The 182,078-nt window shown below is 70.4% G+C and carries 155 protein-coding genes and 11 pseudogenes; 77 read left to right on the top strand and 89 right to left on the bottom strand.

The features are described 5' to 3' along the window. Together AC27LF_RS24420 and AC27LF_RS24415 are read right to left on the bottom strand one after the other, a co-directional pair. A partial coding sequence (locus AC27LF_RS24420; protein WP_479658510.1) for a hypothetical protein occupies positions 1 to 83 on the bottom strand: 83 nt, incomplete at its 3' end. A 28-nt stretch (positions 84 to 111) separates the two neighbouring features. Beyond that, positions 112 to 353 (bottom strand): annotated as a pseudogene (locus AC27LF_RS24415) (transposase); the annotation flags it as partial. A gap of 315 nt (positions 354 to 668) precedes the next feature. Between AC27LF_RS24415 and AC27LF_RS24410 the strand changes: the two are divergent. From AC27LF_RS24410 to AC27LF_RS24375, 8 genes are all read left to right on the top strand, one after another. Then, entirely contained in the window at positions 669 to 1,916 is a 1,248-nt protein-coding gene (locus AC27LF_RS24410) for a sugar ABC transporter substrate-binding protein (RefSeq protein WP_479658503.1), read from the top strand. Between the two features lie 36 nt (positions 1,917 to 1,952). Then, positions 1,953 to 2,930 (top strand): carbohydrate ABC transporter permease, encoded by a 978-nt coding sequence (locus AC27LF_RS24405; RefSeq protein WP_479658502.1) that lies wholly within the window; start codon positions 1,953 to 1,955, stop codon positions 2,928 to 2,930. Then, positions 2,927 to 3,784, top strand: coding sequence for a carbohydrate ABC transporter permease (locus tag AC27LF_RS24400; RefSeq protein WP_479658501.1), 858 nt, complete (start codon positions 2,927 to 2,929; stop codon positions 3,782 to 3,784). The genes AC27LF_RS24405 and AC27LF_RS24400 overlap by 4 nt, the downstream gene beginning before the upstream one ends. Before the next feature lie 47 nt (positions 3,785 to 3,831). Next, positions 3,832 to 5,034, top strand: a complete 1,203-nt coding sequence (locus tag AC27LF_RS24395) for a glycoside hydrolase family 1 protein (RefSeq protein WP_479658500.1) — start codon at positions 3,832 to 3,834, stop codon at positions 5,032 to 5,034. Between the two features lie 239 nt (positions 5,035 to 5,273). Next, positions 5,274 to 6,683, top strand: a complete 1,410-nt coding sequence (locus tag AC27LF_RS24390; protein ID WP_479658499.1) for a glucoamylase family protein — start codon at positions 5,274 to 5,276, stop codon at positions 6,681 to 6,683. Positions 6,684 to 7,035: 352 nt separating this feature from the next. Next, positions 7,036 to 7,392 (top strand): hypothetical protein, encoded by a 357-nt coding sequence (locus AC27LF_RS24385; protein WP_479658498.1) that lies wholly within the window; start codon positions 7,036 to 7,038, stop codon positions 7,390 to 7,392. Positions 7,393 to 7,421: 29 nt separating this feature from the next. Continuing rightward, positions 7,422 to 7,766, top strand: a complete 345-nt coding sequence (locus AC27LF_RS24380) for a DUF6247 family protein (RefSeq protein ID WP_479658497.1) — start codon at positions 7,422 to 7,424, stop codon at positions 7,764 to 7,766. Continuing rightward, positions 7,763 to 8,086 carry a hypothetical protein gene (locus tag AC27LF_RS24375; protein ID WP_479658496.1) on the top strand — a complete coding sequence of 108 codons (324 nt, stop codon included), beginning with the start codon at positions 7,763 to 7,765 and terminating at the stop codon, positions 8,084 to 8,086. The genes AC27LF_RS24380 and AC27LF_RS24375 overlap by 4 nt, the downstream gene beginning before the upstream one ends. Positions 8,087 to 8,197: 111 nt before the next feature. On the opposite strand, the gene AC27LF_RS24370 is transcribed toward AC27LF_RS24375, so the two are convergent. Continuing rightward, positions 8,198 to 8,944 carry an SDR family NAD(P)-dependent oxidoreductase gene (locus AC27LF_RS24370; protein ID WP_479658495.1) on the bottom strand — a complete coding sequence of 249 codons (747 nt, stop codon included), beginning with the start codon at positions 8,942 to 8,944 and terminating at the stop codon, positions 8,198 to 8,200. A 132-nt stretch (positions 8,945 to 9,076) separates the two neighbouring features. Here AC27LF_RS24370 and AC27LF_RS24365 point away from each other — a divergent pair. Both AC27LF_RS24365 and AC27LF_RS24360 read left to right on the top strand, forming a co-directional pair. Continuing rightward, positions 9,077 to 9,229, top strand: a pseudogene (locus AC27LF_RS24365) (TetR/AcrR family transcriptional regulator); the annotation flags it as partial. Positions 9,230 to 9,378: 149 nt separating this feature from the next. Further along, positions 9,379 to 9,741 carry a WHG domain-containing protein gene (locus AC27LF_RS24360; RefSeq protein ID WP_479658494.1) on the top strand — a complete coding sequence of 121 codons (363 nt, stop codon included), beginning with the start codon at positions 9,379 to 9,381 and terminating at the stop codon, positions 9,739 to 9,741. A 135-nt stretch (positions 9,742 to 9,876) separates the two neighbouring features. Here the strand turns inward: AC27LF_RS24360 and AC27LF_RS24355 are convergent, their stop codons facing one another. From AC27LF_RS24355 to AC27LF_RS24340, 4 genes and pseudogenes are all read right to left on the bottom strand, one after another. Next, positions 9,877 to 10,959 (bottom strand): amidohydrolase family protein, encoded by a 1,083-nt coding sequence (locus AC27LF_RS24355; RefSeq protein ID WP_479658493.1) that lies wholly within the window; start codon positions 10,957 to 10,959, stop codon positions 9,877 to 9,879. 14 nt (positions 10,960 to 10,973) lie between these two features. Then, the gene (locus tag AC27LF_RS24350) at positions 10,974 to 11,618 is read right to left on the bottom strand and encodes an SMP-30/gluconolactonase/LRE family protein (RefSeq protein WP_479658509.1); all 645 of its coding nucleotides are present in this window, start codon (positions 11,616 to 11,618) and stop codon (positions 10,974 to 10,976) included. A 123-nt stretch (positions 11,619 to 11,741) separates the two neighbouring features. Further along, a complete protein-coding gene (locus AC27LF_RS24345) occupies positions 11,742 to 11,972 on the bottom strand; it encodes a hypothetical protein (protein ID WP_479658511.1) in 231 nt (76 codons plus the stop codon). A 229-nt stretch (positions 11,973 to 12,201) separates the two neighbouring features. Further along, positions 12,202 to 12,273, bottom strand: a pseudogene (locus AC27LF_RS24340) (hypothetical protein); the annotation flags it as partial. A gap of 85 nt (positions 12,274 to 12,358) precedes the next feature. Here AC27LF_RS24340 and AC27LF_RS24335 point away from each other — a divergent pair. Further along, positions 12,359 to 12,637: pseudogene (locus AC27LF_RS24335) on the top strand (transposase); the annotation flags it as partial. A gap of 70 nt (positions 12,638 to 12,707) precedes the next feature. Here AC27LF_RS24335 and AC27LF_RS24330 read toward each other — a convergent pair. Continuing rightward, the gene (locus AC27LF_RS24330; RefSeq protein ID WP_479658492.1) at positions 12,708 to 13,922 is read right to left on the bottom strand and encodes an amidohydrolase family protein; all 1,215 of its coding nucleotides are present in this window, start codon (positions 13,920 to 13,922) and stop codon (positions 12,708 to 12,710) included. Positions 13,923 to 14,025: 103 nt separating this feature from the next. On the opposite strand from AC27LF_RS24330, the gene AC27LF_RS24325 reads away from it, so the two are divergent. Both AC27LF_RS24325 and AC27LF_RS24320 read left to right on the top strand, forming a co-directional pair. Further along, positions 14,026 to 14,493: a MarR family winged helix-turn-helix transcriptional regulator gene (locus tag AC27LF_RS24325; protein ID WP_479658491.1), complete on the top strand. Its 468-nt coding sequence runs from the start codon at positions 14,026 to 14,028 to the stop codon at positions 14,491 to 14,493. Further along, positions 14,460 to 14,960: an IS3 family transposase gene (locus AC27LF_RS24320; RefSeq protein WP_479658490.1), complete on the top strand. Its 501-nt coding sequence runs from the start codon at positions 14,460 to 14,462 to the stop codon at positions 14,958 to 14,960. The genes AC27LF_RS24325 and AC27LF_RS24320 overlap by 34 nt, the downstream gene beginning before the upstream one ends. Here AC27LF_RS24320 and AC27LF_RS24315 read toward each other — a convergent pair. Next, complete coding sequence (locus tag AC27LF_RS24315) at positions 14,931 to 15,869, bottom strand: cyclase family protein (protein ID WP_479663245.1); 939 nt, start codon at positions 15,867 to 15,869, stop codon at positions 14,931 to 14,933. The genes AC27LF_RS24320 and AC27LF_RS24315 overlap by 30 nt on opposite strands. Positions 15,870 to 15,938: 69 nt before the next feature. Beyond that, entirely contained in the window at positions 15,939 to 16,871 is a 933-nt protein-coding gene (locus AC27LF_RS24310; RefSeq protein ID WP_479658488.1) for an alpha/beta hydrolase family protein, read from the bottom strand. Between the two features lie 469 nt (positions 16,872 to 17,340). On the opposite strand from AC27LF_RS24310, the gene AC27LF_RS24305 reads away from it, so the two are divergent. Continuing rightward, a complete protein-coding gene (locus tag AC27LF_RS24305; RefSeq protein WP_479658486.1) occupies positions 17,341 to 17,961 on the top strand; it encodes a TetR/AcrR family transcriptional regulator in 621 nt (206 codons plus the stop codon). Between the two features lie 100 nt (positions 17,962 to 18,061). On the opposite strand, the gene AC27LF_RS24300 is transcribed toward AC27LF_RS24305, so the two are convergent. Together AC27LF_RS24300 and AC27LF_RS24295 are read right to left on the bottom strand one after the other, a co-directional pair. After that, complete coding sequence (locus AC27LF_RS24300) at positions 18,062 to 18,499, bottom strand: cupin domain-containing protein (protein ID WP_479658485.1); 438 nt, start codon at positions 18,497 to 18,499, stop codon at positions 18,062 to 18,064. 298 nt (positions 18,500 to 18,797) lie between these two features. Then, positions 18,798 to 19,589: a GntR family transcriptional regulator gene (locus tag AC27LF_RS24295; RefSeq protein WP_479658484.1), complete on the bottom strand. Its 792-nt coding sequence runs from the start codon at positions 19,587 to 19,589 to the stop codon at positions 18,798 to 18,800. Between the two features lie 150 nt (positions 19,590 to 19,739). On the opposite strand from AC27LF_RS24295, the gene AC27LF_RS24290 reads away from it, so the two are divergent. The 6 genes from AC27LF_RS24290 to AC27LF_RS24265 all read left to right on the top strand — a co-directional run bounded on the left by AC27LF_RS24290 (position 19,740) and on the right by AC27LF_RS24265 (position 26,597). Then, positions 19,740 to 21,032, top strand: coding sequence for a D-tagatose-bisphosphate aldolase, class II, non-catalytic subunit (locus tag AC27LF_RS24290; protein WP_479658483.1), 1,293 nt, complete (start codon positions 19,740 to 19,742; stop codon positions 21,030 to 21,032). Beyond that, complete coding sequence (locus AC27LF_RS24285; RefSeq protein ID WP_479658482.1) at positions 21,029 to 22,201, top strand: SIS domain-containing protein; 1,173 nt, start codon at positions 21,029 to 21,031, stop codon at positions 22,199 to 22,201. Before AC27LF_RS24290 ends, AC27LF_RS24285 begins: the two co-directional genes overlap by 4 nt. 40 nt (positions 22,202 to 22,241) lie before the next feature. After that, positions 22,242 to 23,252, top strand: a complete 1,011-nt coding sequence (locus AC27LF_RS24280) for an N-acetylglucosamine kinase (protein ID WP_479658481.1) — start codon at positions 22,242 to 22,244, stop codon at positions 23,250 to 23,252. Continuing rightward, positions 23,239 to 24,168 carry a DMT family transporter gene (locus AC27LF_RS24275; protein WP_479658480.1) on the top strand — a complete coding sequence of 310 codons (930 nt, stop codon included), beginning with the start codon at positions 23,239 to 23,241 and terminating at the stop codon, positions 24,166 to 24,168. The genes AC27LF_RS24280 and AC27LF_RS24275 overlap by 14 nt, the downstream gene beginning before the upstream one ends. Positions 24,169 to 24,385: 217 nt before the next feature. Next, positions 24,386 to 25,063 carry a CBS domain-containing protein gene (locus AC27LF_RS24270; RefSeq protein WP_479658479.1) on the top strand — a complete coding sequence of 226 codons (678 nt, stop codon included), beginning with the start codon at positions 24,386 to 24,388 and terminating at the stop codon, positions 25,061 to 25,063. Between the two features lie 145 nt (positions 25,064 to 25,208). Beyond that, positions 25,209 to 26,597 carry a nicotinate phosphoribosyltransferase gene (locus tag AC27LF_RS24265; protein WP_479658478.1) on the top strand — a complete coding sequence of 463 codons (1,389 nt, stop codon included), beginning with the start codon at positions 25,209 to 25,211 and terminating at the stop codon, positions 26,595 to 26,597. Positions 26,598 to 26,707: 110 nt separating this feature from the next. Here AC27LF_RS24265 and AC27LF_RS24260 read toward each other — a convergent pair. The 4 genes and pseudogenes from AC27LF_RS24260 to AC27LF_RS24245 all read right to left on the bottom strand — a co-directional run. Beyond that, positions 26,708 to 26,857 (bottom strand): annotated as a pseudogene (locus tag AC27LF_RS24260) (molybdopterin dinucleotide binding domain-containing protein); the annotation flags it as partial. A 257-nt stretch (positions 26,858 to 27,114) separates the two neighbouring features. Further along, positions 27,115 to 28,830, bottom strand: a complete 1,716-nt coding sequence (locus AC27LF_RS24255) for a glycoside hydrolase family 71/99 protein (protein ID WP_479658476.1) — start codon at positions 28,828 to 28,830, stop codon at positions 27,115 to 27,117. A 342-nt stretch (positions 28,831 to 29,172) separates the two neighbouring features. Then, positions 29,173 to 29,680 (bottom strand): annotated as a pseudogene (locus tag AC27LF_RS24250) (phosphotransferase); the annotation flags it as partial. A 454-nt stretch (positions 29,681 to 30,134) separates the two neighbouring features. Then, positions 30,135 to 30,413, bottom strand: coding sequence for a glycoside hydrolase family 78 protein (locus AC27LF_RS24245; RefSeq protein WP_479658475.1), 279 nt, complete (start codon positions 30,411 to 30,413; stop codon positions 30,135 to 30,137). Between the two features lie 341 nt (positions 30,414 to 30,754). Here AC27LF_RS24245 and AC27LF_RS24240 point away from each other — a divergent pair, with 341 nt between their 5' ends. Then, positions 30,755 to 31,591: an SGNH/GDSL hydrolase family protein gene (locus tag AC27LF_RS24240; protein WP_479658474.1), complete on the top strand. Its 837-nt coding sequence runs from the start codon at positions 30,755 to 30,757 to the stop codon at positions 31,589 to 31,591. A 416-nt stretch (positions 31,592 to 32,007) separates the two neighbouring features. Beyond that, positions 32,008 to 33,174, top strand: coding sequence for an SGNH/GDSL hydrolase family protein (locus AC27LF_RS24235; protein WP_479658473.1), 1,167 nt, complete (start codon positions 32,008 to 32,010; stop codon positions 33,172 to 33,174). Between the two features lie 212 nt (positions 33,175 to 33,386). On the opposite strand, the gene AC27LF_RS24230 is transcribed toward AC27LF_RS24235, so the two are convergent. Further along, on the bottom strand, positions 33,387 to 33,950 hold the full coding sequence (locus AC27LF_RS24230) for a dihydrofolate reductase family protein (RefSeq protein ID WP_479658472.1): 564 nt from the start codon (positions 33,948 to 33,950) through the stop codon (positions 33,387 to 33,389). 57 nt (positions 33,951 to 34,007) lie between these two features. After that, positions 34,008 to 34,418, bottom strand: a complete 411-nt coding sequence (locus AC27LF_RS24225; RefSeq protein WP_479658471.1) for a transposase — start codon at positions 34,416 to 34,418, stop codon at positions 34,008 to 34,010. 389 nt (positions 34,419 to 34,807) lie between these two features. Here AC27LF_RS24225 and AC27LF_RS24220 point away from each other — a divergent pair, with 389 nt between their 5' ends. After that, a complete protein-coding gene (locus tag AC27LF_RS24220) occupies positions 34,808 to 35,809 on the top strand; it encodes a LacI family DNA-binding transcriptional regulator (protein WP_479658470.1) in 1,002 nt (333 codons plus the stop codon). Positions 35,810 to 35,851: 42 nt separating this feature from the next. Here the strand turns inward: AC27LF_RS24220 and AC27LF_RS24215 are convergent, their stop codons facing one another. Beyond that, positions 35,852 to 39,886, bottom strand: a complete 4,035-nt coding sequence (locus AC27LF_RS24215) for a glycosyl hydrolase (RefSeq protein ID WP_479658469.1) — start codon at positions 39,884 to 39,886, stop codon at positions 35,852 to 35,854. A gap of 554 nt (positions 39,887 to 40,440) precedes the next feature. On the opposite strand from AC27LF_RS24215, the gene AC27LF_RS24210 reads away from it, so the two are divergent. Next, positions 40,441 to 41,760 (top strand): MFS transporter, encoded by a 1,320-nt coding sequence (locus tag AC27LF_RS24210; protein ID WP_479658468.1) that lies wholly within the window; start codon positions 40,441 to 40,443, stop codon positions 41,758 to 41,760. Positions 41,761 to 41,832: 72 nt separating this feature from the next. After that, a complete protein-coding gene (locus tag AC27LF_RS24205; RefSeq protein ID WP_479658467.1) occupies positions 41,833 to 43,284 on the top strand; it encodes an arabinose isomerase in 1,452 nt (483 codons plus the stop codon). 201 nt (positions 43,285 to 43,485) lie between these two features. On the opposite strand, the gene AC27LF_RS24200 is transcribed toward AC27LF_RS24205, so the two are convergent. Beyond that, the gene (locus tag AC27LF_RS24200) at positions 43,486 to 43,803 is read right to left on the bottom strand and encodes a hypothetical protein (protein WP_479658466.1); all 318 of its coding nucleotides are present in this window, start codon (positions 43,801 to 43,803) and stop codon (positions 43,486 to 43,488) included. 208 nt (positions 43,804 to 44,011) lie between these two features. Here AC27LF_RS24200 and AC27LF_RS24195 point away from each other — a divergent pair, with 208 nt between their 5' ends. From AC27LF_RS24195 to AC27LF_RS24155, 9 genes are all read left to right on the top strand, one after another. Next, on the top strand, positions 44,012 to 44,881 hold the full coding sequence (locus AC27LF_RS24195) for a MurR/RpiR family transcriptional regulator (protein ID WP_479663246.1): 870 nt from the start codon (positions 44,012 to 44,014) through the stop codon (positions 44,879 to 44,881). Between the two features lie 46 nt (positions 44,882 to 44,927). Then, on the top strand, positions 44,928 to 46,232 hold the full coding sequence (locus AC27LF_RS24190; RefSeq protein WP_479658464.1) for an ABC transporter substrate-binding protein: 1,305 nt from the start codon (positions 44,928 to 44,930) through the stop codon (positions 46,230 to 46,232). Further along, positions 46,225 to 47,133 (top strand): carbohydrate ABC transporter permease, encoded by a 909-nt coding sequence (locus AC27LF_RS24185; RefSeq protein WP_479658463.1) that lies wholly within the window; start codon positions 46,225 to 46,227, stop codon positions 47,131 to 47,133. Before AC27LF_RS24190 ends, AC27LF_RS24185 begins: the two co-directional genes overlap by 8 nt. Next, positions 47,120 to 47,956, top strand: coding sequence for a carbohydrate ABC transporter permease (locus AC27LF_RS24180; protein ID WP_479658462.1), 837 nt, complete (start codon positions 47,120 to 47,122; stop codon positions 47,954 to 47,956). Before AC27LF_RS24185 ends, AC27LF_RS24180 begins: the two co-directional genes overlap by 14 nt. Beyond that, complete coding sequence (locus tag AC27LF_RS24175) at positions 47,953 to 48,837, top strand: CehA/McbA family metallohydrolase domain-containing protein (protein ID WP_479658461.1); 885 nt, start codon at positions 47,953 to 47,955, stop codon at positions 48,835 to 48,837. The genes AC27LF_RS24180 and AC27LF_RS24175 overlap by 4 nt, the downstream gene beginning before the upstream one ends. A 153-nt stretch (positions 48,838 to 48,990) precedes the next feature. Beyond that, positions 48,991 to 49,728 (top strand): dipeptidase PepE, encoded by a 738-nt coding sequence (gene pepE, locus AC27LF_RS24170; protein WP_479658460.1) that lies wholly within the window; start codon positions 48,991 to 48,993, stop codon positions 49,726 to 49,728. Continuing rightward, positions 49,722 to 50,690 carry a DUF1177 family protein gene (locus AC27LF_RS24165; RefSeq protein ID WP_479658458.1) on the top strand — a complete coding sequence of 323 codons (969 nt, stop codon included), beginning with the start codon at positions 49,722 to 49,724 and terminating at the stop codon, positions 50,688 to 50,690. The genes pepE and AC27LF_RS24165 overlap by 7 nt, the downstream gene beginning before the upstream one ends. 625 nt (positions 50,691 to 51,315) lie before the next feature. Next, entirely contained in the window at positions 51,316 to 52,320 is a 1,005-nt protein-coding gene (locus tag AC27LF_RS24160; protein WP_479658457.1) for an L-tyrosine/L-tryptophan isonitrile synthase family protein, read from the top strand. Next, positions 52,317 to 53,108 (top strand): TauD/TfdA dioxygenase family protein, encoded by a 792-nt coding sequence (locus AC27LF_RS24155; RefSeq protein ID WP_479658456.1) that lies wholly within the window; start codon positions 52,317 to 52,319, stop codon positions 53,106 to 53,108. Before AC27LF_RS24160 ends, AC27LF_RS24155 begins: the two co-directional genes overlap by 4 nt. 128 nt (positions 53,109 to 53,236) lie before the next feature. Here the strand turns inward: AC27LF_RS24155 and AC27LF_RS24150 are convergent, their stop codons facing one another. From AC27LF_RS24150 to AC27LF_RS24115, 8 genes are all read right to left on the bottom strand, one after another. Then, positions 53,237 to 56,023: a family 78 glycoside hydrolase catalytic domain gene (locus tag AC27LF_RS24150; RefSeq protein WP_479658455.1), complete on the bottom strand. Its 2,787-nt coding sequence runs from the start codon at positions 56,021 to 56,023 to the stop codon at positions 53,237 to 53,239. Between the two features lie 119 nt (positions 56,024 to 56,142). Then, positions 56,143 to 57,918, bottom strand: coding sequence for a hypothetical protein (locus AC27LF_RS24145; RefSeq protein ID WP_479658454.1), 1,776 nt, complete (start codon positions 57,916 to 57,918; stop codon positions 56,143 to 56,145). Positions 57,919 to 58,023: 105 nt separating this feature from the next. Then, positions 58,024 to 59,040 (bottom strand): LacI family DNA-binding transcriptional regulator, encoded by a 1,017-nt coding sequence (locus AC27LF_RS24140; RefSeq protein WP_487227806.1) that lies wholly within the window; start codon positions 59,038 to 59,040, stop codon positions 58,024 to 58,026. Positions 59,041 to 59,059: 19 nt separating this feature from the next. Then, positions 59,060 to 60,043, bottom strand: a complete 984-nt coding sequence (locus tag AC27LF_RS24135; protein ID WP_479658452.1) for a hydroxyacid dehydrogenase — start codon at positions 60,041 to 60,043, stop codon at positions 59,060 to 59,062. A 291-nt stretch (positions 60,044 to 60,334) separates the two neighbouring features. Continuing rightward, entirely contained in the window at positions 60,335 to 61,519 is a 1,185-nt protein-coding gene (locus AC27LF_RS24130) for a glycosyltransferase WbsX family protein (RefSeq protein ID WP_479658451.1), read from the bottom strand. 168 nt (positions 61,520 to 61,687) lie between these two features. Continuing rightward, complete coding sequence (locus tag AC27LF_RS24125; RefSeq protein ID WP_479658450.1) at positions 61,688 to 63,337, bottom strand: extracellular solute-binding protein; 1,650 nt, start codon at positions 63,335 to 63,337, stop codon at positions 61,688 to 61,690. 150 nt (positions 63,338 to 63,487) lie between these two features. Continuing rightward, a complete protein-coding gene (locus AC27LF_RS24120; protein WP_479658449.1) occupies positions 63,488 to 64,414 on the bottom strand; it encodes a carbohydrate ABC transporter permease in 927 nt (308 codons plus the stop codon). After that, positions 64,411 to 65,265 (bottom strand): ABC transporter permease, encoded by an 855-nt coding sequence (locus AC27LF_RS24115; protein ID WP_479658508.1) that lies wholly within the window; start codon positions 65,263 to 65,265, stop codon positions 64,411 to 64,413. Before AC27LF_RS24115 ends, AC27LF_RS24120 begins: the two co-directional genes overlap by 4 nt. 871 nt (positions 65,266 to 66,136) lie before the next feature. On the opposite strand from AC27LF_RS24115, the gene AC27LF_RS24110 reads away from it, so the two are divergent. Beyond that, a complete protein-coding gene (locus AC27LF_RS24110; RefSeq protein WP_479658448.1) occupies positions 66,137 to 67,090 on the top strand; it encodes a helix-turn-helix transcriptional regulator in 954 nt (317 codons plus the stop codon). A gap of 121 nt (positions 67,091 to 67,211) precedes the next feature. After that, the gene (locus AC27LF_RS24105) at positions 67,212 to 68,009 is read left to right on the top strand and encodes a class I SAM-dependent methyltransferase (RefSeq protein ID WP_479658447.1); all 798 of its coding nucleotides are present in this window, start codon (positions 67,212 to 67,214) and stop codon (positions 68,007 to 68,009) included. Positions 68,010 to 68,204: 195 nt separating this feature from the next. On the opposite strand, the gene AC27LF_RS24100 is transcribed toward AC27LF_RS24105, so the two are convergent. Together AC27LF_RS24100 and AC27LF_RS24095 are read right to left on the bottom strand one after the other, a co-directional pair. Further along, positions 68,205 to 69,011 carry an SDR family oxidoreductase gene (locus AC27LF_RS24100; RefSeq protein WP_479658446.1) on the bottom strand — a complete coding sequence of 269 codons (807 nt, stop codon included), beginning with the start codon at positions 69,009 to 69,011 and terminating at the stop codon, positions 68,205 to 68,207. 352 nt (positions 69,012 to 69,363) lie between these two features. After that, positions 69,364 to 69,804 (bottom strand): MarR family winged helix-turn-helix transcriptional regulator, encoded by a 441-nt coding sequence (locus AC27LF_RS24095; RefSeq protein WP_479658445.1) that lies wholly within the window; start codon positions 69,802 to 69,804, stop codon positions 69,364 to 69,366. 361 nt (positions 69,805 to 70,165) lie between these two features. Here AC27LF_RS24095 and AC27LF_RS24090 point away from each other — a divergent pair, with 361 nt between their 5' ends. Continuing rightward, complete coding sequence (locus AC27LF_RS24090; protein ID WP_479658444.1) at positions 70,166 to 70,438, top strand: Rossmann-fold NAD(P)-binding domain-containing protein; 273 nt, start codon at positions 70,166 to 70,168, stop codon at positions 70,436 to 70,438. A 344-nt stretch (positions 70,439 to 70,782) separates the two neighbouring features. Here AC27LF_RS24090 and AC27LF_RS24085 read toward each other — a convergent pair whose 3' ends face one another. Both AC27LF_RS24085 and AC27LF_RS24080 read right to left on the bottom strand, forming a co-directional pair. Then, on the bottom strand, positions 70,783 to 71,115 hold the full coding sequence (locus AC27LF_RS24085) for a rhodanese-like domain-containing protein (protein WP_479658443.1): 333 nt from the start codon (positions 71,113 to 71,115) through the stop codon (positions 70,783 to 70,785). A gap of 100 nt (positions 71,116 to 71,215) precedes the next feature. Continuing rightward, positions 71,216 to 71,770: an MSMEG_1061 family FMN-dependent PPOX-type flavoprotein gene (locus tag AC27LF_RS24080; protein ID WP_479658507.1), complete on the bottom strand. Its 555-nt coding sequence runs from the start codon at positions 71,768 to 71,770 to the stop codon at positions 71,216 to 71,218. Positions 71,771 to 72,083: 313 nt separating this feature from the next. Between AC27LF_RS24080 and AC27LF_RS24075 the strand changes: the two genes are divergently transcribed. The 4 genes from AC27LF_RS24075 to AC27LF_RS24060 all read left to right on the top strand — a co-directional run bounded on the left by AC27LF_RS24075 (position 72,084) and on the right by AC27LF_RS24060 (position 76,066). Next, entirely contained in the window at positions 72,084 to 73,064 is a 981-nt protein-coding gene (locus AC27LF_RS24075) for a FecCD family ABC transporter permease (RefSeq protein ID WP_479658442.1), read from the top strand. A 56-nt stretch (positions 73,065 to 73,120) separates the two neighbouring features. Then, positions 73,121 to 74,107 (top strand): FecCD family ABC transporter permease, encoded by a 987-nt coding sequence (locus tag AC27LF_RS24070; protein WP_479658506.1) that lies wholly within the window; start codon positions 73,121 to 73,123, stop codon positions 74,105 to 74,107. A 74-nt stretch (positions 74,108 to 74,181) separates the two neighbouring features. Next, positions 74,182 to 75,000, top strand: coding sequence for an ABC transporter ATP-binding protein (locus AC27LF_RS24065; protein WP_479658505.1), 819 nt, complete (start codon positions 74,182 to 74,184; stop codon positions 74,998 to 75,000). 22 nt (positions 75,001 to 75,022) lie between these two features. Then, a complete protein-coding gene (locus AC27LF_RS24060; RefSeq protein WP_479658441.1) occupies positions 75,023 to 76,066 on the top strand; it encodes an iron-siderophore ABC transporter substrate-binding protein in 1,044 nt (347 codons plus the stop codon). A gap of 629 nt (positions 76,067 to 76,695) precedes the next feature. Here AC27LF_RS24060 and AC27LF_RS24055 read toward each other — a convergent pair. The 3 genes from AC27LF_RS24055 to AC27LF_RS24045 all read right to left on the bottom strand — a co-directional run bounded on the left by AC27LF_RS24055 (position 76,696) and on the right by AC27LF_RS24045 (position 78,887). Further along, positions 76,696 to 77,517 carry a helix-turn-helix domain-containing protein gene (locus AC27LF_RS24055; protein ID WP_479658440.1) on the bottom strand — a complete coding sequence of 274 codons (822 nt, stop codon included), beginning with the start codon at positions 77,515 to 77,517 and terminating at the stop codon, positions 76,696 to 76,698. Between the two features lie 34 nt (positions 77,518 to 77,551). Next, a complete protein-coding gene (locus AC27LF_RS24050) occupies positions 77,552 to 77,926 on the bottom strand; it encodes a nuclear transport factor 2 family protein (protein WP_479658439.1) in 375 nt (124 codons plus the stop codon). Between the two features lie 184 nt (positions 77,927 to 78,110). Then, complete coding sequence (locus AC27LF_RS24045; RefSeq protein WP_479658438.1) at positions 78,111 to 78,887, bottom strand: IclR family transcriptional regulator; 777 nt, start codon at positions 78,885 to 78,887, stop codon at positions 78,111 to 78,113. Positions 78,888 to 79,091: 204 nt separating this feature from the next. On the opposite strand from AC27LF_RS24045, the gene AC27LF_RS24040 reads away from it, so the two are divergent. From AC27LF_RS24040 to AC27LF_RS24010, 7 genes and pseudogenes are all read left to right on the top strand, one after another. After that, a complete protein-coding gene (locus tag AC27LF_RS24040) occupies positions 79,092 to 79,235 on the top strand; it encodes a putative leader peptide (protein WP_479658437.1) in 144 nt (47 codons plus the stop codon). A 321-nt stretch (positions 79,236 to 79,556) separates the two neighbouring features. Beyond that, a complete protein-coding gene (locus AC27LF_RS24035; protein ID WP_479658436.1) occupies positions 79,557 to 80,579 on the top strand; it encodes an ABC transporter substrate-binding protein in 1,023 nt (340 codons plus the stop codon). Between the two features lie 15 nt (positions 80,580 to 80,594). Then, positions 80,595 to 81,595: pseudogene (locus AC27LF_RS24030) on the top strand (NrtA/SsuA/CpmA family ABC transporter substrate-binding protein). Further along, on the top strand, positions 81,592 to 82,434 hold the full coding sequence (locus tag AC27LF_RS24025) for an ABC transporter permease (protein WP_479658435.1): 843 nt from the start codon (positions 81,592 to 81,594) through the stop codon (positions 82,432 to 82,434). The pseudogene AC27LF_RS24030 and the gene AC27LF_RS24025 overlap by 4 nt, the downstream one beginning before the upstream one ends. After that, a complete protein-coding gene (locus AC27LF_RS24020) occupies positions 82,431 to 83,174 on the top strand; it encodes an ABC transporter ATP-binding protein (protein WP_479658434.1) in 744 nt (247 codons plus the stop codon). The genes AC27LF_RS24025 and AC27LF_RS24020 overlap by 4 nt, the downstream gene beginning before the upstream one ends. Further along, a complete protein-coding gene (locus AC27LF_RS24015) occupies positions 83,171 to 84,034 on the top strand; it encodes an ABC transporter substrate-binding protein (RefSeq protein WP_479658433.1) in 864 nt (287 codons plus the stop codon). The genes AC27LF_RS24020 and AC27LF_RS24015 overlap by 4 nt, the downstream gene beginning before the upstream one ends. Before the next feature lie 13 nt (positions 84,035 to 84,047). Further along, positions 84,048 to 85,121 (top strand): LLM class flavin-dependent oxidoreductase, encoded by a 1,074-nt coding sequence (locus AC27LF_RS24010; RefSeq protein ID WP_479658432.1) that lies wholly within the window; start codon positions 84,048 to 84,050, stop codon positions 85,119 to 85,121. Positions 85,122 to 85,548: 427 nt separating this feature from the next. On the opposite strand, the gene AC27LF_RS24005 is transcribed toward AC27LF_RS24010, so the two are convergent. Together AC27LF_RS24005 and AC27LF_RS24000 are read right to left on the bottom strand one after the other, a co-directional pair. Continuing rightward, positions 85,549 to 86,070: an SRPBCC family protein gene (locus tag AC27LF_RS24005; protein WP_479658431.1), complete on the bottom strand. Its 522-nt coding sequence runs from the start codon at positions 86,068 to 86,070 to the stop codon at positions 85,549 to 85,551. Further along, positions 86,054 to 86,416 (bottom strand): ArsR/SmtB family transcription factor, encoded by a 363-nt coding sequence (locus tag AC27LF_RS24000; RefSeq protein WP_479658430.1) that lies wholly within the window; start codon positions 86,414 to 86,416, stop codon positions 86,054 to 86,056. The genes AC27LF_RS24005 and AC27LF_RS24000 overlap by 17 nt, the downstream gene beginning before the upstream one ends. Positions 86,417 to 86,823: 407 nt before the next feature. Here AC27LF_RS24000 and AC27LF_RS23995 point away from each other — a divergent pair, with 407 nt between their 5' ends. After that, positions 86,824 to 87,243 carry a peptidoglycan-binding domain-containing protein gene (locus AC27LF_RS23995; protein ID WP_479658429.1) on the top strand — a complete coding sequence of 140 codons (420 nt, stop codon included), beginning with the start codon at positions 86,824 to 86,826 and terminating at the stop codon, positions 87,241 to 87,243. Positions 87,244 to 87,389: 146 nt separating this feature from the next. Here AC27LF_RS23995 and AC27LF_RS23990 read toward each other — a convergent pair whose 3' ends face one another. The 4 genes from AC27LF_RS23990 to AC27LF_RS23975 all read right to left on the bottom strand — a co-directional run bounded on the left by AC27LF_RS23990 (position 87,390) and on the right by AC27LF_RS23975 (position 90,946). Then, a complete protein-coding gene (locus AC27LF_RS23990) occupies positions 87,390 to 87,815 on the bottom strand; it encodes a hypothetical protein (protein WP_479663249.1) in 426 nt (141 codons plus the stop codon). A 130-nt stretch (positions 87,816 to 87,945) separates the two neighbouring features. Then, on the bottom strand, positions 87,946 to 88,974 hold the full coding sequence (locus tag AC27LF_RS23985; RefSeq protein ID WP_479658427.1) for a hypothetical protein: 1,029 nt from the start codon (positions 88,972 to 88,974) through the stop codon (positions 87,946 to 87,948). Positions 88,975 to 89,090: 116 nt separating this feature from the next. Further along, the gene (locus AC27LF_RS23980) at positions 89,091 to 89,762 is read right to left on the bottom strand and encodes a response regulator (protein ID WP_479658426.1); all 672 of its coding nucleotides are present in this window, start codon (positions 89,760 to 89,762) and stop codon (positions 89,091 to 89,093) included. After that, a complete protein-coding gene (locus AC27LF_RS23975) occupies positions 89,759 to 90,946 on the bottom strand; it encodes a sensor histidine kinase (protein WP_479658425.1) in 1,188 nt (395 codons plus the stop codon). Before AC27LF_RS23975 ends, AC27LF_RS23980 begins: the two co-directional genes overlap by 4 nt. A 133-nt stretch (positions 90,947 to 91,079) precedes the next feature. On the opposite strand from AC27LF_RS23975, the gene AC27LF_RS23970 reads away from it, so the two are divergent. Beyond that, entirely contained in the window at positions 91,080 to 92,345 is a 1,266-nt protein-coding gene (locus tag AC27LF_RS23970; protein ID WP_479658424.1) for an alpha/beta fold hydrolase, read from the top strand. 193 nt (positions 92,346 to 92,538) lie between these two features. Here AC27LF_RS23970 and AC27LF_RS23965 read toward each other — a convergent pair whose 3' ends face one another. The 3 genes from AC27LF_RS23965 to AC27LF_RS23955 all read right to left on the bottom strand — a co-directional run bounded on the left by AC27LF_RS23965 (position 92,539) and on the right by AC27LF_RS23955 (position 93,975). Further along, positions 92,539 to 92,943 carry a cupin domain-containing protein gene (locus tag AC27LF_RS23965; protein WP_479658423.1) on the bottom strand — a complete coding sequence of 135 codons (405 nt, stop codon included), beginning with the start codon at positions 92,941 to 92,943 and terminating at the stop codon, positions 92,539 to 92,541. Between the two features lie 57 nt (positions 92,944 to 93,000). Beyond that, positions 93,001 to 93,276 carry a hypothetical protein gene (locus AC27LF_RS23960; protein WP_479658422.1) on the bottom strand — a complete coding sequence of 92 codons (276 nt, stop codon included), beginning with the start codon at positions 93,274 to 93,276 and terminating at the stop codon, positions 93,001 to 93,003. Between the two features lie 138 nt (positions 93,277 to 93,414). Then, complete coding sequence (locus tag AC27LF_RS23955) at positions 93,415 to 93,975, bottom strand: hypothetical protein (RefSeq protein ID WP_479658421.1); 561 nt, start codon at positions 93,973 to 93,975, stop codon at positions 93,415 to 93,417. 293 nt (positions 93,976 to 94,268) lie between these two features. Here AC27LF_RS23955 and AC27LF_RS23950 point away from each other — a divergent pair, with 293 nt between their 5' ends. Further along, on the top strand, positions 94,269 to 95,258 hold the full coding sequence (locus tag AC27LF_RS23950; RefSeq protein ID WP_479658420.1) for a helix-turn-helix transcriptional regulator: 990 nt from the start codon (positions 94,269 to 94,271) through the stop codon (positions 95,256 to 95,258). A 34-nt stretch (positions 95,259 to 95,292) separates the two neighbouring features. On the opposite strand, the gene AC27LF_RS23945 is transcribed toward AC27LF_RS23950, so the two are convergent. From AC27LF_RS23945 to AC27LF_RS23935, 3 genes and pseudogenes are all read right to left on the bottom strand, one after another. Further along, on the bottom strand, positions 95,293 to 96,123 hold the full coding sequence (locus AC27LF_RS23945; RefSeq protein ID WP_479658419.1) for a VOC family protein: 831 nt from the start codon (positions 96,121 to 96,123) through the stop codon (positions 95,293 to 95,295). A gap of 13 nt (positions 96,124 to 96,136) precedes the next feature. Next, positions 96,137 to 96,865, bottom strand: a pseudogene (locus tag AC27LF_RS23940) (alpha/beta fold hydrolase); the annotation flags it as partial. Beyond that, the gene (locus AC27LF_RS23935; protein ID WP_479658418.1) at positions 96,865 to 98,190 is read right to left on the bottom strand and encodes a hydantoinase/oxoprolinase family protein; all 1,326 of its coding nucleotides are present in this window, start codon (positions 98,188 to 98,190) and stop codon (positions 96,865 to 96,867) included. The gene AC27LF_RS23935 and the pseudogene AC27LF_RS23940, both read right to left, overlap by 1 nt. A gap of 198 nt (positions 98,191 to 98,388) precedes the next feature. On the opposite strand from AC27LF_RS23935, the gene AC27LF_RS23930 reads away from it, so the two are divergent. Then, a complete protein-coding gene (locus AC27LF_RS23930; protein WP_479658417.1) occupies positions 98,389 to 99,024 on the top strand; it encodes a TetR/AcrR family transcriptional regulator in 636 nt (211 codons plus the stop codon). A gap of 423 nt (positions 99,025 to 99,447) precedes the next feature. Here AC27LF_RS23930 and AC27LF_RS23925 read toward each other — a convergent pair whose 3' ends face one another. Beyond that, positions 99,448 to 100,107, bottom strand: coding sequence for a TetR/AcrR family transcriptional regulator (locus AC27LF_RS23925; protein WP_479658416.1), 660 nt, complete (start codon positions 100,105 to 100,107; stop codon positions 99,448 to 99,450). A 289-nt stretch (positions 100,108 to 100,396) separates the two neighbouring features. Here AC27LF_RS23925 and AC27LF_RS23920 point away from each other — a divergent pair, with 289 nt between their 5' ends. Together AC27LF_RS23920 and AC27LF_RS23915 are read left to right on the top strand one after the other, a co-directional pair. After that, positions 100,397 to 101,245, top strand: coding sequence for an oxidoreductase (locus AC27LF_RS23920; protein WP_479658415.1), 849 nt, complete (start codon positions 100,397 to 100,399; stop codon positions 101,243 to 101,245). Beyond that, positions 101,245 to 101,889, top strand: coding sequence for a TetR/AcrR family transcriptional regulator (locus AC27LF_RS23915; RefSeq protein ID WP_479658414.1), 645 nt, complete (start codon positions 101,245 to 101,247; stop codon positions 101,887 to 101,889). Before AC27LF_RS23920 ends, AC27LF_RS23915 begins: the two co-directional genes overlap by 1 nt. On the opposite strand, the pseudogene AC27LF_RS23910 reads toward AC27LF_RS23915, so the two are convergent. From AC27LF_RS23910 to AC27LF_RS23880, 7 genes and pseudogenes are all read right to left on the bottom strand, one after another. Continuing rightward, positions 101,852 to 102,010 (bottom strand): annotated as a pseudogene (locus AC27LF_RS23910) (glucosamine-6-phosphate deaminase); the annotation flags it as partial. The gene AC27LF_RS23915 and the pseudogene AC27LF_RS23910 overlap by 38 nt on opposite strands. Before the next feature lie 135 nt (positions 102,011 to 102,145). Beyond that, entirely contained in the window at positions 102,146 to 103,483 is a 1,338-nt protein-coding gene (locus AC27LF_RS23905; protein ID WP_479658413.1) for an alpha-L-fucosidase, read from the bottom strand. Positions 103,484 to 103,524: 41 nt separating this feature from the next. Further along, the gene (locus tag AC27LF_RS23900) at positions 103,525 to 104,379 is read right to left on the bottom strand and encodes a carbohydrate ABC transporter permease (protein WP_479658412.1); all 855 of its coding nucleotides are present in this window, start codon (positions 104,377 to 104,379) and stop codon (positions 103,525 to 103,527) included. Continuing rightward, positions 104,372 to 105,310 carry a carbohydrate ABC transporter permease gene (locus AC27LF_RS23895; RefSeq protein WP_479658411.1) on the bottom strand — a complete coding sequence of 313 codons (939 nt, stop codon included), beginning with the start codon at positions 105,308 to 105,310 and terminating at the stop codon, positions 104,372 to 104,374. Before AC27LF_RS23895 ends, AC27LF_RS23900 begins: the two co-directional genes overlap by 8 nt. A gap of 12 nt (positions 105,311 to 105,322) precedes the next feature. Further along, positions 105,323 to 106,546, bottom strand: coding sequence for an ABC transporter substrate-binding protein (locus AC27LF_RS23890; protein ID WP_479658410.1), 1,224 nt, complete (start codon positions 106,544 to 106,546; stop codon positions 105,323 to 105,325). A gap of 152 nt (positions 106,547 to 106,698) precedes the next feature. Beyond that, positions 106,699 to 107,439 carry an SDR family NAD(P)-dependent oxidoreductase gene (locus tag AC27LF_RS23885; protein WP_479658409.1) on the bottom strand — a complete coding sequence of 247 codons (741 nt, stop codon included), beginning with the start codon at positions 107,437 to 107,439 and terminating at the stop codon, positions 106,699 to 106,701. Further along, positions 107,436 to 108,272 (bottom strand): fumarylacetoacetate hydrolase family protein, encoded by an 837-nt coding sequence (locus AC27LF_RS23880; RefSeq protein ID WP_479658408.1) that lies wholly within the window; start codon positions 108,270 to 108,272, stop codon positions 107,436 to 107,438. The genes AC27LF_RS23885 and AC27LF_RS23880 overlap by 4 nt, the downstream gene beginning before the upstream one ends. A 112-nt stretch (positions 108,273 to 108,384) precedes the next feature. Between AC27LF_RS23880 and AC27LF_RS23875 the strand changes: the two genes are divergently transcribed. Both AC27LF_RS23875 and AC27LF_RS23870 read left to right on the top strand, forming a co-directional pair. Beyond that, the gene (locus tag AC27LF_RS23875) at positions 108,385 to 109,683 is read left to right on the top strand and encodes an enolase C-terminal domain-like protein (protein WP_479658407.1); all 1,299 of its coding nucleotides are present in this window, start codon (positions 108,385 to 108,387) and stop codon (positions 109,681 to 109,683) included. Then, entirely contained in the window at positions 109,680 to 110,618 is a 939-nt protein-coding gene (locus AC27LF_RS23870) for an aldo/keto reductase (RefSeq protein WP_479658406.1), read from the top strand. Before AC27LF_RS23875 ends, AC27LF_RS23870 begins: the two co-directional genes overlap by 4 nt. A gap of 114 nt (positions 110,619 to 110,732) precedes the next feature. On the opposite strand, the gene AC27LF_RS23865 is transcribed toward AC27LF_RS23870, so the two are convergent. Genes AC27LF_RS23865 through AC27LF_RS23855 form a run of 3 tightly spaced genes read right to left on the bottom strand, consistent with a single transcriptional unit; the run spans position 110,733 to position 112,665 of the window. Further along, entirely contained in the window at positions 110,733 to 111,662 is a 930-nt protein-coding gene (locus tag AC27LF_RS23865; RefSeq protein WP_479658405.1) for an amidohydrolase family protein, read from the bottom strand. Next, positions 111,659 to 111,994 carry an L-rhamnose mutarotase gene (locus AC27LF_RS23860; RefSeq protein WP_479658404.1) on the bottom strand — a complete coding sequence of 112 codons (336 nt, stop codon included), beginning with the start codon at positions 111,992 to 111,994 and terminating at the stop codon, positions 111,659 to 111,661. Before AC27LF_RS23860 ends, AC27LF_RS23865 begins: the two co-directional genes overlap by 4 nt. Continuing rightward, the gene (locus AC27LF_RS23855) at positions 111,994 to 112,665 is read right to left on the bottom strand and encodes a FadR/GntR family transcriptional regulator (RefSeq protein ID WP_479658403.1); all 672 of its coding nucleotides are present in this window, start codon (positions 112,663 to 112,665) and stop codon (positions 111,994 to 111,996) included. The genes AC27LF_RS23860 and AC27LF_RS23855 overlap by 1 nt, the downstream gene beginning before the upstream one ends. Before the next feature lie 337 nt (positions 112,666 to 113,002). Between AC27LF_RS23855 and AC27LF_RS23850 the strand changes: the two genes are divergently transcribed. The 4 genes from AC27LF_RS23850 to AC27LF_RS23835 all read left to right on the top strand — a co-directional run bounded on the left by AC27LF_RS23850 (position 113,003) and on the right by AC27LF_RS23835 (position 118,183). Continuing rightward, positions 113,003 to 115,048, top strand: a complete 2,046-nt coding sequence (locus AC27LF_RS23850; RefSeq protein ID WP_479658402.1) for an ATP-binding protein — start codon at positions 113,003 to 113,005, stop codon at positions 115,046 to 115,048. Continuing rightward, a complete protein-coding gene (locus AC27LF_RS23845) occupies positions 115,045 to 115,689 on the top strand; it encodes a response regulator (protein ID WP_479658401.1) in 645 nt (214 codons plus the stop codon). The genes AC27LF_RS23850 and AC27LF_RS23845 overlap by 4 nt, the downstream gene beginning before the upstream one ends. 240 nt (positions 115,690 to 115,929) lie before the next feature. After that, positions 115,930 to 117,213 (top strand): alpha/beta fold hydrolase, encoded by a 1,284-nt coding sequence (locus AC27LF_RS23840; protein WP_479658400.1) that lies wholly within the window; start codon positions 115,930 to 115,932, stop codon positions 117,211 to 117,213. 91 nt (positions 117,214 to 117,304) lie between these two features. Further along, complete coding sequence (locus tag AC27LF_RS23835; protein WP_479658399.1) at positions 117,305 to 118,183, top strand: universal stress protein; 879 nt, start codon at positions 117,305 to 117,307, stop codon at positions 118,181 to 118,183. A gap of 42 nt (positions 118,184 to 118,225) precedes the next feature. On the opposite strand, the gene AC27LF_RS23830 is transcribed toward AC27LF_RS23835, so the two are convergent. Next, positions 118,226 to 118,825 carry a hypothetical protein gene (locus AC27LF_RS23830; protein ID WP_479658398.1) on the bottom strand — a complete coding sequence of 200 codons (600 nt, stop codon included), beginning with the start codon at positions 118,823 to 118,825 and terminating at the stop codon, positions 118,226 to 118,228. A gap of 259 nt (positions 118,826 to 119,084) precedes the next feature. On the opposite strand from AC27LF_RS23830, the gene AC27LF_RS23825 reads away from it, so the two are divergent. Together AC27LF_RS23825 and AC27LF_RS23820 are read left to right on the top strand one after the other, a co-directional pair. Next, on the top strand, positions 119,085 to 122,522 hold the full coding sequence (locus AC27LF_RS23825; protein ID WP_479658397.1) for a phosphocholine-specific phospholipase C: 3,438 nt from the start codon (positions 119,085 to 119,087) through the stop codon (positions 122,520 to 122,522). A gap of 157 nt (positions 122,523 to 122,679) precedes the next feature. Continuing rightward, positions 122,680 to 123,228: a putative immunity protein gene (locus tag AC27LF_RS23820; protein WP_479658396.1), complete on the top strand. Its 549-nt coding sequence runs from the start codon at positions 122,680 to 122,682 to the stop codon at positions 123,226 to 123,228. Between the two features lie 64 nt (positions 123,229 to 123,292). Here AC27LF_RS23820 and AC27LF_RS23815 read toward each other — a convergent pair whose 3' ends face one another. Further along, positions 123,293 to 123,559: a DUF5707 domain-containing protein gene (locus AC27LF_RS23815; RefSeq protein WP_479658395.1), complete on the bottom strand. Its 267-nt coding sequence runs from the start codon at positions 123,557 to 123,559 to the stop codon at positions 123,293 to 123,295. A 137-nt stretch (positions 123,560 to 123,696) separates the two neighbouring features. Between AC27LF_RS23815 and AC27LF_RS23810 the strand changes: the two are divergent. Continuing rightward, positions 123,697 to 123,828 (top strand): annotated as a pseudogene (locus tag AC27LF_RS23810) (RidA family protein); the annotation flags it as partial. 144 nt (positions 123,829 to 123,972) lie between these two features. On the opposite strand, the gene AC27LF_RS23805 reads toward AC27LF_RS23810, so the two are convergent. The 5 genes from AC27LF_RS23805 to AC27LF_RS23785 form a co-directional block, all read right to left on the bottom strand. Beyond that, the gene (locus AC27LF_RS23805) at positions 123,973 to 124,479 is read right to left on the bottom strand and encodes a GNAT family N-acetyltransferase (RefSeq protein ID WP_479658394.1); all 507 of its coding nucleotides are present in this window, start codon (positions 124,477 to 124,479) and stop codon (positions 123,973 to 123,975) included. A 239-nt stretch (positions 124,480 to 124,718) separates the two neighbouring features. Then, positions 124,719 to 126,107 (bottom strand): PTS ascorbate transporter subunit IIC, encoded by a 1,389-nt coding sequence (ulaA, locus tag AC27LF_RS23800; RefSeq protein ID WP_479658393.1) that lies wholly within the window; start codon positions 126,105 to 126,107, stop codon positions 124,719 to 124,721. Between the two features lie 260 nt (positions 126,108 to 126,367). Beyond that, the gene (locus AC27LF_RS23795) at positions 126,368 to 126,649 is read right to left on the bottom strand and encodes a PTS sugar transporter subunit IIB (protein ID WP_479658392.1); all 282 of its coding nucleotides are present in this window, start codon (positions 126,647 to 126,649) and stop codon (positions 126,368 to 126,370) included. Further along, positions 126,646 to 127,101, bottom strand: a complete 456-nt coding sequence (locus AC27LF_RS23790; protein ID WP_479658391.1) for a PTS sugar transporter subunit IIA — start codon at positions 127,099 to 127,101, stop codon at positions 126,646 to 126,648. The genes AC27LF_RS23795 and AC27LF_RS23790 overlap by 4 nt, the downstream gene beginning before the upstream one ends. 43 nt (positions 127,102 to 127,144) lie before the next feature. Continuing rightward, the gene (locus AC27LF_RS23785) at positions 127,145 to 127,873 is read right to left on the bottom strand and encodes a GntR family transcriptional regulator (RefSeq protein ID WP_479658390.1); all 729 of its coding nucleotides are present in this window, start codon (positions 127,871 to 127,873) and stop codon (positions 127,145 to 127,147) included. A 249-nt stretch (positions 127,874 to 128,122) separates the two neighbouring features. Here AC27LF_RS23785 and AC27LF_RS23780 point away from each other — a divergent pair, with 249 nt between their 5' ends. From AC27LF_RS23780 to AC27LF_RS23770, 3 genes are all read left to right on the top strand, one after another. Continuing rightward, positions 128,123 to 130,222, top strand: a complete 2,100-nt coding sequence (locus AC27LF_RS23780) for a transketolase family protein (protein ID WP_479658389.1) — start codon at positions 128,123 to 128,125, stop codon at positions 130,220 to 130,222. A 70-nt stretch (positions 130,223 to 130,292) separates the two neighbouring features. Further along, positions 130,293 to 130,568: an HPr family phosphocarrier protein gene (locus tag AC27LF_RS23775; RefSeq protein WP_479658388.1), complete on the top strand. Its 276-nt coding sequence runs from the start codon at positions 130,293 to 130,295 to the stop codon at positions 130,566 to 130,568. 121 nt (positions 130,569 to 130,689) lie between these two features. After that, entirely contained in the window at positions 130,690 to 131,355 is a 666-nt protein-coding gene (locus AC27LF_RS23770; protein ID WP_479658387.1) for an HAD family hydrolase, read from the top strand. 177 nt (positions 131,356 to 131,532) lie between these two features. Here AC27LF_RS23770 and aztD read toward each other — a convergent pair whose 3' ends face one another. The 4 genes from aztD to aztB form a co-directional block, all read right to left on the bottom strand. Continuing rightward, positions 131,533 to 132,732 carry a zinc metallochaperone AztD gene (aztD, locus tag AC27LF_RS23765; protein ID WP_479658386.1) on the bottom strand — a complete coding sequence of 400 codons (1,200 nt, stop codon included), beginning with the start codon at positions 132,730 to 132,732 and terminating at the stop codon, positions 131,533 to 131,535. Between the two features lie 119 nt (positions 132,733 to 132,851). Then, positions 132,852 to 133,841: a zinc ABC transporter substrate-binding protein AztC gene (aztC, locus tag AC27LF_RS23760; RefSeq protein ID WP_479658385.1), complete on the bottom strand. Its 990-nt coding sequence runs from the start codon at positions 133,839 to 133,841 to the stop codon at positions 132,852 to 132,854. Next, positions 133,838 to 135,073 carry a hypothetical protein gene (locus tag AC27LF_RS23755; protein ID WP_479658384.1) on the bottom strand — a complete coding sequence of 412 codons (1,236 nt, stop codon included), beginning with the start codon at positions 135,071 to 135,073 and terminating at the stop codon, positions 133,838 to 133,840. The genes aztC and AC27LF_RS23755 overlap by 4 nt, the downstream gene beginning before the upstream one ends. 21 nt (positions 135,074 to 135,094) lie before the next feature. Next, a complete protein-coding gene (gene aztB / locus AC27LF_RS23750; protein WP_479658383.1) occupies positions 135,095 to 135,949 on the bottom strand; it encodes a zinc ABC transporter permease AztB in 855 nt (284 codons plus the stop codon). A 15-nt stretch (positions 135,950 to 135,964) separates the two neighbouring features. On the opposite strand from aztB, the gene aztA reads away from it, so the two are divergent. Continuing rightward, entirely contained in the window at positions 135,965 to 136,708 is a 744-nt protein-coding gene (aztA, locus tag AC27LF_RS23745) for a zinc ABC transporter ATP-binding protein AztA (protein WP_479658382.1), read from the top strand. 152 nt (positions 136,709 to 136,860) lie between these two features. On the opposite strand, the gene AC27LF_RS23740 is transcribed toward aztA, so the two are convergent. From AC27LF_RS23740 to AC27LF_RS23695, 10 genes are all read right to left on the bottom strand, one after another. Beyond that, a complete protein-coding gene (locus AC27LF_RS23740; protein ID WP_479658381.1) occupies positions 136,861 to 138,249 on the bottom strand; it encodes a salicylate synthase in 1,389 nt (462 codons plus the stop codon). Positions 138,250 to 138,307: 58 nt separating this feature from the next. Next, positions 138,308 to 140,065: an ABC transporter ATP-binding protein gene (locus AC27LF_RS23735; RefSeq protein ID WP_479658380.1), complete on the bottom strand. Its 1,758-nt coding sequence runs from the start codon at positions 140,063 to 140,065 to the stop codon at positions 138,308 to 138,310. After that, entirely contained in the window at positions 140,062 to 141,933 is a 1,872-nt protein-coding gene (locus AC27LF_RS23730; RefSeq protein ID WP_479658379.1) for an ABC transporter ATP-binding protein, read from the bottom strand. Before AC27LF_RS23730 ends, AC27LF_RS23735 begins: the two co-directional genes overlap by 4 nt. Continuing rightward, positions 141,930 to 142,658 (bottom strand): class I SAM-dependent methyltransferase, encoded by a 729-nt coding sequence (locus AC27LF_RS23725; RefSeq protein ID WP_479658378.1) that lies wholly within the window; start codon positions 142,656 to 142,658, stop codon positions 141,930 to 141,932. The genes AC27LF_RS23730 and AC27LF_RS23725 overlap by 4 nt, the downstream gene beginning before the upstream one ends. 37 nt (positions 142,659 to 142,695) lie before the next feature. Continuing rightward, positions 142,696 to 143,466, bottom strand: coding sequence for a thioesterase II family protein (locus tag AC27LF_RS23720; RefSeq protein ID WP_479658504.1), 771 nt, complete (start codon positions 143,464 to 143,466; stop codon positions 142,696 to 142,698). Positions 143,467 to 143,567: 101 nt separating this feature from the next. Then, the gene (locus AC27LF_RS23715; protein WP_479658377.1) at positions 143,568 to 144,833 is read right to left on the bottom strand and encodes a cytochrome P450; all 1,266 of its coding nucleotides are present in this window, start codon (positions 144,831 to 144,833) and stop codon (positions 143,568 to 143,570) included. Further along, positions 144,830 to 146,911, bottom strand: coding sequence for a Gfo/Idh/MocA family oxidoreductase (locus tag AC27LF_RS23710; protein ID WP_479658376.1), 2,082 nt, complete (start codon positions 146,909 to 146,911; stop codon positions 144,830 to 144,832). Before AC27LF_RS23710 ends, AC27LF_RS23715 begins: the two co-directional genes overlap by 4 nt. Further along, a complete protein-coding gene (locus AC27LF_RS23705) occupies positions 146,908 to 148,080 on the bottom strand; it encodes a saccharopine dehydrogenase NADP-binding domain-containing protein (RefSeq protein ID WP_479658375.1) in 1,173 nt (390 codons plus the stop codon). Before AC27LF_RS23705 ends, AC27LF_RS23710 begins: the two co-directional genes overlap by 4 nt. After that, positions 148,077 to 153,605: a non-ribosomal peptide synthetase gene (locus AC27LF_RS23700; protein WP_479658374.1), complete on the bottom strand. Its 5,529-nt coding sequence runs from the start codon at positions 153,603 to 153,605 to the stop codon at positions 148,077 to 148,079. Before AC27LF_RS23700 ends, AC27LF_RS23705 begins: the two co-directional genes overlap by 4 nt. Further along, positions 153,602 to 160,360: an amino acid adenylation domain-containing protein gene (locus AC27LF_RS23695; protein WP_479658373.1), complete on the bottom strand. Its 6,759-nt coding sequence runs from the start codon at positions 160,358 to 160,360 to the stop codon at positions 153,602 to 153,604. The genes AC27LF_RS23700 and AC27LF_RS23695 overlap by 4 nt, the downstream gene beginning before the upstream one ends. Positions 160,361 to 160,540: 180 nt before the next feature. Here AC27LF_RS23695 and AC27LF_RS23690 point away from each other — a divergent pair, with 180 nt between their 5' ends. Next, positions 160,541 to 162,175, top strand: a complete 1,635-nt coding sequence (locus tag AC27LF_RS23690) for a (2,3-dihydroxybenzoyl)adenylate synthase (protein WP_479658372.1) — start codon at positions 160,541 to 160,543, stop codon at positions 162,173 to 162,175. 77 nt (positions 162,176 to 162,252) lie between these two features. On the opposite strand, the gene AC27LF_RS23685 is transcribed toward AC27LF_RS23690, so the two are convergent. The 5 genes from AC27LF_RS23685 to AC27LF_RS23665 all read right to left on the bottom strand — a co-directional run bounded on the left by AC27LF_RS23685 (position 162,253) and on the right by AC27LF_RS23665 (position 167,736). Further along, positions 162,253 to 163,833 carry an ABC transporter ATP-binding protein gene (locus tag AC27LF_RS23685; RefSeq protein ID WP_479658371.1) on the bottom strand — a complete coding sequence of 527 codons (1,581 nt, stop codon included), beginning with the start codon at positions 163,831 to 163,833 and terminating at the stop codon, positions 162,253 to 162,255. Between the two features lie 14 nt (positions 163,834 to 163,847). Beyond that, complete coding sequence (locus AC27LF_RS23680) at positions 163,848 to 164,702, bottom strand: ABC transporter permease (RefSeq protein WP_479658370.1); 855 nt, start codon at positions 164,700 to 164,702, stop codon at positions 163,848 to 163,850. Then, positions 164,699 to 165,649, bottom strand: a complete 951-nt coding sequence (locus AC27LF_RS23675; RefSeq protein WP_479658369.1) for an ABC transporter permease — start codon at positions 165,647 to 165,649, stop codon at positions 164,699 to 164,701. The genes AC27LF_RS23680 and AC27LF_RS23675 overlap by 4 nt, the downstream gene beginning before the upstream one ends. Further along, a complete protein-coding gene (locus AC27LF_RS23670; protein WP_479658368.1) occupies positions 165,646 to 167,232 on the bottom strand; it encodes an ABC transporter substrate-binding protein in 1,587 nt (528 codons plus the stop codon). Before AC27LF_RS23670 ends, AC27LF_RS23675 begins: the two co-directional genes overlap by 4 nt. A 282-nt stretch (positions 167,233 to 167,514) precedes the next feature. Further along, complete coding sequence (locus tag AC27LF_RS23665; protein ID WP_479658367.1) at positions 167,515 to 167,736, bottom strand: ferredoxin; 222 nt, start codon at positions 167,734 to 167,736, stop codon at positions 167,515 to 167,517. Between the two features lie 240 nt (positions 167,737 to 167,976). On the opposite strand from AC27LF_RS23665, the gene AC27LF_RS23660 reads away from it, so the two are divergent. The 4 genes from AC27LF_RS23660 to AC27LF_RS23645 all read left to right on the top strand — a co-directional run bounded on the left by AC27LF_RS23660 (position 167,977) and on the right by AC27LF_RS23645 (position 171,427). After that, a complete protein-coding gene (locus AC27LF_RS23660; RefSeq protein ID WP_479658366.1) occupies positions 167,977 to 168,399 on the top strand; it encodes a VOC family protein in 423 nt (140 codons plus the stop codon). 106 nt (positions 168,400 to 168,505) lie between these two features. Next, positions 168,506 to 169,537, top strand: coding sequence for an aldo/keto reductase (locus AC27LF_RS23655; protein WP_479658365.1), 1,032 nt, complete (start codon positions 168,506 to 168,508; stop codon positions 169,535 to 169,537). 4 nt (positions 169,538 to 169,541) lie between these two features. Further along, on the top strand, positions 169,542 to 170,636 hold the full coding sequence (locus AC27LF_RS23650) for a winged helix DNA-binding domain-containing protein (protein WP_479658364.1): 1,095 nt from the start codon (positions 169,542 to 169,544) through the stop codon (positions 170,634 to 170,636). Positions 170,637 to 171,001: 365 nt separating this feature from the next. Beyond that, complete coding sequence (locus AC27LF_RS23645) at positions 171,002 to 171,427, top strand: DUF7144 family membrane protein (RefSeq protein WP_479658363.1); 426 nt, start codon at positions 171,002 to 171,004, stop codon at positions 171,425 to 171,427. 79 nt (positions 171,428 to 171,506) lie between these two features. Here AC27LF_RS23645 and AC27LF_RS23640 read toward each other — a convergent pair whose 3' ends face one another. The 3 genes and pseudogenes from AC27LF_RS23640 to AC27LF_RS23630 form a co-directional block, all read right to left on the bottom strand. After that, positions 171,507 to 172,982, bottom strand: a complete 1,476-nt coding sequence (locus AC27LF_RS23640) for a multicopper oxidase family protein (protein WP_479658362.1) — start codon at positions 172,980 to 172,982, stop codon at positions 171,507 to 171,509. Between the two features lie 493 nt (positions 172,983 to 173,475). Further along, positions 173,476 to 175,071, bottom strand: coding sequence for an MFS transporter (locus AC27LF_RS23635; protein WP_479658361.1), 1,596 nt, complete (start codon positions 175,069 to 175,071; stop codon positions 173,476 to 173,478). 120 nt (positions 175,072 to 175,191) lie between these two features. Next, a pseudogene (locus AC27LF_RS23630) lies at positions 175,192 to 175,961 on the bottom strand (FAD-binding protein). Positions 175,962 to 176,057: 96 nt separating this feature from the next. Between AC27LF_RS23630 and AC27LF_RS23625 the strand changes: the two are divergent. Together AC27LF_RS23625 and AC27LF_RS23620 are read left to right on the top strand one after the other, a co-directional pair. Continuing rightward, positions 176,058 to 176,651, top strand: coding sequence for a helix-turn-helix domain-containing protein (locus tag AC27LF_RS23625; protein WP_479658360.1), 594 nt, complete (start codon positions 176,058 to 176,060; stop codon positions 176,649 to 176,651). A 130-nt stretch (positions 176,652 to 176,781) separates the two neighbouring features. Then, entirely contained in the window at positions 176,782 to 177,654 is an 873-nt protein-coding gene (locus tag AC27LF_RS23620) for a class I SAM-dependent methyltransferase (RefSeq protein ID WP_479658359.1), read from the top strand. Between the two features lie 110 nt (positions 177,655 to 177,764). On the opposite strand, the gene AC27LF_RS23615 is transcribed toward AC27LF_RS23620, so the two are convergent. Next, positions 177,765 to 178,580: a siderophore-interacting protein gene (locus AC27LF_RS23615; protein ID WP_479658358.1), complete on the bottom strand. Its 816-nt coding sequence runs from the start codon at positions 178,578 to 178,580 to the stop codon at positions 177,765 to 177,767. A gap of 147 nt (positions 178,581 to 178,727) precedes the next feature. On the opposite strand from AC27LF_RS23615, the gene AC27LF_RS23610 reads away from it, so the two are divergent. Next, positions 178,728 to 179,471 (top strand): AraC family transcriptional regulator, encoded by a 744-nt coding sequence (locus AC27LF_RS23610; protein ID WP_479658357.1) that lies wholly within the window; start codon positions 178,728 to 178,730, stop codon positions 179,469 to 179,471. 181 nt (positions 179,472 to 179,652) lie between these two features. Beyond that, on the top strand, positions 179,653 to 180,018 hold the full coding sequence (locus tag AC27LF_RS23605; protein WP_479658356.1) for an FAD-dependent monooxygenase: 366 nt from the start codon (positions 179,653 to 179,655) through the stop codon (positions 180,016 to 180,018). A gap of 60 nt (positions 180,019 to 180,078) precedes the next feature. Here AC27LF_RS23605 and AC27LF_RS23600 read toward each other — a convergent pair whose 3' ends face one another. Next, the gene (locus AC27LF_RS23600) at positions 180,079 to 180,960 is read right to left on the bottom strand and encodes a DUF1963 domain-containing protein (protein WP_479658355.1); all 882 of its coding nucleotides are present in this window, start codon (positions 180,958 to 180,960) and stop codon (positions 180,079 to 180,081) included. 160 nt (positions 180,961 to 181,120) lie between these two features. Here AC27LF_RS23600 and AC27LF_RS23595 point away from each other — a divergent pair. After that, the coding region (locus AC27LF_RS23595) for a PP2C family protein-serine/threonine phosphatase (protein WP_479658354.1) at positions 181,121 to 182,078 on the top strand (958 nt) is incomplete at its 3' end.

Genomic DNA, 182,078 nt, shown 5'->3' with positions numbered 1-182,078 from the left:
GACGTCTCCACCCGTCCGGCGGCGACGACACGGCGTCCTTCGAAGAGGACGTTGCGGGCTGCGTTGTGGTCGCGGTCGAGCACGGAGTGGCACTCGCCGCACGTCCACTGCCAGGCGTGGCCAGACGCCGGCCTCGGTCCAGTCCCGCAACCGGCGCCGGGCCATCACCCCGAAGCAGCCCACCGCCTCCGCGGGGATGTCACGCCACGCGACACGTACATGACGCCGGCGAGTGCCGCTCGGTCGGGAACACGACGCCGCCCAGAGCAGCGACGGCGCCGCTCTGGAACAGGTGGCGGCAGCGGGGCCACCCGCCGCTGCCGCAGGTCGTCAGCAACAAGATCAGCACGCACCCCGGACACCCTGCCGACCAAGACCGTCCAGCCCAAGACCCCCAGCTCAGCTCATTCTGAAACGATCAGTTGGGCCAGGAGGACGGCCGCCGTAGAGCGATTCGCCCAGGCACACGCACGCCTGGCGGAGTGTTTCGTCCAGGGTCGACCCGCACCCGTGCGCACACGCGACACATGCACAACCCCTTGATGTCACCCCTGTTACGAGAGTGTGACCAAGCCCCCTCTTGCTACATCAGTCGGGTTCCCACAGAGTGATGTATGCGCTTACAGACAACGCATACATCACATGTTCCGCTCAAGGAGGAGCCGTCCATGAACCGCCGAGCCACCACCACCGCGATCGCGGTCGCCCTGGCGTCCTCACTGGCCCTGACCGCCTGCGGCGGCTCCGGCGGCGAACAGGTCAAGGCCGACGCCAAGCAGACGCTGACCGTGTGGGCCATGGGCACCGAGGGCGAGAAGCTCGGTGACGTCGCGAAGGTGTACGAGAAGGCCCACCCGAACATCACGCTCAAGGTGACCCCGATCGGCTGGGACGTCGCCCACCAGAAGCTGGTCGCCGCCGCCGCCGCGAACAAGCTGCCCGACGTGATGCAGATGGGCAGCAGCTATGTGACCGAGTTCGCGGACATGGGCGCCCTGGAGCCGGTCGACACCGAGAGCTTCCAGGAGAAGGACTACTTCCCTGCGGGCTGGAGGCAGGGCCAGTACGACGGCAAGACGTACGGCGTGCCCTGGTACGTAGACACCCGCGTGCTCTTCTACCGCACCGACCTCGCCGAGAAGGCCGGTATCGACAAGCCCCCGGCCACCATGGCCGAGCTGCAGACGGCAGCGGAGAAGTACCAGAAGAAGGCCGGAACGAAGTACGGCCTCTCGATCCAGCCCGGCGGCCTCGACACGGTCCAGAGCTTCTACCAGTTCCTCTACTCTGCGGGCGGCGAGATCGTCACCCAGGACGGCAAGGCCGTCGCCAACAGCCCGAAGGCCGTCAAGGCCCTGGAGAACTACGGCACTTACTTCAACAAGGGCCTCGCCGAGAAGTCGGTCCGCCCCGGCTACGACGTGACGAAGGACTTCAACAACGGCTCCGTGCCGATGTTCTTCGGCGGTCCCTGGGTCATGGGCCTGATCGACGAGAACTACCCGGACCTGAAGGGCAAGTGGGCGGTCGCCAACGTACCCGCCGACGAGACCTCCGCCTCCATGGCGGGAGGCTCCGCCCTGACGATCTCCGCGGACAGCGAACACAAGGCCGCCGCCGAGGAGTTCATCAAGTACCTGACCGACGCCAAGGGCCAGGCCGACTGGTACCAGCGCACCAAGGACCTCCCGGCCAACGTGAACGCCTGGAAGTCGGGCGAGCTCGCCACCGACCCGAACATGAGGGTCTGGAAGACCCAGATGGAGTCGGCGAAGGTCTCCCCGGCCCAGCCGAAGTGGACCGAGATCACCTCGAAGATCGACTCCGCGATCGAGAAGGTCGTCCAGGGGAAGGCATCCGCGAAATCTGCGCTCGACGCCGCCAACAGGGAAATCGAAGGACTCGTCCAGAAGTAACCCCTTCTCCCACGCCAGAAGTCCGAAGGGCGCACCATGTCCATCACGACACCCACCCCCGCGCGGTCCGGAGCCGCGAAGGTCCCAGGCAGTGAGCCGGAAAGCGGCGGCAAGAGGCGGCGCGGAAGACGCCCGACGGGGAAGCAGAACCTGGCCGGCTGGCTGTTCTCCACCCCGTTCCTGGCGCTGTTCGCGGTCTTCATGCTCTTCCCGATCATCGCGACGCTCCTGATGAGCTTCACCGACTTCGGGCAGCGCAACGTCAGACGGCCGATGGAGGCGGAGTTCGTCGGCTTCGACAACTACGTCAAGCTGTTCGGCGACGACCAGTTCCTCAGAGCGCTGTTCAACACCGCGTACTTCGTCGTCGTCGGGGTGCCGCTGACCATCGGGCTCGGGCTGTTCGTCGCGATCCTGCTCAACAACGGCATCGACCGCGCCCGCACCTTCTTCCGCGTCGGCTTCTACGCACCGGTGGTCACCACGATCGTCGCGGTGGCCATCGTATGGCGGTTCGTACTCGACCCCTCGGACGGTCTGATCGCCGGACTGGGTGACGAACTCGGCTTCACAGCACCGGACTTCCTCGGCTCGGAGACATGGGCCATGCCGTCCCTGATCGCGATGGCGGTGTGGCGCAACCTCGGCACGGTGATGGTTCTGATGATCGCCGGTCTGCAGGCCATCCCCACCGAGGTCCGCGAGGCCGCCCGCCTCGACGGGGCGAGCGCCTGGCAGGAACTGCGCCGCATCACGGTGCCGCTGCTGCGTCCGACGCTGCTGTACGCCACCGTCATCACCACGATCGGCTACCTCAACGTCTTCGAAGAGCCGTTCGTGATGACCCAGGGCGGCCCGTCCGACGCCACGCTGACCGTGTCGCTGGACATGTACAAGCAGGGCTTCAGCTTCTTCAACATGGGCTACGCGAGCGCCATGGCATACGTCCTCTTCGTGGTGATCATGGGCATCACGGTGCTGCAGCTGCGACTGATGAAGGACAACACGAAATGAGCGCCGTCACCCCCACCCGCCGGCCTCACGGCCGGGCTCGCAAGCCCCTGCTCTACGTGGTCGCCTCGCTGGGCCTGCTGGTCACGGCCGCGCCCTTCCTGTGGATGGCGCTGAGCGCCTTCAAGACGAAGAAGGACCTCACTGCCAGTCCGCCGGTCTGGATTCCGTCCGAGTGGACGCTGCAGAATGTCCGGGATCTGCTCGACCAGCTGGACATGCCGCGCTACTTCATGAATTCGGTGATCGTCGCCGTGCTCGTGACCGTGTGCAACCTGCTGTTCTGCTCGATGCTCGGCTATGCCCTGGCCAAGCTGAACTTCACCGGCCGCTCGAAGGTCTTCGGAATCGTGCTCGCCGCTCTGATGGTGCCCGCGAACCTGATGGTCCTGCCGCTGTTCGTGCTCATCAACCAGCTGAATCTGCTGGACACTTACGCCGGTCTGGTACTGCCCTTCGCGGCGGGCGCCTTCGGTGTCTTCCTGATGCGGCAGTTCATGCAGACCATCCCGGACGAACTGCTCGAAGCGGCCCGGATGGACGGCGCCGGCGAGTGGTACATCTTCTGGCGGATCGTGCTTCCGCTGGTCAAACCGGCCCTCGCGACGCTGACGATCTTCACGTTCCTCGGGTCGTGGAACAACTTCATCTGGCCGCTCATCGCGACCAACGACCCGGACAAGTACACCCTCCCGGTGGCCCTCGCGACCTTCGCGAACGACCCCAACCGCACGGTCGGCGGCGGCAACGGAATGCTGATGGCGGGCTCGCTCCTCGTCGTCCTGCCCGTGCTCATCGTCTTCGCCGTTCTGCAGCGGCACTTCACCCAGGGCATCGCCACCGCAGGCATGAAGTGACCCGCCGAGGTCGCCCTCCCCACGTCCGTAGAAAGACAGGCAACACCATGACGCTCGCCCCTGCCCGCACGCCCTTCCCCGACGGCTTTCTGTGGGGCGCCTCCACCGCCGCCCACCAGATCGAGGGCAACAACGTCAACAGCGACTGGTGGCGCAAGGAGCACGACCCGGCAGCCGGCATCCAGGAGCCGAGCCTGGACGCCTGCGACAGCTACCACCGCTGGGCGGAGGACATGGAGCTGCTCGCCGAACTCGGCTTCTCCGACTACCGGTTCAGCATCGAGTGGGCGCGGATCGAGCCCGCCCGCGGCTACTTCTCGCGCGCCGAGATCGCCCACTACCGACGCATGGTCGAGGGAGCGCTCGCCCGCGGCCTGCGCCCGATGATCACGCTGCACCACTTCACGGTCCCGCAGTGGTTCGAGGACCTGGGCGGCTTCACCGCCGAGGGCGCCGTCGAGCTCTTCGCGCGGTACGTCGAGGAGTGCGCGCCGATCATCGCCGACGGCGTCAGCCACGTGTGCACCATCAACGAGCCGAACATGATCGCCGTGATGGCCGGTCTCGCCAAGCGCGGTGAGCAGGGCTTCCCACCCGCCGGACTGCCTTACCCCGACGAGGAGACGACGCACGCGGTCATCGCCGCGCACCACGCCGCGGTGAAGGTCGTGCGCTCCATCAACCCCGGGATTCAGGTGGGCTGGACGATCGCCAACCAGGTCTACCAGGCCGAGACCGGCGCCGAGGACGTCACGGCTGCCTACCGCCGCCCCCGCGAGGACACCTTCATCGAGGCGGCCCGCGGCGACGACTGGATCGGCGTGCAGTCCTACACCCGGACCAAGATCGGTGCGGACGGCCCGGTCCCGGCCCCGGCCGACGCCGAACGCACCCTGACGTCGTGGGAGTACTACCCCGAGGCCGTCGGCCACGCGATCCGGCACACCGCCGAACTCATCGGCCCCGGCACGCCGTTGATCGTCACCGAGAACGGCATCGCCACCGACGACGAGCAGCGTCGCATCGACTACTACGCGGGAGCACTCGACGCCGTCGCCGCCTGCATCGAGGACGGCATCGACGTCCGCGGCTACCTCGCCTGGAGCGCGCTCGACAACTACGAGTGGGGCACCTACAAGGCGACATTCGGGCTCATCGGCTGGGATCGCGAGACCTTCGCGCGCACGCCCAAGCCTGCCGCCCACTGGCTCGGCCGCCTTGGCCGGGAGAAGGCACTGCCGCGCCTCTGAGCCCTCGGCAGAAGACCCGTCACGGGGCCGGCTCCCTACCCGGTGGGCCGATCCGTGACGTACGGGACCGGGACTCCCGCCCCGCCGTCCCGGTCCCCCGGGCCTGCGAGACCTGACCCCGCAGGCCCGCGCCCGGGCGGGGCCGACACTCCTCTGCAAGGCGCCGGCCCCGCCCTGCCCACCCTCACGAGCACCACGAACTTCCCTTCCATACCTGCCCTTTCGGAAGAAGGACCTTCATGGACCGCCGTACGTTCCTCACCGCCGCCGGCGCCGGCGGCGCCGCCCTCGTACTCGGCTCGGCTCCGGCCGCGAACGCGGCTCCGACCGTCTCGGAAGCGTCGCTGCTGCGCACCTGGTTCCGCTCGACGTACCGCTCGATCGAGGCGATGACCACCGACCTCGGCCTCGTCACCGACAAGGTCGACGTCAGCGGCTCCGGCGCCCCGGTGCCGTCCGTGCAGACCTCGCCGACCAACATCGGCTGCGGGCTCTGGTCGACGGCCGCCGCCGGCGGGCTCGGGGTGATCGCCCGGGAGACGATGGAACACCGGCTCGCCAAGACCGTGGCCGCGGTGGAACAGCTGGAGCGGGCACATGGATTCTGGTTCAACTGGTACGACGCACATACCGGTTCGGTCCTGACGGCCTGGCCCGAGAACGGCAACCCCGTCCGCCCGTTCCTCTCCTCCGTCGACAACGCCTGGCTCGTCACCGGCCTGCGCATCGCCGCCGACGTCTCCCCCGCCCTGCGCCCGCGCGTCGCGAAGCTGCTCGCCGACGCCGACTGGTCGTACTACTACACGCCCTACGACCCGGCCGACCCGGTCGCCGGCCCCGGCCAGCTCCGCGGCGGCTTCTGGCCGGACAAGCCAGGCAAGGGCGAGCCGACCGGACACCACTACGGCGCCCTCAACACCGAACCACGGATGGCCAGTTACCTCGGCATCGCCGACGGCAGCCTGCCCACCGAGCACTACTGGCACATGTTCCGCACGCTGCTGCCCGGCATGGGCCAGGAGCAGGAACCCGAGGGTTCGTACGCCACCATCGACGGTGTCCGTGTCTGGCAGGGGCACTACACCTACCGCGGCCGCAAGCTGGTGCCCACCTGGGGCGGGTCGATGTTCGAGGCTCTGATGGTGCCGCTGTTCGTGCCGGAGCCCGAATGGTCGTCGCGCTCGTGGGGCCTCACGCACACCCGCTACGTCCGCAGCCAGATCGAGCACGGCATGCAGGAGGCGAACTACGGATACTGGGGCTTCTCCCCCGCCAACATCCCCGAGGGCGGCTACCGCGAATACGGCGTCGACGCCATCGGCATGCAGGAGGACGGCTACAACTCCCTCGGTGTCGTCACCCCGCACGCCTCCTTCCTCGCACTGCCGTACGCCCGCACGGAGGCTTTCGCGAACCTCAAGGCGCTCGACGCGGACTTCGGCGCGTACGACGACAGGTACGGCTTCCGGGACTCCGTGAACGTGACGACCGGACGGGTCAGCGACTTCGTGCTGGCCCTCGACCAGGGGATGATCGCGGCCGCCCTCGCCCAGCAACTGCGCCCCGGACTGCTGCAACACCCCTTCCGTACCGGCGGCTTCGCGTCACGGGTGCGCCCCCTCCTGACGAAGGAGCGCTTCTCCATCTGAGCGACTGCTCGGGCGCCACGGACGGGCGCCGCGACCGGCGTGCCGTGGGCGCCCCGGTCGCGGCACCTGGCTTCGTTCTGTACGACATCACCCGGCCGCCTCGTACAGCGTCACTCCGCCCAGCACCGACTGCGTCATCGCGGTGACACGCAGCGCATGCCGGCCCGACGAACTGTGCCTGCCCGCCACGCGAGAAGCCGACCTCCTTCGGTCTTCCGTCGCGACGCCGGACGGGTGCCCTGGTCACCGGAGCGGAAGAACCAAGGCCGTGAAAAATACTGTGGACTGTGAGACCACAGTATTGGAATCTACAGTGTTGCAAACCGTGGTCTGTGGTGCCATGCTGGGAGGCATGTCGGCGAAGCAGCACGAGGACAACCAGGACCCCGACGTGCAGAGGGTCCGCAATACCCGCGCCGAGATCACCCGCGTGGAAAAGCAGCTCGCCCAGCTCCGCGAACAACTGGAAGACGACGTTCGTGCCGCCGTCACCGCACCCGTCGGCGAAAAGCTCCCGTACGGACGGGTTGCCAGGCTTGCCCGCATGCTGGGCTACAAGGACTCCAGCATGATCTACACGCTGCGTGACAACAGCCTCGCCCGTGCCGGACAGCGGTTCACACAAAGCGCCGCCAAGGACAACAAGAGACCATCCGCGGAAAAGCCTGACGGCACTGCCCCGGGCCGAACGAGGCGAACCGCCGCCTGACCGACCGCCACGTAGGGGAACTGCCGTTCATGACTACCGCCACCCTCGGCTCCGGGGCCGTACCCCCCATGCCCGACAGGACACCAAAAGCGCTCCGCGCCGCCATCGCCCAACATGCGCCGCAACTTCTCGTCGACTTCGATCGACACTGGCGCCGTGACATCGCCGACGCTTACGATCTCGCGCCGGTCCCCGCGTTCATGGCCCGCTGGTGGGGCGAGTTCGCCCTCGCCCGCGACCCCCGACTGGAAGCGAAGGTGCACGGCCTGGAGGACGCGGCCGGCCGGGAACCTGACTACGCCCGCGCCAAGTCACTCATTGAAGAAGCCGGACGCATTCGACGCACGGCAGCGAAGGCAGAGCCCGGCCAGTGAGCGACGGTTTCATGGGGCCGCCCTGGCAAGCCGACTGGACCAAGAACGCCGAGGACAACAGAAACACGCTCCCCGAAGAGGCCCGGGTCTTGGTCGACGAAGCCCGCGCAGAACTCGTGACCGCCGCCGACCCGTACTTCCGTGGCATCGACAGCGACCGCGGCCTCCCAGGCGGAATGAGTGTCGAACCCGTGCAGTCCACCCGCCCCGGTGGCGAGCACATCATCTACTTCGATCACGGCCGGGGGTGGCTCCGGTACCACTTCACCCGCAGGCACACCGATCCTCAGATCGTGATCGATGAGTGTTTCTGGCAGTGAGCCAGCCACTCTGACCCTGGACCCATCCCCTGGTCCAAGCTCGGCTTGCCCTCGGTTTCAGCTCCGCTTACCGGGTCCGAAAGAGCGCGTCGTCCACGACCGCGATCGCTCTCATGCCCGTCGTCCGCCGTCGACCGACAGCGCGATCCCGGTGACGTAGGACGCCGCGTCCGAGCAGAGCCACACCGCCGCCGCCGCGGCCTCCTGCGGTGTGGCCATCCGGCCGAGCGGGGTGATGGCCTCCTGCATCGCGATCATGTCGGTGCCTGCCGCCACCCTCTCGAACCCAGGTGTGCGGGTCGGGCCGGGGCAGACGGCGTTGACGCGGATACCGTCCGGCGCGCAGTCGACGGCAGCGACCTTGGTGAGCCCGACGACGCCGTGCTTGGCGGCCACGTAGGCGGGGGCGTGCGGGATCGCGTACAGGCCGCCGTTGGAGGCGATGTCGACGATCGCGCCGCCACTCCGCAGAGCGGGCAGCTCGTACTTCATGCACAGGAAGGTTCCGGCCAGGTTGACGTGGACGACGCGCTCGCACTCGGCCAGGGTCGTCCGGTCGAGCTGCCGGTGGTGTGAGTCCAGGCCGGCGTTGTTCACCGCGAAGACGAGTCCGCCATAGGCAGGGACTGTGCGCTCGACGGCCGTCCGCACGGAGCTTTCGTCGCCGATGTCGACGGCGACGGCCAGTGCTTCCCCGCCGCCCTCCTTGATCATCCCGGTGATCTCGATCGCTGTCGTCTCGTCGATATCGGTGACGATGACGGTGGCGCCTTGCCGGGCCAGCTCGACCCCCGTCGCACGGCCGATTCCGCTGCCGGCACCCGTCACAAGTCCGATCTTGCCAGTGAAGTTACTCATGTTGACCTTTCGGAGAAGCCACTCATGCGGTGAGGTCACGCCGGTGCCCCGGCGGCACGGGGCCGTCGCACCAGCCTGCCGTCAGCTGACACCCGTTGCCGAACCGTTCACATAGGTCCGAAGGGGGCTACGGTGCCGTCTCAGGAGCCGCGCGCTCCCCGCCGCCGCAATCCGCGCGGGCAGGGGCAAGTACTCAAGACCCAGCTCGTCGACGCCGCAGCGCGACTGCTGGCCACCCTCGACCAGCCGGAGACACTGACACTGCGGCAGGTCGCACGTGAGGTCGGTGTGGCACCGGCCAGCATCTACGGCCACTTTCCGAACCTGAGCGCGCTCGTCCAGCACGTCCTGCGGCTCCGCTACCAGGAACTGGCCCGGCTGATGGACGAGGCCGCACGATCCGCCCCCGACCCGCTGACCGACCTCGTCGCCCGATGCGCGGCCTATGTGCACTGGGGAGCCGACCAATCCGGTCACTACCGCACCCTCTTCGGCGGACGCAGCCGGCTGACCTCGTCCCCGGCGCCGCCCACGGCGCCGGCGCGGAACTGCTCGACGCCGTCGTCACCTCCCTGGCGGCCGCCACCGACCCGACCCGGACGCGGACCACACCCGAACAGCAGTGGAAAGCCGGACTCCTGCTCTGGACCGCGCTGCACGGCCTGGTCAGCCTCCACAACGACCACGGGGCCATCCCCTGGCCTCCCCTGAACATCCTGCTCGCCGACCTGATCAGCCTGCACACCGGCCGACAGGCGGCCGAGATCGCCGCACTCCTGCCACAGGACGCGACCTAACCCAGGCGGCCCGCCACACGCCCGGTCGAGTCCGAGCCGCGTCCGTCACCGGGCGCCCGCCCTGACATCGGGAGGGGTCTCGTGCACGGCACGCCACAAGGGCGATGACGTGCGTGCTTCGCCACATCACGGTGGTCAGATGCCGAGCACGCGCCTGGCATTGAGGTGGGCGATCTTCTCCCTCACCTGGGGCGGGAGGCCGGACTTCTCGATGGAGGCGACCGCGTCGGCGGTGACCTCGTACGGGTAGTCGATCGCGAACATCACGGCGTCGGCCCCGACGGTCAATACGGCGGCCCGCACGGCCTCCGGAGCCAGTACCCCACTCGTGGTGATCAGGATGTTGCTCCCGAAGTACTGCGACGGCATCCGCTCCAGCGGTACGTCGACGTGGAGCGAGCGATAGCGCGAGTCGAAGAGGGAGCGCTGGAACGGCAGAAACTCGCCGAGGTGCCCGAGAATCAGGGGTGCGGCAGGGTGCCGGTCGAAGACCCCGGCATAGATCAGCCGCATGGCGTGGCCGCCGGTTTCGGCCTGCCAGCTCCAGCCGGCCCCGTACATCTCGGGCCGTCCACGCATCACGTGCCAGTCGTCGAGGGGCAGTGAGCCGGGGTGGAGGTACAACGGCACATGCAGCTCTTCCAGCGCGCTCCACAGCTCCTCGTACACGGGATCGTCCAGGTAACGGCCCTGCGTGTGGTCATTGACCAACGCTCCTTTGAACCCGAGTGGCGTGACGCAGCGTTCGAGTTCGGTCACGGCGGCGGGGTCCTGCAAGGGAAGGGCGGCGAACCCTTGAAGACGTGTGATGTCTCCCACGACGACGGTCGCCACCAGGGTCGGCAACGCGCCGCGCAGGGCTTGTACGTCGGCGCGGCGGTCGACGCGCTTTCCGCCGTGGAGGCAGCCGGTCACGGTGATCAGAACGGTCGGCTGAAGTTGCGCGAATCGCGCTTCGGCCGCAGCGGCGGTGTGGTCCTGGCCGCAGACCGCCCAGGTCGCGCCGAGGGCGGCGGTGGCGAGGAAGGCCACGACGGCCTCCACGCCGTTGGGAAGGTATCCGACCACCCGGTCACCGCAACGCACGCCGAGTTCGGTGAGCGCCTGCGCGAGTGAGGCGACCTGGCGGCGCAGTTCGTGCCAGGTGACGGCGACCGGGCCGGTGTCCTCGGTCACCGTGATGACGGCGGTGTCGGTACCGGTCCGGTCACGGAACACTTCTGCGGAGTAGTTCAGCGTCCCAGCGGAAGTCCTTGGGTGTCGGCGAGGGTGACGAAGAGCCGGTTCCCGCCGTCGCCGCAGCACGTGATCGGCAGCCGCGTCCCGGTGTCGACCGAGGCGACCAACTCGTTCTCCCGAACCAGGGCGACGGCGTGCCCGATCGGGGTCGCCGCCCAGACACTGTTGCGTGCCGGCCAGATCCCGTCCGGCCGGGCGTCGCCACCGGCCAGGCTGGCGAGGTCGGCGTAGACGCGCCGGTCCCTGAGCGACCCGTCGGTCTCGACGGTGAAGGCGGTCAGCCGTTGCCGGGTGGTCTCGGCGACGACCAGGGTGCGGCCGTCGCCGACGAAGGCCAGTCCGTTGGGGAACTCGATATCCTCGGCTGCCACTTGTACCGATCCGCCCGCGGCGACGCGAAGCAGCCGGCCTGGTCGCGGCGGCTCACCGGCGTGTGCGGCGAAGGCGACGTCGTCCACGTAGAGGTTGCCGTGCGGGTCGCCGACCATGTCGCCGGGCGGGCCGGTGGCCACCGTGCTCAGGTCCGCGTAGGTGGCGAACCGCTCACCGGTCCACACTCCGATTCGCTGCTCATGCATCATGGCCCCGATCAGCCGGCCGTCCGGCAGGAACCACAGTCCGTTGCAGATCGCGTCCAGGGGGATGCCCCGCCAGGGACCGTCGTGATCGGTCCATAGTTTCCCCCTGTGTGTCGGACAGCCACAGTGCGCCGTCCTGCCAGCGAGGGCCCTCCCCCCATCTCATCCCGGCTGCGTATTCCTTCACGCGGTTGCCTCCCGTACGGATGTCGCCCTCACCAGTTCTGTCGTGGCCCGCTCCAGTTCCGCCGTGTCGGCGGCGAGGGCGAACGCGTAGCGGTCCGGACGGATGATCGCCGCGGCCGCCGTGTGCTCGGCCAGCCAGCGGTCGACAGCCGGTCCGGTTTCCAGGACGACCACGACGTTGAGCCGACGCCACATCTGCCGCACGTCCGCAGACGCGGCGGAGATCACTTTTCGCGCCGCGCGGCTGCGGGCTGAGCTGCCCGATGGCGCCGGCGGGCTCGGCAGCCGCACCTGGTCCCAGCAGCGGCCGGAACCTCTCGATCGTCTGTGTTCCGTTCAGCTCCGGGAACGCGCCCATTCCAAGTGCTTCCATCAGGTTGGACTGGCGGGCGGATTCCTCGATGTAAGGGCGCACGTGTGGAGCGCGCTCACTTTCGTAGGTGTCGAGCAGGGCTGACGGGCTCTCACCCTTCACGACGGCGGCGAGCTTCCACGCCAGGTTCGCGGCGTCGCGCAGCCCGGAACACATGCCCTGGCCGAGCATGGGGGGGCATCTGGTGCACGGCGTCGCCGGCGAGCAGCGGGCGGTGGGAGCGCCAGCCTCGCGCGAGCCACGCCGACCGGATCATCCGGGCCGCAGGCGTCTGGATGACCGGAAGGTCCTGTCGGGCATCCTGTTCGTGTTGTACACGGGCATTCCGTGGGAGTTCCTGCCGCAGGACTTGGGCTTCGGCTCGGGCATGACGTGCCGGCGTCGCCTGCGTGACGGGAACGATGCGGGTGTCCGGCAGCGTCTGCACGAGTCGTTGCCGGCCGAACTGAAGGCCGCCGGTGCGCTGGACTGGTCGAGGGCGGTGATCGACGGCTCGCATGTCCGGGCTGTGAAAGGCGGCCCAGAACAGGACCGTACGGCGCGAGCAAGAACCGGACGGTTGAGTCCTTCCCTCGGCGGACGGACCGCGGTCATGCCGCCAGACGGGTGCCGCGGCGCCAGATCGCACGGGTGTTGAGGGTGTCGCTGATGTCGCTGGTCGGGTCGCCGTCGACCAGCAGCAGGTCGGCGCGAAGACCCTCGGCGATACGGCCCCGGTCGCTGAGGCGGAAGCGGCGGGCTGTTGTCGCTGTGGCGGCACGCAGGGCCCGTTCGGGTGTGAGGCCGGCCGCCACCAGGTGCTGCAGTTCGTGGTGCAGGCTCGCGCCGTGCGCAAGGCCCCCGAAGAACGTCTCGGGCATGGAGACGTCCGTGCCGGCCAGCACGTCGATGCCGGCGGCGTCCAGAGCGCGCACGGTGTCGTACACGTCGTGGAGTCTGCCCTGTGGGTAGCGGTTGTAGCTGGAGCGCAGGGTCTGGTCCCACTTGCTTTCGAGGCGTGCGGAGACCCGGGGGTCGTCGGCGAGTGCGCTGCCGGTGTTCCCCATCATCGAGGCATTGAGAGTGATGCAGGGAATGACGAACATGCCCGCGTCCTTGATGAGGCCGATGATCTCGGCGGTGTGCGGCTGGTCCATGAACACGTGGGTGACGCCGTCGACGCCGGCTTCGGCCGCCATCCTGGTGGCCTCCATGGTCAGCGCATGGGCCACGGTGAGGGCGCCGTACTTCTTGGCTTCGGCGACGCCGGCGTTCACGGTGGCCTGGTCGAGTGAGGGCAGCCCGGGGTGTCCCTCCACGCTGCCGTCGTCGATCATGAATTTGATGAAGTCGGACCCCCGGGCGAGGAGTTGGGGCACGAAGGCGGCCGCTTCCTCGGGAGTGGTGGAGAACGGCATCAGGGGCATCACCGGGGGCAGATCCCACTTCGGCCGGAAGCCTTCGGGCATCAGTTCGCTCGGGTGACCACCGGGCGGTGTGATGGCGAAGCCGGAAGAGCGCACGTCGGCCACGGTGTCGTCGTCGGTGATGAGCCCCCGGTTCTCCCGTGTGTTCATCCCCTGCATCTCCAGTTCGGTCGTCACGCCGAACCGCAGGGCGAGCGCCAGGGAACCCGGGGCGGAGTGCACATGGGCGTCGATGAGTCCCGGCAGCAGTGTGGCGCCGCTGCCGTCGACGATCTCGCTGTCTTTGGGCGCGTCGCCACCGACACGAGCGATCCTCCCGCCGTCGATGACCACGGTCCGCACGCCTACCGTCTTCTCTCCGTCGAAGATCTGCGCGTTGGTGATCGCGGTGAGCGCCATAGCGGTCCGCCTCGTTTCCTCACTCGTTCAAGATTTACATACCCGATGCTATGTACTTGTGCGGTGATATGCAAATGGGCGGGCCTGGCCTAGACTCGGTCACATGAGCAGCGCGTCCTTCTCTGAGCAGCCCTCCGACGACCTGGTGTTGGACCAGATCGGCCCGGCGCTGTCACGTCTGCGACGACGCGCACCGGCGTCGAGCAAGGACCTCTCCCGAAACCTTGTACTGAATGTGATCGCCGATGCGCCGGGCGAGACCACCGTCGGTGGCCTCGCTGCCGAGATGGGCGTCGCCCAGCCGGTGGCCAGCCGGACCGTCGCCGCCTGCATAGAGGACGGGCTGCTGCGCCGGACGGCGTCCCAGTCCGACGGACGCCGCACCGTACTCGAACTCACTGAGCACGGCGAGGCCGAACGCAACCGCTTCGCCGCCGAACAGCGAAAAGCGTTCGAGGAGATCACCGCCGCCTGGTCGCCGGAGGAGCGAATCCAGTTCGCACGTCTCTTGGCTCGGTACGGAGCCGACGCCACCGCATGGTCCAGGAAACAGGCCGCGAACCGCGACTGAACGAGCAGCGCAGGGCCCGGCGGGCGGCGGTGACGCGGTCGGGCGCGTGCTGCATGGTGCCCAACGACGCAGCCCGGTCCACGCCTTGGTCGGCCAGCAGGAGGCCGGCGAGGGCGGCCCCGGGGAGGGCGCCCACGGCGAAGGCCGCGTCGATGGGGAGGGGAACTCCAGTTCCTCCTCCTGACGTCGGACGGCCGCGGCCCGTGTCCGCCCGGCGGGCGGCCGACGCCCGCCTCGCCGCCCGGACACGGGCCGTGCACCGTGAGCCCGACAGCACCTACGGCGTCCCCAGGATCACCGCCGAACTCCGCGACGACACCGGGCGAATCAGCCACAAGCGGACCGCGCGGGTGATACGCAGCATCGATCTGGCAGGCGTGCCACTGCCTCGCAGGCACCGCACCACTGGCGCACACTTCAGCGTTTCGCGACCGACCCTAGAAGACCGCGAGTGGATTGACGGGTAGTCCGGTGGCGCCGCGTACGGGAATCGTGCCGAGCGCGAACAGGAAGCTGTATCGCTCCATTTCGGCACACACTCGCGCCAGCTCTGCCACGCTCACGCAGTCGATCAGCGGCATCCCGAGCTGAGCGAGGGCGACACTGTGCAGCACGGGCGACCCGGCCGACGGTCCAGGGAGCTTGTCGCCGATGTCACCGGCGTACAGGCACACTTCACGCTCCGCCATCCACTCGACGGCGCTCAGCGAGGTGGTCGGCAGGGGACCGAAAGGATCGTCGGCGGCGACCCATCCCCCGCGCACGACCAGCGCATCACCGGACTCGACTCGCACTCCCTGTCGTTCCTCGGCCGCCGTCAGGTCGTCCGCGGTCACGACATGGTTCTCGGCAAGCCGTTCCCCCGGCGCCAGGTCGAGGAATACCCCCCGCGTCACGATCCCGTCGACGAACGCTGACGATGAACTCCGGCTGACCGTCGCCCCCGCGGTTGCTTCGGCGAGTGAAACACCGGGGTAGACCGTGTCGTCGACCGGTATGTGCGCCAGGGCGTCGATGTGTGTCGAACGCGCATGGTGGACGTTGATCAGCAGCACATCGGTCAACGCCGGGCTGGGCGAACCGGTGAACGTCATCGTTTGCAGTACCGCGGACGGCATGCTGTGCTCGGCGAAAGCGACCGGCGCTGCCATGGGTACCGGTGTGATCGGGTGCGCCAAGGAGACAACACGGCCCGTGCTTGCTTCGGCCACGCCGCGGGCGCGCGCTGCGGCCGTGATGAAGTTCAGGGTGCCCCGGTCGTCGTCGGCGCCCCAGCGGCCCCGATTGGTCAGCGGCCCTTCTCCTCGCGGCCAGGAAACTTCGTTCGTGTCCATCTTTCCTCGCAGGTTCTGGTTGACTTCATGAAGCTGCCGCATGAGTGCGGCTCGGCCGGCGTCGCGAACGTCAAGCGAAACCGGGCGTGCCGGCCGGTGCGAGGGGGTTGGTCACTTCGAGTCGATGCTTCCCAGCGGGTCGGCGGCCGCGGCCAGAGACCGCCGGGCGGTGGGCCACGCGTCGTTGTCGAGGCCCAGCGCGGTCCGCAGGTATGCCAGCGTGGCGTTCTGGACGAGCGCGACACGCTGGGGGCTTTCGTCGGTGGTGCGCGTGTCGTTGGCTCCTTGGATACCGCCGAGTCCGTGTTCCGCGCCGAACAGGGTCAGCAGATCGGTGACGCCCGGGCCGAGGCGGTAGCCGTCGGTGAACCAGTCCGGACCGCGCACCGTCAGCGGTGACTGGTCATGGTCACCGGCGACCATGAGGCTGGGCGTCTTCAACTCGGCGAAATCAGGGCTCATGAACGGGAAGTACTGGGCCGCGAGCGGGCTCAGGTCGGCGCCTCCGGTACCGGGCAGGCACAGCAGTACCGCCGCCTTCACACGCGAGTCGCTCATGCTCTCACCGGGAGTCCCGTCGGCGTCGACGACCCGTGCGCCCACGAGGGTGCTGGCGGTCTGTGCGCCCCAGGAATGTCCGGCGACCGCAATACGGTCACGGTCCATGCGCCCGGCCAGCCCTGGTACGCCGGCTTCGACGGTGTCGAGCTGATCCAGGATCCCGGTCAGATCGTCGGTGCGGATACGCCAGATGAGCGGGGTGCGCGGGTCGTCGGGGAGCAGTCCCAGCGAGTCGAGATGGGTGGGCTGGATGACGACAAACCCGCGGGCGGCCCAGAAGCCGGCCAGCGGTGCGTAATCGTCCATGGTCAAGGTCATGCCGTGCGAGAAGACGACGACGGGCAGGTTGTGGCCGGTCGCCGGCGCTGTGACGCGTACCCGCAGGTCCTGGCCGCGGTCCGGGGCGGCCAGTGCGATCGGGCTGACGGAGATGACCGTGGCGGTGAAGTCGTTGCCGCCGTCGGCGGACGTGGTGTCGCTCATGAGGTGAATGCCTTTCTCAAATGGCCCAGTGAGCCCATGCTGTGCGGCGTCTGGCACCACCGGTTATGTGGAGCGCCGCTCCGGTACACCATATGGAGCGTTGCTCCGCTTTGCAAGCGGGGTGCTCACGATGCCTCCCGGCCCACACACAGCCCGCACCAGCGGGTCGCAGTGCGGGAGTCGCCGCCGCATCGGGCCTCGACACGGGCCCCGTCTGCCGCCACCTCCCCACCGGGCGGACCTGGTGGTCGCGGTCTTCCTGCACCGTGTAGACGCGCTCGCCGCCGGCGCTCCAGCACGAGGTCCTGCTGCCACGGGTTCACCGATTCGCCGACTTCCTGGTCACCGAGCACGGAACTCGCGGGTGACGGCCGGGGGCGCGCCACGGTCTGGCATGATGCAATCGGAGCAACACTCCACATCAATCCACAGAGCATCGCTCCGCTTGGCGAGGCTGGAGGTTCCCGCAGTGTCATCGGCTGACTCGCCGCAGGCCGTGGTCGGCCGGCGCAAGCGCTCGGACGCGCGCCGCAACGCGCAGACCCTTCTCGACGCCGCCGCGACCGTCTTCGTGCGCGCCGGGATCGATGCGCCGGTGCGGGACATCGCCGCTGAGGCGGGCGTCGGCATGGGGACCCTCTATCGCCACTTCCCCACCCGGTCCGACCTGGTCGTCGCGGTCTTCCGCCACCAGCTCGACGCGCTCGCCGCGCCACAGCCCACCGCTTCCGGCCGGACTCCCGAAACCCCCTACGAAGCCCTTCGGTCATGGGTGGCCCGGTTCACCGACTTCCTGGTCACCAAGCACGGCCTGGCCGAGGCCCTGCAATCCGACCAGGCAGGCTACGAGAGCCTGCACGCCGAGTTCGTCGACCGCTTGGTCCCGGTGCTCGATCAGTTGCTGCGGGCGTCCGCGGACGCCGGCCAGACGCGTGCGGACGTACGCCCCCTGGACCTGATGATCGCCGTCGGCAACCTGTGCATCGGAGCGGGGACGTTCCCCGACTACCGCGCCCGCCACATGGTCGACGTCCTCCTCGCGGGCCTCGCACGACCCGCCCCGGCTCGGACGGGCAGCGAGCCCGCGTAGCCCCGCCGCCCGGCCCGCGCGGCCTCTCCGACGCCCGCCCGGCCCCCTTCCCCTTCCCCGGGCGCACCCGGCTACAGGCATTGATGCCGGCCGAGATCAATCAAGGCATCTCGAAGTCAAGGGGGTCGAATCCGGGGGCCACCACACAGGTGACCAGTACGGGAAGGTCACCGGCGGGTTCGGCGGTCTGCCAGACGTTGGCCGGCACGCGGAGTTGGGGCAGCTCGCCGTGCTCAATATCGCCGCCCAGCGTGACAGTGACGGCGCCCGTCTTGTCGGGGACGGGACCCGTGCCGCCCAGTCGCATGGTCAGTGGTCCCTCGCGGTGCCAGAGCCATATCTCGTCGGAGCGGACCCGGTGCCACTGGGACACCTCTCCGGGGTGCAGGAGGAAGTAGATGCCGGTCGCCATGGAGCGCTTGCCCTCGTATCCGGGCAGTTCGGCCTCGGCGGCTGTTCGCCAGGTCTCCCTGAACCAACCACCTTCCACATGGGGTTGGAGACCCAGCTGGGACACGAGTGCGGAAGGCTTACTCATGCGGACATGCTCTCACGGGGGTGGGCGCCCCACGCCGTGCATGCTGGAACAAGACCTACGGTCAACGCCCACAGACGGCGTTCGTCGGCCACGGCCCGGGCGGAACGGGGGAACCGCCCGCCGTGTTCCCCGGACAAGGGAACACGGACTCAGAGCCGGGCGTGCCCGCACCCCCGCGCCTCACCGCCGACACACCCAACCGGCCTGGCCTGTACAGCTCTTTGCGATCGGTTCGAGGCGTCGTGGCTGACGAACGATCCTGGCCCCGGAGCGTGACGGGCCTCGCGGCGCGGCGAGTTCACCCGGTGATCGAGGCCCGGAAGTGGTAGCGGTCACCGCGGTAGACCGCCGCGGTCAGCTCCAGGGGCTGGGCGCTCTGGTTGAAGGCGAGCTGGGTGGCGACCAGCACGGGGGTCGTATCGGTGATCTCCAGCAGCTTTCGTTCCTCCTCGGTCGGATGCCGGGCCTCGACGGAGTAGTCGGCGACCTTGGGCAGTTGGGGCGGGTCGGCTCGGCGGAGCGTGGCGAAGAGCGTGTCCTTGGTGAAGTCGGTTTCCGCCAGTTGCGGACACAGCCCGAGGGGCAGCCGGTTGTGCTCCAGGACGACGACGATGTCGTCCAGGAAACGCAGTCGGCGCATCTCGAAGAGTGCGGCCCCCGGGCCGATACGCAGCCGTTCGGACTCCTGGACCGTGGCCGCCCGGACCTTGGACTCCAGGACTGTGTCCCGTAGCCGGAAACCGTGCTGCTCGGCGTAGTCGGCGAAGCCCTGCACCGACTGGCCGCCCCCCGGAGCGGGCGACGGCCGGGAGCCCGGGACCGCGCGCTCGTAGCCCCGGGCGAGGAACCATCCGCGGGCCGGCGAGGACTCGATGACGTCACGCTCCGCCAGTTCGTTCAGCGCGCTGCGCAGCGTGACGCGTGAGACGCCGTACCGGTCCGCGAGCGACCGCTCGGACGGCAGGCGGTCCCCGGGCCGGGCGCCGTTCGCGGCGATGTCGTCCAGAAGACGTCCGGCGATCCGGGAGTACAGAGGCAGGGACTCAGCGCCCAGCAAGCCCTGCGGGAGAGCGTGATCCGAAGAAGCCATACCAGAGGTATACCAGTTGGTAGCAGACCAATGCAATACCAGATTGGGACCATTGACGACCAATCCGCATACCACTAGCATTCCACTGACGTTTCCGGAGGCATGTGTACCGTTTTGGGCCGCGCCCTTCGGCGAACCTTGGAGTGGATCATGTGGAACCCCTTGGACGAAGTGGTACGACGCCAGAAGGCGGGTGAGCCGTACGGCATCACCTCGGTGTGCTCGGCCCACCCGCTGGTCATCGAGGCGGCCGTACGCCAAGCCCTCGCGTCGGGAGGCGTGCTCCTGGTGGAGGCGACCTCCAACCAGGTCGACCAGTACGGCGGTTACACCGGCATGCGGCCGGAGGACTTCCGCGAACTGGTGCAGGCCGTGGCCACCGAGCACGGGCTGCCGCTGGACCGGGTCGTCCTCGGCGGAGACCACCTGGGACCCAACCGGTGGCGCTCGCTGCCGTCGCGGGAGGCCATGGCCGAGGCGGATGCCGTCGTCGCGGCGTATGTCCGGGCGGGCTTCACGAAGATCCACCTCGACTGCAGCTTCTCCTGCGCCGACGACCCCGCACCGCTGACCGACGACGTGGTCGCCGAGCGCACCGCCCGCCTGGTGCGGGTGGCCGAGGAGAGTGCGGGCGACCGTGCCGCCGCCCTGCGCTACGTCATCGGCACCGAGGTGCCGGTGCCCGGAGGGGCGCACGAGACGTTGGAGGGTATGACGGCCACCAGCCCCCAGGCCGCACACCTGACCCTGCGGCGCAACCGGGAGGCCTTCGCCGCCCACGACGTCGCCGACGCCTGGCCCCGCGTGATGGCCCTGGTCGTGCAGCCGGGTGTGGAATTCGACCACCTTCAGGTGTTCGACTACCGGCGTGAGCGGACGACCGACCTGCGTGAGGTCCTGGCCGACGAGCCGAACATGGTCTTCGAGGCCCACTCGACGGACTACCAGACCGTCGACGGACTGTCCGCCCTGGTGGAGGACCACTGGGCCGTGCTCAAGGTGGGCCCCGGGCTGACGTTCGCGCTGCGCGAGGCCCTGTTCGCGCTGGCTGCCATCGAGGACGAACTCGTCGTCCCCGAGGCCCGCTCCGGGATCATCGAGGTGGTCGACCGCCGGATGCTTGACGAGCCTTCTTGGTGGTCGGGGTACTACGAGGGGGACGCCGCCGAGCAGCGGCTGGCCAGGCGCTACAGCTACAGCGACCGCATGCGCTACTACTGGCCCGACCCCGAGATCGCCGCCGCGCAGGACCGCTTGTTCGCCAACATCTCGGCCCTCGACGTCCCGCTTCCCCTTGTGAGCGCCCACCTGCCCGACCAGTACCGGCGGGTCCGGACCGGCGCCCTCTCCGCGACACCCCGGGACCTGGTCGTCGACCGGATCCGAGACGTCCTGCGCGACTACGAACGCGCCTGCCGTGTGCAAGACAAGGAGTACGTGTGAACACCCGCACCCGGAACGCGACACCCCAGGGTGGCGGGGCCGACCACACAATCGCGGAGATCACCCAGCAGCCCGCGGTGTGGCGTGAGGTCGGCGCGATCGTCGCCGCAGGACGGGACCGCCTGGACACGTTCCTCGAACCGCTGCTCGCCCAGCAGGAACTGCGGATCGTCCTGACCGGAGCCGGTACCTCGGCCTTCGCCGGGGAGATCGTCCGGGCGGCGACGGCGCAGGCCACCGGCCGCCGTGTGGACGCGGTGTCCACCACCGACATCGTCGCGGACCCCTACGCGTCCTTCCCGGACGACGTCCCCACGCTCCTCGTGTCCTTCGCACGTTCCGGGGACAGCCCGGAGAGCGTCGCGGCGACCCGCCTCGCCGAGCAGGTCCTGACCCGCGTGAACCACCTCGTCATCACCTGCAACGCCGCCGGACGCCTGGCCCGGGCGCACGGCGAGAGTGCCGCGTCCCACGTCCTGCTCATGCCGGCCGCGGCCAACGACCAGGGCTTCGCCATGACGTCGAGTTTCACCAGCATGCTGCTCGCGGCCCTGCTCGCCTTCGGCGCGCTCGACACCGATGACATCGAGGCACCGGCCATCGCGGCCGAGCACATCACGGCAGGGGGCCTGGACCAGGCCATCGACACCCTGCTTGCCCGCCGGCCCGAACGGCTTGTCTACCTCGGCGGCAGCAGCGCCCTGAAAGGGCTCGCCCAGGAGTCAGCGCTGAAGCTGCTTGAGCTGACCGGAGGCGCACTCGTCGCGTCCTCGGAGTCCTCACTCGGCTTCCGCCACGGCCCCAAGTCGCTCCTGAACAACCGCACGGCCGTCATCGTGTACGTCTCCAACGACCCCTACACGCGCCGCTACGACCTCGACATCATCACCGAGCTGCGCGCCGGCCTCCCGCCCGGCAGTGTCGTGGCCGTCACCGCCTCCCCCGAGGGCGTCCCCGGGGACGACACCTGGCTGCTGCCCGAACTCACCGGCGCCGCCGACGCCGCCCTCGCCCTGCCCGCCGTGCTCGTCGCGCAGCTCATCGCGCTGCGTTCCTCCATGGCCCGCGGCATCCGCCCCGACAACCCGTTCCCCTCGGGAGAGGTGAACCGTGTGGTGCAGGGCGTGACCGTGCACCCGCTCCCCGAGCGACGTGGCCACGTCGCGTGAACAAGCAGCGTCCCCAAGAGAGCCGAGCGGAGGAACAACGATGTTTCTGGGTGTGGACGGCGGAGGCACGAAGACAGCCTTCTGTCTGATCGACGGCGCGGGCACCATCCGGGCCCGGGCCCTCGGAGAGAGCGCCTACTACTTCGCGGACAACGCCACCGGTGGCGTCGACCACGTCGTACGGGTCCTCGAACAAGGGATCGGGGCGGTGACCGAGGCCGCGGGCATCACACCCGCGGACATCGACCACGCGTTCCTGGGCCTGCCCGGGTACGGAGAGGTCCCCAGCGACATCGCCGCGCTGGACGCCGCCCCCGGCCGGGTGCTGGGACATCAGCGCTACGCGAGCGACAACGACATGATCTGCGGCTGGGCCGGTTCGCTCGGTGCGGTGGACGGCGTCAACGTCATCAGCGGCACCGGCTCGATGACGTACGGCGAGCGGCGGGGCCGCGGCGTTCGCACCGGGGGCTGGAGCGAACTGTTCAGCGACGAGGGCTCGGCGTACTGGATCGCCACCCGGGCACTGAACGTGTTCTCCCGGATGAGCGACGGCCGGATGCCCGAGGGCCCTCTCGCGGACCTACTGCGCCGGCACCTCGGGCTGACCTCGGATCTCGAAGTGATCGACGTCGTACTCAACCGCTGGCAGGGACACCGCAGCGAGATCGCCTCGCTGACCCCTCTGGTGGTCGAGGCGGCCGGCTCGGGCGACACGGAGGCCGCCGCCATCCTCACCGAAGCCGGCCGGGAACTGGCCCTGCTGGTGGACGTGGCCCGACGCCGCCTGGGTTTCTCCCCCGACGAGACCGTCCTCGTCTCCTACTCGGGCGGCGTCTTCCGCTCGGCCGGCGTGCTCGACGCGTTCACCGCGGCCCTGCGGAGCAGCGCTGCCGGGTACGAACTGCGGCGGCCCCTCTTCGAACCGGTGGTGGGTGCCGCGCTCTACGCGGCCAAGCTCGCCGGCACCCCGCTCAGCGCCGGGGCACTGGCCGCCCTGCGCGCCAGCACACACATCACCGCCACGGAGAACAGCCATGACATCGCATGACAGACGAACCTGGATCCTCTACGCGGGCCTGTTGGTGCTGTTCTGGGGTGTCTGGGGGGCGTTCTCCAGCCAGCCGACCGAGCGGTACGGCTATCCGGACGAGATGATCTACGTCATCTGGGCCTTCACCATGCTCGTCCCGGCCGCGGTCGCGCTGCGCCGGGAGAGGTTCGACCGCCGCCCGATCGCCGCGGTGTACGGGCTCGCGGCCGGACTCACCGGAGCAGGCGGCCAACTCCTGTTGTTCCAGGCGCTGTCCGACGGTCCCGCGTATCTGATCTTCCCCGTGGTCTCCCTCTCCCCCGTGATCACCGTCCTGATGGCCGTGGCTCTGCTCCGGGAACGGATCGGAAAGCTCGCGGTCAGCGGGGTGATCGCGGCACTGATCGCCATCGTGCTGATCAGCATTCCCGCGGGCGCCGGCGGCTCGGTCAGCACCGGGTCCTGGCTGCTGCTGGCCGTACTCATCTGCGTGGCCTGGGGAGCGCAGGCGTTCTTCATGCGCAAGGCCGCCCTCGCCGGCGTCAACGACGCGACGACGTTCGGCTGGATGACCATCAGCGGGCTGGTTCTCGTCCCCGTCGCCGTCCTCATGATGGGCGGGCTGCCCGACGCTCCCTGGCAGGCCCCGGCGCTCACCGCCGGCACCCAGATTCTCAACGCCGTGGGCGCGCTGTTCCTCGTCATGGCGCTCAGCCGTGGCAAGGCCAGTGTCGTCGCCCCGATCACCAACGCCCTGGCGCCCGTCCTCACGATCGTGCTGTCCCTGGTGGTCTATCAGACACTGCCGACGATATGGGCGACGATCGGCATCGTGCTCGCCCTCGGCGGGTCGACGCTGATGGTCTACGCCGACGAGAAGCGCGAGGAGATTCCCGAGGCCCTGGAGCCGTCGACACCGGCCGCCGGTTCGTGAGCCGTCGCACTCCGCCGCCTCGCACCCGCCCCGCGGGCCGGGCCCCCGGCCCTGTGGCCGCGCGCCGGCCGAGGCCGGCGAGGACCGTCGAGCCGCCGCCCCGGCAGCGATCCTGACGCCTGGGATCTCCACCCGGCACTCTCCTTGGAGCACAGTGGAGACATGGGGGGTGAGCCGGCGTCCACCGCGCGACGCGCAGGCAGGAAGGAGGTGCGAGATGACCGCCCAGCACAGCACCGTCAGCGAGGTGATGACACGGGATGTCGTCACCGTTCGACCGGACACCCTGTTCAAGGAGATCACGTCCGTCCTGTCCCGTCACGGCATCAGCGCCGTGCCCGTGGCCGACGAGAACGGTGCTCCGATGGGGCTGGTGTCCGAAGCCGATCTGCTGCGCAAACAGGCCGAACAGCCCGATGAGTACGGTGGCCGCGCGGCATCGCCCGGGTGGCCGCGTGAGAGGGCCAAGGCACGCGCGGAGAACGCCGCCGGGCTGATGACCACCCCCGTGGCCACCGCGCACGCCGACTGGCCGGTGGCCCAGGCGGCCCGCGAGATGGACCGCCGCCACGTCAAACGGCTGGTGGTCGTGGACGAGACGGAGCACATCATCGGCATCGTCAGCCGACCCGACCTGCTGCGCGTCTTCCTGCGTCCTGACGAGGAGATACGTCAGGAGATACGCGATGAAGTACTGACGGCGATACTGCGGCTGAGCGGACAGGAGGTGCAGGTCCAGGTTCACGACGGCGTCGTCACCCTGCGCGGTCGGGTCGACAGGCACAGCACCGCCCGGATCGCCGAACAGCTCGCCAAAGGCGTGGACGGTGTGGTCACGGTCCGGCCCATGATCGACTACGCCGTCGACGACAGGGCCGCCGAGGGCCCACCGTAGTGGGGTGTCGAGCCGCGGAGGTGCCGCACGTTCGTGCGGGCGGTGCGGAAGTCGGCGCGGCCGGACGGCGTGAATCGGCATGCCGGTCCGCGTGATGGGCCGGTGACGTGCGGACGGCCGCGGCGGAGTGCGGGAGGTGGCTCCGATGTCCGATGCGACGACGACCGATCTGTACGAAGTGACCATGGCCATGTCCTATCTGCGGGAAGGGATGACCGGCCCGGCGACCTTCAGCCTCTTCGTCCGTACGATGCCCCCGGATCGCGGCTTCCTGGTCGCCGCGGGGTTGGAGTCGGCGCTTGACTACCTGTCCGGCCTGTGTGTCGGCCCCGAGGACGTCGAAGCCTTCGCTTCGGCGCTGCACCGGGCGCCGCGGGACCTGGAGGCGCTGCGCGGCCTGGAGTTCGACGGCCAGGTGCGGGCGGTACCGGAGGGACGGATCGTGCTCGCGGGAGAGCCCCTCCTGGAGGTCACCGCGCCTCTTCCGCAGGCGCAGCTGGTCGAGACGTGTGTACTCAATCAGCTCAGCCATCAGACGGCGGTCGCCTCCAAGGCAGCCCGTTGCGTGCTCGCGGCGGCCGGGCATCCGGTGGTGGACTTCGCCCTGCGGCGGACCCATGGTTTGCAGGCGGGGTTCCAGGCCGCCCGGCTCGGCGCTCTGACCGGTTTCGCCGGTACCAGCAACGTGGCCGCCGCCACGGCCGAGGGCATACCGGCCGTCGGCACGATGGCTCACTCCTTCGTGGAGGCGTTCCCGGCGGAGGACGAGGCGTTCCGGGCCTTCGCACGGTGTCATCCCGGTCCGGTGACGTTCCTGGTGGACACCTACGACACCGAGGCGGGCGTCCGCACTGCGGCACGCGTGCTGCGCGACCTGGACCGCGGGCCCGGTTCGGCGATCCGGCTGGACAGCGGCGACCTCGCAGACCTGGCGGTACGGGCGCGTGCCGTCCTCGACGACGCCGGCCTGCCGGATGTGCGGATCGTCGCCAGCGGCGGCCTCGACGAGTACGCGGTGGACGAACTGGTCCGCTCCGGGGCACCGATCGACATCTACGCGGTCGGCACCCGTGTCGGGGTGTCGGCCGACGCACCGTATGTGGACTCCGCGTACAAGCTGGTGGAGTTCGACGGCAGACCGGTGATGAAGCTGTCCTCGGCGAAGGTGACGGCACCCGGGCAGAAGCAGGTGTTCCGCCGCCCCCGCTACGCCGATGTGATGGCGCTGGCCGACGAGCGGTCGCCCGAGGACGGCAGGCCGTTGCTGGAGACGGTGATGCGGCACGGGCAGCGCATCGGCAAGAGGCCCACACTCGACGAGTGCCGGGAGCGGTTCGACGCCGATCTGGCCGAGCTGCCACCAGCGGCGCGGCGGATCCGGGCTCCTGTGGCACCTCGCGCGACGGCCTCCCGGCGGCTGACCGCACTCACCGACCGTGTCCGGCGCCGCATCGGGCAGGAGACGGCCCTCAGCGCCCCGTCCCGGGCCCCGGAGCGAACCGCGTCCGGATCGCGGCCACGCCTACGGCCGTGACCTTGTACTCGGGGCAGGACGTGAGGGTGTCCGCGTGGTCGGAGGTGAGGGTTCACTCCGCTCGCGGGGACGTGGAAGGAACAGAAGACCTGGCCGGGCGCGGTCTGTTCGCCGAGCCGCGCGACGAGCCGGGACCGGCCGTGCCGGCTCTCCACGCTGACCCGCGCGCCGTCCCGTACGTCGTACCGGAGGGCGTCATCCGGGTGGATGTCCAGGAAGTCGACCGGGTCGAGAGCGAGGTTGCCGCCGCGTCGGGTCATGCTGCCCGGGTTGCAGTGGGCCCACCGCCGCCCGGTGACCAGCAGCAGGGCACGGCGCCCTCCCGGTCCAGCCGGTCGTGGGAGAGACCGGCGAAGACGGGGGCGATGCGTCCGCACTCGGCGAGGGCGGCGGCGGGTTCGCACGTTCACGACACGGCAGAGAGCCCGCTTCTGTGGCTGGAACGCATGCGGTGCCGGCCCCGCCTCATCAAGGGTCTCATCGCCACGTCCGGACTCGACCTCCAACCGGCTTGACCTCAGCCGATTCTGGTTCGAGGTACCTTTGCGATGGCGTCGAGGCGTAGTGGCCTGCCCGCGCCCTTGATTTCGAACAGCGTCGGGCATATCCATCCGCCTTCGTCGAATTCGTTCCAAGCGTAGATGAGGACCGCGTTGGCCGACGCACTGTCTGGATGAGTATGGCTCCAGCTTACGGCCCGTCGTAGGTGTGCTGCGATTTCCTCAGGTGTCGCCTGCTGCGTCCACTCGTCCTTGAACCCCGTGTAATTGGGCTCCCAGGAAAGCGGGTAGTCATACCGTGGACGCTTGTCCCAACCTGTCGAAACGGTCGGGATGACGGCTCCTGCCGCCGCGGCGTACTGATCCCACAGGTTGCTTTCCGTGTCGGCGAGTTCAGAATACGGGTGGCCGTTTTGCTCTCCAGTCGCATAGCGGCTCACCGCATCGGCGCCCGAGGCAGTCTTGACATTGGCTGCGCTCTGCGCGGTCCACGCCATGGCCACGATGTACGGATCAGGCAGCCCGGCCTGCGAACAAGCCGTCCTCATCTTTGCGACCCAGTCCGCCGTGACAGTGGAGAAGAAGTACACGAGTGGCCGTCCGCCGAGCACTCGCTGGTAGTTCGGCTCACTGAACCGCGCCACGAGGTGCGGCAGGTTCGTGACATAACTTCCGGTGAAGTTGCCATCCAATATGGCGCACCAGCTGACGTCATTCCTGTGTTCACTGGAAAGGTACAACTCTCGGGCTCGCGCCAGCGGTTGCTGCGGATAATAAAGGAAAGCCCAGTAGTCGATTCCGGCCTTCTTGGCGTATCGGATCTCCCGGTCCATGACGCTCTGGAGGGACGCATCGCTGTTGACCGACTCGGTCACCCGTACACTGACGTCGTCGATGTAGAGGTCGCAAGGTGAGCCCTCACCGGCGCCGAAGACGAGGGTGTCGAGCACTGTCGTGGAGCTGCGGAACGCCGCATTGCGCACCTTCCGTATGCCGTCCACGAAGATGTCGACAAATGGCGCGGCGCCCTCGGGGGGCGCGGGATCGATGACGATCTTGATCGAATACCACGTATCGTCCTCGATGACTTGGACAACGTGCCAAGTGCCGTCGGATGCGCGATAGACAAGTTCCTTGGTGCCGGCGTCGCCGCGGGTGGCCAGGTCGAGGGCGGCAGATGAGCCGCCGCTCACGCTTGCGAGGGCCCCCTTGCCGGCATGTGTCTCCTTCCACTGCCACTGCACGGTGACGGCACGTTCCTGCGCGGAGAACGTGTGGGCCATCGTCACGGTTGACTCTGTGGAGCTCCGCAGATGCGCGGACTTGCCCGCTCTGCCGGACACCTCAACGACCGCCGCAGCACCACCCAGAGGGGCCGATACCTTCCAACCGGCAGGAGCGGCACCGGTCGTCTCCGTGTCAAAGCTCCGGTCGATCAACACCGGCCGCGGAACCGTGATGTCGGCATAGAACGGCAGCCGGAAGTGGTACTTGTCCGGTGACAGTGTGCGGTTCACGCCGCTCCCGTAGTGGGAATCACCGCCCACCCAGGCGTCCCATCGAATCGCCCCGACCAGGGTCCTGGTGCCCTGCGGCCCTCTCCCGGCAGCCACGGCTTCCATCGGCACGGAGAGGCCGAGGGCGGCTGTACCCGACACCGCGGTCGCCGCCCGGAGGATGTCCCGGCGACTCGGCTTACCGGCAGGAATGGAATTCGAAACATCTTCTGTCATCGTGAATCCTCCTCGGATCTGAGATGTGCCCTGCGCTCTCTACCGCCGAGCCTGGAAGTCGGCACATTCATGTCGGTGCCCACTCCCGGCGACCTGTTCGCACACCCGCGGCAGGACGATATCCCTCGCTGGAAAGATTGCTGCCGGCATCATGTTGGGCAGTTGTTGGACAATCTTGCCGACCGTTGATCACGGCGGTGGCTCAGCGGGCGTCGACACTGGGCGTCGGCGGGGAGCGGCGGACATGGCGATCAGTACACCGATGGCGGAGCGGACGGACAGGGTGATCCGCGGCCGCCTGGGAGCCCGCAGCCCGGATCGCGCGTGCCTCGCGGGCACAAATGCGTACTCGGGGCCGCACCAGGGATCCTCTGATCTCCAGCTCGCGGGCGGCGAGGGCCAGGTCCGCGTGGCGATCGGCGCGACCCCGGCGGCACACGTTCGATCACTCCGGTGCCCCGGCAACTCCCGGGGCCGAGCGGCACGTTGTTGGGGCACAGGCCCCGTGGCAGACGACCAGTTCCTCGTTCTCGGGCCGAGTTCGGTCGAGTTCGACGAGGAGTTGGTCACCGGACCGGTCTGCGTGCTCCTCCTGGATGCCGTCGAGATTCACGAAGCCCTCGCGGTCGCGGGTGTCGGGCTTCGGCGACCGTCACGGCCAGGCTGCGGTCGAAGGGGCAGTCGCCGAGAGGCAGTTCGTGCAGGGGGCGCGGGCGAGGCCGCAAGCCGGCCGGCCTCGCCGACCAGGTAAGGGGGAATTCCCCGGTTGGCGCGGAGCGATTTTCACATAGAGCCCGGGCTGCTGTCCGGCGAGGCGGTACACGGAGGCGCCTGAATCTCCTTCGTTCACGGCGGTCCATTCGGAGGCCGCACGACGTTTCCCGGCGTTGTGATGCCGCCGAACAGTTTCGGACGCGGGCGGTCCGGGGTCAGCGGGGTGCGCCCGCGAGGATGGGCGCGGCGTCGACCGACGAGCCGAACTCCCTTACCCATTGGGCTAGATAACCGCCCGTGAGCTGCGGCAGAAAGGCAATCTGCGCCGCCAGGTCGCCGGTGTCAGGGTTGGTGGTGGGCCCGCGGTGGCGGGGTGTCTGCCAGCAAGCCTGTCGAAGTCGACGCGGGGCATGTTGACGCGTACACGCCACACGGGGTACGGTCCAGCCGAATTGGCGCACCCCCCATGCACACGGCTTCCGCTTCAGCGGTTGAGGCGGGAGCAAGAAGGGCGCATTCCCATGTTGATCCTGTTCAAAAAGATACGATTACGGTTCCCCAGGAAATTCGCGCGTGCGGCGATCGGCCTGTCAGCGGGAGTTCCGCTCGCGGGGTACGTGACCGCAGGGACCGCTGTCTCCGGCACCGGCTCCCAGGGTGGCAGGGCGAGCCGACCAGTCCCTCTGATCCAGCAGCGCTGCCTCGACACGAGCGCGGCTGCTCCATGGCGTCCATTCGCGCTCGGTTCGGACACGCACTCGCCACCAGCGCACCTCCCTGCTGCGTAGCACAGGTCCCGGCATCTCGATGTCGTGGCTCCGCTCGCCCGGCACCATGCCACTGCTATACGCCCGCACCGAAGCCGTCATCGGCGGCCCACTCGACGTGCGGGCGGTCTGCACGGCGGGCGAACTGGCGCACAGTGCGCGCCTATCGGCGTTCCCGGACCGGTGCGACGAGGGCGAGGCCGATGCCCTCGCCCTGATCGCGGGCGTTCAGGTCCGACGCTCCTCGACCACTCCGACCGATCGGAGTCCTGCGCCGACGAAGCGCCGAGCCGCATGGACGGCTCACCACCCCAGGACCGCCGCCCTGGCGAACACCCCCGTTGCGCACACCGCCGAATCCGACTCCCGGTCGCGCAGCACCACCAGTTCTCCGCCTGCTCCAACAGGTCTTCCAACACCCTCACACACTCCAGGAGTGAAGCATGCGCTCGTCAAGAGCCCGCAGACGCCTCGCGGCGCTTTCCCTCGCGGTGGCCGCCCTCTGCCTTGCGGTCCCGGCCGCCCCGAGTGCGTACGCCGCGGACGTCGATCCGGCGGCCGCCGGCAAGTATGTGGCACTCGGCGACTCATACGCCGTGGCGCCCGGCACACGCGAATACGACAACCCTGACGACCCGTGCCGTCGTGGCCCGTCGACGTACTCCCGGTTATGGGCCCAGCAGCACCCCTCGTACTCTTTCGTGGAGGCGTCGTGCTCCGGGGCGACCACCGCGGACCTGACGAACCAACAGGTGCCGCAGCTCACCGCGGACACCACACTGGTGACGGTGCAGGTGGGCGGTAACGACGTCGGTTTCGTCGACGTGCTGACGCACTGCATTCTCACCATCGACGACAAGGACTGCGTCGCCGGGGTGGAGGCCGCGAAGGCCGTCGCCACCAGCAGTCTGCCGGGCGCGCTGGCGAACACCTACGCGGCGATCCGGGCGAAGGCACCGAACGCCGTGGTCGTGGTCGTGGGCTACCCGCGGCTGTACACGATCGGCGGCAATTGCGGCATCTTCGGGCTGAGCGACCGCGAGCGGACGGCGCTCAACTCGGCCGCCGACACCCTGGCCTCGGTCACAGCGGCGGAGGCAGCGAAGGCCGGTTTCGTCTTCCTCGACCCGCGTGCCGCGTTCGACCCGCACACGATCTGCTCCAACGGCCCGGTCTGGGTGACGAGCCTGGAGTGGGACAAGATCAACGAGTCCTACCACCCCAACAAGGCCGGGCACCGCGACGGATACCTGCAGTTGCTCAACACGTTCACGGGCTGATCACGGCAGGTTCTTCGGCCGTTCCGGACACGCCACCGCATGCGTGAGTCCGGTGGCACGACAGCCGTCGTCGGATCACCCGCTGCTGTCGTGCCGCCGGCGTCCTCCGGGACGTCTTGCGTCGTGCTGAGCTTGTTGGCGTGACGTCGTGGCTGGCAAGCGGTGATTGACGCGGTAGGCCGGCTGGTCTATGAGGTATCCGCAAGGGCAGCGGAGCTTCCGCCCGGACGGATCCATGAGGACCTGTTGTCCAGCTGTGAGCGGATTGAAGCCGGGAAATATTGTCCAATGATTGGGCAACGTACTCCAAGGACTACCGGGATACCAGTCGCTACCTTTCCCTCAGATCGAACCCGTCGAAAAAGGCGCGTTCGTGGACACTCACCGGCACAGGACGCGTCAAAGGAGACGACGGTATGCCTGCACGGAATTCCGATCCTGAGGGGAGAGGCGCCCGTGGAATCGACAGGAGAGCGCTCCTCAAAGCAACACCGATCGCAGCGGGCGGGATTGTCCTGGGTGCGTCCAACCTTGCAGCCGCAGCGGGGCGCCCTATGGGCGCAATTCAACCAGCAGCAATGCCAGAAACAATGCCAACTCATCATGCAGATGGCTCCGTTTCGTACGCCAATGGTTTCATTCCCGCGAATGACAAAAATATCCGGTACCGAGGCCGCTGGCAGGAGCAAGCGAACGGATACATGCATGGGTACTACGAAAGCGGCCTTGAATTCAATTTCACTGGAACATCCCTTTCCGTGGCGCTTGAAGACACTTGCAGGCTTCTCTATGGAGTAGATGGAGGCACATTCCAGAGAAACATCAACGCAAGAGATACGCTGTCGATTGCATCCGGCCTTGAAAGGGGGGTGCACTCACTGAAACTCTATTCAGAGTATCAGCAATCCTTCCCGAAACTGAAGTACTTCCAAATTGACCATGGCGCGCGCGTAATACCTTGCACCGAAAAGCCAACCATGGAGTTTATAGGAGATTCCATCTCAGTGGGGTACGTCGGGCCAGGCTTGATCAATTCACTGGGAAGTTCATTCAGCTTCAAAACACCTGAACTGCTGGGATTTTCCCACAATACCGTCGCGTTCGGCGGGATAGCAGTGGCAGCGGGGTCTGGCGGGCCGGACGCGACAGGAATGGTGAGCCGTTACTTTAAGTTGTCGGAATATGTACCGGGTGAATCAGATGTGCCGGCATGGGATACCTCAAAATACATTCCCGACCATCTCGTCATAAATCTTGGCACGAATGACCCTTCGACCGGGGCAAACGCGCCGAATTTCAAGCCGGCATATGTGGCGTTCCTTGAAAGCATGAGAACGTGCTATCCCGAAGCAGTGATCTTCGCGATGTCACCATTTAATGGTGCCCATAAAACCGAGATATCTGAAACGGTAGGCGCGAGAAATGCTGCTGGAGACGCGAAGGTCGTACACATCGACACATCCGGCTGGATTGACACAGCCACAGAGACAACTGACGGTACGCATCCGACTGTCGCCGCCCATGACAGGATTTCCATTAAGCTAGCGACATCAATCCAGAATTACCTGACCACACGGCACTGAGCGAGGTTTTGGCCCAGCTTCTCAGCTCTTCCGGGCTCGGCTGGCGCAGGACCACGGTCAAAGACCGGGTCCGCAAGCACATCCCGGACTACTTACTGCTCACCGAGAACGGCGGTGGTGGTGTATGTCAAGCCGCATCGACGGCTGCCCGGCCCGGTGGTGTCCTTCATGTTCGCGTGGACCCGGCAGGCGTCGAGTCGCGTGACGGGCGCTCAGCGCCTCGTCTCGTACCTGGTCAGGATCACACCGCCGGGAAGCGTCCGCGTCTCCACCAGGTTCAGGTTCACCCAGCTGTCCAGCGCGGTGAAGAACGGCGTGCCGCCGCCCACCAGGACCGGCGCGGTGGCCAGCACGTACTCGTCGATCAGCCCGGCCCGCATGGCCGCCCCGGCGAGCGTCGCGCCGCCGATGGCCATCGGGCCGCCTTCCTCGGCCTTGAGCCGGGTGATCTCGGCGACCGCGTCACCGGTGACCAGGCGGGTGTTCCAGTCGACCTTGTCGATCGTCGAGGAGAACACCACCTTCGACATGTCCCGCCAGCGGCGCGCGAACTCGATCTCCGGCGGGGTGGCGTCGGGCTGCTGGTCGGCGGTCGGCCAGTAGGAGCTCATCGTCTGCCACAGCTTGCACCCGTACAGCGACAGGTCGGTCGCCGGCAACTGGTCGGACCAAAACTGGAACAGCTCGTCGCTCGGCACACTCCAGCCGATGTCGTCGCCGGGCGCGGCAATGTAGCCGTCCAGGGTCAGGTTCATGCTGTAGATCAGTTTCCGCATGGCGCCAGCCTTTCGTGAGTCGGTCTCACGCGTACAGACCTGCGCGGCGCGGGAAACTCATCGGTGCGCGATCTGAGCCGGCATGTAGTCCGCGTCGACCATCGCCGAGGTCCGGTGCACCTCGCGCCGGGCCCCGAGTTCGTGCGGCACCGCCCGGTGCTGCCGACGCCACAGGCCGGCCTCGGACCGTACCGTGGAGCGGCGATGCGCGGTGGCGGGCGACGTGCCGAACGTCGGCGGCAGATGCCGCCAGGCACAGCCGCTGGTCAGCGCGTACACCACTGCCGTGAACACGGCCCGCTCGTCACACGGAGCGGTCCCACCGCCTTGCGGACGAGCAGCGAACGACGGCAGCAACAGGGCGGGGCCGCCTATGGGCTGAGCCCACGCCCCGGATGCGGCCCTGCCGGCCGGGCCAGGCGGGCGGTGTGTTTCGCCAGGTGGGTGTCGGTGAGGGCGACGGGCCACGTCGTCGGGGCGAGGCGTTCCCGGCTGCGATCCGGCCCGCGATGATCGCGTGAGGCGATGCGTACGGAACCGTCCCAGCCCTTCACGTTCACGACCATCTCCAGGCGCGGGTCAGCGGAGTGCACCCCGTTGACCCGCGGCTGCCCCGGCGCCCCTCACAGACCCGGTCTTTGCCGCCTTGTTGGCCGGACCGCACTCCCTTCGTTCACTGGCTCCGAGCTGAATCCGGGCGGTCGCAGGGACCCCGTGCAACCCGTGTAAAACGTTTTGAGCGAGATCACGGTAGACTGCTCGCCCATCCACAGTGCCGCAGTCGTGCCCGTCGGCGCGATCGCCGCTTACAGAGGAGGTCGAGCGCCATCGCTTCCCGGCCCGCACGTATCCAGGACGTGGCCGCCGCCGCGGGCGTATCGGTGGCGACGGTCTCGAATGCGCTGAACCGGCCTGGCAGAGTGAGCGCCCGTACCGCGGAGCGGGTGCGGCTCGCCGTCGCGGAACTCGACTACGTCCCGCACCCAGGCGCGTCCGGACTGCGCAGTGGCCGCAGCTCGGCGATCGGGCTCGTGCTGCCCGACGTCGCGAACTCCTTCTACTCGCGGATCGCGAAGGGCGCTGCCGAGTCCGCCTACCGGCATGGCTACTCGCTGGTCCTGTGCCACAGCGGTGACGACGCCGACCGGGAGCAGGGCTATCTGTCCATGCTGGTGGAACAGCGTGCGGTGGGCGTGGTGGTGGTGCCGCTGGGGGCCGAGCCGCAGCGGTTGTCCCGGCTGTCGGAGCGCGGCATCCCGCTGGTTCTGGCGGACCGGACAGCGACCATGCCGGACGGCTGCTCGGTCTCGGTGGACGATGTCGCCGGCGGCCGTCTGGCGGTGACGTGTCTGGTCGGTCGTGGAGCCCGCGACGTGCTGGTGATCAACGGTGCTTCCGGCATTCGCCAGTGCGCCGACCGCTATCAGGGGGCCCGCCAGGCGGTGCGTGGGCGCGGCGGTGTCCGCTTGGCGCACATCGCCGCCCAGGAGATGACGGTGGAAGCCGGCCGGGAGATCGCCGGCGGCCTGGCGGAGTTGCCTGACGGTGTGTTCTGCACCAATGACTTCCTCGCCGCCGGGGTGTGTCGCGGCCTCGCGGAGCGGGGGGTGCGGGTGCCCGAGGATGTGCAACTGGTGGGCTACGGGGATCTGGAGGTGGCTGCCGTCTCCGCACCGCCGCTGACCACGGTCCGCCAGCCGGTCGAAGACCTCGGCGCGGCGGCGGTCGAGTTGCTGATCGACGAGATCGAGGCGGCCGACGAACATGTCCACGAGACACGGGTGTTCGCACCTCAGCTGGTTACTCGCGCCTCCTGTCCGGACCATGACCGGGCATGCTCGGCCGCCGGGGCCCCGTAAGGCGCTCTGCGGTCGGCGGCGAGGACTGCGACCGGGCTCCGGTCAGTCGGCCGAGTGACCCGGGACGCGCAGCGTGACCGGACCCATCAGCCCGGAAGAGAGCTGAGAGGGGAACGTCCAGGCGGTCGGAGTGGCTTCGCGCAGGTACGGGGCCAGGGTGTTGTGCACGGTGACATCCACCCGCACCGTTCGCCCTGCGGCGCCGCGGAGCGGGAATCGGTACGGCGCGCAGAACGCCTGCCCGATCGGCTCGCCGTCGACCGAAACCTCAACGCTCCCACGGACCCGGCCCAGATCGAGCACCGGGTCAGGACCCGGCGGCACATGCACCGTGCGGGAGTACTCCACCGCCCCGCTCCAGCCGGCCAGGCCCAGTTCCCGCCAATCGCCCAGTGCCAGAGCCGCCGCCTCGGTGCGTACACGCACAGGACCCGACCAGGCGGAACCGCCGCGCAGCACCGAGGTGGATGCGGTGACGACCTCGACCTCCCCCGGCTGTGACAGCGGTCGCGCCAGTTCGATGACGCGGCCGGTGAGCGGGTACGCCTCACCGGCCACCCGCACGTCCGCCGGTAGGTCGATGGGCAGTTCCAGGGACACCGTGCCGGCGGGCACCGGGAACCGGAAGTGCTGCCGGGCGGGAACGGAGTCGTCGGTGGTACGCATCGGCAGGGCGGGCGCGCCGACCGACGGGTCGCCGTTCAGCCACGCGGAGCCGGGCAGCGGATGCGGTCGCACAGCGGCGCGGCAGTGCAGCGTCTCCCCCCAGCTGATGTCGTGCGCGATGGTACGGCCCTGCCAGCCACCAGTCTCGACCTCCCAACCGGCGCCGCTGACCAGCGTCTTGGGGCCTTGCGGCGTCGGGGCGACCATGTCGACGTACACGGCGTCGCGCGGGTCGTCGGAGTCGGCGGCTACTTCCAGGACATGCTCCCCGGCGCCGAGAGTGAGCTCGTGCCGGAAGTACATGGGGATGGAGCCCCGGTCGGACTCGTAGTACTGGGCCTTCTCCTGGCGGGCCGTCGCCTTGCCGTTCAGTGACACGGTTGCGCCGGTGGCGGCGCCCACCACCAGGACCGCCTGCGCCTCGCCGGGCAGAGAGATCAGACCGCGGTACACGGTGCGGCCGGCGGGGGCTGGAACGCCTGGGCCGGCGGGCAGCCGCATGAACTCGGGACGTGGGGCGAACCCGCGGTCCGGGCGGGTCAGGCAGAAGTAGCTGCCGAGCAGGGTGGCTTCCGCCTCGGCGGCGACTCCCGGGTGAAAGCGGGAGGCCGTGAGCTCGTATTCGAGGACGTTCAGGGCCTGTTCGACCACGACCCGGGCGCGGGCGAGATGGCCGGCGTCGTCATCGACGTCCGGCGAGGTGCCGTTCCAGCGGATCCGCTTGCCCGCATCGGCGCCGACGAACAGGTCGGCGGGGCCGCGGTGTTCGGTCTCGACGATGGCCCGTATCCGGGCGACAGCACCGTCCCGGGGCGCGGGCACCCGCACGAACTCCTCCGCGACAAGGCCCTTGTTGCCCAGGGCGCCGGGCCCGGGGTCGAGGGCGCCGCGGCTCGCCGAGTGCAGGTTGACACCCCAGCGGCCGTCGTCGGGGACGAGGGGCCGCTCGCCGTCGAGGACCTGTTCCGCAGCGGCCGGGTCGAGGAAGGCGGGGGCGCCGTCGGCCGGGACCGGGGGCAGGAAGCGGACGCGGTTGCCATAGGTCGCACGGATCGGCTGGAAGGCGGCGGCTTCGGGGCGGTGGTCGGCCGGGGACTCGGTCCAGCCCATCGTCCAGATCTGCAGCTCGTCCACACTGGCCCCGGCGGGCAGGGCGAGATCGCCCCAGGTGTTGTCCATTGTTGCCAGGAGTCGTCCTCGCCAGCCGTCGGAGAGGTCGACGGTGCTTCCCACGCCCCAGGTCGACGCGGGCACGTCGGGTGCGGCGCCGCCGTCGGGCACACCCTCCCGCCAGACCAGGAGCACGGCCGGGGCACCCCCGAGCACGACGTCGACGCGGGTCGCCCCGCCGTCCGTCGGCACGCTGCGGGCCGGCCGACGCTCGCCGGTGGCCGGGTTCCAGACCTCCGCCTCGGCGATCTGCGCGTGCACGGTGACGGTGGTGGTGTGCGCGTACCGGGCCGGGTCGAAATCGTAGTCCTCCCACAGCCCGGTGTCGTTCTTACGCAGTGGATGCGCACTGGCATTCGGGAAGGCGCCGGTCACCAGGGCTGCCCCGTGAGCGCCTTTGCGGCGCACCAGCAGCGGGACCTCGCCGACGGCGTGCCCGGCGGCCGGGACGGCGGCAGCGGCAGCGGTCTCGGGGCCATCGGCGCGTTCCAGGCGGGGGTGCGCCAAAAGCCGCGTCACGGCGGTGTCGTCGCCGCCGAGCCCGGCAGCCGTGGCAGGCTCCGCGCCGACGGCGATCACCCGGCCGCCGGCGTCGAGGAGTTCGGTCAGGCTCAGGGCGGTATCCGCCTCCAGAACGGTGGCGGACGGCAGCAGCACCGTGGTGTAGGCGAGGTTTTCGATGCGCAGAGCCCCGTCTGCGGGACGGGCCCGCTGGAGTGAGTGGTCGTCGATGATGTCGAAGGAGACGCGGTGCCGGTCGAGGGCGCCGATCCGGGTGTGGAACCAGTTGTTGGTGCCGACGAGGTCCAGGTAGTCCTGCTGGGTCCGATCGGCGGCGGCGTACGGATCACCGAGTCGTCCGTTGCCGAAATGCCGGATGGGCAGGTCGACGGGGAGCAGCGCCTGCATGGTGGCAGTGGGGTGCAGGACGGCCACCTCGGCGCTGTAGCCGCCCCAGGACATGATCGAGCCGATCCGGGCGATGGCCTTGGCGAACGCCGGGTATTGGCGCCAGTAGGGCTGGCGCCAGTCGGTGGACGGCGGCGCCCACTCGAACCAGCCGCCGGCGGTGCCGAAGTAGCTGGCGTGCGGGTTGTACAGATTGGCGCCGCTGCGGAGGAACGGCAGCAGCCAGTCGTAGGTGTCCTCCAGGGTGCCGCCCCAGCCGGAAGAGTGGAACGCCTCGATCCACACCCGCTCGTGGCCGTAGAGGTGGGCCATGGACGAGTGGATCTTGGAGTCACCCTCGTGGTCGCTGCCGACCGCGTTGTACCAGCGGTGGGTGCGGAAGTAGTCGGTGTAGATCTGGGTGCTCTGGGCGGGATGCCCGGCCCTGGCGGGGTTGGACTGGTCGGCGCCGAGCAGCATGCCGTGCCGGTTGTGCCACTCGGCCAGAGGCTTGAACAGCGCCTGCTCGGTGAGTTCGGCGCGCACGGCGTAGTAATCACCGCGAACCTTGGCGGCGTGCGGAGTGTCGCTGCCGGGGGCGTCGGCGAACAGCGCGGGCAGGTGGTCGAGCAGGTCGTATCCGCAGCGTGCCCGGAACTCGGCCGGGAAGGCGGTGCTCCAGGAGTTGGTGCCGGGCAACTCGTCCTGGAAGCTGCCGGCGATGACGCCCCCGAGGTGCTGGGGAACCCGCCGCTCGAATTCACGGTGGACGGCGTCCAGCAGCAGGTGGCCGGCCTTCGGGGCCAGGTAGTCGAAGGCGGTCGGGACGGTCGTGACCAGCAGCAGCTCAGTGCCGTCGGGGACGGCGACCGCGGTGGTGCCGGGTTCGGTCAGGCGCTGCCCGTCGGGGGCGAAGGCGGCGATCGGGGACTCTGCGCCGCGCAGCCGCAGATGCCCGCCGCGGACGACGGCGCGCCGCGCGCGCACGGACTGCCCGGCGGTGTCGGGGTGGCGGTGCGTGATCGTGCCCTGGAGGTTGGCGCCGGAGAAGCCGATCTGGTCGTAGAACCACAGGCGCATCCCAAGGTCCTGAGCGATGTCGCAGGCATCGGCAAAACGGGCCCACCAGCCCTCGCTGAACCAGGCGGGTTCGTCGGCCGGAGCGCCGAAACTCGGGCCGGCCGGGGCGAGGTTGATGACGACGAGACTGTGGACGCCGCCCTCCTGGAAGCGGCGCATCTGCCAGGCCAGACGGTCCCGGGTGACTTCGGCACCGGACCACCACCACAGCGGGGTCGGGCCGAACTCACGGGGCGGTTCGTCGAACAGCCGCTGCAGCTCCTGGGAGATCACGGGCGGTTCCTCCTCAGCGGGCGTTCCCGATGGCGCGCGGGAAGCGTCCGGCGCGTGAAAAACGATTTACAAGAGCCTCACCGTATGCCATCGTCGACCACGGTTCCACACCCCCGCGCGGCTCATCTGCCGCCTCAGAGGTCAATGGCGTCGGACGTGTCTGGGGGTGATGAGGCAGGTAGCGAGCCCCGAGGAGGGCTTCATGGATGTCGTCCCGCCGCTGCCGCCGGATGCGCAGGCGACGCAGGCCGTACGGCCAGGCGCTCGTCCGCTCGACGACATACCGGAAGACGCCCTGGCCGGAGCCGTGTCGCTCGCCTCACTTCGCGACCACGGGACGGATGCCCAACTGCCCCACGCGCCCACCGGTTCGGCACCCTCGCCCCTCGCCCGACCAGCTTTCGCCCCGGCTCGCGTGGCAACAGCTCGACCAGAACCCACGGTCAGGAGCATGTTGAAACGTTTTCCAGCCCGGGATTCGCCAACGCCGTGCCAGATGCCGGATCGCCATACCGCCCCTCGCCCACCATCCGCCTACGCCGATGGAGCCACACATGGCTGTGCCCGCCAACGCACCGTCTGCTGACAAGCGCCCCATCCCCCGTCATCTCTGGAAGGCCGCGGCCCTGTCGGGCATGGCTTCCTATCTCGATGCCGGCCTGATCGTCGGGATCTCCGTCAACCTGGTCCTGTGGCGGGACAGCTACGACATGGGCGTCTGGATGGCGGGGGCGATCAGCGCGATCGTCACGATCTGCATCGCCATCGGGTCACTTGTGGGCGGGCGCCTGGCTGACAGGTTCGGACGGCGCCGCATCTACAACCTCGACATCCTCTGCTATGCCGTGGGCGCCCTCGTCATCACCCTCGCCCCCAACGACATCCTGCTGTTGTCCGGCGTCACCGTAGCGGGCCTCGCGGCCGGCGCCGATCTGCCGACCTCGCTGGCAGTGGTGTCCGACGCCGCACCCGACTGGGCACGAGGCCGACTCGTCGCCTTCACCCAGGTGATGTGGTCGGTCGGCATTGCCGTCGTCGTCGCACTCGGCTTCGCGCTGTCCACCACCGGGATGCTCGGTGCCCGCCTGATCATGGGGCAGTTGGCGCTTGCGGCCTTCGTCACTTGGGCGCTGCGCTCCCGGCTCAGGTCCTCCGGGGGCCTTGACGCGACGGAAGAACGGACCGATGCGGCCTCCGCGTCCGTGAAGGTGCCACTGCGTCTGGCGCTGCGTGCCCTGGGAGATCGCGCGGTCCTGATCCCGATGGCCGCCACCTTCGTCTTCTACGTCACCTGGGGACTGGGCGCCAACACCTTCGGGCAATTCAGCACGTACCTGCTCGTCACCGTCAGCGGCGCCTCGCAGAGCCTGGCCACCGGCCTCGGGTTGGCCGCCCTGCCGATCGGGCTGCTGCTCGCCCTTGCTTACGTGAGGGTCGCCGACGGGCCGTGGCGCGACCGGCTGTTCTCCATTGCCGCGGTGGTGCAGGTCGCCGCCTTCGCCGTGGGCAGTGCTGTCGGCGGTTCGGCTTTCGCCGGGGTGCTGCTCTTCTTCCTTCTCTACCAAGTGTCCAACCCCTTCGCAGGCGAGGCCAGTTACAAGGTGTGGTCGCAGCTGACGCTGCCCGCCGGGACCCGGGCCACCAGCCAGGGCCTCACCTATGCGGTAGCCCGCGGTGTGTTCGCCGCGGTGGCATTTGTCACGCCGGCGCTGCTGAACTACAGCGCCTCGCTGCTGTTGTGGATCCTCACCGCCTGCATGGCGGTCTCGTCGCTGGCCGGCGTCTATATCATCCGGCGTCTGGTGCCGAACGCCGTGGCCGATCCGGCGATCGATCCCGCCTCTGTACCGGCACCGGGCCCGGGTCGGGCCTGAGGGATCCCATCCGTTCGGCCAACCACGGACGCCGCGCAGCACCCTTCGCCCAACTCCGTAAGGGAATACGACGTGAGCATCAACCACGCGGACCATCCCGCACTGCACGAACTGTTGCCCCCCGTCACCCGACGCCGCCCCCGCATCGGCCTGGTCTCCGGTGGCCTGGGCACCTACTGGCCCCAATTCCCGGATCTGCTGCCGCAGTTGCAGGAGTCCGCCCGCTACGTGGCGGAGCGGTTCGGGCAGCTGGACGCCGAGGTGATCGACGCCGGGTTCATCTCCGACGCCCAGGACGGCGCCGCAGCCGCAGAGAAGCTGCGGCGTGCCGACTGCGACCTCATCGTTCTCTTCCTCACCACCTACCTCACTTCGTCCATGGTGCTGCCGATCGCCCAGCGCGCCCAGACCCCGGTCCTGGTGATCGACCTGCAGCCCGGCGAGAAGATGGACCACGCGTCCTTCGACACCGGCGCCTGGCTCGCCTACTGCGGACAGTGCCCCGTCCCCGAGGTCGGCAATGTATTTCGCCGTGCCGGAATCCCCTTCCGCTCCGTGTCCGGCTGGCTGCGACAGGAGTCGGCCTGGCAGCGCATCGGCCAGTGGGTGAACGCCGCCCACATCCGTGCCGCGCTGCGGCACGCCCGGCACGGGCTGATGGGCCATCTCTACCCCGGCATGCTGGACGTCTCCACCGACCTGACCCTGCTGCCCGCCACCTTCGGTTCCCACGTGGAGGTCTTGGAGTTCGACGACCTGCGGCAGCGCGTCGAGCGGGTCACCGAGGCCGAGACCCGATCCCGCATGGACCTCGCCCAACAGCTGTTCACCCTCGATGACTCCGTCGACGAGGCGGACTTCGCATGGGGTGCCACCGTCTCCGTCGCCCTGGACCGGCTCGCCGCCGACTTCGAGCTCGACACTCTCGCCTACTACCACCGCGGCCTGGACGGCGAGCAACACGAGCGGCTGGGCGCCGGCATGATACTCGGAGCCTCGCTTCTCACCGCCCGCGGCATCCCCGCCACCGGCGAGTACGAACTGCGCACCACCGTGGCCCAACTGGCCGCCCAGGCCATCGGTGCCGGCGGCTCGTTCACGGAGATCCAGGCCCTCGACTTCGAGGACAACGTGGTGGAGATGGGACACGACGGGCCTGCGCACCTCGCCGTCAGCTCCCGTGACCCGCTGCTGCGTGGCCTAGGGGTCTTCCACGGCAAGCGCGGCTGGGGTGTCAGCGTCGAGTTCGATGTCCAGCACGGCCCGGTCACGCTGCTCGGGCTCGGCCAGGATGCCGACGGTGGCCTCGGGTTCATCGCCTCCGAGGGCACAGTCGTCGACGGCCCGCTTCTGGAGATCGGTAACACCAGCAGCCGCGTCGACTTCGCCCGCGACCCGGGAGAGTGGGTCGACGAGTGGAGCGCCACCGGAGTCGGCCATCACTGGGCGTTGGCCGTCGGTCACCACGCACGCGACTTCCGGGCCGCGGCCGGCCTGCTCGGCATCGAATACCGCCAGGTCTGAATCGTGGTCCGCTCGATGGATACCACGCGGTGCCCGCTCTTCCGGTGTCGGCCTGCCCGCGTATGTGTTCACCGATTCGCGCGCCTCGACCAGTCCGGCTCACCGCGAGCGCCGAGCTGGTCGAGGAGCGGAAGTGGCGGCTGTCGCACACGTCCGGGCCGCCCCGCTCGGGAGCCGGCTCAAGCTGTCCGGGCGAGTGCGTCACCGGCTGACGTGAGTTCTTCGGCGGGTCGGCCGAATCCGAGGTGGGGCGCCGGCACGAGCACGTCGCAGCCGGGGGTCGCCGAGGACGCTGAGGGCGAGGAGGACGGCCTGTTCGGCGCCGCTGGTGATGCGGATGTCGTCGGCGGACAGCCCCTGCGGGAAGGCGCTGCCGCGCTGTGCGGCGATGCGGGAGCCCAGTCCGGCCGGCCCGAGCGGAGGGCCGTAGGGGCCCGGTGTTCGAGGATCACGCCGCACGAGGACTTCATCGATGTTCGGCGGCGGGAAGGCCACTTCGCCGGCGTCCAGCCGGTGCATGGTCCGGCCCCGCTGGACGAAGTGTTTGATCTGGTCGCGGATGCTGCCGGTCGTGGACGGCGGGACTCGGGGAGGGGAACGGTAGGCGCACAGCCGTCATAGCGGCGCCGGAAAAGATTTCCAACCGAGTGATGCGTTCATGAAATTGTTTACCAATGGTTCATGGAGGCGTCACTCGCACCGGCCCCGCCCGACCTAGCCTGACGCCGTGGACGAGATCAGAAACGACTCCGAAGTGGCGGCACGCGTCCATGTGGCGCTGCCCTCACTCAGCCCGAGCGACCGACGCGTCGCGAACACCATCCTCGAAGCCGGCGCGATCCTCGCCACGTGGTCGATCTCCGACCTCGCGCGCGAGTCCGGCACCAGCCCCTCGACGGTCTCGCGCGCGTGCCGGAACCTGGGTTTCAGCAACTACCAGGAGCTGAAGGTCGCCGCCGCGAAGGACGCCGCTCTCGGCGCACAACTGCGCTCCGGAGACGAAGCGTTGTCGGCTCCGGTCACGGAACCCGGCGAGGTGTTGCGGCGCATCAGCGAGCTTCACATCCGGTCGATCCGCGGTGTGCTCACCACCATCGACTCCGAGCAGTTCCGGGCAGCCGTCGACCTCGTCCATGGTGCTCGCCGGATCGTGGTCCTGGGCACCGGGACCTCGGCGGCGCCCGCGCAAGATGCCGCACACCGCTTTCTGACGATCGGCCTGGACGCGGCCGCTCCCGTCGAACAGACGGCCCGGCGGCTCGCCGTCACACGCCTCGGGCCCGCCGATGTGGCGATCGCGCTGAGTTACAGCGGCAGTTCCACCGAGACCATCGCCCTCGCCCGCCAGGCCAACAGCCGCGGCATCCCGGTCATCGCCGTCACATGCTTCGCGAAGTCGCCACTGACCGAATGCGCCACGGTCGAACTGGTCGCTGGAGGGCCGGAGTTGAGCTTTCGCCTAGAAGCGCTCTCGTCCCGCGTCGCGCATCTCACCGTGCTCGACGCCATCTACGTCGCCGTCGCGCTGCGAGATCGCGACCGCGCCGACGCCGCCCTGGACGCCACGAGCGCGGCGACCTCGGACCTCTTTCTGTAGCCCCGCCCCTCCTCGTCACCCACCTGTTGCCCCTGAAGGAGCCCTCGTGAAGCACATCCGTGCTCGCGGTACCGTCGCCGCCGCGCTCGCGCTGACCATCGCCCTCGGCGCCGGCGCCTGCGCGACCTCGTCATCCAGCCACTCCAGCACCCCGTCCGCGACCTCCCCCTCGAAGCCGACCACGATCCAGTACTGGCACATCAACACCAAGGCATTCGGCGCGGACGCGGTCAACAAGCTGATCTCCGACTTCAACAAGACCCACAAGAACATCACCGTCGAAGGCAGGTTCTACGACGGCTACTCGAACCTGCTCACCGCGCTGCAGACATCCGTCGCGGCGGGAGACGCGCCGGCCGTGGCGCAGATCGGTTACTCACGTATGAAGTACGTGGCATCCACGTTCCCCTATGTGTCGATGACCGATCTCGGCGTCGACACCTCCGGCTACGGCGAGCCGACCCTCGCGCTCGGCCAGGTCGACGGGAAGCAGGCCGGCCTGCCCTACGGATTGTCCGCCCTTGAGGTCTACTACAACGCGGACCTCCTCAAGAAGGCGGGCCTCGGCCCTGCTGCACTCCCCACGACCTGGGACGGCTGGCAGGCGGCGGCCCGGCAGATGAAGTCCAAGCTGAACCTGCCGCTGGTCAACTTCCAGCAGTTCACAGGCGACAACTACATCCCGCTCGCGATGGTCGCAGGCAATGGCGGAACCGTGCTGAGCTGCGTCAACGGGTCACCGAAGGCCACGTTCAACAGCAAGGAGGGCGTGCAGGCGATCGGTCTCATGGGGGAGCTGGCGAAGAGCGGTCTCGCCACCAACCTCAGCTCCGACCAGGCGCTCCAGGCGTTCCTCGGCGGAAAGACCGCAACGCTCATCACGGCGAGTTCCTCGCGGGCCAACCTGGAGGCACAGGCGAAGTTCGCTCTCGGCGCCACTCAGTTCCCCACGTTCGGCAGCCGGTCCCGGAAGATCCCGGCGGGCGGCAACGCGCTGTTCTCCTTCGCCCAGAGCGACGACCAGAAGATCGCCGCGCGGGAGTTCATCGACTACATCGCGACGAAGGATTCCAGCGTCACCACCTATGTCAAGGGCACCGGATACCTCCCTGCTCTGAAGGGTGCCGCTGAACCGTACACTAAGTCGAACGTGCTTCAGCGGGAAGCCTCCAAGACCCTTCCCGCCATTGTTCCTTGGGTGTCCTTCCCGGGTCCGAAGGGCCTCCAGGCGTCGCAGGTGATGTATGACGCGACCCAGGCGATCACGGGTGGCACGCAGCCGACGCAGAAGGCCCTCGATGACGCCGCCGGCCGGATCAACGCCGACCTCGCCGGGAGCACATGTGGCTGAGCCCAACCCCGGACCGCGGCACACCCGGGGCGGGCGGCGGGCACTGCCCTACATGATCCCCGCTTCGGCCGTCTTCGGGGTGTTCCTGTTCTTCCCGCTCCTGGCCGTGACGGCACTGAGCTTCACCGACTGGAACCTCATCAGTCCGCTGCCGCGCTTCACCGGCCTGAACAACTACACGGAGCTGCTGACGTCCGCGGACTTCGGACAAACGCTCCTGCAGACAGCCTATTACCTGGCACTGGCGTTCATCGGCAACTTCCTGGTGCCGGTCATCCTCGCTGTGCTCACCCTCGGCGTCGGCCCGAAGCTCCTCGCGTTCTACCGAACCGTGCTGTTCCTTCCCGCTGTCGTCTCGTCAGCCGTGGGCGCCATAGTCTGGCAGTACCTCTACCTTCCCGCCGGCGGACCGATCAATGCCGCGCTCGACGTACTCGGCTGGCACGGCGCGAACTGGCTCAACGATCCCGCTACGGTCATTCCCGCGGTCGCCGCCGCTGCCAGCTGGAACAGCTTCGGCTTCAACTACATCGTCGCCCTCGGCGGGCTCAGCGCAGTCCCGGCCGGTGTCCGGGAGGCCGCGCGCCTCGACGGCGCCGGGGGCTTTGTGATGCTCACCCGTATCACCCTCCCCATGGCTCGTCCGACGCTGATCTTCATCGCGACCGCCGCCCTCCTGCAGGCGCTCCCGCACGCCTTTGTCCCGCTCCAGATCATGACCGGCGGCGGTCCGGACAACGCCAGCAACAATCTCTTCTTCGACGTGTACCGGACGGCATTCCAGTTCTTCCAGATCGGACAGAGCGCCGCCGGCTCCGTCGTGCTCATCGCACTGCTCTCAGCAGCGGCCATCCTCCAGTACCGCCTCATGGACCGCCGGACCACCTATGACCTCCTCTGAAAGCCTTCTGCGGCTCCGCGCGCTCCCCGCGCACCTCGCGCTCGCGCTCGCCGGTGCGCTCACGCTCGCCCCCTTGGTGTGGATGCTCGGCATCAGTCTCACGGCGCCGCGTGACATCGGCGGCGCCGCGCTGCGCCCCGTCCCGGCCGATCCCACGCTTGAGAACTACCGGACCGCTCTCGCGGACAGCGACATCCCGCTCCAGTTGGGCAACAGCGTCATCTTCGCCGGGGGTGTCACGCTCGGACTGCTCTGTGTGTCGATCCCCGCGGCCTACGCACTGTCCCGATGGCAGTTCCGCGGACAGGGCGCCTTCGTCGCCGCGATGCTCGTCGGAATGTCCGTGCCCTTCGTGGTCACCTACGTTCCGAACTTCCTGCTCCTCTCCCGCCTCCACCTCCTCAACACCTACCCCGGGCTCATCGTCCCCCACATCGCCAACGCGTTCGGGGTTCTTCTGCTCATGCAGCACTTCCGCGCGTTTCCCACCTCGGTCATCGAAGCGGCCCAGCTCGACGGCGCCGGCTCATGGACGACCCTGACCAAGATCGTTCTGCCCGCCGTGAAGGCGCCGGTCCTCGCGATATCGCTGTCCGTCTTCATCTCGACCTGGAACGAACTCGTCTGGCCCCAGCTGGTGGCAGACAAACCCGGATCGCAGGTTCTCGCCGCGGGTCTCGCGCAGTTCGCATCCCTCGAAGGCGGAGTGAGCTACGGCCCTTTGATGGCATCGGCGACGATGACCGCCCTCCCCACGATCCTCCTGTTCCTGATCTTCCGGCGCCGACTCCTGGCCGTCACCCTCGAAGGAGCCATACGATGACCCGCCATCTGCTCGGTGTGCACCCGCCGCTCCGCGGCAACCTGCACACGCACTCCACCCGTTCCGACGGCCACCTCTGCCCGGACGATGTCCTCACCTGGTACCGCGACGCGGGGTATGACTTCCTCGCGATCACCGACCACCAGGTGGAGCCGCGGCCGACCATCACCACCAGCAGCCCGGTGGAAGGCATCCTGCTCATACCGGGCGGCGAATTCCATCCGCGGTCCACCCGCCACGGCGACCGGTGGCACATCATCGCGGCGGGTGTCCCGGCGGACTTCGACGCCACCGCGTACGACGACGATCCGGCCGGCCTCGTCCATCACCTGCACGCCGCCGAGGCGTGGGTGTCCATCGCTCACCCCAGCGGGCAGGGCATCGATGCCGCCGATGTCGAACAGCTCGGACCCGTGCACGCCGTCGAGATCTACAACGAGCGAAGCCGCTGGTGGGACGAACGCGTCGACGGCTGGTACCTCGCCGACGCCCTCGCCGGCCTCGGCCGGCCCATCGGCGGTGTCGCAGTCGATGACGCACACTTCGACGGCCGGCCCGACCACGGACACGGCTGGGTCATGGTCGAAGCCACGGACCGCAGTGTCGACGCCGTCATCGGCGCGCTGAAGGACCGTCGATACTACGCGAGCCAGGGACCGCGCATCGACGCGCTCTCCGTCACCGCGGACACGCTTCGGCTGCGATGCACGCCCGTCGAGGCCATCTTCGCGGCCGGCCGGGGTCAGACCGTCAAGAGCGTCATCGGCGACAACCTCGTCGAGGCCGAGATCCCCCTCGCCCCCTTCCGGGGCGGCTATGTCCGCATCACCGTCCGGAACAGCTCCGGACAACGGGCATGGAGCAACCCGATTCATGTCTGACAGCCCTGTCGAAACCGCGGTCTTCGACCTCGCCGTCACCACAGGGGCGCACGATGCTGCCCTTCTCGTTGCAGCGCACCTCACGCACCTGGTCGCCGACGCCCTGGAATGCACACGCCTGCTCACCACGATCCCCCATCAGCGAGGTTTCCCATGCCCGGCTCCGTCTTCGGCCTGTCGAACGCCGCGCTGGTCGGAGAATCCCCTTTGGCCTACGCCCTGGACGCGCTGGAACCGTTCGTGGGCGGTAGCCACATCGCGCATCTGCCCTACGCGCAAGTACGCAGGGACCACGACCATCGCGCCCTGCGCGCTGCACTCCGCACGATCGGCGCCACACCACACACGGTCACGGATCCCGGGCAGGCGGCCCCGGTGATCAGGCAGGCCGATGTCGTTCTCGTCTCGGGCGGGAACACCTTCCTGCTCCTGCGGACCTTGCAGTCCCACGGTCTGACCGGACTGATCCGCAGCCGCGTCGCGGAAGGGGCGACCTATATCGGCATCAGCGCCGGCACCAATGTGCTCAGCCCCACGATCGCAACGACCAACTCGATGCCCATCGTGCATGTCGCCTCACCTCACGCCCTCGGCCTCCTGCCGTTCCAGCTGAATGTGCATTTGCCCACCCGGGCTCCGGATCCGACACACGCGGGCGAGAGCCGCCACGAACGCCTACGCGAATACGTCGATCTGCACCACCGCCCCGTCCTCGCGCTGCACGAGGGTTCCTGGGTTCGGCGCACAGCCGACCGGCTCACCGTCCACGGACGCGGCGGCGCCCTCTTCCACAGGTCAGGAACGCGGGAACTCACGGACGGTACCGACCTCTCCGCACTGCTTCACACATCAACTCCACCCACGATCACACAGAAGGACCACACGTGCTGACACGCGAGATCCTCGACGCCTGGGACCTCATCGACCTCCCGAACTCCAGCGGGGCGAACATCCGGAACCACTTCGCCACCGAGTTCGCCGAGGAATCCCTTTGGCCGACGGTCACCCGGATCGACGGCGAACACGCGGGCACGGACGTCCTGCGCTGGACCATCCCCGGCACGGAGGGCAAGACCGCTCCGACCCTCGCCGTCATCGGACGTCTCGGCGGCATCGGAGTGCGCCCGGCCAAGGAAGGGACGGTGTCCGACGCCGACGGGGCGATCGTCGCCACCGCCGTCGCGCTGAAACTCGCGCGAGCCCGTCAGCGCGGAGAGCCGACAAAGGGCGACGTCGTCGTCGTGACCCATATATGTCCCGCAGCACCCACGCGGGACCATCCCGTCCCGGGACAGATGGACAGCCCCGTCCCGATCGACAAGCTGCTGCGGCTTCACGAAAGCCCTGCCGACGCCGATGCGCTGATCTCCATCGACACAACTCGGAGCCACTACCTCATCAACCACACCGGAATCGCGGCGACCCCGACACTCAAGAACGGTGTGATCCTCCGCATCAGTCCCGACGTCATGAAGCTGCTCGGCGAGGTGACGAGCGAGCCACCCGTCGCGCTACCGATCACCATGCAGGACATCACACCCCTGTCCTCCGGTCTGTTCAGGATCAACAGCATCATGCAGCCCGGCAACTACTTCGACGGCCCCCTCATCGGTCTCGCATCAGTCTCCCGGAACCCGATCCACGGCTCCACCACGGGCGCGAACCGACCCGAAAACCTTGAGCACGCAGCCCGGTTCGCGGTCGAAGCGGCCCGCCGGTTCGGCCGGGGCGACCTCACGTTCCACGACGAGACCGAATACGCCCGGTTCGTCGATACGTACGGGTCCATGGCCCACCTGGTAGGGCGTACGTCCGAAACAGCGGACACACAGGAACAGCAGCGCCCCTGCTGAGGTCCCTCCCCACTTGATCAGTTGAGCACCCGGACTGGCCGAAGGCTCCGAGTTCGCGGGGGATTTGGGCACGGCCGGGGACTTTCCATGAGGGGCGGTGCCTGCGCTCCGGCGGCGCCCTTTGGGTCCCGGTCACCGAGGGGTGCGGCGCTCATCTGGGAGCAACGCTCCGGCTGGTCGACACCTGGGGGCCGGAGCGCGGTCGCGGAGTTGCGGAAGCGGCCGAAGCGGCTTTCCACGGTCGGCTCCCCAGCGCGCCCGGGGTGCCTGGGCACCGCTCCACAGCGCGGTTGAGTAAAGAATTCGCCATGAAATCGATTACTGACGGCATCGTTCGTACCAGAGCCCTGCGCTCCGTCCGGCAGTTATGTGTGTAGTTGGCACCATCTGCCGCCGCCGTGCCCAAATGGAGAGGCGCCTACTGCTCGAATCGAACAAGTTGCCCTCGCTGGTTTGGCTCACCGGGACGAGGTGTGATCACCTCCCTGCCGGATACTGTTGCGGCTGTCGGGATCGAATTGAGCAATCAACTTCTCCGCTCCGACGCGCGATTGAAGTCCATCCGACCCCGCGGTTTTCCGGTCACCGCCGTTGACCTCCTGCCCGAGCTGAGCCATGCCCTCCGATGAACTGCCGTATTCCGTCAAGGATGACGATGTCCGAATCATTAGCAGATCAGATACTCCAACTGCTCTTCTCGTTCCGGCGGATCGCCGGCGGCGCGGCGGATCCTTGCGCGCGGCAGCCGTGTGACGAGTGCTTCGCAATGCACCGTCCGAAGGTCGAACGATTCATGAAGGAAGGCGTGCCCATTCACTTCGTGATGCCCGCCTTCCCCGCCAAGTCCTCCAACCCTCAGAAGGTTCTCGGCAAACTCCCCGATCTTGCGGAACGTCTCTCCCTGGAATTTCTGCAGTCCTTTTGCGACTACGTACGCCACCACTACGCGCACGGGGCACAGATCACCATATGCTCCGACGGCCACGTCTTCAGCGACTTGGTCGGAGTCGATGACCAGGACGTGACGGACTACCGCACCGAACTGGACCTGCTGCTCGGCGCGACCGGCTCCGACGCGATCAACACGTACGGACTCGGCGACGCCTTCAAGAGCACCGACCATGCCGAGCAGCGCGAGCAGTTGATCCGCCGCTACGCCTTGTCCCTCGAACAGATCCGGGACCGGGCGCGACTGGATCCCGCGGCGCGGTCCATCTTCGGCGGTATCCACCGGTTCCTCTTCGAGGACCTGCTCGCCCAGAGCGAGGGCCGCAGCCGCAACAAGGTCCGCGAGGAGTGCAAGCCCCTCGCCTACCAGGTGATCCAGCGCAGCGACGCGTGGAGCGGCCTCGTCGCGGACTCCTTCCCAAACGCACTGCGGCTTTCCATCCACCCGCAGGCCGCCCACTCCCACAAGATCGGCGTCCACATGATCCGCACGCGCGACAACTGGCTCACGCCGTGGCACGGCGTGGCCCTCGACGAAGGCGACGGTGTGCGGCTTGTCAAACGCGAGGAGGCCGAGTGCCGTGGCGCGACCGTGGTCATGCGCGGCGGCCGGCCCAGCCACTTCATCGCTCCGCAAGCCGTCCACACGTCCCGACTGCTGCTTCAGGAGGCAGCCCGATGAACCACCCCTCCGTCATACCCGGCAAGCCCTTCGGCGCACTGATCGAATCGGCCGGCACCGAGCGCGAACTCGGCCTCATGGAGCCCCAGATGCTTCAGGAACTGGTGCGGAGGCACCGGGTCGTGGTGCTGCGCGGCTTCAGCCCCTTCGAGAAGAAGGAGGAACTTGTCGCCTACGCACGGCGCTGGGGACCGCTGTTGTCCTGGAACTTCGGAGACGTACTCGACCTGGAGGTGCACGGCAGCCCCAAGGACTACGTCTTCACCCCGGGACCCGTGCCCTACCACTGGGACGGCGCCTTCGCGGAGCACGTCCCCGCCCACCAGTTCTTCCAGTGCGTCAAGGCCCCCGTCGCGGGCGGCCGGACCATCTTCTGCGACACCGGCCTGGTCCTCGACGCACTGCCGGAGCCCGTCCGGCGGATCTGGCAGGGCATAAGGATCACCTACCGCAAGGACAAGACCGCGCACTACGGCGGTCACATCACCGCGGACCTGATCCAGTCGCACCCGCGCACCGGAGAGCTGATCCTGCGCTACGCCGAACCCCTCGACCCTGCCGCGTTCCTCAGCCCGCTGTTCCTGGAGGTCGAGGGGCTGCCCGACGACCTGACCCCGGAGGCGTTCTTCGCCGACATCGAAAAACGCCTGTACGACCCCGAGGTCACCTACCACCACACCTGGCAGGACGGCGACTACGTCATCACCGACAACCACGCCCTGCTGCACGGGCGTACCGCTTTCGACGCAGGCTCGGCACGCCATCTGCGCCGGGTGCATGTGCTGTGACCGCTCCGAAACCCGGAACGCGAACGGCCCTTGGGTGCAAGGCTGGTGCGTGGCCGGGCAGGGGCGCCGTCGATGACGGCGTACTGACGGCGCGGGCACACGGTCATGCTCCGCCGGGCACCCGTAACTCACTCGCACCAAGCGTCGAGTACCAACCGGTGACGCCCCGGTCGTAGTGTCATCGCTCTTCGGCCGTGGGCACCGTATGCGCGGGAAGAGGGCTCAGCGCTGCCGCTGGGGGTCTCTCGGGTGCCGGGCGGCAGGACGAACACGCCCGAGGCGCCGCTCGGAATCTCGATGTCCGCAATGAACAACCCACTGTCTGCGACGAGTTCCCAGCGGATCGCGGCCGTTCCGTAGCGGGTCTTCATCTCCGCCCAGGCCCAGGTCAATCCCCCGCCCGGGACAGGAGCGAACACGATCCTGCGGTAGCCCGGAGCCTCGGCGTCGGGTGCGAGCCCCGCGACCACGCGAAAGAGCCATGCGGCGACGGCTCCATAGGCATAGTGGTTGAAGGACATCATGGACGCGCCGTTGCCCAAGTCACCGGCGTGGATGGTGCCCGACTCGTCGATGGCGTCCCATCGCTCCCATATGGTCGTCGCTCCATGGCGGACCTGGTGCAGCCATCCCGGACATCGATCGTTCAACAGCACCTGGTACGCCCGCTCATGCTGCCCCGCAGCTGTCAGCGCCGGCAGGACGAGGGGGGTGCCCAGGAAGCCGGTGGAAACACGGCCCTCGGCGGTCCTCACCAGGTCCGCCAGTCGTTGCCCGATCTTCGTGCGCTCTTTCGCCGGCGCGATACCGAACTCCAAGGCGATGGCACAACCCGTCTGTGTGCCAAGGGCCTCGTCGGCGTATCGTGCCCATGCCGCCCTGGCCGCGGCGTCGCCCATGGCCGAGTAGTGCTCGGCATCCTGATCGCGGCCACGGATCCGTGCCATCCGGGCGAGAAGGCGAGCGCCGTGAGCGAAGTACGAAGTCGCCACGAAAGCGGTCGGTGTGGTTGCCTCGTGGGGGCTCTCCGGCGGAGCGCCGGGATCGAGCCAGTCACCGAAGTGAAACCCGCTCGACCAGATGCCGTCGCTGTCCAACTGCCGTCGGCTCCAGTCCACCCACCTCCGCATGGAGTCGTAGTGCCGCGCCAGCACATCCAGGTCACCGTACGCCTCGTACAGCGCCCAGGGCACGATCACGGCGGCGTCCGCCCACCCGGTGCTGCCGTACTCCAAGTCGCTGTCGCCCGTCAAGTGCAGCACGTCGGGCACGACGTTGGGGACGCAACCGTCGTCCCGCTGCTCGGCCGCCAGGTCCCGCAGCCAGTTGCGCAGGAACGACCGGCTGTCGAAAATGTGGCAAGCCGTCGCGGCGAAGACCTGTATGTCCCCGGTCCAGCCCAGACGCTCGTCGCGTTGCGGACAGTCGGTGGGCAGGGACAGGAAGTTGCCCCGCTGGGACCACAGGACATTGTCGAAGAGTCTGTTGATGGACTCCTCGGAGCAGCTGAAGGCGCCCGTGGAGGTGAGGTCGGAGGCTACGACGACAACCTCCACTTCGTGGATCGTCACGCCGGGATCGAAGGTGATGTCTGCGTAGCGGAAGCCGTGGAAGGTGAATGCGGGGCTGAGGACGGTGGCGCGCCCATCGGCCAGGACGTACGTGTCCGTGGAAGTGGCCCCCCTCAGGGCGGCGGTGTGGAGTTCGTCGTTCGCGTCCACCACTTCGGCGTGCCGTACCACCACCGTGGCGCCGCGACCGCCCGCCGCGGTGATGCGCAGGTATCCCGTGAGGTTCTGGCCCGCGTCGACCCGTATCCGATGCCGACGAGGCGAGAGGACAGCCGATCGGGTCTCGATCACCCGGATGGCGGGCATGGCCCGCTGCTCAAGCCCTGCCGGGAGGTCCAAGGTGACCGCCGTGTCCCACGTGCCGTCGTCGAAGCCGGGCAACTGCCAACCGTCCTGGCGTCGCCGCAGATCGATGACGCTTCCTTCGTAGAGGCCCGCCGCGGTGATCTCGCCCGTGGAGGCCCGCCAGGCGTTGTCCGTCGACACGACAAGCCGTTCCCCGTTGTCCAGAACGACTTCCAGTTGGGCGATCAGCGCGGAGGCGTCTCCGTAGACGTTGCGATGCGGCTGCCACGTGAGTGTGCCCCGGTACCAACCGTCCCCCACCGTTGCGCTGATCACGTTGGCTCCGGGTCTGAGCAGCGACGTGACGTCATAGGTGGAGTAGAGCAACCGGTGTCGATAGCTGGTCCAGCCCGGCTCCAGCAGGTCGTCGCCCACGGCCGCCCCGTTGAGCCGTGTGTCATGCACTCCGAGTGCGGTCACATACAGGCGAGCGGTTCGCCAGTTCGTGGGAATCCTGAACTCACGGCGGAACAGCTGAGCCGGCCCTGCCGTGCCGCGGCCGATGTCGGCGCCCAGTGCGACAGGGCGAGCCGACCAGTCCCGCTGATCCAGCAGCGCTGCCTCGACACGAGCGGGGCTGCTCCATGGTGTCCATCCGCGATCGGTTCGGACACGCACTCGCCACCAGCGCACCTCCCTGCTGCGTAGTGGGGGTCCCGGCATCTCGATGTCGTGGCTGCGTTCGCTCGGCACCTGGCCACTGCTGAAGACGCCCGAACGGAAGCTGTCATCGGCGGCACACTCGACTTCGTAGCATCGCTGCGCTGACAACGGATCTTCCGCGCACAGCCGCCAGGCGAGCAAGGGTGTGCTGACTCCCGTTGCGATCAGCCCGGAATCGTCAGCGGTGCGCAGTTCGACAACCCGCACGGTCGTATCCTCGCCTTCATCTTTATGTTCAGCTGGGCCGGTCGTATCCGATGCCAGTGCCGACCGGGTCTCCAGGGTGAGGGCCAAGGCGGCCGGAGTGGGGGTGCCGGATCCGCATATCGTGGTCATGGCGTGGACTGCGCAGAGCGCGGCGGACCACTCCCCCGCTCCCACCCGGGAGACGGCCGGCGTCGAGGCACGGCATCCGGACTCCGCGATGCCTGTCGAGAGGACACGCGTCACCATGATCAGGAGGTCGCGGTGATCCGGTATCGGATCGTGTCCGCCGGGCCGGGCAGGTCGAGCCGTGCGAGACCGTACAGGCCGCGGCGGCCTTCCCAGCCGGCCGGGACCACGGCGAGGCCGGCGAGGCCGCCGTCCACCCGGATCTCCACGGTCTCGTGGGCCAGGCGCAGGCGTACACCGTCGGGCAGGCGCTCGACGGCGGTGCGGGGTGCTGCGCCCGTGTCGGCCGGGTACGGGATCAACAGGGTCGGGTACGCGTCCGCACCGGGTGCCGACTCCTCGACCTCGATGCCGTTGTGGCCGTCCGTCAGCAGGCGGACGGCGATGCGGTGTCGGCGGGCGGGCAGGGTGTCGGTGGCGGGGATCGTGGTGTCCAGGACGAGCGCCCCGTGCGGCTCGGCGACCGCCGGGGCACACGGGGTGTGTCGGCGCGCGGAGAGCACCTCCAGGGGCTGTCGGCCCGGGCCTTTGCGCAGCGCCAGGCCGATGGCCGCCCTGCCGTCGCCGACGGTGGCCTGGGCCACGCCGAAGCCGAGGCTGCGGCCGGGGCCGAAGACGAGGTCGGCGATGCCGAAGGCGTCGTACGACTCGGACGGGTCGCCGTCCAGGTGGACGCTGACCGAGCCGTGGTGGGCGACCGCCCGGAAGATCGGCGCCCCTTCGATGCGTACCGCGTCGCGGGCGTCGAACGCCGGGGCCGGATCCTCAGGCCACTCGGGACCGCCGTAGCCGTCCATCAGGGCGTCGGCGAGAAAGGCGAGGGCGAGTGACGAGTAGTGGGCGTCGGCGGTGTAGGGCTCGTAGCCGACGCGCAGTGCGGGCGGCAGCAGGTTGTCGACCGGGCTGAACGGGCCGTCGGGGCGCTGGCGTCCGCCCAGGAACCGAACGGCCCGGGCGGCGGCGGTGCGGGCGGCCCGTGCCAGGTCCGGATTGCCGCCGTCGCCTGAGAACCAGCCGGCGGCCAGGGTGAAGAAGGCCGCTTGCTGGCCGACGGTCCAGCTCTGTCCGGTGCTGCGGTGCGCGGAGGCCATCGAGCCGTCGGAGAGTTGCATGTCGAGCGAGCGGAGCAGTCCGGTCTCCAGCAGCCGGACAAGGGCGGGTCGCTGCGCGCCGTCGTAGCCGTCGGTGAGGATTCCGGCGAGGTGGAGGCGGGTGAACAGGTCGTAGGAGTTGGGGAGTCCGGGTTCGGCGTAGAAGCCGAGTTCGAGGTCGATGAGTTCCTCGAAGAACACCGCGATCAGCCGGTCGATGTCCTCGCGGGTGTACCCGGACAGGCGCTCGCGGTAGCGGATCCATTCGCCGCGCAGCCACACCGCGGCCCAGTTGAACGGCGGGCGGAACTTGAACGACTTCTCCGGGTCCACGGCTGAGACCTGGTCCCGAAGCGCGCGGACAGTCTCGGCGTCCGCGCCGATGCGAGGCAGTATGCGGAGGGTCTTCAGGATCGGCGGCCAGGTGAAGTCACGGTGGTTGACGCGGTCGGTGACACTGCCGGTGGTGCGGTCGAAGCCGGATGCGAAGGCGGGGAGTTCAGGGTTGCCGGTGTGGGTGAGCGCGGCGGTGATGCCGCGGACAGCTCGGTCGAGACGGTGCGGCCGCTCTTCCGTCGGGCCGAGCAGGGCGAGGACGGCGTTGCCGTACGCGTGATAGGCGGTGCCGTACTGGGTGGGTTCGCCGAAGCAGGGGTCGTGGAGCTCGCCGGACTCCTGGAGGTGGTCACGGAAGCTGTCCACGCCGGTGGTGAGGATGTCCAGGGCGGTGTCGCGTCGGGTTGCCACGTGTGTCAGTGCTCCAATCAGGGCTGTGTCAGACATCCCGTGGTGGGATCAAATGGTGGCGCCGGTGCCCAGCGAGCCCGGCGGTGATCTGTGGCCTCGAAAGGGTCACCTGCCGACCGCCGTGCTCGCACGCTGCGACGACCCCCGGACCACCAGTTCCGGCCGCATGACCAGGTGCTCGTGTTCATGTGTCAGGGACACAGCGGTTTCGCGTAGCAGCATACGGACGGCCTGTCGGCCCATCTCCGCCACCGGCCGCCGCACCGTCGTCAGCGGAACGACGGCTGACGCTCCGTGCGCCCCGTCATCGAATCCGATCACGGCCACGTCATCGGGCACCCTGAGGCCGGCATGGTACAGAGCCTGCAACACACCCGACGCGAGGGCAACATCGGCACAGACGACGGCGGTCGGGCGACGGGGGCCGGCCAGCATTCCGTCCGCCGCCTGCCTGCCGGCCTCACAGGTAAGGGCCTCGGCCCGCACCGTCAGCGAGCCCGCTCCTGTGGCTCCGGTCGCGCGATACGCCTGGGTCATGGCCTGTAGGCGGTGCTCGGAACGGCGCGACGCGGGGCCGTCGACATACGCGATGGTCCGGTGCCCTCGTTCGAGGAGATGCCGAACCGCGTCGGACGCTCCGGCGGCGTCGTCGATCCGCAGGGAACACGCGCCGTCCCGCGGATCGTGGTCGTCGACGATCACCGAGGGAAGGCCGCGTTCGTGCAGGGTCTTCACCGCGTGATCGGTTCGATCGCCCGCCACCAGCACGACGCCGTGGACTCGCTGAGCCGCCAGGAAGTTCACGTAGCGTGTTGGTTCCGCGTGCTCCTGACGACCCGAGTGAATCAGCACGCCGAGGCCCAGGCCGGTTGCTTCCTGTTCGGCTCCGCGGATCAGTTCGACGCCCGACGGGGCGGCCGTCTCCGGCAGCATGACGGCGATGACAGGGGCGGACAGCCCGCGCAACTGTCGCGCTCCTTCCGTGCGTACGAATTCCAGCGTGTCGATCGCGTCCTGTACGCGCGTCCGGGTGGCGGCGGCCACGATGCCCGGGCGGTTCAGGACATTGGAAACGGTGGCGATGGACACACCGGCTTCCCGTGCGACGTCCCGGATGGTCACCCTGCGCTGCATGGCGTTCTCATGCCTGAATGGTGAGGCCCTGCGGGGTGATCGGGCTGATCGGCGGCAGGCCGGAGCAGTAGCGCTCAAGTTCGGTCAGTGCCGCCTGGGCCATCTTGCGGGTCTCCGGACCCTGGGAGCCTGCGATGTGCGGAGTGATGAGTACATTGGGAAGGTCGTAGAGCGGTGAGTGCGCAGGCAGCGGCTCGGGGTCGGTGACGTCGAGAATGGCATCCAACCGCCCGGCGACGCAGGCGCGTTCCAGTGCCGCTGTGTCGACCAGCATGCCCCGGGCGGTGTTGATCAGCGTGGCGTGGGGTGGGAGGGCGGCCAGTTCGGCTTCGCCGATCATGTGCCGGGTCTCGGGCAGCGCCGGCGCGTGCAGGGACAGTATCTCCGCTTGCGGCAACGCCTCGGCCAGTTCGGCGGGTTGAGCCCCTGCCGCGATCACCTCGGCCGGATCCGCATGGGGATCGACCACCAGGATCGGCCCGTCGTACAGCATGCGCAGCTGGGCGACCACTCCGCGTCCGATGCGAGAGAAGCCCACGATCACCACCGTGCGATCGAGCCCGCTCAGCACACCCCAGCGCTCGCGGTAAGAGTGGTCGTCACGGAACCGGCGCGCGTCCTGGGCCAGGAACGGCACCTTCTTGAATGCCCAGAGCACCGCGGCGACCGTGTAGAGCGCCACCGGCGCGGCGTTCACCCCGGCCGCATGGGTGACCAGGATCCCGCGTTCGAACACCGGCGCTCGGACGAGACCTCGCACGCTGCCCGCGGCGTGGAAGACGGCACGCAGTCGGGGCGCCGCCTGAAGCACGCCCTCGTCGAGCGGCGGGCATCCCCAGGAGGTGACCAGCACGTCCACCTCGCCGAGCCGGGCCCGGGCCTCGGGTGAACTCAGCTCGTCCACCATGATCGGTTCGTCCAGGGTGGCCAGCCCACGTAGCCGCGCCAACTCGGCCTCGCCGAACTGGGTTCGCAGGGTTTCGGGTGCCATGGCCAACAGCGCCCTCGGATGTGGAGAGGTCGAGTGGGGCACGTTGTCGTGCTGATGAGCTGGGTTCATCGCTGTCTCCGTCGAACTGGTGTGATGGCCCTGGCAGGGCGCGGGACATGGGGCCGGACCGGACCGCCTTCCTGCCCCGTCGACCTGCGCGGCCGTTGACCCGGCGAGCCCCTGCGAGCCATCACCGCGGACCGAGCCCTACATGCGGACGCGACCACCGGGCAACTGGTGGGCACGGGCTCGGCCGGCGGGGAGGAAGAGCCGGGCCGCAGGGGATGTGAGTCAGCGGCGGGCGCCGAACACCCGGCGAATCTGCTCCAGATGACCGTACCCGTGGACGGTGTCGGGCTCCAGATACGTGCCTTCGGTCCACTCGTTCCAGGCGTTGACGGTCACCAACGGAGTCCCGGTCTTCTCGACGTACGACCGCACCCTTTCAAGCGCTCGTCCGAACTGTTCCGGCGTGCAGTCCGAGATGATGTTGGTGTGAGGATAGCCGAGGGCGGGGTTGTACCGGTCTGACTGCACGGTGCGCGGTGACGGGTCCCACCCGACCGTCACGTTGGCGTAGTACGGCTGGTCGAACTTGGCCGCGAGCGCCTCCCATCCCTTCTCCGCCTGCTCCAGCACATCGGAGTACGGGGTGAGCAAGGTCGGCAGCGGATGGTGATGCACCCAGACGTACGACGTCACACTGTCGAAACCAAGACGATTCAGCAGGGCGGCTTCGTCGAGCGTCATGCCGTCCTGCGGCAGGACCGGCTGGTCGCGCGCGACGGCATTGAGGTGGATGCCACCGTGCCCGGCCCGCTCAGCGCGCGAACGCAGATCGTCCAGCGCGGCTCTCGTGGCGTCGATGCCACCGAGGCCGTCCAGGAGAGTGGGGAGGTCGTAGATGGACAAGTAGGGGCGGTCATCGATGTGCAGGTACGCCGGATGGTTGACGTACCGCTCCAGTAGGTAGTCTGTGGCGGCCTGGAACTGGGCCGCGTCGACGCTGCCCGACTCCAACTGGGTGGCGCTCGTCCCGGACTTCCACGGGTGGATGTTGGTCCAGTGATGGTTCGCCCACATGACAGCGAACTTCATGTCGCGGGTGGTCGCGGCAGGCATGAACGCCTTCTCCAGCGGGCGCTCCAGGTAGGGACGTCCGCCGTACCAGTACCAATCGAAGATGAAGGCGTCGACCCCGTGCCCGGTGGCCATCTCGATCTTGTCGGCCATGACGGCCGGATCAGCCTCGTCCTCGTAGCCGCGCAGGGGGACACGGGGCTGTACATGCCCCTCGAACCGCGGGGTGGCCTTCTTCGACACCTCCCACTCCGTCCAGCCCTCGCCGTGCCACTGCTCGTTCCTCGGGTCCACGTGGTAGTTGGGGAAGTAGTAGGCCGCGATCATCAGCTCACGCCCGCTCATGCGCAGCACCCCCACGCGTACGAGAGCGACCGGAAGCTGTTGTCTGGACACCGTTGCTCGATCATGACGGCGACTGTATTGAAGAGTCGGGCCCAAGCTGTGCGGTCGGGATTGAGGGATAGCAGGACAGAATTGACCTGCGGATGCGTGACCACCCACGCGTGCCGCGTGCGCCGGCCGACAGGACGTCGGCCGGCCCACGCGCGGTTTCATCGAGGCTCACTTCGTCGTGTTCGCCGCGTACTCCTCGGCATACTCCTGGGCGGACTTGTCGCCACCGCCGGATTTGAACTTCTTGACGGCCGAGTCCCACGCGCTGATGGGCTGCCGACCGGAGATGATTCCGGCGATGGCATCGTTGATCTCCTGACGGATTGTGGCACCGCGCGTCGTCCAGGTCGCCGAGCGCAGACCCTTCGAGGGGTCGTCGACCATCTTGGGGCAGACCTTCTGCTCCCACTCGTACAGGGACCGGACGCCGGCTTGCGCACCGGGAACGTAGAGCACCTGCGGGGCGTCGCACAGGTAGTAGAAGGGCAGGTTCGTGATGTTCTCGGTGTTGCCTAGCTCGGTCGGCGTCGGATCCCCGTCCTTGCCGAACGTGAAGTGGACGCCCTCCACGCCGTAGTGCATCAACTGGTACTCCTCCGTGCCGAACGGTGCGGCGAGGTGGTCCAGGACCCGCAGCACCGTCTTGACCTTCGACTTCGGCAGTTTCTTGTTGATGACGGTGTAGCCGGCGAGGCCGGGGCTGGACCAGGCACTCGGGGTGATTCCTTCGGGTACGTACGGGACCATGGGCACAGCCTCGAAGTCCTGCACCAGCTTGAGCGTGGTCAGGTACGCGCTGAAGCTGTCCATGTACGACTGCACCGTGCCGTTGTAGAAGCGCGTCTTGAGGTCGACCGCCGAGATCGAAGGAGAGTCCGGGAAGTACACACGTTCCTTCCACAGCGTCCTCAGGTAGGAGAGCATCTCCGTGAAGTGATCGCTCTCATAGTAGGACGTGAACTTGCCGTCCGCTGCGGACCACGTGTTGGGTATTCCGTGGGACTGCGCGTGCGCGATCCAGCCGAACGGCCACTCCTTCGACGCGCCGGTCCCGTACTTCCTTCCGCGTGTGAGCGAGGCGAGGGTGTGAGTGAAGTCGTCACGTCTGAGGCCGTCGCCCGTGTATCCCTGCTGCTTGAATTCCGTACCGTTGATCCACAACGCGGCGCTGGGCCTGGGGCGTTGGATCGGAATCCCGTAGATGCCGCCGTGGAACCGGCCCACCGCCTGCCACGAGGCTGTCGGGAGGTTGGCCAGATTCGGGTAGTCCTTGATGGCATCCCCGGACAGGAACTCCGAGAGGTTCGTCATGGTCTTGAGGACGAACTCTTCTTCGTGAGCGACGGTGTTGCTGACGATATTGAGGATGTCGGGCAGGTCGTTGCCCGCCATGACGGTGGACAGCTTGCTCTGGAAGTCCGCGGCCGGCACCGGCGTGAAGTCGATCTTCACTCCGAGTGCCTTCTCCATGGCCTGCCAGTACCGGTTCTGGCCCTCGGGTCTCGGTACGACCCCGAACGTGACCGTCATGACCTTGAGCGTGGAGCCGTCGCCCGGGACGTCGGAGGTGCCCTTGGTCAGCTTGGACGGATACGACAGATAGGCGTCCTGCACTCCCGTTTGCGGATGGCCCTTGAGCTCCGGCGTGGGCCCGGTCTTCGGGATGTAGCTCGGCCAAGGCGCGAGATCGACGCCCCGGTTGGAGATGTCGCCGGCCGAGCCGGAACCGCTGCAGGCGGTCAGCAACGAGGGGGCGGCCACCGCGGCGGAGGCTACTCCGATGGAACGCAGCAGGGAGCGGCGTGAGATGTCTGGCACGGAAGTGTTTCCTTTCGGGACGAGCATCGCGCTGCGGCATACGGGCAGCACGGCGCGCTCGCTGACGGGGATGACTACGGCGAGAGCGGAGGACGGTGCTCGCTCCGCGCGCGGGGGGATGGGGCCCGGTTGGCTCTCGCCGGCCCGGGATCAGCTCTTGATGGCGCCGGTGAGTACGCCCCTGGCGAAGTACTTCTGCAGGAACGGGTAGGCGAGGAGGATCGGGACGGTCGCCACGACCAGCACGGCCATCTGGATCGTCTGCGGGGCGGACATCGCGGAGTCGCCCGCCCCGGTCGAATCGCCCAGCTGGGCGCCGCTCAGCACATAGGTACGCAGGACCTGCTGGAGCGGCCAGTGGTCGTCGCTCAGATAGATGGATGCCTGGAACCAGGAGTTCCAGTAGGCGACCGCGTAGAAGAGGGCGACCACGGCGAGTGCCGCCTTGGACAACGGCAGCACCACGGAGAGCAGAATCCGGAAGGTGCCTGCGCCGTCGAGCCGGGCGGCTTCGTAGAGTTCCTCCGGGATGGACTGGAAGAAGCCGCGGAGAACCACCAGGTTGAAGACGCTGATGAGCATCGGCGCGATGAGCGCGAGGTAGTTGTCCAGCAGTCCCAGGCTCTTGACCATCAGATAGGTGGGGATCATTCCCGGCGGAAACAGGAAGGTGAACAGCACCAGCAGCAACACCGGCTTGCCCCCGAACACCTTCGGCCGGGCCAGGGCGTAGGCCAGCATGACGGTGCAGGCCATGCTGGCGGCCGTGCCGACGAGCGTCACACCGATGCTCACCCAGAGGGCGTGCGTCACCACGGAGCCGCTGAAGATGTCCCGGTACGCGTCCAGGGTCGGGTTCTCGGGCCACAGCACCCAGCCGCCGTTGTCGATGACCTCTTTGGGGGAGGCAAGGGAGGTCGCGATCACCACCAGGAAGGGCGTCAGTACGAGGACGGCGATCACGGCCAGAGCGATCGCCTTGGCGGCCAAGGTGATCCTGCGGGGCTTCTCCATCCACGCCGGACGGACCTGCCGGTCGGTTCCGCGTGCGGTGCGGGCCCCGAGGACGGCGCTCATTTGTACACTCCTTGCTCTCCGAGGCGGTGCGCGACCTTGTTGGCGGTGAAGACCAGGACCGCCCCCACCACTCCCTTGAAGAGCCCGGCCGCGACGCCGTAGCCGAAGTTGCCGCCGATGATGCCCTTGTAGTAGACGAAGGTGTCGATGATCTCGGCAGCATGAGGTCCCACCGCGTCACGCTGCAGCAGGATCTGCTCGAAGCCGACAGACAGGATGTCGCCGATCCGCATGACCAGCAGCAGAAGAACTATGGGGCGGATGGCCGGCAGGGTGATGTGCCAGAACCGCCGCCAAGGCCCTGCCCCGTCGATCGCAGAAGCCTCATAGAGCTGGTCGTCGACCTGGGTGAGAGCGGCCAGGAAGATGATGGTGCCCCAGCCGCAGTCCTTCCAGATCACCTCAAGGACGGTGAGCGGCTTGAAGAGATCGGGATCGCCGATGATGTCGACGGTGTGCAAACCCGCCCCGGAGAGCGCCGAGTTGAGGACACCGGTGGCGCCGAGTATCTGCTGGGCCATGGCGACCACGATCACCCAGGACATGAAATGGGGCAGGTAGACGATCGATTGGACGGCTCGTCGCAGCGTGTTCGATGTGAGACTGTGCAACAGCAGCGCCAAAGCCAGCGGTGCCGGGAAGAAGAACACCAGTTGCAGGAAGGCTATCTCCACGGTGTTGAGGGCAGCTCCCCAGAAATCGGGGTCCCCGAACAGGTCCGTGAAGTTTCTGAATCCCACCCAAGGGCTGCCCGAGAACCCGTTGAAAGGTATGTAGTCCTTGAAGGCGATGATGTTCCCAAAGAACACACCGTAGTGAAAGACCAGGAAGTACACTACTCCCGGCACCATGAGCAGCAGGAACGCGCGGTCTCGCCAGATTCGGCGCAACGCCCGCGAGGCAGGGCGTTTTCGTCGCGGCGGTGGGCTCTGGACCGTACCCGGCTCCTCAGGCACGGCGGCGACCTCGCTGATGCTCACCACGGTTCGACCTGTCTTTCTCGGGAGGGCGACCGGTGAAGACCCCCGGGATCTCCAGCCGGCCGCAATTCATGTCGGTGACACTTGGCGCGTGTGTGATTGTTCGGGGTGGGGGAACGCCGGGTCCCCGCCATTCAACCCGAACAACTCGGCCACATCACAGAGTGGAGGTTGTTCACCAGTACGTAGTGGTACAGACTCACGGCGGTGACGCTAGTCACCGACAATGCGGCCCACCATGGCGGGGATTGAGCAAAAGTAGGACGAAATTGCCCGTCCGTCAGAGTGGGGCATCATGACTCGCTCCGGTATGAATCACTCTGCGGTGGGGAGATGTTGAGGACACACCGAGCGGCATGTGCGGCAGGCGGGCGGCACTGGAACCCCCTTCCAGGAACCGGCTGACGGTGTCAGGACTCCCGGTGCCTGGTCTCACGACGGTCTGCGCGACGAGCGCGTCGAAGTCGTCGTCGAGCGGCTCGGCTTGGGCGCATGTTCCGCGGGGCGCCCGGCCACCGTCGTCTCCGCGACTTGTCGCCGACCGGCACACCGTCCGGGACGACGACATGCGGGTGGGGCCGGAGCCTGCCGCGCACGACCGTGGCACCGCTCCTGCGCGGCGCCCGCGCATGCCAAGCCGCCGGAAGTTGTCGGCCGGACACCGTTGCGCGATCCCGACGGCGACTGTATTGAAGAGTCGAGCCGAAACTGTGCGGCGTGGCCTGAGGAAAGCAGGACAGAATTGACCAGCGAACGAAGGAAGCCACGCTACGAGCGCGCCACCGTGTTCAACCCGGACGGTCTGCCGGTCTGGGCGGACCGCCACCGTCTCGATGCCGACGTGGCGGCGCACGACCATGACTTCTTCGAGATCGCGCTCGTCACCCAGGGCCACGGTGTCCATATCGCAGCCGACGGCGACCACTCCATCGGTCCAGGAAGTGTCATCGTGATGCCGCCCAACCAATGGCACGCCTACGGTGAGTGCGAAGATCTCACGGTCTTCGACAGCTTCATCACTCCTGAACTGCTCGACACCACCCTGTCCTTCCTCGATGACGAGCTGCCGCTCATGCGGGCAGTGAACTCGACGAGTCTGCCGGTGCCACAGCGTGTCCAGCTTCCGCCCCGTGACGTGAGCCTGGCGATCGGTGAGCTGCACAGCATGACCGATATGACCGCACAGCGCTCGCGTATGCAAATCGTCGGGCACCTACTGATCTACCTCGACATCCTCAACCGTGCCTGGTCCGGCGAACACGCCATGCACCGACGGACACTCGCCCCGCTCCATCCAGGTGTGTCGCGGGCCGTGGAACTGCTGGAAGCGGACCCGGGATACCCCTGGACTCTTGCCGAGCTGGCCGGGGAGGCGTCTACGGAGCGCACCTACTTGGTGCGTCTGTTCCAACGCGACCTGGGAATCCCGCCCATCGCCTACCTCAACCGGTTGCGCGAGCAGTACGCGGCCCGGCTCCTCGTGCAGACCGACCAGCCGATCGCTCAGATCGGGGCACGACTCGGTTGGGAGGACGCCGCGTACTTCGCCCGCCGGTTCAAGTCGGCCTACGGCCTCAGCCCCTCCGCGTACCGAAAACGTGCCCACACTGGTGAGACCCGCTATCACTCCACGGCGGTCCCCGAACCCCGACTGCCCGTCAGCGGTGCACGCTTCGACGTAAGGCCGGTCAGCTAGTGCTGTGACCGCATGGTCGCCTCGGGCGCCAGGATCAGCGGCGGACTTCGCCGCGCCCGATCGGCGCCGCATCCCGAAAAGCAGTGGCCGCGCGGGCTCGGGGCCACGTACGTTCGCCTCCATGGCTGACGCAGCTTTCGGGCATCCGCGCCTCGCCGCGATCTACGACCTACTCGATCCGGACCGCAGCGACCTCGGCGCGTATCTCGCGATGGCGGAGGAGTTCGGGGCGCGGTCCGTGCTGGACATCGGGTGCGGTACGGGCGTGTTCGCGTTGCTGCTCGCCGAGCGCGGGATTACGGTCACCGGGATCGATCCCGCGCGGGCGTCGGTCGATGTCGCGCGTGGCAAGCCGGGCGCGGACCGGGTGCGCTGGCTCGACGGCGACGCGGGGGACCTGCCGCCCATGCGGATCGACCTGGTGACGATGACCGGGAACGTCGCCCAGGCGATCGCCGATCCGCAGGCGTGGCGTACCACGCTGCGCGGCGCGTACGAGGCACTGCGGCCCGGCGGGCGGCTTGTCTTCGAGACGCGCGATCCGGCGCAGCGCGTGTGGGAGGAGTGGGCGGAGTGGACGCCCGAGACCACGTACCGCACGACGGACGTCCCGGGCGTCGGCCACGTCGAGACCTGGGCCGAGCTGACGGACGTGAGCCTGCCACTGGTGAGCTTCCGGGGTACACACGTGTTCGCCGCGGACGGGGACGTGCTGACCTCGGAATCGACACTCCGCTTCCGCGAACGTGCGGAGATCGAGCGGGACTTGCACGAGCACGGCTTCGTCGTCGAGGACGTACGCGACGCACCCGACCGGCCGGGCAGTGAGTTCGTGTTCGTGGCACGGCGCGGTACCGCGGGGCCCGTCCCTCCCGGCATGCGAGCCCGGGTCCGAGATACGGGGCATGCTTCGGGCTGATGCGGACGGAGATCATGGTCGGGGGGCCGAGGATGTCCTTCGCCCGGTCGAGACAGTCAGCCGTCCCCCCTCACCCGGGCCCCGTCACGCTGATGCCCCGGATCCGCACCCGCCGACCGAGCCGATGTGCCGCGCTGTCGGTCAGCCGCACACTCGCGCAGGCAGCATGAGTCATCAGATGCTGAACGGGACCATTCAGCGGAGCGTGATGATGTTGCCCGTAACGAGCGCGGCATCGTCGGAGGTGAGAAACACGATGGCCTTGGCAACGTCAGGCGGCGCCGCGATGTGGAAATGTGTGCTGCTCGATGCGACGAACTGGCGGACCTCATCCGTGACCCACCCGGTGTCGGTCACCGGCGGGTGCACGACGTTCGCGGTAATGCCGAGGCCGGCCAACTCCGCGGCGGCGGACAGAGTGTAGTTGGCCTGAGCGGCCTTCGCGGCACCGTAGGAGACCTCACCGGGGAAGCCGAGGTCTCCGCCCGAGGTCAGGCCGACGATACGCCCCCAGGTCGCCCCACGATCGCGGTGACGCCGAGCCAGCTCGCCGATCAACAGCGCCGGGGCCATCGCGTCGACGGCGAACTGCCGGGACCATGTCTCGGCGGTGACCGGGCGCAACGGCCGACCGAACCGGTCGGCCGGCCGGGGAGCGAAGGAGTCCTGGACCCAGCCGGACGCGTTGTTGATCAGGATGTCGACCGCACCCAGGCGCTGCTCAGCTGCATCGAAGACGGCCGCAGGGGCCGTCGGGTCGCTCAGATCCGCTTCGAGAGCCTCGGCTCGGCCTCCCGCCTTGCGGATCCCTTCGGCCACTTCCTCGCCGGTGGCGGACCGCGCATGCCGGTAGCCGTCCGTGGCCTCCTCGTCGGAGCCGCGCAGGTAGGTGCAGAGCACGGCCACACCGCGAGCGGCGAGAGCCGTTGCCACCGCGGCTCCGATTCCATGGTTGGCGCCGGTCACGATGGCCACGTGATTCATCTGCGATGTCTTGGGCATGGCGAAGTACTAGCAGAGCGGGAGCACATCGCGACACAGGTTATTTCTGACGTGCCGCCGGCACGGTCCCGACCGCGCTGCGGGAGCGCCGGCTGCGATGGCTTCGCGGGTAGCGGCCAGGGCACGGGCAACGTCGAGCAGCCGGTACGCCTGCGCGGGAGACGCCGAACCCCGGTCGCAGTACGGCGCCCAGGTGCTGCACCCAAGCGGGAGCCACGCCCGGGCGGCAAGCACCCGCCACGAAGCGCCGGATCCTCCCTCGTCTCCCCCCACCCGGCCGTCGTCCTCCAGCGTGCGTCAGGCTGAGCGGCGGCAACGGCGGTTCGGCGGCATCGTAGAGGTGATTGCGCGCTCAGTCCGTCCCTGAAGAGGTTCCGGACAGTGCCGACAGGAGAAGTCCGGTGAGGTCTTGTCGTCGTTGCTTGCCGAGCGTGCGTTCCAGGGCGGCGTCCACTTCGGCGTAGGCATCGCGGCCCGCTCGCAGGAGTTCCTGGCCGGTTTCTGTGACGTGGAGTTCCGCGGTGCGGCCTCGTCCGGGGTCGGTGCGGCGCTCTACGGCACCGCGCTCTTCCAGTTGCCGGACGGTGGCTTGGGCGCTCTGTGCGGTGATGCCCGCCCTGCGGCCCAGTTCGCTGTAGGACATGCCCGGTTCCCGCAACAGGTGGCCGAGGGCCGAGAGATGGCGCAGCGTGTAACCGGTCGGCTTGAGCGCCCGTTCGACGTCCTGCCGTGTTCGCCGTCCCAGGGCGGCGAGCAGGAAGGCGGTGCTGGTGGGCGGGGGCTGGGCGGTCACGACGTTTCGCTCCTCCTCGGAAAGTTTCAGTTTGACTTTAACCGGAGTCCCAGGCAGTCTCCAGTTCCAGCGGGCGCGGCGCAGGACCGGACCTGAGTTTCAGGCCAGCTGAAACATGCGTGGAGTGCGGGACTGTTCCCGAGCGACAACACCCAAGGACGATCACCACAGATGCCTGGTGATCCGGATGAAGTGAGATGACGGAGATGAGGCTTCTCGTGGCCGGCGCCAACGGCGGCCTGGGCAGGCAGGTGGTCACCCACTCGCGGGAGAGCCACGTGTCTCGGGCCACCGCACCTACGCCCGGGCCAAGCTCGCCGCCGGAGTACTGCTGCGCGAGTTCCACCGCCGCAACCCGGGCGTGGACGCCGGCGACTTCCACCCCGGCACCATGGCCACGGACTTCGGCCGGTACATGGGCCGCACCGGCAGCCTCCTGAAGACCGTCGCCCGCCCGTTCATCGGCACCCCTCGTCAAGGCGCCGAACGGCTGGCCGACCTGGCCGCCCGCCAACAGGCCCTGGTCGGCGCCTACTTCGTCCACACCCGCCGCGCCAAGGGTTCCGCCCAGCTCCACAGCCAGGAGCTCGGCACGGCCCTGTGGGATGCCGCCGACCGCGCGACCGCCGCATAGCGGCACACCGCAAGCGGCTGCCTGGCTCAATGCCAGTACCCCGGATGGCGGAGCGACCGTCCGTGACCAATTCCTCTTTCTCCCTGTCACTGTGCAAGGGCCGCGCCACAGAGCCACCGGGCCGCTCGTCGGATCGCACCCCACGCGCATGCAGCATGCGCGCCTGCCGGAGCCGGTGACCGACCTCGGTCACGCCCGCCCCAAGTACCGGCCGCCCGTCGAGGGCGGGGTCGGTCGCCGCGGCGACCGACGAGCGGGCTCCCTGCGGCGGCGTCCCGGACGTCGTGCGCTGGAAGGCCGTGTGGGTGGTGAGCCAGTGCTGCTTGCGGTGTCAGCACCCCGTGTCACGAAGTGATGAGGGGTCCGCCGGCGGTGCGCCAGTCGATGAGGCCGCGGCTCATGTTGACCGCGTCGAAGCCGTTCTCCACCAGCAGGTTCGCCGCACCGGCGGAGCGGATACCGCCGGTGCAGAAGGTGATGAGCAGGCGGTCGTCGGGCAGCTCCAGGCAGCGTTCGGGCAGCACTTCGAGCGGCATGTGCACGGCGCCGGGGATGTGCACACGGTTCCACTCGAACGCGCGGCGGACATCCACGACGAGCGCGCCGTCCGCGACGAGGCGAACCGCCTCGGCGGCGGTGACGGCCGGTGGCCGTCGGAAGTAGTGCCGGAGACTCATGCGCTCCACGCCTCCCGTCTTATGCGGTCACCGTGACCGGGCTGGGGTGGGACGGTCACGGCACCTCACCCGGTCACGAAGGTTTCAGCCTAACTGTAACTCATGCATGGGGCGCCGTGCCGGGGGCCGCAGGACGCAGAGAGTCGGGCTTGCGCGTGTTCCAGATGCCCGAGCGGCGCAGCGACTGCGGGCAGTGGCGGTAGATCTCGTCGATCTCCAGGACGAGGGCGAGCACGGGCGGGCGGTCGCTCTCGGTCATGGCGTCGAAGAACGGGGCGTCGGTGAGAATGCGGGCCCGTCCGTTGACGCGCAGTACCTCATTGCCACCGGGGATCAGATACAGCAGGCCGGCGTGCGGGTTGTCGAGGATGTTGTGGAAGCTGTCGCCGCGCCGGTTGCCCGGCCGGTCGGGCAGGGCGAGCGTGCCGGAGTCGACGACGTGTGTGAATCCCGGCGCGCCCCCACGCGGAGAGACATCGCAGTCGCCCCGGGAATCGGAGGTGGCCAGCAGGCAGAACGGCGAACGGGTCAGGACGGCCAGGTCCTTGTCGGTGAGCCGGTCGTGGACCTTCTCGATCACCGCGGGTCCGGGCTCGCCCAGCAGAGCGCGCAGTTCGGCGCGTGAGCCCAGTTCGACCCAGCCCTCCTCGGTCATGGCGTCCGGCCCGTTCCCGGAGGTGTCGATCGTCTGCGGCAAGGCCGACTCCCATGGGGTGCGTCGAGCGGGTGGGTGCACGGAGAACACTAGCTGATGTTAGGTTTGCCTTACCTTACAAACCGGAGGCGGTCGATCCGGTGAGTTCGTCTGCCGTTCTACCCGTCTTGAGGAACCCGTACATGCGCCTTCTTCCCGCCCGGCAGCGCCCGTTCCGGCGCGCGACCCGCCGGTGAACGCGCCCGCCGCCACACGGGAGGACCGGACTTCGGTCACACGTGTCGGCCCCCGGCATCGCGGGTCGGCCCTCACGATGGGCCTCTGTCTCCTGGCCGTCCTGCTCCTCGCGGCCACCGCGCTCAGCCTCGCCGTCGGGTCGGGCGACGTCTCCCCGCACGACGTCGTCCACGGCGTCCTGGACCCGGACCGCTCCGTGCGCGGCCAACTCGTCGTCCAGGAAGTCCGGATACCCCGCACCCTGGCAGGTCTGCTGGCCGGCGCCGCCCTCGGTCTCGCCGGCACCGTCATGCAGGGCGTGACCCGCAACCCGCTGGCCGATCCCGGGCTGCTCGGCATCAACGCGGGCGCGGCGGTCGCCGTGGTCTTCGCGATGAGCGTGCTGTCCCTCACCGAACCCGCCCAGTACATCTGGTTCGGCTTCCTCGGCGCCTGCCTGGCGGCCGGACTCGTCTACGGCGTCGCCGGCCTCGGACGCGAAGGGGCGACGCCGGTCAAACTCGCCCTCGCCGGCGCCGCCGCCACCGCGCTGCTCGTCTCCGCCACCGACACCATGCTGCTGTCCGACAGCCAGACCTACGACCAGTACCGCTTCTGGCAGGTCGGCGCCCTCGACGGCCGCGATCTGGACGTGCTCCTCCAGGCGGTGCCCTTCGTGGCCGTCGGCGGCGTGCTCGCCCTCGCGCTCGGGCCGCGGCTCAACAGCCTGGCGCTCGGTGACGACATCGCGCGGGCCCTGGGCCAACGGGTCGCCGTGGCACGCCTCGTCGGCGCGGCGAGCGTCGTGCTGCTGTGCGGGGCGTCGACCGCCGTCGCGGGGCCCATCGGGTTCGTCGGCCTGGCGGTCCCGCACGCCGTGCGGATGATCACCGGCCCCGACCACCGCTGGATCCTGCCCTACAGCGCGCTGCTCGCCCCCGTCCTGCTGCTGGTCGCCGACGTCGTCGGACGCGTGGTCGCCCGCCCCGGTGAGATCCAGGTGGGCGTGGTCACCGCGGCCGTGGGCTGTGTGCCCTTCATCGTCCTGGTCCGCCGACGCGGGAAGGCCGACCTGTGAACGCGTCGACGGCCGGGGCCGCCGCGCGGCTCGGTCGGCTCCGCCGCGCCGGCCGCATCCGCTTCGGTGCCGTCTGCCTCGCCCTGGCGCTCACCGCGCTGGCCGCGCTGCTGCTGTCGCTCATGGTCGGCGACATCGATGTCCCGCCGGCCGACGTACTGGCCGTCCTCACGGGCGGCGGCGACCCGGGCAGCCGGTTCGTGGTGCACGAACTCCGGCTGCCGCGCGCCCTGTTGGCCCTCGTCGTCGGCTGCTGCTTCGGCCTGTCGGGCGCCGTCTTCCAGGCGCTGCTGCGCAACCCACTGGCCAGCCCCGACGTCATCGGCGTCAGCGCAGGCGCGAGCGCCGCGGCCGTCCTGGTGTCCATGGCGTTCGGGCTCAGCGGCCTGGCCCTGTCCGGCGGGGCCCTGGCGGGCGCCCTGCTGGCCGGAACCGCGATCTACCTGCTGGCCTGGCGGCGCGGGGTCGGCGGCGGGAGGTTCGTGCTCATCGGCATCGGCGTCGGCACCGGACTGATCAGCCTGCGCTCCTATCTGATGACACGGGCGGAGGTCACCGAGGCCCAGAACGCGTTCGTGTGGCTGACCGGCAGTCTCAACGGCCGCTCGTGGCCCCACTTCTGGCCGCTGCTCGGCTGTGCCGTGCTTCTGGTCCCGCTCACCCTCGTCGCCTCCCACGGGCTGGCGGCGCTGCAACTCGGCGACGAGGCGGCCGGCGGGCTCGGTGCCCGGGTCGAACGCAGCCGCCTCGCCCTGCTGGCCAGTGCCACCGCCCTCGTGGGCGTCGCCACCGCGGCGGCGGGACCCATCGGCTTCGTCGCCTTCGTCAGTCCGCCGATCGCGCGCCGGCTGCTGCCCGGCCGGGGCGCGGCGCTGGTGCCCTCCGCGCTGACCGGTGCCGCGCTGGTGTGCACCGCCGACTTCGCCGCCCAGCATCTGCTGCCGCACACGCAGTTGCCGGTGGGCGTCGTGACAAGCGTCGTCGGCGCCCCGTACCTGCTGTGGCTGCTCGCCCGCGCCAACCGGGTTGGCCGGGGCGGCTGACCGTGTCCCGTCCGACCCGACCCCACCCCATCTGTCACAAGGAGAGCAGCACGGTGACCCGCAAGGAGAGCACGGTGGCGTCCCCGCACACCCTCGAAACCCGCGGCCTGGGCCTCGGCTACGGGGAGCGAGAGATCATCTCAGGTCTCGACGTCGCACTGCCGCCGGGACGTTTCACCGTCGTCGTCGGCCCGAACGCCTGCGGCAAGTCCACGCTGCTGCGCGCCATGGCGCGGCTGCTGACCCCGACCGCCGGAACCGTCCTCCTGGACGGCCACGACATCCACACCACGTCCACGAAACAGGTGGCCGCCTGCCTCGGCATGCTGCCGCAGAGTCCGGTGGCCCCCGATGCCATCACCGTCGCCGACCTGGTCGGCCGCGGCCGCTACCCGCACCAGGGTTGGTTCCGCCGCTGGACCAAGGCGGACGACGAGGGCGTCGCCGCGGCCATGCTCGCCACCGACGTCCTGGAACTCGCGGACCGGTCGGTGGACGAGCTCTCCGGCGGGCAGCGCCAGCGCGTCTGGATCGCCATGGCGCTCGCCCAGGAGACCGGCATCCTCCTGCTCGACGAGCCCACCACCTACCTCGACATCAGCCACCAGCTGGACGTGCTGGACCTGCTCACCGACCTCAACCGGGAGCGCGGCGTCACCCTCGCCGTCGTCCTGCACGACCTGAACCTGGCCTGTCGCTACGCCGATCACCTGATCGCCATGAAGGGCGGCCGTGTCGTCGCCGAGGGCGCGCCCTCCGCCATCGTGACCGAGTCCCTCGTACGCGAGGTGTTCGGGCTGCGTTCCACCGTGATCCCCGACCCCGGCTCCGGCACACCGATGGTCGTGCCCCTGGGCCGTCACCACATCAGCGCCGCCCCCACCGGGCAGTGAACCGCACACAGAAAGAACCCTCATGCCTCGCACGTCCACGTACCAGACCGCCCGTACCGGGCGCGGCCTGTGGCGCCTGCTCGCCGCTCTCCTGGCCGTAGCGCTGCTCGGTGCCCTCGCCGCCTGCGGCTCCTCCTCGGACGACACCGACTCCAGCTCCGACGCCTCCGACGCCTCCGGTCCGAAGACGTCCGGTGCCTTCCCCGCCGAGGTGAGCACCAAGTTCGGTACCGTCACCGTCAAGTCCCAGCCCAAGAGGGTCGTCGCGCTCGGCTGGGGTGACGCCGAGACCGCCCTCGCCCTCGGCGTGCAGCCGGTCGGCCAGAGCGACTGGCTCGCCTTCGGCGGCGACGGCGTCGGCCCGTGGGCCACGGGCCGGTACGACCGGAGCCCCGAGAAGATCGGCACACTGGAGCCGGAGTACGAGAAGATCGCCGCGCTCAAGCCGGACCTGATTCTCGACGTCAAGTCCAGTGGCGACCAGACCCGGTACGACACCCTGAGCAAGATCGCACCGACGCTCGGCGTGCCCGAGGGCGGGGACCAGTACAAGATCTCCTGGCAGCAGCAGACCACGATGATCTCGACCGCTCTCGGCCTCGCCGACCAGGGCGAAAAGCTCATCTCCGACACCCAGCGGAAGTTCACCGCCGCCGCGAAGGCGCACCCCGAGTTCAAGGGCAGGACGATCACCGTCGGTTCCCGTACCTCGGTCGGCTGGGGCGCCTATGTGAAGGGCACGGACCGGGTCAACTTCGTGCAGCAGCTGGGCTTCACCAACAACCCGAAGGTCGACGCCAAGGCCGGCTCCTCGTTCTCGGTGTCTGTGTCAAAGGAGAACCTGCAGATGCTGGACGCCGACCTCGTCGTGATGGCACCCATCGGCATCGAGGCGTCCAAGATCTCGTCGGACCCGCTCTACACGTCCCTGCCGGCGGTGGAGAAGGGCCACTCCGTCGTCTTCGACGACAAGAACATCAGCCAGGCATTCGCCACCAACTCCGTCCTCTCGGTCGGCTACGCCATCGACAAGGTGGTGCCGCTGTTCGCCGACGCGGTGAAGTGACGGCAGAACAAAGGCCGTCCGAGCCGTGAGCTGCGCCGCGCGTCGCAGGACGCGCGGCGCACCGTGCGTCAGCCGGCACGTCGAACCGCGCGTCAGAAGACTTCGGTCCCGAACACGTATCTGGCGCCCGGCCCGGGCACATGGGCGGTGACCAGCGTACGGAGCCTGTCCACCGCCCGTGCCTTCACGTCGCCCGCGCAGCGAACGTCGAGCGGGCCGTCGCCTGGCCGGGGCCGGGGCCGGGGCGCGCTGGCCGCGCCGCTGGGCGTCGACTGCGTCTCAATTGGCCAGGGGGCGAAGTCGCGCCCTGCGTGGCGGGCCTGATCCAGCAGCGCCGGGGCGACTCCCCGAGGGCCCGATGTGGGAAAAGGGGTTGGGTTCGTCTGGCGGATCGAGGTGGGGCGGGGCCGATGGCGGGGTTGGCGCGGTAGCGGTAGGTCGCGGACGGGGCGGTGGCCGGTGTCGCCGCCGCGTGTGCCGACTCCGTGAGGAAGGCGCGGGTCGGCCCCGAGCCCTGGACCAGGGTGGCCAGAGCGCCGTGCCTCGGTCCCAGCCGCAGCGTGTCCGCCAGTCGGCGGACGCCCTGCCGAGGCGGTATGTCCGAGGCCGTATGTCCGCGGCTGTTGCTTTCAACCGGCTATTGCTGCGAGGCGGTTGGCGTCCGGTGAGTTCGCGGGCACACTGAGGACGACTACGCGCAGGTCGCCTGGCTCTACTGTCAGCACGTCCTTGTCCAGCGTGAAGCGGCCGAGACGCGGGTCGTCGACCGTCAACCTGTCCGGCTGAGGCTGCGGTTGCTCTTCCGCATCCCACAGGCCGGCGAAGTCCTTGCTGATCTTCCGTAAGTCGCGGACGAGGTCGCGCAATTCCGGGTCGTTCGGGTAGCGGGTGGCTGTGGTGTGCAGACCCGCGACGATGGTGGCGCGGAATGCGGTCAGATGCCCGGGAGAGCGGAAGACCGTGGTCGGCGCTTCGGTGAATGTCCGCCAGGCCATGTTGCGATCACGGCCGTCGGCCGTTGCCGCGCCACAGTTGAAGGCCAGCCAGCGGCGGTTGCCGGTCAGCACGTTCCAGGCGGCATCGCACAGGCACGTCGGTGCCTCGGAGAGCCGGTCCAGTATCCGCCGTGCGGAAGGGGTGATCTCCCGAGGCACCCGCCCGCCGTCCGCTCCCTGCCGCCGGGCCCGGCGACCGTGCGGGGCGGCGAACCCGGCGGCGAGCCGAAGCCGCTCATGGTCGTCACGGTCCACTCGCAGTGCTCTTGCCAGGGCGTCGACCATGCTCACCGACGGCTGTCGACGGCCCTGTTCCAATCGCTTCAGGTGCTCTTCCGACACACCCGCCAGGTCGGCGAGTTCGCTCCGGCGTAATCCAGAAACACGCCGTCTGGCGGGCCCGGAAGGCAGACCGGCGACGTCCGGAGTCAGCCGTTCCCGGAAGGTGCGCAGCATCGCACCGAAGTCGCTGTCTCGATCCACGTCATCATTATGCCGACGGCGCGTCCACAGGCTCCATGTAGAAGCGTGTCCGGACGATCACGTCGCCCTCGACGACCGTGATGATCACACCTCGCTGGTGGAACCGAGCACCGTCTCGTTCGGTGCCCACGAACTCCCACTCCGCCCAGACCTCGTCGCCGGCATGCGCGTGTGCGGTCACCGAGACCTTGATGTCCGGGCGAGCCTCGAACATCATCTCCCAGGTGCGCCGCACGTTCTCCCGCCCGGTGAACGAACGGGCCGGGTGCGCGGGCCAGATGGTGTCGTAGTCGGGTGCGAAGCACTCGACCAGGGCGTCGATGTCGTGCTTGTTCATCGCGTCGACCAGGCGGTCGATCACAGGAAGAGCCGGAAGCGCCATGTGTCCTCATTGCTGATCGTTGGGTGGAGCTCGACGCTAACAGCGACAACGGTCGTCGTGCCTGGGCCAAGATGTACCCCTCAGTCGGGTCCGCAGGGTCCTCCTTCCGCAGTCGAAGAGCGGTGGCCGTGCTGCCGCGGCATTGCTCTCCGTGTCCGAGGGGGGCCGCCGCAGGTCGCGTGGGTCACGGGGTGGCGGCGGCCGTGTTGCGCTGCGACGGCGGCAGCAGCAGGACCTCCAGCGCCCTCGCGCACGTCCGCGCCTGTTCGAGGAACCACTCGACACGGTCACCGGCGATGAGATCGGGTGTGCCCCGCACGGCGAGCGCGAACCGCGCCGACCCCAGGTGGTCGAGGACGGGCACGGCGACGGTGCGGACACCCAGGGCGGACTCGCCGTCGTTGAGGGCGTACCGCTGCGCGCGCACCCGCTCCAACTCCTCGGCCAGCCGCTCCCGGTCGACGATCGTGCGGTCGGTGAACGCCCGCAACGCAGGGAGCGACTGCGTACCCGCCTCTCCCGGGCGTGGCCACGCCAGCAGGACCTTGCCCAGCGCGGTGGAGTGCAGCGGGCGGCGCAGACCCACCTTCGGGGTGACCGAGCCGCCGGCCACGATCACCGCGTGCGGGCCGCCGCGCAGCGCCAGGTCGGCGGTCGCGCCGGTGCGCCGGGCCAGGTCGGCGAGTTCGGGCGACGCCAGGTGCAGCCCGCGCTGGTGGTAGGAGAGCCGGCCGAGTTCGGTCACGGCGGGGCCGAGCCGGTAGCGGGCGGTACGCGGGTCCTGCTCCAGGAACCCGGCGCCCAGCAGGGTGCGGGCCAGCCGGTGCGCCGTGGACGTGGACAGACCGAGCCTGCGGGAGATCTCCGAGGCGCTGAGGTCGGGGGCGTTGTCGTGGAAGCAGTGCAGCACGTCGAGCGCCCGCCGCACCGCCTGGGCCCCGGCGACCCGAGTCTGCGTCACGGCTCCCTCCACCTCCCGGTCATCGGTTTCCCCTCGCCCGCCCGGGCCTCGGCGCAGGCGGTTGCGAACCCGGTTCCGGCCCCTCGGACGGCTTCGAGATTCCCATATCGCGGCAAGCCGGAATGCCCCCCGCTCTCTGCTGAAACAGTCTGTTCACGCTCGTTCCCACATCATGGGAAGCCGCTTGCCGCCCGCTCGCGACACATGTCAGGCTGCGGTCACGCCGCCGGAACGGGTCCGGCGCGGGTCAGCGGAAGGGGCGCAGCGATGCACGTCATGGCCACGCCCCCGCTGACCGTGCGCCGCCACGTCGACCTCGGCCGCGTCGCCAGCGCCGTCTGTCGCTGACCGGCAACCGCGAGGTCCCCGCGGCTCTCTGCGGTCGTCCCTCGCGGCCCCGCTGCCCCGCGCCGCCACCCCGTGACGTCGGCGCACGGCCCACCCCGCCGTGCCTGGCCCTCGTGACAGCCGCCACGCCTGACGGCGGCACACCCCGCACCGAGCCGGCCGACATCTCCGTGCCTCACCTCCTCGCCGCGCCGGCCCGTGTGCTGCCCGCCGGCCCGCCGCACCGCCCGGCAGGCGTGCCGGCGGCGGGCGAAGCGCCCCGCCCGCACCCGCCTCCCTCTCGCCGCCGCAGCGGTGAGCAGCCCTCCGGGGAAGGAACCCATGACCCACCCGCCCCTGCCCGAGACCCTGTGGTTCACCCGTTGTCCGGTGCCCACCGCGACCGGTATCGCCGCCGACCGGCGGTGGCTGGCCGAGGAGTTCATGCCGGAGGGGATCGCCGTGCGGTCCCTTCAGGACGCCGGGTCCGACGTCGGCGCGGACCTCCGTGGCACCCACTACACCCACGAACTGCCCGCGTTGTTCCGGGAGGGTGGCAACGTGCCTGCCCTGTGGGCCCGTTCACGCGGAGCCGAGACCCGGCTGATCGGCCTGACCTGGATCGAGGAGCGCCAAGTCGTCCTGGTCCGGCCCGGATCCGGGATCCGGGGTGCCGCCGCCCTGCGCGGGCTGCGGCCGGCCCTGCCGCGGCACTCCGTTCCCATCGACTTCTGGCGGGCCATGGCGCTGCGCGGCTTCGAGGGCGCGCTCGCCTCCGCCGGACTCGGTCTCGACGACACCCGGCCGGTCGACGTGCCCGCCGCCGGCCACACCGGGCAGTGGCAGGCCGAACTGGCCGCGCTGGCCCGCGGTGACGTCGACGCCGTGTACGTCAAGGGCGCCGTCGCCGTCGAGGCGGCGCGGCGGGCCGGTGCCGAGGTCGCCGTCGAACTCGACCGACTGCCCGACCGCCGCCACCGCGTGAACAACGGCACCCCGCGCCCCATCACCGTCCACCAGCGGCTGCTCGACGAACACCCCGACCTGGTCGACCGGTTCCTCGCGGTGCTGCTGCGCGCCGCGGACTGGGCGGCCGGGCAACCGGACGAGGTCGCCCGCATCCTGGGCGCCGAGACCGGCGCCGGAACCGAGGGTGTGCGCGGCGCCTACCGCCCCGGCACCCACCGCACCCTGCACCCCGACCTCTCCGTCGAACGCCTCTCCCTGCTGGCCCTCCAGGAGACGGCGCTGCGCGGGCACGGCTTCCTGGCCGGGCCCGTCGACGTCCACACCTGGGCCGATCCGGAACCCCTGCGCCGAGCCCGCCACCGGCTCGCCGAGCCCATGTCCCGCCCCGCTCTCTGAACCCGTAGGACTGCCATGCGCGCCTCCAGACTCCTTGCCGCCGCACTCGCCACCCTCACCGCGCTCGCCGCCCTGACCGCCTGCGGCACCTCGCAGGCCGACACCGGCCCGAACTCCGCCGCCACGGTCACCGTCCGCATCCCCGATCCCGGCAACTCCGGTGTGCTCGCGGTCGGCAAGAAGGACGGCTCGCTCGCCAAGGCCCTCGCCAAGGTGCACGCCAAGGTCGCCTGGACCGGCAGCGCGGGTCCCTTCGCGCCGGCCGCGCAGGCCCTCAACGCCGACCAGCTCGACATCGCCACCGGCTCCATCACCTCCGGCATCACCTCACTGGCGCAGAACCCCGGTTCAAGTTCTTCACCGCCACCGCACCCGACGGGGCCGGCGAGGGCATCCTCGTCAAGAACGGCTCCTCGATCGCGTCCGTCAAGGACCTGATCGGCAAGAAGGTCGCCGTCAACCAGGGCGGGACCGGTGAGTATCTGCTGCTGAAGGCCCTGGAGAAGGCGGGTGTCCCCGAGGACGAGGTCGAACGGGTCTATCTGCGGCCCGACCAGACGGCGGCCGTCTTCAACAGCGGCAAGGTCGACGCCTGGGCGGTGTGGGCGACGTACTCCGTGGCCGAACTCGGCACCGGCAAGGCGCACTTCCTCACCGACGGTGCGGCCATCGGCTCCGACAACTACAGCCTGAACGCCGTGCGCACCGCCTTCGCTGACAAGCACCCCGAGGTGGTCAAGGCTCTTTACACCTATCTGCACGAGGGCAGCGTCCGGCAGAAGCAGAACCCAGCTGCCTACCTGAACGTCACCACCGACGCCGGCCCCCAGGCGCTCACCGGCGAGGCGAAGCGCGTACAGACCGGGTTCACGTCGAAGGGCGGGACCGTCGAGCCGATCACCGCCGCCGACATCACACGGTTCAAGGCCGTCGCCCGTTTCTACGCCGAGCACAAGGTCACCCGCACCGAGGTCGACGTCGCCGCCCATCTCATCGACGTCACCGAGCTGTCATGACCGCCGTCCAGGACATCCCGGCCGCGCCGGCCGGCAAGCGGGACCTGGTGTCGCCCCGGCCCGTCGCCCGACGCCCACGGCCGCGCCGGTTCAGGGCGGCCGTACGCGCCCTCGGGCCGCTCGCCCTGCTCGTGCTCTGGTGGGCCGCCTCGGCGACCGGCGCCCTCACCCCGGACGTGCTCGCCTCACCCGCCGACGTGGTCCGCGCGGTCGGCGAACTGTGGGGCAACGGCCAACTGCCCGACGCGCTCGCCACCTCCCTGACCCGCTCCGGCCTCGGCCTGCTGCTCGGTCTCGCCGTCGGCCTCACGGCCGGCGTCGTCACCGGTTTCACCCGCCTCGGCGACGAACTGCTCGACTCCACCATGCAGACCCTGCGGACCATTCCGTTCCTGTCCCTGGTCCCGCTGTTCATGGTGTGGTTCGGCATCAACGAGACCGCGAAGATCCTGCTGATCGCCGTCGCCACCACCTTCCCGATGTACGTCTCCACCTCAAGCGGCGTCCGCAGCACCGACGCCCGGCTGGTGGAGGCCATGCGCAGCTTCGGCATGAGCCGGTTCGCGATCGTCCGCGAGGTCGTCCTGCCCGGAGCGCTGCCCGCGCTGCTCGCCGGGCTGCGGCTGTCGATGACGCTCAGCGTGATCGCGCTGATCGCCGCCGAGGAGATCAACGCCACCGCCGGCATCGGCTACCTGATGGCCCAGGCGCAGAGCTACGCCCGTACGGACGTCCTCGCCGTGTGCATCCTCGTCTACGGCCTGCTCGGCCTGCTCGCCGACGCGTTCGTGCGCCTGCTGGAACGGGTGCTGATGCCATGGCGGGGGGCGCAGCGATGACCACCGCGGCCGGCACGACGGCCACCACCGCCGTCCACGTCCGCTCCCTCGTCAAGGCGTTCGCCGACCGGACCGTCCTCGACGGCCTCGATCTCACCATCGGGCGCGGCGAGTTCGTCGCCCTGCTCGGCGCGAGCGGCAGCGGCAAGACCACCCTGCTGAGGATCCTCGGCGCCCTCGACGGCGCCGACGCGGGCGAGGTGCTGGTCCCCGAGACCCGCACCATCGTCTTCCAGGAACCGCGGCTGATCCCGTCCAAACGGGTGCTGGCCAACGTCGTCGTCGCCCTGCCGAGGACCGCCCCGGACCGGGGGCGCCGCGCCCTCGCCGAGGTCGGCCTTGAGAGCCACGCCCGCGCCTGGCCCGCCACCCTGTCCGGCGGCGAGGCCCAGCGCGTGGCGCTCGCCCGAGCCCTGGTCCGCGACCCCGAACTCCTCCTCCTTGACGAGCCGTTCGCCGCCCTGGACGCCCTGACCCGGCTGCGCATGCAGGATCTGGTCGGCGAGCTGTGCCGGGTCCACCGGCCCGCCGTGCTGCTCGTCACCCACGACGTGGACGAGGCCGTACGGCTCGCCGACCGCGTCTGCGTCCTGCGGGAGGGCCGGCTCGTCACGGACGAGACCGTCGACGTCCCGCGTCCGCGCGATTCCGGCGACCCGGCCTTCACCGCCCTGCGCCGCCGTCTGCTCACCGACCTGGGCATGCCGCCCACCACCACACCACCGGAGCGTTCCGCATGACCGTCACCATCGGCGTCCACAACAGCAACCCCACCCTCTACTACCTCTCCCGTCTCGACCATGCCGCCGAGGAACTCGCCACGGTGGGAGAGACCGTCGTCTTCCATCCCTACACGGACGGCGTGCGCACCGGGCGGCTGCTCTCCGAGGGCGTGATCGACTTCGGCGGCACCGGCTCCACCCCGCCCATCACCGCCCAGGCCGCCGGGCACGACATCGTCTACGCCGCCGTCTCCGCCCCGCGCCCCGACCACGGCGCCCTCCTCGTCACCGAGGACAGCCCCGCGCGGACGGTCGCCGACCTCAAGGGCGGCACCGTGCACCTGGCCATCGGCTCCTGGCAGACCCACCTCGTCGCCAAGGCCCTCGACGACGCCGGACTGTCGTACGCCGAGGACATCACCCCCGTACGCGGCGGCGAGGACAGCGAGAGGCTGCTGCGCGAGGGCGCCATCGCCGCCTGGGTCGCCCAGGGCCCGCACCTGGCGGCGGCCCTGCGCGCCGGGGGCGTGCGGAGCCTGGTCCGCACCGGCGATGTCATCACCGACCGCTCGGTGTTCTTCACCCGGCGGGACCTCGCCGAGCAGCGGCCCGAGGTGGTCGAGGCGCTGGTCCGTGCCCTCGGCCGGGCCGACGCCTGGGCGAAGGCCCATCCGCGCGAGGCCGCCGCGATCGCCGCCGACCACCAGGGCGGCACGGTCGACGACTGGGAGACCGCCCTGCGCGCCCTGCCCTGGCACATCGAGGACGTCAGCGACGCGTTCCTCGCCGAACAGCAGCAGGCCGCCGACGTCTTCGTCCGCACCGGGTTCATCGAGGGGCCGGTCACGGTCGCCGACGCCGTCGCCCGACGGGACTGAGGGGAGAACGCACATGGCGTCGGAAGTCCTCTGGTACATCATCCCGCGCGAGGGCGCCTACCCCTGGGAGCCCGAGGGGCGGCGCCCGGTCGACCTCGGCTACCTGCAACAGCTCGCCGGCACCGTGGAACGGCTCGGCTTCAGCGGGGCGCTGCTCGCGACCGACCTGTACGACGTGTGGCCGCTGGGCAGCGCACTCGCCGCCGCCACCAGCATCCGCTTCCAGCCGCTGCTCGCCGTCCACCCCGGTCTGATCGCCCCGACCCTGCTCGCCAAGATGGCGCTCACCTTCGACACCCTCTTCGGCCCCCGCCTGCGCTTCAACGTCGTCAACGGCTCGACGACGACACTGCGCGAGTACGGCCTGCATGTGGAGCACGACGCACGCTACGAACTGAGCGCCGAGTACTGGTCGATCGTCAAACGGCTCACCGCCGGTGAGGTCTTCGACCACAAGGGCCGCTTCTACGATCTGAAGAACGCGGGTGGTTCCTTCGGCGACCTCGGTCCCGTGCGGCGCCCGCACGTCCCGCTCTGGTTCGGCGGCTCCTCCGCGCCGGGCATCGAGATGGCCGCCGAGCATGTCGACGTCTATCTCACCTGGGGCGAGCCGCCGCACCTGCTGAAGGAGAAGCTGGACCGGGTGCGCGAACGCGCGGCGGCCCACGGCCGCACCCTGCGCATCGGCCTGCGCCTGCACCTGATCGTCCGCGACACCGAGGACGAGGCGTGGGCGGCGGCCGACCGGCTGCTCGACGTCACCAGCGAGGCGACGTACGCCCGGCAGCTCGGCGACCGCGCCGGGGAGGACGGCGTCGGCTGGCAGCGGCAGTTCCGCCAGCACGGCGGCCGGGTACCGGCCAGGGCCCGTGAGCTGGAGGTCCACCCGAACCTGTGGCCGGGCATGAGCCTGTTCCGGCCGGGCCCCGGCACCGCGGTGGTCGGCTCCGCCGCCCAGGTGGTGCGGCGCCTCAAGGAGTACGAGGACTTGGGCGTCGACACCTTCATCCTGTCGGCCAACCCCCTGCTGGAGGAGGCGTACCGGGTGGCGGAGACCGTCCTGCCCGCGCTGGGCGTCCGCACCTGATCCTAACCGCGGTGCGCGGCCAGGCCCCGCCCGGCCCGGGCGCCGCGGCCACGCCACGACTCCAGCAGCGCCCTCAGCCTGCGAACGCTCACGCTGGTCCGGATCGCCGTGTACGACGTGGTCGCTGCCCGCGGGGCCGCCGCGCGAGCCGCGCACGGTCGGGGCCCGTACCGCGCGTGCCGCGCCGCTGCTCGGCGCTGTGCACCTCCTTGAGGGCACCGTCCCGCGCGAGCGGATCGTGCTGGAGCACGTGGGACCGCCGTCCGTCCGCCTGGCGCAGGCGGAGTCGGGCGGCATCCGGCCGTCGTCATGATGCGTCCGTGCGGGTCTGGTCGAGGCAGAGAAGGCGTCCTCGGCTCCGGCACGGGCGCGGGTGCCATGAAACCGTCGAGCGACATCGTGACGCTGAGGAACACCTTCCCGGCCATCAGCTCTCCGCTTCCCCTGGTGCGCTCTCGTTCCGGGTGAGTTCGGCGACGTAGAGCGCCAGGTTGCGCAGGGTCTGCTCGCCGCCCTCGATCGCGTGGTACTTGTCCACCGCCTCGTCGCGGAGTTCCTTGGTGGGGAACACCGTGCGCATCACGATCCGGGTCTCGTCGCCGGCCTGCTCGAAGGTCAGGACCGACTCGAAGGCGTTGGGGTCGTCGCGGGACTCGCCGTGCACCAGCATGATCCGCTCCGGCGGGACGATCTCCTGCCAGGTGATCCACTCCTGGTAGTCGGTGCCGTCCGGCCCGTGCATCACGAAGTCCCAGGTCCCGCCGACGCGGAACTCGAAGGACCGCGTGGTGGTGGAGAAGCCCTCTGGCCCCCACCACCGCGACAGGTGCCGGACCTGCGTGAACGCCGTGAACACCAGCTCCCGTGGGGCGCCGATGGTCCGGGAGATCACGATCTCGCGGGCCGCGGTCGTGTGGTCGGGCTCGCCGCCGCTACTGGTCGTCGTCATCCGGTGGTTCCTCCTGCCTTGCCTGTTTCAGGTCTCGCACGTACTCGTCCAGCCGGTCGAAGCTCTCGCTCCAGAACCGCTCGAAACCGCCCAGCCACTCGTGGACGGGGCGCAGCCCGCGGGCGTCCAGGCCGTACAGCCGCTGCTTGCCCTCCCCACGGACCCGCACCAGCCCGACCTCCCGGAGCACCCGCAGGTGCTTGGACGCCTGCGGCTGGCTCATCCCCAGGTCCCGCGCCAGTTCGGTCACGGGCCGCTCGCCGGCCCGCAGCAGCGCCAGGATCTCCCGCCGCTGCGGCTCGGCGATCGCATTGAACGCGTCCGAGGTCGTCGCCGCTCGTGCCATGGAGCCATCATATGCCTATATCGGAATGCGTCAACGCCTGCATGACCGAGACGGCAGGTTCAGAGTGTCCCGCTCGACCGCTGCCTGGCTCCGAGCCAGCCGTACCGCTCCATGGCACGACGGGGGCCCGTCGTGCAGCCGGCTGTTCTTCCACGCCTCCCACCGTCCCCAGCCCCCTCTGTCCGGCCACCCGGGCGATGCCCCACGGTGCTTGAAGCGTCCCAGGGACGCATCACCCTCCATGACGTCCCAGCAGGTCAGAGCGCATGACGTCCCACAATGTCCCGGGAGCACCCAACTCACTGGTGCAGCCGACGTTTTGGCCAGCATCCTCGGTGGGGCAAGCCGGCGGCGCGATTCACCCCGTGCCGCCTTCACTGACCACACGGGGAAGGAACTCCCACGACATGAACGCACGCAAGCGCATGGCCGTCGCCGTCGCCACCGCTGCCCTGGGCGGTCTCGCCGTCGTCCCGACCGCCGAGGCCGCTACCACGAGCGCGAGTCACCAGCCCGCCCGCACCGCGACCGCCGCCGCGGTCCACAGCGACAGGACCGCGGGCAGTTGGACCTGCAACTACTACCACGGCAACTCGAAGGTCCTCAGGAACGGCTCGAAGGGCAAGGCCGTCAAGGAGGCGCAGTGCCTGCTGAAGCTCCACTGGAAGACACCCAAGGGCAAGCATCTGTCGATCGACGGCAAGTACGGCACGAAGACCGCGGCGGCCGTGCGTGAGTTCCAGCACCGCGTGAACAAGAACCAGCACGCGGGTATCCCGGTGGACGGCATCGTCGGCCCGAAGACCTGGAAGTGGCTGCGCTACTAGGGTGTGCGCGGGGGAATACCGCTGGCGGTGCGCCCTTCCGGGGGAGGGCGCACCGCCTGCGGTGTGCTGTCCCCGCTCCTGTCGAACCGGCGTCTGGCCGCCGTCATCGGCGTCATCAGCGAAGCCGCTCCACGTAGCCGCGCCGGTCACATGCCGGCGAGGCGCTGGACGTTGGTGATTTTGCAGGTGACGTCCGTGGTGGTCTGGGCCGTCCCGTCGGCCGTTTCCTTCGCCTGTTGGTTCGCCGCCAGGCTGTTCGCGATTGCGGCGCCCTCCGCCACCCTCGTCCCACCGCCGTCGACGAACTCAAGCCGAATGGTGTAGGTCGCCGTGTCGCTGCCGTGGTTGGTCACCGTGAGTTCGGCCTTGGGGATCTTCGTGGTGGCGTCGACCGTGCAGGAGTCGATCGCCACGTCAGCCGAGGCCGACGTGTCCTTGCCGACGCCGGCCGTCGGAGCGCCGGTGGCGGCAGTGACCGACGGGGGAATGGCGGTCGGTGTGCTGTCGTCGCCGCCGGTGACAGCGCGACCGTCGCCGGACGAACACGCGGTGACAACGGCCAGGGCGGCCACGGCGAGCAACGCCGCCGTGGACATGGTCCTTGTTCGGATGTGCAACGGACCTTCTCTTCCTCTGCAGGGGCCCGATGGCAGGGTCGGGCGGTCAGCGGCTGGCGCGTTTCCAGCGCGATTCCAGGGAGACCTATCGAACCGAGACCTCGGGGTCGGGTCTCGCGCCGGTCAGCAGCGGCCCGAGGTCCCCGCTCGCCCAGGCGTCGAACAGCACTCGCGTCGAACCGGTGGGCCGCGCGGTCAGCCGTACGACATGGGAGGGGCCGCCGATGACCTTGGCCCGCGGCTGGGTGAGGAGGTTCGACCAGGGCTCTGCGGACAGGGCGGAGGTCGTCGACTTCACCCGGCCCGGCCAGGCCGACGCGATCGCCTCTGCCGCGTCCTGGCTCCCCGTCGTCATACACACGACCTCCGTGGCATCGGTCCCGGACGACCCCGCGACGCCGACGCCCAGCGGTGTGGCCGCGATCTTCACGTCGAATCCGATCTGTGCGGCCTTGACCTGGCCGAGGCAGTCCGCGATGCCGCCGACGGCCTCGTTGTCGGCCAGCGACTTGGTGCCGGGGAGCGCCTGGTCGATGTCCGCGCTCGCTCCTCCGTAGACGATGCGTTGTGATGAGACCCGTACGACGTTCAGCGCGGTGACGATGCCCAGCTGCGCGAGCGGATCCTTCTCGTCGATCTTGTGGTGGTCGCGGATGATCCAGGTCGTCTCTCCGCCGGCGAGGTCGTGCTTCGCGTACCCGAGCTTCCGGAGCTTCGAGCCGATCGCCGTCGTATCGAAGGACCCGAACAGGAAACCCACCGGGTCGGGCGGATAGCCGACCGAGAGGGCGGTGGTCCGAGCCGCGAACGGATCGATGCCGGTCAGTTCGGGCAGCAGCGCCGCGGCATCGGCCAGTTTCGGCTCGCCGTATCCGAGCAGCGGGTCCGGCTTCGAGCCGGACCCGCCGTCGCTCCGGGAGCGGATTGCGGCGACGTCGCCGAACTCGATCCAGTCTTGCGTCAGATGGGCGTCCTGCACGCGGCTCAGCGCGGTGACCAGTGCGGTTCGCGGTCTCTTGCCGTCATCGTCGCTCTTCGCCGCGCCGCTCGTGCCGCAGCCGCTCGCGACGACGACCGACAGGACCGCGCATCCTGCGCTGACCCACCGCGCCACATGGGATCGTCCTGGCTTCAAGAATCTGCCCCCGACCTCGATGATCTGAACTCAGATTCATGAGGTTACATCATCCATTCATATGAGCTGAGCCCTGCCCGGTGGCCCAGCCGGGGTCAGCCGCCGCCAGGGCGCACCAGGCCGTGGTCGAAGGCGAAGACGACGGCGTGGACGCGGTCGCGCAGGGCGAGTTTGTCCAGGACACGTGTGACGTGTGTCTTCACGGTCGCCTCGCCGATGTGGAGGCGCGACGCGATCTCCGCGTTGGACAGGCCGCGGCCGAGCAGGAGCAGGACATCGTGTTCGCGTCCCGTGAGCCGGGACAGGCGACGGGTGATCTCCGGCTGGGGTGCGGCCGGGGTCGCGCGGGCGAACTCGGCGAGCAGGCGGCGGGTTATCGACGGGCCGAGAAGGGCCTCTCCGGCGGCGAGGGTGCGGATGCCGTCGATGAGGACTTCCGGCGGGCTGCGTTTGAGGAGGAAGCCGCTGGCGCCGGCGCGAACGGCGTCGAAGACGTACTCGTCGAGCTCGAAGGTGGTCAGGATCAGCACTCTGGGTCCGCCGTGCTCGGCGGCGCCGGTGACCTGCCCGGTCGCGGCCACTCCGTCGAGCAGCGGCATCCGTACGTCCATGAGCACCACGTCCGGTGCCGTGGCCGCGGCCAGCCGGACCGCTTCCCGGCCGTCGGCGGCCTCGCCGACCACGGTCAGGTCGGGCTGGGTCTGTAGCATCATCCGCAGGCCCGCGCGCATCAGGTCCTCGTCGTCGGCGAGAAGGACACGGATCACGAGGGCTCCTCCTTCGAGGCGAGCGGCTTGTGCGGGGTGCGCGGCTTTCGCAGCCGGGCCGGCCTCTTCGACGGCGTCGGCATGTCGAGCGGGATCACGGCGGCCACGCGCCAGCCGCCCCCGTCGCCCGGGCCCGCCTCAAGGCTGCCGCCGAGGACGCTGACGCGTTCCCGCATCGCCGTCAGCCCCCGCCCGCCGCCCGGCCGGTGCGCCGCGGCGCCGGGCCCGTCGTCCGTGACCACCACACCGACCGCACCGTCCTTCACATCGACGGTGACGACGGCCCGGGCCGGGCCCGCGTGGCGGACGATGTTGGTCAGCGCCTCCTGGGCGATGCGGCCGACCGCGTGCGCAACCGGCGGGACCAGGCGCTCCAGCAACCGCGGTTCGCACAGGCGCAGTTGAACGGTGACGTCGGCGGGCAGACGAGCCACCATCGCCCGGAGTGAGGCGTCGAGGTCGTAGCCGTCGGTGAGCAGGCCGAGGATCCGGTCGAGGTCGGTCATCGCGCTCCGCCCGACCTCCTCGATCCGCGACAACGCCTCGCGCACGGGCGGCGCCTGGCTGCCGAGGGTGAGCCGGGCGGCCCCGGCGTGGGTGACCATCACGGTCACCGCGTGGCCGACCGCGTCGTGCAACTCCCTGGCCATCCGGGCTCGTTCCGCCGAGACGGCCTGCTCGCTCTCGCGGGCCCGCAGGGTGTCGCGCGCCTCGCGACGCGCCCGTCCGGCGGAGCCGGTGATCCAGGCCACCGTGTGCACGGCGAGTGCGGGCACGAAGGCGTTCTGGTCGCCGGCGAGTGCGGCGACGGCCACGAGGGCGGGCGGCGCCGCGCACTCGACGGCTCGCCCGACCGGCCGGGTCTGCACCACAAGCGTGAGGGCGAGCGCGGTCGCCAGCGACACGTTCGTGACCTCCGCGCCCGCTGCGACCGCTGTCACGGTCGCCGCCCCGGCCGCCCACACCGCACACAGCGGCGCGAACCGTCGCCCCGCGATCGCCACGAACCACACCATCGCGCAGCCGCGTTCGGCGATCCCGCCGGACAGCACCGAGGCCGTGTGGTTGGACGGCCCGATGGCGATGACCGCCGACAGGTACGCGGTGACCATGTCGAGCAGCACCCACAACGGCCCCCGGTCCACGGCCCGGTCGGGCCGTCGTCTTCTCCACCACTCCCCCACGGCGACCAGGCTAGAGACCGCTTCGTGCCCCTCGCGTCCACCTGCGGGCGGACATCGCGTCCGCCCGCGCGGGGATGCGGACGGTCCACAACGGCGGACGGCACCGACCGTGCGTCGACCGCAGCATCGCCGTATGACGACAATTCAACTCCACTCCACCGAAGCGCAGATGGGGCGGCGCCGCCGACGTGCCCTGCGTCTCCTCGGCCGCTCCCTGCTCGTCCTGGTCGGCGTCCTGATCGCGCCCGTCGCCGCGACGGCGGCCGCATGGGCGACCGCCACGGTCACCGCGGACCTCGCGCTGCTGGCCGCGGTCGCGGTCACCGCGCTGGTCATGAGCTGCGCGCCGCTGGTGTACGCGGGTGTACGACGGCCGGCCGTCACCGCCCTGGCCACGACGGCCGTCCTCGTGGCCACCTCGACCGCCGCATACCTGACGGTGCTCCAGCCCCTCGGTGGGACTCCCCCGCAGCCCCACTCCCGGCCCACCGGCTACTGGACCCTGCCGACCGGATCACGCCTGGCCTACACCCTGCTCCGCGCCCACGGCACCCCGCGCCCGACCCCGGTGATCGTGCTGCACGGCGGCCCCGGCACCCCCGGCGACGGACCCGATCCGCTGGAGAAGCGACTCGCCGCCCGCGGTTACGACGTCTACTCCTACGACCAGTTGGGCTCAGGCCGCTCCGGCCGACTCGCCGATCCGACCGGCTACACCGTGGCCCGGCAGGTCGCCGACCTCGATGCCGTACGCACCCGCATCGGCGCCGACCGCGTGGTGCTGCTGGGCGCCTCCTGGGGCGCCACGCTGGCCACGGAATACCTCGCCGCACACCCCGCCCGGGTGGCCCGGATGGTGCTCACCTCGCCCGGGGCGCTGTGGGCTCCGGCGTGGAAGGACCGGGCCGAGGGCGACATCTGGGACCGGCTCACCACCGATCAGCAGCGCCGTCTCGACGCGCTGCAGGCCAGGCCCCGGCTGCTGGCATGGTCACTGCTGATGGAGGCCAACCCGCGCGCCGCACACGCCCTGGTCTCCGACGCCGAACTCGACGCCGTCTTCGCCCGGCTCCTTGCGATCACGGCCCCGGCGGCCACCTGCCACCCCAGTCGCCCCCTGCGCGACCTCCCGGCATCCGTACCGGGCTTCTACGCCAACCAGCTCACCACGGCCGACCAACTCACCGTGCCCGACCCGCGCCCCGCCCTGCGCCACATCCGCGTGCCGACGCTCATCCTGCGTGGCACCTGCGACTACAAGAACCCGGGCATCGCCCGCGAGTACGACGAAGTGCTCCCCGAATCCACGCTGGTGAGCGTCGACGGCGCGGGCCACCTCATCGACGCCGAACAACCGGAACGCTACCGTCAGTCCGTCATCCGTTTCCTGGAACCCTGACCCTGAGCCGCTGCCGCGGACCCGCGCTCAACCGGGCGGGCGGCGCCGTAGTGCGGGACGTCGCCCTGTGGAAGCAGGTCCCCGGCGTCTCGCGTCCGCGGCAACTGACGGTACGGCAGTCCCCGCGGCAGCGGCCCGCGGGCTGATGTGACGTCAGGATTCCTGAAACAGAGGAACGGGAGCAGTTCGAGAACTACTTGAACGCATGGCCATGGCCGGCAGTTGAATTGCCGTCATCGGGCACCCTGTAGCCGGGCACAGAGGGCCAGCGGACCGTCAGAACCACGGACTCTTCCTCCGCGAACCAGGAGTGATCGACGCCCCGGCCCCACACGACGTAGTCGCCCTGTCGGGCCAGGAGAACACTGCGCCCGGGCAGTTCCACCCGGAAGCGCCCGCTGATGAGGACCAGCAGGGCGGTGCGCTCTTCGCCGGTCACCCACTGAGCCCGCTCGTCGCCCTGTGGGTGGACGCCCCATTTGATCTCCACGGCCTCGCTGTGTCGAGGGTCGGAGGCGTCCTTGAAATGCCCCAGCAGCCATCCCCGGTCCAGTGCCGCGTCCCCGCCCGCATTGCCCACATACACGCTGTCAGTCATGGCTCCGGAAGGTAGCAGCCGACTGCATCAGCACTCGCAGAAGCAACCACTTGCCGATCACAGCAGTGCACCTGACGTGAAGTTGTAGATGAGCGGGCTCCGGACGCCTGGGGCGATGTGCTGCGTGCCGGGCACGACGATGCGCTTGTCGGCGTGAACGCGGACCACTCCGCACTCGACTGCGAAGAAGCCGCACTCCACGCCCGCAGTCAGTGCGACGGACCTCGCCTCCGGCTGAAGAGGGCACTCGGCAACCCGGGGCGGACGCACCACGTCGGAGGGCTGCTGCGTCAGCCCCGCGGCGGAGAACTTGTCGGACTCGTACCGGTACACCGCCCGCCTGCTCGCCTCAGGACCACGGGAGTTCCGAAGTAGAGGATGCTCGCTCGGATCACTCGATGTCCGTCGCCGTCTCCGACGCCACCACGCCGCCACCGATGACGGCGAGCCGACCGGGTATCGGTTCTCATGTCAGTCGCGCTTCGCGGCGCGGCCCAGGCGCAGGGCCGAGATGAGGAAGAAGACGGCGCCCGGGACGGCGTAGCCGATCGCGCCGGTGAGGGTGGGCTCGTCCGCGTCGGCCGACGCGATGAACGACGCCCCGGCCAGCACCGAGATGCCACCGCTGAGGATCATGGGCCACTGGCCGCCCATCGCGCGGCGGGGAACAGCCACGATCAGCTGGACCAGACCGGCCACGATCGCCCAGGTGCCCCACACGCGCAGCACCGCCGGGATGCCGGACGCACAGGCGACACCCACACCGATCGCCGTGACCAGGCTGACGGCGACATTCACATACAGCAGCACAGGCGATCCCGTACCGCGCGAAGCCTTGGCGTCGACAAGGGCCGCACCCACGTCGAACAGCGGATACAGCACCAGCAGCACGGCCGCGACCGGGCTGATCTCCGACGCCATCGTGAACATCACAAGGGCCCAGACGATGGCGAACGCGAACCGGACGAAATACAGCCGCCGCAGAGCAGAGGCGGTGCCGGCGATGCCGGACTGAGCAGCAAGAGTGCTCACGGTGATCCTTTCGGTGGACAGAGGTGGAGAAAGGCCGGTGTGCCGGATCGTCGGCTCACTTGTTCCGGCGAACGCGCTCTCGGCGAAAGGCCGTTGAGGGACAACCGGATTCGCGGCGGTCACCGGCTCGCTGTCGGCGACCCTTCCGCAAGAACGACCGTTCTGTCTCAGAAGCATGGCAAGGGTGCCCGCGACTGTCAAGAGAGAACGTTCTCTCTATCTCATCGCATTGCTCGGCACAGCAGGAGAAATAGGGGACATGATCCGTCCGGTATCCGCCGTAGCCTGTCGTCATGTCTCGACCCACCGGCCGTGTACTGGCCCTCCTGGAACTGCTCCAGTCGGGCGGCATCCGGACCGTGACCGAACTCGCCGACCGGCTCGGCGTCGAAGGACGAACCGTACGGCGCTATATCGACCACCTGCTCGACCTCGGCGTGCCCGTGGAGTCGGTGCGCGGCCGCTACGGCGGGTACCGCCTCACACCCGGCTACCGCCTGCCCACCCTCATGTTCAACGACGACGAAGCGCTGGCCGTGCTGCTCGGGTTGGTCACCGGCCGCCGCGAAGGACTGACACCGGCACAGCGCACCGCCTGCGAGACGGCAGCGGCCAAGATCCGGCGGGTGCTGCCCAAGGACCTCGCCGGCAGATTCGACGCACTCCTCAAATCCGTTGCCTACACGGACCGGCCCGGTGCGCTCGCCGCCCCGGACACAGCGGTGCTCCTCACCCTCGCCGACGCGGTACGCCACCGCCGTCCGGTCTCGATCCGCTATACGGACCGCGAGGGCCGACGGAGCGAACGCACCCTGCACTCGTACGGCATTGTCGCTCATGCCGGTCACTGGTATGTCACCGGGCGGGACGCCCTGATCGGTCAGGACCGCACCTTCCGTCTCGACCGCATCGCCGACGCGCGGACACTACCCGGCTCGTTCGAAGCCCCCGCCGGCCAGGACCCGGCCCAACGCGTCCTTTCGGGATTCGCCACGACCGAGTACCGGCACGAGGTGACTCTGCGGATTCACGGCACGGTGGAGCAGGTCCGCTCCCGTCTTCCCGTCGACGCCTCGATCCTGGAAGAACACGGGGCCCCGGCGGATGCCGAAGGGGCGGCCGAGCGATGGCTCCGCGTCACACTGGGGGCGAACCGGCTCGATTGGCTGCCTTCCCTCCTCGCCGCACTCGACCGGCCGTTTGTCATCGAGCGGCCCGGCGAACTGCGCGACCTCGTCATGGCGCTCGCCGACCGCCTCACCACCAGTGCCCGGCAGACCTGAGACGCGCCGGCCGAAGACCTCGTCTTCACGCGCGTCACGGCTTCGGGGAGGCGAACGGGTTCGCGCCGGTGTGATGGTGTCCCCACACGTCAGAGACACCGAAGTCGTGCGGCACCCAGTCCTCGCCGACCTCGATTCCGCCGCAGCCGATCTCCAGGTGGAACCCACTGGGATTGCGCACATAGAACGAGATCGCCTTGTCGTTCATGTGCCGGCCGAGGCTGATCGAGATCGGCGCACCGTTGGCCCGGGCCCGGTCGTACGCTCGTCCGACGTCGTCGAGCGAGCCGTACTCGAACTCCAGGTGGTGGATCGACGGCGTGTCCGCGGTCGCCAGCGCGATGCTGCGGTGGGTCGTATTGCAGCGGAAGAAGAACAGGCCGGGAGCGCGGTAGTCGGTCAGCTTAAACTCCAGTACCGACTCGTAGAGTTCGCGCAGTTCGGCGAGGTTCGGAGTGGCCAGCACGAAGTGGCCGAGGCCGGTGGCACCGGGGCTCGTCCCGTCCGGCCGCGTGACACTGGTGCGTGTCTTGGCTTCGCCGACGGCCAGCTCGACCCGGTACCCGACCGGGTCGGTGAACCAGCGCAGGCGGGTGGCTCCACGCAGCTGCGTCTCCTCGGCCGTACCGTCCTTGACGGTGAAACCCGCGTCGGTGAGCCGCTGGGTGAGCCGGTCGAGTTCGCTCGGCGTGTCGACGATCCAGCCCAGTTCTCGCGGGCTGTCCTGGGTGGCGGGGTAGAGGGCCACGCGGTACTTGAACTCGTCGAGTTCGGCCAGCGCGATGTCGTCGGTGCCGGACTTCGCCGTGGTGACACCGATTCCCAGCGTACGGCTCGCGAACGATGTGATGGAACTCAGGTGCACACTCGTACTGCACCCAGTGCCGGCAGTGCGGCAGCACGCGGAGTTCCGCATGGGGGATGCCCTCAAGGATCTTCGGTGCCCAGGCCAGCGGAACCGTCTGGTCCTCCCGCCCCCACAGGAGCAGGGTGGGAGGGGCGATCAGCGGCAGGTCGGGAGTCAGGTCGCCGAAGTTCGGGGGGATCGGCAGTTCCGGGTGAGCCCTCACACTCGACTCGTATCGCTCGTCGATGAGGGATTCGGTGGCCAGCTCCTCGTCGAACACCATCAGCCGCACGAACTCGGCCATGGCCGCACGCGAAGACTCCTTGGCCGCCATGTAGGCGAAGAGGCGGTCGAGGCCGACGGGCCACGGCGGTGCGTCCGCCGGGAGAACCCCGCCGGGAGCCATCAGAACGAGCCGGTCCACCCGATCGGGAAGACGCATCGCGATGCGCATCGCGACGGCTCCACCGTAGGAGTTGCCCACCAGGTGGGCGCGCTCGATTCCCAGCGCCGTCATCGCGCGGCAGACACGTTCCGCGGCGTGAAAGATCAAGGGCTCATCCGTCGCGGGTCGCGGGGAGCTCCCCCAGCCGGGCAGGTCCACCACGATGTTCCGGTAGTCCTCGAAGGCCGCCAGGTTGCCGCCGAAGTTGCTCATGCCCGTGGCCCCCGGCCCCGAGCCGTGCAGCCACACGACCGGGCTGCCCGAACCGACGTCGGTGCAGGACAGCAACGTGTCTCCGACGTCCAGCGTCCTCATCACTCCGATCCACCCTCTTCTCTGTGTGCAGCGCGGTAAAGCTGTTGTCGTGCATGCGCCGTTGCGACTCGCATGCCACGCTCGTGGTCGTCCGTCCACACGGTGCCGCCGAGGCCGTGTTCCTTCCGCCGGACGCGTGTGCCACCCACCGGCCCCCGATGACCAGCGCGTGATGGTGCGGGTTCGCATGGTCTCCTCCGGTTGCTCAGCTCACGCCCAGCTCCGGTGGTCGCGAGCTCGTTGAGCTGCATCGAATAGCGCAGGTCGACCTCACGTTGCATGGTCACGTCCTTGAACTTCACCTTCTGCCGGTCGAGCGCGCGTTGCAGGTCGGCTTCCAGCCGGGCGTAGTGGGACTCCAGCACCGTGTGCTCGACGGGGAAGGCGGAGGGATCGGAGAGTTCGGCGCTCAGGACGATGTCCGAGGCCGCGAGCCCGTAGGCCGAGAACGCGGAGGCGACAGGGCCGAGGGGAACAACGACCTCGCTCACCCCCAGGTCCTGGCAGTAGCCGACGCAGTGGGCGGGTCCGGCACCGCCGAAGGCGTAGACGACGAAGTCACGGGGGTCGTAGCCTGCCTGTACCACGCCCCGGCGCAGAAGGTCCCCCGCCTGCGCGTTCTGCACCTCGTGGATGGCGATGGCGGCCTCTTCGACGGTGAGGCCGAGTGGTTCGGCCACGTGCTCGCGGATCGCCTGCCGCGCCAGGTCCATACGGAGTGGCTTCCTGCCGCCGAGCAGTCCGTGCGGGCTGAGGATGCCGAGGACGAGGTTGGCGTCGGTGTTGGTGGGACGAGTGCCGCCGTTGCCGTAGCAGGCAGGACCGGGGACGGCCTCGGCGCTCTGCGGGCCCAGCCGCAGATTGCCGCCGGCGTCGACGGAGGCGAGCGCCCCGCCCCCGGAACCAATGGTGTGCACCCGGATGGTCGCCGCGTTGATCGGGAACTGGTTCACGACGGAACCCGGTGCCATCACCGGTTCCCCGTCGACGATGAGCCCCGCCAGGAAGGTCGTCCCGCCGACATCGGTGGTGATGACGTTGCGGTGGCCCAGCTGCTCGGCCATGCGCATTCCGCCGATGACGCCACCGGAAAGGACGGAACCGACCGTGGTGATGGCCTGCTCCGGTGCCCGGTCGGCCGTGATGGTCCCGCCCTCGCTCTGCATGACCAGCAGCGGGCCCTTGAGCCCGTTGTCCTCCAACTGCTTCTGCAACGGGGTCAGGTACATGCGCAGCCGCGGCCCGATCTGCGCGTTCATGATCGTCGTGGAGGTCCGCGAGAACTCGCGGATGCGCGGGCTGACGTATCTCGGGGTCTTCGACAACCGCGGCAGCCACCATGTGTATGTAACGCTCACTCTACAGCTGAGGCAATAGGCGGGACAGATCTTTGCCTGACGGTTGTCGACCGGCCGGACGACGCGGGCATGTTCTGCGCGACGTTCGGTCTCACCATGGGAGACTCCCTGGCCGCCCTCCGTCAAGACCGAACGTTCTACCTTTCGGTTGTGTACCCTGTCGGCATGAGTGCGAGTACAGCAGGCGGCAGCACCTCCGAAGCGCGGGCGCGGCTCCTCAACACGGCGACCCGGATCTTCTACGCAGAGGGGATCCACTCCGTGGGCATCGACCGGATCACCCTGGAGGCGAAGGTGACCCGGGCCACGTTGTACCGGCACTTCGCGGGCAAGGAAGACCTAGTCCTCGCGTATCTCGACCAGGCCGACAAGGGGATCCGAGGGCAGGTGGCCGCCGCTCAGGCGAGCAGTGAGTCGGCCGTCGACAAGGTCAGAGCCGTCGCCAGATCCATCGCCGACGGCATCCTGTCCCCCGGTTTCCGCGGCTGCGCCTTCCTCAACGCGGTGGCCGAGTATCCCGATGCCGGCCACCCGGTCCACCAAGCCGTCCTGGCCCACCGCGCATGGTTTCTGACCACTGTCACGGAGCTGCTGGCACACATCGGTGACGCACCCGCCGAGCCGGCTGCCCGGCACCTCGTCATGCTCAGGGACGGCGCCATGGCAGCCGGCTGCCTCTTCGACCCCGAGCTGGTCTGCGAAACCTTCCTACGAGGTGTCGAAGGACTTCTCCAGGCACGCGTCCGCTCAGCGCCCGCGCCGGACGCAGCCGACTCCAAGGCCGCGGACAAGGCCCTCTGAGAGCCCTCGCGTTCCCGTCGGCAGGCAAGTGCGGCGGCCGTCACGCGCCGCTGGTTCATGGCCGGCTCAAGAAGACGGCGCCCGGGACGGCGCAGCCGAACACGATCAGCTGGACCGGCGGTGCGGTGCCAGACGCGGGCCGCGGAGTCGCCCATGACCGTGCCGCTGTGGCCGGCAAGGACGATGCGGAGGGTGAGGGCCGGCGCCGGGACCACTCGTGCACCGGGACCAACAGGGCGCGGCGACCGACCAGTTCGGCGAGCAGCAGGAAAGGTACGGGCGCACCGGTGGCCCCGGCCTGAGGGGCTGTCAGCAGGGGCCGCAGACAGCAAAGCGGCGACCGCAGCAGTGCGGTGCGCCTTACGGCGAAGGTCAATTGCGACGCCACCACACGGAACCCACGGAGCGTGCGCTCCCGGATCGTCACGCTCCGCCGACGTCGGACGTCACTCCCACCGCACGGCCACCCTGGTCTGCGAGACCGCGCACCAGAGAGACGAACGGTGCGACCTGTGCGCTGTAGCTCATGCCGTCGAAGCTGTTGGCCACCGCGAGCCCGTCGGTCATGGCCCGCCCCAGGACGGCCAACCGCTGGACGAACGCCTCGTTCTCCTCGCCGCCGTTCGGAGCGAAGACCGGGGTCAGGGCCTCCACCCAGGAAGCATGGGCGTAGTCGCGGATACGGCGCACGGTGTTCCGCACCACCTCGGTGTCCTTGTGCGGGCCGACACTGATGGCCAGCAGGAGCCGAAGACAGTCGGGCCGCTGGTCGAGGGATGTGCACGCTGCCGTGAGCCATGCCTCGAAGCGCTCCAACGGTTCTGGACCACGGAATGAGGACGGATTCGGGAACTGAGCGTGCAGTTCCTGGAAGGTGCGCTCAAGCAGTGCCGCCAGAACACCGAGCTTGTTGCCGAAGTGGTAGTAGATGGAGCTGGCCGGAAGCCCTGATTGCGCGCACAGGTCCGAAATGGCCATGCCGTCGTAGCCCTGGCTTGTGACAAGGCTACGCGCCGCATCAAGGATGACATCGCGGCTGCCCGAGCCGGCACCGGACGACGCGGAGCCGTTTCCCTTCACCATGGGCCCATGATAGGTCCGGCATGACGGGCCGACCGACTGGCACGGAGCAACCCGGACCGCGCGACCAACGCCGGCCAGGACCCGTTCCTTCGACCCGATCCATGGCCAGGCCGCTTGATCACTTCCGTCAACCAGTGCCCGGTGGAGACAGACGCGCCACCCGACCGGCGAAACCGTCGCCGCGTGCCGCGCGACGACAAAATCGACGTAGTGACGGTAAAAATCGACACTGTGTAGACTCTTCGGTGAGGAGCGGTCCAGCTCCATGAGAGACCTTCCTGGAGGAGCAGTGCAGAAGCGGAACTGGCTCATCACCGGCGTCAGCACGGGCCTCGGACGCGCCTTCGCGCAAGCCGCCCTGACCGCCGGGCACACCGTCGTGGGCACCACCCGCTCGGAGGAGGACCTACGGGCGTTCGAAGCGCTCGAACCCGGGTACGCTCACGGCCGCATCCTGGACGTGACCGACAGCGACGCCGTCTCCAGCGTGATCGCAGAGGTGGAACGCGGCGTCGGCCCTCTGGACGTCGTCGTGGCCAACGCCGGCTACGGATTGGAGGGCACCTTCGAGGAGACCCCGCTGGCCGACGTGCGCAAGCAGTTCGAGGTGAACGTGTTCGGGGCAATGGCCACCCTGCAGGCGGCGCTGCCCCACATGCGCCGGCGCCGCCGCGGCCACCTGATGGCCGTCACCTCCATGGGCGGGCTCATGGCCGTGCCCGGCATGTCCGCCTACTGCGGCAGCAAGTTCGCCCTGGAGGGCATCCTTGAGGCCCTGGGCAAGGAGGTCGCACAGTTCGGCATCCATGTGACGGCGATCGAGCCGGGCTCGTTCCGCACCGACTGGGCCGGTCGGTCCATGACACGCGCCGCGCGGACCATCGACGACTACGACGAGTTGTTCACCCCCATCCGCGCAGCGCGGCAAAAGGCCAGCGGCCATCAGTTGGGCAATCCGGCCAAGGCAGGGGAGGCTGTCCTGCACATCACGTCGGTCGAGCAGCCGCCCGCCCACCTCGTCCTGGGCTCGGACGCGCTGCGACTGGTCACCGCCGCGCGCACGGCCGTGGACGAGGACATCCGCGCATGGCAGACGCTTTCCCGTACGACCGACTTCGCCGAGGGTGCTCAGCTCTGATGCCCGGCCGACAGCCTGCGCGGAGCCGGCGCACCACCGAACGCAAGGGCGATGTCCGGGAGCGGGCCATCCTCGACGTCTGCGAGGCTCTGCTGGCGGAGAAGGGCTACGACGCCATGACCGTCGGCGACATCGCCCAGGGCGCGGGCATCACACGCGGTGCCCTGTACTTCTACTTCGGCTCCAAGCAAGAAGTGGTCACGGCGCTCGTGGCCCGGACCGTCGAGCACCTGTGGGAGCGGTCCCGGGCCACTGCGCAGGCCGACGAGCCGCGCCAGGCCATCGCGGCGGCCATGCGGCGCACGGTCGAGCTCTGGAACGAGCACGGCCTGGTCATGCGCACGGCCATCGACCTCTCGCTGACCGTGCCGGAGATCGGCGAACTGTGGAACCACACGGCGGACCTGTTCATCACGGCCATCACCGCCGTCCTGGAAAGAGCGGGCGTTCGGCCGGGCACCGAACCAGAACAAGCCCCGGCGATGGCGCGCGCCCTGTGCTGGATGATCGAGCGGACCTTCTACCACGCTTCGCAGGAGTCCCGCGAGAAGCTGCAAGAGGCATCCATGACCTGCGAACACATCTGGCTGACCAGCGCCGGTCTGGCCCCTGCACGTCCTCGGCACGTGCGTCGGGGCCCATGAAGGACGCAGGGTCGAGGCCCGGCGGCTCCGCGATGTCGCGCCGCGCGCCGGAGCGGTAGGTTTCCGGATGGTCCTTGGGCAGCCCGACGTCTTCGTCCGGCTGCCCCCTACGCGCCGCTGACAACAACGGTCTCGCCGGGGCCCTGCCGGCCCTGTCTGCACCGCGCGCCTGCCGCTTCGAGTGCGACCCTGAACTGGCTCGCCGGCCGGATACCCGGCCACCTGAAGGGGCGCGGTCCTGCCGGGACGTCGTGGATCAGCGTAGGGGGACATCCACTCGGACGGGCCCGGCGAGGGCGCGGTCGCCGATCGTCACGACGAGCGCGCCGTCGACGGCCTCGGTGAAGGCGCCTGCGGCGGCGGACAGGTCCAGGGCGTCGCCGTTGGCGTCGAGGGTCACACGGGTGCCTGTCGGTGCGTCGACGAACGCGTGCGCGGTCCGCCCGGTGCGGGTCCAGCGGACCCAGGGCTCGTCGGAGGGCCGTGCGAGGTCCGCGCCGAGGGGACGCGAGCCGAAGACGGCCTCGGCGTTCGCGTGGTTCCAGGCGCCGAGCTGCTCAAGGGTGCGGCGCTGCAGCGGCGTGACCTCGCCGGAGGCGGTCAGGCCGATGTTCAGCAGCAGGTTGCCGCCCCGCGAGACGACGTCGAGGAAGTGGCGGACGGCGCCTTGCCCGCTCAGGGAGTTGGTCTCGTCCTCCAGCCGGTTGTGGCCGAAGGAGAAGCCGACGCCGCGGCAGTTCTCCCAGGCCGCGTCGCCCTCGCTGGCGCGGCCCTGCTCGTACTCACTGGTGCGGAAGTCCCAGTGCGTTTCGCCCCAGCGGTCGTTGGCCACGCCCTCGGGGCGGGCGGCGTAGAAGCGGCGGAAGAGTTCGACGAGGCTCTTGTCGCCCTCGGGCTTGCCGGCGTCGGGGTACTCGATGTCGCCCCACAGGACTTCCGGCCGGTACTTCTCGATGAGGTCGGCGACGTGGTCGAAGGCGTAGTCGGCGTAGGCCCTGTCCCGGGGGCGCAGGGCGTCGTCGATGTGGCGGACGATGGGCGGGGTCTGGGTGAAGTGCCAGTCGAGGCCGCCGGAGTAGTACACGCCGAAGCGGATGCCCCTGCGTTCGGCGGCGTCGCGGAACTCGCCGATCAGGTCGCGCCGGGGGCCGCGGCGGACGGTGTTGCGATCGCCGGTGCCGGGGGCGTCCCACAGGGTGACACCGTCGTGGTGCTTGGTGGTGGGGACGAAGTAGCGGGCGCCGGTGGCGGCGACGAGGTCCATGACGGAGTCGGCGTCGAATGCCTCGGCCTTCCACAGGTCGAGGAATGTGTCGTAGTCGGCGCCGCCGTAGACCTCCTGGTGGTGCCGGCGGGCGGGGCTGCCTTCGATGCGGATGGTGTTGTAGTACCACTCGGCGTACGGGTTGTGCTTGAACCATTCCTCTTCGTCGATGGTGCCCAGCGCTCCGATGGGCTCGCCCCAGGCCGGGACGGAGTAGGGGCCCCAGTGGACGAAGATGCCGAGCTTGGCGTCCCGGAACCAGGCCGGCGTCTCACGTTCGAACTGCTGGTACTGCTGCGGGCGTTCGGGGGCGTTCTTGAACATGGCCATGCGGGGGACGGTCCTTTCCGGGGTCGAACGTTGCCGTGGGTTCAGCGGCCGCCGAGACCTGAGGTGACGATGCCGCGCACGAGGTAACGCTGGAGGGCGATGAGCAGGACGGTGGACGGCAGCATGGAGATCACCGAGGCCGCCATGATGAGGTGCCACTGGGTTCCCTGCTGGCCGAAGAACTGCTGGAGGCCGAGGGGGATGGTGCCGAGCGTGGTGACGTCGTTGACGACCACCAGGGGCCACAGGAAGGAGTTCCAGTAGGTGATGAAGGTGAACACGGCGAGCACGGCGAGAGTGGGCCGCGCCAGCGGGAGCATGATGCGCAAGAAGGTGCCGAGTTGGCCCAGGCCGTCGATGCGGGAGGCGTCCTCCAGTTCCTGTGGGACGGTCATGAAGAACTGGCGCAGCAGGAACGCGCCGAGCGCGGTGAACGCCCAGGGCACGATGAGCGCCTGGTAGGTGTTGACCCAGCCCAGTTCCCGCATGAGGACGAAGGCGGGCACGATGATGACTTCCTGAGGGAGCATCATCGTGGCGAGGAAGACCATGAAGGTCGCGGTGCGGCCACGCCAGCGCAGCCGGGAGAAGGCGTATCCGGACAGTGCGGACACCGCGAGGGTGATGAGGGTGCCGCCGACCGCGACGACGACGCCGTTGACGAGGTAGCGGGCGAACGGCGCGTAGGAGAAGACTTCGGCGTAGTTGCCCCATTGCAGGGTCGAGCCGAACAGGGACGGCGGCGTCGAGAAGATCTCCGAGGGTGCCTTCAGCGAGGTGCCGACCATGAAGATCAGCGGGGACATGAAGAGCAGCGCGACGAGGATGAGCAGTGTGTAGCCGATCGCGGTGCGCAGGTTCCGGACGCCGCGTCCGCGGGAGACGACGTCACTCATAGTGCACCCACTTCTTCTGTCCGAGGAACTGCACGGCGGTGACGCCGAGGATGATGACGAACAGCACCCAGGCCGCGGCAGAGGCAAGTCCCAGCTTCTGGAAGGTGAAGCCCTGGTTGTAGATGAACTGCACGAGGGTGACCGTGGAGTCGCCGGGGCCGCCGCGCGTCATGATGTACGGCTGGATGAACACCTGGAAGGAGGTGATGAGGGTCATCGTGGTGGCGAAGAACAGCGACGGAGAGATCAGCGGGAGCTTGATCCTCCAGAACGCCGTCCAGGCGTTCGCGCCGTCCAGCGAGGCCGCTTCGAGCTGGCTCTCCGGTACGGAGTCCAGCGCGGACGAGAAGACGATCATGTTGTAGCCGAAGCCCTGCCAGACACTCATGACGACGATCGCGATCATCGCCCAGTGCGGGTCGGCGAGGAAGTCCGGCAGCTCGATGCCGAAGAAGGACTGAGCCGTCGCGTCGAAGGCGCCGCCCGGCTGGTAGAGCATGCGCCACACGACCGCGTTGGCGACGATCGGGGTGACCGTGGGCAGGAAGAAGATGACACGGAAGATCTGCCGGTGCCGGATCTTCGGGGACAGCCAGGCCGCCATGCCCAGGGACACGGCGAGGTTGAGCGGCACGTAGAGGACGACGAACACAAACGTGTTGGTCAGCGCCGTACGGAAGGTCGGATCACTGATCAGCTGCTGGTAGTTGCCGAGGCCGATCCACGACGGGCTGCCGATCATGGGCCAGTCGTGCAGGCTCATGGCCAGGGCGATGCCGATGGGGACAAGGGTGAACAGCGCGAGCCCGAGGGCGTGGGGCGCGGCGAATCCGACGCCCCACGCTCCGGACCGGCCGCGCCGGCGGCCACCTCGGTGGTGGTCCTTCGACGCCGCCGCGGCAGTCACCTCGCGTGCGGGGACATGTGCCATGCTGGGTTCCGGCTACTTTCCGATGTGGCGGGAGATCTCCGCGAGCACGTCTGCGGCCGGCTTCTCCCCGTTCACCATCTGCGGGCCGTACTGGCTGAGCATCTGGTTGAGCTTGTCGCCGTCGGCGCTCCCCGGCAGCGGGACGGCGCTCGCGAGCGCACTGTCCAGGGCTTCCTTCGCGCCGTCGATACCGGCGCTCTCGTACCAGGCCGCCTGCGCTGCCGTGCGGGCGGGGAAGGCCCGGCCGTCCTTGGCGAGTGAGGTCAGGGTCTTTTCCGACGTCATCGCCGTGATGGCCTTGAAAGCGGCCGTCGGGTCGGAGCAGGTCCTGGAGATGCCGAAACCGCTGCCCGCCGAGTAGGTCTTCTGCTCGCCTTCGGGCGACGGGATGGTCGTGACGCCCACGTCGAACTTGGCCTTCGCCTTGAAGTCGAGGGAGTTCCACGGGCCGCCGACCGTCGCGGCGGCCGTGCCGTTGATGAAGGCGTTGTCGTCGGCGCTGGCGTCGGCGCCATCGGCCTTGGTCGCGGATCCGTCCTTGACGAGGCCGGCGATCCACTCGACCGCTTGAGCGGTCTTCGGGGAGTCGAGGGAGACCGTGCCGGAGTCGTCGATCATCTTGGCGCCGCCGGTGGAAAGAATCGTTCCTTCCAGGAAGATGTCCTCGACGGTGGTCGCGAGAGCGACCTGGCCGTTCTTCTTCAGGGCGGTGGCCGCGGCCTCGAAGTCGTCGACGGTCCATCCCGGCTTCGGGGCGTCGACGCCGGCCTTGTCGAAGGCGTCCTTGTTGTAGAAGAGCAGGAGCGGGCCGGTGTCGTAGGGGATGGCGTACTGCTTGCCGTCCACGGCCAGGGCCTTCATGGCCCCTTCGTCGAACGCGTCGCTGTCGAAGCCGGTCGACTTGATGAGGTCGTCCAGCGGCAGCAGGCCCTCGGAGAACTGGTTCACGCGCAGGCTCTGCATCGTGACGATGCAGGGCGCGCCAGACGTCCCGAGCTGTGTCGAGATCTTGGTCCAGTAGTCGTTGAACGGCGAGCCCTGCAGGGACACCTTCTTGCCGGATGCCTCGGCGCCGGTTTCTCCGACACCCGCCCAGACTTTCTGATCGTCCGACGAGCCGATCCACATCGACCAGGTGAGGCTGTCACCGCTGCCCGAGCTCTGGCCGCCGGAACAGCCTGTGAGGAACAGAGCCCCCACAGCCGTGGTGGCGACAGCCGCAGTCCGTACTCTCATGTCATCACCTTTGATTTCATTCGGCCTAGTGGCTGATGTGGTACTCCGACGTCAGGCACGAGCGATCTAATCATCCGATGTTTATCGTGTCAACGGCGGTGTAATCCTGGGATATCTCCTCGTGACCTGACGCATACATCGGATATGTGCGGTCAGTTACGCAGCCTGAGGCCCGACATCCCGCCATCGACCTCGACGACCGTCCCCGTCGTCGAGCCCGCACGGGGACTGGCCAGATAGGCAACGGCATCAGCGACCTCCGCGGCCTCGACCAGACGCCCGTGCGGCTGCCGGGCATCCAGAGCCGCCCGCTCGGCCACCGGGTCCTGCGCGGAGTCCAGCAGCCGGGCCACCCAGGGGGTCGCCACGGTTCCGGGGCTGACCGCGTTCACCCTGATCCCCTCGCGCACATGATCCGCCGCCATCTGGAGCGTCAGCGAGTACAACGCCCCCTTGCTCGCCCCGTACAGGGCCCGCCGCGGGAGCCCCGCGCTCGCCGCGATGGAGCACATGTTCACGATCGCGGGGCAGGAGGACCGGCGCAGCCACGGCAACGCGGCACGGCTGACGCGCACGGCGCCGAGCACGTTGATGTCCAGGACGCGGTGCCATTCCTCGTCGGAGTTGTCGGCCACCGTGCCCTGGGCACCGATCCCCGCGTTGTTGACGACGACGTCGATCCCGCCGAACGTCTCGGCGACGTGCGCCACCGCCGTCCGCACGTCCTCGTCCCGTCCGACGTCCACCCGGTAGGCGTCCCGCTCCCCGTCAGGCGGGTTCAGATCCAGTACCGCGACCCGTGCGCCCTCCGCGCGCAGCCTGCGGACGATCGCCGCGCCGATGCCCGACGCGCCGCCGGTGACCAGGGCCCTGACGTTCTCGAAGCCGGTCATCGGATCACCTGCCGCTGCCGGCCGAGCCCGTCGATCTCGACCTCGACGACATCTCCGTGCCGCAGATAGGGGAAGCGTCCCGACAGGGCGACGCCCTCAGGCGTGCCGGTCATGATCAGATCGCCGGGTTCGAGCGCCAGGAACTGGCTGAGCCGCCAGACGATCTGGGCGACGTCGAAGATCATGTCGGAGGTGCTGGAGTCCTGGCGCGGCGCGGCGTTGACCCAGCTGCGCAGCCGCAGCGTGCGCGGATCGATCTCGTCGGCAGTGACGAGCCAGGGGCCGACGGGAGAAAACCCGGGGAACGACTTGCCCTTGCTCCACTGACCGCCGGATCGTTCGATCTGCCACTCGCGCTCGGAGAGATCGTTGACCAGTGTGTATCCGGCGACGTGCCCGATGGCGTCCTCGGGCGAGTCGAGGTAGCTCGCCCTGCGCCCGATCACCACGCCGAGCTCCACCTCCCAGTCGGTCTTCACGCTGCCCGGGGGGAGGGTGACGTCGTCGTCGGGACCGACCACGGTGTTGGGGGTCTTGAGAAACACCACCAGGTCCTCGGGGGTTTCGGCCCCGGACTCGGCGGCGTGGGCGGCGTAGTTCATCCCCACGCAGATGACCGCGGACGGCCGGGCGATCGGTGCGCCGATCCGCTGCCCTGCGCGCTCGATACGCGGAAGTTCACCTGCGCGCACCGCGGCGGCGACGCGGTCCAGGGACTGCGACAGGAAGGGCCCGTCGATGTCGTCCGTGAGAGTCGACAGGTCGAGGTAGTGGTCTTCGGCGACGACGACCGGCTTCTCCCGGCCGACCTCCCCGATCCGCGCGAGTTTCATGAGATCCCCTCCAGAACATCGGAACTCTAAGCCCACCTGTAAGGCGGAGCGACGGCACCATACCATTTGACCCTTCGATTGATCCGATGTTTAGATCCTCTCGGGAGGACCCATGACCACGATCACATCCGTTTCCACGGCGGACGTCCGCTTCCGGACCTCCGCGTCGCTGGACGGCTCGGACGCCATGAACGCGGACCCCGACTACTCGGCGGCCTATGTCGTCATCCACACCGACGCACCCGACGGCCACGAAGGGCACGCCTTCGCCTTCACCATCGGCCGCGGCAACGATGTGCAGGTGGCCGCCATTCAGATGCTGGAGGGCCATCTGCTCGGACGCGAGGTCGAACCGCTGCTCGACGACATGGGTGAGGCGTGGCGGATCCTCGCGCACGACTCCCAACTACGCTGGCTGGGCCCCGAAAAGGGCATCATGCACATGGCCGTCGGCGCGGTCGTCAACGCGCTGTGGGACCTCAAGGCCAAGCGGGCCGGCCTGCCACTGTGGCAACTGCTGGCCCGGATGTCCCCCGAGCAGCTCGCCGACCTCGTCGACTACCGCTACCTCACCGACGCCCTGACCCGCGAGGAGGCCATCGGCATCCTGCGCCGCGCCGAGCCCGGCCGGGCCGAGCGCGAGCAGATCCTGCTGGCCGACGGATACCCCGCCTACACCACAAGCCCCGGCTGGCTCGGCTACTCCGACGACAAACTCGCCCGCCTGTGCCGCGAGGCCGTCGACGCCGGATTCCCGCAGATCAAGCTCAAGGTCGGCGCCAACCTCGACGACGACATCCGACGTATGCGCATCGCACGTGAGATCTGCGGCGACGGCTTCCCCATCGCGGTCGACGCGAACCAGCGCTGGGACGTGGCCGCCGCGATCGAGTGGGTCCGCGCCCTCGCGCCCTTCGATGTGGCCTGGGTGGAGGAACCGACCAGCCCCGACGACATCCTGGGGCACGCCGCCATCGCCCGCGGGATCGCTCCCGTGCCGGTGGCCACCGGGGAACACGTGCACAACCGCATCATGGTCAAGCAGTTCCTTCAGGCCGAGGCACTTCACATCCTCCAGATCGACGCGGCCCGGGTCGGCGGAGTCAACGAGAACATCGCCCACCTGCTGCTCGCCGCGAAGTTCGACACCCCTGTCTGCCCGCACGCCGGGGGCGTGGGCCTGTGCGAGGCCGTCCAGCACCTGTCGATGTTCGACTTCATCGCCGTCTCCGGCACGACCGAGGGACGCATGATCGAATTCGTCGACCATCTGCATGAGCACTTCGTCACCCCGACGGTCGTCCGGGACGGCCGGTACCTCGCACCGACCACCCCGGGCGCCGGAACCGAGATGCACGCAGCCTCGATCACCGCACACCGCTGGACCGCAGAGACGGGAGTCGCCGCATGACCGACCGGCTGGGATTCGGAGCCGCATCCATCGGCAACCTGTACCGCGAGGTGTCCGACGAAGACGCCCGGACGGTACTGGAGGAAGCCTGGGCAGGCGGCATCCGCAGCTACGACACCGCACCCCACTACGGACTGGGCCTCAGCGAACGGCGACTCGGCACCTTCCTGCGACAGCAGGCCCGCGACACCTACCGTCTGTCGACAAAGGTCGGCCGCCTGATCGTGCCGAACACCGGCCGCCGCCACGGCACCGACGAAGCGAACGGTTTCGTCGTGCCTGACGACCACGTACGGCACTGGGATCCCAGCCCGGCCGGTGTGCGGCGAAGCCTGGACGCCTCACTGGAACGGCTCGGCATCGACCGCGTCGACACCCTGTTCCTCCACGACCCCGACGTCTACGACCTCGCCGAGGGACTGCGGCTGGGGCTGCCCGCCCTCGCACGCCTCCGGGAAGCCGGGCTGGTCGACGAGATCGGCGTCGGCGTCAACAGCGTGGAGGCAGCCGTCCGCGCGGTCCGCGAGGGCGACCTCGACGTCGTCATGATCGCCGGCCGCTACACCCTGCTCGAACAGCCCGCCGCCACGGAACTCCTCCCCCTGTGCCAGGAGCGCGGCGTACGGGTGCTCGCGGCCGCCGTGTTCAACTCGGGACTGCTCGCCTCCGACACCCCCGCCGCGGCGCACTACAACTACGGGGCCGTACCGCCCGAGTTGGTCGCACGCACCGAGCGGCTGCGAGAAGTCTGCGCCCGCTTCGGCATCCCGCTGCCCACCGCCGCCATCCAGTACCCACTGCGCCACCCGGCGGTGAACCAAGTGGTCGTCGGTACCGCACGCACCAGCTCACTGCGCGCCAATCTCCAGCACATGAAGACGGAGATCCCCGACGAGCTGTGGGAGACGCTGCGCGACGAGCAGCTGATCCCCTGACCGATTCCCACCGACCGCGTAGGGCCCGGACAGTACCGCGTGCACGGTCCGGGCCCTGTGTCTGCGGGCCGCCACGATGTCCCCGGGTTCCGGCAACCGGGGGACATCGTCGTCTCAGTCGCCGATCCCGTAGACCCTGCGGGCGGTGCCCGCGGCGACCTGCGGCCAGTCGTACGGGCCGACGACGTCGCGGACGAGGCGGAACCACGCGCCTGTCGTCGTCCTGCCGTCGATCCCGGTACTCACCGGCCAGTCACCGCCCAGCAGACAGCGCTCCGGGCCGAACAAGTCGAGGGCCGCGCGCAGCAGATCCGGACCGTGCCGGTGCAGGGTCCCCGCGTCGGAGGCTTCGGCGGGGAGTCCGGAGAGCTTCACCGTCAGCCGCTCATGACGGGCGAGGCGACGCAGCGCTGTCAGCCAGGTCTGTCCGGCTTCCGAGTGCAGTCCCTCGTCCACCGGCGGCTTGCCCAGGTGGTCGAGGACGGTGATCCCGTCGCACGAGTCGGTCAGGAGGCGGTCGAGGTCGTCGAGCTGGGTCCAGCGCACGCAGGCGTCGAAAACCAGACCGGCGCGGGCGACTTCGGCGAGTCCCTTGTGCAGTGCGGGCGCCGCGAGCCGCTCGGGAGGAAGATCCTGGAGCAGATGGCGGACCCCGCGCACCAGCGGCAGTCCGGCCACCCGGTCGATCCGTTCGCCTGCGTCGGGCGCACCCAGGTCGGCCGCGACGACCATCGCCGCCAGTCCGGGCCAGTCCAGTCCGGCAACCCAGCGGGCCTCTTCGAGGGCCGAGTCCGGGGTGACATCGGCCTCGACACACACCCATCGCGTCACCGCGCCGTCGGCGTCGTCGATGTCGCCCGGCAGCCTCGGCCGGTCCAGCGCCGTGCCCGCGAGCCAGTCGTAACGCAGCCGACGCGGGTCCCAGACGTGCACATGCGCGTCGACCAGATCCGCACCGATCCCGTCGGCGCGGCCGGTCTCGCCGGCGTCGCCCGCGATGACGGCCGGCTCTGCCCGCCCGTCCCCGGCCCGCGGCCCGGTCACCGTCCGCCGTCCCGCTGCGCCGCGAGGTCCCAGATCAGTTCGAGCGGTCCGGCACCCTGCTCGCCGTCAGCGTCACGGAACAGCTCCACGAACCGCCCGATGTCACGCTGCCACGCCTGGTCGGCGGGCTCTTGAGGCAGCGCCGCACCGACCGCGTCCCAGTCGTCGCAGTCGACCAGGTGGAACAGCCGCCGTCCCGAGCGCCAGATGGTCCAGTCATGGATGCCGAGCCGACCGAACACGGCGACCAGGTCGTCGGGGATCCGCAGGTGCCGTTCCCGGTAGAGATCGACGGCGCCCTCTCGGATCTCGGAGTGCAGCGCGACACGCATCAGCGGGCCTTTCTCAGCCAGTGCTCCACGCCGGAGACGTGGGCGATCATCAGTGCCTGGGCGAGCTCCGCGTCCCTGTGCCGTACGGCTTCCAGGATGCTGCGGTGCTCGTCGATCGTGCGGGCGACCGAGCCGCCCTCGGTGATGCCGCGCCAGACGCGGGCGCGGACGGTGTGGCTCGACAGAGAGTCGAGGAGACTCGTCAGATAGGCGTTGCCGGTCGCCTCGGCGATCGCATGATGAAACGCGATGTCATGGGCGACCAGGCTCTCGACGTCGGCGTCCTCGCCGACACCCGCGAGCCGCCTCTCGATCTCGTCCAGCTGGGCATCGGTGATCGAGCGGCACGCCAGGGCGGCCACCTGGGGCTCAAGCATCCGCCGTACCGCGAAGACCTCCAGGATCGAGTCGTCCCGGTGGAGATCGACCACGAACGACATGGCCTCCAGCAGCAGCCTCGGTTCGAGGCTGGTGACATAGGTGCCGTCGCCGCGCCGCACGTCCAGGACACGGATGACCTCCAGCGCCTTCACGGCCTCCCGCAGGGAGTTGCGCGACAGCCCGAGCGACTCGCTCAGCTCCTTCTCGGTGGGAAGCCGGGATCCGGGCGAGAGCTCGCCCGAAACGATCATTTCTTTGATCTTGAGAATCGCTGCATCGGTGACCGCCATGAGCCCCACTCTAGACGAAGTCATCGGATGTCTGGCCGACCGAGGTTGACCTGCGCCGCGGTACCGCTGACCGATCTCATGAAGAGGTGTGAACAGCTGTCTCGTCCGCCGGTGACCGGGGCAACCACCGAAGCATGCCAGACGTCCGATGTCCGGTGGGGTGTGCGCCGACTGCTGCCCGCCGGTCCGTGATGTGCGGGACCCGCTCGGTCGTACGGGAGGCCGGGGGCGGGTTGGTTATCCTGCCGGGCATGCGGTGGGGCATGCGGGATCCGGTGCCGCGGGCGGAGCCCGGACCGTTTCGGCCCGCGTGCCCGTGCACTCGCGGGGCGCGGTCGTGAGCACGCCCGTGGCCGCCGCCGTCGCCGCCGTGGTGGCGTTCGTCGTTCTGTACGCCCTCGCGCTGCGGCGTACCGCCGGGCTCGCCGTCGCGGGGTCGGCCGTCGCCGTCGCGGCGGCCACCATGACCGGCATCGCTGCCGGACTGCGTCCGTGGAACGTCGTGGGCACGGCCCTGGTCGCGGCCGGCGCCGCGGCCGTGGCCTGGGTACTGGGCAGATCGCGGCGGCGCCGCCGGGCCGAACGGTCCGCCCTGGCCGCGTACCGCGCCGGCGCGGCGGCCATGCCGCGGTACGCCGCGCTCGCCGAGCGGGACCGGCTCGCCGCCGAACTGCACGACGTGGCCGCGCACCGGCTCACCGCAATCGTCGTCTCCGCCGCGGCGGCCCGGCATCTCACCGACCCGGACCTGATCGCCGGCGCCCTGCGCCACGCGGCGGACACGGGACGCAAGGCCGTGGCAGAACTGGACCGCCTGGCGGACCGGGGCGACGCCGCGGGCAGCTCACTCCACGATGTCGCCGCCCTGGCGACCGAGTGCGGTGCCGACCTGGAGGACACCACCGGTACCGGGCCGGCCGTTCCCGCCGCGACGGGCGCGGTCGCGTACCGGGTGGTCCGTGAGGCGCTGACCAACACGGCCCGTTACGCCCGCGGCGCGACGGTACGCGTCGCCCTGGGCAGGCGTCCCGGACTCCTCACCGTCACCGTGACGGACGACGGCGGCACCGCAGCGGAACCGGACCTCGGCACCGGCCGCGGCCTGACCGGTCTGCGCGGCACGGTCGGCGCGGCGGGCGGCACGCTCTCGTACGGGCCGGCGCCCGGCGGCTGGACCGTCCACGCCGAACTCCCCCTGCCCGAAGAACCGCCCGCCGGGCCGGTTCCCGACAGGCGGTGGCTGAACCTCGCGGGGCGGTCCGGCCTCGCCTGCGGTCCGCGCCGCCGCCCGCTCTGGCGCGGCCCCACCGCCCTCGACTGGGCCCTGGTCGTGCTCGCCGTCGCGCTCTCGCTCGGCGCGGGCCTGCTCTCCGAGGACGTACCCGACTCGTTCCGCAGCGCGCTGTCCGGTCTGCCCATCGTCCTGCTGTCCGGCCTGCACGCCGTGCCGCTCGGCTGGCGTTCGCGCGCGCCCGGGGCGGGGCTGACCGCCGTGCTGTCGGCGCTGGTGCTGTGGTGGGCCTGCGACCAGGCCGGCTGGACGCGGCCGCCGGTCAGCGACATCTTCCTCGTGTACTGGTGGGTGGAGTTGACCTTCGTGTACAGCGCGGGCGCGTATCTGCCGGTACGGCGCGGTGTGCTGGCCCCCGTCGCGGTGGCAGCGACCGGCGGTCTGGCACTCGCCAGCGGCAGCGGTATCACCGGCCCCCGGGCGGCGGCCTGGGCTGCGCTGACCGCCCTGCTCGCCTTCCCCGCCTTCGCACTGTGGGGGCTTGGGGTACGCACCGCCCTGCGGCGTGAGCGGCGCAGGGCCACCGCGGCCCGCAGCCGGGAAGTGCTCGAACGGGACGCCGACGCCGCCGTACGCGACCAGCGCCGCGTGATCGCCGCGGGCCTGCTGCGCACCGCGCACCGGCACGCGTGCGATGTGGTCACCGCCGCCGACGCCGGACGGCTCGACACCGTCCTCTCCGAAGCACGAGCCGGCCTCGCCGCGCTCCGGGAACTGCTCATGGACCTGCACGGCCAGGGCGACGACGGCACGGGGCAGGGCGTCGCCGCGCCGCCGCCCACGCTCGCCGGCATCTCCGCGCTGGCCACCCGCTACGGCGCCACCGTCAGCTACCGGGGGCCGCGCGCCGCCGAGCCCGTCGTGGTGGGTGTGGCTGCGTACCGGGTCGCCGCGATGCTGCTGGCCGAGGGGGTCGGACTGACCGTGCTGCGCGGTGCCGCCGGTGTCGAGGTGTCGGGACCGCTGCCCGCCGCGCCCGGTACGCGACGGCACATACGGGCCGTGGCCGACGCCGTGGGCGGTACGCTCACCCAGACCGACAACGCGGTGCACGTGTGGCTGCCGGAGGTGTTCCCATCGCGATCAGTGTGACCGTCGCCGACGACCAGACGGTGGTACGCGCCGGAATCGCAGCGATCCTCGACGCCGAACCCGACCTGTCCGTCGTCGGACAGGCGGCCGACGGCGAGTCGGCTGTCGCGCGCGTGCTCGAACTGCGGCCGGACGTCGCCCTGATGGACATCAGGATGCCGGGCGGCGGTGGGCTGGCCGCCACCGCCCGGATCACCGCGGAGGCTCCCGGCACCCGTGTCGTCGTCCTGACCACCTTCGACCTCGACGAGTACGTGTTCGCCGCGCTGCGCGCCGGGGCGGTCGGCTTCCTGCTCAAGGACGCCGAGCCGGAGCGGGTGGTCGACGCCGTGCGGGTCGCCGCCCGCGGCGGCGCGCTGCTCGACCCCATGGTGACGCGGCGGCTGGTCGAGCGGTACGCCACCGGTGACGCCCCCGCCGACGCCGACCGGCTGCGGCGGCTCACGCCGCGCGAAACCGACGTCCTGCGGCACGTGGCCCGCGGGCTGGCCAACGCCGAGATCGCCGCCGAACTCGGCATCAGCCCGGCCACCGTCAAGGACCATGTCGCGGTGGTCCTCGCCAAACTCGGCGTCCGCAACCGCGTCCAGGCGACGATCGCCGCGTACGAGACCGGCCTCGTACGCCCCGGAGTCCGCTGAAACACCGGCCCACAAAGCGAGCGGCACACTACGGCGTGGCCGGCCAGGGCGCGCCGCACCCCACCGTGGCCGTCGCCTACCCCGGTGTCCACCGCAGCGAGTGCGGCCGGCCTTCCCAAAGGGGTGGTGACCCCCGCCGTGCGGCGGGGGTCACCACCCCCTCCACCAGCGGATTTCACCGCCGGACCGTCGTCCGGCAGCCTGACGACCAGGCCCTGCCCCCACACCTAGCCTCACGGCATGGCACTCAGAATTCCCCGGTCCGGTCCGTTTCCCCCGCTCGTCCGCCGCACATGCGGCGGCCTTCTGCTCGCCGTCACGGTGGCACTGACACCGGTCGCCGCGGCAGCCGGTTTCCTCGCGGCGGCGTTCGCGACCGCGAGCGTCTGGCTGCTCGCGGCCGCGGGTCTCGTCGTCGCCGCGGTGGTCGCCCACCTGCTCGGCGGCGCGGCCTTCCGGCTGCTCGGCAGGGGCGGCCTGCGGGCCACGGCCGCCCTCACCGCCGTGCTGCTCCTCGGCACCACGGCCCTGGCCGCCGCCACCGTCTTCCGCCCGATGCCGGCCCCGGCCGCGGGTCCCGTCCCCTCCGGCGTCCGCTTCTGGAACCTGCCGACCGGCTCCCGGATCGCCTACGTCCACACGCCCGCCGCCGGCACGCCCCGGCCCACTCCCGTCATCTTCCTGCACGGCGGCCCGGGCACCCCGGCGGAGGGCACCCCCACCGCCGGTCGGGAACTGGCCGCGGAGGGATTCGAGGTCTACTCCTACGACCAGGTCGGCGCGGGCCGTTCCACCCGGCTGTCCGACATCACCGGCTACACCGTCGCCCGCCAGGTCGCCGACCTCGACGCGATCCGCCGGCTCCTCGGCGCGGACCGCATCGTCCTCGTCGGCCAGTCATGGGGCGGCTCCCTGGCCGCCCAGTATCTGCGGGCGCACCCCACACACGTGTCCAAGGCGGTCTTCACCTCGCCGGGCGCCCTGTGGGGCCGGGAGTACCCCGGGTCCCAGGCCGGCGAGCCCTGGGACGATCTGACACCGGCCCAACGCTCCCGGCGCGACGACCTGGACAGCAGACCCCGCCTGATCGCCGCGAGCCTGCTCCTCGGCGTCAACCCGCGCGCCGCGCACGCCCTGGCCGGCGACCGCGAACTCGACCACTGGATGCACGAAGTGGCCCTTGTCGGCAAGGACACCACGTCGTGTGCGGGGACGGCACCCACCGGGGCACACAACAACCCGCAGGGTTTCTACAGCAACCAGATGACCGTCAAGGACTTCGAACAACTCCCCGACCCGCGTCCCGTCCTGCGCACGGTGCGCGTGCCGTCGCTGATCCTGCGCGGCCAGTGCGACTTCGTCAAACCCGAAGTCACCCAGGAATACCGCACGACCCTGCCCGACTCCCGGCTGGTCCACATCCAGGGCGCGGGACACTCCATCAGCCATGCGCAACCCCGCCTGTACACCGCACTCCTACGGGCCTTCCTGCTGGACAAGCCCCTCCCGGCACCGGCGTCCTGACCGCCGCTCCGCTGCGCCGCCCGGCGCGGTGGCGCAGGATGGAGGGGAACCGGGCAGGCGCCCGCGCGCCGGCCCGGCGAGGAGGCACGGCATGGGGAAACCGGTCGTAGTCGGCGTCGACGGCTCACCGTCCAGCCTGGACGCGGTGGAGACGGCGGCACACGAGGCGGCGGTGAGCGGGACCGGCCTGCGGCTGGTGCATGCCTTCGGGTGGCCGTCGATCCATCCACCGCTGGGTGGACCGCCGTGGAGTCCTGCCGTAGCGGGGGTGCGCGAGCTGGTGGACGGCACGCTGGCCGAGGCCGAGCAGCGGGCGCGCGAGGTCGCGCCGCGTGTGGACATCGCCCGGGAGGTCACCGTGGGCGAGCCGCTGATGGTGCTGGAGATCGAGTCGCGCACCGCGTCGCTCGTCGTCGTGGGAAGCCGCGGCCTTGGCTCGTTCGGCAGCCTGCTGCTCGGTTCCACCGCGGTGCATCTGGCTGCCCACGGCCGTTGCCCGGTGCTGGTGGTGAGGGGCAGACCGAACCCCACCGGTCCCGTGCTGCTGGCGGTGGACGGCTCCCCGGCGGGCGAACGCGCCGTCGAGTTCGCCTTCGCCGAAGCGTCGATGCGCGGTGCGGGCCTGCTCGCCCTCCACGTGTGGAACACGTGGAGCGAAGGAGCCTCCGCGGGACCGGCAGCTCCGGTGAACCTGGTGGTCGGCATCGAACGACTCCGCGACGAGGAGCAGCGGCTGCTGGACGAGACCCTGTCTCCGCACCTGGCGCGCTACCCCCAGATCACGGTGGAGCGGCGCCTTGTGCTCTCCCGGATCCGCCCGGCCCTGATCGAGGCGAGTCACGATGCGCAGTTGGTCGTCGCCGGAGCTCGTGGCCGGGGCGGGTTCACGGGGCTGCTGCTCGGCTCGGTCAGCCAGGCCCTGCTGCACCACGCCCACTGCCCCGTCGCGGTGATCCGCGGCACGGAGTGATCAGCGCTTCGAGGGCAGGGGCCGCTGCGGGATTCGCTTCCCTCACCCATGCGTGCGGTCGCGCAGTGTGTACCCGCCGTCGATGACCTTCGCGTCGGCCGCGGGTGCCATGCACTTCGTGAGCAGCGGCTCGTCCTTCTCGGTGGCTCCGGAGAGTCCGATACGGGCCTGGCCCTTCTCCGGGACGAAGAAGCTCACGCCCATGCGGGTGTGCGGGTCGAGCATGGTGAGCCAGGGGTGGCCGGGGCTGGTGCGGACCAGGCGGCCGGTGACGGTGGCGGTGGGACCGCCCGTGGTGAGGCAGTCGACCTGGAACTCGCCCCAGTAGAGCGTGCCGTCCTGGGCGTGCGAGATGCGGAAGGTGCCCCAGGAGCGCTGCGGGACACTCCCGACGGTGTAGGTCGCGTGGGCGTCGACGGACACCCGCACCTCCTGGTCCGCGACCGGGTAGTCCATGCGCGCGTCGCCCTTGAGCGCGGAGACGGCGGCGGTCTCCCGCGCCGGCGGCGAGGACGAGGCGGGTGCCGCGGCGGCGGCCTCAGGCGCGGCCGGCGAGATCGAGACGGGTGCCGCGGCGGCGGGCGCGGCGACGGCGACCACCACGGCGACAAGGGCGGTGGCGCGCAGGGTCCTGTTCAGCATGCGGGGCTCCGATCGGAGGGCGTTGGGATACCCACTGATCGTCGTCAATCCCCGTGCCGCCAGGCGTCGTTCGCGGGTAGGTCCCGTCCCCGTCGCACGGCGGAGACGAAGGTCCACCCGAGCGCCGACACCTCCTGTTGCGGGTCATTCCTAAGCTGTCCGTACCGGTAAGGGAACGTTCGGGGCCACTGGATGAACGGGCGACGAAGATCCGTCACGTAGGGTTACGGCCGTGAGAGGGACGACCTAACCTCCGGTCATGTCTGACATCTCCCGCCGTAAGGTTCTCGGCACCCTCGCCGGTGGAACCGCTCTCTCCTTCCTGCCTCCGTCGCTGCACCAGGCGATGGCCGCGCCCATGCCACGCGGTGGCCTGCGGGCGATCGAGCATGTGATCATCCTGATGCAGGAGAACCGTTCCTTCGACAACTATTTCGGAACCCTCAAGGGTGTGCGCGGCTTCGGCGACCGCACGCCGCTGCGGCTGCCCACCGGTGGGAGTGTCTTCGAGCAGCCGCGGGCCGGCGGTGCCGAGGTGCTGCCGTTCTCGGCCCGGCAGGCGGCTCTCGACGCGGGCCGTCCCGAGAGCGACATCCAGTACCTGGGTTCGCTCGCGCACGGATTCTCCGACGCCGTCCAGGCCCGGGCGAACGGCTGGTGGGACGACTGGATCGCCGCCAAGAGCCAGAGCACCATGGCCTTCTACGACCGGCGCGACATTCCGTTGCAGTACGAGCTGGCCGACCGCTTCACCCTCTGCGACGCGTACTTCTGCTCCGTCTACGGCTCGACCAACCCCAACCGCAACTATCTGTGGACCGGCACGACCGGTTACGAGCCGGGCGGTGTCAACCGGGCCGTCACCAACGCCGCGTACTCCTACACGCATCAGGGCTACGACTGGACGACGTACCCGGAGCGCCTGGAGGCCGCCGGCGTGTCCTGGCAGATCTATCAGGAATGGGACAACTTCACCGACAACGCGGTGGAATACTTCCGGCCCTGGAAGGAGATCGGCCGGAAGATCCTGGCCAAGGTCAGCGGCCAGTACTCCACCACCGAGCAGTTCTACGACAGCCTGTGGGGCAAGACCGCTGATCAGCGCAAGGCCGCGCTGGCCGAGTTCCAGCGGGGCGTCGACGCGCTGACCCCGGCCGAGCGTCGGCTGTTCATGCGGGGCGCCTACCGCTCCGAGCCCGACACCCTTGTCCAGCGGCTCACCGCGGACATCAAGAAGGGCACGCTGCCTCAGGTCAGTTGGATCGTCCCGACGGCGGCGCTGTCCGAACACCCGAGCAGCTCCACCCCCGTCGGCAGCGCCAACCTCGTCTACGACCTCCTCGACGCCATCGCCGGCGACCCGAAGACCTGGTCGAAGACGGCGCTGTTCATCAACTTCGACGAGAACGACGGCTACTTCGACCACGTGCCCGCCCCGGTCGCGCCGAAGCCGGACACCGGCAACTGCGACGACTGGTTCAACGGCAGCCCGGTCGGTCCCGGCCCGCGCGTGCCGATGACGATCGTGTCGCCGTGGACGGTGGGCGGTTTCGTCAGCTCGGAGGCGTTCGACCACACCTCGGTCATCCGGTTCCTGGAGAAGTGGACCGGTGTCCGCGAGCCCAACATCAGCGACTGGCGCCGTAGCGTCTTCGGCGACCTGACCTCCGCCTTCGACTTCGACAGCGCCCACCGGCAGCCCGAGGTGGAGCAGCCGGGGCAGGTGCCGGCACCCGTCGGACGGTGGACGCCCGTACCGCCCAAGGAGCAGGCGCTCCCGGAGCAGGAGTCCGGCACCCGTCGCACGCGCCGCTCCCCCTACCGGCTGTCCCTGCGCACGGATGTCACCCGCTCCGCCGTACGCCTCCGATCCGGCAACGAGGGCGGCACCGGCGCCACGTTCACCGCCTACCCCGGTGACGGCACCGCTCCGCGCGCCTGGACCGTCCCCGCCGGCAAGGGCGCCACCGAAACGGTGGAGTACGGCGCCGACGGCTACGACTTGCAAATCCACGGTCCGGGATGGTCGGTGTGGGAGCTGCGCGGAACCGGTGTGGGCGCCGAGGCACACCTCGTCGAGCACCCGGGCCCCGGCCGGGTGACCGTGGTGTGCTCCAACCCCTCCCCCAGGACCCGTACGCTGCTCGTCGGTGAGTCGGTCTACTCCCGTAAGCACGGCGACCACGTGCGGACCGTCACCCTCAAGCCCGGCCAGTCCCGCACGGTGCAGCTCCATGTGCCGGATCACGGCTGGTACGACGTGGTGGTCGTCGACCGCGACGACCCGTCCTTCCTGCGGCGCGCCACCGGTCGACTGGCCGACGGCAAGCCCGGCGTCACCGACCCGGCGACCGGCACGGCCCCGGCGCTGGCCGCGACGATCGGTCTGCCGGCGGCGCTGCCGTCCCTGGGCACGCCCTTCGCGCAGGGCAACCCCACCGATGTCGTGGTCACCGTGCGGAACCAGGGCACCCACCGGCTCGACGCTCTCTCCGTCGCGCTGCTCGCCCCGTCCGGCTGGACGGTCCAGCGGACCGGTGGGGCGCCGACCGTGCTGCGGGCCGGCGACTCGGCCGACGTACGTTTCGTCGTCACGCCCGCTCCCGACGCCACCGCCGGGCGGCTGGTCGTCGCCGCGCACGCCGACGACGACGGTCTGCTCAGGCTCGCGGACGCGCGCGTGCGGACCAAGGTCGCCCCGGCCATGAGCGTCGCACTGACCGGTCCGGCCAGCTCCCCCGGGACCGACGGCACTGTGCTCTCACCGGGCAGGCCGGTCACCGTGACGGCCACCGTCACCAACGCCGGCAGCACACCGCTCACCGGCCTGACCGCCGGGTTGTCCCTCCCGGAGGGCTGGACCGCCACCACCAAGGGCAGCGCGCCCACGTCCGTTCCGGCCCGCTCCTCCGCGTCCGTGGCCTGGGACGTCGTCGCGCCCGCCGCCGCGGCACGCGTCTTCGGCAGCCTCAAGGCGACCGTCACGGCGAAGCTGAGCGGCAGCGACGCGCAGGCGTCCGCGTCCCTGTCCGCCAAGACCGGGCCGGTCATGAGCGGCTACCTCCTCGCCGAGGACTTCGAGTCCGTCGCCCCCGTGCTCGCCGCGGCGGCCGACCTCAGCCGCCCCGGCCTGCTCGGCTGGACCCGGACCACCCCCGAGGGCTGGACGGTCACCAACGCACCGGCCATGCCGCAGGGTACGCGAGAGCTGCAGGGCTGGACCTTCCTGTCCAAGCAGTTCTGGTTCCCCGCCGGACAGGATCGCCCCGACTTCAGCCGGGCGCTCGGCGTGGTGGCCGTGGCCGACCCCGACGACTGGGACGACACCGGCAGCCCGTCAGCGCGGGGCCGGTTCGACTCGACCCTGACCACCCCGGCCGTGTCCATCCCCTCGGGCGCCTCCACCCTCCATCTGGGCTTCGACTCCCACTACCGGCAGGAGAGCCCGCAGGAGGCCGAGGTCACCGTCGTGTTCGACACCGGTGAACCGGTCCGGCTGCTCCACTACAGCAGCGCGTCGTCCGGGAACACCAACCTGGGCCAGGACCAGCAGAACCGGCTCGTCCGGCTCTCCTGCCCCGTCCCCGCCGGGGCGACATCGGCGAAGGTCAACTTCCGGATCTTCAACGCGGGCAACAACTGGTTCTGGGCGATCGACAACGTCCGTCTGGGCACCAACCCGATCGCCGACGCCTGACCGGCCGTAGCCGGACCGACTCCGGCGGGGCGGCGGCCCAGCGGCCCGCCGCCCCGCCGATCAAGTCGGCCTTTCGGCAGCCGGTTTGCGCGGTGACATCGGCGTTCGTTCTCCTCATTCCTTCATCGGGAGCCTGCGCCGGGCGGAGGATGGAACCATGACAGGGGAGACGAGTGAGGTCGTTCTGAGCACGCGGGACCTTCGTGAGGTCACCGCGTTCGCCGCGGCATGCGCGGAGGGCGTGCTGGACATATTCGAGGCCGATCAGCCGCACGACTCACGGCCCAGAGACGCTGTCGGTGCCGCATGGGAGTTCGCCCAGGGTGGTGAGCGCGGGAAGTCTCTGCGCGTCACAGCGGCGGCGGCCCTCAAGGCAGCCAAGAGCGCGGACACCGCGGCCGCACGCGAGGCGGCGTGGGCAGCGATGTCTGCGGCAGGCGCCGCCTACCTGCATCCGCTGGCCAAGGCCACTCAGGTCAAGCACATCCTCGGAGCCGGCGCTTACGCGGCCAGAGCGGCCGAACTCGTCGCCGGCGACGATCGGAGCGTCGGTGTGGAACACCTCAAGGGGACGGTGCGCCGTGCGACTCCGGTCGTCGTTGACGTACTGAAACGTTTCCCGGCGGCGCCGGTCGGCGGCGGACGCGTCGGTGAGTTGATCCGCATACTGGACGCTGAGCTCCGTTCGCTCACCCGCGCCGAGTAGCCTTCAGCGCGCCGGGATGGCGCGGCCCCGCGACGAGGGGTCCTGCCCCAGCCGGGCCTCCGGGTCACCGGACGGAGAAGTCGGCCACCTCGGTGTCCAAGGTCGTGGTGCCGTCCTGCGCGGTGGCCAGGACGGCGACGTGCCAGGCACCGCGCGGGGACGACTCGGCGTCGGCGGTGGTGACCTCGGCGGTGCAGGCGCAGCGCACGGTGTCCCGTCCGGAGGGCGTGCAGACGGCCGACTGCGCGGCGGCCATGTCCTTGGCGGTCAGACCCTCCTCGGCAAGGGACGAGTTCCGCGGCCAGGCCGGCACCTGCAACTGTCTCAGCACTGGATGAGGTCGGCGCCACTCGACCGCGCCGCCGCGCCCATACTCGCCGCGCGAGGATTCGCCAGGCATGAGCGCGCCTACTCAGCCCGACCTGAGTAAGCCGACCGGACCGGACCCTCTTTTCGCCGCACAGACGCAACCGAGTCATGGTCGAGCAGTTCCGCAAGAGGATGGGAGACCGCGCGCCGATCTGGACGGAGACCGGCGTCCCCGCGCTCGGGGCGGCGGGGATGCGCGTCGAGATCCGCGTCATCGCGATCGTCGAGTAGCCGCCGCCCGGGGGGGCCAATCCCGGGCACCGCACTCGGACTTGGCCGGCGCGTGGTGCCCGGCGTTGTTCCGCCACTCCGTGAGGGCGTCGGCGTCGCGGAAGCACCCGACGGTGATGCCCAGCCCGCGGTTCTGGCCGCCGCTCAGTACGGAGTGAGGCCGCGTCCGGCGACACGTTGCATGGAGTACAGCGTCTGCGGAGCGTCCCACTCCACGAAGGTGCTGATCAGGCGCATGCCGAGGGCTTCGAGGAGGCGACGTGAGCGCTCGTTGGCCTCCTGGGTGACAGCGATGACCGAGGGATCGTCCGAGGGGACGTGGTCGAAGGCCCAGTTGACCACAGCCGTCACGGCCTCACGGGCGTATCCCTGCCCCCAGTGCTCCGGCAGAAAGGAGTAGGACACCTCCCGTCGGCCGTCGAACCGTGACTTCGGATCGATCGACGCAGAGCCGAGCACGGTTCCTTCGTGCCGTGTGACCACGGTGAACAGATTCGCGCGGCCCACGAAGTGCTGCTGATAGGCAGCGAGTTGGTCTTCAGCGACCGGGCCGCCGAGATGACGCCGGACGTCGACGTCGGTCCACAGCCGGGTGAAGTCGGACACGTCGGCGGGTTCGGCGGGACGCAGCAGCAGCCGGGAGGTCGTCAAGACGCACGGCCAAGGTTGCGTGGCGGACAGCGAGGACACACCAGTGATCATCGCATCAGCCGAGCAGGCCGTGCCGGACTGGCGGTGTCGAAGCCGGATACCTTGCCGGGCGGCCGTCACGGGGTGAGGCGTCTTCACGGGCGTCTACCGGAAATGATCAACTGGGCCGCGCGGAGGGCTGGGTGTGCGGCGGGGAGCGTGTTGCCCGGCGAGCCGTGTGGGTCGCCGGGCGCCGGGGGTCAGTGGGTGGGCTGGGGTTCCTGGTTGGTGGTCGACTCCGTGATGGCGCGGCGTCGGGTGATGAGGGCGCTGCTGACGAACACCGCGGCCAGGGCGATGACGACGAGGCCGATGACGGCCGCGTGGCCGATCCGGACCGAGCCGCCGATCAGCAGGCCGGAGACGCCGAAGTCGGCGTCCGAGAACGTGGAGTTCTCCAGGCCGACGTCGCCGAGGAACGGCAGGACGAGCAGCGGAAGGAAGGTGATCAGCAGGCCGTTGGCCATGGCGCCGAGGATCGCGCCGCGCCGTCCGCCGGTCGCGTTGCCGATGACGCCGGACGCGGCGCCGGTCATGAAGTGGGCGACGATGCCGGGGATGATGATGGTGCCGCCCACGGCGACGAGGACGCCCATGCCGATCAGGCCGCCCACGAAGCTGGCGAGGAAGCCGATGAGGACGGCGTTCGGGGCGAAGGTGAAGACGATCGGGACGTCGAGTGCGGGACGGGCGTTGGGCACCAGCTTCTCCGAGATGCCCTTGAAGGCGGGGATGATCTCGGCGAGGACGACGCGGACACCGGCGAGGATGATGAAGACGCCCGCGGCGAACTTGCCGGCCTGCATGACGGCCCACAGCAGGTACCACTGCCCGTCGCTCAGCTCGCGCTCGACGTAGCCGGGTCCGGCGACCAGGGTGACCAGCAGATAGATGATGCCCATGGAGGTCGCGATGACGACGGTGGTGTCACGCAGGAACCCCAGCCCCTTGGGGATCTTGAGGTCTTCCGTGGACTTCGAGGAGTCGCCCACCAGCCGGCCCACGAGTCCGCTGGTGGCGATGCCGAAGTTGCCGGTGTGGCCGAGCGCGACGTTGTCGTTCTTGGTGACCTTGCGCATCCAGGGCTGGACGAGCGCGGGCGACAGCGTGGTGATGAGGCCCTGGGCGAGGGAGCCCCAGAGGACGGCCTGCCAGCTGCTGAAGCCGTTCGCGATGAGGATGACGGCGATCATGGCCGCCAGGTACAGGGCGACGTGCCCCGACATGTAGATGAACTTGAACGTGGTGAAGCGGGCGAGCAGCACGTTCACGACCATGCCGAAGAAGAAGATCAGCGCGGCCTGGGAGCCGTAGTCGGTGAGCACCTTGCCGACGATGGCCTCGTTGTTGGGCACGACACCCTGCACCCCGAAGGCATGCTGGAACATGTCGCCGAACGGGGTGAGTGCGTCGGAGACCACACCGGCGCCGGCCGCGAGGACCAGGAAGCCGACGAACGCCTTGATCGTGCCCTTGACGGTGTCGGAGGCCGACTTGCGCTGGAGGAGCAGGCCGAGCAGGGCTATCAGGCCGACGATGACGGATGGCTCACGGAAGACATCCAGAAAGTTCTGCAGAACGCTGTTCACGGACAACGCCTCTCTACGGGCACGACGGGGCCGCGTGCGGGGGTGGTGGGTGCCGGGTTCCTGGCGGTGTTGGCGCACGGGAGCATCGGCCGGCGGAGTGCAGCTCCACAGCGGGCGGGATGAGGCGTCGGGCGCTGCGGGCGGGCGGCGGCCGGGGTGGGTGTCCGCCCGGCGCCGTCGAGATGGGCGGCGCCGCGTCCACGGTCGCCGCACTCAGCAGAAGTGACGTTTCTTTGTATGCGGTGTATGCGCTCGGAGTATCAGAGCAGGCCGTGGCGTGCGGCGGCGGACTTGACCGCCTCGCGCAGCTCGTCCATGTCGATGATGCTGTTCAGCACGACCACGTCGCCCAGTCCCTGGGCGGTGTCCTCCAGATCCTTCGCGACGAAGAACACGTCCGCGCTGTCGGGGCCGGCGGAGCTGATGTCGGAGTGCTCGACCGTGACATCTGCCAGACCGAGTTCACGGACGACGGTCTCGATGTTCATGCGCACCATGAAGCTGCTGCCCAGTCCGGTGCTGCACATCGCCAGGAACTTCATTCGGATTCCTCGAATTCAGTGATCAACTTGACTACCTCGGGTGCCGAGGCCGCCTCGCGCAGGGCCTGGCGGGTCTGGGCGTCCGAGAGAATGCGCGCGAGGGAGGCCATGGCGCGCAGGTGCGCGTCGGCATCCGCCGCGGCGAAGCAGAAGTAGAGGTCGACCGCGTGCTCGGGCTCATCGAGCAGCGGGGCGGGCTCGCTCAGGCGGAGCATCGCGATGCCGGTGCGGACGACACCGTACTCGGGGCGGGCGTGCGCCAGCGCGATGCCGTGGCCGAGGTCGATGTAGGTGCCGCCGGCCGCGATCGAGTCCAGCATGGCCTGGACGTACTCGGGGGTGACGTCTCCGGCCTCCACCAGCGGACGGGCGACCCGGGTGACGGCTTCACGCCAGGTCAGTCTGTCGTCGGTGAAGTGGATGTTCCGTTCGGGCAGAAGACGACTGAGCATACGTGCTCCACGGGGGTGCGGGTAGGGGACGGGCGCGGCGCGGCTAGTCGGCGTCGGCCACGATGTCGAAGGACAGTTCCGCCGTGTCCGGCAGGAACTTCGAGGTGCCGAAGATGACGGGTTTGCGGCCCGGCTCGAAGACACGTGAGGTGGCCAGCAGCAGCGGGGTCTCCTCGGCCACGCCGAGCAGCCCGGCCTCGCGTGCGTCGCACCGGTGGAGTCCCACGACGATCTCGTTGCGCACCAGCAGCACGTCGTGACGGGCCCTCAGGTGGGCGTAGAGGGAGGTGTCGGTGAAGTCCGTCGTCAGGACGTCGGGAAACCTGGCCTCCTCGACGTAGGACTCGGCGAGGTGGTGCAGGACGCCGTTCACGCTGCGCAGCCTCTCCAGCCGTACGACCGGGGTGGCGGGGCTGACTTCGAGTGCGGCGGCGATGCGGGCGCCGGCCCGTTCGCCGCGCTGCACGGTCACCCGCGAGGTGACCGTGTGCCCCTGCCGGGTGAGCTGGGTGTGAAAGCCGGTCACCTCGTTGACGAAGCGTTCGCGGTGCTTGAGGTTGTAGCGCGGGTGGCTCACGAAGGTGCCGCGGCCGTGTTCGCGCACGAGGTAACCGTCCTGGACGAGTTCGTCGACCGCGCGGCGCAACGTGATGCGGCTCACATCGTATTCGCCGCACAGGACACCTTCGGCGGGCAGGCGCTCCCCCACGGGGAGACTCCGTACACGCTCCAGCAGATGGTCGCGCACCTGTGCGTATTTGTGCCCGGCCATCCACGACCTCCTCGTCGGGCTTACATGTCATCGAGACATCATGATGACTACGAAGGAATCGCAGCGTCAATAGTCGACGCCTAAACGAGATCTCACACCGTCGGGACGGCGGTCTATGTCTACCCCGTCACCTTCTCCCCCCTCTGGCCTGGCACATCACATCGGCGGACCCCCTCTGGTGCCGATACGGAGGCATGAGCTACGTTTCCCGAAGTCATCATGACGTCATGCTCTCTCCAAGGAGTTCCCGTGGCCTTCTCACCCACACAGACGACGCGGCCTCTCGGGGCCTCCCCCACGGCGGGGCGGGCGCTCAGCGAGGCGGACGCACGGGCCGTCGCCGTGGCGCGGGCACTGGCGGTGGACGCCGTCGAGGCCGCGGGGTCCGGACACCCGGGCACGGCACTGGCTTTGGCGCCCGTCGCACACCTGCTCTTCCAGCGGCACATCCGGCACGATCCCGCGGACCCCTCCTGGGAGGGCCGTGACCGCTTCGTGCTGTCCTGCGGGCACGCCAGCATCCTCCAGTACGTGCAACTCCATCTGACCGGCTACGGGCTGGAGTTGGACGATCTGCGCCGCTTCCGCCGGCTCGGCTCGCTGACCCCGGGCCACCCCGAGTACCGGCACACCGCCGGTGTCGAGACGACCACCGGGCCGCTCGGCCAGGGTGTCGCCACGGCCGTGGGCATGGCGATGGCGCTCAAGCGCGACGAGGAGCGGCTGGCGGGCGCGGACACCTCACCCGGCGGCCCCGCCGGTCGCACCGTCTGGGTGCTGTGCTCCGACGGCGACCTCCAGGAGGGCATCTCCTACGAGGCCGGGGCGCTGGCCGGACGGCACCGGCTGGACAACCTGGTGGTCGTCTGGGACGACAACAGCATCCAGATCGAGGGCGACACCGGCCTGACGACCCATGAGGACACGGCTGCCCGCTTCCGCGCCCAGGGCTGGTTCGTGCAGACGGTGGGGCTCGGCACCGACGGCGACGTGGACGCCAAGGCGCTTGACCGCGCGCTCGCCGCGGCCCGCGCCGAGACCGGCCGGCCGAGCTTCGTCGCCCTGACGTCGCAGATAGCCTTCCCCGCCCCGAACGCGGTCAACACGGCGGCCTCGCACGGCGCTCCGCTGGGCGCCGCCGAGGCCGCCGCCGTCAAGGAAGTCCTCGGCATCGCGGGCGAGTTCACGGTTCCGGCGGACGTGCTTGAGCACACCCGCCGGGCCCTCGCACGCGGCGCCGCACTGCACGCGGACTGGGACCGGGAGCTGGCCCGCTGGGCGGCCGAGCACCCCGAGGCCGCGGCGGCGCGCGAGCGGGCCGTCCGCCCGGCGGACCCGGACCGGGTGGCCCGGGTGCTGCCCACGTTCGAGCCCGGCGACAGCATCGCACCGCGCGACGCTTCCGGGCAGGTCATCCAGGCCCTGGCCGCCGAGCTGCCGCGGCTGTGGGGCGGCTCCGCCGACCTCGGCGACAGCAACCGTACGACCATCGCGTCCGGCGGATCGTTCCTGCCCGCCGCCGAGGACGGCGGTCGCGGCCTGCGGGGCCGCAATGTGCACTGGGGGGTGCGCGAGCACGCGATGGCCGCCGCGCTCAACGGCATCGCCCTGGTCGGGTACGACACCCCCTTCGCCGGCACCTTCCTGGTGTTCAGCGACTACCAGCGCCCCTCCCTGCGGCTGGCCGCCCTCATGCGGCTGCCGGTGATCCATGTGTGGAGCCATGACTCCGTCGCCCTCGGCGCGGACGGCCCCACCCATCAGCCGGTGGAGCACCTCGCCGCGCTGCGCGCCATGCCGGGACTGGCCGTCGTCCGGCCCGCGGACGCCACCGAGACCGCCGCCGCCTGGCTCGCCGCGCTCGGCCGGCCGGGCCCGGTCGGTCTGGCGCTCGCCCGGCAGGGCCTGCCGGTGCTGCCCACCGACGCCGGCACCGTCCGCGCGGGCGTGGTACGCGGCGCCTATGTGGTGACGGATCATCAGGAAACTGCGGACGTGGTGCTGTTGGCCAGTGGCAGCGAGGTCGCTCTGGCCATGGCGGCGCGGGATCTCCTCGCGGCGCGCGCCGTGACCGCACGGGTCGTCTCCGTTCCGTGCCTGGACTGGTTCATGGCGCAGGACAGGGAGTACCGCGACCGCGTACTCCCCCCGTCGGTGCGGGCCCGTGTCGTCGTCGAGGCCGGTACCGCCTTCGGCTGGCACGGCCTGCTCGGCGAGCACGGCCGCGCCGTGACCGTCGACGACTTCGGCACCTCCGCCCCCGCACAGGACGCCCTCAGGGCGGTCGGCCTCACCGAGGACGCGGTGGTCGAGGCGGCCCTCGCCTCCCTCGCCGCCGCTCGGTCCTGACCCCGCGCCTCCCCGCACGATTCCCCGGACCTGCTCGACACACCTTCTCGACGGACAAGGAAGCACTGCCATGCCCGAACGCACTGTCACCATCGCCTCGCGCAGCGGACTGCACGCCCGGCCCGCCACCGCGTTCGTCCGGGCGGCGGCCGAACAGGCCGTGCCCGTGACCATCACCCGCGAGGGCCGTACCGTCGACGCCCGCAGCCTGCTGTCGGTCCTGGCCCTCGGCGCCGGACACGGCGACTCGGTGACTCTCGCCGCCGAGGGCGAGGGCGCCGACGAAGCCCTCGACGCGCTGGCCGCCCTCCTCGGCCGCGACCACGACGCGGAGCCCGCCGGCTGACCCGCCCGCAGCGCCGGCGGCCGGCCGGTCACCGGCGCGGGGTCCGACCGGCCCGCCGACCGCCCATTCCCACTCCCAGCCCCGCTCCCGCTCCCGCTCCCGCTCCGAAGCGAGGTTCCCCTTGAATGCGCGTGCTCAGGCCGCCCTGCGCGGCGCCCGGCTCGTCATCTTCGACTGCGACGGCGTCCTCGTGGACACCGAGAGCATCGGCCCGCAGGTCGTCGCGGCCATGGCCACGCAGGCGGGCTGGCCCCTGACCGCCGAGGAGGTGCGCCACCGGTTCCTCGGCCGCCCCGAGTCGTACCTGTACGAGCAGATACGCGCCCACGCCACCTCCCCGACGGGCCCCGAGTGGCTGACGGAGTACCGCATGCGCGTCCGCGACGCGTTCGCCGCGCGGCCCCACACCATGCCGGGGGTGCGGGAGTTGCTGGATCACCTCGATGCCCGGGGGCTGCCCTACTGTGTCGCCTCCAGCGGCAGCCACGAGCGCATCGCGCACTCGCTGGAGGTCACGGCGCTCCAAGCCCGTTTCGCCGGGCGGGTGTTCAGCGCCGACGACGTGGCCGCCGGGAAGCCGGCGCCCGATCTGTTCCTGCACGCCGCCCGCACCCTGTCGTACGAGCCGGAGCACTGCCTGGTGATCGAGGACAGCCCCGCCGGCGTCGACGCGGCCATCGCCGCCCGCATGCGGGTCGTCGGTTACACCGGCGGCCCCACCGACGCCGCCGCCCTGGCCCACGCGGATCTGGGCGTCGTGGCGGACCTGACCCAACTCGTGACCTGACAGGGGCCGGTACGGGCGGCCGTGCGTCACCTCCACAGGAAGGCCGGCGTCCAAGACGGTTCGACGCTGACGCTCCTGGCCGCGGTCGGCCGCCGCGTCCGGTTCCGGTCACACAAGCGGTAGCGGGTGTACGCATCGCCCCCGCGGCCTGCACGGCCGCGGGGGCGGTGGACTCGGTCAGTGGCCCGCGACGACGCCCGACAGCTCGTTGGTGCTCTCCGGCAGGGTCACTGAGGTGATCTTCTTGCCGGTCGCCAAGTCGATGGCGTGCAGAGCCTTCTTGCCGGGTTCGGAGACGTAGGCGGTGTGGTCGCGGACGAACAGGGTGGGCCGGGCCTGCTGCCAGTCCAGCGGCTCCTGCCAGGGGCCCACGGCGGGGATCTTCTTCTCGGTCCTGCCGGTGTTCTGGTCGATGACGTGGATGGCGCCGTCGGTGCCGAGGACAAGGGCCTCACCCTGCGGGCCGCGGGCCAGCGAGCGGAAGGAGTAGCTGGTGCCGAGGTCGACCAGGCGCAGCTTCTTCTTCTCGGTGTCGATGAGGGAGACGCGGGTGGGGCGCTCCAACTCGGCCTCGGGGTCGGTCTTGTAGTCGCCCAGAAGGACCGGGGAGGCGTCGCTGCCGGCCTGGTTGCCGATGCGGCCGTAGTCGTCGGGGGCGTCGACCTTGGTGAACTCGCCGTCCTGGTAGATCAGTACGCCGTCCTCGCAGCCGACGGCGACGGCCTCGTTCTGGGCGGCCGCCTCGCCGTGCACGCCGGGGCAGTTCTCGTTGCGCGCGATCTCCTTGTTGTCCTTGTCCAGGACCAGCGCGCCGGTCCGCTTCTCCTCGGTGCCCAGGGTGCCGAGGAGTTCGCCGCCCGCCAGTTCGATGGCGACACCGTGGTGTGCCTCGGCTGAGGTGTAGGTGCGTCCTTGCGGTTTCCGGCCACTGCTCAGGTCGGCGGGATCGAAGACGTTGACCTCTCCGGTGCCGTCGGTGAAGAGCACGGTCTTGCCTGCGTGACGTACGACGTGGCCGGGCTTGGCGCCCTTGTACTCGATGCCGGTGAGGGCCTGGCCGGTGGCGTCCAGGACGCGGAAGCCGGTGTCGGTGGAGACGATGACGTGGTCCGCGTCACCGGCGGGGTTGACGCGGTTGAAGCCGGACAGCTCGATGGTCTTGGTCAGCTTCAGGCTCTGGCCGTCCAGGATGTACAGGCCGCCGTCGAAGGTGGCGACCAGCGGGTCCTTGACCGCGGCGGTGGGCGTGGCGCTCGCGGCGCCCTCCGCCTTGGCGTCGGAGGATGAGCCCTCCCCTCCGCAGGCGGTCAGCACGCCGGACACCGCCAGGGCGAGTGCCGTGCCCGTGAGGGCCCTGCCGCGTATCGGCTTGTTCATCGGTGTGTTCCTTTCCGCGCCGCCCGGTGGCGGCAGTGGTTCCATGACGGTTTCGGCCCGGTCGGCCGGTGTCCGTCGAAGGCTCGGGGGGTCAGTCGCGGGTCGTGCCGGTATCGGGGTCAACCGCGGGTCGTGCCGGTGCTCAGGCCGTCGGTCATGGCGGTGGTGTTGGCGCGCATCATCCGCAGGTAGGTGTCGGCGCCCTCGCCCTCGGCGGTCAGCGACTCGGAGTACAGCTCGACGACCCGGACCCGGCCGCCCAGTTCCGTGCGCAGCACCTCGGCGAGCCGGGTCGGCTGGGAGGAGTCGGCGAACACGGTGCGTACGCCGGCTTCCTCCATCGCCTCGGTCAGCGAGCTGAGGTCGGAGGAGCTGGGTGAGGCCAGGGTGGTGCCGCTCGGGATGACCGCGCCGATCACCCGGAAGCCGAAGCGGTCGGCGAGGTAGCCGAAGACGTGGTGGTTGGTCACCAGGGCGCGCCGGTCCTCGGGTATGCGGGTGAAGGACTTCTCCATCCACGCGGTGAGGTCGGTGAGTTCGTCGCCGTAGCGGTCGGCGTTGGCGCGTATCGTGCCGTCGTCCACGCCGTCGACGTGCTCGATCACCTGGTCGGCTATCAGGCCGGTGGCCTTGCGCACCCGGTCGGGATCGGTCCAGAAGTGCGGGTCGGGTTGTCCTTCGCCGTCCGTGGGGCCGCCGTCGCCGGCCGTCCGGAAGGTGAGCGGGTCGACCGCGTCGCCGACCGCGAAGGTGGCGACGCCCGCATCGCGGGCCGCGTCCACGTGCCGCAGCACGTTCTCCTCCAGCCCGAGGCCGTTGTAGACCACGAGGTCGGCGCGCTCCAGCTCGGCGGCCTGTACCGCGGACAGCCCGAAGGAGTGCGGATCGGCGTTGGGCTTCATCAGGACGGTGACGTCGGCTTCGTCACCGACGATCCGCTGGGTGATGTCGCCGAGGATGTTGGTCGTGACGACGATGCGGGGCCGGTGCTCACCGGTGGTGCAGGCGGTGGCGGTGGCGGCCGTGACGAGGGCGAGCAGGCCGACGATCAGGCTGCGCAGGCGTGCGATGCCCACCCTCGCGCGCCGTTTCGCCTCCCTCCGGCTCATCGTCCGGTCTCCACCATGAGGAGCGGCTCGATGTCCAGGTCGAAGGAGCGAGCGACGCGCAGTCTGTCGTTGTAGTCGATCTCGAACACCTGCTTGCCCTCGGGGTCGTTGACGTAGGCGCGGCTGCGGTCGACCTCGATGACGGGGGTGCCGGCGTCGGTGCCGGTCCGCTTGTCTCCGGTCAGGAGTGTCTTGGTCCGCGCGGTCTGCTTTCCGGTGGCGATGTCATAGCCGTGCAGCGAGCCGTCGGTCTCCAGGACGAGCAGCAAGGAGCCCTCTCCGGCGGTGTTGGCGGCGACGACCGGTCCGGTCTCCACCCGGGTCCAGGTCCGCTCGGTGACGTCCAGGACCCACACGGCGTCGCTTCCGGCCGGGGCGGTGAGGGTGTCGCTGCCGGGGCGGTGCCGGAAGCCGGTGGCCCGTTCCCGCGCCGGCACGTCCTCGTCGTAGGGGATCTTCTCGGCGGTGAAGGCGCCGTCCTGCGCACGGACGAGCAGGGCGCCGTCGGCGCAGCCCAGGACCAGGCCGCGCCGGGTGACGGCGTCGCCCCGCGGCTGCTCGCACCGCACGTCCGGGGAGGCGACGCGCTCGCCGTCGCGGTCGAGCACGACAAGTCGCGCGGTGCCGCCGTCGTCCACGAAGGCGAGCAGGTGCTCCTCGTACGGCACGACGGCACCGGTGTGGGTGCCCGCCAGCGTCCGGGAGGACGTGATCTCGCCCTTCTCCAGCTTGCCGCGGTCGTAGAGGACGGTCCGTCCGTCCTCGTCGGTCACCGCGGTCACGACGACGTCGCTGCGCACCTGTGCGTCGCGGCCCACGGGAAGCTCGCCCACGTCGCGTATCGCCGCGCTGTAGTAGTGGACGTGGTCGCCGTGGTCCACCATCCAGGCGCCGCTGTCGAGCACATGTGTGCCGTCGGCGGAGTGGAGGTAGCCGAACCGTCCGTCCGTGCCGAGCCGGAGAGCGCCTCGCACCTTGGCGGTCTTGTGCGCCTTGCCGGTGAGGAGGTCGAGGATGCGGGTGTCTCCGCTGCCGGGGTCGTTCAGGAGCAGACGGGACTGCTGCTCGGCGGCCTCCTGTGCGCCCTCGACGTACCCGTGCGAGGTGCCGGACGGTGAACTGGCCGCGGGCCGTGGGTCGTTGTCCGTGTCGCCCGCGCAGCCGGTGGTGAGCAGGGCGGTCAGTACCAGTGCGGCCGAAGCCCATGGAGTGACGTGTTCGGGGACGGTCATGACGATCGCCTCAGACTTCTTTCAGTTGACTTCGAGTACGGGGGCGGGGGCGTGGCGCGCACGGCGGTCCCGCAGCCCGGACAGCACGTGGGAGAGGAAGAACAGGCTCACCGCGAGGGCCGCGACGGTCGCGCCGGCGGCGGTGCTCAGGTGCCAGGACAGCAGCAGACCGCCGAATGTGGCGGTGGCGCCGAGCAGGGCGGCGAGCACCATGACCCCGCGGACACTGCGCGCCCACGGCAGGGCCGCCGCCGGCGGGGCGATGAGCAGGCCGAGGACGAGGAGCGTTCCGACGATGTGGAACGAGGCCACGATCGCCAGTCCGAGCAGGCCGAGCAGCACCGCGTGGGCGTGGCGCGGGCGCAGCCCCAGGGTGTGGGCCTTGCGCGCGTCGAACGCCAGGGCCAGGAAGGCGCGATGGCCGAGGACCGACACCGCCAGCGCCGCGCACAAGGCCGCGGCGAGCAGGAAGAGGTCCTGTTGCCGGACGGCGAGGACGTCACCGAACAGGAAGCCGGTCAGGTCCACGGCGAAGGACTGCGAGCGGGACACGATGATCACGCCGAGCGAGAGCATGCCGACGAACAGCAGCCCGATGCCGGTGTCCTGGGACAGCCTCGGCGTACGTCCGAGCACGGTGACGCCCGCCGTCATGACGGCGGCGCTGGCCACCGCCCCCACCATCAGGTTCCCGCCGAGCAGCGCGGCCAGCGCGACGCCCGGCAGCAGTCCGTGGGACATGGCGTCGCCGAGGAAGGCCATCCCCCTCAGCACCACCCAGGTGCCCGCCAGCGCGCAGATCGCGGATACGAGCATCCCGCCCCACAGGGCTCGTTGCACGAAGGTCACCTCGAACGGGGCCGTCAACCATTCCATGGCAAAGACATTACAATGAAAACCATGTTCAGCACATCAGGCCCCTCGCCCGCCGCGCACCGGGAACGCAGCCCTCACTTCCGCTTCACCGAGTTGTGCGCCGGCTACCCGGGGCGACCCGTCCTTCGGCAACTCAGCGCGGACATACCGAAGTTGGCGATGACGGCACTCGTCGGCCCGAACGGCAGCGGCAAGTCGACCCTGCTCGGCGTTCTCGCCGGTGTGATCCTTCCGACATCCGGCGAACTGCACCACGAAGGAGCACGGCCACCGGCGTTCGTACCGCAGCGCGGAGCCGTCGGCGACAGCCTGCCGCTCACCGTCCGGCAGACCGTGGAGATGGGACGCTGGGCCGAGCGCGGACCGTGGCGTCGGCTGACCCGCCGGGACCACGCCACCGTCGACGCCGCGCTCGACCGGCTCGGCATCGGCGGCCTGTCCGCACGCCAACTGGGAGAACTGTCCGGCGGACAGCGCCAACGCGCCCTCATCGCACAAGGGTTGGCGCAGGAATCGGATGTGCTGCTCCTCGACGAACCGACCACGGGTCTGGACCCGGAGGCGAGGGAACGGATCGGGGCGCTGCTGACGGCACTCGTCGCGGACGGCGTGACGGTGGTTCAGGCCACGCACGACCTGGACGTCGCACGCGCGGCGGACATGTGCCTCCTGCTCCAGGACGGACGACTCGCCGGACAAGGGCACCCCGACCGGGTTCTCACCACGTCGGCGCTGGCCCGGATCTGGCAGCCCCTTTGAACCACCGAACGGACGCATCCCTCCCTCGGCCGACGGGACATGGCGCTGCGACCGCCGGAGAGCCAGGTGTTGCCGCACCACGGTCCGGGCCGGCCCGGACCGTGGTGCGGTCCCGGCCGGCCCGGACTTCGGGGGTGTCGGAAGGTGTCGGGTCAGTCCTCGGTGTACCTGAGGTACGGAGCGACGCTGCGCAGCTTCTCGCAGGTCTCCTCGATCTCCCGTGCGGGGCTGGACTGAGCGGTGACCCCGGCGCCCGCGCGCAGCCACACCTCGTCGCCCCTGCCGATGAGGGTGCGCAGAACGAGGGCCGCGTCCAGGGCGCCGCCGGTGCTCCCCCGGAACACCGAGCCGCCGTACAGGCCCCGGGGGCCTTCCTCGTGGCGGGCCAGGGCCTCAAGTGCGGCGCGTTTGGAGACGCCGGTGGCGGTGATCGCCGGGAACAGCGAGGCGAACGCGTCCCAGGGCCCGGTTCCGGGCCGCAGCCGGCCCGTCACCCGCGAGGCGAGGTGCTGCACCGAGCCGCGCGGCCGGACCGCCATGAACTCCTCGACCGCGACGGAGCCGGGCCGGCACACGGCCTCCATCTCCTCCCAGGCCAGGCGCACGGACACCGCGTGTTCGTGTATTTCCTTGGGGTCGGTGAGCAGTTCCGCCCGCCGGCGCTCGTTCTCCGCCGGGTCGGCCACCCGTGCGCGGGTGCCCGCGAGCGGCTGGGTGCTCACGTGTCCGTCCTCGCCGGCCTCCAGGACGGTCTCGGGGCTGAACCCGGCCGCCCGGTAGCCGCCGAGGTCCATCAGATAGGAGCGGGCCGGGGTGTTGGCACGGCGGCCCGCGAGATAGGTCGCGGGGAAGTCCACGCGGGGCTCGGCGGGCAGCGGAACCTTCCGGGACACCACGGCCTTCTCCAGGATTCCCGCCCGGATGTCGGCGACCGTACGGGCCACCGCCTCGCCGTAGGCGCCGGCGCCTGCGGCGATGACGCCCTCGGCGCTCTGCGCCGCCGGTTGGCCGGGGGCGATCGGCTGTGCCGGTGGCTCCGTGAGCAGGTCGGCGACCTTGCGCGCCCATGCCTCGTCCACCGCGCGGACCAGGGTTCCCTCGCCGGTGAGGCTCACCTCGACGGACGGGATCAGCGCGTGCAGCAGGGGCTGGTCACCGGCCGCCGCGGGATCCGCATGCAGGACGTGGGAGAGTTCGAAGGCCGCCCAGCCGTAGTAGTGGCGGTCCGCGTCGCGCAGGGCGGACAGGGCGGCGGCGAACGCCGTCAGGGGTCGCCGGTCGGTGCGCGATGTCCAGGTCCGCCCGGCGGCCCGCGCGGTGATGCCGGTCGCGTTCGCGGTGACGCTCACGGTGGAGCCCGCCGCGAAGTGCCAGACGCCGCCTTCCGTCTCGTACACCATGTACTGGTCGGCGAGTCGCGCCCGTGCGAGCCGGGTGGCGGTGGCCGCGGGGTCGTGGTGGGGCCCCAGGGTGCTCGTGCGGGCGAGCGGCGGAACGGAGTCAGCCCATGCCTCCCAGGGGGACCGAGGACCGGTACTCATCGTGTGGTGCCTTCCTGCTCGCGCTGGGTTCGGTGCGGCGCCGGTGCCGGGTGACGGGTCATGACCGTGCCGCCTCCAGTCGCCAGCCCTGGGCCCGGGCCCGTCGCTCCCAGAAGGAGGCGTAGGTGCCGCCCGCCGTGACCAGGTCGTCGTGTGTGCCCCGTTCGGTGATCTCGCCGTCCTCCAGGACGAGGATCTGGTCGGCGTGCACGACGGTGCTCAGCCGGTGCGCGATGACCAGGAGGGTCTTGCGGTCGGCGAGGGTGCGTACGGCCTCGGCGAACTGGGCCTCGTTCTCCTGGTCGAGCGCCGCGGTCGCCTCGTCGAGGACGAGGATCGGGGCGTCCTTGAGCAGGGCGCGGGCGATGGACACGCGCTGGCGCTGCCCGCCGGACAGCCGCGCGCCGGCCTCCCCCACCTTCGTGGCCCACCCGTCGGGCAGTTCCTCGATCACCCGGTCGAGACCGGACAGGGCCGCGGCTTCGGCCAGTTCGCCGGGGTCGGCGTCCGGTGCGGCGATCCGGACGTTCTCCTCGATCGTGCCGTCGAAGAGGTAGACGTCCTGGAAGACGAGGGACACATGGGCGGCCAGTTCGTCGGCGGTGATCTCGCGGACGTCGACGCCGCCGATGCGGACGGTTCCCTCGGTGGTGTCCCGGAAGCGGGCGAGCAGCCCGGCGACCGTGGTCTTGCCCGCGCCGGAGGGGCCGACCAGCGCCGTCATGCTGCGCTCGGGCAGACGGAAGGTCACATCGCGCAGGACCGGGCGTCCGGCCGCCCCGCCCGCCGCGCCGCTGTCGTAACTGAAGCCCACCCCGGTGAACTCGACGCTCGCGTCCCGGGGCGTCCTGGGCTCCGCGGGCTGGGGAAACGGCGGTTCGTCGAGGACCGCGCCGAGCCGTTCCAGGGTGTTGCGGGCGATGCGCATGCCCGCGCCGGCCTCGGCGGCGGACGACACGCTGTCGATCAGCCGGACCAGCAGCACCAGGAGTGCCAGCAAGGTGGGCACGGTGAGTGACCCGTCGAGTTGCCAGGAGACTCCCAGAGCGAGCAGCAGGGCGAACACGAGCCGGGTGGCGAAGGAGAAGGAGACCAGACCGGGCAGGCCCCGTGCGATCAGCCGCCGGTCCGCGCGTGCCTCGGCCACCAGGGCGTCGTCCAGCGCCCCGTAGCCCTCCGCGGTGCGGCCGAACGCCCGCAACACGGGCTGGTTGCGCGCGTACTCCAGGACACGGTCGGCGGACTCGCCGATCGCGGCATCACGGCCGAGGTCGAGCCGGCGCATCACCGCGGTGCTCGCCAGTTGGACGGCGAACAGCACGGGGGCGCAGCACAGCAGGACCAGGGCGGTGCGGACGTCGAAGAAGAAGGTGGCGGCCACCAGCGTCGCCGGGGTCAGCAAGGAGCTGATGAACGGGCGCAGCAGGTGGGCCGGCGTGCTCATCACCTGGATGACGTTCTGTCCGGCCAGCCTGCTGAACTCGGCTGTACGGCCGGCGGTGAACCAGCCGAGGGGCAGTCGCAGGGCCTGGTCCGCCATGCGGCGGTGCAGCACCCGGGAGAGCCGGGAGCCGACCGTGAACCCGCCGCTGAGGGCGGCGCCCTGGAGCACGGCGTGAGCGATCGCGCAGACGGCGAAGGCCGTCAGCCAGGGCCACACGTGGTCGGGGTCCGGGCCGAGCAGGGCCTTCAGGACGGGCACCAGGAGGGCGAAGGCGACGCCCTGGAGGACGGCCGCCGCACTCTGGAGGACGAGCAGCCGGTTCAGCGGGCGGGAGCCCTCCGGTCCCAGGACGCGGTAGAGCTGACGGATCATCGTGCGCTTCCCTCTCGGATGTCGTCCGCCGCGCGGTCCGTGCCCGGGGAGGCGGCCGGCCGGCGGGGAACGGCGGCGGTCCGCTCCGGCTGTGCGGTCCGCTGGGCCTCCCACAGGGTGGCGTAACGGCCCCGGGCGGCCAGCAGGTCGTCGTGGCGGCCCTGTTCGGTGATGCGTCCGTCCTCCAGCACCACGATCCGGTCGGCCGAGCGGATCGTGGACAGCCGGTGGGCGATGACGAGCAGGGTGCGGCCGGCCGCGAGCGCGGACAGCGCGTCCTGGATCAGTGCCTCGGAGTGCGGGTCGGCGTACGCGGTCGCCTCGTCGAGCACGAGTACGGGGGCGTCGGCGAGCAACGCCCGTGCGATGGACAGGCGTTGCGCCTCTCCGCCGGACAGGGTGACGGCCGTGCCGAGTTCGGTCGCGTAGCCGTCGGGCAGGGCCATGACGCGGTCGTGGATGCGGGCGGCGCGGGCGCACCGCTCGACCTCCTCGTCGGTGGCGTCGGGGCGGCCCAGCCGGATGTTGTCGGCGACGCTCGCCCGCAGCAGCCGTACGTCCTGGAGGACGAAGCCGACCCGCCGGTACAGCTCTGTCGCGGGGATGTCCCGCAGGTCGGCGCCGCCGAGGGTGACCTTGCCGTCCGTGACGTCGTGGAAGCGGGGCAGCAGCGACGCCAGGGTCGACTTGCCGGAACCGGAGGGTCCGACCAGCGCGGTGACCGTGCCGGGCGCGAGGTCGAGGTCGACACCGCGCAGGACATCGGTGCGCCCGTCGTAGGAGAAGGACACCCCCCGCATGGAGATGTGGTGGCCGTCGGGCACGGCGGGGGCGGCGGGCTCGGGCAGGGCAGGGGTGCGCAGCAGCTCCGTGATGCGTACGGCGGCGGCCTGCCCGGCCCGGATCTGCTGGATGCGGGGGCCGACGACGCCCATGGGGGCGGCGACGGCGGGGCCGAGCAGCAGGAAGGGGACGAGTTCCGCGCCCGTCGTCCAGCCGTTGGTCACGAACACCGCGCCCGTCACCGTCAGGAGCAGCAGGACGACGGCCGGGGCGACCACCAGGACGGCGGCGGTGGAGTTGACCAGGGTGGCCCGGACCCAGCCGGAGAAGAAGTCGGCGAACCCCTCGGTCGCGGCGACGAAACGCTCGTGGGCCTTGCGTCCGCGCCCGAAGCTCTTGAAGACGGCGATGCCGGCCGCGAACTCCACGGCGGCGGCGGAGATCCGCGCCAGCGCGGCACCGAACTCGGCCATCTGTGCCGCCGCGCCCGACATGGCGCGGGAGAACAGGAGCACGCCGAGCAGCAGGGGGACGACGCTGAGCAGGGCCAGGCGCCAGTCGACACTGAACAGGTAGCCCAGGGCGAGCACCGGGGCGGTGAGCACGGCGACGACGTCGAGCAGTGTGTGGGCGAACAGCGTGTGCAGCGCGCTCACGTCGTCCTGCACCGCCTGTTTGATCTCGCCGGTGCCCTTGTCGGTGAGCCGGCCGAGCGGCAGCCGGCCGATGTGCCGGGCGAGCCGGCGGCGGAGGGTGAGCTGGAGGTCGTTGTCGGCGAGATGGGCGAGGGCGCCGGCCGCTGTCGCGCACACCAGGGCGAGCAGGCCGGCCGCGCAGGCCAGCGTGACCAGCGGCCACAGGGCGGAACCGTCGGCGGGGGACGCCCCGGTGAGCCGGTCGGCGAGGCGGGAGACGGCGATGAACGGGACCACTGCGGCGAGGGCCGCGACAGCCTGGAGGCCGACGGCGAGGGCCAGTCGGCCCCGGACGGGCTCGGCCAGCGCGCGCAGCGGCGGCGGGGCCGCCTCGGTGCCCGCGCCGGAGGCTGCCGGGTCCGGGCCGGGCCCGGACGGTTGTGACTTCACTTGACGAGTACTCCGATTTCGGGGATGGGCCTGCCGCCCGCCTCGGTGATGCGGCGGCTGGTCATGCCGGCCTCTCGGGCCAGTCGGGCGACGTCGAAGGTGTGCCAGTCGTAGCTGTCGGCGACCTCGCGCACGGTGCGGCCGTCGCGCAGGACCTTCCAGGTGGTGGTGAACCGCATGGCGTCGCCCTCGGTGGGTTCGCCGCCGATCCACCACTCGTACGTCTGGCGTCCGATGGTCTCCCTGAGGGACATCACCGGTGGGATGACGCGGGGTGCGGAGACACCCATCAGTTCCACGACGATGGGCGCCCCGTCCGGCAGACGGGCCGCGAGCCGCTTCCACAGCGCCACGCGTTCAGGGACGGTGAGATGGCCGGCCACGCCGAAGATGACCACGGCGGAGAGCCGTTCGGGCAGGGCGAGGTCCTGGGCGGCGCCGTCGACCACCGTCACCCGGCGCCGCAGGTCCGGGTCGCGGGCGACCCTGGAGGTCAGCATGGCGCGCATGGGGGCCGACGGTTCGGCGGCGAGGATGTCCGCCTCGGGCAGTGCCGAGGCGATGACTTCCGTCACGCGGCCGGTGCCCGCGCCGATCTCCAGGACGGGGCCGTGCGACACGTCCAGGCCCGCAAGGACGCGCATCAGCGGGGGGCCGCTGCTGGCGGTGTGCCGGGTGGCGACCAGTTCGTAGAACTCGGCCGAGGTCGAGTAGTAGTCGATCATGACGGTCTCCGGGCGTGGGTGGCCGGGCGGTGGCGGCTCACGGGGTGCTCGGCCATGTGGGTGCGCCCGTGGTCAGTGAGGGGTCCATCCTGCGCAGGACGGTGGTGACCACCTCGCGGCGTCGCGGGGTGAGGTAGAAGTGGTCGCCGGGGAAGACACGTATCTCGGTGCGGGCGGTGGTGAGGTCCGCCCAGCCGCCGGCGCGGTCGCGGCAGCGTGCTTCGCCGAGTTCCGGGTCCGCTGCGCCGGTGAGCACATGGATCGGACAGGTCAGCGGCGGCCGGGGGCCGGGCCGGTACGTCTCGATGATCCGGTAGTCGTGGCGTACGGCCCCGAGGATCACGCCGCGCAGCCCGGGATCGTCCAGGACCTCACGGCTGGTGCCGCCGAGCCGGTCCAGTTCCGCGCTGAGCACGTCGTCGCTCTGGCGGTGCAGTTGCCCGGTGACCGCCGTGCCGGGAGCGGCTCGGCCCGACGCGAAGAGCCGGCGCGGGCCGGGTGCTCCGCGGCGGTCCAGTTCGTGGGCCAGTTCCCAGGCGACGGCGGAGCCCATGCTGTGCCCGAACAGGGCGTACGGCCGGTCGAGCAGCGGCAGGACGGCGTCCGCCACCGCGCTCACCAGCTCACCCATGCCGGCCGTCGCCGGTTCCCCGATGCGGTCCTCCCGGCCCGGGTACTGGATGCCGAGGAGTTCCACCTCGGGGGGCATCAGCGCCGCCCAGGGCCGGTAGAAGGTCGCGCTGCCGCCCGCGTGGGGCAGGCAGACCAGGGTGAGCCGGGACGCGGCCGCCTCGTTCCACCGCCTGATCCACGGGCTGTCCGCACGGGCGGCACGCGCGCCGGCGCTCGGTGAGAAGGATGAGAAAGATGAGAAAGATGAGGAGGACGAGAAGGATGAGGAGGAGGGCGTCACCAGGTCACCATCAGTTCTTCGAGGCCGAAGGTGGCCGAGTCGTGTTTGAAGACGACCCGCTCCCGGTCCCCCGCGAGGCGGAGCGTGGGGACGCGGCGGATGAGCGTTTCCAGGGCGACCTCCAGCTCCAGCCGCGCCAGATGCTGTCCGAGGCACTGGTGCACGCCGTAGCCGAACGCCACGTGATGGTTGTCCGTGCGGTGGAAGTCGACCCGCTCGGGGTGGTCGAACTGTTCGGGGTCGTGGTTGGCCCCGGCGAGGAGGGCGATGACACCGTCGTCGGCGGGGACGGTCCGGCCGGACAGCTCGATGTCCTCGGCGGCCACCCGCAGCGGTATGGAGTCGGCGACGGAGAGGACGCGCAGGAGTTCGTCGACGGCGGCGGGCATCAGCGAGGGGTCCTGGCGCAGTTCGTCCATGAGTTCCGGCCGGTCCAGGAGCAGCAGGGTACTCAGGGCGATCATGCTGGTGGTGGTCTCGCGGCCGGCGTTGATCGTGATGCCGAGGGTGGACAGCAACTGGTCCGTCGTCACCTTGCCGGGCGTCAGATGGTCGGTGACGAGTTGGGAGATCAGATCGTCGCGGGGTTCCTCCCGCCGCTCGGCGATCAGTTCGGCGAGCAGTCCGAACAGGCCGCCGAGGGCTTCGGAGACCTGCTCGGCGGTGCTGTGGCGCGAGCCGGAGATCCGGGTGACGTCCCGGAAGAACTCAAGGTTCTTGCGGGGGATGCCGAGCAGTTCGCAGATCACCGAGGTGGAGACGGCGTTGGCGTACGCGGAGACGAAGTCCGCGGGGCCGCCGGCGGCGAGCATGCCGTCCAGGATCTCGTCCACACGTGCCTGTACGGCGGGGCGCATCGCGCGGACCCGGCGCACGGTGAACACCGGCAGGAGCATCCGCCGGTAACGGGTGTGTTCGGGGGCGTCGGTGCGGATGAAGGGCCGGAACCTGGCCCCGGCCTCCTGTTCGCCTTCCCCGAGGGCGGGGAAGTTGGCCCGGCGGATGTCGGCGCTGACGCGCGGGTCCGAGAGCAGCTCGCGTACGTCGTCGTAGCGGGTCACCACCCAGGCTTCCCGCTTGGTCGGCAGGGTGACGCGGGCGACCGGGTCCTCGGTGCGCAGGGTGCCGTATTCCTCGGGTGCGGTGAAGGGACAGCCGCGCCGGATCGGGAAGTCGCGGGGCGGGACCGCGGGGTGCGGCGCGGGTCCGGTGGCGGGTGTGTCGGTGGTGTCGGGGGTCGTCGGGGGCACGGGGGTGCTCATCGGTGGTCCTCGGTCGTCGGTGGGGAAGGGGCAAGGGATGTTTCGGTGGTGCGCGGGGTGTCCGGCGCGTCCGGTGCGTACGGCGACTTTGGCGCGTACGGCGAGTTCGGTGCCCGGGTGAGTACGGCCAACGGGGGTGCGCCGGGGCGGGTCGGCAGGGCGTGTGCGGTCAGGCCGGACTCGGCCTCCACGTCCTTCAGGCCGAAGGGAGCCCAGCGGTATGAGTCGTGTACTTCGCGTACCGCCTCCGTGGCGCCCTCCAGGTAGACGCGCCAGGTGGAGTTGAGGCGCATCATGCCGTCGGCCGTGTCGTCGGGTGCCGCGCCGAACGACCACTCGTAGCGCTGCCGGCCGGCCGTGGCGGTGGCGAGCCTGGTCTCGGGAAGCGTCAACGGCTCCTCGAAGCCCATGAGTTCGACGACCACGAGGCCGCCGGGGGCCAGCCGGCGGGTCAGCCGTCGCCACAGCAGGGCTCGTCCGGCGGGGTCGAGGTGGCCGAGGACCCCGCAGAGCAGGACGACACTGATGTGATCGGGCAGGTCGAGGTCGGGGGCCGCGTCCGCGGTGACCGTGATCCGGGAGCGCAGATACGGATCGCTGAAGACGCGGCTGGTGAGCACGGCGCGCATGCCGACCGCCGGTTCGCAGGCGACGATCTCCGCGTCCGGCCGGGCCCGGGCGACGGCCTCGGTGACCAGGCCGGTGCCCGCGCCGATGTCGACCACCGGGCCGGTGCTCAGGTCCGCGTCGGCGAGGAGCGCGGCGATCGCGGGGGCGCTCGCGGTCGCGGTGTGCTCGGCCGCGACGAGGTCGAAGAACTCCGCCGACGGGGTGTAGGGCGCGGTGTCCTCGGGGCCGGCCCCACCGTCCCGGCCCCGGCCGGGACGGGTGCCGGATGGTGCCTCGCCGGAGGGGACATGCCGGATCTCGGCAGGCACCGCGGCCGGGCTCTGCCCCGCGGCGCCGCCACCGGAGAACGTGTGGGCGATGGACTGTCCCGGCACCGGGAAGATGTCACTGACCGCGAGGGGCCGCGGGGCGGCCGGCCGGACGATCTCGGGCGGCCCGAGACGTGCCGCGAGGTCGGCCCAGATGCGGCACACGGCCAGCTCGTACTGACCCGTGCGCAGGGCGTCGCCACCCCGCTCGACGGCCTCACGGAGCCCGTCGAGGGCGCTCCCGATGGCTTGCGGCCACAGGTCGGAGAAGACGGTACGGAAGGTTCCGGTGTTCCCGATGACGGACGTGGTGCCGAGCCCCAGGCGGCCGGTGCCCGGCCCGTCCAGGACGAAGCGCCGGTCGGCGTCGCGCCCGATGTGCAGGCGGGGACTGAACAGGACGGGCCCGTGGGTGTCGGCCAGGGTGAGGACGCCGCCTTCCGTGCCGAGGGAGATCCGGTGCCAGTGCAGGGCGTGGTTGTCCCGGTCGGAGGGGTCGAGCTGGTGGTGCACTCTCAGGGTGAGGGGTACGCCTGCGAACACGCCGTGCAGGGAGCGGAACGGCTGCGGCCCGATGTCGGCGGGCAGCGGTGCCGGGTCCGCGAAGCGCCAGGGCCGCAGGGTTCCCAGCGCCCGTCCGAGGATGTCCACCAGCGGATGCATGAGGTGGACCGGCGTGGCGGCGTCCACGAAGAGCGGTCGCTGCCGTGCGACGAGCCTGCGGGCCGCGTCGATGAAGGCGCGGACCGGGGCGACGTGCGGGTAGTGGGTGTTGAGGCGGTACTGCACGCCTCGGCGCCGTGCGTGTTTGAGGTTGTCCGTCAACTCGGTGAGGTGGAGGGGGTGTTCCTGGAGGACGTGGATGCCCCGGTCCATGAGCGCCCTGGCAAGGTCGGTGCCCTGCCCGCCCGATATGGCGGAACTCACCGCCACGCACGCGGCGTCGATGCCGGCCGGGAGGTCGTCGAGGTCCGTGTAGGACGGGACGCCGAGGCTGCGGGCGTACGCCCGGGAGGCGGCCGAACCCCGGCTGAGGATGCCGGCCAGGGCGTATCCGGGGCGCCGGTGTGCCGCCTCGGCGTAGAAGCGGCCGAAGTTGGTGCCGCAGACCAGCACACGGAACGGAACGGGAGCGCTCACAGCACACCCTCTTCCATCTGCTCGGCGCCGGCCGCTACTCCGGTGAGCTGTAGCTCGGCGGCTCCTTGGGACCGCAGGTGCCGCACCACGGTGGCGGGGGCCAGCACGTCGCAGGCGAAGTGCACGCCGGGCCGGACCTCCGCCCGGAGCACGGCGTCCACGGCCAGGGCGCCCACGGCCGCGGTGAGCCGGTAGCTGCTGGCCGCGCGCAGGGTCAGTCCGGCGGTGGCCGGCTTTCCGGACGCGGTGCCCGAGAGCGTGAAGTCCATGACGTAGTAGGGCTTGCGTCCGGCCAGGTCGAGGTCGGCGGCGAGGATCAGACGGTCCGCGAGCTGTGCCGGGTCGTCCCCGGCGGCGAGGCTTCCCGGCAGGACATTGAGGAGCGCGCGTACGCGGGGGCCGGGGTGGACGTTGTACCAGTCGAGCCGGTCGAGGCCGAGGACGCCGGCGAGGCGTTCGCTCTCGCCGCTGAGATAGGGCTGCACGGCGACCCGGCCGGGGAAGCCGTCGCGTTCGGTGTCCTCGGCGGTGCGCAGGGCGCGCGGGACGCGCCGGCCGCCGCGGACGGCCGCAAGGGCCTCGCCGTAGGCCGCGCCGGCCGCCCCGCCGGAGGTGAGGGAGAGCATGAGGTCGCGTGCCACCGTCGGCGAACAGCGCTCCAGGCCGCCGCAGTGCGCGGTCAGCGCGACGACACTGTTCAGGCCCTGCCCGGCCAGCCAGCGGGGCAGGAGGCTGGACAGGCCGGGCAGGGCACCCGCCGACAGGACGACGGTGCGGCCGTCGCGGGCCGGGTCGCCGTCCTTGAGCAGGTCCTCGGCGGCCGGGTCGTCCCCTGCCACGTCGACGCAGTGCGCGCCGGCGGCGAGTGCCGCCGAGGCCACCGTGGCGCGGAGCCGGTAGGTGGGGCCTACGCAGTTGAGGACGATGTCGCAGCCCTCGGTGAAGGCGCGCAGGCTGTCCGGTGCGGTGGCGTCCGCCCGGACGATCTCGTCATGGCCGCCGGGGTCCGCCTCGGCGACCGGGCACAGGGCCGATGCGGTCCGACCGCCGAGGCGGAGTCCCGTATGGCCGAGTGCGCGCAGTTCGCGTACGGCGGCCCGGCCGACCGCCCCGGCCGCCCCGAGGACCCCGATCAGGGGCTTGTGGCCGGCCGTCGTGTGCTCTTTCATCGGGTGATCGCCCCCTGGGTCAGTTCCCCGAGGGTCTTGAGGATGCCGGGTGCGTGTTCGACGGACAGGCAGCTGTAGTGGTCGCCGCCGATGTCGACGATGTCCAGGTCTCCGAGGGTGAGTTCTTCCCAGTAGGCGGTGACGGCGTCCTTGCTGCCGGGGAAGGGGTAGGCACCGTCGTGCCGCAGGAAGGTGATGTCACCCGCGTAGGGTTCGGCGTCGTAGCGGGTGATGGCGAAGACGCTCTGGCGGAAGGCGAGGAAGAGCCGCGTCATGTGGTCGGGTTCGTAGGTGCCGGCCGAGGCGGGAACCGCCTCGCACATCCGCGCGATGCGGGCGGCGCGGGGTACCTCGGCGAGTCGCCGGAAGCAGCTCGCGACGTCCTCGAACTCCTCGGGCAGCGCGGCGAGTCCGCCGTCCGGCAGGACACCGGGGCTGGCGGCCAGGACGGCGTCGGCCGCCGCGGCCACCCGGTACTGGTCGGCGGGGAAGCCGAGTTCGGCGGGGTCGATGCCCATCATGACGGCGAAGGAGTACTCGGCGAGCAGTTCGTCGTCCAGCCGGAAGCGGGGGCTGTGGCTGCTGATGACGGTGAGGCTGTTCACCTCTGCCCCGGACTCGGCCAGGTTGCGGGCCACTTCGGTGGCGATCAGGCCGCCCAGGCAGTAGCCGACGACATGGAAGCGGCTTTGCCCGCTCGCCGTCAGGGCCCGCGCGTAGTCGGACGCCAGTTGCTCGATGAGTCCTTCCGGCGGGGCGGCGAGGAACCCGTTCAGGTCGGGGACCTCCACGCCGACGACCTCGGCGAGGCCCGGCGAGCGCCGTCTGATCTCGGTGATCAGCGCCCGGTACGGCATGATCGTCGCGGTTCCGGCGTGCACGAGCACGGTCGTGGGCTCGTCGGCCGAGCGGGTGCCGTGCAGGTGGATCACCGGGTCCGTGCGTACGGCGCCTGACGCGGGTGCGTCGTCCGGGCCGGCCAGGCCCCGCAGAAAGCCGGCGAGGCCGGCGACCGTGGGGCGGCGCAGCATGTGGCGCAGGACGACCTCCCACTCCAGGTCCGCCGCCTGTGGTACGCGTTCGCGCAGCCGGCCCACCATCCGGGCCACCAGGAGTGAGTCGCCGCCGAGGTCGAAGAAGTCGTCGTCGCGGGTGACGCGTTCGACCGCGAGGAGTTCCGTCCACAGGTCGGCGAGGCTGTTCTCCAGTTCGTCCCTCGGCCGCCCGTCCACGACGACCGGTGTGCTCTCCCGGGGCAGCCAGCTCCGCAGGCGCGCACGGTCGGTCTTGCCGTTGGCCGTGCGGGGCAGGGTGTCGACGACCTGCCACACCGAGGGGAGCATGTACTCCGGGAGCCGGGTGGCGGCCGTGCGGGCCAGCTCCCCCACCGGCACATGGTGCCGGTCGTTCTTCATCGTGGCGAGGAACACCTCCTGGCCGGTGAGCGCCAGGGTGTCCTCGGCCCGAGGCAGCGCGGTGACGTCCGACGCGCCGTGCCGGCCGAGGAGTTCACGCCACTGCGGGTGGGTGAGGAAGGACTGGCCGGTGTGCGCGCGCACATCGGTCCACGCCCGGCCCGCGACCTCAAGGAACTCCATGGAGACCAGCAGCGGAAGGTTCTCGTCGCGGGTGTTCTCCACGAACACGAGCTGTCCGCCCGGCACGAGCAGTTCCCGCAGCCGGCCCACGGCCGCGTCGGCGTCGGCGGCGGCGTGCAGCGTGTTGGCGCAGACCACGACGTCGAAGGTGTTGGGCAGCAGGTGCTGGGAGCGCGGGTCCTCGTCGACGTCGAAGCGCTGGTAGCGGACCCAGGTGTGGTCGGCGAAGCGCTCGCGGGCCTCGCCGAGGAAGAACGCCGAGGCGTCCGTGAACAGGTAGTCGACGCCGTACTCGGCGAGGACGGGCACCAGTTCGCCCGTGGTGCCGCCGACGCCGCCGCCGACCTCCAGCACGCGCAGCCGCTCCTCGCCGGTGTGGCTCGCGGCGATCTCCCGCAACGCGGCGACCACCGCGCGGTTGAGGTGCCGGATGGCGAGGTTGTCCCGGTAGGCGGCGTCCGCTGCCTCCGTCGCCGCGCCGGGGAACAGCAGGTCGCGGATGCCGACCTCCCCGGCGACCAGTTCGGGCAGCCGTTCGGCGCAGGTGCGCATGACGGCCAGCAGCTCGGTGCTCCAGCCGATCTCGTGTTCCCTGTCGGCGGCCAGCCGCCAGCGGCGCTCCGTCTCGGGCGCCGAGACGGGGACGAGGCCGGTGTAGGTGTCGTCGGCGTCCCGGTGGGTGAGCCGGTCCCGGGCGGCCAGGGCGCGCAGCCAGCGCCGCACGATGTGCCGGTGGCGGGGCGTGGCGCGCAGCGCCGTGGCCACCTCGTCCGCCGTGCGCGCGGCGCCGTCCTCGAACGTTCCGCAGCCCTGGAGGACCCGGGTCATCTCGGCGAGTGCCACCTCGTCCAGGGCGGTCAGGAACTCCGTGAGCCGTGCGGCGTCGACGGCCGCGGAGGCTTCCCGTACGGCGTCGGCGGCTGCCGCGCGCGCCTGTTCCGGGCCCGGCGGGGCCGGCTCGTCGCCGTCCTTGCGTGCCGTCTCCACGAACGCGGCCAGGCGCCGTCCGCCCGCGGCCGAGTCGTCCACGACGACCGCGCCCGCCGCGACCGCGGGGTGGGCCTGCACGGCGGCCTCCACCTCGGCGAGTTCGACCCGGTAGCCGCGGATCTTGATCTGGGCGTCCTCCCGGCCCAGGAACTCGATGGTTCCGTCGGGGAGGTACCGGCCGAGGTCACCGGTGCGGTAGAGCCGCTGTCCGCTGACGGGGTCGGTGCGGAACCGCTCCGCCGTGCGGGCCTCGTCGCCGAGGTAGCCCAGGGCGACGCCGGCCCCGCCGATGTACAGCTCGCCCGGCACCCACTCGGGGCGTGGCCGCAGACGCTGGTCGAGCACGGCGAACGTCTGGTTGGTCAGGGGCTTGCCGTACGGGATGCTCGGGCGGGCGGTGTCCACCTCGCCGATCGGGTGGGCGATGGACCAGATGGAGCCCTCGGTGGCGCCGCCGAGTGAGATGATCTCCAGCCCGGGCAGCAAGGCGCGGGCCTGGTCGGGCAGGGCGACCGGTATCCAGTCGCCGGAGATCAGCGCGAGCCGCAGCGAGCCGTCGTCGGTGGGGGGCTCGGAGCTGAGCCAGTCGCACAGCATGTGCAGTTGGCCGGGTACCGAGTTCCACACCGTCACGCCGAAGTCGCGGACGAGTTCGGCCCAGTGGGAGGGATCGCCGCGCCGGTCGGCCCGGGGAAGGACGAGGGTGGCGCCCACCGCGAGCGGCCCGAACAGGTCGTAGACGGACAGGTCGAAGCCGAGCCCCGCGATGCCGAGGACGCGGTCGCGCTCGGTGACCCCATAGCGGCGGTTGATGTCCTGGACGGTGTTGAGGGCGGCCCGGTGGCTGATCATCACGCCCTTGGGCGTGCCGGTGGAGCCCGAGGTGTAGATGACGTAGGCGAGTTCGTCCGGATCGCGTCGGGGCGCGGTCGTATCGTAGGCGGTGGTCTCGGGGACGAGATCGACCGCGACGGCCGACACGCTCGCCGGGAGGTCGTCGGTCTCGGCGAGCCAGGACTGGGTGAGGACCGTGCGTACGCCCGCGTCGGCGATGATCGTGTCCCGGCGGGCCGGCGGCTGGGCCGTGTCGACGGGCAGATACGCGCCGCCCGCCATCAGCGTGCCGAGGACGGCGACGGCCTGCTCCCAGCCCTTGTCCATCCAGACGGCCACCGGCTCCCCGGGCTCAAGTCCAAACGCCGCCAGCGACGCGGCGACACCGCTCGCCCGGGCGACGAGCTGCCGGTAGGAGAGCGCCGTTTCGGGCGTCCGGACCGCGATCGCCTCCGGTGTGGCCTGCGCCTGGGCCAGCAGAGGTTCGTGCAGGAGGGCGTCCGGCAGCGGTCCCCCGGTCGCGTTGACCGTGTGCCGGCGGGCCTGCTGCGCCTCGGGGAGAGGGATGTGGACCGGGGTGTCCCAGGCGGCGTCACCGGCCTCGCCCGCGGCCGACAGCTCGCGCACGAGCGCCGTCCAGGCGTCGAACATGGCCTCGGCCACGCCGTGGCTGAGCGCTCCCTCCCGGATGTCCCAGGACAGGCTCAGCGCGTCGCCGCGGTGCATGACCTGGCAGTCGAGCCATACCTGCGGCGTCCGGGTCGCGGCATGGACCACCTCGGGGGGTACGCCCTCGGTGGTGCCGCCCCCGCCGAGGGCGCTGGTGAAGACGACCGGCATCAGGACCGGGGCGCCGGCCCTGCGGGACAGCTCGGCCAGCACCTGAGAGCCGGTGAACAGCGGGTGCGCCAGGTCTTCGAGGAGCTGCCGCCCGACGGTCCTGGTCCGTTCGGCGAAGGTGGCCGGTGCGCCGAGGTCGACGGCGAGCAGTTCGAGCGAGGTGAAGTCACCGACGATGCGGCCGATGTCCTCGTGCAGGCCGGGCCGGTCGACCGTGGGCACGTTGAGGGTGAACCGGCTGGTCCGCGACCAGTGGCCGACCGTCTCGGCGTAGGCGGCGAGCAGTGCCGTCGACACGGTCAGCCCGCGCCGCGCGGCGCGCTCGGTCAGACGCTCCCGCTCGGCCGCGGGCAGCAGCATCTCCAGCCGGCGGAACGTGACCGCGTCGCCGGAGGCGGCCGGCCGGCTCCCTTCCTCGACGCCGCTCACGGCGGCCTCCCAGGGTTCGGCGAGGGGCAGTTCGGGGGCGGGCGGCAGGGTGTCGAGGCGTTCGGACCAGTAGGCGCGGTCACGGGAGTGGCCGTCGGTGTCGGCGAGGCCGCGGCGGGCCAGGACGTAGTCGCGGAAGGTGATCCGCGGCGCTTCGGGGAGGGTGGCACCGCCGTAGCGGTGCCGGAACTCGGCGAGCAGGATGCGCACGCTCGCGTGGTCGACGACGAGCATGTCGAAGCAGAGGTGGAGCACGGCCCGCCCGGCCGTCCGGCTCACGTGGACGTCGAAGAGCGGCCACCGGTCGGTGGGTGCCTGACGTGCGGACAGACGGGCGCGGGTGCGTTCCACCTCCGCCGTTGCGATGGCGGGCGGGAGCGCGGTCAGGTCGTCGGCGCCGACGGCGAGGGCGGGCACGTCGGGCAGGACCCGCTGGTGGCCGTCGTGGTGGATGACGGCCCGGAGCATGTCGTGCCGCTGGACCAGTTCCCGCCACACGGCGGTGACGCGGTCCACGTCCAGGTCGGGGTATTCCAGTTCGACGTAGGCGAGGCAGCCGACGCCCCCGTAGGCGTAGGCGTCGGTGCGGCCGATGAGGTAGGCGGCCTGGATGTCCGTCAGCGGGAACGGCTCGTGGCGGCTGTCGGGGTCGCCGCGCAGGGCGGGCTCCGGTGCCTCCAGGTGGCGCAGGATGGCTTCCTTGTGCGTGCGCAGTTCGGCTCGGTGTGCTTCGGTGAGCCGGCCCTGGGGGGCCCGGAAACGCAGGTGTCCGTCCTGGGCCCACAGGACCACGCCCTCCTCGGCGTAGCGGGCCAGCAGTTCAGCGATGTTCACAGCTCTCCGGTCTCGTAGGCGGTCTCGTGGGCCGCGAGCGTTCGGGTGATGTCCGCGGCGAGCGCGGCGATGGTCGGTGCGGCGAAGAAGCGGCGGACCGGAACGGCGGCTCCCAGGCGGCGCTCGATCGCCGTCAGCAGGCGCAGCGCGGAGAGGCTGTCGCCGCCGAGGGTGAAGAAGTTGGCGTTGCGGTCCGGCTCGGGGTGCGGAAGGTGCTCCCGCCACAGTTCGGCGAGGGCTGTCTCGGTCTCGCCCCGTGGTGGCTCGGCGCCCGCGGGCACCGGCTCGGGGCCCGCCGTGCCGGCCAGCGCGGTGCGGTCGACCTTGCCGTTCGCGGTGAGCGGCAGGGCGGGCAGCAGCAGGATGCGGGACGGTACGGCGTAGCCGGGCACCCGCCGCGCGAGCAGGCCGAAGAGGTCCGAGACGAGGTCCGGGTCCTCGATCGGCGGGCCGCCCTCGGTGGGGCCCGGCTTCCCGACGGGTGCGCCGGACCGAGGGTCAAGCGGTACGGCGAAGGCGACGAGGCGTTTCGCGGTGCGCTCCCCCACGGCCACCACGGCGGCCCGAGCCACGGCGGGGTGTGCCTCCAGCGCGGCCTCGATCTCGCCCGCCTCGATACGGTGGCCGGCGATCTTGAGCTGGCCGTCGAGGCGGCCCAGGAACTCCAGCAGCCCGTCACCGCGGAACCGGCCCAGGTCGCCCGTCCGGTACCAGCGCCGCCCGTCCCGTACGACGAACTTCTCGGCGGTGCGGACCGGGTCGGCCAGATAACCGCGGGCCAGTCCCGCGCCGCCGATCCACAGCTCGCCGGGTGTCCAGTCGGGGCAGTCACGCCCGTCCCGGTCGACCACCCGGTAGTGCTGTCCGGTCAGGGGACGGCCGTAGGGGATGGACACCCAGCGGGGGTCCACCTCGGTGACGGTCAGGGTGTTGGACCAGATGGCGGCCTCGGTCGCTCCGCCCATGGCGACGAACGCGCAGGGCCGCGCGGTGCGGGCCCGCAGCCGGGCCGGGAGGTCGAGGCCGATCCAGTCACCGGAGACCAGCGCGGTCCGCAGTCCCCGTATCCCGTCTCCTTCGTGCCGGCCCTGGACGCCCTGTTCGTCGGCGTCGAGCAGCAGGTCGAGCAGGGCGGGGACGGTGTTCCAGACGCTCACGCCGTACCGGCCCAGCAGGCTCGGCCAGCGGGCGGGTTCTCGGCGCTGGTCCTCGGTGGGGAGCAGGAGGGAACCGCCTGCCGAGAGCAGGCCGAAGATGTCGTACACGGACAGGTCGAAGTCCAGTGCGGACAGGGCGAAGACGCGGTCGTCCTCCCCGATGCCGTGCCGGGCGTTGATGTCCGCGATGGTGTTCCAGGCGGCGGCGTGGGTGATCTCGACGCCCTTGGGTTCGCCCGTGGAACCCGAAGTGAAGATCACGTAGGCGAGCGCATCGGGGGATGGTCCGTGCGGCGCCGGCAGCGGCTCGCGGCCCTGTGTGTCCGGGAAGGGGAGGGCGCGGGGGCCTGTGCCGTCCGCATCGGGCCAGTCTCCGATGACGAGGCGGAACCCGGCCGTGGCGTGGACCCGCCGCAGCCGGGCAGCGGGCTGTTCGAGGCCGAGGGGGACGTAGGCGGCGCCGGCCGCGAGGACGCCGAGGACCGCCGCGATCTGTTCCGGTCCCTTGGGCAGGGTGACCGCGACCAGGTCGCCCGGCCCCGCGCCCGCGTCGACGAGCGCGGCGGCGGTGCGCAGCGCCTGCTCGGCGAGGGTCGCGTAGGTGACCTCCTCCCCCGCCGTCGTGACGAGGGCGGTGCGGTCGGGGCGGGCCTTCGCGCGGGTGAAGAAGGTCTCGTGCAGCGGGCGCGGCGCGACCGGCTCCAGGGCGGACTCCCGTGCGGCGGCGGCCCGCCGTTCGCGCTGGGCGGCGGGCACCAGGTCGGGCAGCGGTGCCGCCCAGTCGCCGGTGACGAGGTGCCGCAGCAACCGTGCGTAGGCGTCGAACATCGCGTCCAGCACGCCCTGTGCGAACAGTTCCTCCACCGCGTCCCAGGTGACGATCAGGTTCCCGGACTCCTCCGTGACCTGGTTGTCCAGGCAGACCTGCGGGGACTGGGAGATGCCCCAGACCTTCTCGGGGAAGCCCGTGCCCGGCCCTGCCAGCGTCGCGTCGCCCACGCCGATGGCGCTGGTGAACACCACGGGTGCGGCGGCGTCCACCGTGCCCGTGCGCCGGCCGAACTCCCTGAGCAGCCAGTCGATCGGCACATCGGCGTGGTCCAGGTCCTGCGCCTGGCGGCGCTGCAGCGCGACGGCCGCCGCGAGCCAGGAGGTGCCGTCGCGCCGGTGACCCGCGAGGGACAGGGAGGTGAAGTCGCCCAGCACCCGGTGAATGTGGGGGTGTACGTCACGCCGGTTGAAGAGGGTGAGCGTGACCGTCACGGCGTCGGTTCCGCTCCAGGCCGCCAGGACTTCCGCGTACAGGGCCAGCAGCACGGTGGAGGGTGTCAGGCCGTGCCGGGCCGCGCTCTGTTTGACGGCCTGCCAGTCCTCGGCGGGAAGGCTGAGCCGGCGCCGGGTGAAGACGGGCGCGTCGAGCGTCGCCGGATCCCGGTCGAAGGGCAGGGCGGGAGGGGGCGGCAGTTCGGACAGCCGTCTTTGCCAGTGGGCGCGCGCCCGGGCGGCCGACTCCGCGCCGGCCGAGGGACGGGTCAGGTAGTCGCGGAATGTCACGTCGACGGGCGGCAGTTCGTGTGCCGGGTCGGCGTAGAGCGCGTTCAGTTCGGCGTAGAGCGTGGTGATGGAGAGCGCGTCGAGCACGAGGTAGTCGAGGCCGATGCCGACACGGACACGTATCCCGCTCCCGCTCTCCTCGTCGCCCGCGCGGTAGCGCACGGCCTCGACGGCGAACAGCGGCCACCGCGCGGGGTCGCGTACCTGGTGGGACAGCCGGGCGCGCAGGCCGGCAAGGGCCTCGCGGGCGCCTTCGGCCCAGGCGTCCTCGACCGGTATGCGCACGGCGGGTACGTCGGGCAGGACGCGCTGCTGTCCGTCCTCCACGACGGCGCGGAGCATGCCGTGCCGGCGGACGAGGGCGTTCCAGGCGGATTCGAGCCGGTCCAGGTCGACGTCCGTGCCGTCGAACTCGGTGTAGTGCCAGGTGCCGACGCCGCCGAGAGTGAAACGGGGATCGCGGCCCGTGTGGTAGGCGGCCTGGACGTCCGTCAGCGGGAACGGCTCGTGGGCGTGGTCCGGGTCGGGCACGAGGACGGGCTGAGCCGGCTCGCCGGCGGCCGTGGCGGGGTGCAGCGTCGCGCAGAAGTGCTGGAGCACGGGGTGGGCGAACAGGTCGGCCACGCGGGCGCCGGGGAACCCGGCGGCGCGCAGCCGGCCGATCATCCGCGTCGCGACGAGCGAGTCGCCGCCCAGCAGGAAGAAGCTGCTCTCGCGTCCCACCTCGGACACCCCGAGCAGTTCGGCCCACTCGGCCGCGACGGCGGTCTCCACCGGGCCGGCCGGCGCGGAGGTGCGGGCTCCGTCCTGGCCTGCCGTCTCGGTCAGGGCCTGGTGCACCGCCGCCCGGTCGAGCTTGCCGTTGGCGGTCAGCGGCAGGACGTCGAGGACGAGGACGCGCTCGGGCACCATGTAGGAGGGCAGTCGTTGCGCCGCCCGGCTGCGGACGGCGGCCGGGTCGGGTGCCTGGCCAGGGGCGGACACGGCCGCGGCCAGGTGACGCACCGGCGTATCGAGGACGGTGGCGACCGCGTGCAGGACGGCGGGGTCGTCCTCCAGCGCGGACTCGACCTCGCCCAGTTCGATGCGGTGGCCGCCGATCTTCACCTGGTGGTCGGCGCGGCCGAGGAATTCCAGCACGCCGTCGGGCCGGTAGCGGGCCAGGTCACCGCTGCGGTACCAGCGTTCGCCGTCGTACTCGACGAAGCGTTCCGCCGTGCGTTCGGGGTCCGCCCGGTAACCGGTCGCCACACCGGGGCCGCCGATCCACAGTTCGCCGGGTACGAGGTCGGGGCAGTCCCGTCCCCGTCCGTCCACGACGCGAGCCCGCATGTTGCGCAGCGGAACCCCGTACGGGACGGACTTCCAGGCCGGGTCGGTCTCCTCCACTTCGAAGACGGTCGAGTGGACCGCCGCCTCCGTCATGCCGCCGAGTGCCACGAAGCGGCAGCCGGGTACGAGGGCCCGGAGTCTGGCCGGCTGGTCGAGTCCGACCCAGTCGCCGCCGAGCAGGACCATGCGCAGGGACGTCCCCAGGCCCTCGTGCTCGCCCGCGGCCATCAGCAGGTCCAGCAGGGCGGGCACGCACTGCACCAGCGTCACCCCGTGCGTGCGCACCAGTCGCGCCCAGTGGTCGGCGTCACGGCGGTGTTCCTGTGCCACGGCGACCACCTGGCCGCCCAGGGACAGGGGGGCGAAGATGTCCCAGGTGGCGAGGTCGAAATCCAGGGCGGAGATCGCGAGGGTGCGGTCCGAGGGCCGAAGCCCCAACTGCTCCTGCATCGCCTCGACGGTGTTGACGACCGCCCGGTGCGGCACCTCGACGCCCTTGGGCACTCCCGTCGAGCCGGATGTGAACAGCACATAGGCGGGCAGCGCGGGGTCCGGCCGGACGACCGGGGCGGGCCGGACCGCCGACGCGTCCTCAAGGAGCAGCACCGGCGCCGAGGAGACGTCCGCGCACAGATGGGCGTGGGCCCGGTCGGTGAGTACGGCGGACGCGCCGGCCACGGAGTGGATGCGGCGCCTGCGTACGGCGGGCTGTTCCACGCCGACGGGGGCGTAGGCCGCGCCCGCGGCGAGGATGCCGAGGACCGCGGTGATCTGGTCGGCGCCCTTGGGCAGGGTCACCGTGACGGTGTCGCCTTCCCGCACGCCGTGGTCCCGCAGCAGCGCGGCGATCTGCCGTGCCGCGTGGGCGAGTTCGCCGTAGGTGAGCGGGTCGCCTGTCGTGCGGACGACGGCGGTGCGGCCCGGCTCGGTCTCGGCGAGCTGGAAGAAGCGGGTGTGCAGGGCGCGGTCCGGGACGGGCGTGGGCGGCAGGGCCGCGACCGCGCGCCGGGCGAGGACGTCGGGCGCCTGCAGGCCGTCCACCGGGCGGGCCCAGGCGTCGGGTTCCGTCACGAGGCGGGTGATGAGGCGGCGGTAGGCGTCGAACGCGGCGTCGGGCACCCCCGCTTCGAACACGCCGTCCCGGACGTCCCAGTTGAGGAGCAGGCCGCCGTCGAGCTCGGTGACCTGGGCGTCCAGACAGACCTGCGGGCCCTGCGAGATGATCCAGGAGGGGCGGCCGAAGGACTTCTGCACGTCCTGCTCGAAGATCTCGCCCAGCCCGATGGCACTGGTGTAGACGACCGGGGCCAGCACCGGGGAGCCCTCGACGCGGGCGAGGTCACGCAGCACCTCGACGCCGCCGTACGCGCCGTGGGAGATGCCTTCTTGGAGGCGTTCCTGGAGGCGGCGGGCCTGCCGGGAGAACGGCAGGGACGCGCTGAGGTCCGCGTCGAGCAGGATCGAGCTGCTGAAGTCCCCGACGAGGTGGGCGACTTCGGGGGTGAAGATGTCCCGGTCGAACAGCGGCAGGTTGAGCAGGAAGCGCCTGCTGTCGCTCCAGGCGGCGATGACCTCGGCGAAGGCGGTGGCGAGTGCGGCGGCGGGGGTGAGGCCGTGCCGGCGTGCGGCGTCGATCAGCGCCGCCTTGTCGTCGGGGCCGAGCCAGTGGTGCAGTCGGCGGGAGCGGGTGAGCGTGGTGTCGGTCGCGCTGACCGGGGTGAGCGGATCGACGGTCGTCGGCAGTCGCGGGGCGCGCGGCAGTTCGTGCAGGCGCTCCCGCCACCATGCGGCGTGCCGCTCGCGTTCCGCCGTGCGCCGTGCGTCGTGCTCGGCGAGGTACCGGCGGTAGTCGAGGCCGAGTTCGCGTGGCGGGTCGTCGGGACACTCGTAGAAGCGTTGCAGGTCGGACAGGAGCACGCGCAGGCTCAGCGCGTCGCCGGCCATCATGTCCAGGTCGATCTGCAGACGGGTACCGCCGTCCGGGAGCAGGCACACGGCCGCGCGGAAGACGTCACCGGCGGCGATGTCCGCACGAGCGTGGGTGTTGCGCTCGCGCAGCGACTCCAGCTCCGCCTCCGCTTCTTCAGGTGTGCGTGCGCGCAGGTCGTGGACGGTCAGCGGCGCACCGGATGCGCCGAAGCGCTGGCGTCCGTCCTCGTCGAAGACGGCCCTGAGCATGCCGTGCCGCCGCACCAGTGACTTCAGGGCGGCGTTGAGCCGGCCCGGATCGACGTCCCGGCCGTCGAGTTCGACGTAGAAGTGTGCGGCGACGCCGCCGAGCGGCTGCCCGTCCTGGCGTCCGATCCAGTAGGCGTGCTGCATCGTCGCCAGCGGGAAGGATTCGGCCTCCGCTCCGGTCCTCGCCGCACCGGGTGGGGCGAGGTCCGGTGCGGTCCGTGACGAGGCGGGCATGGCGGGCGCGTCGCCGCGAGGGGCCTGCCCGAGCAGGGCCGTCCATGCCCCCAGGGTCGGAACGCGGGTGAGGTCCTGGAAGGTGACCGTGCTGCCCTCGCGTCGCCAGGCGCCCACCAGGGACATCAACACCAGTGAGTCGAGACCGAGTTCGAAGAGGTCACGGTCGTCGTCCAGCTCGTGCGGCGCCAGGTCCAGGGCGCGTGCCACCGCTTCCCGTACCGCCACCGCCGTGTGGGGGGCACGGCCGTCGACGTCACCTTCCGCTGTCCGCGCCTTGACGACTGCTTCATCGCTCACTACTGGGGGCCTTCCGGTCGGGTGGGGTGGGCGTCGGTCGGGGGCGGAAGCAGACGGCTCCCTCACACAGGGCCGATCCGCGCCAGATAGAAACGATTATCATTTCTATACTTCGCATCGTAGTCACACGACGGGGCCCCGCGCCAGAGCCCGAGGCCCGGCAATGAGAGGCAGAGCTGCATGAGAGAGACTCAACCGACCTGGTCCGAGGCCGAATCGGCGCGCTACCGAGCCGCCGGACACTGGGAGGGGGTGACCTTCGGCGCCCGGCTGCGGCAGGCGGCCGCCGCCCACGCTGGGCGCGTCGCTCTGGTCGACGGCGACCGGCGGTGGACCTACGCGGACCTGGACGCCGAGGCCGACCGAGTCGCCGCCGGGCTGCGCGGGCTGGGTATCGGCCGGGGCGACCGCGTGGTGGTGCAGCTCCCCAACTGCGCCGAGTTCCTGCTCGTCTGGTTCGGGCTGCAACGGCTCGGGGCGGTTCCGGTGCACGCCATGCCCGGCCACCGGCGCCGGGAGATCGGCCATCTGGTGCGCCTTGCGGGCGCCGTGGCCTGTGTGGTGCCCGACCTGCACGCCAGGTTCGACCACCGGGAACTGATGAGAGACGTATGGGCGGAGCAGGGGCCGGGCGGCTCGCTGCGGCATGTCATCGTGGTCGGCGACCCCGGACCGTACGACGGCTTCGTCCCGTTCGACGCGCTGCGGGCGGACACCCCGTCCGCGTCCGGCCCCGACTCCGACGCCGGCGGAGCGGACCCCGCCGATCTCGCCCTCCTGCTGCTGTCCGGCGGCACCACGGGGCTGCCCAAACTCATCCCGCGGACACACGACGACTACGCCTACAACGCCCGCGCCTGCGCCGGTGTCTGCGCGCTCGACACCCGGGCCGTGTACTTGGCGGTCCTGCCGATCGGCTTCAACTTCACCTTCGCCTGCCCCGGCGTGCTGGGCACCCTCATGGCCGGAGGCACCGTCGTCGTCGCGCCGGACCCCAGCCCGCAGACGGCGTTCGCCCTCATCGAACGGGAACGCGTGACCCTGACCTCCTTGACCCCGCCGCTCGTTCCGCACTGGATGGACGAAGCCTCCTCCGGCTCCTGGGACCTCGGGAGCCTCGCGGTGGTGCAGGTCGGCGGGGCGCGGCTGCCGGAGGACCACGCGCGCAGGCTCGGGCCGGTGCTCGGGGCGAGGGTGCAACAGGTCTTCGGCATGGCCGAAGGGCTCATCAACCTCACCCGGCTCGACGACCCGGACGACCTCGTCTGCACCACCCAGGGCCGTCCCGTCTCGCCGGACGACGAGGTCCTGGTGGTGGACGCGGACGGCCGACCGGTACCGGACGGCACGGCGGGTGAACTGCTCACCCGGGGCCCGTACACGCTGCGCGGCTACTACCGGGCCGAGGAACACAACCGCACGGCCTTCACCCCGGACGGCCACTACCGGTCCGGCGACGTGGTGCGGCGTCTGCCGACCGGGCACCTCGTGGTGGTGGGGCGGATCAAGGACCAGATCAACCGCGGCGGCGAGAAGATTCCCGCGGTCGAGGTGGAGGAGCAGTTGCTGACGCATCCGGCCATCACCGCGGCGGCCCTGGTCGGCGTGGCGGACGAGCGGTGGGGTGAGCGGTCCGTCGCCTTCGTCGTGTGCGCGGGCGCGGCTCCCGGCGCGCGTGAGGTCGCCGTCCATCTGAAGGAGCGCGGACTCGCCGGCTACAAGGCCCCGGACGAGGTCGTGCAGGTTCCCGGTCTTCCGCTCACCGCCGTCGGAAAGGTCGACAAGGCGGCACTGGCCGAACTGCTGCGGCGGTGAGGCGCGTTCGGGGGGAGCGCCCGATGGGCGTCGCGCTCCCCCCGGCGGCGGTAGGCGGCTCCGCACCCGCCGCCCGCTCACCGCTGCTCGGGCACCGCGGGCACGGGAGGATCGGCGCAGGCGAGCAGTTCCCGGGTGACCGGGTGTTCCGGGGCCGCCAGCACCCGGTCGACCGGGCCGGCCTCGGCCACCCTGCCCTTGTCCAGGACGACGACCCGCTCCGCGTGGCGGGCGGCGGCCGCCAGGTCGTGCGTCACCATCACGACCGTCAGTCCCAGCGTCCGCCGCAGCGAGTCCAGCAGCTCCAGAATCCCGCGTGCCGTCTGCGGGTCAAGCGCCGATGTGATCTCGTCGCAGACCAGGACGCTCGGCCGGGCGGCCAGCGTCCGGGCCAGTGCGACGCGCTGCCGCTGGCCTCCCGACAACTCCCCCGGACGGCGCGGGAGCACATCGGGGTCAAGTCCGACCCGGGCGAGCAGCCGTACGGCCTCGTGCGCCGCGTCCTGCTCCGGCAGGCGCCCCGGGCCCGTGAGGGGCCGCAGGAGTGCGGTGCGTACGGATTCCCGAGGGTTGAGGGCGCCGCGCGCGTCCTGCGGGACGAGCTGCACCGGGGCGCCGCCCGCTCGCCGCGCGCCGCGCTCCCGCCACTGGACACTGCCCCGTGTGGGCCGGTGGAGTCCCGCGAGACATCGGGCGAGGGTGGTCTTCCCTGACCCCGAGGGACCCACCACGGCGGTACAGCAGCCCGCAGGGGCGGTGAGGGAGACGTCGTGCAGCACGGGGATACGGCCGTGCGCGGCGTGCAGCCCGCGTACGGTCAACTCGCCGACGGCGGCGGGGGCGACGCTCCGTCGCTTCCCCCGGCTGGGGCCGGCGACCCCGGCCGGCGGCGCGGGCATCGGCGTCTTCGCGGCGCCGGCCGGGGCGATCCGGCCTGCCTCCAGACGGATCACGTCGTCCGCCACGGACGCGATCCACGCCGGGTCGTGGCTGACCAGCACCGCGGAGCGGTCCCCGGCGGCCAGGACCTCGCCCAGCAGCCTGCGCATCCCGGCCGCAAGCACCGTGTCCAGGCCGCTGGTGGGCTCGTCCAGGACCAGCAGACCGGGCCTGCCCGCCAACGCGAGGGCAAGGGCGACGCGTTGGGCCTGTCCTCCCGAGAGCTGGCGCGGCAGCCGTCGCCGGAACGCCCGGTCGGCCGGGAGCCGCACGGACAGCAACAGCTCCTCGACCCGAGCCTGGACGTCGCCGGCACGCCGCGCGGACGAGCGCAGCCGCACCGCCTCGGCGATCTGCGTGCCGATCCTCAGCGCGGGGTTGAGCGAGGAGGCGGGGTCCTGCCCCAGGAACGACACCACGCGCCCGCGCAGGCGGCGGGCGCCCCCGCGGTCGAACGGGTCGAGCCCGGCCACCCGGACGGTTCCGCCACGGACCTCAAGGCCCGGACGGACATGTCCGAGCAGGCTGTGCGCCAGGGTGCTCTTGCCGGATCCCGATCTGCCGACGACCCCGAGGACCTGCCCGCGCGACACCGAGAGGACCGCGTCGTGCAGGACGGGCGGGCCGCCGGTCACCGGACCGAGTGTCAACCCGCTGATCTCGGCGAGCGGACCGGTTCCGGAGGGGCGGCCGGACCCATGGCCGGTCACGCGGCTCATGTGGCTCATACGGCTCACGCGGCCCCCCGCCCCACCGTGTCCGCCAGTCGCCCGGCCAACTGGCCGACGCACACGGACAGCAGCACGAGCAGCAGGGCCGGCGCGAGGAACGGCGCGGCGGCCAGTGTCGCGCCGGGAACGTTCTCGCTCACCATGCGCCCCCAGTCGGGCGCCGCTCCGCCCTGTCCGAGTCCGAGAAACCCCGCGGTGGCGGTGAGATGCAGGGAGGCGACCAGGCGCAGCGCGGTGTCCACCAGGGCCGGTCCGGCGATGTTGGGCAGCACGTCGTGGCGCAGTACGGCCCGCCGGGTGTCGCCCCGGGCCAGGGCGGCCTCGACGTATCCACTGGTGAGGACGGTGTCCGCCGCGGCGCGCAACACCCTGGTGGAGAAGGGGGCGGTGGCCAGGGCCACGGCCGCCACGACGGCCGTGTCGCTGCCGGGGAAGCCGGCGGCCAGGACGAGGACGATCAGGAGGGCCGGGAGTACGGCCAGGGCGTCGACGCAGCGCACCATCAGGTCGCCCAGCCGGCGGGACGCGAGGGCCGCCAGGACGCCGGCGGACATCCCGACGGCACCGGCGGCCGCCGTTCCCGCGAGCGCGGTGAGCACGATGGTCCGGCCGCCGCTGAGCACCCGGCTCGCCACGTCCCTGCCCAGCACGTCGGTGCCGAGCAGGAAATGTCCGTCCGGCTGCTGGAAGGGCGCCGCGAGCCGCGCGGTGGGGCTGTACGGCGCGGCCAGCGGGCCGAGCAGGGCCAGCAGCACGACGAGCAGCGTTCCCGCGGCCATGAGCAGGGGCGGGCGGCGGCGCGGTGTCCGCCGACCGGCCGGGCGGTCCCGCCGCCGCGGTGTCAGGGCCGTGGTCATCGGCCGTCCCTCTCCCGCGCGCCGAGCAGACGCGCGCAGATGTCACCCAGCAGCAGCACCGCGAGCATCACCGCGACCAGGGCGGTGGCGATGCCCTGCACCATCGGCACGTCCCGTGCGGCGACGGCCAGTTGCAGTTCCCGGCCGATGCCCGGGTAGTCGAACACGTTCTCCACCACCACCGCGGAGCCGACCAGCGCCCCGGTGGTGAGGGTGAGCGCCTGCACCGCGGGCCCCGCGGCGTTGGGAAGGATGTGACGAACCGCGAGCCGCACCCCGCGGACGCCGTTGAGACGCGCCGCCTCGCAGTACGGGGTGGCCGCCGCGTCCGCGACGGACACGCGCAGCAGTCTGGTGGCGACGGCGAGGCCGACCGCGCTGAGCGTCAGTACGGGCAGGACCAGGGCGCGCGGCACGTCCAGCGGGGTGCCTCCCAGGGGGATGACGGAGACGCGGGGAAGGACCTCAAGCCATACCGCCAGTACCGCGATGAGCAGCGCCGCGATGACGAACTCGGGTACGGCCGCGAGGACTTGAGCGCCTGTCGCGACCAGGCGGTCGGCGCCGCCGCCGCGCAGCCCGGTCCACAGGCCCAGCAGCGTGGCGAGCGGTGCGGTGACCGCGAGGGTCAGTCCCGCGAGCAGCAGGCTGTTGGGCAGGCGGGTGGCGATGACCTCGGTGACCGGGCGCTGTCCGACGAAGCCATGGCCCAGGTCCCCGCGCAGGGCGTCGGCGGCCCAGGACGCGTACCGCTCGGCGGCGGGCCGGTCCAAGCCGAGTTCGGCGCGGACGTCGGCGCGTTGCGCCTCGGAGGCGTCCGCACCGGCGACCGCGCTGACGGCGTCTCCCGGCAGGACGGCCGTGGCCGCGAAGATCGCGGCCGACAGCAGCACCAGCAGGACGGCCGCCCCCGCGAGGCGACGGCCGGCGAACGCGAGCAGATTCACGCCAGGGACGCCTGGGAGAAGCCGGGGAACTGTTCGAAGAGGTCGTCGGATATCCCGCTGACCCCCTTGGCCTGGGCGTTCAGATTCGGCTTGAAGACCGGCAGCACCTGGTTGCCCTCGGCCCAGCGCGTGCGCTGCGCCCGGGTGCCCAGCCGCTTCGCCTCGGACGGGTCGCTCTCGGCGCGTGCCTTCGCCACGAGGGTGTCCGTCTGCGGCTCCTTCCAGCCGAACGCCGACGGCGATCCGCCCGCCGTGCTCATCTGGTAGGTCGACAGCGCGGGGATGGGCATCTGGTACGAACCGGCCAGCGGCAGCGCCGCGTAGGCGGCGAAGTCGGCGTAGAGCTGCCCCGCGGGCAGTTCACGGACCGACGCCTGGACGCCGGCCTTCTTCAGGTCCTCGGCGAAGAGCGTGGCCATCTCCACCATGCCGGGTGTCTCGGGGCCGGTCGTCAGCCGGATCTTCATCCCGTCGGCGCCGGCCTCCTTGAGGAGCTTGCGGGCCCGCTCCGGGTCGTGGGCCCGCTGGGGCAGGCCCTCCGCGTAGTCGGGGAAGCCCATGGAAGGCAGGTCGTTGCCGATCTCCGCGTTTCCGTAGAAGACGGTCTTCACCATGGCCTCGCGGTCGACCGCGAGTTTGAACGCCTCCCTGACCCGCGGGTCGTCGAACGGCTCGACGCTCATGTTCATCTGGAAGGAGAGCCCGACCAGGTAGGGGCTCTTCGTCGGGACGAGCCGGACCCTCGCGTCGCCCGCGAGGGTGCGTGCGGTGACGGGTGAGAGGTCGTGGGCGAAGTCGATCTCACCGCTCGTGAGCGCCCCGGCCCTGGCGGTCGAGTCCGCGATCGACCGCAGCTCCAGGCCGTCCAGGTGCGGCACATGGCCGTAGTGGTCGTCGAAGCGCTCGAACGCCGATCCCTGGCCTGCCGTGAACTCGGTGAGCCGGAAGGGCCCGCAACTGGGCATGCCCTTGCGGAAGTTCCTGGTGCCGTCCTTGACGACGAGGAAGTTGCCCTGACAGAGGATCATGCGGCCGTCGGCGATGGGCCGCAGGGTGGGCAGGACGACCTTCAGGTCGCCGTCGGCCTTGGCGCGCGCGAGGTCGAAGTTCGCGGCGGCGAGCCGGTACACGGGCAGTGTGCTTTTGCCCGCGAGGGTGCTGAGCGAGTGCAGGATGTCAGCGGAGGTCAGCTCGGAGCCGTCCGTGAAGCGGACGCCGGGCCGCACGTGCAGCGTGTAGGTGGACAGGTCATCGGAGATGTCGATGCCCTTGAGCACGCCGTAGCGCACCCCGTCGGGTCCGCTGGGATCGAGGTTGCCCAGGGTGCCGTGCCAGGCCCGGGCGCGCACCAGGTCAAGTGCGGACGGGCCGTTGAAGAAGTCGAGCGTCTCGGAGGCGCCTCCTCCGACGAAGGCGGCTCGCAGGGTGCCGCCCGAACGGGGCGAGGAACCCGGCTGCGGCTTCCGGTCGTTGCCGGGCCCCTCGGTGGAGCATGCCGCCAGCAGGCCGGGCCCCACCGCCAGAGCCGCGGCTCCCGTCGCAGCGCGGCGGAGGAAGGTACGGCGATCGAACTGTCTGGACATGCTTCTCCTTGACGTTCTGCTGAGCTGGACCAGGCGCCGGGGGCGTGCGCGGCGCGTGAACTGAGGCCGACACGAGGACGGGCGGCCAGTGGAGGGCGGGCGGTGGAGACGGCCGGTGACGGGTGCGCGGTGGAGACGGCCGGTGACGGGTGCGCGGTGGATGTCGTCGGTGGCGGGTGCTCGGTGGAGACGGCCGGCGGTGGGTGCGCGGTGGATGCCGTCGGTGGCGGGTGCGCGCACCGACGAGCCGCGCCGGCCCCACCGCAAGGGACGGTCGCCGGGCTACCGCAGGGACAGAGCACCGGACGGGCACGCCCGTACGGCCTCGTGCACGGCGTTCGACTGGGACGCCGGTGGCCTCTCGTCGAGGACGAGTACCAGCCCGTCCTTCTCGTCCTGGTCGAAGACGGCCGGCGCGGCGAGCACACACTGTCCCGCCCCCACGCACCGATCACGCTCCGCGCTGATCTTCCCGTCACCGGACGCCCGGCCTGCCCAGGTCATGACGACCCCTCCCCTGTTGCCGCACACACGGCCGCCGATGCGGCAACCAGACATTAATCGATAACGACTTCCATATTCAACAACTCGGCGGGCGGCCGCCAGTACAGGACACAACCTGTCCGCTACCTCCGCCAAGATGGTCGACGAGCCGTTCGGGAGGCATCGCTGCCGGTCACGGCAGCCGCCACGGCGGCCTGAAGGCCGGCGGCGTATTCGTCACATCGAGGTTGGGAGCAGGCCATGTCCGTCACGACCACCACACATCTGAACTTCCGGGGCACCGCACGTGAGGCGCTGGACTTCTACCGGTCCGTCTTCGGCGGACGCACCGTCGCGGTCACCTACAAGGACGCCGGCGCCGTGCAGAACGAGAGCGAGGCGGACTGGGTGATGTGGGGCGAGGTGGCCGGCGACAACGGCTTCCACGTCATGGCCTACGACGTGCCCTCGCACCTGCCCTGGAACCGGGGCGAGAACCGGTTCTTCGTCTCCGTACGCGGTGCCGACGCCGAGGAGATCGGCGCCCTGTGGGCCAGGCTCGCCGACGGCTCGACCATCCAGCGTCCGCTGGAACCCGCGCAGTGGGCGCCGCTGTACGGCATGCTCACCGACCGCTTCGGCATCACCTGGGTCCTGGACGTCACCGCCCCCTACAACGGCTGAACCAGCCGGCCTGATGGCCCGTGCCGTCCGGGCCGCCTCAGCCACACGGGCGGCCCGGACGGCGCGGGCACCCGACACGTACAGCAGCGAAGAGAAGTGGGTCACCATGCGGATGCGGAAGCTGGGACGGACCGGCATCGAAGTCAGCGCCTACTGCCTGGGCACCATGATGTTCGGCAAGGCCGGCAACCGGGATCACGACGACTGTGTGCGCATGATCCACCAGGCGCTCGACGCGGGCATCAATGCCGTGGACACCGCCGACGTCTACGGCTACAGCGAGACCGAGGAGATCGTCGCGAAGGGCCTCAAAGGGCGCCGCGACGATGTCGTGCTGGCGACCAAGTTCAACGGGCCGATGGGCGAGGGCCCCCATCGCAGCGGCAGTTCCCGGCGCTGGATCATGCAGGCGGTCGAGGGCTCGCTGAAGCGGCTGCGGACCGACTACATCGACCTCTACCAGATCCACCACCCCGACCCGCACACGGACATCGAGGAGACGCTTTCCGCGCTCACCGACCTCGTACGTGCCGGAAAGGTCCGCGCGATCGGCTCCTCCAACCTGCCGGCCTCGGACATCGTCGAAGCCCAGTGGGTGTCCGAGCGGCGCGGCCTGCACCGCCTGCGCACCGAGCAGCCCACCTACTCCCTGCTCAACCGGGGCATCGAGCGCGAGATCCTGCCGACCTGCCGCCGCTACGGCCTGGGCGTGCTGGTGTGGAGCCCGCTGGCCATGGGCCTGCTCACCGGCCGCTACCGCAAGGACACCCCGCGGCCCGGCAACGCCCGCATGCACTGGGTCCCCCGGCACCTCACCGACGAACGCAAGCTCGACGCCGTCGAGGTGCTGCTCGCCCTCGCCGAAGAGGCCGGAGTCTCCCTCACACACCTGGCCATGGCCTTCGCCACCAGCCATCCCGACGTGACCGCCGCCATCATCGGCCCCCGCACGAGGGACCAGTTGGACGACCTGCTCGCCGGAGCCACCCTCACCCTGGGCGACGACATCCTCGACAAGTTCGACACGATCGTGCCGCCCGGCACCGACATCGGTCCTCTGGACGTCTCCTGCACACCCCCCGCCCTCACCCGTACCGACCTGCGCCGCCGCCCGCCGCACGAGCGGGCCGCGGCCTGACACCATGACCGTCCTCGACAACCGCGCCCTCAACCGCGCCACCCTCGCCCGCCAGCACCTGCTCACCCGCAGCGACGCCGGTGTGCCCGAAGCGGTGGCCCACCTGTGCGGGCTGCAGGCGCAAGAGCCCCAGGAACCGTTCATCGGGCTGTGGTCCCGCCTGGCCGACTTCACACCCACGCGACTGGACGAAGCCCTCACCGGCCGCACCGTGGTACGCACCCATCTGATGCGCCGCACCGTGCACCTCGTCACCTCCGACGACGCGCTCGCCTGGCGGGCCCGCCACGACGCCATGCTGCGCCAGCGAGTGCTGGGCACCTATCGGCGCGAACTGGCCGGCATCGACCTGGACGAGGTCGCCGCCGCGGGCCGCGCGGTCATGGCCGACCAGCGGCCCCGCACCATGTCCGAACTCGTGCAAGCCGTCGAAGACCGCTGGCCCGGTCCCCCACGCCGGGCCCTGGGCGAGCTGCTTGTCGCGGCCCTCATCCCCATGGCCCAACTCCCGCCCCGCGGCCTGTGGCACCGAACCGCCGGTGTACGCAATCTGCCGTTGGCCACCTGGCTGGCACGGGACGTCGACCCGTTGCCCGCCGGGGACGGCGATCCCGTCGGGCAGCGGTTGCTGCGCCGCTATCTCGCCGCCTACGGTCCCGCCGCCGGCGCGGATCTACGCGCCTGGTGCGGCCTCGCCGGGCTTCCCGCCGCTGTGCGGGCCGCCCGGGACGAACTCGTCGTCTTCCGCGACGAACGGGGCCGCGAACTGCTCGATCTGCCCGACGCGCCTCGCCCGCACCCCGACACCCCGGCCCCCGTACGGTTCCTGCCGGCCTTCGACAACGCCATCCTCGGCTACCACGACCGCAGTCGCATCATCGACGCCGCCCACCTCGGTCTGTCCGTCGCGGGCCACCGCACGGTCCTTGTCGACGGACGCGTCACCGCCACCTGGACCGTGCGCGACCACCGACTCCACATCAGTCCGCTTCGCCCCCTCACCGCCCCGGAACAGGAAGCCGTCCACGCCGAGGCCGAGACCCTGCTCACCTTCCTGGACGAAGGCATCGAACAGATCCGACTAGACACCGAAACCTGACGAACCCGCCCCCGGGTACGCAGCACTCAGTCCCGGGCACGCCCGGCGAGCAGTACGAGTGACACTCGTTGCCGTTCTGCGGAAGTCCGGTGAGCAGGTCGCCTCGGAGGCGGCGTCGAGGAGTGGTGGCCGCGCAGCGGACAGTATGGTGTGGCCGGCCGCGGCCACGTCCCGGTGGCAGCGAGTCGACGTCAAGTGGTCCAGACCAAATTCGGGGGCCCGACGGACGTTTCTCGTGCGGCTCCGAGCTGGGGCCTTCTCGCCGTGCCCCTGATCGCGGTCGCGGTGCCGGGCGATTGCGGCGATGCTGGCAGGGAGGAGTGGCCGGGTCCGTGTGGTCACGGCTGGGCAGGGAGGCGATGGCCATGGCAGCGACACCCACCAGGACGACACAGCAGGAGCACCGCGCCCAAGCGCTCAGCGGCGCCTCCTTGGCAGCCGGGGCCATGATGACGCTCAGCGGGGCGCTCAGCGTCATCATGGGCGTGTCCGGCGTCGCACAGGACACCCTGTTCGCCGGCTCGGCCGGCTACACCTACTGGTTCGACCTGACCACCTGGGGGGTGATCCACCTCGTCGTCGGGGCGGTGCTCCTCGTATCGGGTCTGGGCGTCCTGGCGGACAAGAGCTGGGGGCGCGGGGTCGGCGCGGCGATGGCGGCGATAAGCCTGATCACCCAGTTCATGTTCGTGCCGCACTATCCGGCGTGGGCGATCCCCATGATGACCCTCGATCTCCTGATCCTGTTCGCACTGACCAGGTTCCACATCGAGACCGTCGGTGCTCGGTAGACCGGAACTCCGGCCGGACCGACCGCACTTGGCTTGCCGCACGCGCGGCCGTGCCCGATGACCGGCGCCGGGGACGAGGTCACGTGCAGCGCAGCAGGAGCATGAAGCCGAAGTCCATGTGGAGCTGCTGGTGGCAGTGGAACAAGGACAGTCCCGGCTGGTCGGCGGTGACGTCGAAGTCGAGGGCCTGGTAGCCGCCGAGCATGACGACGTCCTTGCGCAGACCGTGGGTGGGGGTGCCGGCGATGTAGGTGACCTCGAAGGTGTGACGGTGCAGATGGAGGGGGTGGATGTCGTCGGTGGCGTTGCGGAACCGGAGCCGGTACCGCTTGCCGCGCTCGACGTCGAGCACCGGCTTGTCGGTGTCCATCGAGAAGGGGACGCCGTTGAGGGTCCAGATGTTGAATCCTCTGTCGGCGGCGTTGCGTTTCTCCACCAGGAAGTCGAACGTGCGGTCAGGCCGCTGGGCGGTGCCGCCGGCCCGGGCGAAGGTGCGGTAGTCCCAGATGAAGGCGGGCGGCGCCGTCCACTGCGGGGTACCGCTGCGGCCCGCGTATTCCACCACGGTGCCCATGCCGTTGTTCCGGTCGTCGTCGGACAGGTCCCCCAGCACCCAGACGCCCGGGTGATTCATCTCCACGAGAGCCGAGACGCGTTCCGCGGTGCCGATCCACAGCACCGGCACATCGGCCGGGCGGGGCACCGGGTTCCCGTCGAGCGCGACAACCTTGAAGGTGTGACCGGGCAGGGCAAGGCTGCGGATCTCCGTGGCGCTGGCGTTGAGGACGTGGAGCAGTACGCGCTGCCCGGACCTCACCTTGATCGGCCGGCCGTGGCCCAGCTTGCGGCCGTTGACGCTGAAGACCCGGTAGCCGACCTCGTAGCCGTGGGGCATTCCCTTCGCCAGTGAGTCGGCCATCGCCTTCTCGCCCCTGCGTTTCAGGTCCGGCACCGGGGAACCGGCCAGGAAGTGCTGGGCCATGTCCCCGCCATGGCTGAGAGAGGGCTCGAACTCCTTCAGCGTCAGGAACACTTCCTGGTCGTAGGCGCCGGGGTTGGTTCTCGGCTCGATGTAGACGGGGCCCGCCTGACCGGTGTAGGTGCTCCGGGCCAGGTCACCGTGTGCCGCCACATGGGTGTGGTAGAAGCGGAAACCCGCCGGTCCGGGTGTGAACGACAGACGTCGCACTCCATGGGCCGGGATGAACGGCGTGCCCTCCTCGGCGGCGCCGTCCACTGCGGCGGGAACGAACTGGCCATGCCAGTGCAACAGCTCGGGGGTGCCGGTGTCGTTGTGGACGTCGACCACGACCGGACGGCCCTCGGTGAACCGCAGCAGCGGACCGGGGAACTGCCCGTTGTAGGTGGTGGTGGAGACGACCGTGCCCGGAGCGAGCTCGACGCGCCCCGCCCCGATCCGCACCTCGTAATCCGCCCTGCCCAAGGCGGCGGGCCGGGCGGACGGCTCCGCGCCGCTGCACGCCGAGGCCGCGCCGGCGCCGCCTCCGCCCAGCACGGCCAGACCGCCCACCTTGAGGACATCACGACGGGTCATCGGCACGGCCTACTCCCTTCCGGCCCCCGGCAAGCCCAGTCGACTCCGGGAAACCTCAATTCCGACAACGGGAGAAATAGCCATAAAGGGCACAGCGAAACCGTGATTCTGCTGTTCAGAGCACAGGGCAGGACCCGTCCCGGCCGGGAGTCGTACTCGGGGCAGCGCGGTCAGGCCGTTGACCTGGCTGAACGACTCCCTGCGCTGGGCACTTCGGGCAGTTCGTCTCATGCCTGACCCGGACGTGCGCGAGGCGGCACCGGATGTGCGTCGTGCCCGGGCCGCTGCCCCGCGGGAGGGATCGCGGTGACCGGCGTGCACCGGCCCGCGCCCCAGGTACCTCATGCATGTCGAGGCCGCGCGCCTGGTTGACGAGGTCGTCCACGGCACGGTCAGGGCGGGCGTCGGGCACCGTGCGGCAGCGTTGCCTGACGCCCTGCCGTGGCATGGATGGTCCGCGTGCCGTCCGCGCAGTCGTTCGGTCCGTGCACGGTCACCGGGCGGCGACGGCCTCGGCGGTCCCTGCCTCGTCCGCGGCAGCCAGGGCCGCGTTCCTCGGTCCGCGCAGCGCGATGTAGACGAACAGGGCGCCCATGACGGCGGCACCGGCCCACATGGCCTGCCGCCATCCGTCGACGAAGGACTGCTGAGCGGCGTGGAGGAGGTCATGCGCGTGCGAGCCGGCGCTGCCCGCGACCTCGACGGCGTTGGCGATGCCTTCGCGGGCGGTGTCCGCGGGCCCTTGGGGGACGCCGTGCAGCCGCTCGTCGATGGCGTCGCGATACCCGGCGGACAACAGCGCCCCGAGCAGGGCGACACCCAGGGCGGTGCCGAACTCGCGGGTGACATCGTTGAGCGCGGAGGCGACGCCCTGCTGCCCGCGTGGCAGCGAGCCGGTGATGGCCTCGGTGGAAGGCGTCATGGACAGACCCATGCCGATGCCCATGGCGAGCATGCCGGGCAGGATGGTCGGATAGCCGCCGTCGACGGAGACGAACAAGGCCATGAGGGCCAGTCCGGCGCCGGCCAGCGCGATGCCCACGGCCATGGTCGAGCGGGATCCGATGCCCGCGGCCAGCTTGGAGGCCAGGCCGGAGGCCACCATCATCATGACGGCCATGGGCATCAGCGCCACCGTGGACAGCAGGCCCGACCAGCCGAGCACAGCCTGGAAGAACGGGAAGAGGACCACGGCGATGCCCGCCTGGACACCGAACACCACCAGCAAGGTGATCGAGCCGCCGGCCAGGCCCCGCTCCCGGAACAGCCGCACGTCCAGCAGCGAGGCGTCGCGGCGGTGCACTTCCCAGGCCACGAAGCCGAGGGTGGCGACGACGCCGACGGCGAGGGCGATCAGCGTCGCGGGTGCCGTCCAGCCGCGCTCGGGGCCCTCTTGCAGGACGAAGATGAGACCGACCACGGCGACGGTGGAGACCAGGGCGCCGACGGTGTCGAAGCTGTGGGCGGAGTGCTCGCGGGAGTTGGGAACCGACTTCAGGGTCATGGCCAGGGCGACGACGACCAGGACGACGGGCAGGACGAACAGCCCGCGCCAGTCGGCGACATCGACCAGGAGGGCGGACAGGAACATGCCCAGGATGCCGCCGCCTCCGGCGACGCCGGTCCACACACCGATCCCCTTGCCTCGCTGTTCCTCGGGGAAGGTGGAGGTGATGACGGCGAGGGTGATCGGCATGATCATCGCCGCGCCGACGCCGCAGGCCACGCGTGCCGCCAGCATGACCTCCGCCGTCGGGGCCAGTCCGGCCGCGACGCTTGCGGCGCCGAAGACACCCAGTCCGGCGATCAGCACGGGTTTGCGGCCCAGCCGGTCACCGATGGCGCCGAGCGGCAGCAGCAGCGCGGCCAGGGTCAGGGTGTAGATGTTGATGATCCACAGGATGGTGCCCTGCGAGGCGCCGAACTCGACGGCCATATGGGTCTGCGCGACGTTCAGCCCGGACACCGACGCGATGACGGCCATCAGCGCGACGGAGACGGCGATCAGGATCGAGTTCAGCTGACGCGTGTCCGGCACACCGCCGGTTGCCTGTGCGGATGCCTCCGGTGAGGGCTGGTGCGTACTCATGGATTCCTCTCAAAAAGGGCATGCGAAGTCAGCGCCGGAGCGGAACCGGTCGCCGAATGGAAGGTGTGGGGTCCGACCACCGCGCACCGCAGGGCGCGGTGGCCCGGCGGTGTCCGGGTGTCAGTGGGTGGTGATCTCGCCCTGCGCGGCGGCGAGCGCCGCGTCGGTGTCCGCGGTGGCCAGCAGGGCGTTGATGTGGGAGCCCGCCAGGGCTCCGGCCGCGGCGCAGGCGCCGACCTGGGCCGCGAGGTCGGTGGCGTTGCCGGCCACCCACACGCCCGCCACCTGAGTGGTGCCGGCCGTGCCGGAGGCGAAGCGGCGCCCCATGCCGTCGGGCAGCTCCTCCATGGGCAGCTTCAGTCCGTGCAGGCCCTCGGCGCGGGCCCGCATCCGTGTGGCGACGGCCAGGACGCGGCGCGCCACGAACGTGCCGTCGGTCAGGCGTACCCCCGCGACACCGCCGTCCTCGCCGTCCTCGCCGTCCTCGCCGTGGAGGATTTCCCGCACCGGGGTATCGACGACGCGGATGCCCCGGGCGGCGAAGCGCGCACGGGTGCCGTCATCCAGTTCGGTTCTCCGTCGGGCGCCGGGTCGGCCGGTTCGGCCGAGGCCACCTCGCCGAGGACGATCCGGCCGCCGTACTCGCGTACCTGTTCCCGTCCCCGCCTCAGGATCTCCGCGGGCGGCATACCGTCCAGGACGATGAAGCCGTGCATGGCCGCCGCGGGCGCGTTGCGCGGGGTGCCGCCGTCGATCACGACGACCGAACGGCGGCAGCGGGCGAGCATCAGCGCACCGTTCAGCCCCGCGGCGCCGCCGCCGATCACCACGACGTCCACCGTCTTCCCGGGCAACGCGTCGCTCGCGTACGGGGAAGTCGTCACACTCATGGGCTCGCACCTTTCCTCGCGTCCGGCCCCGGCCGCTCCGGACCAGCTGCACACGACGCTAAGCCTGGATTGCACATCGGGCATACCATGTTGCCCATGACGCAAGAAGACGGTGATCTGGACAGCCTCGTACGCAAACGGATCCGCGCGCTGCGGGTCGCACAGGGCTGGTCCCTGGACGAGCTGGCCGGCCGCGCCAACCTCAGCCAGTCGTCACTGAGCCGCATCGAGAACGGCCGGCGGCGCCTTGCCCTGGATCAGCTCGTCACCCTCGCCCGCGCCCTGGACACCACCCTCGACCAGCTCGTCGAGACCGCCGCCGACGACGTCGTCACCAGCCCGATGATCGACGGCGCCCACGGGATCATGCGCTGGCCCATCAAGGGCGACCCCGGCATGACCGTCGTACGCCGGCGTATGACCGAACCGCCGCCCGACAACCCCGCCCGCATGCGTGCCCACCCCGGCCGGGAATGGCTCGTCGTCCTGTCCGGCACCGCGATCCTCATGCTCGGCCACCGCCGCTTCCGCGTCGAGACCAACCAGGCCGCCGAGTTCCCCACCATGATGCCGCACGCCATCGGCGCCGAAGGCGGTCCGTGCGAGATCCTGGGCGTCTTCGACCGCGACGCCCGCCGCGGCCACCAGCGCGAGGGCGGCGAGGGCGACACCCAAGGCGCCCGCGCATGACATCGTGGGCCGCGCCGTGGCCGCCTTCGCGAACGCGGGAACTTGCGTGTCCGGCAGCACAGAAGACCAATGTCTTGCGTCATCCGAAAGCAGCCGTGCCTCAGGCGCATGGCCGCTCTAGTGTGACGGCATGACCCAGGCGCACCAGCACACACCCCACCACGGCGCTCAGCACGGCCACCACCAGGATCACGACAGCGACGGCCAGGCACAGATCCTCGACCTGGACGCCGAGGTGCTTGCCGAACACCTGGCCTCCATCACCGCATGGCTCCCCCTGAAGGCCGCGCCACGCCAGATCGTGGACCTGGGCTGTGGTACGGGGGCGGGCACCTTCGCGCTGCTGGACCGCTTCCCCGACGCGCACGTCACCGCCGTCGACACAGCGGCCGGACACCTCCAGCGCCTGCGCGAGAAGGCATGCGCCCGCGGCGTGGCGGAACGCGTGCGCACCGTACAGGCCGACCTCGACCACGCCGACTGGCCCGGCCTCGGCCTTCCTGACCTGGTGTGGGCCTCGGCCTCGATGCATCACATGGCCGACCCCGACCGCGCCCTGCGCACGGTCCACACGATGCTCGCGCCGGGCGGCCTGTTCGCCGTGGTCGAGCTGGCCGGCCTCCCCCGTTTCCTGCCGGAAGGCGCCCCCGAGGACCGGCCGGGTCTGGAAGAGCGCTGCCATGCGGCGACCGACCGCTTCCACGCCGAGCACGTGTCCCAGCGCGGCGCCGACTGGGGGCCGATGCTGGCCGCCGCCGGGTTCAGGGTCGAAGGCGAACGCACCGTCGCCGTGCACATCGAGGGCTCCCAAAGCGAAGCGATCGGCCGCTACGCCCTCGGCACTCTGCGGCGCCTGCGCGGCACCGTCGCCGGAGTACTCTGCGCCGAGGACATCGCCGCGCTGGACCGGCTTCTGGACCCCGACGGCCCGCACAGCATCCTGCGCCGCGACGACCTGGCGGTGCGCACCGAACGCACGGTCTGGGCCGCACGCCGCACCTGATGCTCAGCGCCCAGAGCGTTCACGGCGGAGAGGAGAACGGCCACTCCATGGCCGCGCCTCAGGCCCTTCAGGGTCGGCTCGGCCGGGCGAGGGTGGTGTGGTGGGCGTGGTCAGAGGGCGGCTCGGCCGTGTCTCCAGTAGCCGCGGAAGGTGATGTCGGAGCGGGGGACGCCGCGTTCGCCGACGAGATACCGGCGAACGCCGGTGGCCAGTGCTGCCTCGCCCGCCACCCAGGTGTAGAAGGAGCCTTCCGCCAGCCGGGCGTTCCGCACGGCGCGCAGAGCGAGGGAGCCCGGCTTCGTCGGGGAGTCGGGGTCGATGCCGCGGGGCAGCCAGTGGATCGTGGTTCCCGGTGGCGCGGTGACGTCGCGTCGGATGTCGTCATCGGCGGGCACTTCGAGGAAGACCTCGGCAGGCAGCGCGGCGGCGGAGTCCTCCAGGATGGCGAGGACCGCCGGCAGGGCGCTCTCGTCGCCGACGAGGAGCTGCCACTCGGCACCCGCCGTGGGCCGGTAGCTGTAGCCCTCGTCCAGGAACGCGACCCGATCGCCGGGCTCGGCCACCAGCGCCCAGGCGGTCCCGGGCGTTGGCGGCCCGTCCCGCTCGTGCAGGGAGATCTCGATGTCGAACGCGGAGATCTCCGGCCGGAAGCGGCGGATCGAGTACGACCTGACGCGCGGGCGCCGCCTGCCGCTTTGCAGGGTGCGCTGGAGGATCCACCGTTCGCCGGTCGGCAGCACGACGTCGTCGTTGCCGGGGTCGGCGAAGAACAGGCGGCCCGACTGGTCGTAGCCGTGCCGCTCCAGGTGTCGGACGTCGTCGCCGCCCAGCGTGATGGACTGGAAGTGCGGGCCGACCCGCTCGACGGCCCGGACTGTGAGCGTCAGCATCCGCCGGTGGCGCGGGCGCTGGGGTGCGGGTGCCATCACTGCCGGCTTCCTTGGCTGTCTGCTTGGGTGTCGGTGCTCATGAGAGTCACTGTCCGCCCCGCGCCGCCCGACGCACCACCGGTAAGCTGTCATCCGATGCCGAAAAGCCGCCAGCCTTCTCCGAAGTGCGCCGTACCGCAGACCATGCCCAGCGGAGCCGGCTGGCTGCCGCACGGCTACCACCTCGACCCGCACACCCACGACCGGGGCCAACTCGTCTACGCCGCCGCCGGGACACTGGCCACCACGACCGAGCGCGGCACCTGGGTCGCCCCGGCCAACCGCATGACGTGGACGCCGCCCGGCTTCGCCCACTCCCACCGTTTCTACGGCCGCACCGACGTACGGCTGCTGACCGTCCCGATCGAGTGGTGCGGTGAACTCGTGGCGCATCCCAGCGTGTTCGCCGTCAGCCCGCTGCTGCGCGAGGCCGTCCTGGCGCTGACCGACGACCGGCCCGAGGCCCGTCCCGGCGCGCACAGGCGGCTGCTCGCGGTGGTCATCGACGAACTCTCCGACACTCCCGAGCAGTCGCTGCATCTTCCCGAACCCGGCGACGACCGGCTCCGCGCCGTCACCGACCTCCTGCACGCCGACCCCGCGAGGACCGCGACCCTGGCCGAGCTGGGACGCGTCGCAGGAGCCAGCGAGCGCACCCTGAGCCGTCTGTTCCACACCGAACTCGGCATGAGTTTCCACCGCTGGCGCACCACGTTGCGCATCCATCACGCCCTGGCACACCTCACCGACGGCATGTCGGTCACCGACACCGCGGTGGCGTGCGGGTGGTCGAACCCGTCGAGTTTCATCGACGCCTTCAGCGAGGTCGTCGGCCAGACCCCGGGCAGCTACCAGGCAGACCTGCGCAACAGCCCGACACTGCCGTAGCGGGCGGACCAGTCGGCCGCGTCAGGTTGGCGGGTTTGCGGTACCGGGTGTCCATTCACCGGTGGTCGATGACCCATGTCGCGCTCCACAGTGGTGATCAGTGCGCCGCGCCACCGGGGCGGCATGGCCGTCCGCCTTCTGGCGGGCTCGGCCCCCTTTTCCGCGAGGAGTTCGAAGACACATGATCAGAACCGGCAAGGACGCGACCGTCGTGATCGTGGGAGGCGGCGTCGCCGGACTCGCACTCGGCACCTTCCTCCTGCGCAGCGGCATCGGGTGCACAGTCCTCGAAAAGCACAGCCGTGCCTACGTGGAGCAGCGCCAGCGGGCCGGGTCCCTCGACGCCGGCGGGGTGCGCATGCTGCGCGAGTGGGGCATCGGCGAGGTCGTGGAGGGCTACAGCCACGGTGACTCCGAGTCGGGCATGCCGCTGCTGGTCGACGGGGGAGAAGGGGTGCCGGCGGTGGTCTCCGGCGCACTCGGCACCACTCGACGCGGAGCCGTCAGGGCCGGGCTCCTGCCCGCCCGCCGTGTTCGCGCGCAGTGACCGAGCACCTGGCCCGTGACCGCGTTGGCCTCGGCCCACCGCACCCCGCTCAGTGTGCGCTCACACCATGTCGACGTAGACGTAGACCCGGTCGAAGCGGTGTGCGGCCAGGTCGGTGCGGCGGATCACCCAGTGGCAGAGGCCGCCGTCCAGATGTGCCTCCGCGTCCTCGTCGGCGCGCCAGGAGGCCAGCAGCGTCCACTCGTCCAGGTCCCCGTCGAGCGGATGATCGTCCTGGGCGGCCTCGACCGGGTCCCAGTTGTGGAAGTTCGGGTGACCGCCGAGCTGGAAACGCCAGCGGGGGCGCCAACCGACCACATGTGACCAGGCGGCGCCCAGTTCGGCGGCGTGCGGCAGGCCCCGGTGCTCCTCATCGGCATCGTCGTCATCGGCCTCGTCGTCATCGTCCTCGTCCTCGATCCACTGGGGCCAGCACCACTGGTGGAAGGTGAAGTCGAGCACCGCCCGCCCGTACGGCTCGTACCAGTCCGGTATGTCCGCGCCCATGGCGCGCTCGACCAGCGGTGTACCGGCGGGTACGTACCGCACGGCGTCGGCCAGGACGGCACCTGATCCCGGATCGGGGTCGGCGAAGAACAGCAGGTGCCCCTCGGTGGGCAGCGGCAGATCGGTCGCCCCGGACGGCAGCGCCGCACAGTCGACGGCGGCGACGAAAGAGGCGTCCGGGAAGGCGGCGCCGGCGGGCAGCAGCGGGTAGCCGCCGGTCCGCGCGACCACCGGCCCCTCGCCGTCCTCGGCCAGATAGACCGCCGGGCGGGCGACACGTATGAACTCCGCCACCGCGTCCGCCGGCAGCCCCCGCGCCGCGGCCTCCGCGCGAAAACGCGCGGCCCGCCCTTCCACCGACTCCTCGGCCGGCTCTCCGCCCAAGTCACCGGCCGTGCCGGCGGGTTCGGACCCGCCACTCATCATCTCGCTCATACGCGGAATCTATCGTGACGCTGTCGGGCGTCCTGCGGGGTGTCTCACCGGTCGACGGCAGAGAGCCGGGGCGGCATCCGTGAGACGGTGTCCCGCGCACACCTCCACCGACACGGATACCTTTACGCAAAGACCCCGTCGCCCGAGGAAGTGACGTTTTATGCCGTTGTCCCGCGCCCAGGGCAGGTACGCCACCGCGGTGAGCGTCGCCCGTGCGCTCCCGGCGCTGCTGATGCTCGGCGGCGCGGCGGCCGACCTCTTCGCGCCGCAGCCGTACGTCGGCCTGCCGTTGCTCGCGGCGGCTCCCCTCGTGGGATGCACCGTGCTGCGCACACACCGTGGTGCCGCCGTCACGGCCGCCGCGGCCTGCCTGGCGTCGATCGTCGTCGATCTGCTGATCGGCCGCCCGGCGGCGGCCACGTCGGTGGACCTCGCCGTAGTGCTGCTGATCGGCCTGCTGGGCCTGTGGGTCAGCCACCTCATGTCCCTGCAGACGGGCCGGCTGACCGAGGCACGCGACATCGCGGAGGCCGCGCAGCGGGCCGTGCTGCCGGTGCCTCCCGCGCGGGTGGGCTCCTTGAGTGTGGCCGCCCGGTACGAGCCCGCTCAGGCCGAGGCCAGGATCGGCGGAGACCTCTACGCGGTGCAGGAGACCCCCTTCGGTGTGCGGGCCGTCGTGGGAGACGTCGTCGGCAAGGGCATGCGCGCCGTGCCCGCCGTCTCCGCCGTCCTGGGCGCGTTCCGCGAGGCCGCGGAGTGCGCTCCCGACCTGGTTGTCCTCGCGCGGCGCCTCGAACACGCCCTGGAGCGGGACTGCCACGCTACGGACGAGGACCCTGGGTGCCTCACCACCGTGCTGCTCGCCGAGATCCCGGCCGATGGCGGCAGCATCTCCCTGCTGTCCAAGGGCCACCCCGCCCCGTTCCTCCTCCGAGCGGGCACGGTGACGCGGCTGGAGCCGGCCGCGCCCGATCCGCCGCTCGGCACCGGACTGGCGGACGCCGTCCCGGGCGGTGCTCCGGACAGGTTTCCGCTGGCCGCCGACGCCGTCGTGCTCATGGTCACCGACGGCGTCCTGGAGGCCCGCAACGGCCAGGGGACCTTCTACGACCCCACGC

Source organism: Streptomyces diversicolor (assembly GCF_057537855.1).
The sequence above is the reverse complement of the archived record's forward strand: the minus strand, read 5'-3'. Positions and strand labels throughout refer to the sequence as shown.

Bases quoted from the DNA above. Each gene is read 5' to 3' on its own strand.
- AC27LF_RS24320 (WP_479658490.1), top strand. From the start codon at position 14,460: ATGGTCCAGGAAACAGGCCGCGAACCGCGACTGAACGAGCAGCGCAGG.
- AC27LF_RS24180 (WP_479658462.1), top strand. From the start codon at position 47,120: ATGACCTCCTCTGAAAGCCTTCTGCGGCTCCGCGCGCTCCCCGCGCAC.
- AC27LF_RS24120 (WP_479658449.1), bottom strand. From the start codon at position 64,414: ATGAGCGCCGTCCTCGGGGCCCGCACCGCACGCGGAACCGACCGGCAG.
- AC27LF_RS24200 (WP_479658466.1), bottom strand. From the start codon at position 43,803: ATGCACCGGCTGGACGCCGGCGAAGTGGCCTTCCCGCCGCCGAACATC.
- AC27LF_RS24005 (WP_479658431.1), bottom strand. From the start codon at position 86,070: ATGACGACGACCAGTAGCGGCGGCGAGCCCGACCACACGACCGCGGCC.
- AC27LF_RS23860 (WP_479658404.1), bottom strand. From the start codon at position 111,994: ATGCGTGTCGCGCTGCACTCCGAGATCCGAGAGGGCGCCGTCGATCTC.
- AC27LF_RS24050 (WP_479658439.1), bottom strand. From the start codon at position 77,926: ATGGCGCTTCCGGCTCTTCCTGTGATCGACCGCCTGGTCGACGCGATG.
- AC27LF_RS24085 (WP_479658443.1), bottom strand. From the start codon at position 71,115: ATGAGTCTCCGGCACTACTTCCGACGGCCACCGGCCGTCACCGCCGCC.
- AC27LF_RS24275 (WP_479658480.1), top strand. From the start codon at position 23,239: ATGACATCGCATGACAGACGAACCTGGATCCTCTACGCGGGCCTGTTG.
- AC27LF_RS24265 (WP_479658478.1), top strand. From the start codon at position 25,209: ATGTCCGATGCGACGACGACCGATCTGTACGAAGTGACCATGGCCATG.
- AC27LF_RS24000 (WP_479658430.1), bottom strand. From the start codon at position 86,416: ATGGCACGAGCGGCGACGACCTCGGACGCGTTCAATGCGATCGCCGAG.
- AC27LF_RS24410 (WP_479658503.1), top strand. From the start codon at position 669: ATGAACCGCCGAGCCACCACCACCGCGATCGCGGTCGCCCTGGCGTCC.
- AC27LF_RS23620 (WP_479658359.1), top strand. From the start codon at position 176,782: ATGACCCAGGCGCACCAGCACACACCCCACCACGGCGCTCAGCACGGC.
- AC27LF_RS24245 (WP_479658475.1), bottom strand. From the start codon at position 30,413: ATGACGGCTTCGGTGCGGGCGTATAGCAGTGGCATGGTGCCGGGCGAG.
- AC27LF_RS24025 (WP_479658435.1), top strand. From the start codon at position 81,592: ATGACCGCCGTCCAGGACATCCCGGCCGCGCCGGCCGGCAAGCGGGAC.
- AC27LF_RS23950 (WP_479658420.1), top strand. From the start codon at position 94,269: ATGTCTCGACCCACCGGCCGTGTACTGGCCCTCCTGGAACTGCTCCAG.
- AC27LF_RS23880 (WP_479658408.1), bottom strand. From the start codon at position 108,272: ATGAAACTCGCGCGGATCGGGGAGGTCGGCCGGGAGAAGCCGGTCGTC.
- AC27LF_RS23660 (WP_479658366.1), top strand. From the start codon at position 167,977: ATGTCCGTCACGACCACCACACATCTGAACTTCCGGGGCACCGCACGT.
- AC27LF_RS23875 (WP_479658407.1), top strand. From the start codon at position 108,385: ATGACCACGATCACATCCGTTTCCACGGCGGACGTCCGCTTCCGGACC.
- AC27LF_RS23785 (WP_479658390.1), bottom strand. From the start codon at position 127,873: ATGGCCGGGCACAAATACGCACAGGTGCGCGACCATCTGCTGGAGCGT.
- AC27LF_RS23650 (WP_479658364.1), top strand. From the start codon at position 169,542: ATGACCGTCCTCGACAACCGCGCCCTCAACCGCGCCACCCTCGCCCGC.
- AC27LF_RS24100 (WP_479658446.1), bottom strand. From the start codon at position 69,011: ATGCCCAAGACATCGCAGATGAATCACGTGGCCATCGTGACCGGCGCC.
- AC27LF_RS24300 (WP_479658485.1), bottom strand. From the start codon at position 18,499: ATGAGTAAGCCTTCCGCACTCGTGTCCCAGCTGGGTCTCCAACCCCAT.
- AC27LF_RS23795 (WP_479658392.1), bottom strand. From the start codon at position 126,649: ATGAAGTTCCTGGCGATGTGCAGCACCGGACTGGGCAGCAGCTTCATG.
- AC27LF_RS23895 (WP_479658411.1), bottom strand. From the start codon at position 105,310: ATGGCACATGTCCCCGCACGCGAGGTGACTGCCGCGGCGGCGTCGAAG.
- AC27LF_RS23645 (WP_479658363.1), top strand. From the start codon at position 171,002: ATGGCAGCGACACCCACCAGGACGACACAGCAGGAGCACCGCGCCCAA.
- AC27LF_RS23725 (WP_479658378.1), bottom strand. From the start codon at position 142,658: ATGATCGACTACTACTCGACCTCGGCCGAGTTCTACGAACTGGTCGCC.
- AC27LF_RS23640 (WP_479658362.1), bottom strand. From the start codon at position 172,982: ATGACCCGTCGTGATGTCCTCAAGGTGGGCGGTCTGGCCGTGCTGGGC.
- AC27LF_RS24075 (WP_479658442.1), top strand. From the start codon at position 72,084: ATGGGCCTCTGTCTCCTGGCCGTCCTGCTCCTCGCGGCCACCGCGCTC.
- AC27LF_RS24035 (WP_479658436.1), top strand. From the start codon at position 79,557: ATGACCCACCCGCCCCTGCCCGAGACCCTGTGGTTCACCCGTTGTCCG.
- aztC (WP_479658385.1), bottom strand. From the start codon at position 133,841: ATGAGCCGGAGGGAGGCGAAACGGCGCGCGAGGGTGGGCATCGCACGC.
- AC27LF_RS23690 (WP_479658372.1), top strand. From the start codon at position 160,541: ATGAGAGAGACTCAACCGACCTGGTCCGAGGCCGAATCGGCGCGCTAC.
- AC27LF_RS23890 (WP_479658410.1), bottom strand. From the start codon at position 106,546: ATGAGAGTACGGACTGCGGCTGTCGCCACCACGGCTGTGGGGGCTCTG.
- AC27LF_RS23665 (WP_479658367.1), bottom strand. From the start codon at position 167,736: ATGACCTGGGCAGGCCGGGCGTCCGGTGACGGGAAGATCAGCGCGGAG.
- AC27LF_RS23740 (WP_479658381.1), bottom strand. From the start codon at position 138,249: ATGAGTACCGGTCCTCGGTCCCCCTGGGAGGCATGGGCTGACTCCGTT.
- AC27LF_RS23670 (WP_479658368.1), bottom strand. From the start codon at position 167,232: ATGTCCAGACAGTTCGATCGCCGTACCTTCCTCCGCCGCGCTGCGACG.
- AC27LF_RS23965 (WP_479658423.1), bottom strand. From the start codon at position 92,943: ATGACTGACAGCGTGTATGTGGGCAATGCGGGCGGGGACGCGGCACTG.
- AC27LF_RS24230 (WP_479658472.1), bottom strand. From the start codon at position 33,950: ATGCGGAAACTGATCTACAGCATGAACCTGACCCTGGACGGCTACATT.
- AC27LF_RS24020 (WP_479658434.1), top strand. From the start codon at position 82,431: ATGACCACCGCGGCCGGCACGACGGCCACCACCGCCGTCCACGTCCGC.
- AC27LF_RS23870 (WP_479658406.1), top strand. From the start codon at position 109,680: ATGACCGACCGGCTGGGATTCGGAGCCGCATCCATCGGCAACCTGTAC.
- AC27LF_RS24105 (WP_479658447.1), top strand. From the start codon at position 67,212: ATGGCTGACGCAGCTTTCGGGCATCCGCGCCTCGCCGCGATCTACGAC.
- AC27LF_RS24060 (WP_479658441.1), top strand. From the start codon at position 75,023: ATGCCTCGCACGTCCACGTACCAGACCGCCCGTACCGGGCGCGGCCTG.
- AC27LF_RS24135 (WP_479658452.1), bottom strand. From the start codon at position 60,043: ATGGCACCCGAAACCCTGCGAACCCAGTTCGGCGAGGCCGAGTTGGCG.
- AC27LF_RS24290 (WP_479658483.1), top strand. From the start codon at position 19,740: ATGTGGAACCCCTTGGACGAAGTGGTACGACGCCAGAAGGCGGGTGAG.
- aztA (WP_479658382.1), top strand. From the start codon at position 135,965: ATGAAAACCATGTTCAGCACATCAGGCCCCTCGCCCGCCGCGCACCGG.
- AC27LF_RS24240 (WP_479658474.1), top strand. From the start codon at position 30,755: ATGCGCTCGTCAAGAGCCCGCAGACGCCTCGCGGCGCTTTCCCTCGCG.
- AC27LF_RS23715 (WP_479658377.1), bottom strand. From the start codon at position 144,833: ATGAGCACCCCCGTGCCCCCGACGACCCCCGACACCACCGACACACCC.
- AC27LF_RS23635 (WP_479658361.1), bottom strand. From the start codon at position 175,071: ATGAGTACGCACCAGCCCTCACCGGAGGCATCCGCACAGGCAACCGGC.
- AC27LF_RS24235 (WP_479658473.1), top strand. From the start codon at position 32,008: ATGCCTGCACGGAATTCCGATCCTGAGGGGAGAGGCGCCCGTGGAATC.
- AC27LF_RS23885 (WP_479658409.1), bottom strand. From the start codon at position 107,439: ATGACCGGCTTCGAGAACGTCAGGGCCCTGGTCACCGGCGGCGCGTCG.
- AC27LF_RS23970 (WP_479658424.1), top strand. From the start codon at position 91,080: ATGACGACAATTCAACTCCACTCCACCGAAGCGCAGATGGGGCGGCGC.
- AC27LF_RS24280 (WP_479658481.1), top strand. From the start codon at position 22,242: ATGTTTCTGGGTGTGGACGGCGGAGGCACGAAGACAGCCTTCTGTCTG.
- AC27LF_RS23840 (WP_479658400.1), top strand. From the start codon at position 115,930: ATGGCACTCAGAATTCCCCGGTCCGGTCCGTTTCCCCCGCTCGTCCGC.
- AC27LF_RS23825 (WP_479658397.1), top strand. From the start codon at position 119,085: ATGTCTGACATCTCCCGCCGTAAGGTTCTCGGCACCCTCGCCGGTGGA.
- AC27LF_RS23790 (WP_479658391.1), bottom strand. From the start codon at position 127,101: ATGCTCAGTCGTCTTCTGCCCGAACGGAACATCCACTTCACCGACGAC.
- AC27LF_RS23905 (WP_479658413.1), bottom strand. From the start codon at position 103,483: ATGGCCATGTTCAAGAACGCCCCCGAACGCCCGCAGCAGTACCAGCAG.
- AC27LF_RS24360 (WP_479658494.1), top strand. From the start codon at position 9,379: ATGCGCGGCCTATGTGCACTGGGGAGCCGACCAATCCGGTCACTACCG.
- AC27LF_RS23925 (WP_479658416.1), bottom strand. From the start codon at position 100,107: ATGGTGAAGGGAAACGGCTCCGCGTCGTCCGGTGCCGGCTCGGGCAGC.
- AC27LF_RS23855 (WP_479658403.1), bottom strand. From the start codon at position 112,665: ATGGCGGTCACCGATGCAGCGATTCTCAAGATCAAAGAAATGATCGTT.
- AC27LF_RS24295 (WP_479658484.1), bottom strand. From the start codon at position 19,589: ATGGCTTCTTCGGATCACGCTCTCCCGCAGGGCTTGCTGGGCGCTGAG.
- AC27LF_RS23915 (WP_479658414.1), top strand. From the start codon at position 101,245: ATGCCCGGCCGACAGCCTGCGCGGAGCCGGCGCACCACCGAACGCAAG.
- AC27LF_RS23625 (WP_479658360.1), top strand. From the start codon at position 176,058: ATGACGCAAGAAGACGGTGATCTGGACAGCCTCGTACGCAAACGGATC.
- AC27LF_RS24385 (WP_479658498.1), top strand. From the start codon at position 7,036: ATGTCGGCGAAGCAGCACGAGGACAACCAGGACCCCGACGTGCAGAGG.
- AC27LF_RS23735 (WP_479658380.1), bottom strand. From the start codon at position 140,065: ATGATCCGTCAGCTCTACCGCGTCCTGGGACCGGAGGGCTCCCGCCCG.
- AC27LF_RS23680 (WP_479658370.1), bottom strand. From the start codon at position 164,702: ATGACCACGGCCCTGACACCGCGGCGGCGGGACCGCCCGGCCGGTCGG.
- AC27LF_RS23610 (WP_479658357.1), top strand. From the start codon at position 178,728: ATGCCCAGCGGAGCCGGCTGGCTGCCGCACGGCTACCACCTCGACCCG.
- AC27LF_RS24270 (WP_479658479.1), top strand. From the start codon at position 24,386: ATGACCGCCCAGCACAGCACCGTCAGCGAGGTGATGACACGGGATGTC.
- AC27LF_RS24370 (WP_479658495.1), bottom strand. From the start codon at position 8,944: ATGAGTAACTTCACTGGCAAGATCGGACTTGTGACGGGTGCCGGCAGC.
- AC27LF_RS24315 (WP_479663245.1), bottom strand. From the start codon at position 15,869: ATGCGGCAGCTTCATGAAGTCAACCAGAACCTGCGAGGAAAGATGGAC.
- AC27LF_RS24010 (WP_479658432.1), top strand. From the start codon at position 84,048: ATGGCGTCGGAAGTCCTCTGGTACATCATCCCGCGCGAGGGCGCCTAC.
- AC27LF_RS24325 (WP_479658491.1), top strand. From the start codon at position 14,026: ATGAGCAGCGCGTCCTTCTCTGAGCAGCCCTCCGACGACCTGGTGTTG.
- AC27LF_RS24080 (WP_479658507.1), bottom strand. From the start codon at position 71,770: ATGACCGAGGAGGGCTGGGTCGAACTGGGCTCACGCGCCGAACTGCGC.
- AC27LF_RS24175 (WP_479658461.1), top strand. From the start codon at position 47,953: ATGACCCGCCATCTGCTCGGTGTGCACCCGCCGCTCCGCGGCAACCTG.
- AC27LF_RS24405 (WP_479658502.1), top strand. From the start codon at position 1,953: ATGTCCATCACGACACCCACCCCCGCGCGGTCCGGAGCCGCGAAGGTC.
- AC27LF_RS23995 (WP_479658429.1), top strand. From the start codon at position 86,824: ATGAACGCACGCAAGCGCATGGCCGTCGCCGTCGCCACCGCTGCCCTG.
- AC27LF_RS24210 (WP_479658468.1), top strand. From the start codon at position 40,441: ATGGCTGTGCCCGCCAACGCACCGTCTGCTGACAAGCGCCCCATCCCC.
- AC27LF_RS23615 (WP_479658358.1), bottom strand. From the start codon at position 178,580: ATGGCACCCGCACCCCAGCGCCCGCGCCACCGGCGGATGCTGACGCTC.
- AC27LF_RS23755 (WP_479658384.1), bottom strand. From the start codon at position 135,073: ATGACCGTCCCCGAACACGTCACTCCATGGGCTTCGGCCGCACTGGTA.
- AC27LF_RS23775 (WP_479658388.1), top strand. From the start codon at position 130,293: ATGCCCGAACGCACTGTCACCATCGCCTCGCGCAGCGGACTGCACGCC.
- AC27LF_RS24155 (WP_479658456.1), top strand. From the start codon at position 52,317: ATGAACCACCCCTCCGTCATACCCGGCAAGCCCTTCGGCGCACTGATC.
- AC27LF_RS23900 (WP_479658412.1), bottom strand. From the start codon at position 104,379: ATGAGTGACGTCGTCTCCCGCGGACGCGGCGTCCGGAACCTGCGCACC.
- AC27LF_RS24380 (WP_479658497.1), top strand. From the start codon at position 7,422: ATGACTACCGCCACCCTCGGCTCCGGGGCCGTACCCCCCATGCCCGAC.
- AC27LF_RS23605 (WP_479658356.1), top strand. From the start codon at position 179,653: ATGATCAGAACCGGCAAGGACGCGACCGTCGTGATCGTGGGAGGCGGC.
- AC27LF_RS24040 (WP_479658437.1), top strand. From the start codon at position 79,092: ATGTCAGGCTGCGGTCACGCCGCCGGAACGGGTCCGGCGCGGGTCAGC.
- AC27LF_RS23705 (WP_479658375.1), bottom strand. From the start codon at position 148,080: ATGAAAGAGCACACGACGGCCGGCCACAAGCCCCTGATCGGGGTCCTC.
- pepE (WP_479658460.1), top strand. From the start codon at position 48,991: ATGCCCGGCTCCGTCTTCGGCCTGTCGAACGCCGCGCTGGTCGGAGAA.
- AC27LF_RS24150 (WP_479658455.1), bottom strand. From the start codon at position 56,023: ATGACCACGATATGCGGATCCGGCACCCCCACTCCGGCCGCCTTGGCC.
- AC27LF_RS23685 (WP_479658371.1), bottom strand. From the start codon at position 163,833: ATGAGCCGCGTGACCGGCCATGGGTCCGGCCGCCCCTCCGGAACCGGT.
- AC27LF_RS23830 (WP_479658398.1), bottom strand. From the start codon at position 118,825: ATGCTGAACAGGACCCTGCGCGCCACCGCCCTTGTCGCCGTGGTGGTC.
- AC27LF_RS24015 (WP_479658433.1), top strand. From the start codon at position 83,171: ATGACCGTCACCATCGGCGTCCACAACAGCAACCCCACCCTCTACTAC.
- AC27LF_RS23835 (WP_479658399.1), top strand. From the start codon at position 117,305: ATGGGGAAACCGGTCGTAGTCGGCGTCGACGGCTCACCGTCCAGCCTG.
- AC27LF_RS23655 (WP_479658365.1), top strand. From the start codon at position 168,506: ATGCGGATGCGGAAGCTGGGACGGACCGGCATCGAAGTCAGCGCCTAC.
- AC27LF_RS24395 (WP_479658500.1), top strand. From the start codon at position 3,832: ATGACGCTCGCCCCTGCCCGCACGCCCTTCCCCGACGGCTTTCTGTGG.
- AC27LF_RS24255 (WP_479658476.1), bottom strand. From the start codon at position 28,830: ATGACAGAAGATGTTTCGAATTCCATTCCTGCCGGTAAGCCGAGTCGC.
- AC27LF_RS23600 (WP_479658355.1), bottom strand. From the start codon at position 180,960: ATGAGCGAGATGATGAGTGGCGGGTCCGAACCCGCCGGCACGGCCGGT.
- AC27LF_RS24310 (WP_479658488.1), bottom strand. From the start codon at position 16,871: ATGAGCGACACCACGTCCGCCGACGGCGGCAACGACTTCACCGCCACG.
- AC27LF_RS24390 (WP_479658499.1), top strand. From the start codon at position 5,274: ATGGACCGCCGTACGTTCCTCACCGCCGCCGGCGCCGGCGGCGCCGCC.
- AC27LF_RS24055 (WP_479658440.1), bottom strand. From the start codon at position 77,517: ATGCTGCGCACCTTCCGGGAACGGCTGACTCCGGACGTCGCCGGTCTG.
- aztD (WP_479658386.1), bottom strand. From the start codon at position 132,732: ATGAACAAGCCGATACGCGGCAGGGCCCTCACGGGCACGGCACTCGCC.
- AC27LF_RS24330 (WP_479658492.1), bottom strand. From the start codon at position 13,922: ATGGCGCTCACCGCGATCACCAACGCGCAGATCTTCGACGGAGAGAAG.
- AC27LF_RS24115 (WP_479658508.1), bottom strand. From the start codon at position 65,265: ATGGTGCCGGGAGTAGTGTACTTCCTGGTCTTTCACTACGGTGTGTTC.
- AC27LF_RS24160 (WP_479658457.1), top strand. From the start codon at position 51,316: ATGAACTGCCGTATTCCGTCAAGGATGACGATGTCCGAATCATTAGCA.
- aztB (WP_479658383.1), bottom strand. From the start codon at position 135,949: ATGGAATGGTTGACGGCCCCGTTCGAGGTGACCTTCGTGCAACGAGCC.
- AC27LF_RS24400 (WP_479658501.1), top strand. From the start codon at position 2,927: ATGAGCGCCGTCACCCCCACCCGCCGGCCTCACGGCCGGGCTCGCAAG.
- AC27LF_RS23930 (WP_479658417.1), top strand. From the start codon at position 98,389: ATGAGTGCGAGTACAGCAGGCGGCAGCACCTCCGAAGCGCGGGCGCGG.
- AC27LF_RS23820 (WP_479658396.1), top strand. From the start codon at position 122,680: ATGACAGGGGAGACGAGTGAGGTCGTTCTGAGCACGCGGGACCTTCGT.